We start from the raw sequence: 230686 nt of genomic DNA, 5'->3' as shown, positions 1-230686 counted from the left end.
CGCCGATACGCTGCTGAGCATAGAGGCCAAACCGCCCCAAACCAACACGCGCAGTGTACTTTACGCCTTCCACAAAGTGGCAATCTTCCGCGGAACGATGCAGGGCCGCTGCGACTCGCTGACCTACGACCGGCAGGATTCGATTATCTACCTGAACCGCGACCCGGTGCTATGGTCGGAGAAAAACCAGCTGACGGCCGATAGCATGGAAATCCGGCAGCGCCGCAGCAAAATCGACCAGATTCGGCTGTATGCCAATGCTTTCGTGGTAGGGCAGGACACGCTACTAAACTTCAACCAGGTGAAGGGCCGCAACATGGTGGCGTACTTTGCCGAAAATAAATTGAAAAAAGTGGACGTGCTTGGCAACGCCGAGAGCCTCTACTATGCTCTTGAGGGCGACACGGTCGTGTCGGGCGTGAACAAGGCGCTGAGTGCGAACATGGCCTTGCGCTTTGCCGAAAGCAAATTGAATAGTATTTCCTTCCTGACCAACCCTGATGCTAGCTTTATTCCGCCGCCCGAGCTAAAGCCCGAAGATGCAAAGCTGAAAGGATTTGCCTGGCGAGCCACGGAACGGCCTACCCGGCGCCAGGTGTTAGGCAAGCATTTCGCGCTGCCGGTCAAAGCCAAGCCGAAAGCTAGGTCCAAATTGAAAACCCGCTCGAAGGCCAAACCAACTACGCCAAAGAAAGCGGCGCCCTCAAAACCGATAGTTCCTAAACCAACAACTCCGAAAGTGGCCACGCGCCCGCCGGCCGCCCGCTAGCTTGTGGCGCCTGACCTTTGATTCGGCTTTGTCATCTGTTATCTTTGTCCCCCTTATGCAGACTTTTCGTCCGATATTCTTTCTTCTGTTGCTGAGCACGTTAGTACTGGGCTCATGCACGGGGTATCAGAAGCTACTTAAGAGCACTGATGCAAACGCCAAGTATACAGCTGCCATCAAGTACTACGAAAGCGGCGACTACTTCAAGGCCGGTACGTTGCTTGAAGAATTAATTCCGCTGCTGAAAGGCCGCCCGGAAGCAGAAAAGGCGCAATTCTACTTTGCCAACACCAACTATAAGCAGCGCAACTACACGCTGAGCGCCTACCACTTCAAGACGTTCTACGACACGTATCCGAACTCCCAATACACCGAGGAGGCCACCCTGCTGCACGCCAAATCCTTGTTCCGCGACTCGCCCGGCTATGAGCTGGACCAGACGAACACGTACACCGCTATTGAGTCTATTCAGGAGTTCCTGAACCGATATCCGGAGAGCCAGTTCCGGCAGGAAGCAGAGAATATGTCGCAAGAGTTACAGAAGAAACTGGAAAATAAGGCGTTTGAAAGCGCTGAGCTATATTACAATCTGCGCTATTACCAGTCGGCCGTTGTCGCCCTAACGTCGTTTCAGCAGCAGTATCCGGCTTCGGCCTACAACGAGCAAGCGGCTTTCCTAAAGCTCAGCGCTCAGTACAGCTTGGCGCGTGAAAGCGTCGAGGAAAAGCAGCGGGAGCGGTACCTGGAAGCTGTTGCGTTCTACCAATCCTTCATCGACACGTATCCGCAGAGCAAAAATCTGAAAGCGGCGGAAAACATGTACGACCAGAGCCGTGCGCAGATAGCCAAGATGAAGGAAACCAAACCTACTGCAGCTAATCAATAATGTAAATGGTTGGAGTGTTAAATGCCTGATTGTTGAATCGTACATGAATGCTTTCTGATACGCACAATAATCAACCATTTAGCCACCTAACCACTCAGCAATCAATAATCTAAATCATCCACTCAATGAAAACTCCGAACAACGTTTCTGCCTCTATCGTGACGCGCAACATGGCGGAATTTGCCAATGAAACGGGCAACGTGTACGAGTCGATTGCCATCATCTCGAAGCGCGCCAACCAGATTTCGCTGAAGCTGAAAGAGGAGCTTAACAACAAGCTGGCAGAGTTTGCCACCACTGTTGACAACCTCGAAGAAGTGTTCGAAAACCGCGAGCAAATCGAAATTTCGAAGCACTATGAGAAGCTGCCTAAGCCTACCAACCTGGCTATCGAAGAGTTCTTGGAAGGCAAAGTGCACTTCAGCACGCCAGCTGAAGAGGTTGGCCCTGAGCAAACGGGTTTCACCCGCGCTACTGAGTAGTCTGTAGCTGCCCACCATGCCGTTGCAAGGCCGTAAGATTCTGCTCGGAGTGTGTGGTAGTATTGCCGCTTACAAATCGGCCGTGCTCGTGCGGCTCCTGATTAAAGCCGGGGCTGAGGTGCAAGTCATTCTGACTGCCTCGGCCTCGGCTTTTGTCACGCCCCTTACCCTAGGTACGCTGTCCAAAAAACAAGTGCTCACGGGCTTTCTGAAGGATGAAGTCGCCGGCGAGTGGCACAACCATGTGCACCTAGGTCTGTGGGCCGATGCGCTGGTAATTGCCCCGGCCAGCGCCAACACCATTGGGCACCTAGCCAACGGCCTCTGCGATTCGTTGCTAGATGCGGTGTATCTCTCAGCGCGCTGCCCCGTGTTTCTGGCCCCTGCGATGGACCTGGATATGTACGCGCATCCTGCTGTTACACAGAACTTTGCGCGGCTGCGTTCCTACGGCAACCATGTGCTGGAATCGCCGTCTGGGGAGTTAGCCAGTGGCTTGTCGGGGCCGGGGCGGATGTTGGAGCCAGAGGAGATTGTGGCGGAGCTGGAGCGGTTCTTTTCGTAGGAACGCGCCACGGCGCGTTCTCGTCCGCGCAGACTGCACTTAGTGTTATCCGTTCAACGATTGAACGCGCCGTGGCGCGTTCCTACAATAGTTCTGTAGATGCGTGTTCTAATCACCGCCGGCCCGACTTACGAGCCGCTTGATCCGGTTCGCTTCATTGGCAACCATAGCACTGGTAAGATGGGCTACGCGTTGGCTGAAGCTTTTGCCACTGCCGGCGCTGAAGTAACGCTCGTAAGTGGCCCGACCAACCTAACTGATCCTGCGCACCTAGGTATTAAAACGTTGCGTGTGGAAACGGCCGATCAGATGTATGCTGCGGCCGCCGCCGTTGCGCCTGCCGCCGATGTATGGGTATTTGCGGCCGCTGTAGCCGATTACAAGCCGCGCGAAGTAGCGCCAAACAAGATCAAGAAGGCGGGCGACACACTGACGTTGGAGCTGGTGAAGAACGTGGATATTGCCGCGACCCTAGGTCGGACGAAGCGGGCTGAACAATTTTCCGTGGGTTTTGCGTTGGAGACCAACAACGAGGAAGTCAACGCCCGTGAGAAGCTGGCGCGCAAGAAATTTGATCTGATTGTGCTCAACTCCCTGCGCGACCCCGGTGCCGGTTTTCGCCACGACACGAATAAAGTGACGCTGCTGGAGGCCGACGGCCAAATGACTATCTTTGAATTGAAGCCAAAAGCCGTCGTAGCCCAGGATATTGTCCGTACCATTCTTGCCCGCCTTCCTCACCATGCGTAAGTTCTTTTTGCTGCCTTTGCTACTGTTGGTCAGCTACCTAGGTCAGGCCCAGGAGTTGCAGGCTGACGTAACCGTGACGACTGAAAACGTGACGATTTCCGACCGCCAGCTCGTGACGCAGATGCAGAGCGACATGAAGGCGTTTCTGAACACGCACCCCTGGACCAACCAGGAGTACCGGCCGGAAGAGCGGATTCGCTGCCGCTTCTTTGTGGGCATCCGCGAGATTCCGCAAACCGGTACATACCGGGCAACAGTGCGTATCGTGACGACGCGACCCGTTTACGGCACCGGCTACGAAACTAACTTGCTTTCTTTCTCCGACCCGAACTGGGTTTTCAACTACTCGCCCCAGAACCCGCTCGACTATTCCGAAAACACGTTTGTTTCGAATCTGTCGTCTTTGCTGAGCTTCTACGCCTACCTCATTGTGGGCATGGACCAGGACAGCTTTTCCAAGCTAGGTGGCTCGCCGTACTACGACCGGGCGCGCACAATTCTGCTCAATGCTGCTTCGCAAACCACTACGAACGAGCAAGATCCGGCCTGGAAAGATGCGGAGCCGCGTAATCGTTATTGGCTGCTGAACAACCTGCAAGACCCGCAACTAGAAGCGTTCCGGACGGGCATTTATGCCTACTACCGCGAGGGCCTCGACCTTTTCATCACCAAGCCCGATGATGCGCGCGCCAGTGTTTTCACGGCTTTGCAGGGCGTACGACAAGCGGTAGTACGGCGGCCTAACACGATGCTGGCGCGTTACTTCTTCGAGACGAAGTCGGAGGAAATTGCGAACATCTTCCGCACTAGCCAGGATGCCCAGCAAAAGCAGCAACTTGTGACGATGCTGTCGGAAATTGACCCGACTAACTCGGCCAAGTACCAGGTTATCTTGCGCCAGCCCTGATCGTTAGGCGAAACGGCTATTTTGAGCATCAGGCTAGGTTTTGCATAAAATAATTAGTAGTTAACTAAGCCACTTAGTAGATTTGTAGATAACGGGCGGCTCATTGGCCGTCGGGTAAGCCAGTATTCAGCCCTTTTAGGGCTTCGATTCCTTATTTTGGCTCCTTATGCTCGTCGATCTTCGTATTCAGAACTACGCTCTTATTGAGCAACTTGAGCTGCGGCCTTCGGCCCTGCTCAATATCATCACCGGCGAAACGGGTGCCGGTAAGTCCATCATGCTAGGTGCCATCGGCCTGCTGCTCGGCAACCGCGCCGACTCGCGCATGTTGTTCAACACGGAGCGTAAGTGCGTGATTGAGGGGCAGTTCAACATCTCAAGCTATCAGCTGCAAGACATTTTCGAGTCGGAAGACCTCGACTACGATACGCAGTGCATCCTGCGGCGCGAGATAAGCCCAACGGGCAAGTCGCGCGCGTTTGTGAACGACACGCCCGTGACGCTGGACACGCTCCGCAAAATCGGGGCAAACCTGATGGATATTCACTCTCAGCACGATACGCTGCTGCTCGGTGATGCCGTATTCCAGCTCAACCTGCTCGACCTCTACGCCGGTCTCGTGCCGACGCGGGCGCAGTATGGCAATTCGTTTCGCCAGTATCGCAAGCTGGAAGCTGACCTGAAGGCGTTGGAAGACCAAGTGGCTCAGGCTAACAAGGAACTGGATTACAACAGTTTCTTACTGAGTGAGTTGGAGGAGGCTAGCCTCGACAATGAGAACCAGGAGGAGCTAGAGCAGGAAATTAAGCAGCTGGAGCACGCCGAGGAAATCAAGTATAAGCTCAGTCAGGCCTATCAAAGCTTGAGCGAAAGCGAGTACTGCGCCGCCGGCAGCATGAAAGAAGCCGCGACGATGCTAGGTCAGATTGCCGCCTACGCCGATTCCTTCAAAGGCCTGAAAGAGCGCCTCGACAGCTGCCTGATCGAGCTGCACGATATTGCCGACGAAGTGGAAGCTGCCGAGCGCCGCACCGAAGGCGACCCCGCTCGCATTGACGAGCTGCAAGCCCGCCTTAATGTCATTTATAACTTGCAGCGCAAGCACCAGGTCCGCGACCTGGAAGGCTTGATTCAGGTGCGTGATGAGCTGCGCCAGAAAGTAGGTTCGGTGTTTAACCTGGATAAAGAAATTGCCCGCTTGCGCAAAGACACGGACGGAGCCCTTGCCACGGTGAAGCGTCAGGCGGCCAAGCTCTCGGAGAACCGGCAGAAGGCCTTCCCGGTGTTCTCGAAAGAGCTGTGCAGCTTGCTCGCCGACCTAGGTATGCCGCACTCGCGCATTGTGGTGCAGCACAGCACCGGCCAACCCGCTGCCAGCGGCACCGACGTTATCAGCATTCTGTTCACGGCCAACAAGGGCGCGCAGCCGCAGACGCTCAGCAAAGCCGCTTCGGGTGGTGAATTCTCCCGCTTGATGCTCTGTATCAAATATATGCTGGCCGACAAAACCGCTTTGCCGACCATCGTTTTCGACGAAATCGACACGGGTATTTCCGGCGAAATTGCGGTGAAAGTTGGCCGCATGATGCAGCAGATGGCTAAGAAACACCAGCTCGTGGCTATTTCGCACCTGCCGCAGATGGCTGCCGCCGGCGACGCGCACTACTTCGTGTACAAAGAGGACCGCGCCGACCGTACTGTGAGCCGCATTAGAAAGCTGACGGAGGAGGAGCGCATCCGCGAAATTGCGCAGATGATTTCGGGAGCTAATCCGAGCGAAAACGCTTTTCAGAGCGCGCGCGAGCTACTAGCCCTAGGTGGCGAGCTGCTGGCTGCTTAAGAGTGGTTTTTAGTTGTTGGTTGCAGGTTATTTGTGAACTTCGGGCTTTCAAGACGGTCGGGCGCGTCGCTCGACTGCACCTAGCTTAGCTACAAACCAAAAACAAACAACTAAAAACGAATGCCTAATAACCTACTCGCTGGCAAAGTCGGCATTATTTCCGGCGCCCTCAATGAAGAATCCATTGCCTGGAAAGTGGCGCTGAAAGCCCACGAAGAAGGCGCCCGCATCGTGCTGACCAATGCGCCCCTCGCCATGCGGATGGGCGAAATCAACAAACTTGCGGAGCAGTGCAATGCACCCATCATTCCGGCGGATGCTACTTCGGTAGAAGATCTGGAGAAGCTGTTCTCCGGCGCGCAGGAGCAGCTCGGCGGCAAGCTGGACTTCGTGCTGCACAGCATTGGCATGAGCCCGAACATCCGTAAGGGCAAGCACTACGGCGAGCTGAATTATGACTGGTTCCAGAAAACGCTGGACATTTCAGCGCTGTCGTTCCACAAGATGCTGGCGGTGGCCGAGAAGCAAGATGCCTTCAACGAGTGGGCCTCGGTGGTGGCGCTGTCGTACATCGCCGCCCAGCGCGCCTTCCTCGACTACACGGATATGTCGCAGGCCAAGGCCGTGCTCGAAAGCATTGCCCGCAGCTACGGCCAGCGCCTCGGCAAGCTCCGGAAAGTGCGCGTGAACACCGTTAGCCAGTCGCCCACCAAGACCACGGCGGGCACCGGCATTTCTGGCTTCGATGCGTTCTATGAATACGCCAACAAAATGTCGCCCCTGGGTAATGCGCCCGCTGAGGCTTGCGCCGATTACTGCATCAGCCTCTTCTCCGACCTGACCCGCTACGTGACCATGCAGAACCTCATGCACGACGGCGGCTTCAGCACCACCGGTATTTCGGAGGAAATTGTGGAAGCTATTACGGCCGTCACGAAGCAAAGCGAGTAAGGCTTTCTGCAAAAGGCAGAACGATGTAGAGACGCAATATTTTGCGTCTCGTCGTTGAACAATGCACCAGGGACAACCTAGGTCAACAACATCCGCAACGAGGAGACGCAAAATGTTGCGTCTCTACATCGGCCTGCGAAGCGGGAGATTAGCATAAGATTTTAAGAGCAGAAAGCCCGGCTACCTAGCTGGGCTTTTTATTTTCAAAGACCTAGGCCATCACCGAAACCATCTGCAACGCTACTTCACCTAGCTTCTCATTGCCTCGAATTTCGACCTGACCACGCACATGCTCCGGCCGGAGGCTCTTGGAGAATAAACCCCAGGAAACATCCGGGGGGATGATAACCTCAGCTGTCACAGGAGTAGCCGCTTCTGTAAGCGCCCAGCCAGCTTCTGCTTTCTGCAAATACCACGAGCCGCCGATTTCTGTCGGAACGGTGAGCTTAACTACAGTACCTAGGTCGGCGGCTACTTCGCGGTAGGTGTGCGGCAAGCCGCGCATGAAAATGTTGATGAACGGGTAGAAGAACTCGTGCGTCATCAAGCCGGGCTGTTGAACGGCGTCACGGATTTGCTGCTGGTGGAGCCACTTTTCCGTGTATTCGCGGGCAATGTGCATCCAGTTCTGGCTTTCGTTTTCGCCGGCCCAGGCAACAGAAAAAGGAGATTTAGCAAACGGGTCGAGTGAGGCGTAATAGTCACAGAAGGGCTTGCCGGTGACTTCGAGCAGCAGAATCAGCATGCCGGGGCTCACACGTTTCATGGCTTTCACCCAATCGGCATTCAGGCCGTTCAGAAAACCCACCAAATCCTGGTACGAGTTGATGGGCGGCGGCACTTCTCCGGCGTACTTATCACGCAGCATGGAAAGCACCCGGATATTGCCATCGAGTAAGTGCGCTGCTACGTCTTTTACCTTCCACAATTTGGCAATGGTTTGCCGCTGCCAGTCGTCGGGCGTGAGCGACTTCAATAACTCAATCAATAGCTGATCAAGCTGCGGGAGCAGCGACACGACGTCAAGAGGAAGCTTCTGCATAGCGTATTGATTTTTAGGACCTAGGTACGCGCAAGATAGCTGGCGGCTCATACTTGCTTCGTTATCAATCAATAACAGCCCTCTTAAAAACCTAGGTCCAGCTGCCGGCTTGCGGTTTCGGTGGCCGTATCCAGGTTCGACAACGCTACGCCCAGCAGGCGCACGCCCTGCGGCAGTGGCAGCAAGGCCGTCAGCAGCTCGTGGCTGATGCGCTCTAGCTGCGTCTGGCTTGTAAGCGGAGCCAGGTAGCTGCGGCTGCGCGTAATTTGCTGAAAATCGGCGTATTTCACCTTGAGCGTGAGGGTGCGGCCGCGTAGGCTGGTCCGGTCGCAGTAGCTCCACACTTTCTCCAGGCACGGCTGCAAGGCTTCGGTGAGTTCCGGCAGCGTCGTGAGGTCGCGGGGGAAAGTGGTTTCGGCGCCAATTGATTTGCGCAGGCGGTCGGCCACCACGGGGCGGTAGTCGATGGCGCGGGAAATGGTGTAGTAGTAGGAGCCCGCCTTGCCGAAGTGTTGCCGCAGAAAGGCTTCCGGCTGCTGGCGCAAATCCCAGCCGGTATGAATGCCGAGTTGGTTCATTTTGGCCGCCGTCACCTTTCCAATACCGTGAAACTGGCCGACCTCCAGCGCCTCCACAAAAGCCAGCCCCTCGCTGGGCAGAATCACGAACTGGCCGTTGGGCTTGCGGTAGTCGGAAGCTAGCTTGGCCAGAAATTTATTGTAGGAAATGCCCGCCGAAGCAGTCAACTGGGTTTCCTGTAGAATACGGGCCCTGATTTCGGCCGCAATGCGTGTAGCGGATGGAATATTCTTCAGATTATTCGTCACATCTAGGTACGCTTCATCCAGCGAAAGCGGCTCGATAAGTCGCGTGTACTCGGCAAAAATGGCGTGAATCTGTCGCGACACGGCTTTGTACACCTCGAAGCGCGGCGGCACGAAAAGCAGCTCCGGGCACAGGCGCCGCGCCACCACCGCCGACATGGCCGAGCGCACCCCAAACTGCCGGGCCTCGTAGCTGGCCGCCGCTACCACGCCCCGCTCGCGGGCGCCGCCTACCGCCAGCGGCCGCCCGCGCAGTTCGGGGTCGTCACGCTGCTCCACCGACGCGTAAAAGGCGTCCATATCCAAGTGAATAATCTTGCGCGGGGTCTCCTGTTCTGTCGAATTACCTGTCAGCACCCGACAAAGATACGACGGTCAGACCTAGGCTAAAATGCGAAGAAGAAGCAATAAGAGGCTAAGCTAGGTTACGCAAAAGAGGCAAGTAGAATTTTGTATAAATAGCTGATTAATAAACATTAATACTAATGATGGGGCTGCGATTTATATCATAGAAAAATAATATATAGTGAATAAGGCTAACTTTTTTTGAGCTGCTCCGTTCTTCAAGCACAACAGCGAATCTGGTGTTTTGGCAGGATGCTTGCACTTGCAGCTTATTCCTATTGCTAGATTTCTTTGAACTAAATGAACATTGTCATGAAAAGGATCAGTCAGCTTTTGAGTTTGGTTTTGGTGCTCTCCCTGCTGTTCAGCCAGACAGCGCAGGCGCAGGAGAAGAAACGCTGGAGCCCCCAGGCAAAAGGTACCGTGATAGGGCTAGGTGCCGGCGCGCTTACGGGTGCAGTCATCAACAAGCGTAACCGCGTGGTAGGTGGCGCTGTAGGCGGCGTAGTAGGTGGGGCGGCCGGCTATGCCATTGGTAAGCACAAAGACAACAAGAACAAAGAAGCGGCACGCATTGCGGCCGCCAACCGTGCCGCCGCCGAGCGGGTAGCGGCTGCTAATCGTCGGGCAGAGCTGGCGCGGCAGGAAGCGGCCCGTGCGAAGTCGGGCACGTCAGCGCCTGCTTCAGCAGCTAGCTTAGCGGCTGCTCAGCCCGCCGGACTTTACGCCACTAAGGGCAGTGCTATGCCGCAAACGGCCAGCGCTGCTTTCCTGCCCAACACGTCGTACGGCGACCGTTCAACGCCTTATTCTACCTCAGAGTATAGAAGAAAGAGCTGGTAAGCAGCTGCTTACCTAGCTCGTAAAGCCCAGGCAATTCTGCTTGGGCTTTTTACATCACTCAACCCTCTTCTAAAACCACCCCCATGAAATCGATTATTGGCGCGCTACTCACTGCCGCCGTCCTGACCTCGTGTTTCGGCTCCGATGATAAAGTAAATGTGCAGGCCCTGAACCAGCAGTTTATCCAGGCCTGGAATGCTAAAGATGCCGATAAAGTAACGGCGCTGCTGGCCGATGATGCCCAATTTCTACAAGGCGAAACGCACTTCAGCGGCAAATCAGAAATAACGGATAAGTGGGTGAAAGCCACCCTAGCTACCATCACCAACCTAAAAACCAGCACCGTAAGCTCCGACGCTGACACGCACACCGCCTACGAAGCGGGCACTTTCTCCGTCGATGTACTGCCGGTCGCCCCGGGTGAGCCGGAAGGTTTTGGCGAGGGTAACTTTATGCTGCTCTGGAAGAAAGGCACCGATGGCGCGTGGAAGCTCAGCTACGCACAACTTGAAGATTTGCCGGTGCAGGCCAAGAATCAGTAGCATGTATAGCCACAGTTTGGCTGCCTGATTTTACCTTCGGGGCTAGGTCGATGACACGTCTTCTGAGAGGAGATGGTCGCGAACCTAGCCCCGATTGTTTTTACCAGGCTAACGAAAACACCACATATGATGCGCCGCAACGTATTAGTTCTTTGGAGTTTACTGCTGCTAATAGGCAGCGGAGCGCAGGCGCAGAGTACCCTGGCGGCTGGTCCCATCATTGTGGCGCAGGACGGCTCCGGCACCTACCGCACCGTGCAGGAAGCCGTAGATGCCGTGCCTAATCAATCCCAGACGCAGGTCATGATTCGGGTGAAAAAGGGCACCTACCGCGAAAAGCTGGTGGTGCCGGCGCTGAAAACGCATATTTCGCTTATCGGCGAGGATAAGAACACGACCACCATCACCTTCGACGACCACACCGGCAAAGGCGACATCAACACCTATACTTCGCACTCGGTGCTGGTGCAGGGCAACGACTTCACAGCCGAGAATATCACCTTCGAGAACACGGCCGGCTACACCGCCGGGCAAGCCGTGGCGCTCCACGTTGAGGCTGACCGCTGCGTGTTCAAAAACTGCTGCATGGTTGGAAATCAGGATGTTCTGTTTCTGGCTACCGACAACAGTCGTCAGTACTACAAAGACTGCTACATCGAAGGCACCACAGATTTTATCTTCGGCTCCAGCACGGCCGTGTTCGACCATTGCACCATTTATAGCAAGAAGAATTCGTACATCACGGCGGCTTCTACACCGGCTGGGCACCCGCACGGCTTCGTGTTTATGGATTGTAAACTCACGGCCGATACCACCCGCGCCACACAGGTGCACCTAGGTCGTCCGTGGCGACCGAGTGCCCGCGTAGTGTATTTGCGCACCGAAATGGGCCACCACATTGTGCCGGCTGGTTGGCACAACTGGGGCAAGCCGGAGAACGAAAAAACGGCGTACTACGCTGAGTATAAGTCGATGGGGCCTGGGTCCAACCCTAAGAGCCGGGTGGCTTGGTCGCATCAGCTTACCGCCAAGGAAGCCAAGGAATATACACTCAAGCGCATTTTTGCTGGGCCATTGCCGTGGAATCCGGGCAAGAAGTAGGAAAAGTAAGCTTCGCAGCTGACTACGTTAGGTTTTCACGCGTAAGACCTGGCGAATCAACCTAGGTTAGCTCATGCGCCTGTTTTCTACTACCGCGGCGTTGCTGCGCCGCTTCGATCGGTGGGCCACGCCGGCTTTGCTTGTTGTGGGGGCGGCCGTGTTGGTGGGCGAAACGATGCGGCCCTTACGGCGACGCACGCGGCCGCGCGCCGAGCGGTGGTCGCGCAACGTCGGTTTGGCAGCGCCGTCGCTCGTGGGCATGCGTCTGGCGCTGCTGCCGGCTATGGTTGGACTTACGCAGTTGGCTGCTCGTCGGCGCTGGGGAATGCACCGGCTGGCTTTGCCGGGCCCGGTGCGGCTGCTCGCCGAGCTGCTGGTGCTCGACTACGTAGCGTATTCCTGGCACCGGCTGTTGCACGCGCCTTTTTTGTGGCGCTTTCACCGCATCCACCACATCGATTTGGATATGGACCTGAGCACCGGCTGGCGTTTTCACGCCGGCGAGATGCTGGCCAGCATTCCGTACCGGGGTGGCGTGCCGGCGCTGGTGGGCGTGCGGCCTGTTACGCTGCTCTTGTATGAGGCCGTCTTTGAGGCCTGTACAGCGTTTCATCACGCCAATCTGCGCTTGCCGTTCGGGCTGGAGCGGCAGCTGGCGCGCTTCATGGTGACGCCGCGGGTGCATGGCATTCATCACTCCGTAGTGCAGCGCGAAACGCAGAGCAACTTCGGCGTCGTGCTTTCGCTCTGGGACCGGCTGCACCGCACCCTACGCCTCAATGTGCCGCAGCAGCACGTTACCATCGGTGTGCCCGCTTACGCCGATGCCGATGAACAGACAATAAGGCAGTTGCTTAAGCTTCCGCTGGCTCCTCGCCGCAGCTGGGCTAGCCTCGATGGCTCGGTGCCCAAGCGAGAGCCCCAGCCGTTGCCGGTAGATGAATTGGCTGAGTAGCGAAATTTTAGTCAACGTAGCCTAGGCCGATAACCTTCCCGGTAAGTCGTCGTTCAACTAAGTCAGCTCTTTGTCAAGTGCTGCCATCACTCCACGAACATTCTCCAACAAATATGCAAGAGCACCGCGCCCTCGAAGAGGTACTAAATACGCAGCAGAAAAAGCTGGCTTTCTTTCAGAATTTAGTCCTGTTAGCCGCCGCTGATGGCCGGCTCAGCGACGATGAAGGCCAATTTCTAATTCAGATCGGCGACAAGCTAGGGTTGAAGCCGGAAGAAGTGATGCCCATCGCCGATAACCTAGGGGTGCTCAGCTTCATCGTGCCGGCCGAAGGAATTCAGCGCACGCTAGAACTGCAAACCCTGGTGCAAATGATGCTGCAAGATGGTGATATTGATCCCCGCGAATATGGCCTGTGCATGGAGTATGCCAACCGCATCGGCTACAGCAAAGCCATCCTTGACGATATGGTGACGCAATTATCTGGCGGTAAGCCCGATCCACATCCCAATCCGCCAACTGTAAGCTAGGTAGCAGGGGCTCTGCCTAGCGGCCTTTCACGCTGGGGTAGAGCCCCTGTACCGTGTCGCTCTGCACAAATTTTTTGGTGCGCACGTTCATCAGCGTAAGCTTGCCGCCGTACGCCGCGCCCTGGTCTATGTTCCACACGTTGGCGCGCTGCACGGGCAATTCGCTGCTGGGCCAGGTCGGCGTATGGCCGATAAAACAGTTAGGATAGCCGTGCGCTATTTCACCGTTGCGCCACAGCTCCCGGTTCCAGACCAAGTCGTACGGGTCCTGAACTTCGATCGGGTCTTCCGGGTCGTAGCCGCCGTGCACGTAGAGGTTGTGGCGCTCATCTTCGAAGTAAGCAATCTGCTCGCCGAAAAACGCCTTAAAGTGCCTTAGCATAATATCCTCGCCTACACGTTGGTACGCATCGTAGGTGGCCTTGCCGCCTTGCGTATACCACATTGTGTCAACGTCGGCGAGTGGAAGCTGCGTGGCCATCCACTCAGTGGTCCACCAATCGTGGTTGCCTTGCAGCCAGATGCTATTCGGAATGCTCAGCAGGCGCTCGACGCACTCCGGCGTTTCGGGCCAGCCGTCGGATACATCTCCAATCTGCACAAGCCGGTCGATGCCGGGTCGGAACGGACTGCGCTCCAATACTTGCTCCAACGCCCGAAAAGCGCCGTGAATGTCGCCTAGCACGTAAGTTTCCATAGGGGTTACTACGTGCGCAGTAGCTTTTGGGGCGACGTAGATAATGGTATTTTGATAGTGCGGAGTTGGATTAAAGATGTTAGCTTGGAGTAGGATTTTACCTAGCCAATCCAAGCCCCGCCCTTATGAATACCGAGCAAGCCTACAATACTTGGGCGCCTAGCTACGACACCGCTGAGAATCCAACGCGTGACCTGGAAGCCCGCGCAATTCGCAGCCTCATTCCGCCCGGCCCCTACACAGAAGTGATTGAGCTAGGTTGCGGCACCGGCAAGAATACCGAGTGGCTGGCCCTGCGCGCCGAGCGCCTCATTGCCGTCGATTTCTCCGCCGAAATGATGCAGCAGGCCCAGCAAAAAGCGTCGCCTAATGTCACGTTCCAGCACGCCGACATCACTAAACCCTGGCAGTTTGCCAACGCGGAGGCGGAGCTGCTCACGTGCAGCCTGATCCTGGAGCACGTTCAGGATCTAGGTCATATCTTCTCGCAGGCGTGGCAGGCCCTGCGGCCCGGCGCCCTGTTCTACATTGGCGAGCTGCATCCCTTCAAGCAATATCAAGGCAGTAAAGCCCGCTTTAATATCGCTGAAGATGAGGTATTTGAGCTGGAATGCTACGTTCACCACCTCTCCGATTTCACCGAGAATGCCCGGCAGCAGGGCTTCCGCTGCCTGCGGTTGCAGGAGTGGTTCGATAAGGAAAACCAAGGCGAAACCCCGCGGGTTGTGTCTTTTCTGTTTCAAAAAGGAAGCTGATTGCCGGGCAGTTTCGTCATGCGGTAAGTAACCTAGGTTTTATGGCTGGTGCAGTCCAATGCAAGCGCACCAGCCATAAAACCTAGGTTGCTGCCTCTTCGGCTAGGCTATCGGCCTGGGTAGTAGCTTGGTAAGAGTCGGCATACTTGAAGTCGTCGAGCCAGTAGGCCGAGCTTACAACTTCAAACACGGCCGAGCTATCCGACTGCATCACCGGGCGCAGCTGCCAGATAATAGCCGAAGCCTCGGGGAAGCTGGCGCCGTCCAGCTGCTCATGAAACAAGCGCTTGAGCAGCGCATTATCGGGCATGCCCTGGGCCAACACGCGCAGCAGCGGGGCCTCCGGCTGCGCATCGAAGAGGTGAAAGCCGTTGGGGTCTTCCGTGGTGAGCTGCACCTGAAACTGCACCGCTTCGGCCCGCGGAAACTTACCGTTGTAAGCCGTGTAAAGCAGCTGGGTGGCTTTGAAGAACCCTTCGTGCTGCTCCAGCTGCGGGTTTTCTTCCCACAGCTTCTCGGTGAGCATCTGGTGGGCTAGGTTCTCGATCTGGCCTGCCGTCAGCTGGTCTTCGAAAAGATGTTCCAGCACAAGCTGAGCCGCTTCGCCGGGCTCTAAGTCGGCCAGCGCCATCAGGCACATGGTTTTTAATTCGTCGGCAGCCAGCTCGTTGGGGTTGTCGTAGCCGGTTTTCAGCAGGAGAGCTTTGTAGTCCTGGGGCTGCCAGGAGTTGGGCAGCTCCGAGAGGGGATCGAACGAAAGCCGCTCGGCAGTGAAGGTTTGCATGGAAGGAGTAAATCTGATTGAAGCAGCCAGACATGGCTGAATGCGGTATAAGTCCGCACCCGTTCAGTTTACGGCTGCACGGCCGAAGTGACTGTAAATGCGATAATTATCTGCGCAGGCTCCGGCCAGAGCAGCTACCAAAAACGACTGCCGGTTGTGCCCACTAACTTAGTAGCAGGCACGACCGGCAGTCGGACGGTTCGTCAGAAAGAGAAGAATTTACGGAATGAGTCGGTCGGCGCGGAGCTGCTCGAAGAGGTCGAAAAACGACTCGTCCGTCGGCTGGTACACGGTGAAACCTAGCTTTCGGCTCTTCGACATATCGGCCATCACCTCAATCGGTCGACCTAGGTCCAGGTCGGTGTGCCAGGCAGAGGCCAGGCGGTTAAGGTCGGGTTCGGCGAGGTTGTAGCGCTCCGCAATTCCACGCCATAGCGCGCCGTCGTTGGCTATTTCGGCTTCCAGCGGACGAATCGTACCATCGAAACCCGCCGCCTCCACGCCGAACCAGTCGGCGAGGCGTTGCCACAGCCAGCTCCAGCGGAACACGTCTCCATTCACCACGTTAAAGGCTTCATTGCGGGCGGCATCGGTAGTGGAAGCCCATACCAAATGCTTCGCCAGAAGTCGGGCATCCGTTACATCGCAGAGGCCATTCCATTGCGCCTCCGAACCGGGATACTGAAATCGTCGTCCGGTTTCCTTGCAAATTGTGGCGTATACAGCCAGCGTCGTGCCCATGTTCATCTGGTTGCCCACAGCTTTGCCAATGACGCTGTGCGGGCGATGCACGCTCCACGTAAATCCGTCGCGGGTGGCGGCAGCATACACCTCGTCTTCCTGCGCGTAGTAGAAGTTATCGATGTCGAGCCTAGGGTGTTCCTCACGCACGGGCGTAATGGGCAGAAAACCGCCGCTCACGTAGGCCTCAAATGGCCCCAGGTAGTGCTTCAGGCCGGTAACCAGGGCCACGTGCTGCACCGATTTTTTGGGCGAAAGGGCAGCCAGCAGGTTGCGCACCATGCTGCCGTTGACGCGAATATTCTCAACTTCCGTCTCGTTGCGCATCCAGCTGGTGATGAATACGTGCGTCGGCTGGATGTCGGCCAGTGCGGTTTGCAGACTGGCCGGATCGAGCAGATCGGCGGCTACGGGGCGCAGGCCGGCTACATCACTGTTGGGGTTGCGGGCCAACCCGTAGGTGGTCCAGCCATTGGCAAGCAACTCCTGGCAAAGGTTGCTGCCGATAATGCCACTGGCTCCGACAACTAAGGCTATTTCTTTCATGCGGAAAACGCTGATTTAGGTTCTGGGTATCTCTGCTGTCGTGCACCTAGGTACATGCACCCGGAACGACGCGCTAGCTAATCGGCTAGGTGTCAGTAGCTAAGTGGTGAAACGATAAAGCTTCATGCAGCAGAAGTTTATAGAACAGCCGAAACTGGCATTTGTCAGCCGTCGGTAGTCTTTACTGCGCGCTTTCAGCTAGCTCCTGCAACACGCGCATGGCTTTCTCCGCGTCGGGTGCCGCTACAAAAATGTGGTCGTGGTAATAGGCGGCTACCACGTTGCAGCTCACATCGGCGCGGCCCAGCGCCTGCGCGAACGCCGCCGTCAGGCCCACCGCTTCCAGGGCCGAATGCACCGTCAGGGTTATCCAGGTGGCTACAAAGGAATAGGCTAGCTGTAGCCGGTCGGCGGTGGCTTGCGGCAGGATAACCGTGAAGCCTTCCTGTTCTCGGAAGAAGCAGATGATGTCCGGCAAAGCTAGGTTTTCGAGCGAGGCGACGGTGCAGAACACGTAGCGGCCCGGCTGAAGCTCGGGCTTCATGGTGCGCAGGAGCTGAGCTAGGTTGGTTTCGCCGGGCATGAAAGGAAAGTATTGTTTTATGTTGTCTGAGCTATCTGGCTGTATCCGGCGCGAGCTTGTAGCTCGTGCCTGGCTATGCAGTGAGGCTAAGCCTCACCTGTCCGAACGGAATCCTACACGAAGTGGCCCCGCTTTGTCGCTGACGCGACAGACGAGGTGCAACCTCGTCATCATAGTTGGCACGAGTTACGCTGCGCTAAACTCGCGCTAGTTGGGGGCTTTCTGCTTTTCCTTGGGAGTTCTTCTATCCTATATAGACATACTCTACCTATTGCTGTAATCTTTACTAATGAACTAATAACTGGAGCCGTGTAAGCTCTACATAGGAATACTGCTGCAATGCGTTAGTGATGGCAGGCAAATGCTGTTGAAAAAGCGACAGTAATTCGTTAGTCGTGATATTGCCCGTTGAAATCAACAATAGCTTGTACGGCTTACCGTGTAGCAAAAAGGTATTCACAAAGTCAGCATCCTTGCTGATAACAACACGTTGCTCCTGCACGGACAAGTTGCTAATAGCTCCGTCCGACGTACGATTAGCTTCCGGCAAGTCCAACGTGTGTAGACAGTCACAGCCACCTTCAGCAGCGAGCCAACGGGCTAAGCGCTTGGGCAACTGAGCATCTACCAATAAGCGTAGAGGTAAATCACTCACGAAGCCAAGCGATAAGCAGTACGCACCTTAAGAACTTCAGCCGCGTAAGCTTGGCAGGCGCGTAAATCTTCAACTTCAAGGTCTTCGTAATCAGCTAGTATCTCAGCATCGCTCATGCCAGATGCTAGCAGTTCCAGTATGTTCTGCACAGGGTAGCGCAGTCCTCGAACTGTTGGCTGGCCGTGGCAGATGTTGGGGTCGATGGTGATGCGGGTGTGGGGGTCGTCGAGCATAGAGGCAAGATACAAATTCTATGAAGCTGCCCGAATTATAGCTCTGTGTTGTCGCTCACGCAGTAGACGAGGTGCAACCTCGTCATCATGGTTTGCACAAGTTACGCTGCGCTAAACTCGCGCTGGTTTGGGAAGAGTAGCTTGTAAATCCACAGTTCAAACAACCGGACTACAAATCTGGCTAAACGAGGGATATTGATATTGAATCATTAGCTAATAGTCCAAGTACTAAAGAAGCCGTTAAAAATCCAACATATAAATGTCATTATAAGAGAAAATATTATAATAAATTTATACTTAATTTTAGTATGATTTTGATCATCCTTTTTAACCAGCATTATTGATGTAATTGATAGCGTCGATATAATTAAAAAAAATATAATTCCTGCCTCAAGCATGCTCATAGTTTTCTTGCTATTTTCTATCGGAGTCTCAGCTATTATAAGCGAAGCGGGTACCTGAATTATGCATGCCAAGACTAGTATGGGCATAAGTATTTTGTTGCTTATACGAGGAAAGGACCGCAAGTTTTTCATGTTACAAACGAAAATTGGGAGCTAGGTTTTTCGTTTTAATTTTCAGAAATTCTAGGAGATAATTGCAAATCACGCCGCCGTATCCGCCACCTCATCCCCATCATCCACCATCACCCGAGCTAACTTTTCAATATTCAAGCTCCGCGCCGAAGCATCAAAAATCTCCCGATACGTGCCGCGTAGGTCGTAGAGCTGCTCGTGGGTGCCGCTTTCCACCATGCGGCCTTGCTTCATCACATAAATGCAGTCTGAATCCACGATTTGAGCGAGGCTGTGGGAGATGATGACCACCGTGCGACCCTGCTTAATAGCGTCGAGGGAGTTCTTGATTTGCTCGGTGGCAATAGCGTCGAGGGAGGCGGTGGGCTCGTCGAGGAAGATGATGGGCGGATTTTTCAGGAACAACCTAGCTATGGCAATGCGCTGCTGCTGCCCGCCCGAAAGCTGCTGGGCGTCGCTCTGGTAACCTTTAGGCAGCTCCATAATCTGCTCGTGGAGGTAGGCTTGCTTGGCGGCTGCTTGGATCTGCTCGAAGCTGGCATCCATCACGCCGTAGCGGATATTTTCCTCGATGGTACCTTTGAAAATGTGGTTTTTCTGGAGCACCAGGCCAATTTTCTGACGTAAGGCGTGGGTGTCGTAGTCGGCCAGGGGCTTGCCGTCGAGCAGCATTTTGCCGCGGTCGGGGGCGTAGAACTTGCAGAGCAGGTTGATGATGGTGCTCTTGCCGGCGCCGCTGAGGCCCACCAGCGCGGTGGTTTTGCCCGCCTCGATGGTCAGGCAGACGTCGTGCAGGGCTTGCGTGCCGCTGGGGTAGGTGAAGTCGACGTTGCAGATGTCGAAGGTGCCGCGTAGATGGTCGGGTTGCAGCTGGCCGGTGGGTTCCACGGCATCCTTGGCGTCGAGAATGTCGAAAAACCCCTCGGAGTAGGTGAGGGCGTCGTTCATCTCGTCGTAGATGCGGTGCAGCTGCCGGATAGGCGCCGACACGTTGTTGAACAGCAGAATGTGGAACATGATGGCCCCAATGCTAATCTGCCGGTCGAGCACGAGGTAGGCTGTCAGGATGATGATGAACACCACGCCGATCTGCTCGGTGAAGGTTTTGAGACCGTCGTAGAGGAAGTTGGTTTTGCGCGTCTGGAGCTGGGCCTCCTGCAAGTTATCCTGCAACTTGCTCTGCTTTACTGCTTCAAAGTCCTCACGCACAAAGCTCTTGATGACCACGGCCGAGTCGATCAGGTTGACGAGGCCCTGGCTGCGCGCTTCGCGCAAACCCCGCAGCGCCCGGCGGGTGCCGTTGAGCTTATCGGCCTGTCGGTAGCTGAGCCAGAAGTACACCGGCAGCACCGCCACGGCCACCAGCCCCACATACAGGTTGGCCATAAACATGACCACCAGCGCCACGATGGAATTAGCGAACAGCGGCAGAATATCGATGAAGAAGTTCTGCACCAGCTTCATCAGGCTCTCTACGCCCCGGTCGATGCGGGTTTGCAGCTTGCCGGTTTGGTTGCCGTTGTCGGCGTAGAAACCTAGCTGATAGCTCACTACCTTATGCACCGCGTCGTGCATGAGCGTGCTCGACACGTTGATGCGGATTTTCTCGCCGTAGAACTTCTGCCCAAACTGAATGAGGGTATTCACGACTTCCTTGCCCAGCAGCAGTGCACTAACGGCTAGCAGCAGCGGCATGCCTTGCGTCAGACCTAGGTTGCGGTTTAGCAAGCCTTGCACCGTATCCACGGTGTAACGCAGCACAAACGGGTTTACCTGTGCCGCCAACGAGCCCACCAGCGTAAGCAGTAAGGTGCTAATAACCAGCCCACGATACGGGCGGACGTAAGGGAAGAGGCGCTTGATGATTTCCCAAAGGCTCATGCGTCAATCAGGGCTAGGTGAGGGGCTAGCTTAATTAGACGAACTTCGGGGGAATGGGGTTATGAACGAGGCTTAACCCACTTCCTGAATGGCACTTCTGCATTTGCAAGCAAGCGTAGACGATGAAGAACGCGGGAATAGCAGGCAGAGGTCCAGACTGCTTACAAGGAGCAATCTTCATTCTGATAAGTCGTCGCCCGCGCCACCGGCTACTATCTGGGCATGGTTGAGCGCGGCCACTAGCATTACGCCGCCGATAATATTGCCGAGCAGTGCCGGAACCACAAAGCCGCCTAAGACGCTTCCCCATGAAGCCTGACCCATGGCTGCTGCCGTAAAGGTTTCGACGGAGCCGGCAATAATGTGGCTAAGGTGAGCTACCCCGACGAAGTAAGTGAGGATAATGATAATCCACACACGAGCCGTTTCGGCAAGCGGTAACAGCCACACCATAAGCGCGATAAGCCAGCCGGCAAATATGCCGCGCAGCAGCGTTGTGCCGAAGTCGTGTTCCATGGCCTGGTGCCCGAGTTCGGCAAAGGACTGCTTAACCTCCGGGTCGAAAGCCGTGGAGTGGGCCACCGCCAGAGCGAAGAGCAGCGCCCCGATAAGGTTGCCTATCAGTACAATACTCCATAGTCGCAGCACCTGACCTAGGGTGCGGAAGTCACTGCGCTGCAACAGCGGAAGAATGGGCGTGAGCGTATTTTCGGTGAACAGTTGCTGCCGCCCCAAAATCACGATCAGGAAGCCGAGACTGTAGCCAAAGTTGGCTATCAACGGCCGCCAATGTGCGTCGGGTAGATAAGTGTTCAGCAAACCTTCGCCGACCATAGAAAAACCCATTGACAAACCCGCTGCCAGCGCCGACCAGAAGAGGGAAGAGGAAGGCCGCTCTAGCTCCAGTTCGCCTTCCTGCAAGATGCTCTTGTAAATAACCCGGCCGGTGGGCGAGCTTCGCTCTTCCACCTGTTGCTCCTCAACGGCTTGTTGTTCTTTTTTCATAGTAATGGTGAAATGACAAGAGAGGAAGGAGCGACTACCTGAAAAAACCTAGCCTCTGAAATCCGATTGCGGTGTGTGCGGGGTGGCTACGAAGCCGCCTTCCGGCACTGCATCAGTGGCTTGCACCGGAGCAAGCGCTTTTTCCCGAAACAAGATCTTATCAATGCGGCTCTTGTCCATGTCCACGATTTCAAACGAGCGGTCTTTCCAGACGAATTGTTCGCCCACTTTCGGGATGGAGCTGAGCACGTGTAATACGAAGCCACCTAGAGTATGGAAGCCCGTAAGCCCTTGCTGTTCAGCTGCCGAGATAGTAAAGCGCTCCGCAAATTCCGCGAAGGGCAGCTGCGCGTCTATGAGGTAGCTGCCGTCCTCGCGCTGCACGATTTCGGGTTCATCCTCGTCGGGCAGCGGCACGTCGCCCACCAGCGCGTCAAACAAGTCGTTGATGGTCAGCATGCCCATAATGTCGCCAAACTCATTCACGACGATGCCTTGGTGCGCGCGGGCTCCTTTGAACTGCTCCAGGGCCTGATAGGCCTTGGTGTTGGTGGGCAGGTACAGCGGGTCTTTCTTCAGCTCGGCCAAGCGCGTAAGCTGCTCCTCCAGGCTAGGATTCAGCAAGTCGTGGAGGTAAACGACGCCTTCTAGCTCATCCAAAGTGCCGCGGCAGAGCGGGTACATCGCCGAAATCCGTGACAGCACTTTCTGCTTGTTAGTGGCTACGTCGTCGTTCACGTTGAGCCACACGATGTCCTGCCGCGCCGTCATGAGCGAGCCCACGCGCCGGTCACCTAGGTTGAAGACGTTGTTGACGATATTCTGCTCCACTTCCTGAATGGCACCTTCCGAGGCGCCTTCCCGCACCATCGACCGGATTTCGTCCTCCGTCACACCGCTGCCTTCCTTGGGTTTGACGTTGAGCAGCCGCATTAGCAGCTCGCTGGAGGTTTCGAGCAGCCAGATAAACGGTGCTGCCATGCGCGACAGCACCGCCATGGGGCCGGCCATAAACTTGGCAATGCCTTCCGGGTTCGTCAGGCCAATGCGCTTGGGCAGCAACTCGCCTACTACTACCGATAAGTACGTAATCAGCGCTACCGTGGCGACGACGGCGATGCTGTGGCTGTAGGGGCGCAGCAACTCCACGCGCCCAACCGACCGCTCAATGTTCGCCGTGAGGCCCGCCCCGCTGAATATGCCCGTCAGGATGCCGATCAGGGTAATGCCAATCTGCACCGTAGACAGAAACCGGTTGGGGTTATTGCTCAGGGCCAGTGCGGCTTGCGCCCGGGCGTCGCCCTGCTGCGCTTCCGTTTCCAACCTAGCTTTTCGGGAGGATACCAGCGCAATTTCCGACATCGAAAACACACCATTCAGGATTACCAGGAGTAAGATGATCAGGATTTCCATGCTACGCAGCCGTCGGATGATGAAGAACTATACGGCTGGCAGGCAGGCTGGTACGAAAAGAAATACCAGGAACTGGTAAAGCACGAGCTTAGCTCAGCCTTTCTGGTGAAGTGCCCAGGAATCAGCAACAAACCTAGGTTAAGGGTAAGTGACTACTAGGAAATTTCTTGTAACTTCCTGTTAGCTAGCCCAATCTGGTGAGTAGCAAAAGCAAGGCTCCATGATCTACCAGCAACTGCCGCCGCACCCGGCCCTGGCGCCCTACGTTAAGGAGTATCTGCTGCTCCATTTCGACTTCACGGGACTGGCCACGATTCCGACCAAGCTCATGCCGGCCCGACCCGAGCACAGCCTGATTTTCTACCCTGATGAGGTGTTTACCAAGGTACACGCCGAGCGCCACCAGCAGTTCGTGATTCCGCACGCCGTGGTGCAGGGCCAGCCGCTCACGCATTGGCAGCATCACTACCCGCGCCGCTTCAAAGTCGTGAAAGTGGTTTTCCAGCTGGGCGGACTTTACCACCTGCTTGGCGGGTTGCCACTCGCCGAGCTTACCGACGCCACCCTGGAAGCCGAAGCGGTGCTAGGTTCGGAAATAAGCACGCTCACGCAGCACCTGATGAATACGGCCCAATACGCAGAAATGATTAACGTCGTGGATACGTACCTGGTGCAGCGGTTCCGGCGGCGGGCCGTGCGCCTGGAACCCATTGATAAGGTGAGCCAACTGTTGCAAGCGCCGAATCAGTCATTTTCGTTGGATTATCTGGCTCAGCAGGCTTGCCTGAGCTACCGGCAGTTTGAGCGCAAATTCCGCGACCGGACGGGCGTTAGTCCGAAGCTTTTTGCCCGCCTGGTACGCTTCAATAAGGCGCAGGCGCTCAAAGAAAAGCACCCCGCGCACGACTGGCTGACCGTCGCCCTGGCCTGTGGCTACGCCGACTACCAGCACCTGGCGAAAGACTTCAAGCAGTTTGCCGGCGTCACGCCGGTCACTTTCCTGCGGGAAGAAGCCCGCGCGCCCGAGTACGTGCTGCACCTGCGCTGAAATGTCGTTTTTTGACCACCAAGCCGCAGCTGCCGGAACCTAGCTTTGCTGAAAATCAACTTGTTAATTGGCAACGGCTATGCAACCATCTTCCCGCCGTAAGGCGCTAAAAAACCTTTCCTCCGCGGTATTCGGTATGACGCTTTTGAATTCTTTCGCCACGCTGGGCGCCAATGTGCCCGCCCCCGGCAGCCCCTTTGTGGTGCGCGGTGCCGAAGGACGCTTCGCCGCTCATTACCGCATCATGGGCTTCGACCTGTACCTGAAGCTCTCCGGCCGCGACACGCAGGAGCAGGTTTCGGTGTTTACGGGCGTGTACCGCCGCCATGATGGCCCGCCCTTGCACGTTCACTATCAGCAGGATGAGGAGTTCTACATCCTGGAAGGCGAGTTTCTGGTGCAGGTCGGGGAGGAGAAATACACGCTAAAGGCCGGCGACCTGATCTTTCTGCCGCGCAACATCCCGCACGGCTTCCTGGTCCTGAGCGAAACGGCCAAGATGCTGTTTCTGACCCAGCCCAGCGGCACCACGGAAGCCTTCTTCCAGCAGCTCTCTCGGTTGGGCAGCACAGCCTCGTTGGAGCAAGTGCAGCAGCTGCACCTAGCTCATAACCTGAAGATTGTGGGACCTAGGGTGAGGGCGGGGTAGTAGCGCATCAAGCACCTTGCAGTCGTTAGAACGTCATTCTGACGCAGGAGGAATCTCGCGTGTAATGGTAATTTCAATCGGCAGGATATACCAACACAACGACAGCACGCGAGATGCCTCGTCGCTGCTTAATGCGCAGAATGCTCTGCATGACGTTCAACTTTGCACACCGCTAATCTACCCTCACCGCGTCAGCCGATAAATCATCAGCGCGGCGCGCTGCACCAGCAGCGGAAACTCCTTCGTGTTCATCGTCTCGCCGGGCGCGTGGGCACCTTTGCCCGACGAACCTAGCCCATCCAGACAATCCAGGTACTGGGCCACGAGCGACACGTCGCCGGCCCCGCGGGAGCCAGGGTCACCGGCCTGCACGGGACCGAAACCTAGGTCGCGGCTCACCTGGTCGGCGAGGGTAGCTAGCTTTTGATTGCCGGGCGTAGGCGGCATACCGGGCAGGCCATCGGTGAAGGTGATTTCGGCGCGGGTGTTGGGCAGGCTGTGCGCTACGATGTCGCGCATCTTGGCGCGGGCGGCTTCCTTCTGCTGCTCGGTGAGAAAGCGCAGGTCGCCGGCTACGTTCACTTCCGGCGAGATGATGTTGGTTTTGCCCATTGCTTCGCCGCGGGCGTTGGCGGCATCATACTTCACCTCCGAGCCGCCCACAATCAAGCCGGGGTTGAAGGTGAGAAACTGCTCCTGGCTCAGCTTCTCCCGAAACTCGTCCAGAATGCGCGCCGCCTCGAACACCGCGCCATAGCCCACATTCGGCTTGAAGATGCCCGATGAGTGCGCCGCCTGCCCATACGTTTTGAGCTGCCAGCCGCTGGAACCGCGCCGCGCCGTCGCCACCGTGTGCAGCCCCGCCGCCGACTCAAACGCCAGCGCCACATCCGACTCTTTGGCTTTGGCGATGAAGTCGGCGCGGGCGGCTTCGCCCTTGCCGCTGCGCTCTTCGTCGCCGGTGAAGTAGGCCGTGATGGTCGTGTTAGCGAGCAGGCCGTTTTGCTGCAAGGCTTGCAGAGCCGCCAGCATCACCACGTCGCCGCCTTTCATGTCGTTCACGCCCTGACCGGTCACGGTCGAGTCGTTGAGTTGGGTGTACTTAGTGAAGGGCATGTCCAGCTCAAACACGGTATCGAGGTGGCCGATGAGAAAGAGCTTTTTGCCCTTCTTGCCCTTGCCCTTGCGCTGCGCTACTAAGTGCCCGGCGCGCTGCATCTCGGCGGGCATATCCACCCACGTAGTTTTGAAACCTAGGTTGTCGAACTCCTTGCGGAAAATGTCGCCCACTTCGCGCACGCCTTTCAGGTTCAGGGTGCCGCTGTTGATGTTCACGACTTGCACCAGCAGCCTCTCGCTTTGCGGCATGTTGCGCTGCACCGTAGCTACGATTTTCTTTTCGGTGGCCGTGAGTTTTTGGGCGTGCGCGGCAAACGTGCCCGCGAAAGCGCAGGCCAGGAGTAGGCGTTTTCTCATAGAACAAGCTAGGTCAGGTTGGGGAAAATCAGCCTAATACTATTCAAAACAGCTATTACTTGTGCATAAGCGTGTTCAATAATCAAGCGACAGGCTAGGTCGTGCCGCCCGCGTTTTTGCTTGCGTTATGCGCCTCCGTACGCGTTGCCGGCAACTTTTCCGGTAACTTCGAGGTCAGCTTACGCCTGCTGGCTGGCACACAAATGCAGTTGGCTTAACGCTTTGTTTATCACGCATGAAGCAACGATTACGGGGTTTATTCTTCCTGATTTTACTACTGATTCCGGCACTGGCACAAGCGCAAAGTCCGCAGACGGCGGTGCTGCGGCGGGCGTTGGCGCAGGCCACCACCGACTCCAGTCGCGTGCTGCTGCTGGCCGATCTGAGCGCCTCCTATCGTTATTCGGACTTCGACTCGGTGCAGTGGTACGCCCGGCAGGGGCTGCACCTGGCCTGGAAAATCGGCTATCGGAAAGGGGAGGGGCGCTGTTTGTCGCGCATTGGTATTCTGATGGGCGAACGGGGCAACCTGCCCCAGGCTCTGCGGACCGATCTGAAAGCCCTGAAGATCAACGAAGAAGTGCACGATCTGGAAGGCACCGCCCGCACCCTCAACCAAACCGGCCTGCTCTACCATGCCCTCGACGACGAGCGGCCGGCGTTGGCATATTTCTTCCGGGCAAAGCGGGTTTACGAGCAAGCGCACACGAGTGATGATTCGCAGGTAATCAGTGTATTGGCTAATATCGGAGCCAGCTACACGGCCCTGCGGCGGCTCGATTCGGCAACTTACTATCTCAACCGCGCCTACCAGCTCACCCGGCAGTCGCAGAACGTAAACCAAAGCTGCTGGGGCAACCCGGAACCCTACGTGCTGCGGGAGCTAGGTTTGCTGCAAGCCGCCCTGGGCCACGATACGGAAGCCATTCGCTACTACCGGCTTAGCGCCAAGGCGGCCATCCCCGAGCATGATTTGCGCAGCAGCAGCCGGGCCTATCAATACCTGGCCGAGCTGTACGAGAACCGGCAGCAGCCCGATTCGAGCGTGTATTACGCCCGCAAAGCCCTGACGATGGGCCAGGCGCTGCCTTTCGTGGTGGGCGTGGTGCGCACCAGCAACCTGCTGGCTGAAGCATTTCAGGCTCACAAACAGCGCGATAGCACGCTGAAGTACATGAACATCATGCTCCAGGCCGAAGATAGCCTCTACGATCCGCAGCGCATCAAGCAGCTCGATGCTATTGGGTTTGCCGAGCAGCAGCGGCTGCGGGAGCTGGAAATTGAGCGGATTCATTTCCACGCGCAGGTGCGGCTGTATGCCCTGACGGCAGGCGCGGGCGTATTGCTGCTAGTGGCCCTGCTGTTGTGGCGCAACAATAAGCTGCAAAAACAGGCAAATAGTCGATTGCATACACTGAATCAGCAAGTTATCCAGCAAAAGGAAGAGCTGACCGCGCAGCGCGACAACCTGGCCCGCACGCTGCTGGAGCTGAAGGAAACGCAAAGCCAGCTGGTGCTCCGCGAGAAAATGGCTTCGCTGGGAGAGTTGATGGCCAGCGTGGCGCAGGAGATTCAGAAGCCCGTGCAGCATGTGCGCGACTTTGCCGGCATCAGCGAAGCCCTGTGCCAGGAGCTGCACACCGAATTCGGCAAGCTCACGCTTCCCGCCGACGACTGGGAGTACTTGGATGAAACACTGCAAAACCTGCGACAGCACCAGGAGAAGATTGTGCATTACGGGCAGCGGGCCAATTCTATTGTATTGGGAATGCTGGAGTATGCCTCGGGCGAACCTAGCCCGCGCAAGCCCACCGATCTGAATACCCTGATAGAGAGTAGTTTGCGTCTGGCATATCATGAAATGCGGGGCAAGCATCGCAACTTCAACGTGGCTTTATTGCCCGCGTTGGATCCGGCATTAGGCACGGTTCAAACTGTGCACCACGACCTGGCTCGCGCGCTCATTCAACTGTTTCTCAATGCCTTCTACTCGGTGCAGGAGCGGCAGCGACTAGCGGAAGAAGGCTACGTGCCTCAGGTAACGGTAAGCACGCAGCGTTTGGCGGACCACGTGGAGCTACGTATCCGTGACAACGGCCTGGGTATTCCGGTGGATATGCAATCGACTGTATTTCAGCGATTCTCAGTTAATAAGGTTGCCGGCGAAAGCACAGGCCTAGGTTTGCCGTTGAGCTACGACATTATTACGAAAGGACACAAAGGCACGCTCACGGTAGAAACGCAGAAAGGCGAGTTTACGGAGTTTGTAGTTACGCTCCCGATAGAAGCGCAGTCGGAAGCAGCATAAACCTAGGTTTGCGGCAGTTGGCAAATCAGCGCAACGTTTAGGCCGGAAGTGTGTCAGTTTGCTGCCCTTTCCAGAACTAACTTCTAACCCATACTTCCTTCACAACCAACACTTTTCTCATGCGAAAACTACTATTCTGCGCAGTGGCGTGCAGCTTGGCGGCCACCTCGCCGCTCTTGGCCCAACAAGCCGAGAAGTTCGACCAGGCCATGATTGCCAAGATCAGGGACGAAGGGATGAACCGCTCCAAAGTGATGGAAACGGCCTTTTACCTGACCGATGTGTGCGGGCCTCGCTTGGCCAATTCGGAAGGCTTGCAGCGCGCCAACCAATGGACCAAGGACCAGCTCACCAAATGGGGCTTGGTGAACGCCAACGTGGAGCCCTGGGGCGACTTTGGCCGCGGCTGGGATGTGCAGAAGTCGTATGTGGCCATGACCAAGCCCTACTACCACGCCATGATCGGGGCGCCGAAAGCCTGGACGCCGGGCACGAACGGCCCCGTGAAAAAGCAGATCGTGTACGTGAAGGCGGCCAATGAAGCGGATCTGGAGAAGTACAAAGGCCAGCTGCGCGACAAAATAGTGGTGACGGAAGTGACGGCGCCGCCGAAAACCGGTTTTGAGCCTGATGCCAAGCGCTACACCGACGAAGACCTGAAGAAAATGGCGGACGCTACGGCCGCTCCTAGCGTCCGCCCCGCTATGACCGACGATGCCTTAGCGGCGTACCGGGCCCGTGCGGCGCTAAGGCTCAAAATGGCAGATTTCTTCCTGAGTGAAGGCGCGGTGGCGGTGCTGAGCAACCCCCGCGGCGGCTCCGACGGCACGTTCTTCACCAGTAACGGCGCACCCTACGCGGCTGATGCTAAGCCCGTGCTGCCCGAAATCGAAACGGCACCCGAAGATCAGCTGCGCCTGATTCGGTTGGCGGAAGCCGGCATTCCGGTGGAGGTGGAGATGGAAACCCAAACCAAATTCCAGACCCAGGACCTGAAAGGCTACAACGTAGTAGCCGAAATTCCCGGCACCGACAAGAAGCTGAAAAGCGAAATCGTGATGCTAGGTGGTCACCTCGACTCGTGGCACGCCGCCACCGGCGCCACCGACAATGCCGCCGGCAGCGCCGTGATGATGGAAGCCGTGCGCATCCTCAAGGCGCTGAATGTGAAGCCGAAACGCACCATTCGCATTGCGCTGTGGGGCGAGGAGGAGGAAGGCCTGCACGGCTCCAAAAACTACGTGAAGAACCATTTCGGCGACGCAGTGAAGCCTCTGCCCGACCACGAGAAGCTGGCCGGCTACTATAACCTGGATAACGGCACGGGCAAAATTCGCGGCATCTACCTGCAGGGCAACGAAGCCGTGCGGCCCATCTTCACGGCCTGGCTCCAGCCGTTCGCCGACCTAGGTGCCAGCACCGTCACGCCGCGCAACACCGGCGGCACCGACCACCTCTCATTCGACGCCGTGGGCCTGCCAGGCTTCCAGTTCATTCAGGATGGCCTCGACTACGGCACCCGCACCCACCACACCAACATGGACACCTACGAGCGCCTCCAGCCCGACGACCTGAAGCAGGCTTCGGTTATCGTGGCCTCGTTCGTGTACAACACCGCTATGCGCGACCAGAAGCTGCCACGCAAGCCAATAAATATAGTGAAGCCGGCGCAGTAAAAAGCTAGGTTAAGATAAACGTAAAAGCCCCGCTAGTTGCTAGCGGGGCTTTTTTGTTGCGAGGTTCAGCTGGCTTTATTGATCCTGGTGCAAAAGCAGTAGACTCTTCTACCCGCGAGCCGCAAGCTCGCGCCTACCAGGGTGCGCAGCACCATTTACCTATCCTAGCTTCTCCCCGAAAAACCGTAGCGTCCGCTCCCAGGCTAGCTTTGCGGCTTCGGGATTGTAACGTGCCGGTGAGGTATCATTGTTAAAAGCGTGCTGCACACCATTATACACATATAGCTCGTATTTCACACCCGCAGCCTTTAGCGCCGCTTCGTAAGCCGGAATGCCGGCGTTAATGCGCTCATCGAGGCCCGCATAGTGCAGCATCACCGCCGCGCTGATGTTGGGCACGTCTTCGGCTTTGGGCTGCGCGCCGTAGTACGCCACCGCCACGTTTAGCTGCGGATCGTGCACTGCGAGCTGATTAGCGAGGCCGCCACCCCAGCAGAAGCCCACGCAACCAGTGCGGCCGTTGCTATCCTTACGCTGCCGGAGGTAAGTAAGAGCGGCCAGGTAGTTGGTCAGGTTTTGCTGGGCATCGAGCTTGCCGATGAGGGTGCGGCCTTCGTCTTCGTTGGCGGGCGTGCCGCCGAAAGGGGAGAGGGCGTCAACACCTAGGGCCACGTAGCCAGCCTTGGCTACGCGGCGCGCTACGTCTTTAATATGGGGTGTCAGGCCGCGGTTTTCGTGAATCACTAGTACCGAACCTAGCTTTTTGTGGCCTTTGGGACGCGCCAGGTAGCCTTTCATGGTAGTCTCCCCGCTGTGCCAGGTCGCATCCTCGATGGTGAGGCCTTTATCATCCTCCGGAATAGTAGCCGCCTGCACGTAGCCGGGGTCGAGGACCGCCAGCGCCGCCGCGGCCAGGGCCGTGCCGCCCGTAAGCTTCACGAGGCGTTCCATAAACTCCTTGCGGGAGAGCGGTTTATGGGTGTATTCGTCAAATAGATTGATGATGCGCTGGTCCATGATGCGGGGTTGGAGTAGAGGCATCAATATAAAAAAAAGCCCGACCAGAAGTCGCGCTTTTCCAGAATGATTGCGTAATGCCAGCGTGAATAGCGCCGCAGCGTTTTTGGCCGGCAAACGTTTTTTGAAAAGGGTAGTATCGAATGAACCTAGGTAGTTGGCTAGTTGGCCGGGTTTTCTTCCTCTCGGTTCACCGTAGCTGGGCTGAAGGCTGGCACGCAGATCGACCAATACTCGCACTCGTCCTCAAACGGATTGGAGTAGCGAATCCGGGCACCTGCCTTGATCAGCAGCGATTCGCCGGCCGTCAGCTCAATCACGTCGCCATCGACTTCGAACCGTTTCCGACCGCGCACGACGATAGTAATTTCGTCGAACTCGGGCGTTTGGTGCGGCTCGCTCCAGTGCGGCGGCGCCACCATGTGCGCCACGCTGTAGGTGGCGGTTTGGGTGCTGGCCAGGCCAATGTGCTCTTCGATGAGCTTGCCGTCGGTGGTGGGCACGCGAAAAGGCGCCTGCTGACGAAAGTACTTTTTCTCAGACATCGTAAAGTAATTTAAGGAGTGGTAGCGGCCCCGCAAGCTCCTTGCATAAAGCTAGTTACGCCGGCATTAGTCGCCATGCAAGGGTTGCTGTAGGTTTTGCCGTCGCAGCCGCACACGGGGTTGTACTCCTTGGTGCACATGGCGTCGGTGCGAATTTTGGCCGGGTCGATGCATGGCGCGTTGGTGGTAGCCGGCGCTCGGTGGCAGGCCGTAGCGAGCAGCAAAAATGTGGCGGTGTAGCAGAGCTTGAACATGGGCAGAAAATGAGAGGAAAGGCAATCAACCTAGGTTACTTGCCGGGGCAAAATACGGCCGTGGTGAGGAAGACAGACTAAAAATGTTGCATATTTTAGTTTAACTATTTTTTAATTCGTACCTATAACCCCTGCTGATGGGCTTCGTATAGCAGGCAGATTGGCGAAAATGGCGGATGAACCTTCCGCCCGGCTTCCTCTCTCCCCCTTGGCTGCCTGCCGACGCTACTTCTGCTCTCATTTTTCACTTATTCTCTCTCTACATCATGTCGTATCAAGAAGAAGACAACACAGGCAAAATTCTCCTCGCTGCTCTCGCCGGTGCTGGCGCCGGTATCATTGCTGGTCTGCTAATCGCGCCCGATAACGGTAAAGCCACCCGCGAAAACCTGAAGAATACGGCCACTAAATACAGCGGCCAACTCGGCGAGCAACTCTCGAAGTACGGCGAAGCCCTGGACACGCAGTTCAAAGGCTACGTTGAGAAACTCGAAGAGCTAGGGGTTACGCTGCCCGGCAGCGGCCTGAAGCTGAAAGGCAACTGGGACGAGCTGAAAGGCAAGCTGCAAGAGCAGTACGCCCAGCTCACCGACGAAGACCTGACCTACGCCGAAGGCAAAGGCGACGAGCTGATTGGCCGCTTGCAGCAGAAGCTAGGCAAGGGCAAAAGCGAAATCGTAAAGCTGTTGAACGACTTGTAAGCCATTGGCTTTCCTGTTATTAAACAAAAACCCTTCTCCCCGGTGGAGAAGGGTTTTTGTTTAACTATCTTGTCGTATTCACGTTCAAAAAGAATATTTCTCCATCCTAACTCTCTAAGCGAATGAAAGATAACAATGGTAAAATCATTCTCTCGCTGCTGGTAGGCGCCACCGCCGGAGCGGTAGCGGGCCTGCTGCTAGCACCCGAAACCGGCGAAGGCACGCGCGCTAGCCTGAAGCAATCGGTGAACAAGCTAGGTGACGATTTGGGCAAGATAGTCAAGCAAGGCCTGTCACGCTTCAACGAGTTGAAAGGCCAGGCAGAAGAAGCCACGCCTTCGCAGGACCTCGCCGATGCGAATAAGGCGCTGAACTCTTTGGCGAGCACCAATACCACAGCCACCGACCGGAGAACATCAGCAGTGGATTATGCGGCGGCCGGTATTGAGAGCGTGCCCGGCACCTACGATGATTTCGACTCTGATTATGACGGCAGTGGCGGCGAAGGCCGGCATATTGGTAGTTCATCGTTCTGACGAACGCGTTGCTAGCTATCGGGCATAACCTTCTAAAAACGAAAGCTGACTTTTAAACCTAGGTCGGCGCCACACATGCGCTCATGATTGACCCCACCAACAAGGACCAAACGCAGGAACAAAACCAGGACCTAGGTCAGCAGCCCACAGTAGGCGGCAGCAGCAGCACCGACCCGCACAGCGACGATTTCGCCGCCAGCATCGGGGCCGCGCAGCCCTACGACTACAACACGACCAGCGAAAACTCCGCGGAGCGTGATGAGGAAGGGCCGCCCGAAAATATTTTGAAAAAATAAGTAGCTGCGTGTAACCTTAGGTTCGCGCACCCGTTAAAGAACATATAACGAGCTTGAAAGAAGATCGAAAGTTACTTTGTTGTAAAATTGCTGACAGTAGGAGCTTCTAACAGGAATTTTGGTTTAACAGCCTGTTAGTAAAATCAGACTTGTTCATCGCAAGCTTCTTCAAAGTTTACTCCGGTTAGAAGGGTAAGCTTGTTTCAAAGAAAAGCCTCTCGCATTTTTAGCGGGAGGCTTTTCGATTTTTAGCCTAGTGCAATGTAGCGCGGACTTTGTAGTCCGTAACCAGGAACAAGCAAGCGCGGACTACAAAATCCGCGCTACACGAAACAGCCCCACGACCTAGGTAGGTCGTGGGGCTGTTTCATATTGGCGCCTGAGTTATTCTACTGGCTTGTCCGTTTTCTCGGTATTCTTCTCGGCTTTTTCCGGCTTCATTTGCGGGAAGAAAAGCACGTCCTGAATCGAGTTGGAGTTCGTCATGATCATGCTCAGGCGGTCGATGCCGATACCTAGACCGGCCGTGGGCGGCATGCCATACTCTAGGGCTCGTAGGAAATCTTCGTCGAGTACCATGGCTTCGGTGTCGCCGCGCTTACCTAGCTCTAACTGGTCCTCGAAGCGCTGACGCTGGTCGATGGGGTCATTCAGCTCAGAGAAGGCGTTGCAGATTTCTTTGCCGTTGCAAATAGCCTCAAAGCGTTCCACCAGGCCCGGCTTTGAGCGGTGCTTCTTCGCTAGCGGCGACATTTCCACCGGATAATCAGTGATGAACGTCGGCTGAATCAACTTCGGCTCCACATGCTCGCCAAAGATTTCGTCGATGATCTTGGCCTTGCCCATGCTAGGCTCGAGCTGAACGTGCAAGTTAGCTGCGGTTTCACGCAGTGCCGCTTCGTCCATCTCCGTGATGTCGACGCCGGTGTACTCCTTAATGGATTCGAACATCGTGAAGCGCTTCCACGGACGTTGGAAGTTGATAACGTTCTCACCCACTTTTACTTCGGTCTTGCCGTGCAAAGCTAGGGCTACGCGCTCCACCATTTCCTCCACCAGGTCCATCATCCAGTAATAGTCTTTGTAGGCTACGTACAGCTCCATCTGGGTGAACTCGGGGTTGTGGAAGCGCGACATGCCCTCGTTGCGGAAGTCCTTCGAGAATTCGTACACGCCATCGAAGCCACCCACGATCAGGCGCTTGAGGTACAACTCATTGGCAATGCGCAGATACAGCGTCATGTCCAGCGTGTTGTGATGCGTTTTGAACGGACGAGCGGCCGCGCCGCCATACAACGGCTGTAGAATTGGGGTTTCCACTTCCATGTAGCCTTTGTCGTTCAGATAGTTGCGCATGGCCTGCACCAGCTGCGTCCGTTTAACGAATGCGTCGCGTACCTGCGGGTTTACCACCAAGTCCACGTAGCGCTGACGGTAGCGCTGCTCAGGGTCGGTGAAGGCGTCGTACGTTATCTTCTCGCCGGTAGCTTCATCTACCCGCTCCTTCACAACGGGCAATGGGCGCAAGGCTTTCGAAAGCAGCGTAATGCCGGTAACGTGCACCGACGTTTCGCCCACCATGGTTTTGAACACGCGACCCGTCACGCCCACGAAGTCACCTAGGTCCATTAGCTTCTTGAACACGGTGTTATACAACTCCTTGTCTTCGCCAGGGCAGATTTCGTCGCGGTTGATGTAAAGCTGAATGCGGCCTGAAGCATCTTGCAACTCGGCAAACGATGCCTTGCCCTTCACCCGAATTGACATCAGGCGGCCAGCCAGGCTCACTTCCTGAAAGTTGTTTAGCTCAGGATGGTAGTTATCGTGAATCTCCTGTGCGTAGAAGTTCACATCGAACAGTTCGGAGGGATAAGGCTCAATGCCAAGCTTTTGGAGTTCTTCCAGCTTCTGGCGGCGTATCAGCTCCTGTTCGCTAAGGTGGTGCATAAGGAAGGTAGTTATTAAGCCCGCAAAGGTAATATCTGAACCACGGATTCGACGGACTTTTCGGATTACGCGGATTTGGTAGGCGATTACACCTAGGTCCGGTAAAAACAGAAAAGCCATCCTATAGTTAAGGAAGGCTTTTTATTCTATTGGCTGACGGGCTATCAAATAGATAGCCCGTCAACTCGATAAGCAGAAATCGTCCACAAAATCCGACTAATCCGTGGTTCAGACCTAGGCAGCAATGCCCATCTGAGTCGGCTGTTCACCGGTGATGGTCGGCTCCACCTGTTTGCGCAAGCGCTCAGCCACAAAGCTGTGCTGCAAGTGCTTCGGCAACTCGGCCACCACCTCACGGTAGCGCTCCAGACCTATCGCCTTGGCAATATACGTCTCGTGAATACCATTCAAGTAGCTCACGATGTTGAGCAGCGACTGGTGGAAAAGCTTGAAGTCGATTTCCGCTTCCACGTAGCGCTCAATCTCCCGGCTGGTCTGCGAAATACGCAAACGGCTGAGCAGATCGAAGATGGTGGTATAGCCTAGTCTCCACGTAATCTGCTGCCAGTGCTGAGCGGTCCATTTGTCGAGTACCTTGCCTGTCTTTTGGCTGCGCAATGCCGTGTTGGGGTTGGCTTGCACCTGCTGTCGCACAATCATGGCCTTCTGCTTACGCGTAGTGCGCAAGAACTGGCCAATCTGAGCTTGTGCGTCAATCTCCTTACTGGCAATATGCAACCCAGCCTTGTAGCCGGCCAACGGCAAACGATGAATGCTAAAGTCGCCGTAAGCACCAGCCGCGTAGAACGATACTGGACGTGGATACGCATTGCGCACTACCAAACGACCAACTTCCCGCTGCACCAGCGCCGGGTTGTTGGAGCGTACGCCAGTGGTATACAGGAATGCCTGCAAACCCGACAGAATCGTGTGGTAAGCCTGCGGGAAGGTCCAATGCAGGGCATTGCGTAAGTAATCTTCATCACCTAGCTCGGCTGTCGCGCGTAGCGCGTACTCTGTACTCCAGCACGCATGCAGCAGCTTAGTGATGGCTACCATATCTGTATCAGTAAACTCCGCTTGGTGAGCCCGGAAGTAGGGGAGATGTTGCAAGCCACCTTGCGCGTCGTCGCCCTCCTGAATGTGGTAGTTGATGGCAAAGAAGTAGTTCAGGAAAACCTGGGCAGGAATGGATTTGCGCCACGTTTCCTCCGCTTGCTTCTGCTCGTCCCTCACGAGCGGGAAGATGTTGTTTTCCATTATTGTCGTCATGCTAAGTAAACAGCAGGCCGGGGATAGTAGTTGCATTTAGGGGTTGGTTTTACAAGAATTTTTAGTAAAATAACTGATTGATTAGCAATTGCTTATATGTTTTATAAAATCAAAATTGACTAAATAGATTAGTTGAAAAACAAGCGTAACTCTCAACCCTAGGTTATCATGCTGAGTCTGCCGAAGCATCTCTACCACAATGCTAACTTCTAACGCCAGCAATGAAGTCGGAGAGATCTTCGCTAAGCTCAGCATGACGAGCAAGGAGGCGTAAACCAAAGCAAAAAGCCCCGCCAACTTTCGTTAGCAGGGCTTTCGACTACTTAGTTGAGACCTAGGTTTAGATCTGGTCTTTTACCACCGAAATAGCTTCACGCAGGGTCACGTCTTTCTTTAGATTCTTGGTGAAACGCAGGTTGCGATTCACTTTCACCGAGTCGGGTCCCCATTGCTTTAGATCGTAAGCGAGCGGCACGATGTTGAGCGGCTGGACGCCTTTCTCAATCTGCTCGTACTTGTTAGACTCAGCTTTGGCTTCAGCCTGCTCGGCGCGGAAGGTAGCTAGCTTCAGCGAAACCATCGTGTCATCCTTGCGCTTGCGACGACGCTGCACCATATCATTGATGAGCTTGAAGCTAGGGCTGGATGCTACACGAGCCTGGCTGTTAGCACGGAGCTTGTCGATAGGCAAAGCAGGCGAATTCCAAATGCGGTATTTAGCCGAACTGATTTCATCCCATTTCAGTGGGTAGTCCGAATCCTTCTCACCTTCGTCTAGGTAGCTGTAAGCGTCAGGCAGGATAACATCGGGCACAACGCCTTTAAACTGTGTAGAGCCACCATTGATGCGGTAGAACTTTTGCGTTGTTAGCTTTAGCGAGCCAAACGGCTTGATGTTGTTAAACTCTTGAGGCATCGCATCATCAAGGTCGAAGATGCGTTGCACGGTGCCTTTACCGTAAGTGCTAGCTGAGCCCATGATGACGCCACGCTTATAGTCTTGAACAGCAGCTGCCAAGATTTCAGAAGCCGAAGCGCTATACTTATTCACGAGTACTACTAGCGGACCGCCGTACTGCACGCTGGGATCACGGTCGTTGAGGATGCTAGCTTGGCCCTGGCCAGAACGAACCTGCACAACAGGACCACTTTCGAAGAACAAGCCAGCCATTTCTACGGCATCCTGCAAAGAGCCACCACCGTTAAAACGCAAGTCAAGCACAACACCTTGGGCGTTTTCCTGCTTGAGCTTAGCCAACTCCTTCTTCACGTCGTCGGCGCTGCTGCGGCCACCGTTATTGTCATTGAAATCAGCATAGAAGCCAGGCAAACGGATGTAGCCGATCTTCTTGCCATTGTCATTCACAAGGGCAGATTGCGCATAGGTTTCTTCACGGATAACTACGTCACGGATGATCGGAATCACCTTGATAGTGCCGTCCGGTTTTTTCACCGTGAGGCGAACTTCCGTGCCTTTTTTGCCTTTGATCAGGGCTACAGCCTTATCTAGGCGCAAACCCTCCACTGAAACCGGCTCAGCTGGACCCTGGGCCACCCGCATGATGATGTCACCGGCTTTCAACTCACCTTGGCGGTAAGAAGCGCTACCTGGAATCAGGTCAGCTACTTTGATCTGACCGTCTTTCTCTTGCAGCGAAGCACCAATGCCTTCAAAGCGGCCGGTTAGGGCCTCATCAAAATCGTCTTTCTGACGAGGAGCGAAGTACTCAGTGTGCGGGTCGTACGTATTAGCAATGGTATTGGCATAAGACGCTAACCGCTCATTGGCGTCCGTCTGGCTCATGTCGTTGAACTGCTCGTCCAGATACTTCAGCACGCGCTTACGGGCTTCAATTTCCATCTGGGCAGGTGTACGGTCAGGCTCAGCAGTAGCCACGATGTTGTTAGCCGTTGAAGCAGTTGCATTGCTCTTTTCCTTGCGCTTGGCTTGCTCGTCCATCATTTCCGAAACCCGAATCATGGTCTGGAACTTCAGGTACTTACGCCATTCTTCGCGCTGGGCTGCCTTATCAGCCGGGAACGTAGCCTTATCGGGCTCCGACTGATACGATTCATCAGTCGTGAATTCAAAAGGCTTAGATAAAATTTCGCGGTACAGTGCTTGCACTTCTTTGGTGCGCTGATCCATGAGTTGTGTGGTCTGATCCAGGAACTCGTGGGTGCCACGGCGCACTTCGTCGTCAATGTCAGCCTGATAGCGGCGCAGTTGCGCCACGTCGCTTGCCAGCAAAAACTTCTTGTTGACGTCGACACGCTTCAGGTATAGGTCAAATACGCGCTTCGAGAAGTTGTCATCAATGCGTTCGGGCTGGTAGTGCGCGGCACTTAGCCCCTGCAACATCGCCTTGATTAGCACCTCATCTTTCTGAGGCACACTCGTATCGTTGCGCCGGTATAGCTTGTAAGAAGCCAGCACGAAAATGGCCAGCACCAACGAAGCATACAGACCTACTTTCAGTCGGGGGAAAGACATAGAATGCTATGTAAATTGGAGGAAAATCAAATATACGTAAAAGTCGATCCTGGTACTAGGGAGGGAAGCAACCGGATTACGACTTTAAAACGTGTGCAGCGGCTAAATAAGTGCCCGCTAATTAAATCTGCGAGCGGAAGAGTGTACTGGCAGAATGGCTGACCGCAGACCTAGGTGGCTATCATACCTTTAACGTTTAAAAGATAAAAGGATGCCGCCAATCATGGGTAAAAAATTAGGCAAAGATGAGTAGCCGGTGAAAAAGCTAGCTCAACTTTCGGATAACATAAAAGGCCTCCCTTTTTTGAGGGAGGCCTTTTCGAATTTATGCACCGCCGGGTTAAAAGGCAGGGAAGCAGAACTAATTAGTAGCTACGCACTTTGCTGGCGTTGCTGCTCTGGAATTCGTTGTGCAGATAGTCAGCATCTTCTGGGTTGCGGTGTTTCACACCCATCACGATACCACCGTTTTTGATGTCGCTTTCGTACTCAGCAGCGTGCTCTTCCGGGATGCCCGACCCTACTAGTGCACCTACCAAACCACCCGTTAGACCACCGGCACCGGCACCAGCCAGTGCAGCAGCAATCGGGCCAGCGATTACCAAACCTAGGCCTGGCAAAGCTACCGAAGTACCGATAGCGGCAATAGCACCGATGATAGCACCAGCCGTGCCACCAATGGCCGAGCCTACGCCGGCACCTTCCATGGCCTTATCACCTAGGTCGGAGTCAGGCGTGTTGTCACCGAAGTGAGTTTTACGCGTGTCGTCTGACATCAATACGTTCACATCATCCTTCGAATAGCCGCGCGACGACAGCGAGTTATAAGCACGCTCAGCGCTAGCACGGTCGCTGAAGGTAGCGTAGGTAGTAGAGCCTGAAGTAGTACCACCTGAAGCTGTACCGTAGGTAGAGGCACCCGCATTGCCAGCATCGCCTATGCTAGAGTTACCTAGGTTGCCGCTGGAAGTAGTATTGGAAGTGGTTGGATTGCTAGCGCTGTAGCCAGTACCAGTTGCGCCGGTACCATAGTTTGCGCCTGAACCAGTGCCAGCATTTTCCGGATTGATCGATTCGTTGGTTTGCATGGGGTGGAGAAAGTTAAAGGTTGGTTGGGGAGAGAGTTTTTATTCCAAGGGGCCCCAGAAATTGAGCGTTGGAATTGTATAGCTTAACGGGAGCCTCTCCGCAGGGGTTACAGAAATTTTACCTTACTTTATCTTAACCCATTCCAAATCAGGTGTATAGCTTATCAGCTTGCCCGAATTTTTCATAATTGGCGTCATCCTGCCAAAAAGCGCGGCACGCCGTGCGCAAGCCTTTTAGGAAATCGGGGTCGTGTTTGAGCGTGCGCCACTCACCCAGGCCTAGCCGTTCGCAGAGCTTGTAGAAGTTGTCGCCTTGGCCTTTTGAGCCTTCCACTTTCACCAGGCAGCTCAGAATAGGGCGACCTGCACGGTACTCTTCTTCTGACAGCTCGGCCAGTAATTCGTTCAGGCGGGCTTTTTCGTGGGAGATTTCTAGGTTGAAACCTAGCTCCGCATCCTGCACTAGGTTCAGATAGCTGGTAGTACCTACCTGGTGGCGGGAAAAGCGGATAAGGTGATTACGAAGGCGACTAATCATGGGCAAACGGTGGGTGAGGGAGAGGAAGCCAAGAACGCTGATTAGGACATAATACCCAAGCAGCGACCCACCTTAAACCAAAATTGTGCCGCCACCTAGCACTCGCTACTTGGCAAGCTTGCGGCGTGCCATTTCCTTTTGGATCAGCAGGAACTCGCGGCTGCTTTGGCCCGCAATGGCCGTATTTTCGTTGGCGCGGCGTAGTAGATAGGGCATTACAGCCTCAACAGGGCCATAAGGTACATACTTAGCCGTATTATAACCAGCGTCGGCTAGGTTGTAGCTGAGGTTGTCGCTCATGCCGTAGAGCTGGGCAAACCAGATGCGCGAATCGCCGGGGCGCAGGTTGTGCTCCTGCATTAACTCGGTGAGCAACAAAGAACTAGCTTCATTGTGAGTGCCAGCACAGAAGCTGATGCGCTCCACGCGCTCTACGCAGTAGTGCAACGCTTCATCGTAGAGGGCATCGGTAGCGTTCTTCGTTGGGTTGATAGGGTTCGTGTAGCCGCGCTGCGCTGCTACTCGGCTTTCCTTTTCGAGGTAGGCGCCGCGCACGAGCTTGCCACCTAGGTAATAGCCCTCGCGCTCCGCCACATCGGCAGCGTGCTTGATGGCGTCGAGCCGGTCGTGGCGGTAGAGCTGATACGTGTTCCAGACGATGGCCGACTCGCGGTTGTAGCGCGCCATCATCTCGTACGTCAGGTCGTCAATAGTCTGCTGAAACCAGCTTTCTTCGGCATCGACGAACACGCGCACGCCGTACTGATGCGCCCGCTCGCAAATGGCATTGATGCGGTTTTTGGAGCGCTCAAAGCTAGCTTTCTCAGTAGCTGATAGGGCTTTGCCTGCCTGTATCTTCTCCAGAATATCGCTGTCGGCTACGCCCGTTACCTTGAAAACCGAGAATGGAATGTGGGTCGAGCGGTGCGCCATATCGATGGTCGCCAGAATCTCGTTGCAGGTCGCGTCGAAGCTTTTGTCGCTGCCTTCGCCCTCCACCGAGTAGTCGAGAATGGTACCGATGTGGTAGCGACCTAGCTCCTCAATGACCGGTAGGCACTCCCGAATGGTTTCGCCGCCGCAGAATTGCTTGAAAATTGTTTGCTTAATAGCAAACTTGACCGGCAGACGCCACTTCAGGGCCAGGTTCATGAGGCCGCTCCCGGTTTTGACCAGCGAATTGCTGTTCATGGCGGCAAACAGCGCGTACATGCGGCGCAGTTCGCCATCCGATTTGCCCGCGAAGGCAATAGCAGTGTTCTCAAAAGAAATGGGAGCAGCCTGGGTTGCGGGCATAATCAGGGGTGGGTTTAAATAGAACGTACGGCGGGGCGAAGATAGCCGGTAAAGGGCGTTAAAGCGGGCAACTGGGTTCCACCCCGCCTTCGTTCCGCCCCGCTGCTATCTGCCCTGTGTACGTGTGCGCAGCGGCCAAAGGCTAGCTTCAGGTGCTACTTCTCGCAAAGTTGCTTGTGTTACTTTATGCGCCGGTAACGATGAACGTAGCCATCAGCCATATCATCCGTCAGGATGAGTTGGTCGTTGCTAACCTCGAGGTGCTGAGGGCTATAACGTGCACCCGGTACAATGTAGAAGATCATCTGGGCCGGCGTGCCATCGGCCGGGCTGGTGCTGGCTCGTACCGAGTACTGACGCGTATCCACGAGCTTGCCTTTGTCATAGAAACGAACGGTGCTATCGGCGGTAAACTCTAGCTGCGACGTGCCAGCCGCTATTTCCATAGTATTGCCGGCGAAACCGCCGCTGGTCTGGTACAAATCCCAACGGCCGACGAGAATGTTGGGCTTGGGCGTAGCAACGTCTTTGTCTTTATCACAGCTCACTAACACGGCGGTAAGCAGCAAAAAGAAGAGCGAATAGATGAGTGATGAGCGCTGGTTCATGGCAAAATCAGGTGGGTTGGGTGAGGTGGAAAGCTAGCTTCAAGCGGCGTTTGCCAAAGCTGGCTGCAAAGATGACTCTCGCCAGACGGCTAAGGTTGCAATAGGAGCAAGGCTAAGCCTTGTCCTTGGTAATATGAGGGTTACATGATAAAACGCTGATTTTTGCAAAAGAGTTTGTTTACGATGCGCAGCCGCAGCCGCTACGGTCAACTCGCTTTTTGCTGCATCAAAGGAAGACGCCGCCGTAAAAAGTAGAAGGAACGGCTTGCTTCGGGTAATAGCAGTAGGCGGCATTACGCGGAACCCGCTACTTTTGCCAGGTACCCACATCTGGGTGACGTTCTGTTTCGCAAAAAGCACTTTCCATTGAACGCTCCGCTCTCTTTCGGTTCAGAGGCGCTACCTGCCTTAGGTACATTGCTTCGCCAACCCGCCGTAAGCCGCGTGCTGGTACTGACCGACTCTAACACGGCCCGGCTCTGCTATCCATTGCTGTTGCCACACCTGCCCGAAGACCATCATCTGATTGAAGTTCCGGCTGGCGAGGAATATAAAACCCTGTCTACCTGCGAAAACGTGTGGAACTGCCTCACCGAGTACCGCACCGACCGCTTTGGGGTGTTGGTCAACCTAGGTGGCGGCGTCATCACGGATATGGGCGGCTTGTGTGCGGCGCTTTATAAGCGAGGCATTCGGTGCATGCAGGTGCCCACTACGCTGCTGGCTCAGGTAGATGCTAGCGTAGGCGGCAAAACTGGCGTCGATTTCCAGAACTTCAAAAACCAGCTCGGCGTGTTTCAGGAGCCAGCGGGCGTGTTTATCGATCCGGCCTTCCTGACTACACTCGACCCACGGCAACTGAAATCAGGCTACGCGGAGATTGTGAAGCACTGGCTCATTGCCGACGCAGCGACTTTCGAAGAGCAGCGCTGGCAAGGCATGTTCGTGGACGACTGGACGCCGATTATTCGCGAGTCGGTAGCCACAAAGCAGCGCATTGTGGAGGCTGATCCGCTGGAGAGCGGCCTGCGCAAAATCCTGAACTTCGGCCATACGGTAGGGCACGCGCTGGAAAGCTACCTGCTCGGGCAGCCTGGCCGCGAAGTGCTGCACGGCGAAGCTATTGCAGCAGGTATGGTGTGCGAAAGCTGGCTTTCGGTGCAAAAAGGCCTGCTTAGCCCCGAAGAGCTAGATAAAATTGAAACGTTCCTCTTTTCAGTGTATGAGAAGATCCACTTTGTGACGCTCGAAACCGACGCCATTGCCGAGCTAGCTTTGCAAGATAAAAAGAACGTGGGTACTACTATCAACTGTACACTGCTGCAAGGCATTGGCCACGCCGTGTACGATCAACCCGTGACCCTGGCCGAGTTGGCTGCGTCGCTCCGTTACTATCATCGCCTGTGAATTCGACCTCTCTGACGCTTCAGTGGTCCGGTGCTCCGCTCAGCGGCACGGCCCAATTGCCCGCTTCCAAAAGTGAGAGCAACCGTGCCCTCATCATTCAAGCCCTAGCTGGCAGCGGCCGTCTCGACAACCTTTCTGACGCCAACGACACGCAGCTCATGCAGCGTCTGTTGGCCGACCCAACGGCCGAAGCCCTTGATGCCGAGGATGCGGGCACTGTCATGCGCTTCCTGACGGCCTATTTAGCTGTAACGAACCGCCATGCCTTGCTCACGGGCACCGCTCGCATGAAGGAGCGCCCCATTATGGTGCTGGTAGATGCGCTACGTGAGCTAGGTGCCCGCATTGAATACGCCGAAACTGAAGGCTTTCCGCCCTTACGCCTGCAAGGCTGGCAGCCCGAAGCCACCGCTGACGGCGAGCTGGCTGAGCTAAGCGTCCGCGGCGACATCAGCAGCCAGTATATCTCAGCATTGCTCATGATCGGGCCTATGCTGCCTAGCGGTTTGCGCGTGAACCTGGTGGGTAAGGTCGGCTCGCGGCCTTACATCCGCATGACGCAGGCGCTGATGCAGCACTTCGGCGCGAGCTTCCGTGACCTGGGCAGCGTGCTGGAAGTGCGCCCTGCTGCTTACCAGTCAGCCGATTACACGATTGAGTCCGACTGGTCGGCGGCTAGCTACTGGTACGCCATGGTGGCGCTCGGGCCGGCTGGTTCCGAGATTACGCTGCCAGGCTTGCGCCAGTATTCCTGGCAAGGTGACCAGGCCATCGTCGGCATCATGGAAAAGCTAGGGGTAGCTACCGAGTTCGTGGCTGATGGCGTGCGCCTGACCCAAATACCGTCTGCTACGGAACTCACCCACGACTTCACCGATTGTCCTGACCTAGCTCAAACCGTAGCGGTTGTGGCAGCTGCTAAAGGTATTAACTTGGTTATGACGGGCCTGGAAAGCCTGCGCATTAAGGAAACCGACCGCATTGCCGCGTTGCAGACCGAGCTAGCTAGCTTCAGGGCGTATCTACTCGAAGAAGCCGACGCACATTTTCGCGTCACGTCCGAGAACTTTCAGGTGAATGGGCAGGAGGTAGCCACCTACCACGACCACCGTATGGCCATGGCTTTCGCGCCCCTCGCTATACGTGGCCCGCTAACCATTCAGGACCCAAAAGTGGTGCGCAAGTCGTATCCGCAGTTCTGGAGCGAGCTGGAAAAGGCTGGCTTTCAGATTGGGTAATCTGACTAATAATCAACAAACTGTCATTCCGAGCTAAGCGAGGAATCTGAGTGGCTAACCTAGGTAATTTACTCAGATTCCTCGCTTAGCTCGGAATGACAGTTTATGGGTGCAGTTCTCGAAAGTAAGCCGCCGAGTAGCGCAGCCGACTGCCATACCAGCTGAATAGCTCGCCATCGACAATACGGATGGCTGCCTTGGGGCACATCTCGGCAAATTCCGACACATGCTTTTCCTTAAAAGGGTAGGGTTCCGAAGAGAGAAAGATAACCTGAGGCGCAGCGTCAGCTAGTTGCTCGCGGGTAATTTCCGGATAGCGGCTCTGCCCAGCAAAAATGTTGCGGAACCCTGCGCGGGTGAGCAAATCGTTAATGAACGTACCGCTTGCTGCCACCATGTACGGCTTGCGCCAGATGAAATACGCTGCTGAAACAGGTGAAGCAGTAGAACCTAGGTTTGCGAAAGAATCCGCTATATCAGTCGCCAGAGCCTCGGCTTTAGCTTGCGTAGCCGTAAGCATGCCCACTTGCCGAATCATGTGCAAGGCCTCCTCCAGCGTGCTGATGTCGCTGAGCCAGACGGGATATTGATCTGCTAGCTGTTCAATACCTTCCTGGTAATTTTCTTCCTTGTTGCCTAGAATAAGATCGGGCTTGAGCGCCGCAATCTTCTCAAAGTCGAAGTTCTTCGTGCCACCGATAACAGTGGCTCGTTGCCGCGCTTGGCTAGGGTGTATGCAGAACTTCGTTACGCCGACCACCCGCGTACCTAGGCCTAGGTCAAACAGTAATTCCGTTTGCGAAGGCACCAACGACACGATACGTTGGGGCGGATATGGCACTACCACCCGCCGGCCTAGCTGGTCAGTGAGGGTGAGTGGGAGGGAAGGAGTTGGCGGGAGATGCATGCGCAAGAACCTAGCTTGTAGATAGCGAAGGGCCTGCGTAAGCTAGGTGATGTTCATCCTAGCCTACGCAGGCCCTTACTTAAGCAAACGGGTTAAAACTTAAGAAAAGTACCGGAAGTCGTGGCCATCTTCGATGCGGAACAGCGTTTCGTAGATGAGCTTAATTACATTCTCTACGTCGTCCTGGTGTACCGTCTCTACAGTGGTGTGCATGTACTTCAGCGGCAAGGAGATAAGTGCCGAAGCTACACCGGCGCCAGCGTAGGCGAAGGCATCGGTGTCCGTGCCGGTGGCGCGGGTAGCGGCGGCACGCTGGAAGGGCGTTTCGGTTTCTTCAGCCGTCCGGATGATGAGGTCGCGCAGGTTGTTCTGCACGGCTGGGCCGTAGGTGATTACCGGGCCTTTGCCGCAAGCTAGGTCGCCGGCCGTCTTCTTCTCGTACATCGGCGACTGGGTGTCGTGAATCACGTCGGTGATGATGGCGGCGTCGGGCATGATGCGGTGCGCAATCATTTCCGCGCCACGCAAACCGATTTCTTCCTGCACCGCATTCACGATGTAAAGGCCGAATGGCAGCTGCTTTCCCTCTTCCTTTAATCGCCGAGCAACTTCGGCAATCATGAAGCCGCCAACTCGGTTGTCGAGCGCGCGGCCTACGTAGTACTTGTTGTTCAGCACCGAGAACTCATCCTCAAACGTAACGACGGAGCCTACGTGCACGCCCATTTCTTCGACTTCCTGCTTTGATGAGGCGCCGCAGTCCAGGAAGATGGTTTCGATCGTCGGAGCTTTATCCTGATCGGGTTTGCGTACGTGGATGGCCGGCCAGCCAAACACCGCCTTCACCATGCCCTTGGCCGTGTGAATGTTAACCCGCTTAGAAGGCGCAATCAGGGCATCAGAGCCGCCGTTGCGACGCAGGTAGATGTAGCCTTCCTTCGTGATATAGTTGACGAAGTAGGCAATTTCGTCGGCGTGGGCCTCAATCACGACTTTGTACTTCGCATCCGGGTTGATAACCCCAACGGCAGTGCCATAGGTGTCAACGAAATACGTGTCAATGTAGGGCTTAAGGTAGTCGAGCCATAGTTTCTGGCCTTCTTTCTCGAAGCCAGTAGGCGAAGGATTATTCAGGTATTTCTGAAGAAACTCAAAAGATTCCGGACGCATATAGAAAATCTAAGTTGAAAAGCCTGTGAAATTAGTAACAGCCTAGGCAGGAACAGGCATACCCCATTCCACCCAGTCTTCGCGAGTAGGGCCATATACCCCAGGTACCCGCAAGCCGGCCTGACGCATCAATACGGTCATTTGCCCGCGGTGGTGAACCTCATGGCGAATCAGCAGCGACAAAATAAAACGCTTCGTCATCACGTCACCGTACATCGGAACCTCATCACCTAGCTGATCGTCGGTCCAGCGCTCCTCTACTATGGCGGCCACTTGCTTCGCTAAGCGCGCGTACGTTTCGCCAAAAGTGGCGGCTGAAGTAGGCACAGGCTGGTTTTCTAGCTCATTATTATCTAGCAAGCCTGCATTGTGCGGCATCTCCGTCAGGGTCTGCACTACGTGCCAAGCTAGCTGACCTAGGGTCCGGCCTTCGGCCGTGATAGGCTGCGTGAGCGAAGAATCTGTGAGAGCCTCTAGCACCTTGCTGGTAGAGGCCGTTTCCATTTGCCAATCGGCTAGGAAGTCTGAGATGTGGCGGTACATACTAAAGGGATTGTTAATAAAGGAAGAGGCCTGCTAATTAGAGCGGGATGTTGCCGTGCTTCTTCCGTGGCATTGTGTCTACTTTGTTTTCCAACATCTTAAGTGCCCGGATGAGTTTTTGGCGCGTTTGGGCTGGCACAATCACTTCATCCACGAAGCCGCGGTGCGCCGCCCGGTACGGCGTGGCAAACTTCTGCTGGTACTCGTCTACTTTTTCCTGAAGCTTGGTCTCCGGGTCTTCGGCCTGCGCGATTTCGCGCTTGAAGATGATTTCGGCGGCTCCTTTCGCGCCCATCACGGCAATTTCGGCCGTAGGCCACGCGTAGTTCATATCGGCGCCAATGTGTTTGGAGTTCATCACATCGTAGGCGCCGCCATACGCTTTGCGGGTAATGACGGTAATACGCGGCACCGTAGCTTCGCAGAACGCATACAGCAGCTTGGCGCCGTTCGTAATAATGCCGCGCCACTCCTGATCGGTGCCGGGCAGGAAGCCGGGCACGTCTTCCAGCACCAGCAGCGGAATATTGAACGCGTCGCAGAAGCGCACAAAACGCGCAGCCTTTGTGCTCGCATTAATATCGAGCACGCCCGCCAGTACGGCCGGCTGGTTGCCCACAATACCGATGCTCCGCCCACCTAGCCTAGCAAAGCCAACTACAATGTTCTCGGCAAAATTCTGGTGTACTTCCAGAAACGAGCCCGCATCAATCACGCCGTGAATGACGTCACGAATGTCGTAGGGCTGGTTGGGGTTTTCCGGGATGATGTTGTTCAACTCGGGCCGTAGCTCGTCACCTTCGGGTGAGTAGGGGAGGGCTGGGGCAGTTTCCTCGCAGTTCTGCGGCATGTAGCTCAGCAGCTGTTTGATGTTGTTGATGCAGACCACCTCATTAGCACAGGAGAAATGCGTTACGCCGCTCTTGGCCGAGTGCGTGCTGGCACCACCTAGCTCCTCGCTGGTCACGTTTTCGTGCGTCACCGTCTTCACCACGTTCGGTCCGGTCACGAACATATAGCTCGTGTCCTCTACCATTAGGATAAAGTCAGTAATAGCGGGCGAGTACACCGCCCCGCCTGCACACGGCCCCATCACGGCCGATAACTGCGGCACTACACCCGAGGCTAGAGTATTCTTATAGAAGATATCAGCATAGCCACCTAGGCTCACCACACCCTCCTGAATACGCGCCCCACCCGAGTCATTCAGACCAATAACGGGTGCGCCGTTCTTCATAGCTAGGTCCATGATCTTCACGATTTTCTCGGCGTGCGTCTCGCTCAGGGAGCCGCCAAAAACGGTGAAGTCCTGCGAGAAGACGTACACCAAGCGGCCGTTCACGGTGCCGTAGCCCGTCACAACGCCGTCACCTAGGTAGTACTCCTTATCTAAGCCAAAGTCCTTGGAGCGGTGCATTACAAACTTGCCGATTTCCTCGAACGAGCCTTCGTCCATGAGTAGATCTATTCGTTCGCGGGCGGTGAGCTTGCCTTTTTTGTGCTGAGCATCTATGCGGGCCTGGCCGCCGCCGAGCAGCGCTTCGGCATTCTTGCGTTCAAGGGCTTCAAACTTACCTAGGTGCGCTTCGTGGTTCGATTGAGACATGCGAAATGGGGTGGGGTAAACGAGATTTTCAAAGGTAACCGAACGATACAAAAAAAGCCGCACCAGATTTGGTGCAGCTTTCCGTCTTATCTGTATAGAAGCGTGAAGACCGTCATTTCGACTAATGGAAAAAAGATGGTTTACATGATGTTTCGTGGGGGTAACCTACACATCACAATACCTAGCATATCCAGGTGCTCCACAGATATATCTGCTCATCCACGAATTCATGCTTGAACTCGGAGGCATATTCCATAGATAGATTTTGTACCCGAATAGCAGCACTACCGCAGCCGTTTGTACGATAATTGCTATTGGGTTGCGATAATACATCTAACTAAAAAAGAACTGATGACAAGATTTGGATTAATATCAATATTGATGGTTTTTATTTCAGTTTATGGGTTTGGACAATCTAATAAGAACAAGGGATTAAGAAGTGAGTTAATTGGGGGTTGGGAATTCTCTGAATTAAGAGACGATAAAGGGAACAAGGTTGACACCATTTGGCATAATGTACCAGGGCTAGGCAAAAAGGGGTGGGAAATTCCAAGAGGCCCTTTAATGGTCTACAACGCTAACGGAACTTACTCGAAGCAATTTACACCCAAAAACATTGATACAGGGGAATGGTACTATGACGAGAAGAAAAAAGAAATAAATCAAACATTATCATATCCAAAGCCATACAGTGCAGCAGCTCAGTATCTAATTGATAAAGGCCACGCAAAACAAGATAGAAATGGTAGCTACTATGAAGTGATCATTGATAAGATTGTTGAACTTACAAATGATACATTAATAATACTTGAACGAGAAGGCCGACAGAGAATATTTATCAAAAAGAAATAAAAATTCCAGCACAATAATGTCCATAGCTTATAGCGGGTAAAATTATAAATTCAAGGTCTCTAGCTTTTAGCCAAGTTCGTCACAGGTAGATAGGAAAGTGTTTTGAAAACGACTACAAGCCATATAAGGAACTGTTAACTACACACAAATTTCTTAAACAAAAAGGCCGGCTCCTTTTCAGGAACCGGCCTTCTAGTATTTAAATCAACTTAAGTTATTCGCCCTTTTTTCCTTCTGGCGACTCGGGTGCCTCTTCGGGGCGCTCGTCACTAGCTAAGTTTGGGGTTTCACCGCTTTTGCTCACGGCGAAGGTTAGTTCTTCAGCGCCTTCCGTGTAGTCGGCAGTGATGACATCACCTTGTACCACTTGAGCCTTCAGGATTTCCTCCGCAATCGGATCCTCGATGTACTTCTGGATAGCACGGTTCAGCGGACGGGCACCAAACTTCGGATCGTAGCCTTTCTCAGCCACGAAGTCCTTAGCGGCTTCGGTCAACTCTACGCGGTAACCTAGAGTCTGAATGCGGCCCAGCAGCTTCGCCAGCGAGATGTCGATGATGCGGTGGATGTCTTTTTTCTCGAGCGAGTTGAAGACAATCACATCGTCCAAACGGTTAAGAAATTCCGGCGAGAAGGTCTTGCGCAAGGCATTGGTGATGGTGCCTTTCGTAATCTCATCCATGTTCTCGTTCCGAGCTTTAGTGCCGAAGCCGATACCAGCGCCGAAGTCCTGCAAGTCGCGGGCTCCAATGTTGGAGGTCATGATGATGATCGTGTTACGGAAGTCAACCTTACGACCTAGGCCGTCCGTCAAGATACCGTCGTCGAGCACTTGCAGCAGCAAGTTGTACACATCGGGGTGAGCTTTCTCAATCTCGTCAAGCAGGATGACCGAGTATGGCTTGCGGCGGATTTTCTCCGTCAACTGACCACCTTCTTCGTAACCCACGTATCCGGGAGGCGCGCCAACCAGGCGCGATACGCTGAATTTCTCCATGTACTCACTCATGTCGATACGCACGAGTGAATCCTCCTTGTCGAAGAGATAGGTAGCTAGCACCTTAGCTAGCTCCGTCTTACCTACACCCGTTGGACCTAGGAACACGAACGAACCAATTGGCTTCTTCGGATCTTTCAAACCAACGCGAGTACGCTGAATAGCTTTCACAAGCTGCGCAATAGCCTTGTCCTGACCGATTACTTTGCCCTTCAGCTCGTTACCCATGTTCAGCAATTTCTCGCCTTCGTTCTGAGCAACACGGTTCACGGGGATGCCGGTCATCATGGCAATAACTTCTGCCACGTTTTCCTCTTTCACGGTGTACCGCTTCTTCTTGGTCTCGTCTTCCCAGTTCTTCTTGGCCGTGTCGAGTTGCTCCAGAAGCTTCTTCTCCTTATCGCGGAGCTGAGCAGCTTCTTCGTACTTCTGCGACTTCACCACGCGGTTCTTTTCCGACTTGATGTTCTCAATCTGCTCTTCGAGCTTCAAGATATCTTCGGGAACCACAATGTTGTTGATGTGCACGCGGGCACCAGCCTCGTCGAGAATGTCGATGGCTTTGTCTGGCAAGAACCGGTCGCTCATGTAACGATCCGACAGCTTCACGCAAGCCTCAATAGCTTTGTCGGTGTACAGTACATGGTGGTGATCCTGGTACTTGTCTTTGATGTTGTGCAGAATCTCGATGGTTTCTTCCGGCGTGGTTGGGTCAACCATCACCATCTGGAAACGACGAGCCAGGGCACCATCCTTCTCGATGTACTGACGGTACTCATCAAGCGTGGTAGCGCCAATGCATTGGATTTCGCCGCGAGCCAGGGCAGGCTTGAACATGTTCGAAGCGTCGAGCGAACCCGAAGCACCGCCAGCGCCCACGATGGTGTGCAACTCGTCGATAAACAGAATCACATCAGGCGACTTCTCCAGCTCGTTCATCACCGCCTTCATGCGCTCCTCAAACTGACCACGGTATTTGGTACCAGCCACCAGCGAAGCTAGGTCGAGCGTAACGACACGCTTACCGAACAGCACGCGCGAAACTTTCTTCTGGATGATGCGCAAAGCTAGGCCTTCAGCAATAGCTGTTTTACCAACACCAGGCTCACCAATCAGGATTGGGTTATTCTTCTTGCGGCGGCTCAGAATCTGGGCCACGCGCTCAATTTCTTTTTCACGACCTACGATAGGGTCGAGTTTGTCTTCCTCAGCTAGCTTCGTAAGGTCACGGCCGAAGTTGTCGAGCACCGGGGTGCGCGATTTTTCGCCGGGCTTCTTGGCTGCTGCGCCGCTGCCACCGGCACCACCGCGACCGGCGTTGCCGCCAAACAGGCGGTCGTTGTCGTCGTCATCGGCCTCGGGGCCCGACGTGGGATTATTAGCGGCATTGCCGTGATAATCCAGCGAGTCACGCACAGATTCGTAGTTCACGTTGAATTTGCTAAGGATTTGAGACGAGATATTGTCTTCATCGCGCAGGATCGACAGCAGCAGGTGCTCGGTGCCGATGATTTCGCTCTTGAAGATTTTGGCTTCCAGATAGGTAATCTTGAGGACTTTCTCGGTTTGCTTGGTCAGCGGGATGGAGCCGGTAATGCTCGTTCCCTGCGTAGCCGTATTGCGAGTGGCTTGTTCCAAGGCGTACTTCAGCTCCTCTACCGATACACCCAGTTTCTTGAGTAATCCAATAGCAGTGCCTTCGCCTTCGCGAATCATGCCCAATAGCAAATGTTCGGTACCGATATAGTCGTGCCCAAGCCGGATGGCTTCCTCCCGACTCAGGGAGATGACCTCCTTGACACGATTTGAGAATTTAGCTTCCATGCAGATAAGGTAGTGAAGAAAAAGGGAACCCCGCAAGTGCGCCGAAGCGATTTTCGAGCGGGTTGGGCCGATACAACCTGAAAACAGGATAAGTCGGGCGAAGGTTCGAGGGCGGTGGTGAAGCTACACGAGAAACCCACCGGCGGCTGGTCCTTGCATGAAAAGCAGGTCCAGGATGCTTAAGTTGGGTACAAAACGTGCGCCAAAGGACTGTGGGTAGGGTCGAACCCTGCCAGAGTCGGACATCCTGTCAGGTTCGGAGTCGGAAACACCTTTCGGTGTCAGCCAATCGCGCCGGTCGCGCACGGCTGTGGGATCGTAGGAGGGGTGATACTCAGTGGTGAACTCCACGGGAATTCGCATCCGAAGGCAACGCAGATAAAAATACAACAGGGCTAGGTTAAGGTCAAATAGGAGCGGAATCTTCTTTACGTAAATATCGTGGAGATAGTCGGCGTAAAATTCAAAATACGGTGTGCCGCCGTACGCGGTTTGGAGCGTCCGCCAGTGTTGATGCACCCAGTTCTGCCGATAGTCGATTTCCAGCGCCGCAATGCCCACTTTTTCGCTCCGGTTGCCATCAACAACCGGCACCGTGAGCGGCTTCACGCCCTGCGCCGTCAGAATCAGGCAGCGGTTGCGGTATGTTTGCTTGCGGTAATGCTCTTTGCTCTCTAGTAACAACGAATCAGCCCCTATAAGTTCGGCGAAAAACGTTGCGGGCGGATGGTACTGCGCTTCGAATAAAACGGGCATTTCGAGGGAAATGTGGAGTTTTGAATGTTGGGTGTTGAATGGGGCTAGCTAGGTTCGTTGCCGGCCTCATGGGTGCAAGTACCGACACTTTGTCTTATTCCTGTCATATACCTAGGTTTTTGTATTCCTATGCGTTTGCTGCTTCTGTTATTTCTTGGGTTAATCGCCTCAACGGCGCAGGCTGCTACACCTCAGTTGCTACTCGACGTAGCCCGCTTCCGCAACCAGGACCAGACGGTGAAAGGCGCCGAAGTGGAAATCTACGTGACGGTGCCAAGCCAGTCGCTGACGTATAGGCAACGGGCGCCCAAAACGTTTCAGGCTGCCGCTACCGTGACGCTGGAAATCCTGAAAGCTGACGGCAAGCCTGCTTACCAGGAAACCATCACGCTGAAGCCGCCCGTGCTCAACGATACTACGGCAGCCATCAAAAACCCGCTGAGCTTTCAGAAGCGAATCGTGCTACTGGATGGTAGCTACACGCTCCGCGGCCGGGTGCGCGACCAGTACCACGCCGGCGCGGAAGGAACTGCCGAGATGCCGCTGGTGCTTCAATCAGCGGGCAAAGGCACTGCCTTGAGCGACCTGGTGCTGCTGGCGCGCCCCGCCGCAAAGTCGCCGGGACAGAACAATTTTACGCGGGGCGGCTACTTGCTGACGCGCACACCCGGCGGCATGTACACGCGTGGCGCTAACCAGCTTTACTTCTACGCAGAGTTATACCAGGCACCGCAAAGTCAGAAACTGAGCTTGCGGTATCATCTGCAATCGGAAGAAGGAGCTGCCGCCGATGCCGAGGCATCTCTGGATAACGTAGCTGCTGGAAAGCCGACCACCATTCTTGGCGAGTTGCCGCTCGGGCCGCTGCCAACCGGCAATTATACCTTAACCGTTGACGTGCTCGACGCTCGGAAACAAGTGCTGGCTTCTCAAACGGCGCACGTTCGTCGGGAAGCCGAAACCTACGCGCCAGCTGGCGCCGCTGTGCCTAAATGAGTAACGTATCTGCTTCTTTCCCGTGGTATTACCGACCGCTTTCGTGGCTGCTGATGGGCTTGGCCAGCCTGCCTTTGGCCGTGCTCTACGTCATAGCCGACGGCATTTACCTGTTGCTGGCATACGGCCTGCGCTACCGCTGGAAAGTCATAACCGAAAACCTAGGTAAGGCCTTTCCGAAAAAATCGGCGGCGGAAGTCGAGCGTTTGGGGAAAGATTTCTACCGGCACTTTTCCCAAGTAGTTGTCGAAATCCTGAAGCTACAGACGATTTCGGCCGAAGAACTGCGGCGCCGAGCTAGGTTTCAGAACCCGGAAGTGATGGAAAATGCATTTCAACAGGGCCGCACGGTGCTTTCGTTAGGGTCGCACGCCGGTAACTGGGAGTGGATTTTGTCGTCGGCCGCCACATATTTTCCGGGCAAGTCGCACGGGGTTTACAAGCCGCTTAGCAATAAGTTCTTTGAGTACTTCATGCGGCGGCTGCGCACGCGGCTAGGAGCGGAGCTGGTACCGATGCGCGATACGCTGCGCGACATGATCCGGCAGCGCGGCCAAACCCGCACCTTAGCTTTGCTCACAGACCAAGCCGCGGGCCCCGAGGATCAACCCTACTGGACCGACTTCCTGCACCAGGACACTGGCTTCTACACCGGCGCTGATCGGCTTGCGGCCCGCTTCCAGTGCCCGGTACTTTACGTAGGAATTCGGCGGGTGCGGCGCGGCTATTACGATATTATCCTGACTGAATTGTACGATGGTGTATCGCCAATCGGAGCTGATGAGCACTTTATCACCGAAGCCTTTGCCCGCCAGCTAGAGCGTGATATTCAAGCCGCACCGGCCGAATACTTATGGTCGCACCGCCGCTGGAAACACAAGCGGTGAGGTGGTGAAATGGTGAGGTGGTGATTTGCTTTTTTACTCACAATCTCACCACCTCACCATTTCACAGATACTGCTCGATGTCGCCGGCGCCTTGGCGGACGATGTCGAAATCTTCGTTGGTGCAGTTGACTACGGTGCTGGCGATGTTGTTGCCGTAGCCGCCGTCGATAACCAAGTCAACCAAGGAGCGGTATTTCTCGAAGATCAGGTCGGGGTCGGTGGTGTACTCCAGCAGCTCGTCGTCGTCGTGGATGGAGGTGGTGACGATGGGGTTACCTAGCTCCCGCACCAAACCCAGGCAGATGTTGTGGTCGGGCACGCGAATACCGACCGTCTTGCGCTTCACGCCGCCGTAGCGTGGGGCTTTGGGGCTAGCTTCGAAGATGAACGTGAACGGTCCCGGCAAGGCTTTCTTGAGCACTTTGTACACGGGCGTTGTGATGCCGTGGGCATAGTCGGTGATATTGGCCAAGTCGGAGCAGATAAAGGAAAGATTCGCTTTGTCAGGATGAATCCCTTTGATGCGGCACAGCTTTTCCACCGCTTTAGCATTGAAAACATCGCAGCCCAACCCGTAGATCGTATCGGTTGGATAAATAATAACGCCTCCGTTGCGCAGCACTTCCACGGCCTGCAACAATCGGTTTAGGGGCGGATTATCGGGATGAATGCGAAGCAGTGTAGCGGCCATAGGAAGAGGTAAATAAAGAGTGAAAGGGAAAGGCTCAGAAGCTGTGTGCCCGCGGAAAAGTACGAGGCCAGCACCTAAAATAAAGAGTATTCATTCGCACGTTGGGCTTCTTAGGTTACGGTTGGCGCCGATTTATGGCTGGAAACCAACCTAGGTTATAGGCGTGCGTGCCGGGCCAGATACAGCCCAACCGCAAAACCGACGCAGATTGCTGTACTTTTGAAGCGGCAAAAAGTATTGTTGGTTGCCCACCTTCCGTTTTCACCGCTTTCTTTCCGAAATGGCTCAACCGCCTCGCATCGACTACAAAGCCAAAGCCCTTCGCCGCCGCCGAATCTACGCGTACGTAACGGGCATCATTGGCTTGTTTCTCGTCACGTTCTCCTACTATTTCTACCAGGTTTTCTACACGCCCAACGTTGAGACGAAAGGCCAGCCGACCTTCGTGCTGGTGCGGCGGGGCGAAACGGCCAAAGCCGTGCTGGACTCCATCGACGCTACAAACGTGATTGTCGATCGGCTGTCGTTGCGCTTCGTAGCGCGGCTGATGAAGTACGACAAGCTCGTGAAGCCCGGCCGCTACGAGCTGAAAGACGGCTACACCAACCGCGAGCTGATCAACGACTTACGCAAAGGCATTCAGTCGCCGCTGAAGCTCACGTTTCAAAATATCCGTCTGCGCTCCGACCTAGCCAAGAAGCTCAGCACCACCATCGATGCCCGCCCGAATGAGTTCGACAGCCTGCTCAGTAGCCCGAGCTACACCAGCAACCTAGGTTTCGACACCACGAGCATCCTGACGATGTTCATCCCGAACACCTACGAGCTGTACTGGAACACCTCGGCCGAAAACCTCATGCAGCGCATGAAGAAGGAATACGAGAAATTCTGGACCCCCGAGCGCGACGCCAAGCGTGAGAAGCTAGGTCTGACGCGCGCCCAGGTGAGCACCCTGGCCAGCATCGTGGAAGCCGAGCAGCAGCAGCACGCTGATGAGCGCCCGCGCGTGGCCGGCGTGTACCTCAACCGCCTCAAGCGCGGCATGAAGCTCCAGGCCGATCCAACGGTGGTGTACGCCAATAACGACTTCACTATCAAGCGCGTACTGAACGTGCACCTAGCCAAGGATTCGCCCTACAACACGTACATGTACAACGGCTTGCCGCCCGGACCCATCAACTTGCCGAGCATCGCCAGCATCGACGCCGTGCTCGACCCCGAGCAGCACAACTACCTGTATTTCTGCGCCAAAGAGGACTTCAGCGGCTATCATGCCTTTGCGACTAACGAGGCCGCTCACCTCGTCAATGCTAGGCGCTACCAAGCCGCCCTGAACCGAACGGGGATTATGCGGTAAATGGAAGGGTTGAGTTTTGAATGTTGAGTGCTGAATTGAGTAATGTACTTGCGTAAAACATGCTCATTCAGCATCAGCCACCTTCGTTTAAAAACTCAACATTCAACATTCAACACTCAACATTTTAAAAATGTACTCCTACGACACCCACATTCGCGTCCGCTACGCCGAAACCGACCAAATGGGCTACGTGTACCACGGCAACTACGCTGCGTACTTTGAGGTGGCCCGCACGGAAGCCTTTCGGCAGCTAGGTATTCGCTACAAAGACCTGGAAGCCGATGGCGTGGGTATGCCGGTAGGGGAGTTGCGCACGCGCTTCCGCCGCCCCGCCCGCTACGACGATTTGCTGACCGTGCGTTTGCTGCTGCGTCAGCCGGGCGAAGGTTCGCGGGTGTTGTTTGAGTACGAAATCTACAACGAAGCCAACCAGCTGCTCACCGAAGGCCACACGCTGATGGTGTTCGTGAGTACCGCCAACGGCCGGCCGGTGCCAGTGCCGGCTGATATTCAGGCTAAGCTAGCACCCTTCTTCACGGACGAGGAAACCGCCGGGCCAACCACGCCACCCGCCAGCAGGCTACCCGCCGATGCGCCTGCACCCGCCGCGTTTCTGAAGGACAACGAACAATGAGTAATGAACAGTGAACAATTGCCAAAGAGCAGTTGTCAGAAAGATAAGAAGCGCAGCAGTGGCCTGCCTGTTCATCGATAACTGTTAACTGTTAGTTGAAAATGCGTTTGCCCGTTCGTCGTTACCACCTGCCCGACGTGCGTCGCCGCCGTTCTTATCGCAAGTTTATTGTGTGGCTCAAGCGCTTGCGTTTCGGTCGCGGCCGGGCTTCCGTGTACGATGTAGTCGACCGGATGATTCAGGAGATAAAGCTGGATAGCGTCACGAAGCGAGCCAGCTACATGGCCTTCAACTTCACGGTAGCGCTGTTTCCCACGATTATCTTCTTGTTCACACTCATTCCGTACATCCCCATTCCGAATCTGAATGTGGACATCCTGCAGTTCCTCGGCGACCTGATGCCGCGGGAGATGTACGCTGCTACCGCCACCACCATTGAGGATATTGTGAACATCCCGCACGGCGGTTTGCTGTCGTTTGGTTTCCTGGCGGCGTTGGTGCTGAGTTCCAATGGCATTATGGCCCTGCTTGATGCCTTTGAAAAGAAATACCCTTCGTTCAAGCGGCGTACTTATCTACGTAAACGCGTCATTGCCACGCTGCTTACCATTGTATTGTCGTCTGTACTGTTGGTAGCAGTAGCCGGCATCTTCTTTGGTACTTACATCATCGATGCCTTGGTGTTCAGTGAGATAGTGCCCGAGCAGTTTACCTCACAGCTCATCACTCTGATTAAGTATGGTTCGTTGGTGGGGCTGTTTTTGCTCACTACCTGCCTGGTATACTACTACGTGCCGCCGGTGCACAACAAGTGGCCGTTCATCTCAGTAGGGGCCATCATCGCTACGCTGCTCATCTTCGTGGTGTCGTTTTTCTTTATCCTCTACGTCAAGATATTTGACAGCTACAACCACTTTTATGGCTCCATCGGTACGCTGGTGGGCTTTATGGTGTGGCTGGATTTCGTGTGCATGACCCTGATCCTAGGTTTTGAGGTGAACGTAAGCATCGATGCCGTTACCGGTCGTCTCAAGACGGTTATGACTGATAATAAGGCAGTAGCAGTAAGCCAAGGCTAGGGTAGGAGTGCAGACCGAAAGTTTTTGGAAGAAAAAATGCGTCTTTCTTCTTGTTAATTATCCATTGGCTCTTACTTTTGCCGTCCCCAAACGCACTCAATTTGGGGCTTTAGAGAGGTGGCAGAGTGGTCGAATGCGACGGATTCGAAATCCGTTATACCGGCAACGGTATCGGGGGTTCGAATCCCCCCCTCTCTGCGACGGTGAAATAAGGAGTTGGTGAACTAGTGAGTTTGTCGTTCAGCGACACTCGCCATTTCGCAAACTCACCAACTCACCTCATAGAGGAGTGGCAGAGTGGTCGATTGCGGCGGTCTTGAAAACCGTTGAGGGTTAAACCTCCGGGGGTTCGAATCCCTCCTCCTCTGCAAAAAGCCCCGTTTCCAGCTTGGAAACGGGGCCTTTGCTTTTTAGGGCTACCTAGCTTTCAGATGCTGAAACTCACGCAACGGTTGAGCCTACAACTCTGGATTTGCTTTCGCGTACAGCTAGTGATTTTCCTATATAAGGAAGAACAGCAAGCGTTGATCCTAGGCTCAAGACTTAGGTATTGAAGCTTGTTACATACGCGTTCTGCCCTGTCATTTCATGTTAAAACGGCTGTTTTGGGTCTTAGCTTGGTTGGTATTTGTGCCAGGGTCGGCGTCTGCCTATTCCGTGCTCACGCACCAAGCGAATGTTGATTCCTGCTGGGATAAATGCATTCTGCCGCTACTGGAACGGCATTACCCCCATGCTACTCCCGAGCAGCTGCTCGATGCCAAAGCTTATGCTTATGGAGGCGCCATTATTCAGGATATGGGCTTTTATCCATTTGGGTCCAAGCTGTTTACCGACCTGACGCACTACGTACGAAGCGGGGATTTTGTCCGCAACCTGCTCGACGAAGCGCGCAATCGGGAGGAATATGCGTTTGCCTTAGGTGCCCTGGCTCACTACGCCGCCGATATCAGCGGGCACCCCGAAGGCACCAACCTAGCTATGGCTTCCGTGTACCCGGAATTGGCCGTGAAATATGGCAAGTCCATCACCTACGAAGAGGCGCCTAAGCAGCACACCCAGCTGGAGTTTGCCTTTGATGTGGTACAGGTGGCCGCTGGCCGCTACCGCACCGAGAGCTACCACAACGCCGTGGGCTTCAAGGTGAGTAAGCCGGTGCTGGAGCGCGGATTTGAGAAAACGTATGGCCTGCCGCTCGGTAAGGTTATCGCCAACGTCGACCTGAGTATTAGCAGCTACCGGCTGTCGGTGAAGGAGCTGATTCCGACAGCAGCGCGGGCGGCTTGGCACTCGCAGCGCAAAGAAATTCGGCGGCTCAGCCCACGAGCACGCCGCCGCGACTATATGTACCGCCAGAATAAGCGCGCTTTTCAGCGTGAGTTTGGCGCCGACTACGAGCGGCCGGGCTTTGGCGCCCGCTTGTTGTCGAAGCTGGTGAAAGTGCTACCGAAAATAGGGCCATTACAGCCATTTGCCTTCAAGCTGCCGACGCCCGAGGCGCAACGCTTCTTCCGACAAAGCTTTCAGAAGGTGATGACCTCGTATTGCACGCTGTTGGAGCACGAGCCGACCGACACGCTGGCAACGGGACCTAGGTTGCCCAACACCGATTTCGACACGGGCCACGCAACGAAAGTAGGGGAGTACCCGCTGGCCGACCAGACCTACGGCGAGCTGTTGCGCAAGCTGGCCGACCGGAAGTTTGAGAATATGCAGCCCGAGCTGCGCCAAAATATTCTAACATTTTACGACGCTAAGCCCAAGCCGCCGGTAGCGGAAGACGAGAAAGAAGCCGACACGATTCGGCAGACGCAGGAAGCTTTGAAGGAACTACGAGCATTGAAAATGCCGAAAGGTTAGAGAATTGTTGAGTTTTGAATAATAAATTCTGGTCTGCCAGTCTTCGTGTATACACGTTCTTAACTCAACATTCAAAGCTCGATCCTTCTTACGGCTGAGCGGCTGTTTCCTGCACCAGGCTGCCGCTAAGGCGACGCAAAGCTAGCTCTGCCTGCTTGGCCTGGAAGCGAATATCCAGCAAGCGCGTAGCCGCGGCAATCTGGCTGAGCTGTGCCTCCCGCAACACGATGGGCGTGAGCAAACCTAAGCGGTAGCGTTCCAGCGCAATGGCCACGTTCTGACGAGCTAGGGTAATATTATCTTCTTCTAGCTGAAGTAGTTGTAATCGATTTTGGTATTGGGCAAACGCCTGCGCCGCCTCGGTAGAAAGGCTCAGATTAGTTTGTTCTAAAGCTAGCTGGCTTTGCGATTCCGCTACGCGAGCGTTCTGCTCTAAGCGCCGGTTATTGAACCCATTAAACACGGGCAAGGCAATGGTGAAGCCGTAGTTCGGGCCGTACACGCGGTTGGTATTGGTCGTGACCGTCGAAATAGGGTCGCCGGTGTTGGTACGCGAGTTCAGAATAAAGTTATTGTTGATGTTGCGCGTCAGGCCGTAATTGCCATTCAGGTCGAGTCGCGGAAACCGGCTGGCACGAATCAGGCGGCGGTCATAATTGGCAATCTGTAGCCCTACGCGCGCCTGCTGCAAGCGCGGATTCTTCACCGCAATATCCTGCTGAATTGCTTCTTGACTGAGTGAACGCGCCACCACGATAGAGTCGCTGGGGCGGAAATCGGTGGTGGGCGTACGACCTAGCAGGTTGTTGAGCGTAATCTTAGCGGTGGTTAACAGCTCTTGCTGCTGGATGAGCAAGGAGCGGTCGGCGTTGAAATCGACGCGGGCCGTAAGCACTTCCACCTTTGCACTCACGCCGACATCAACCTGCGCCTGCGTCAGGTCGATGCGCTGCTGGCCAATAGCTAGGGCTTCTTCCAGCGACTTGATTTTGCCCGATTGGCGCACCACATCATAATAAGCATTGCTGATATTTTCCACGGTTTCTTCCACCGTAGCCCGCGTAAGCTGCTGCTGACTTTGCTGTAAGGCTCTCAGACGGTCGTAGGCGATGAACATGCCGAAGCCATCGAAGATCGTCCACGTCACACCGGCATTGCCGACCAGGGCGTTTGACTGGCCACCCCGCACGACACTCGGGTTGGCGCTACCAACTTGTTGCCGCGAGTAGTTCAGGTTGTACGTACGAGTGAGGCCCGCATCAACCACCGGAAGCTGCCCGGCATTGCCCCTGGTGACGTTGTTACGGGCAATTTCCTCGTCGGTCCGCGATAGGCGAATGTCGTAGTTGTGCTCCAGCCCGAGCCGAATAGCGTCCTGCAAACTTAAAGGGGCGGCATCGGCCACGCTTTGCGGCCTAGCTAGCTGGTTCTGTTGCTGCGCCCGCGCCAAGGGCGTTAACAAGAGCAGGAGAGACGAGAGAAAAGTTAGACGGAGAGGAAAAATGGACATTGGCAAAATAAGTAGGGAGGAGCTTGGCTGACGCCTTCCTGCGGCTTTCCTTTCCTGGCTGGAAAGGAAAGCCGCTATAAGAATAAAGCTTGAAAATTTGCTGCGGAACAAACCAAAACCTAGGTCTGCTGCCAGAACCTAGGGCTTGGTTATGACTGACGCTCAGGCTGGTACTGCTTTTCGTTCTTTTTCTGGTTCGAGTTCGGGCTCGTGTTTGTGCTTTTTAGCGGAGGCGAAATACGAGTACATCACCGGCACCACAAACAGGGTGAGACCTGTTGCGAAGAACAAGCCACCGACCACGCCGATACCCATAGCCCGCCGACCTAGGGCACCAGCACCGGTTGCCAGCGCGATAGGCAGAATACCTAATACAGCGCAAAGACTGGTCATCAGAATGGGGCGGAAACGGGCCGTGGCTCCTTCAATCAGGCCGGTCATGTAGTCGGCGCCTTTCTCCACGCTTTGGTTCGCAAATTCCACGATCAAAATACCGTTTTTGGTGACAAGGCCCACGAGCATGATGATGCCGATCTGCGAGAACAGATTGAGGGTCTGGTTGAAATACCACAAGCTCAAGAGTGCACCCGACAAAGCGAGCGGCACCGTAATCATGATGATGCCGGGGTCGCGGAAGCTTTCAAACTGCGCCGCCAGAATCAGATAAATCAGCACCAGCGCCAAACCAAAGGCAAACACCAGCGACGAGGAGCTTTCCTCGAAGTCGCGCGAGGTGCCGGCCAGCGAGGTAGTGAACGAGTCGTCCAAGTTCTTATCAGCAATGGCGCGCATGGCTGCTATGCCGTCACCTAGGGTCTTGCCTTTCGCCAGCGAAGCCGAGAAGGTAGCCGAGTTGTAGCGGTTGAAGCGGTAGAGCTGCGGCGGCGTGCTCTTTTCTTCCAAGCGAATCACGTTATCGAGCTGTACGAGCTTGCCGCTGCTGCTCTTTACATTGAGTGTGCGCACGTCGAGCGGCTGGTTGCGGTCCTCACGGGCCACTTGGCCGATGATCTGGTACTGCTTGCCATTCCGAATAAAGTAGCCATAGCGCTGACCGCTGAGCCCCGCTTGCAGGGTCTGCGAAATATCCTGCACCGACACCCCTAGGCTCTGCGCCTTTTCGCGGTCGATGATAACGCGCAGCTCAGGCTTGTTGAACTTCAAGTCCACGTCCACGAAGCTAAAGGTGTTATCGCTCCGAGCGGCATCTAGAAACTTCGGAACTGCCTCCGTAAGCTTCTCGAAATCCTGCGTTTGTACGACGAACTGCACCGGAAGCCCACCGCCACGGCCGCCACCCGAGCCAATACTCTGCTCCTGCGATACCGACACCCTAGCTCCGGTCAGAGGCTTCACACTGGCAGTCAGCATGTCGGCGAGTTGCTGCTGCGAGCGTTTGCGCTGCTCGGGGTTTTTCAGGTATACCCGAACAATACCCGTGTTCACGCTCCCGCCGCCGCTGCCGCCACCGGCGGCTGTTACCGTCAGAATGTTGTTGGAAGCCGCGCCAGCGCTATCCAGCACCACGTTGTAGAGTTGGGTAATAAAGCCATCCATGTACTCGAAGGAAGCCCCTTCGGGTGCCGTGGCCGAGATGCTGACGCGGTTGCGGTCTTCAATAGGAGCTAGCTCGGAAGGCAGACTACCCATAAAGAACCAGATGCCCACGCCCGTAAGCGCCACAATGACCCAGGCAAATGCACGGTTGCGGAGAAAACTTTCCAACGCGCTACGGTAGCCGTTGGTCATGGCTTCGAAGAAGGGCTCGGTCTTGCGGTAAAACCAGTTGTGTTGCTCCTGCTTCTTCAGCAGCTTCGAGCACATCATGGGCGTGAGCGTGAGCGACACGAACGCCGAAATCAGCACCGAACCGGCCAGCACAATACCGAATTCGCGGAACAAGCGCCCCGTGATGCCCGACAGGAACACCACCGGCAGAAACACCGCCGCCAGCACAACCGTCGTCGAAACAACGGCCAGCAGAATCTCTTCCGAGCCTTTCAAGGCCGCTTCCATAGGAGATTCGCCTTCCTCGATTCGGCTATAGATATTTTCCAGTACCACAATGGCGTCGTCTACCACAAGGCTGATTGCCAAAACGATAGCCAGCAGCGTGAGTACGTTGATGGTGAAGTTCATCACGTACATCACGAAGAAGATACCAATCAGCGAAACCGGAATAGCCACGACCGGAATAAGCGTAGAGCGCCAGTCGCGGAGGAACAGGAAGATCACCAGTACCACTAGCACGAACGCCTCGATAATGGTGTCTTCTACTTCCGCAATGGAGGCCCGGATGAAGATCGAGTTATCGAAACCCGTGATGAGCTTTAGGTCTTTGGGTAAGTCCGTCTGGTACTGCTTGATACGTTTGTTGAACTCGTCGGTAATCGCAATCTGGTTGGAGCCCGGCTGCGGAATAGCCATCACGCCCACCATCGGCACGCCGTTGCGGCGCAGAATGGTTTGGTCATTTTCCGGGTAAAGCTCGGCGTAGCCAACGTCCGTTAGCCGTACTAGCGAGCTAGGATCGTTGCGCAGAATCAGGTTATTGAAATCATCTACAGTCGACAAACGCCCCATTGTGCGCAACGAAAGCTGCGTCGTCTGGCCCTGCACGGAGCCGCTGGGCAACTCCACGTTTTGCTTGGCCAGCGCCGACTGCACATCGACCGGCGAAATACCTAGGGCAGCCATCTTCACCGGGTCGAGCCACAGGCGCATCGAGTATTTCCGCTCGCCCCACACCCGGATTTCGCTTACACCCGGAATGGTTTGCAGGCGTTCTTTGAGCACGTTGTTGGCGTAGTCGGTCAGCTCCAGCAGCGTCCGCGACGAGCTGCTCAGATAGCTCAGAACGATAGGAGAGGAGTCAGCATTGGCCTTGCTCACGATGGGAGGATCGACATCGCGCGGTAAGCGGCCCTGCGCGCCCGACACTTTGTCGCGCACGTCGTTGGCGGCCGCTTCCAGGTCCACACCTAGGTCGAACTCAACTGTGATGGTAGAAGCTCCGTCGCGGCTCGTTGAGGATAGATTGCGGATGCCCGCAATGCCGTTGATGCCTTCTTCCAACGGTTCCGTAATCTGCGACTGAATAACGTCGGCTGAGGCACCGGTGTAGCTGGTTTGCACCGTAATGATAGGTGGGTCAACGCTAGGATACTCACGGATAGCGAGATACCGAAAGCCAATAACCCCGAATATCACGACGAGCAAGCTCATCACGATAGCCAGAACCGGCCGGTTGATGCTAGTGGAGGATAAGCTCATAGATAGCTGTATTGACTTTGAAGAACGTCATGCCTCGACAAGCGGACGCTAGATGAAGCATGACAGCCTAGGTTTATTGCTTTTGAACGGACACCGCGTTGCCGGCTTTCACCTGCAAAATGCCCGTGCGCACAATCGTGTCGCCGATGGACAGGCCATCCGTAATTTGAATTACTTTATCGGAGCGAATACCAATTTTCACGGGCTGCACGGCTGCCTTGCCGCCTTTCACGGTGAACACCGTGTAGCCGCTGGCATTCGGAATCACCGCTTCTGTTGGTATTTGCAGTGCATCGGCAACCTGACCTAGCTGGAGTTTTACGCGCACGAAGGCGCCGGGGCGCAGCTCTTTGTTGTTGTTGGGATAGATGGCGCGCATAGCTAGGGTACGCGAAGCCGGGTCGATCTGCGGGTTTACAGCGTACACTTTCGCCTCGTATTCCTTGGTCGTGGCCTCGTCGGTTATCGTGATGGGGTCGCCCACGCGTACCGACTGCGCATAGCGGCCGGGCACGGTGAAGTCAATCTTCACGGGTCGTATCCGCGACAACGTGACGATAGAAGTACCCGGCGACACGTAAGCGCCCACCGAAACCGAGCGCAAACCTAGCACTCCATCGAAGGGCGCCCGCACGTTGGCTTTGGCGTAGGTGACGCGCAAGGCCTGCAAATCGGCCTGGGCCGTGAGCAGGGCATTGTTGCTTTGCTCGTATTCCTGGCGGCTGATGTATTCCTTTTCCAGCAGCGTCCGCTCGCGCTTCTCCTGATCCTGGTAAAGCTTGATATTGTACTCCTGTTTGCGCAGTTGCGCCTGAATATCAGCGGCATTAATGGTAAACAACAGCTGCCCTTTCCGAACCGGCTGCCCTTCCTGGAAGTTGAGGCTGGTGATCTTGCCCGAAATTTCGCTCTGAATGACCACTGCTTCGTCGGCGATGACTGAGCCGGTAGCGGCTACCACATCGGCCAGGCTCGTGGGCTGCACCACGTACACCGTCACGGGTACTTTGGCGTTGGCACCACCAGCACCGCTGCCCGCGCCGCCTTTTCCACCCCCGGCGCCACCTTTACCGCCACCCTTGCCGCCTTCGTTGGGAGAAGGGAAATAGCGAATCTTTACGAAAGCCAGCGCGGCAATAATTGCGAGGGAAATAACAATCCACAGCACCCGCCGCCCTGGGCGCGATTCAACTACAACCGGTTCTTGTTCTTTGACTTGCATAGAGAGGGAGTTAATCCCGAATCGATAAAATTGCTGTTTGAAAGCAGTAGAAATGGTACAACGCTAGCTTGCTCCTGCGGGTTCGTAAAAGCCTGAAACGCAAAGCTTAAGCGAAGACATCGTGGCTGATAGATTCTTAGGAAGTCGGCTGTTCTGAGTAGCAGCGCCCGATTCTGTGCAGCAGCTACCTAGGTTAGGACACAAAAAAAGCCTGCGGGTTGCAGGCTTTTTTTAAGAACTAACAGGAACGACCTGCTCCTGCTACATCGCCTTCTGGTTGATATAGCTTTTAGCTAAGTCGTTGAGTTTGGTATCCGTGTTTTGCTCTTCTTGGAGCGTCTGGCGCAGCAGCGAAGCCGCTGTGTCGTAGCCCAGGCGCTCGGCGTAGTGCGCGGCTGTGCCATAGCCTGCAATTTCGTAGTGCTCAATGCGTTGCGCAGAGGCAATCAGCGCGGCGTCTTTTACTTCGTCCGTAGCATCTTCCGACAGCGTTTCCATGCCTTCAGCTATCAGGCCCTGCATGGCTTTGCAGGTGTGGCCACCTAGGTCGATGCTGCGCTCCTGGGCAATTTGCTCCAGGCGTGTCACCTGATTTTCAGTTTCCTGCCGATGCAGTTCAAGGCTTTGCATCAGGCGCTGATCCTTGGCTTCGCTGGCCATACTGGGCATAGCTTTCAGCAGCTGGTTTTCGGCGCTGTACAAGTCTTTGAGTTGTTCTTGGAACAGATCTTCGAGGGTTTCCAGTTTTTCAGCCATGATAGGTAGGTGGGTAGTAGTAAGAAAATAAGCCAAGCTAGCTTTGGCTAACATGCCCGTTCTTTACGACCCGGAAGCGAGCAGGTTTACATAAAAAACGGGCTTTTTACTAGCGTTGAGCTTGTTTTTGCGTAGCTGCTGAGCTGTTGCAAGCGTATATTTCCAGCCTATGAAAACCCCCAAAGAACCCACCGAAGCTCACCGGAATTTCTTCAAAGATGTGCACGATGTGGTGCGCCTCGTGCCTGCGGGGCGCGTGACAACCTATGGCGCCATTGCGCACTACCTAGGAGCCCGCAACGGCGCCCGGATGGTAGGTTGGGCCATGATGGCAGCGCACCCGCTGGTAGGCCCGACGGCCGTACCGGCTCACCGGGTTATCAACCGGCTAGGGCTGCTCACGGGGCGCCAGCATTTTGCTACGTCCACAGCTATGCAGGAAGCGCTGGAAGCCGAAGGCGTGCACGTAGAAGACGACCAGGTGCAGGACTTTCAGCGTCTGTTCTGGGATCCTAGCAAGGAGCTAGCCTAGCTCCGGTTTGCCACTCAAATGACAGAGGCGTTTGGTGACTGCAAAAGGAAGCGCCAGCTGTTTATGACGGTTCTAACCTAGGTCCTTTTTTCGTAGCGTCAGGAACAAATCCTTAGCAAAGGTTACGGTGAAAGGAGACGTCGGGAGCGTATCAACCGCCAGCTTGGCGCTTTTCAGGCCGCGCACTACGGCGCCACTCGAAAAGCCATTGATCAGTTCCTCGCGTGCATTGCTCAACACTACGGTATGAGGCCACTTGGTCGTAAGCTGCCGCACTTGCGTCAGCCGATCGGCCGTGTTCAAATTGCTGAATGTACTGGTAAGAAGCTCGTCCAACAACGTGTCCATCAACACCTTCAGCGGCTTGTACCAATAGTGGAAGACGTAGTGGTTGCTGGGAACCAGTTGCGTTTTGGTAGGCAATGCCAACGAAAACCCAACTTGCTCGCTCACGATCCATCGGCTGTTCTCATACAACGTATCGATGAGCGCGCAGGTGTCGGGCAATAAGCTAGCTACCTCCTGACTCAAACCTAGCACGCCAGAATTCCACATAAACTGCGTCTTCTGGAACCGGTGTTCCTGTGAGCCAATTCGGAATGCCTGACTATCAATCATATCGATGGCCGTCTGGATTCCGTTTGTTTCCTCAGGCGGGGCACCTTGTGGTATTGACTGAGTGAAGCGCGCCTCACGCATGTGCATCAGGCTAACACCGGGTTGCAGGCGGCTCAGTAACTTGTCTGATTCAGCCACGAAAAACGTGTCAGAATCGCAGAACAGCACCCGGTCAGTGGGATAGTCCCGGAAAAGCTTTTCGATAATGGCAGCCTTAGCCCGGTGGATGTAGCGCTGTGGGCCATACATTTCCTCCAGTCCAGCCGTTGTGAGCAACACGTATTCGACCGGCAACCCAGCAAGATAAGCTGTAAAGGCTTCTGGTCGGTCGGTATAGACTACTGTCTTGCTATCTGCCTTATTACCAGCATACCATGCCCAAAAACTCAGAATGGCAAAGATGGCGCGTTTATGTTCTGTCTCCCGCCCATAAGCAAGGATGATATGCCGTGTCATATCGTGTAAATCAACAAGTGAAAGGAAACGTAGCTTTTTACTACACTGCTATAGAATATTTCAATAAAAACATGAAATACTACTATGGCAGGCAGATGGCTAAGAACAGACAAAGACCGCTCCTGAGTTCTCTGAGTATAGTTATAATTTTATGCTAGTCTGATAGCCAATAAGTTATATTTCGTATTTATCTATATACGGCCTATGGGGCTAACAAATAGTGTGTAAAGGAGCTTGTTATAACTTCACAAATGAATTTCGGGCGGCCAAGATAAAATGAGCTTACTTCTGCACACGTGTCTGCTCCCTGCTTGCCTTTTGGTGCGTGTACAAAGCAGTTTTCCAAATCACACAAAACAAAAAAGCCGCTCAAAATCCTTGAGCGGCATCAGTAGAACTTAAGTTAATTGGAAGGTTTCCTAGTTCAGCCCAACGAGCTGAGGGTAGCGCTGACTCCGGCCGGCGGCCGTCAGAATGGCGTTGCGTACCTCTTCCGGGTTGGCATTTTTGAGTAAATAGCCATGGGCTCCTTCCTGATGCAGATTTTCGATCAGCTCGGGCTCGTCGTGCATAGAAATAATGATGATACGGACATCAGGATATTGGGCGCGTAGTAGGCGGGTCGTTTGCAAGCCATCCAACACCGGCATCTGCAAGTCCATTAGCACTACATCGGGAACAGTGCCTTGGTCTAGGTATTCCAAAAGCTCCTGCCCATCGCCGGCTTCAAACAGGACTTCCATCCCCAGAAAGCCACTTAACAGCGCCCGCAGACCTTTGCGAAACAGGATATGATCATCGACTACTGCCAGATGAATAGGTTGGTTGGTCATAGAGGTAGGATAGGATAAACAGGCGTAGGCTACTGATCGGCTGTAAGGTACGGAAGCGGTAGCGAAATCCAAACCTGGCTGCCTTCTCCCAACGCCGATTGGTGCCGAAAGTTACCTTGCAGCAAGGTGACGCGGCTGCGTAAGTTGGTAAGACCTAGGCCCGTGCGGGCCGCGGGCGAAGGCTGGCTTTCCACCGCCGCCGCATCAAAGCCGACGCCATTATCGGTATAATGCAATTCTAGGTCGGCGGGGCCAAAGTCAACAATAATCGTGATGGTGGAGGCATGTGCGTGGCGCAAGCCGTTGCCGAGCAGTTCCTGCACGACTCGGTAGGCAATCAGCTCGTACTTGCTGTCGAGGCGGCGTGGAGTGCCGCGCTGCTCCAGCACTACCTGCGTGGGGCCTTCCGCTGGCACGGCGCGGGCCAGGGCATCAAGGGCGAAGGGCAGCCCAAATTTTTGCAGCGCCACCGGCAGCAGGTTGCGCGAAATCCGACGTACCTCACTGATGGCCTGGTCGAGTAGAGCGGCGGCCTCCTGGGTAAGCTCCGGCTGCTGCAAAGCGTTCAGGTGCAGCTTCACGATGGCCAGGGTGGTGCCCACGCCGTCGTGGAGGTCGGCGGCAATGCGGCGGCGCTCGTCTTCCTGGGCCAGCAGCGCAGCCTCCAGTGCCTGTTGCTGGGCTTGTTGCTGGCCTTTCTGCTGGATCAGCTGCATTTCCTCGCGCTGGCGCATCAGCCGCCGCTGGTAGCGAATGACAAAACCCACGATGCCTAGTGCCAGCAGCAGCAGAATAGGCGTAACCAGCAGCAAGGGAATAAGCGCCTCGTTCATAAGCTAGCCCAGAGAATATTCCCGCTCACGTAGCTGCTGTAGTTGGTTATCGATAGAGTAGTAATAGACATTCACCAAAAAATGTTTGCGCTAAAGCTAGGCTAAGTTGGTGCGTGGAGGTTCAACAGTTCGCACGCGCCGGCGCGCCACAAAATGAAGCCACCAAGGCAGTGCATCGCGTGGGTCTACGGCTAGCTTGAATAAAGAAAACATATACGTGAGCAAACCCATGTATAAGGCATTGATAAAAGGGAAGGCCTCAATTAACCGTTGAAATAGATTCGTTCTGCTGAAATCGGAAAAATAAGATGAGGTGTGTATCGCGGTGCTCAAAGTTGAATTAAGCAAAGTAGCCGCGCTAAAAATAAAATAAGGGTTAGTACGCAGGTCTTTTGAAGCGCTATCTGCTAAATTGAATAAGTGCAAAATAGATAAAGCGACCAGTATCGTGCCAGCGTAGGTATTTGCATACGTATTGATTCGCGCAACTAAGCCGCCGGAAAGAGTAGCATCAGCTATGGCTATTGGTATAAATAAAATCTGTCCACTGCGAATACCTAGGCGAATTCTGCGTGAGGGTAGTAGGTGATAGTATACTTCACTTATGAAAAACAATTCTATTACTGTAAATAGATGATAGGAGAAAAGATTATTGTGCAAGACAAGAGTGGCTGCGCGTCGTAGAATATAACTAATAACTAGCGCACATAAAAACCAATAAACCAAGCGGCTTGGAAGTGGTAGATTGTCCTTACGTAGTGAGGCTGCGGCTAATGGGACAATAAAATATAATTCGGCAGTGCGGTCGAGTAGATCGGTAAAAGTCATTCAATGCTGGTGTAGCAAGACAGTCTGCTTGTATGCGATTAAAAAATAGGGGTACTAATTTAACAGGCGGCGAGAATAAGTGTAGGCTAGCTTTAAATAGATTAAGCTAGCCTACACTTGTCATTCAGTCAGTAGCTAGGGCGCTACTCGTGTCATTGCAGCTGGGCGGACAAGCCTTGCCGTAATTACCCACCATTACTTCTTCTATCGAGGGGGTGCCATCTGCGGCGGCAGCATAGAGGATGTCCTTGCCTTCCGGATCAACACCGACCAGAATGGTGTGCTGCTTTTGGTTGCTATCGGTGCCGCGGTAAATACGTAAGCCAACGCAAGGCGAATCGGCGGGGCGCGTCTGGTTTAAAATTGCTTCGACAAATTCTTTGCTGAAATAAGTGGAATACAGCGGATTCTTCGGCTGATTATTTTCGTCGAGCGCCGGGTGTTCCTGGCGGTAGCGCTTGGTCCAGGATTTCGGCTCTTCAATATCAGAAAAAAACTCACCCGCATACGGGTCAAAAAGGGTAGCGTCAGCCATTAAATAAAAGGGAAAAGGTGTGATGAAATGAGAGCGGAAAAACAGAAACAACCTGTGCGGCTTTAGGGCACCTGATAGCGGCCAGAGTCTAAAACCTAGGTAGCGTCTTTTATTGCCCCGTACCTTCCGGCTTAGCGCGCAGGAAAGCTAGGGTCAGGAGAACATTGAAGGCAATGTTGAGCAGAAAAACGGTATCAAAGGCCAGCGTGAGCACCGACAAATCCTCATTGAAGCTGTTAGTAAGCACGAATAGCATGCCGGTACCGGCCGAATAGATAATCAGCCCGACGCTGGTGAGGAACAACGGGTCTTGCTCCAGGCGCGATACGCGCAGCTCCCGCAGCATCTGCTCGAAGTAGAGCATGGCAAAGCCAATGAGCAGCAGGCTCTGCACCGCCCGGCCGTAGGAGTTATACTTTATCAGCCCTTCCAGGTACACGGCGTCGAGCAGGGCAAAAAGCACGAACCCCGCCGTCAGCCAGAAGATGAGCTGGCGGTGCCAGCGGCGGCGCAAAGCCAGGTAGTATACCCGGCTGAACAGCAGTGTTTTGAGCAGCGTGTACAGGTGCTGTACTGGGTTATTCAGATGAAAGATATAACGCCCAAGCTGTAGCGCCAGCGAGGTAAACAACGAAAGGTAGACGTAGGAGGAAAGTACCCGGATGACTGGCGTGAAGAACGCTTGGCGGCGCCAGGCCACCACCATCGGCACCACAACGCTGAGCTGCGAAACCCATTCCAGGATATCAGACGCCGTCAGGAGCCAGGCGGGAACTTGCAGCATGGGGGACGGACCAGATGAGGCTTAACTGTTCAGAACGTTGTCGATGCTGCTATAGGGTGGGCATGGCCGCCCATCATTGCCCACCAGGAAGCTGGTCGCCAAATCCATACTGCGTGAGGAAGTCTGTCTATCCGCCGGCACGTCTTCCTCGCCGTCGGCTACGGTTGGGCCATTGAGCAGGTCGTTGCCATTCACATCCACGCCGACCAGCACGAGGTGCCGCTCCTGGTTGTCATCCAGCGCGTAGTACATGCGAATACCGACGCAGCCTTTCTGCATCAGAATGCTTCCTAGAATGGTATGACCAAAGAAATGGCCCTGAATCTCGCCGGGGTTAGCTTCCCGGTAGTTGCGGGTCCATTGCCCAGCTAGCTTGTGGTCAATCGACTCTCCTTCGGTACCAATGAATGCCATGATGGTGTGCAGGTTAGGTAAGAAAATACTATATCTCCGCGCTAAGATGCACAAATATAGGCGCTTGCTTATCAGGCTGGTAACGTCAAACCTAGGTAGTGGTTTCCGCAGGCTCAAGCAAGATCATTGTCGTCGGTCGGTTCCGTTTCGTCTTCCTCATCCAGCGTGTCGAATACCCGGTCGATAGCCGCTTCCGCATTGCGCAGCTTCTGCTTGCACAGGCGAATCAGCTCGGCTGAGCGCTGCACGCGGGCTGTGAGGTCATCAACGTCGACTGTGTCTGTTTCCAAAGCGCGCAGGATGGTTTCCAGCTCCTCAATGGTTTGGCGGTAAGTTTTATCGTTTGTCATAAAAGCAAAAGGCAAGATCAGAGGGGAGGCGTATTGGCATCGTCGGGAGGCGACAGGCGCGCCGTGATGCGGGCCAGCAAGATGGCCTCATCGGCTAGCTGAAGCCGCACATGGTCACCGGCCCGTAGTTTATGGGTGGTGTTAAGTGCTTGGTTGTTGGTGTCTAGTAGGCGAATAGGAGCACTTGCCGTCGAGGTATCGTCGGGAGCCAGGCGGTACGCCGTGGCGCGGGCCAGGCGCAGCTCGGCCAGGTGCAGCTGGCGCGTGGCCGCCAGTTGAACCTGATACCGGTAGCGCAACAGCTGCTCGCGCCGGCGTCGGTGCAGGTGGCGAAACCGGCGCGCCAGCAGCTTGCCTAGCGTTCGGAGCTGACCTTGCTGACGGCGCAGCGCTCGTTGGACCGCCCGGCGCAGTGCCCGCCGCTGACTGGCTAGCTGCTGCTGCTGGCGCCGCAGGTGCGCGTGCGGCACTTCCGTGGCTTGCCGTAGCTGCTGGTGCAGGGCGTTGCGGTGAAAAGCTAGCTTGTCCTGAGCGGCCTCGCGCGTGTTCAGCGTGAGTCGGCGGAGGTGAGCGGCGGCATCCTGTAGCTGATCGGAAGCTAGCTCGCGAATGCGCAGGGCGTAGCCGGCAAACACCGCATCGAGGCGCGCGAGACGTTCCGTCAGAAAAGCGGCTACGGCTGTGGGCGTTTTCAAAGCTAGGTGTGCCGTCAGGTCGGTTACGGCTTCGTCGCGCTCGTGGCCGATGCCGGTCAGCACGGGCAGCGGGAACGAGCCGACGGCAGCGGCCAAGCCATAGTCATCGAAAGCCAGCAGGTCGGTTTTGGCACCGCCGCCGCGGATCAGCACCACCACGTCGAAGGTGTGGCGCTGCGGCCGGATCTGGTCGAGGGCGGCGCGGATACTACCCGGAGCTTCGGCGCCCTGCATCACGGCGGGAAAGAGCGCCACACTAAAATCGTAAGTCGACTCGCTGAGCTGCTGCATAAAATCCTGGAAGCCAGCAGCGGTAGGCGACGAAATAACGGCTATTCGTTGTGGCCCGATAGCCAGCGGCAACCGTTTCTGGCGTTCCAGTAAGTCCTGTGCTTCGAGCTTGCGCACCGTTTCGAGGCGCTGCCGGGCTAGGTCGCCTACCGTGTAGGTCGGGTCGATGGCTACTACATCGAGGCTGAGGCCATATTGCTCGTGAAACTTAATTTGCACGCGCAGCATCACCTTCATGCCGATGCGCAGCTCCTGGCCAGTTTGCTCCAGAAATACAGGAGCTAGCTGCTGGTAGCGCTGACTCCAGATGGTAGCGCGTGCCTGCGCCTTGAGCTGCGCTCCGCGCCCGGTGGTGTGCTGATCGGTGAGCACGAGGTAGCAGTGCGCGCCATCAAAACGCGGAGGCGTCAGGTCGGCAATTTCGGCTACCACCCAATACGACTCGGCAAAACGCTCAGTCAGCGTTTGACGCACGCGCGCCAGCAGCTCGGCCAGGGGCAGCGCCACGGGCGGCAGCGAAGAAGGCAACCCAATTTCAGGACGACGATTAAACAGCGGCGGCATAGGTCGCAAGGTACGGAATTCGGGGGGCGAAAATTGCGGGCGCGGCGTGCAACGGTCGGATTACGGGGGAGTCTTTGGTCGCTAATTGCCGCGTTTCATGGAGCGTACGCTGATTAACGAGAATGCGCTTACTTTTGAGTTTCTAGTCCCACAATCCTGTTCAAACCCCGTATCATTCAAACAGTCCCATATGATTCAACGGAGTAACTTTACCATTGCGGCCATGACGGCAGCCGTGTTGAGCTTTACGGCCGGCTCGGCCGTGGCTCAGAAGTCTACGAGCAAGCCCGCCGCCAAGTCAACGACGACTGCCAGTGCCGGCAAATCGTCGACCGGACAAACCGGCGTCGGTATTGACCTAGCTAACATCGACAAGTCGGTGGCGCCCTGCGACGATTTCTTCCGCTACGCGGAGGGAAGCTGGCTGAAAAACAACCCAATTCCGCCTTCCGAAACGCGTTGGGGCAGCTTCAATGAGCTGGCAAACCGCAACCAGGCCGTAGCCCGCCGTATTCTGGAGAAAGCCGCTGCTGACCGCGGCGCCAAAGCCGGCTCGAACGAGCAGAAAGTAGGCGACTTCTACGCCGCTGCCATGGATTCTGCGGCCATCGAAAAAGCGGGCCTGAAGTACTTGCAGCCCCGCCTGGAGCAAATCAATGCTATCAAAGACCTAGCTGGTTTGCAGCGTTATATTGCAGATCCTAAGTCCTTTGGCACGGGCTGGTACGGTTTCGGCGTGCGCCAGGACAGCAAGAACAGCACGCAGTATGCGGTGTATATGAGCCAGGGCGGTCTTACGCTGCCCGACCGCGACTACTACCTCAACGACGATGCGCGCTCGAAGGGCATTCGCACGGCTTACCAAAACTACCAGGTAACGCTGTTCAAGCTGCTCGGCGACGATCAGGCTACGGCTGAGAAAAACGCTGCTGCCGTTACGCGCATCGAAACGCGCCTGGCGAAAATAAGCCGCACCCGCGTAGCTCTGCGCGACCGGGAAAGCAACTACAACAAGATACCCGTGGCGCAGCTCACGGCAGATAATCCGAACCTGAACATTCCGTTGGTGCTGAAAGAAAGCGGCCTAGGTACTGCCAAGGAGATTATCGTAGGGCAGCCGGAGTTCCTGAAAGAGGTAAACACCATGTTCAAGGAAGAGCCGGTTGCAGACCAGAAGCAGTACCTGCGCTGGCACCTGGTGTCCGGCGTGACCTCGGCGCTGCCCAAGGCGTATAGCGATGCTAGCTTCAAATTCACGCAGGTGCTGACCGGCGCCAAGCAGCAGCAACCTAGGTGGAAGCGTAGCCTGCAAGCTACCGACCGTGCCCTGGGCGAGGCCTTCGGCCAGCTCTACGTAGACGAGGCGTTCAGCCCCGCTGCCAAGGCTCGCGCCAAGGAAATGGTGGAAAACCTGCGCAAAGCCTATGCTGAGCGCATTCAGGCTACCGAGTGGATGAGCGCCGCTACCAAAACGGAAGCGCTGAAGAAGCTCAATGCCTTTGCCGTGAAGATCGGCTACCCCGATAAGTGGAAAGACTATTCGGCCCTGAAGGTTTCGCGCGAAAGTGCGCTGAACAACCTGTTTGCCGCTAGCGAATGGGGCACGAAAGACAATCTGAGCAAATTCGGTAAGCCAATCGACCGCGGCGAGTGGGGCATGACCCCGCCCACGGTGAATGCCTACTACAATTCCAGCATGAACGAGATTGTGTTTCCGGCCGGCATTCTGCAACCGCCCTTCTACGATCCGAAGGCTGATGATGCGGTGAACTACGGTGGTATCGGGGCCGTAATCGGCCACGAAATGACCCACGGCTTCGACGACCAGGGCCGTAAGTCGGATGCTACCGGCAACCTGCGCGACTGGTGGACCAAAGAAGACGGCGAGAAGTTTATGGCCAAAGCGGCCGTGGTGGGCAAGCAGTTCGACGCCTTCACGCCCCTGGATTCGGTGCACGTAAACGGCAATCTGACCATGGGTGAAAACCTGGCCGACCTAGGTGGCCTGACCATCGCCTACCAGGCGTTCCAGAAAACGGCCCAAGCCAAAGCCCATAAGTCAATCGACGGCTTTACGCCGGAGCAGCGCTTCTTCCTGGCCTACGCGCAGATCTGGCGTGCCAACTCGCGCCCGGAAGCGCTTCGGCAGCAGGTAATGACCGATCCGCACTCGCCCGGCGAGTTCCGCACCAATGGTCCGCTCCAGAACATGCCCGAATTCCACCAGGCATTTGGCTGCAAAGACGGCGACAAAATGGTGCGCTCCGGCGACCTTCGCGCCAAGATCTGGTAGCCTTTCAAACCTAACTTATCAGCACTAAAAAGCGCGACCTGGCTTCCCAGGTCGCGCTTTTTGTTTTATCTTCCTACCCAAATTCTCAGTTCTCATTTACCATTCACTCGTGAAAAATCGAAATCACCTGACCCTGGCAGCCGTGGCGGCAGGGTTGGCGCTGGCGAGCTGCGCCGGCAACTCGTCTAAAGCACCCGCCACAGCCAGCTCCACCCCTGCGGCTACTACCAACGCTACGGTTTCTTCCACTACTGGTTCCGAGGCGAAAGGCGTGGGTCTGGCTGTTGAAAACATCGACAAGTCGGTGGCGCCGTGCGACAACTTCTTTCAATATGCTTCGGGCAACTGGCTCAAAAACAACCCCATTCCGGCAACGGAAGTGAGCTGGGGCAGCTTCAATGAGCTATATAACAAGAATGCGCTTGTGCAGCGCCAGATTCTGGAGGAAGCTGCGGCCAACCGCAACGCACCCAAGGGAAGCAACGCCCAAAAAGTAGGCGACTTCTATGCCTCCGCGATGGACTCTGTGGCTATCGAACAAGCAGGTCTGACTTACCTGAAACCTGAGCTGGACCGCATTGCGGCCATCAAAGACCTGAAAGGCTTGCAGCAGGTGATTGGCTACCACCACCGCATGGGCGTGGGCAGCCTCTTCAACACGGGTGTCGGGCAGGACGAGAAGATCAGTACGCAATATGCAGTACAGATTTACCAAGGGGGCCTCGGGATGCCTGACCGCGACTATTACCTGAAGGACGATGCGCGGTCAAAGGGTATTCGGGCGGCCTATGTGACCTACATGACCAACACCTTCAAGCTCATGGGGGAGAGCCCCGCCGCTGCGGCCAAAGATGCGTCGACTATTATGCGCATCGAAACGCGTCTGGCAAAGGCTTCCAAAAGCCGCGTCGATCTGCGCGATCCGTACGCTAACTACCACAAAATGACCATGGCCGAGCTGCAAAAGCAGTATCCGAACCTAGGTCTGCAGACGATGCTGGCGGAAGAAAAGCTAGGTAATGCCAAAGAGGTTATTGTCGGGCAGCCGGCTTTCCTGCAGGATGCAAACAACGTTCTAAAGTGGGATCCGCTTAACGACTGGAAAACGTACCTGCGGTGGCGCATGGTGAGTTCGGTGGCCAATGCGCTTCCCAAAGCTTACGTAGACGAAGCTTTCCGCTACAACCAGGCCCTAAGCGGGGCCAAGCAGCAGCAGCCCCGCTGGAAGCGCATGATTCGCTCGACGGACGCGGCCCTGGGCGAAGCGTTCGGGCAAGTGTACGTCGATAAGGCTTTCCCACCGGAGGCCAAGCAGAAAGCCCTGACGTTGGTAAACAACCTGAAGGCTGCCTTCGCGGAGCACATTCAGCAGAATACCTGGATGAGCGCCGCCACCAAGGCCGAGGCCCTGAAGAAGCTTAACGCCTTCACCGTAAAAATCGGCTACCCTGATAAGTGGAAGGACTACTCCGCCCTGACTATCTCGCGTGATTCGTACCTGAAGAACGTGCTGGCAGCGCGCATCTGGGCTTCCGATGATAATGCCAGCAAGTTAGGGAAGCCAATTGACCGCAACGAGTGGGGCATGACCCCGCCCACGGTGAATGCCTACTACAACCCGCCAATGAACGAGATTGTGTTTCCGGCCGGCATTCTGCAGCCGCCTTTCTACGACCCCAACGCCGATGACGCGGTGAACTACGGCGGCATCGGGGCCGTAATCGGGCACGAAATGACCCACGGCTTCGACGACCAGGGCCGGCAGTACGACGCTGAGGGCAATCTGAAAGACTGGTGGACCAAAGAAGACGCCGACAAATTCAACCAGCGCGCGGCCATCGTAGGCAGCCAGTTCGATGCCTTCACGCCTCTGGATTCGGTGCACGTGAACGGCAAGCTGACGATGGGCGAAAACCTGGCCGACCTAGGTGGCCTGAATATCGCCTACACCGCCATGGAAAAAGCCATTGCCGGCAAGCCCAAAACCAAGCTCGACGGCTTCACGCCCGAACAGCGCTTCTTCCTGGCGTGGGCCCAGATCTGGCACGGCCACGCCCGGCCCGAGTACGTGCGTCAGCTGATACAGGTAGATCCGCACTCACCCGAGCAGTTCCGCACGATCGGGCCGCTGCAAAACATGCCGGAGTTCTACGAAGCGTTCGGCTGTAAGGACGACGCTAAGATGGTACGCGCCGCCGAAAAGCGGGCGAAAATCTGGTAGTAACCTAGGTTTTTAGTAACGCTGAAAAGGCGGTTTGCGATTAGCAGACCGCCTTTTTCGTGTTTGTGCAAGTTTTCTTGTCGTTAGAACCTAGCATCAGCACGCGAGATTTCTCCCGCTGGTCGAAATGACAGGCGTACAATGACCTAGGTTTGGACGGGCATACGACTGAAAATCGGCGCTAAACCGACGTACTCTTCAGCTGGATGCGTATAAGAATAGGCACCCGGTTGTAAGTTGCCAGTCTTTTATACCCTAGCTATGAAGCTTTACTTTATGAAAAAGTTGGTTGGTAGTTCAATGTTCATGTTGACGCTGTGTTTTTTAAGCTCGTGTCAAAAGCGAACCACCGACCCGCAAGCCTACCTCGCGGAGCCTAAAATTGGCGACGTGTACATAGTTCGTTTTCACCCCGAGGGCGACACTGCTTCCCGCTACTATTTCTATAAACTCTACCGGGTGACAAGCGACAGCGTGCTGTTCCATCCGGCCCGCAAGGAGGCGACGCAGCTCGATGCTGAGGTGAATGGCGCCGATTTTTTCGCCACGACTCAGACCCTAGGTTACACCCGCAACGAACTTCCTGGCCTACTGAAAGAGGAGCCCGGCGACGTGCTCCGGACGCGGCTAGTCGGCATCCGGCGGGAGTAGCAAAGTGTCCGCATCCTGTTCCCTGACCGGTAACTATTCGTAGAAGGAAGTGAATGGCTGGCGTGAGCGTACGCTCTTTGGCCATTTTCTACTCTGTAACTGATTGCCGATGCGAAGATTACTTGCTGTCTTTCTGCTGTTTGTAAACCTAGGTGCCCAGGCACAGCGTGAGTCGCCGCGCCAGCTGTACCCTGGGTTGTTTGAGGCCGTGCAACTGGGCCGCGTGTTCCCGGATGGCAAAACCTTCGTGGATGCCGTTCCGAAAGCCGCTCCGGCCGTAATCCGGCAAGCCTACGAGCAGCAGAAAACCCAACCGGGCTTTGACCTAGGTCGCTTCACGCTCAGGTATTTTGCGCCGCCCGGCGAGGTAACGAACCTCTATCAGAGCAACATCGCGGCCGGTATTCGCCACCACATCGATACGCTCTGGACGGTGCTGGAGCGCCGCGCCGACACGGCCACCACCCAGGCCACTTCGCTGCTGCCGCTGCCGCAATCGTACATCGTGCCGGGCGGGCGCTTCCGGGAAGTGTACTACTGGGATTCGTATTTCACGATGCTGGGTTTGCAGGAAAGCCACCGGTTTAAGCTGATCCGGCACATCCTGAACAACTTCGCCCACCTGATTGACACCAACGGCTTCATCCCGAACGGCAACCGCACGTACTACCTAACCCGCTCGCAGCCACCATTTTTCGCCAGCATGGTGGAGCTGCTGGCCCAGGCCGAGGGCGACACCGTGCTGCTGCGCTATCAGAAATCGCTGCTCAAAGAATACGCCTACTGGATGGCGGGGGCTGATACGCTGCGCCCCGGCCACGCCTACGGTCTGGCGGTGCGCCTGCCCGATGGCACCGTGCTGAACCGCTACTGGGATGCCAGCGACCAGCCGCGGGAAGAGTCATACGCGGAAGATGTGACGTCGGCGAAAACGAGCCCGCAGCCGTCTGGGGTTTTCTACCGCAACATTCGGGCGGCGGCCGCTTCCGGCTGGGATTTCAGCAGCCGCTGGTTTGGGCCGGCCGGGCACCTGGGTTCCATCCAAACCACCAACCTGCTGCCCGTCGATCTGAACTGCCTGCTTTATCACCTGGAAAACACGATTGCCCGCTCGTATCAGGTGCAAGGCAACAGCAGGAAAGCCGCTGATTTTAAGGCAAAAGCGGCTCGGCGCAAGAAGGCGATTCTGGCGTATTGCTGGGACAAAGACCTAGGTTGGTTTGTGGATTATAACTGGCAGCTAGGTCGGCGGACGTCGGTGCGCACCTTGGCCAGTGCTTTCCCGCTGGCTTTCGGCTTGGCTACCCGCAGTCAGGCAAAGCAAGTGGCGGCCGGGTTGCAAAAGGACTTTTTGAAGCCCGGCGGCCTAGTTACTACCCTCAACGCCAGCGGCGAGCAGTGGGATGCTCCCAACGCCTGGGCTCCGCTGGAATGGATGGCTATCAGTGGGTTGGAGCGCTACAAGCAGCACACCCTGGCGCGCGCTATTGCTGAGCGTTGGGCGGCGTTGAACATCAACGTGTTCAAGCAAACCGGCAAGCTGCTGGAGAAGTACAACGTCGTCGAGACGCAATTCAAAGCCGGCGGTGGCGAGTATCCGCTGCAAGACGGATTCGGCTGGACGAACGGCGTGCTGCTGAAGATTATGAATCAGTATAAGATTGAAGAAGGAATGTAGCGCGAAGCTCCCGCTTCGCGTATCGTTGAATAATCTGGTACCTAGGTTGTCGCACGATTCCGTTCAACGATACGCGAAGCTCAGGCTTGGCTAGCGCCTTCCTTCGGTTCGCGCTACATGCTATTTCACTACTTCCATCCTGATATCCACGTCCTTCTTGGGCCAGTTGTAGGCATCAATGGGCTCGTTGGCTATTTTGTCAATCACATCCAGGCCTTCCACGACTTCCCCAAACACCGTGTATTTGCCATCCAAAGCCGGCACGCCCCCCACAGTTTGGTAGGCAGTAAGCTGCGCGGGCGTGAGCTTGCGACCTGCCATTGCCTGTGCCATTGCGGGCGCCGTTTTTTTGCCGTGCACGATGTAGAAATCGTTGTTGGAGGAAAGGCGGCCGGGGTTCTGCTCATCGTCGTAGCGGGCCATGCCGAGGGCGCCGTGCTTGTGGAAGTGCGCGGGCCGGACTTCGGGCGGCAAGTGGTACTTGGTGATGCGAATGGTGCGGTGGTCGGAGCGCCCGCCCTGCACCACGAGGCCTTTTACCACGCGGTTGAACACAGTTTCGTCAAACACGCCTTTGCGGGCCAGCAGCAGGAAGTTGGCCTTGTGAATGGGCGTATCGTCGTAGAGCTTGATGCGCATATCACCTAGTCGTGTATGGATAATGACCTCAGAAGCAGGGTATTGCTTCAGATAAGCTAGGAGCAGCGGTGCCGCGTTGCTGTCGGTGAGCGTCGTCAGGTCGGGGCCGGGTACGGGGGGCGGGGCGGGCTTGGTGGCGGATGTTTCGGCCGGTTTCTCGGCCTGGCCGCAGGCGGTGGCCAGCAACACGGCCGCGCACAGCCCCACTGTTTTCGGCCAGACAGCAAGCGCAGAAGTAGGAGAGAACATAAGCAGAGCAGAAAGATAAAAGGCCGGGTGAACTGGCGTGGTAGGAGGGAGGCGCTGGCGCAACCTAGGTCATGCAAAACCAACAGACGCAAAGATGCGCGACGAAGGCTCGCCAGATATAAAAAAAGTTGCTGCCGACCATAGCCGACAGCAACTTGAAATATCTCGAATCTGAAGGTAAGAAACCTAGGTTACGGCTTGATACCCATCTTCTTGGCGATGTCCGTGAACATCTGCGGGTCGTAGTCGAAGTCGGCACCGACGGGGGAAGAAAGCTGGGGCTCTTCTTCCAGGTCGGGATACGGCACGCCCATAAAGCCGCCCTGCACGAGCTCCAGCGGCTGGCCGTCTTCGGGGTGGGTGCCGTTCCAGATCAACCCAGCCTGTTTGTAGTCTTCGGGGCTGAAGGTGTAAAGCTTGAGGTGCAGCTTCTGCTCTTCCTGAAGCTTTTTGGCTTCCGGGAATTTGTCGTTGCTGAGTTCGGGCACCGGCACCAGCTTGCTTACTTCCACGCCGGTCAGTTTCTCAAGCGCTTTGGCGTAGGCCACTACGTGCAAGCCGCCGCGCACCAGCAAGTAGCCGACCATCGTGCGGGCGCACGGGTCCGTTACCATTTCGTACACGCGCATCTTGTTGGCCCGCGCGCCGCACTCCAGGAAGAAGTTATGCAGCAAATCGAGGCGCAGGTTGCCGCTGCTGTGCACGTACTGGCCCGTCCAGGGGTTGCCCATCGAGTCGTAGGGCAGCGCGGCCTGGGCGCTGGCTAAGTAATGGTACGAGAAGCGGGCATCAACGGTATCTTTCAGCGGCGCCGGCTTCGGGTCGGTGCCCTTCACAGTTTGCCCTGACAACAAGAGGTTTATGGCGTATGACACGGCCTCAATGTGGCTGTACTCCTCGGCCGCGATGCTGCACGTCAGGTCGTAGAACGGCCGTAGCTTGTTCCGACCCCGGAAGTTAAACGACTGGAACGTGTAGTTCATCAGTGTCGACATCTCCCCGTACTTGCCGCCTAGCAGCTCCTGAATAGCCGCTGCATCATTGGGCGAAGGATTCTTGGGCTTGGGCAGCTCGATGGCCAGCCGGTCATAGCGTAAGATCATTGTGGACAGGTGATATGGTGGAAGAAAAAAGAGTTTACCCTAGGTTGTGGAACAAGGCCACGCCCAGGGTAAACTCAGCTTACGTTTCTACCTGCCCGAAGTTGGTATAATATCTTAAAGCTCAACAGCAAGAAGAGCTGATAAACAGCTAATTCCAGCCGTCATCGGCCTTTTTCTCCTTCTTGATTTTCTCTTTCTGCTTCGGCGCATCGCCGCCTTTCGTCTTTACTTTCACCTTCTCGGGAGCAGCAGGAGCCGCCGCCGGAGTGGCTGGAGCAGCCGGAGGAGCAGCTTCGAAGGCGGCCGGAGTAGCCGGCGCATCTTCCGCCGACTTAATTTCGTCGGGGCGCTCCACGGCTTTTTCTTTTTGCAGAGCAATGAGCTGCTGCTCAGGCACCAGCTCGTTTTTGTTCCAGGTTTTGAGCTGAGCGGCCAGCGCGGCTTTCTCCTCCTTGGTCGGCTTTTTCGCCATCAGGGCATTCAGATCGGGGCTACCGGCGTCTTTCCAGGCGGTCAGCCACATCGATGCCACCATCGTTGGAGCCTGCTTGAGGCGGTAGGCTACCTGCCCACCGACTTCCTTGTGGTAAGCATCGGCAAAGGCATCGGAGTAGGCGCGGCGGGTTTTGCCGAACTTATGTGAGTAGCTGTACTTAGTGTCGGGCGTGAATTTGCGCGTTACCAGCTCCTCTTTGTCGAAGGTATCCCCCAGGAAACCGTAGGAAGACTGTACGACCTGCCAGATGGCACCTTGCGGGTCTTTCAGGTAGTAGCCAGGGTCGCTATCGAGCTTGTATTCAGCAATATGGCGCTCCGGGAGCTTGCTTTCCCAGAGGCTGTGCATTCCCTCTTGGTTGGTGAGCTGCCCATCGTAGTTCTCGGTGGTGTGCAGCGGCACAAAAGCATCTGACACATAATGACCTAGGTCGGCAGAGAGGCGGATAATCGCCGTGGTATCGCGCTGCTTGAAGGCTTCAGTCAGCTGCTCTTTCACCTCCGTCACCGTCCACGGCACGGTGCCATATTTGCGCAGCGTGTCAGCCGAGTACTTCGCGCTGGCTTTATCCCAGGCTTTGGGCATGTCGCCAAACGGGTTTTCGCCGTAGTGGTCCATGTCGATGTAGTGCTTGGGCGCCTCGGCCGGGTCCGACTCGCGCCGCTCGTCGGGAGCTGTGATAAGCTTCACGATTTCTGACATGTGTCGGAAGTAGAAGCCCTGCATGGCGCTGGGCAGCGCATACACCGCGACTTGCCCAATGGTGCGGTGACCAAAATAGCCCCAGCCAGGTGATAGTGCCGGAAACAAAAGCGCCAAGCCCAGCACAAGTAACGTTTTTTTCATAATCAATAAAGAGAGATAAGCTGCCTGAAATGTGGTAGCGCGAAGTTCGGGATTTTCTTAGAAGTTTTGGATAATGCCGGGACGCGGAGGAGCTAGGAGAAAAGCTAGGTTTGTGAATTCAGGTTGAATGCAGCAGCCTGAAAACTCAGTGCCAAAAAACGTCATAACTTTTTCCGGGCACCTTCGACCAGGAAAATACATAAGCCGTAACTTCCTCGCTCCTAGCTCCTCCCAATGAATATCTCCCGGAAGAAGATAAACTACTCAATTACCAAGCGGCTGCGGACATATCTGCATGACTACGACCGGGAAACCAGGCTGCCTGTTACTTACGCCGACTTGCAGCACTTCACGGGGGCATTTCCGCGCCTCGACCGCAACGGCCACGACACGCTCTGGCAGACCGTCTACTACGAGCCCAGCAGCCTGCGGGAGCTTTCGGCCGGGCTTTCGGAAGTGTACGCGCTGCTGAAAACCGACGGCGACTTGTCCTTTTCTGAGCACCTGATTGCCGACCGAGTTGACTACTGCCGCTTCGGCAACAGCAATCCGTTTCGGGTGCGCATCGTGAACCAGTTCAACGACAACTACGACTACTTCTACGTGAAGCGGGCGGATGCCTCGCGGGTGTACGGGCTTGAGCTGGAGCACGTTCTATCGCCTAATCGCATCAACTACCTCGTGTGCGGGGACTCGCTGATTGAGGAGCACATTGCCGGCATTCCCGGCGACGACTTCATTCGCCACCACCTCAACCGGCCGCACCTCAACCAGGTGCGCATTGCCAAGGAGTTTGTCAAGTTCAACGAGCGGTGCTTTGCCCGGCTGCTCGGCGATATGCGCGCCTATAACTACGTCATCGATGTAACGCCTGACTTCGAGGATGAGCAGTACCGCGTGCGCGCCATCGACTTCGATCAGCAGAGCTACGAAGGCCGCAAAACGATGTATTTGCCGCAGTTTTTCAAGGATAATCTGCCTATCGTGCAGATGTGTGGCGAGCTGCTCTCCCCGGAAAGTGTACGCCAGTACCAAACCGAAGAGCGTGCCCTGATGGGCCGGCGCGTGCGTGCCGCCCGCTACCGCCTCAAAGATCTGATCGACTGCATGCGCGCCGATGAAATATCTACTTCCGAAAAGATTGAGGAACTCAAAGGCGAACTGAACCGCCACCATCATACCGAGCATTTTAACCGCTGCCGCACTATGGGCGATGTGGTGCGATTGAACCTGCGCCTGATGCTGCTAGGTCGCGCAAGACCGCACTAAGCGTTAGGTGGTGTGATAGTAGTGAGGAGTAATAAGAGCCATAGTAAAGTCTTGTTCAACAGTAGAATACCTAGGTTTTTTCTGCTTATTTACTCTCGACGGAGTGCGCAAAAAGCCCGTCATGCTTCGGCTACTGCTTCTGCATGACGGGCTTTTGTAAAAGTGAAACCTAGCCTTTCTTAGTGCGGGTTTCGACGGCCTGGGCCGCGTATTGCTCCGAATAGCGGTTTAGCAATTCGCCGAGGTGCGTAAAGATAAAATCGGCGGCTTGCTCCCGTACGGTGACACAATCGCCTTCAAATTCATGGCGAATTTCCTCCGCGTGATTTTGGTGCAGGAAGGTGAAAAAGACGGTGCCGACAGGCTTGATGTCCGCTTCGGAGGCGCCTTCCGCACACAAGCCCGTCACGGCCACGCACACATCAGCGGGCAATTTCTTGTGCAGGCCCATCACCATTTCATTCGTTACCTGCTGCGACTCGGCCGTGTACAAACTGAGCGATTCCTGGCTCACGCCCAGCAGCTTCTGCTTGGCTATCGGGTGGTACGTGACAACACTGCCCAGCAGCACTTCGGAGCTGCCTACGCCCTTGGAAAACTCAGAGGCGAGCAGACCGGCCGTACAGCTTTCCGCAAAGGCAATAGTGAGTTTGAACTGCAGGAATTTCTTGACGAGGTTATCTATTTCGGGTGTTTCCATAGTGTGGGAAGTAGAGCGTAGGCCCCGTATACTTCACCTGATGCCTTCGGGTTAGAAATAAAAGGAAGCTTTTGAAATGTATTTTCAGCTAGCTCAACTGTGCACGCTGCGACCTGACCACAAGAACTATATTCCAAGCTGAACCGTCGTGACTTGATGGTTTACTGTAGCTGAGCGGCTGAGCTGTTCAACTAAGGCCGGCCGCTTCTAAGGCTCAGTTAAGCTAATAAGGATTGTAGCGGCAGCTTAGGTGTCCTTGACTGTCAGCGCGATGAAAGAGCAGATAGCTCAGGTAGCGGAGTAGAAGCGCTGGAAGTAGCTTTGGAAAGACAAGGGTAAGGGCACAGTACTTGGTTTAATCTAAAATTAATGTATATAGAATTATGTATGGGGGCAACCTTTTGTATGTTATTGTAATCACTTTAGCAGCACCTAAGCGACAGGGATGGAAAGCTTAATAGCAGGGGGCAGAGAGGAGTAGGGCGCTATAGTTTCTATTGGCTTACGACCACTTAAATTATCCTTCCACCCTTTACCGCTCACGTAATGATTACATGCTTATTGCCGCGCCAGCGTTGGCAAAACTGGATAGTACTGTTCGCTTTGGTTCTACTTGCTGGTGGCGGAGCCCGTGCGCAGACGTTTGATCAGGTAACGGCGATTGATGAAGCATTAGCCAACGGTACTGCGCGGGGGCAAAGCGTGGTAACTGACGCGGCTGGTAATGTGTTGGTTACTGGTATTTTTCAGGGTAGCCTCACGCTTGGGAATACGACGCTGGTTAATCCTGGAATACCGTATGTCGGATCGGATGCTGTGTTCGTCGCCAAGCTGGATGCTGCCGGCAACTGGCTTTGGGCCGTGCGGGCGAGCAATACTGGCGCAACTAACGGCTTCGGTCGCAATGCTAGCCTAGCGTTAGACGCGGCAGGTACTCCGTACCTAGTAGCTTCTTTACTAGGGAGCTTTACCTTTGGTACTACCACCCTGACTAGCAGTAACACTGGTACCGACGTCGTGGTGGCGCGGCTGAATGGTGCCACGGGCGCCTGGGAATGGGCTGTGCGTGCCAGTACCAGCAACAGCCTCAATGCCAACATTAGCAATGGTATTACTGTGGATGGAAAAGGCCATGTGTATGTAACCGGTAGCTTCGTTGGCAGCGCTACTTTCAGTAATGCTAGTGCTGCTTCCCCTACGCTAACCAGCAATGGCGCGGCAGCCGATATCTTTGTGGCGCGTCTGGATGCTCTGACTGGCAACTGGCAGTGGGCTGTGCGTGGAGGCGGTACGGAAAACGACCAAGGTGCCAGCATCGTGGCAGATGCAGCCGATAACATTTACGTGACAGGTGCATTTCGCAGTACCGACGCTAGTCCTGCCACATTCGCGCCTGCTGCTGGTGCTCCCCTGACGCTTGCTAGCCGTGGAAGTGCCGCCGATATATTCGTAGCGCGCTTAGATGGGACCACCGGTGCCTGGCAATGGGCTGCGCGCGCAGGCAGCACGCAAGATGATGCAGGGGCAAGTGTGGCGGCAGATGCTACTGGGCACGTGTACGTTACTGGCGGCTTCGTAGGGGGCGGCACTACTTCCTCCTATCCGCCCGTCTATATCCCAGCAGCTACCTTTGATAGTCCGTCAGGCTCATCGCTGACCTTAGCCGGAGCCAGTGGCTCAGATATCTTTGTGGCGCGCTTAGATGCAGTCACAGGCAGCTGGCAGTGGGCTGTGCGCGGAGGATCGTATGGTGCTGATGCGGGCACTAGTATTGCGGTAGATGCAACGGGTGTACCCTTCATAACAGGATATTTTAGGACGTTTATCCCCTCTGGCCCAGCAGAATTTAGTCCTACCGTTTCAGGCAGCCCTATTCTTTTAGCCGGAAACACAAGCCAGGAAACCAGCTTTGCGTTCGTTGCCCAACTAGAGGAATCTACCGGCAAGTGGCGCTGGGTAGTACCGGCGAGCAACGTGCCAAATGGGAGCGGAGGCAACGGATTAGCAGTTAAGAATGGGCGTATTTACACCACAGGCTTCTATACAAACAATGGCACGTTTAGCAGTTCGCAAGCCTCAGGAGTGATTGGGGGCAACAATGCCAACGCCTTTGTGGCACAAACAGATGCCAACAATGGTAGCTGGTTATGGGTAAAAAACCCGGATGCTGGTGGCGTTAAGCAAGTAACCAGTGCTGCTACTGATGCTGCCGGCAACGTGTACGTAAGTGGCGTCTTTCAGGGTAAGCTCACGCTTGGTACCACAACGCTGGTTAGCGCAGGGCCGACATCGACTGGGTTCATTGCCAAGCGCGACCCGGCCGGCAACTGGCAGTGGGCTGTGCGTGTGACTACCAGTCAAGGTCTGGCGGAAACAGGTATTGCCGTTGATGCGACGGGGCATCTATACACGACCGGGAGCTTCAGCGGTGTAGCTACATTTTACAATGCAGCTGGCACTGCCTTGACCGTAAACGGGGGCAGTACTTACGTAGCCCGGCTTGATGTCGCAACTGGTAATTGGCAATGGGCCGTGTGCAGCACCGGAGGGTCTGGCCCTTTTATCGGTAGTCGTATTGCTGTGGATGCAGCCGGCAATCCATACGTGTCAGGCCTCTTCCAGCGCACCATGACTTTTGCTGGCAGCAACGGCCCTATCACGCTGGCAAGTACTATAGCACCCAATGAGTACACCTATACGACCCCTGATCTGTTCGTGGCTCGCTTATCTCCAACCGATGGCACCTGGCAATGGGCTGTGCGCGCTGGCGGAGCTAGCAATGATTTTAGTGGAGGAATAGCAGCCGACCCTACCGGGCATGTGTTTGTGACGGGTGCCTACATTGGCAACGCCACCTTCAGCAGCCCAAACGGAGGCGTGCTCACGGTGCCTGGCTTTGCCAACGGAACCGATATTTTCGTGGCCCGGCTTGATGCGGCTACGGGTGCTTGGCAGTGGGCCACGCGGGGCGGCAGCAACGCCCCGCTCTCCGGCGCCGACGACTTTGGGAAAGCCATTGCGGTAGGCACCGGTGGCGATGCGTATATAACGGGCAGCTTCACCGGAAATGCGACATTCGGCAACCTAGCCCTTGGTACAAACCTAGCTTCTGTCACGGACTCAAGAACATTCGTGGCCCGGCTTGATGGCGCTACCGGCGCTTGGCGCTGGGTTGTGCGCGGCGGCGGCAACCAAGGCACCAGCCTCCAAACAGATGCCGCAGGGCGCGTATACGCAGCAGGTGATTTCCGCGGGACGGTCACCTTCGATAGCCCCACCCTTAGCCCGTTGCTGACTACTACCAGCCAAGGCGGCTCTGATGTTTTTGTGGCTCGCCTCGACGCTGCCAGTGGCGCCTGGCAGAACCTGGCTACCTACGGCAGTCGCGCCAACGAGCAAAGTGCCGCGCTATTACTAACGCCTCAGAATAACGCATATGTAGCAGGTAACTATACTAATGCGCAGGATTTTGCGTCTGCTCCTCCAATTAATTACGGCCCTTTGTACAACACTGGTTTCGTGGCGCGGCTATCATCTGGTTGGGTATTGCCCGTGCGCGAGCAGCAGCAAGAAGCGCAGAAAGCTAGCTTTCAGGTGTTTCCAACTGCTATTAGCGCAGGTCAGGCCTTGCACTATGTCGTTGAAGAGCAGCTAGGAAAGACAGCAATAATAGAGCTATGTACCCTCACCGGGCAGCGGGTGGCGCGGTGGTCGGTGTCGTCGGCAGCGGGAATGTTGCCAGCGCCGACGTTGCGCGCAGGCATCTACCTGGTGCGACTGACTACGGCAGGAACTACCCAGGCCACGCGTATTATCGTGTATTAAGATTGATTGAAAAAGAGCCTGGCTGCTTCCTTGAATAAGGGTCTGGCCGGGCTCTTTTATTCTTGTTGATAATTGAGAAGCTACTCCTGCTTGTACACCACGCCTTGCTTCATCACGAACGTAACGTGCTGCATCACTTTGATATCCTGCAACGGGTCGCCGTCCACGGCTACCACGTCGGCGAGCTTGCCGGCCTCCAGCGTACCTAGGTTCGGGGTTTCGCCCAGCAGATCGGCGGCGTTGATGGTAGCGGCGCGTAAGGCTTCCAGGTTCGGCATCCCGGCCTCGGTCATGTACTGAAACTCCAGGGCATTTACGCCGTGCCGGTACACGCCGGCATCGGTGCCAAAAGCGATTTTGACGCCGGCCTTGTAGGCTTTACCGAAAGTGCCTTGCAGCAAAGGTCCTATGCTCAGTGCTTTAGGCTGCACGGCCGCCGGAAAATAGCCCACAATCTTAGCGGAGTCGGCCACCGACTTGCCGGCAATAATGGTGGGCACGTAGTAGGTGTTGTACTTTTTGGCCAGCTTCATGCCTTCTTCGTCCATCAGCGTACCGTGCTCGATGCTGGTCACGCCGGCCCGGATGGCGCGCTTGATGCCTTCGGCGCCGTGCGCGTGGCAGGCGACCTTCAAACCTAGGTCGCGGGCCGTTTCGACTACCGCTTTAATTTCCTCCTCGCTGTACTGCGGGCCGCTGCCGTCTTTCGACAAGTCGAGTACGCCGCCGGTGGAGGCAATCTTGATGACGTCGGCGCCGCGCTTGAACTGCTCGCGCACGGCCTGTCGGCATTGGTCGGGGCCGTTGGCTACACTCGACGGCTGACCTAGCTTATCCATCAACTCACGCGACAGACCATTAGTATCGTCCATGTGGCCGCCGGTGGCGGAAATAGCGTTGCCGGCCGTAAAGATGCGCGGGCCAACAACTTGGCCGCGGTTTACGGCATTGCGCAACGATACGTTCACGCCGGAGCCACCTAGGTCGCGCACCGTCGTGAAGCCGGCTAGCAGCGTTTTGCGGGCGTTGTCCAGGGCGCGGTAAGCGACATCCGCGGGATTGAGGATGAACTGCTCGCTAAAGTTATTTTTGCCCGGCTGCGTCTCGATGTGCACATGGCAATCAATCAGGCCGGGCAGTACCGTCTTGTTTTTCAGGTTGATGGCTTTGTCGGCGGCGCTGCCCGTGGTGTAGCCCGATTGCACCGCCGTCACGCGGCCTTTTTCCACGACGATGGTCATTTCGGTTTGCATTCGGCCGGAGCGTACGTCCAGCAGGCGGCCGCATTGCAGGTAGGTTTTTTGCGCGTGCGCCGCGAATACGGGCAGCAGTAAGCCACTGAGTAAGAGGGGTAGAGGTCGTAATTTCATGAAAGAACGGTTAAGAGAAGTCGGGTCAAGTTAGGGAATAGAAATACGCTGCATGTAGCAGTATCGGGTCGGAATGGCTACCTTGGCCGGCATAATTTCTTGCTTTTTCTCACCTCCACTCTTCCAATGGCTACGCACGAAGAATTTGAAGCCGCTGCCCAGCGCGCTCAGCAACTCCCCACCAAGCCTTCCAACACCGTTTTACTTCAGCTCTACTCGCTCTACAAGCAAGCCACCGAAGGCGACGTGACCGGCTCACGCCCCGGCGGTTTCGACTTCAAAGGCATTGCCAAGTACGACGCCTGGGCCAGCCTCACCGGCAAAAGCAAAGAAGCCGCCCGCCGCGAATACGTGGAGCTGGTGAACTCCCTGTTCGCCGTCTGAACCACGGATTTCGCGGACGATTCGCTTTGGGTCTTTCTCGCTTGTCCTAACAAAAAAGCCTCTCCGCTTGCGGAAAGGCTTTTTTGCTGAATAGAACCTAGGTTATGAATCGTCAACAAAATCCGGACGAATCCGTGGTTTAGATTTAAACCTTCGGCGCGGGCAGGTCGAAGGCTACGGCGTTGTGCTCGAAGTGACCTTTGTGCGAGCCGTCGCAGAACGGCTTGTTGCTGGAGAGGCCGCAGCGGCAGATGCTCACCCGCTCGCGTCCGCCGAGGCCGTACGGTTGCCCTTGGGCATCTACAATTTCGAAGTCACCCTCCACGCGGAGGGAGCCATTGCTGAGAACAGTGAGTTTGGTTGCCATGAGAAGTTATCGAGGTAAAGAGTAAAGAAGGAGCGCAAGGTAAGCCACGGGCGGTTATGGCGGCGGCAATGCCAAACCTAGGTTGGGCGGCACGCCAGCAGGAGACTACGCCAGCTCCTTGCGCATCACGTAGTCGTTCATCCAATAAGGCCCAATCGGAACGTCTTCTTCCCGGTGCCGCTGAAAACCCTGGCGCTCGTAGAACGAAATAGCCGGATTGTAGCGGTTCACGTTCAGCTCCAGGGCCGTGCCGCCCGCCGAGCGGATGATGTCTTCCACCGCCTTGATCAGCTGCTGACCTAGGCCCTGGCCCTGATGCGAGGGCAGCAGGTAGATTTTGTTAAGGTGGTAGATGCCAGCATCTTTGGCCGAGAAAGATGCAAAGCCGCTCGGGTGCCCGTCGTAGTGCAGGAGCAGAAACTGGTGGCCTTGCTCACTCATCTGCCGCTGCAACGAGGCCGGCGTGTAGATGACGCGGTACATGTACTCCAGCTGGTCTTTGGAGATGATGAAACGGTAGGTCGGCTCCCAGGTCGCTTCGGCCAGACTAACGATGGTGGGGATGTCAGCCAGGGTGGCAGGCTGAACAGTAACCGTGGGTGATTCAGGTAACATAGGCTGCAAAAACGTCATTTTCCGGCTAAGAACCGAACCCATTTCGCTGCCAGCGCCGTTTTAGGCCCGAAATTCCCACCGCTTTTCATACGAACGACGCACCTTGGGCGTTCGTATGAACATTGCTACTCTTGCATACTATGAAACGACTCTCCCTTTCGTTTGCTTTTCTGACGCTCGCGCTAACGCCGCTGGCCGCAACGGCCCAGCAGAAAACAACTGCCAGCACCCCATCGGCCGTGGAGCGCGACCTGCGCACCTTCAGCGGCTGGGTCGACCAGAAGATTGATAGCGCCTCGGCCGGTGCGCACCGGAAATGGCCCAAACTCATGGCCGACTTCGACCGGCAGAGCGCCCGCCTCGACCGCGCTACGGATAGCCTCTCGGCGCAATCGAAGCAGAAGTACGCCGCCCAGAAAGCCCGCTACAAGACGTGGGCCGCCAATCAGCAGCGCATTGACGCCGCGGTGCAAAATGACCCGACCGCTGCCACGGCCGCGCAGAATAAATTGCTAGGGGAGAAGGTAAACATCAGCACTGCGCGCGCCACCGAGCTGCCCGACCTCTATGGCCGCTTCCTGGAATCGACGCGGGCCCAGCGCCGCACCTGGATGGCCGCCGATTGGAGCGCTGCCGGCTTGGTGCTGGAAAAGCTAAATGCTCGCTACGAGCAGGTGAAGGAGAGCTTAGACATCGACGAAAAGGTGCGGATACGCTCATTGCAGGGCGAATTCCGAACGCTGGAGAAGGCTAAGGACATGAAGGACATCTTCAACGGGCTGTAAACCTAGGTTAACCCTACGGCATGGGACTGGCTCTGGAGCCAGTCCCACGCGGTGGGCACGTCGTAAAACATCTCAATGGCAATGTGCGGCTGGATGCGCTTCATGAACTCGATGCTGACGATCTGATTGCTTACATCCAGCGCGAAAACGTAGGCAATAGCCCGCAATCCGTCCTGCAAAGCCTGCGGTAACCACTCGTACTCCAGCCAGATCATGGCCTCGCTCCAGTCGCCGGTCGACTGGTGTTTGTCGTTGAGCAGGAGCGGGCAGTGCAGCCAGCTCTGTAGCGCCGTAGCCTGTTGTGCGCCGCGCACTACTTCTTCTGCTGTCAGGTTGCCGAACCAGCGGGCATACAGCACTTTCTCGGCTTTATAATGCCAAAATTCCAGGAGCAGTTGCCCGTGCATATCGGGCAGGGTAGAAAGAAGGTAGGGTTGGGTAGGCATCGAGCGATAATGATGAGTATAAGCGATATAAGGCATTCATCTAATGTAATAAAAGATAGGATTTATTATACTATACTTTGGTTTAATAGGATGATAAGTAATTGGCCGCCGTTCTGGCCCGATGCGTTATTTTTGCGGCTCACGTTGAGTTACCTATTTCGCCCATGCACATTGCAATCGTCGGCAACATCGGGGCCGGCAAGACTACGCTGGCCAATAAATTAGCGCACCACTTCCACTGGGAGGTTTTCCTGGAAGACGTCGATCATAACCCGTATCTCAAGGATTTCTACGATGATATGCCGCGCTGGGCGTTTCATCTTCAGGTATATTTCCTGAACAGCCGCTTCCGCCAGACGCAGCATATCAAGAAGTTACAGAGCGCTGGCAAAGGCGTTATTCAGGACCGCACCATCTATGAGGATGCCCACATCTTCGCGGCCAACCTGAACCAGTCGGGCCTGATGACCGAGCGCGACTACCAGAACTACCTAGGTCTGTTTGAGTCGATGATCAGCATGGTGGCGCCGCCCGATCTGCTGCTCTACCTGCGCGCCGACCTGCCCAAGCTGATTCAGCAGATTGAAAAGCGCAACCGCGACTACGAAAACAACATCAAAATCGAGTATCTGCGCAATCTGAACGACCACTATGAGCAGTGGATCAGCAGCTACAAGTACGGCAAGCTGCTCATCGTCGACGTGAACCACCTCGACTACGTGCAAAACCCCGAGGACCTAGGTACCATCATCGACCGCATCAACAGCACGCTGTTTGGGCTGTTTTAAGTTGGTTGGTTATCAACGGTATTGCTGTCTCTCATCCTGAACGTAGCAGAGCGGAGTGAAGGACCTTCCTCTGAGAAGCGACAAACTTTCTAAAAGCCGAAAAGCCCCTGATCAACCTAGGTGGTTAATCAGGGGCTTTGGGTTTAAATAGGACTTTGTGCGTATCAGAGGGAGGTCACACCGCTTGATGCGCGGAATGCAAACTCAGGATGACAGACATGTTTACTTGCCTGTCAATCACTTTACTCGCTCTCCAAAGCCCGATTCAGGAACTTCACGAGCGGCTGCGCGGCCTGGAAGCTAGCCAACACGCGCTGGGTGAAATCGGGAGCCAGCAGCTCGGCATCGGAGAAGGAGTGCGATACGAAGAAGTCTTTGAGCTTGAGCCACTCGATGTCGGGGTCGTTCTTGTCGTAGCCTTTGGGCGGGCGCTGGAGCCGCTCGCCTTCGAAGCCGTCGGGGAAATAGTGCAGCAACCTAGGTTCCTCGCGCAGCGCCTGAAACTCAACGCCGTTGTAGTGAATTTCCTGCCGGATGCGGGCCAAGCCGGTTGATTCCGGACGCCATTTGCCGGCCCCGACCAGCGTTTGGCCGTTCGGCTCCACAGCCAGGTAATAGCCGGCCCACGGCGAATGTCGCCCACCGCGGCTCATGCCGGCGCCCATTCGGTTTTTATACGGCTCGCCGCTCTGCCGAAAACGGTCATTTTTGTTGATCCGAAACATGGAATCAGAGGGCGTGATGCCTTGCAAGTCCGGATCGAAGCGCTGCAAGCCGTGCAGAACCTCCTGAATCAGCGCGGTGAACGTGGCACGCGCACGATGGTAGTCGGCGCGGTTGGCGTCCATCCAGACTTTGTTGTTATTGGCGGCCAGGTTGCGAAGAAAGTCGAGGAGGAAGGGAAGGTCCATGGGAATAGAGGTAGGAACGCGCCACGGCGCGTTCGGCGTTTGGGTTGCCTGCCTAGGTTGCGCAGTATAGTCGTGCAACGCCGAACGCGCCGTGGCGCGTTCCTCCGGGTTACTTGTAGCTAAGCACCGACACGGCATCGCCAACGTGCAGCACGCCGCGGCCGGGGCCGGTTACGTTTTGGCCAAACATGACGTGTTTCCCTACGGTGCGGTAGCTGGCCATCGTGCGGAGCGGCTCGCTTTGGCCGTTTTTCGCACCTGTTTGCTGGTCGATGGTCGTCACGACGCAACGGCCGCAGGCGCGCACCGCCCGAAAACCTAGGTCGCCGATCTGAAAATCGCTCCAGGTGTCTTCGGCGTAGGCGTCGCCGCCCGTAAACACCAGATTGGGCCGGAAGCGGTTCATCGGGACGGGCTGCACCAAGCGCGTATTTAGCTCATCCAATGACGATTGGCCGATCAGCAGAAACGGGTAGCCATCGGCGAAGCTCACCAGCGTGCCCTTCGGGTTCCAGTCCGGCTCCACGTCGCGCCGCACCATATCCGACATGTACACCAGCTTGCAGGGCTGCCCCAGGGCCTCCGTCAGCCACTCGTCGGCGGCCGGTGCGCCGCGCCAGGCAAACACCATATCATCCCAGATGGTCACGAAGAGCGTCCGCTCAGGGCTGGCTTCGAAGGGCACGTACAGGGGCAGCAGGTCGGGGCGTTGCCGGTGCGTAAGCAGAAAACCGTTGTAGGCCGGATGCACGTCGAGCAGCGCCATTTCGGCGTTCTGGCGCTGGGTCATAAACTGGTTGCGCGCATTTACAATCAGCCAACGGCGGTCGTAGCGCAGGCCGCGGGGCTCCACGGCGGCTTCCGTCAGGCGGATGCCGCCGAGGGATTTAACGGGATAGATGTAGAGGTCGGAGAGGGTAAGAGAGGGCATGAAGGCAAAAGTGTAGACCTAGCTTTGGCCTGAGCCAACTAAATAGGAAGAAGCCAGAACCGATGTAGAGACGCAATATTTTGCGTCTCGGCGTTGAACAATCAGTACCAATTTGCTGGTAAGGTATCGTTCAACGGCAAGACGCAAAATCTTGCGTCTCTACATCGGTTCTTGCGCGTTCAAGTAGCCTTACGGCTGCTGCTGCGCCAGCTGCACGGCGCGGTACAGGTTCACTACGCCGCCCGTGTTCGACAGCTGATCAAACGGCACCTTGGTCTGGGTGCCGGGCTTGAAAACCTGCGTGTGATACGGCACGGCCGACTGCTGAATGATGCGCTTCAGATCGACGGGCGTGAGCTTGGGGAAGTATGACTTCAGCACGGCGGCAATGCCCGACACGACCGGGCCGGCCATACTGGTGCCGCTTTCGTTGCCGTATTTGTTGCCGGGCAGGGTCGAGTAGATGTTCACGCCGGGCGCAAACACATCCACGGTGCGCTTGCCGTAGTTCGAGAATTCGGCAGCTAGCTTTTCGTCGTCCTGGCGGGCCGAAGCACCCACCGTAATCATGTTCGGGATGGTTTTGCCATCCAGGAAGCGCGGCGACGGATACTGCGTTTCCACGTCCAGATCCTTGTTTTCGTTGCCAGCCGAGTGTACCAGCAGCACGCCTTTCGTGCCGGCGTAGCGAATGGCTTCTTCCACGGCCGGGCGCTGGGGCGAGTAGTACTTGCCGAAGCTCATGTTGATGATCTGCGCGCCATTATCCACGGCGTAGCGGATGGCGTTGGCAATGTCCTTGTCGTGCTCGTCGCCGTTGGGCACGGCGCGCACGGCCATGATGCGCACCGAGCCGGCCACCCCCTGCACACCTAGGTTGTTGTCGCGGTCGGCGGCGATGATGCCGGCTACGTGCGTGCCGTGCTCGGGGTCGGGGCCGGTCACGTCTTTATTGCCGTAGGCGCGGTCCTTGGTGTTCTCGGGGTTGTCGCCGATGATTTCGCGCGGGTTGTACTTGAGGTTGAGCGAGTAGTCGAGGCCGGTTTTGCCGTGTTCGGCGGCTTTCTTCATCTCCGCCACCACGCTTTCCGCGTCGGCAAAGCCCATGGTCGTGATGCCCTGGTAAAGCTGCTGGCTAACCTCAAGCAGAGCCGGGTTCGACGTGGGCGGATGGTGCAGGGTGGCCGTATCGAGGCGCTGCACGTTCAGGGCCTGCTTCACCTGCGTCACGACTTGTTCCGTCTGCTCGTAAAGCTGCCCGATCTGCTGGGCCTGCTTGGTGTTTTCGTCGAGCTTCTCCTGGTAGGTTTTCTTCACCTGCGTGTACAGGTCAAACTCCTCGCGCTTGGCGGTTGGCACCGAAGTGCGGGTTTTGCCTTCGTACAAAGGTTGCAGCTTGGCCATCAGGCGCGTGTCCTCGTAGGTATCGATGTCGACGTTGCGGCCGTCTTTGGCACCCAGGAAGTTCCAGCCGTACACGTCATCCACGAAGCCGTTGTGGTCGTCGTCCTGTCCGTTGCCGGCAATTTCCTTGGGGTTTTTCCACATTACGCGGCGCAGGTCCTGGTGGGCTGTATCCACGCCGCCATCAATCACGGCCACGATGACCGGCGTAGGCTTGCGGTTTTTGAGCAGCTCCTGATAAGTGCGCTGCGTGCTGATGCCCACGGCGGCGTCTTTCTGAAAATCAAGGTGAAACCACTGCTGCGACTGGGCGTCCGCGGGAGTGGGAGCGGGGGCAGGCGTTTGCGCAAAGCCAGTAGCAGACTGGAGCAGCGATGCTAGCAAGAAAGCAAACCCCGGACGAACGGAAAAATGCATTGAAAAAGGATGCGATTGAGAAGATAGGGGGAAGAACACAAAAACGGGGCGGAAGATTCGGCCGCGGCGCCTGAAAGGGCGATAGGAAAATCAGATCAACGACAGCAGCGCAAACCAAACGTTGCAAAACCGCTTATCAATTTGTAGCGAAACCAACTTAGTAAGCCCAAAGGTACTAGGCTTGTGCAACAAGTACGGCAAGCTGCCGCAACCTCTGGGCGCGCCGTGTATCTTTACCCGTTCCATTTCTGCTGTCCGCATGCGTCTTTCTAATTTCCGGGCTGCGTTGCTCTGCTTGCTGCTGCCGCTTCTCAGCCACGCCCAAACCCCTAAACACTACACCGCCGCCGATATTGCCCTAGGTTTGCGCAAGCTTAATGTGCTCGGTTCGGTGCTCTACATCGCGGCTCACCCCGACGACGAAAACACGCGCCTGATTGCCTACATGGCCAACGGTCGCCTGCTCGAAACCGGCTACCTGGCTTGCACCCGTGGCGACGGTGGTCAAAATCTTATCGGCCCGGAAATCCGGGAGCAGCTAGGGGTCATTCGCACCCAAGAGCTGCTGGCAGCTCGCCGCACCGATGGCGGCCGGCAGTTTTTCACGCGCGCCAACGATTTCGGCTTCTCGAAAACGGCCGAGGAAACCTTCACCATCTGGGATAAAGAGCAGGTGCTTGCCGACATGGTGTGGGTCATCCGCCAGCGCCGCCCCGACGTGCTCATCACCCGCTTCCCTCCTGATGCTCGCGCGGGCCACGGCCACCACACGGCTTCCGCCATCCTGGCTGCCGAAGCCTTCGACGCAGCCGGCGACCCCAAGCGCTTCCCCGAGCAGCTGAAGTACGTGCAAGTCTGGCAGCCCAAGCGCCTGCTCTGGAATACAGGCAGCTTCTTCGTGAAGCCCGGCGAATCGATGGCCGGCTACCTCAGCGTGGATGCGGGCGGCTATAATGCCTTCCTAGGTCAGAGCTACGGCGAAATTGCGGCTACCAGTCGCTCCAATCACAAAAGCCAGGGCTTTGGCTCGGCCGCGCAGCGGGGCGAGGCACTGGAATACTTTCAGCCCGTGAAAGGAGAGAAGGCTGCGAAAGATCCGTTTGAAGGCGTGGATATGACGTGGAACCGCGTGCCGGGCGGCGCGGCTGTGGGTAAGTTGATTGAGGATGTTATTAAGAAGTATGACCCGGCAAATCCGTCAGCAAGTGTGACGGGGTTAATGAAGGTGCGGGATGAGGTGGTGAAGCTTCTAGCAGTAGATGCTACGAAACAGGATGAGTTAACATCCCATTTTTGGGAACAGCAGAAACTAACAGAGATTAATGAGCTGTTGCAGGCTGCCACTGGACTTTTCATAGAAGCTACTGCAACTGAGGCAACAAGTGTAGCAGGGCAACCTATTACGGTATACTTGGATATTGTAAATCGTTCCGATGCCGTTGAGGAAGTCTATTCCGTGATTTCTATGAGGGGATTGGAGGCTGACACAGCATTTCAATCACCGCTTGTAATAGAGCCTGGGAGAAGTCGGCGAATAGCTATACATGGGAAAATAGGTTCTATAATCCCTGTAACAGAGCCATACTGGTTGCGTGAGAAAGGTGCAATTGGTATGTATAAAATACCTGACTTTGTTACTGTAGGCCGCCAAGGATTTACTATTTATCCGCCTTTATCGGCACTGCCGCAAGCAATGCCTAGTAATCCTAAAGAAACTAGACGTAGAAAAGTTAAACGCAAGCAAGAAGAGCCTACTCGTGATGAGGTAGTGCCAGGACGTGAAATAATAGGTTCCCCAGAAAACGCACCAGTAGCGGGACTAGCTGTTCTCTTAAAAAGAGATGCTACTAACCCAATATTTGTCCCCGTCCAATATAAGCACGTTGACCCCGTGCAAGGCGAACTGTACCAGCCGCTAGCTGTGGTACCAACCGTCGCCGTGAACATCGGCGGCAAAGCGTACGTCTTCTCCGAAAATCAGCCGAAAACCGTTCCAGTCACGGTGCGCGCCGGGCGGGATGGTGTGCGCGGTACCCTAGCTTTAGCATTGCCGGCTGGCTGGAAATCGGAGCCCGCATCGGCTAGCTTCGACCTAGCTACAAAAGACCAGGAGCGAACCATTCAGTTTCAGGTGCAGCCTACGGGCAACCAGGAAAGTGTGGGGCAGCTCCGCGCCGTGGCTACCGTGGATGGGCAGCAATATTCGCGTGGCATCCAGACCATTGCCTACAACCACATCCCGACCCAAACGCTTTTCCCCGAAGCTGTAGCTCCGCTGGTGAAAGTGGATCTGAAGCGCAAAGGCCAGCAGATCGGCTACCTCATGGGCGCCGGCGACGAAGTGCCCGATGCGCTGCGCCAGGTGGGCTACACCGTCACGCTGCTCAAGGAAAGCGACATTACGCCCGAAAACCTGCGCCGCTTCGATGCCGTGCTGCTCGGCGTGCGGGCTTACAACGTGCTCGACCGCCTGAAAGTGCTCCAGCCCATTCTGCTCGACTATGTGAAGGACGGCGGCAACCTCGTCGTGGAATACGTAGTGAACCGCGGTACCGTGATGCCCCAAATCGGGCCATACCCCTTCACGCTCTCCACCGACCGCGTGACGGTGGAAAACGCGCCCGTCACCTTCCTCAAGCCCCAGCACCCGCTGCTGAACGCGCCGAATAAGATCAGCGCCAAGGACTTTGAAGGTTGGGTGCAGGAGCAAGGCCTCTACTACCCGAGCCAGTGGGACGAGAAGTACCAGACCATCATCAGCAGCCACGACCCCAACGAAAAGCCCAAGGAAAGCGCCATCCTCGTCGCCGATTACGGCAAAGGCCACTACATCTACACGGGGCTGTCGTTCTTCCGGGAGCTGCCGGCCGGCGTGCCCGGCGCGTATCGGCTGCTGACGAACATGATTTCGCTCGGGAAATAGGTATGTCATCCTGAACGGAGCAAAGCGGAATGAAGGACCTCCCTCTCTTAAGCACCAAAGTTTAACGCAGCCCTAAAGCTCTCTTAACCTAGGTTTTAGGTGATAAATAGGGTTGGGCGTTTAATAAGGTTTATCGCTTCTCAGAGGGAGGTCACGCCGCTTGATGCGCGGAATGCAAGCTCAGGATGACAGATAAGAAGCAAATACAAAATCACCCCACCCCATGAAACTCTACTTCCCACCCGAACGTCAGCAGCTGGCCTACTTCATCCTGGGGTGCTGCGCGCTGTGCCCGGTGGCGTTGTGGGGAGTAGATAAACCGCTGGCGCTGTGGCTGCACGAGGAGGCGCAGGGCTTGCGGCCATTCTTCGAAGGGATGACCGACGCAGTGGATAAGGTGTACACGACGCTGTTCTACTCCGCCGACCTAGGTGGGGTACCGATTGGCTTCGTGGCGCTATTGGGCTTGTTCCTGCTGGGGCGTTTTCTGCTGAAAGTGCCGAGCGCGGGGGTGTTTCTGCTGGTTGGGCTGGTGCTGCTCAACAGCGGCGTGGCCACGAACCTGCTGAAGATTTACTTCCAACGGCCGCGCCCCGATTCGTTTCTGCTGCACGGCATGACGGGCGCGGGCTTCTGGCAGGCTACCACCCGCGACTACTCATTTCCGTCGAGCCACGCGACGCTCTATTTCAGTCTGCTGCTGCCGGTGGCCTGGCAGTTTCCGAAATATCGGTGGCCGCTGCTGGCGCTGCCCGCCCTGATTACCGTTGGGCGGCTGGTGCTGGAGCTGCACTTTCTCGGCGACGCGCTGGCTTCTATTGGTTTGGTCGGCTTGCTGACTTTGCTGTTCAGCCGACTTCCCGTAATTACGCCGCGCACACCATTTCGGCTGCGCCGGTCGTTCCGAAAAGACTTCACTGCCTAGGTTTATAACAGTAGCGCGGAGGTTTGCTCCGCGCTACTGTTATAAACCTAGCTTATACTCTCTCCATGAGCGCAAACCCAGATCCAGAGGCGGTCTTCTCTGCCGGCAGCCCACCCGTTTTTGCAAAAACAGAAGCAGAAGTAAACTGGCGTGCCTGGTACCTCTTCGTACTGGCTGCTTTAGCTGTCGAAATCATTGGCTTTGCCTTCATAACCAACTACTTCGCGTGAGTTTGCTCGATTGGCTGGTGCTGGGCATCACGCTGCTTTTCATTGTTGGCTACGGTACCTGGCGCACCCGCGGCAGCCGCGACCTTAACTCGTATCTGCTCGGTAACCGGGAGGCGCAATGGTGGGGCATTGGGCTGAGCATCGTCGCGACGCAGGCCAGCGCCATCACCTTCCTGAGTACGCCCGGCCAGGCCTACGACGACGGGATGCGCTTCATCCAGTTCTACTTTGGCCTGCCGGTGGCCATGGTGCTCATTGCCATCGTAGCCGTCCCGATTTACCACCGCCTGCACGTCTTCACGGCCTACGAATACCTCGAATCGCGCTTCGACCGACCCACGCGGACCTTGGCAGCCAGCTTGTTTCTGGTGCAGCGCGGATTGAGCAATGGCCTTTCGCTTTACGCGCCCGCGCTGGTGCTGTCCGCCATCCTAGGTTGGAACATCAGCCTGACCGTCTGGCTGATCGGCGGGCTGATGATTGGTTATACGGTCGTGGGCGGCACTCGCGCCGTGGCCGTGACACAGCAGTGGCAGGTGGCCGTTATTTTCACCGGGATGGTAGTGGCGGGCTACCTGCTGGTGCATTACCTGCCCGCCAATGTCGGCTTCACGGACGCGCTGCGGGTGGCAGGTCACCAGGGCAAACTCAACCTTGTTGACTTCCACTTCGACCCCGAAGACCGCTATAACTTCTGGTCGGGCATGACGGGCGGCTTGTTTCTGGCCCTGTCTTACTTCGGCACCGACCAAAGCCAGGTGCAGCGCTACCTGGCCGGGCGCAGCATTCGGGAAAGTCGGTTGGGGCTGTTGTTCAATGGCTTGGTGAAGGTACCGATGCAGTTCGGTATTCTGCTGATTGGCGTGCTGCTGTTCGTGTTCTATCAGTTCAACGCTCCGCCGCTCACCTTCAATCGGCCGGTACGCGAGCAACTCATCAAGAGCGCCCGATACGCCCCGGCGCTCCGTGAGCTGGAGCAGCGCCACGCTACCATTGCCGCCGCCAAACAGGCAGCCAATGCCGAGCTGGCAACTGCTCTGCACACCGATGATGCGGCGCAAGTGGCAGCGGCACAAGCGCATCTGCAAGTAACCGACGCCGCAAACCTAGGTCTGCGCAACGATCTGAAAACCCTCCTGAAACAAGGCGCGCCCACCGCCGAAGCCAAAGACACGGACTACGTCTTCCTCACCTTCGTGCTCGACTACATGCCGCACGGCTTCATCGGCCTGCTCATTGCCGTCGTGCTCAGTGCGGCTATGAGCAGCGCGGCGGCGGGGCTTAACGCGCTGGCTTCCACCACCGTCATCGACCTATACCGCCCAAATCGGGCCGAATGCGAGCAGCGGCATTATGTGGCGGTGTCGCGCTGGGCTACTATCGGCTGGGGCGTGCTCGGAATTGGGTTTGCTCTATTTGCCGCCCGGCTGGAAAACCTGATTCAGGCCGTTAACATCCTGGGTTCGCTGTTCTACGGACCTATCCTAGGCATTTTTGGGGTGGCGTTTTTCATGCCCCTGATCAAAGGCAAAGCCGTGTTTTGGGCCGCTATTTTGGGGCAGATCCTCGTGCTGCTTCTGTTCTGGCAGACGGATATTGCCTACCTCTGGTACAACATTATCGGCTGCTTTCTGGTGATGCTGCTGGCGGCAGCAGGGCAGAAGCTAGGGCGGTTGTAGGAACGCGCCGTGGCGCGTTCCTACAAAAGAGCCCCGACGTTGCAGAACGTTGGGGCTCTTAACCTTTTTAAAGCGAACAGCTTACTTGGCGGCAGTGCCTTTCTTGGCTTCCGCAATCAGGTCGTCGTTCATCTTCACGTAGTCGTTGTTCTTGGCTTCGAGAGCTAGCTTTTTCGACTGCTCGGCGGCCGTGATGGCGCCTTTGTAGTCTTTCATCTTGAGGCGGATTTTAGCTTCCGTCTGCACGTTCCAGAACTTGGGGTCCTTCTCGTTGGCCTTCTGAATCCAGGTAAGGGCCTGCTTCAGATCCTTGTTGTTGTCGTAGTAATACACGGCCGCGGCGGCGTAGTTGTCGGGCGTTACGGCAGCGCCGCCGTTCACCACTTTCTCGTTGATTTGAGCCATTACTTTGGCGTCGACTTCGGTGGTGATGCGGAACTTGGCGCCGGTGTTTTCCCACTGCATATCTACGTTGGCGGTGGCGGGCGTCAGGTCGCTGAAGTTCATCGTGAACGTCTCGACTTTGTAGGGCAGCTTGTAGGTTTTAGCCGTGAAGGTGGCGACGTTTTCCTCGTCCTTGAAGCCTTCGACATTGGCACCTAGCTTCGTGTTTTTGTTCAGCACCATGGCCCACGCATCCTTGTTCGGAATGCTGTAGAGGCCATATTCGCCGGCCGGGATTTTCTTGCCCTCCATGATGACCTCGTCGGAGAACTTGATGGTGGTGGTGGCGTTAGCACCTGTGCGCCAGCGCTTACCAAGAGGAGCGAGGGGGGATGCTACGTCGAAAGCCGTGCGTCCTTTCAGGCTAGGCCGCGAATACGTGATGGTGATGTCGGTGAGGCCTACGCGCTGCGTAACCGTGCTTTTAGGGCTAGGCTGGGGGGTGGTGATTTGGGCTTCGGCGCGGCCCGCCACGAGCATACCCGTGAGGGCAAGAGCGGCAAATCCGGCGCGGGGAGAAATAGACAAGGTGGTCATGAAAAGGGGTGAATAGTTGATTGGCGGCCTAAAAATAACAAAACCGCAGCGGGCACGAGTTTTTTGTTTGAAGCGAATCCAAGTAGCGCGGACTTTATCGTCCGCGCGTGAGAACAGCCGAACCCGGACGACAAAGTCCGCGCTACTTACGCTGCGTTCGACTATCCTTGTGGTGAGAACAAACCAAGTCAGATGAATCTGCAAGATGCGCCGGCAACCCGTTGCTGCTCCGTTCGTCAACAGCACGTAGAACCTAGGTTGGCGCGCGCACTGCCGTATGCTGGCGGCCAGCGGAGGCGGTTGCGCGGGCGAAGTCTCCTGACCTTATTAGCCGCCGTGCTCACGATGCTGTCGGCGCAAGCGCGCATTGTACGCATCGAAATCACCAGCGTGCAATCGCCCACGTTTGAGGGCAAAACTTTCGGGAGCGTAGGCGCTTACGAGAAGCTGCGCGGCCGGGCCTACGGCGAAGTCGACCCCAGTCTGCCCCAAAACGCCCTCATCACCGACCTAGCCCTAGCCCCGCGCAACGCCCGCGGAATGGTCGAGTATTCGATGGATATCTACCTGCTCAAGCCGCTCAACCTAGGTCAGGGCAATCATAAGCTGTTTCTGGAAGTAAATAACCGCGGCTCGAAGCTCTTCGGGGGCTTCAACAACAGCAGCGGCGGCAACGACCCCACCACGGCCGCGCAGGCTAGCGAAGGTTTTCTCATGAACCAAGGCTACACGCTGGCCTGGAATGGCTGGGACATGACCGCCGCTTCCAGCAATAACAACTTGACCATCAATGTGCCCGTGGCCACGAACCCCGATGGCTCACCCATCACCGGGCCCGCATACGAGTACATCAGCTTCGAGAACACCACAACACAGACGTTCAACCTAGCTTACCCAACTGCTGCGCTGAACCCGGCGCAGGCCACGCTCACAGTGCGGCAGCGGCTCAATGATGCGCCTACGCCGGTGCCCACTAGCGGTTGGGAGTTCGTGAATGAGCGCACCATCCGGCTGCTGCCCGCCGGCACGGCCTTTCAGCAGAGCGCCATTTATGAGTTAGCCTACACGGCCAAGAACCCCGTGGTAGCCGGCCTGGGTTTCGCCGCCACCCGCGACTTTGTCTCGTTTCTGCGCTACGCCAAGGCCGATGATCTGGGCCAGCCCAATCCGCTGGCGGATGATGTGCGCTACACGTTCTCCTACGCCCTTTCACAGCCCGCCCGCTACCTGAACGACTTCCAGACCCTAGGTTTCAACGCCGACGAGCAAGGCCGCCGCGTGCTGGATGGCATCGAGAACTGGCTGGGCGGGGGGAGCGGCATCGGCCTGAACTTTCGGTTTGCCCAGCCTTCCCGCACCGAGCGCAACCGGCAAAACCATCTGTACCCGGAGGCGCTGTTTCCGTTTGCTTACCCGGCACTCACCGATCCGCTGACGGGCCAAACGGCCGGCCGTTCGGCTCGGTGCGCGGCCTCCGGCACCTGTCCCAAGGTATTGGAAATAAACTCCGCGAATGAATACTGGGTAAAAGCCGCGTCGCTCCTGCACACCGATCTAGGTGGCAACGACTTACCCGATCCGGAGAATGTTCGATTTTACCTGGTTTCCGGCGCCCAGCACGGCACCGGGAATGCCAGCAGCAGTGGGATCTGTCAGCAAGGCCAAAACCCGACCAACGCCGAGCCCGCTTTACGCGCGTTGTTCGTCGCCCTCGACCAATGGGTGACGCAAGGCACTGCGCCGCCCAAAAGCCAAGTGCCCAGGCGCTCCGCTGGCACGGCCGCGTTTGCCGTAGCGCAGCCGGGCGCCCTCACGGGCACCGTTCCGCAGGCGAACCTAGGTTGGCCGTCCATTCCTGGGGTAACGTATACGGGCCTGATTACCACTCGCTACCAGCTGGATTTTGGTCCTTTCTTAAGCCAGAGAATCCTGACGAAATACCTGCCCTCCATAACTGGCCGGCCAGTGTATCCCAACTTTGTCTCGAAAGTAGATGCGGATGGAAACGAGGTAGCCGGCATCCGGCTGCCCATCGTCGCGGCGCCCCTAGCTACGACTACCGGCTGGGCTTTGCGGCGGGCGGGCTACGGTGAAAATGAGGGGTGCGAAGCGGCAGGCCAGTACCTGCCCTTCCCTCTGACGCCTACCGACCGAGCCGCCACCCGCGACCCGCGCCGGTCGGTGCAGGAGCGCTACCGCACGCACGCCGGCTATGTAGCGGCCGTTACGAAAGTTGTGAAACAATTAGTTAAGCAGCGCTTCTTATTAGAGGAAGATGCCCAGAAGTATATTCTAGAAGCGGAAGCCAGCGCCGTGTTGAAATGAGAAGTGGCAAGCTGTTGTAGGATTATTTTAATACACCGCAACGTCTTTCTCGTCCAGCAGATCTTCCAGGCTGTCCGGCGTAGCCGGCGCGACCAGTCGCCGCAGGTCCACGTAGTAGCACGCCAGCTGTTGCGGGTAGAGTAGCAGCCAGTCGCCGACGTGTACGGCATAGCGCAGCTTCTGCCAACGGATTACGAACTCTCCCGCCGCGCTTCGGCTAATAATGTTTTCATCACTAAACTGATAGTCAATAGGTTGCTGAAGCGCCGTGTTCTTCGTGTAGCCCTGCCGAAACTGCCGCTTCACCTGCCACGAGCGCCACCACGCATACACCAACGCCAGCCCCCAGGCCGGCAGAAACCCCCAGAAAACCTCCGTAGCCGGGTGGTGCGCCCACTGCCAGATACCTAGCCCAAAGCTGATGGTAAGCAGCAGAATCGACACGTACAGCAGCCACGTAACGCGCCGGGTGCGCGGCTGCCGACCCCAGAGCTGGTAGTTGACGGCCACGTATTCATCGGCAGTCATCGTGACGTGGCGAGCTTCGATCATTTTACTTTGAGTCCCTTCTCGCGTAATAGCCGGATCAAGTCGTTGGCAGTAGCTGGGGCACTAATTCTACGTAGATCGATGAAGTACCCAATTGCTGGAGTAGTAAACAGTATCAGCCAGTTCTCAATTCGCTCGACATGGCTAAACAATTCGTATTGTACTTCAGCAGAGCTGCGGCTGTTGATTGAACGAACACTGGAAATGCCAAAAGTATAATCAGTTGGTAAGCTGATACTTGGTGTCTCCGCGTAGGCTTTGGTAAAGTGTTTCACTACTTGGCGTGGACGCCAATAGCCTAGATAAAATAGAAGACCAACTACTACGACCAGTGCTATCACAAGCCAAGTAGAAAGCCGATCAGGAGATTTTAACCATTCAGCATAAAGGATGTATAGCCAGAAAGCTGCTCCTAGACTGAGAGTCCACAACGAACGCCGATTCTGGGGCTGTTGATACCAACGTTGTTTTGCAACTCGAACATACTCGTCTTTAGCTACTTCAACGGCTGGAATTTCTATAGGATTATTCATGTAAAAAAGACTATGGCTCCCGTTTGTAGTAAACTTCTATAGTGATAAATAGCTACTACCTAGCTTAACTCAAATTGCAGCTTCAGCAGGTTCGCGTACAGCCCGTTCTCATTATCCGCTAGCTCCTCGTGGGTGCCTTGCTCCACGATGCGGCCGCCGTCAATCACCAGAATCTTATCCACCTTTCGGATGGTGCTGAGGCGGTGGGCGATAATGATGCTGGTGCGGTCCTTCATTAGCTCGTCCATGGCGCCCTGCACCAGCTTTTCCGACTCCGAGTCGAGGGAGGAGGTGGCTTCGTCGAGGATGAGAATAGCGGGATCTTTCAGGATGGCGCGGGCAATGGCAATGCGCTGGCGCTGCCCACCAGAAAGCTTAATGCCCCGCTCACCGACCACCGTATCCAAGCCCTCGGGGAAGCTCTGGATGAACTGCCAGGCGTTGGCTTTGCGCGCCGCCGTCTGGATTTCAGCGTCCGTCGCGTCGATTTTGCCGTAGGCGATGTTCTCGCGGATGGAGCCGCCAAACAGCAGCGTCTCCTGCGGCACGATGCCAATGTGGCTGCGCAGCTCGGTCAGGTCGAACTGATCCAAACCGCGACCATCAACTAAAATGCGGCCGCCACTGAGCGGATAAAACTGCATCAGCAACTGCACAATGGTGCTTTTGCCGGCGCCGCTCGGCCCAACCAGCGCGATTTTCTCGCCGGCCTGAATAGCAAAGCTAATATCCTTGAGCACGGCTAGGTCGGGGCGCGTGGGGTAGCTGAAGGCTACGTGCTGGTAGTTGATGTCGCCGTGTACGTGCAACGGCGTAGCGCCGGCCAAGGCCTTCTGGTGGGTTGGCTCGCTTTCCTCTTCCAGCACTTCTAGAATGCGCTCGGAGGCACCTAGGGTGCTTTGCACCTTCCCGTAGAGTTCGCCCAAACCGCCCACGGAAGCACCAATAAAGATGGTGTAAAGCGCAAAGGAAGTTAGGTCGCCGATGGTCATCTGACCGCTGGCTACCAGCGACGCGGCCCGCCACAGCACCAGGATGATGCCACCAAACAACCCGATGATAACAAACGACACGAACCCGCCGCGGTACAGGTTGCTTCGCAGGGCCGCCTGCACGGTGCGGGTGAGCGAGGCGGTATAACGGCCCGTCTCAAACAGCTCATTTGTAAAGGCTTTCACCGTATTAATGCCCTGCAACGTCTCCTCCACAATCACGTTGGTTTTGGCCAGCTCATCCTGCGTAGCCTTCGCCAGCACCCGAATCTTTCGGCCAAAGATGATGGCTACCACCACGATAGGCGGAAACGTAAGCAGCATAAACAGCGAGAGCTTCACCGAAACCATCATGATGAAGATGATGCCGACGATGAGCGTCATGATCTGGCGGAACAGCTCCGCCAGCGTCAGCGAAAACGAGTCCTGAATCACGCCCACGTCCGAGGTGATGCGCGAGGTGATAGCGCCCACGCGGTTCTTCTCGAAGTAGGGAATGGGCAGCGTGACAAACTTCTGATACAGCGCCTGCCGAATGTCGCGCACCGTAAACTCGCTGACTTGCGTGAAAAACCAGATCCGCCCAAACGAGAAAATGCCTTGCAGCAGGATGATCGAAAACAAACCCAGGGCAATCTGATTGATGCCGATGGTCAGGCCATTCGAGAGCACAAACGGCTTGCCGTTGGCGGCGTCCGTGAGCTTGCCAATCACCCACGGGAAAGCCATAACTGTGGCGCTGCTCAGCGCCAGCAGCACCATGCCGATGATAAACTTTGTGCGGTAAGGCAGCACGTAGCGGAAGATCCGCAGGCCGTGCTGGAAACTCTCCTTGGTTAATTTCACCTTGGGCGCGTCGCTGTCCGACGCACCGTTGGCATTTAGTCCCCTTCTAGCCATTAGTATAGAGCTTAGAACTTAGAATATCGAGCTGAGGTATAGTCAGTTGGTAGGTTGACCAACGACCTAGGTTCTAAGCTCTCACTTCTACGTTCTATCAAAAGATTAGTCAAATTTTACGTTGCCCCTTGGCTTTTCAACCTCCAGAATGGCCGCATTGCCAAACGGCACCGGTAATTGGATCTGAGCAGGTATCGGCTCGCCTTTTCTGGTCGCGGCTTTCCAGGGCGGCATTATTCTCAGAACGCGCAAGGCTTCCGCGTCGCACTCCGGGGTCAAGCCTTGCGCTACGGTGAGGTTGGTCAGGTCGCCGTCCGTTTCTACGGTGCAGGTTACCAGCACGCTGCCGGTAATCTGGTTGACGCGCGCGGCTGCCGGATACTGTACATTCTGCTGAAAAAAGTTGTTCAGAGCCTGCTGCCCACCCGGAAATTGAGGCGCTACATCGGGGCGATTCGCGGCCGGATTTTGCTGGGGTTGCATGTGGCCGGGCTTCAACTCAATCGGCTGCTTGGCGGGCAAGGTAACGGTTTGGGCTTGGGCCGCAACTGCCAAAGCTACAAGCAGCAAGATGAAGAAAAGATGTTTCATAGGAGGCAAAAAAGTAGCGCGGAACAGCTTCCGCGCTACCGAATGGAAGGGTGATTTCAGGCGCTCTTTCTAAAACAACCCTCAGCGGGCAGAGTTCACCACAACGCTCGCCGGCCGCGAAATTGCCAGCAAACCTAGGAAGGTCATTAACCCATTGAGGATCAGAATCTCAAAGCCAAACTCATAACCCCCAAACCACGCCTTGGAATTAGCGTTGATGATAAAAGTCAGGATCGGGCAAGCCAGGCAGATGTACGGCACCAGCCTATCGTGCAGACTGCGGCGCGAAAACAGCCCGAACGAGTACAAGCCCAGGAGTGGCCCGTAGGTGTAGCCCGCCGCCTTGAACACCGCCGTAATCACGCTCTGGTCGTTGATGGCCTTGAAGATCAGAATGATAACAATGAGCAGCACGGAAAAAGCAAAGTGAGTCAGCTTTCGGTAGCGCGCCTGCTGCTGCTCCGGAAAACGCTTAATATCCAGAAAGTCAACGCAGAAGGAGGTGGTCAGCGCCGTCAGGGCCGAGTCGGCGGAGGCGTACGTAACGGCAATGATACCTAGGATAAAGATGACGCCCGCGAAGAGCGTGAAGTGCTCGGTAGCCAGCAGCGGAAACACATTGTCGCCGATGACTTTGCCCGTAGCCGGGTTCAGCGGCAGCTGAATGCCCTTCGCCTCGGCAAACTTATACAACAAGATGCCCAGCGACAGGAAGAACACGTTCACCAGCACAATGGAAATGGTGAACCAGAACATGTTCTTCTGCGCCTCTTGCAGGTTGCGGCAGCTCAGGTTCTTCTGCATCAGATCCTGGTCGAGGCCCGTCATTACGATGGTGATGAAGGCACCTGAGGCAAACTGCTTCCAGAAGAACTTATCATCCTTCAGATCAGAGAAGTAGATGCGCGAAAGCTCACTGTCGCGGATGGTTTGCACCATCTGCTTGAAACCTAGGTTCAGCTCCGAGGAAATCAGGTAGATGCTCACGCCCACGCAGGTAAGCATGGCCAGCGTCTGGAAAGCGTCGGTCCAGAGGATGGTTTTGAGGCCGCCACGAAACGTGTAGAGGTAAATCAGCAGAATGCTGACCGAAACCGTGACGGCGAACGGCACGCCCATGGCATCAAACACGGCAAACTGAAGCACGCCTGCCACCAGAAACAGCCGGAACGCCGCCCCAATTGCCCGCGAAAGCAGGAAGAAGAACGCGCCCGTCTTGTAGCTCCAAAACCCGAAGCGCTGCTCCAGATAGGTATAAATGGAGACAAGCTGAAGCCGGTAGTACAGCGGCATGAGCACAGTGCCAATCACCAGGTAGCCAATGATATACCCAAACACCACGGCCATGTAGCTCCAGGCTTGTCCCAGCACCATGCCCGGCACTGAGATAAACGTGACGCCCGAAAGTGACGTGCCAATCATGGCGAAAGCCACCATGTACCATGGCGCGTTGCGGTTCGCAATGAAGAAACTCTCACTGGTTGCCTTGCGCGACGTGAGCAGGGAAATAATGATCAGGACGGTGAAGTAGCCCGCAATGAGGCTGAGAACCAGAGTAGGGGACATGAAAGCAGAGAATAAAGCGTAAAGATAAGGCCCTGCGGTAAACCAGCTGAAAGACCTAGGTCTGAGTTCCCAAACACCTAAATGATAGCGGTCAAATGTTGCGGTTTATTGATTTTTATAAATTAGAAGTATGACTATTCATTTATTATAGATAAGCAATAGTGGCTTATTAATGTAATTCTCAGTTGAAGGCTAGCATGAAGGCAGACACAATCAAGCTTATGAGAGTATGATATACAATCGTTTCCGGAAACGATTTCGGTCTTTTTATTTTCTGTTTGTGCGACAAAATAGTGTCTTGCTTTTTACTGCTTCTATCTTCAATCAACAATGCGCGTACGGGTACCTAGGCTTGCTGTAAGAGGCTTGCCGGGTTGTTTATTCACAATGCGGAAAGAATTGTACTTTTCCCTAAAACGTTTCCGCAAACCATTGCGGTAATGTTAATCATACTGCTGTTATCTTTCTAAGCAGCTAAGTGCGACACACGTTTTTCCTGTTCCTGATCAACAAAGCCTGCCTATGAAAATCCTTCCCTGATCTGCCCTGCAACCACAACCTAAATTCCTCATCATGAAAACAAATAGCTCCGTACTCATTGGTAGAATCTTTACACTAATAGCCATAGCCATTGCCGTCTTGCTGGCGACAGTTGTACACGCTCAAACTACCTTCCCATCTTTCCCACCCACCAACGTAACCAACGTTCAGGACCGCGACCAGATGGTGTGGCAGCTCGGCATTACTTTCCCGACGCTGCCGCCTAAGATGCAGGACCCAAACAAGCCAACGGGGGCGTATCCATCAAATCCCGCCGACCCTGAAGGCAACTGGACGAATGCGGCTGGTCACACGATTACCCGCTCGGGCTTCGGGCTTTGGAACAACTACGACGATAAGCCCACTGGCTTTCTGCCCGGCCCGGAAGCGTGGCGCGTAGGTGACTACACGCCCATCGACCTGCTGGTGATGAAGAACGGCCGCCGCATCACGACGTCCGACCAATGGTGGACGCAGCGCCGGCCGGAAATCATGAAGGATGTGAAGGAGCAGATGTGGGGCGTTATTCCGGCCGACAGCGTGCTGCCGGGTGTGACGTTTGCGGCCGTGACGACCACCGGCGGAACCGGTAGCGGAGCCTATGTTCAGAAGGCCATTACGGGCACGATTGACATCTCCCGCTATCCGCAGGTGCGGAATCGGCCCGTGCTCAGTGCTACCCTGCGCCTGCCCTTTAATGCCACTGGCCCCGTGCCGGTCATCATCGTGTTTGGCGGCAACATCAACACGTACTGGAACTATGTGGCGCCCTACGGCTGGGGGATTTGCATCTATAACAACACGCAGCTGCAACCCGACTTCAACGGTGGCGCGGGCCTGACGAGCTACCTGATCGGGCTGGTAAACAAAGGGAAGTGGCGCAAGCCGAGCGACTGGGGCGCATTGGCCGCCTGGAGCTGGGGGGTGAGCCGCCTCATTGATTATTTCGAAAGAGACCCGGCTATCAACGCCAGCAAGATCGGCCTGACCGGGCACTCACGCTACGGCAAAGCTACGCTGGTAGCTATGGCCTACGAGCCACGCTTGGCGCTGGCTTTCCCGAGCTGCGGCGGTAGCCTAGGTACCAAGATGAACCGCCGGCACTGGGGCCAGGACGTGGAAAACTCCGGCTGGGACCAGGAGTATCACTGGATGGCGGGTGCTTTCTTCAAGTGGCACGGCCCCAAAACGCCCGGCACCTACCTGCCGCGCAAAATAGAAGACTGCCCCGTAGACGCGCACTCGCTACTCTCGCTGTGCGCACCGCGCCCCGTGTTCATGAATGGCGGCACGCAGGACTCCTGGCCTGATCCTTACGGCATTTATCTGACGGGCGTGGGCGCTTCGCCAGTATATACGCTGCTCGGGGGGGCCGGTCTGGTGATGCAGGATCCGAAGCCGATCATCGACAAAGGCTACATCACGGGCGATATTGGCTACCGCTACCATACCGGTGGCCACACCGATGCGCCCGACTGGCCGGCCTTCCTGGAGTTTGGCCGGAAGTACTTTGGAACGGTGGTATTGGGTAACAAGAGCTCGTTGGCCGAGAGCAACATCCAAGTGTATCCTAATCCGGCTCAGAGCCAGCTTACGGTAGACCTAGGTAATAACAGCCGCCACATCAAAACCGTGGAGCTGACCGATATCACCGGTCGGCTGGTGCGACAGATGGCCGTCGGCAACCTATCGACCCTCACGATTCAGCGCGACAACCTGAAGGCGGGCGTGTACATGCTCCGGCTGCAAGGCGACCGGGTGCTGAACGAGAAAATCGTGATTGAATAACCTAGGTTGTTCAATCGCAGCGTAGCGCCGTTCCATAATTCTACCACGGCAAACACTAGAGAGAGTACTTGCAAGCGTAGCGTCCGGTGTGAAAGCCGGATACTACTGCTTGTATACACCCTGTAATTCCCACTTATCTACTTCCATTTTTTACGCCTATGATCAAATTTAAACACACCTTGTTTTTTGCAGCGCTGTTTGCATCCACTGGGCTCTACGCCCAGACGCAGAATGCGCCCATTATTCACCAGGCTGAGTCCGGAGTCCTAGGTTCGGACTGGAACACGCCCACGGCCGCTGGCGTCACCTACATCGCGCCGCGTACAGATTATGCCGCTACTCAATTCCCTGGTAATGACTCTAAGGTGGCTACCTACACTGTCACCTTTCCCGCTCCCGGCTCTTACGACCTCTATGCCCGCATCCGGGTAGGGGCAAACTCGGCCAACGACGACAGCTTTTATTATGCCAATGGCTTCGGAACCAAGTCGCCGACAGCTACCACTGATTGGGTGCTTTGCAACGGCCTCTACGGCGCCGGCTATACCGATGCGAATGCAGTAGTAGAAGCTGGCGGACCGGCCGTGCAGTCCAACGTCTGGAAGTGGCTGAACCTGTCGAAGTTCAACGGGGGCGCAACGCCCATCAGCTTCACCGTGACGGCCGGCAACCTTACCCAAACGTTCCAGATCGGTAGCCGCGAAAATGGCTTGGATATCGATAAGATTGTATTTGGCGGCACCGGCATCTACTTCACGGTGGGCAACCTAGATAACGGGCAGCCGGGCTCGACCACGCCGCCCACGCCACCCAACCCCGTACCAACGCCAACCGGCCCGCCTTTGGCAGCGGGCAAATCGAAGTTTCTGGGTGGTATTTACAGCCCGCAGCAGCTACCCAACTTCCTGGCGTACTGGAACCAGTTGACGCCCGAAAACGCGGGTAAGTGGGGTTCGGTGGAAGGCACCCGCGACGTGATGAACTGGACGGAGATGGACGCCGCCTACAAGTTAGCTAAGGATAACGGCCTGCCCTTCAAGATGCATACGCTGCTGTGGGGCTCGCAACAACCCACCTGGATTGCCACGTTGCCGCCCGCCGAGCAGCTGGCCGAAATCAACCAGTGGTTTATGCTGGTTGCCCAGCGCTACCCGAATATTGATGTCGTCGAAGTAGTAAATGAGCCGCTTCACGCGCCCCCTACCTCAGCGGGCACCGACGGGCGCGGCGGCAATTACGCCAACGCCCTGGGTGGCAGCGGCACCACCGGTTGGGATTGGGTTATTACGGGCTTCCAGCTTGCCCGCCAATATTTCCCAAACGCTAAGCTGTGGCTCAACGACTACAGCGTAGAAAACTCGCTTACAAGCGCCCAGAACTATGTGCGCATCATCAATCTGCTGAAAGACCGCGGGTTGATTGATGGCATTGGGGTGCAGGGCCACGCCTTTTCGACCCGAGGAACCTCAGCCGCTACGCTGACCTCGACAATTAACTCCTTTGCTGCAACTGGTTTGCCCGTGTATATTACGGAGCTGGATATTGATGCGTTGAATGCTCAAAATCAGATAGATGATCAGGTGCAACTGGCGGAGTACCAGCGCGTGTTTCCGTTGTTCTGGGAAAACCCAGGCATCAAGGGAATCACTATTTGGGGCTACCGCCTTGGGCACTGGCGCAGCTCCCAGGGCGCCTACCTGGTCAACGCCGACGAGACGGAGCGACCAGCACTAGTGTGGCTCAGGAACTATGTTAGGCAGACGGTGCTAGGTACCAAGAAGGCCGAGAAGTACGCCATCAACGCGTATCCTAACCCGGCTATCGGCGGCAAGTTCACGCTGCAAGGGACCGAAAAAATCAGCCAGATCCGGGTACTCGACCTGAGCGGCAAGCAGATCCAGGTAGTGCCGGTAGCGAAGCAGCCTTCCGTGGAGCTGAAGCTGAACGTGGCACCGGGTGTCTACATCGTGGAGCTGTCAGACGGACAGAACGTGCAGTCGAAAAAGCTGGTAGTTCAATAGGATAGCTTGCTGAAAAATCAACTGTTTATAGCGTAAATTTTACCAAAAAACCCGTTCTAGGAAGCTAGAACGGGTTTTTTGTGGCAGTTAGTTCACGTAGTTCAGCTCTAGAATCATAGGGCTACTCCCACTCGTGCCAGCGCAGCACTTCGCCCACGGCAGGCGCGTACAGCTCGCCGCGAAGCATACCCCCATGCGCTACTTCTTCCAGTGTGCGCAGCGGTTCGGAGGCGGGCTCATCGGAGAGGTCGAAGGTGCCGTAGTGCATGGGCACTACATGGCCGGCGCGGAGTACGTTTGCTGCTTTTGCTGCCTCGTGCGGATCCATATGGCTCTGGTGCATCATGAAGGACGGCTTGTAGGCGCCAATCGGCATCAGGGCAATATCGATGGGGCCAAATTGCTCTTCAATCTGCTCGAAGTGAGGTGCGTAGCTGCTGTCGCCAGCGAAGTAGATGAGCTTGTCGGCTACCCGAATCATGAAGCTGCCCCACAGAATGCGGTTCAGGTCGTTGAGGCCGCGGCGGTGCCAGTGTGAGGCGGGCAGGTAGGTGATTTCCAGGGGCGCATCCGGACCTAGGTCGTACTGCTGCCACCAGCCGGCTTCCTGCACCGGCAGCTGCCGCACCATACCGTTCAGCAGGCGGGTCATGCGTAGCGACGTCAGCACCTGCATCCGTGGGTTTTGCTCGGCCAGCAGCTTGATGGAGCGCTCGTCGAGGTGGTCGCGGTGACCGTGGCTGAGCAGCAGGTAGTCGATGTTGCGAATGTCTTCGGGGCCACAGGGCAACGGGTGGCGGTGGCGCAGCCCCAGCGAGGAAAACAGGACTGGATCGAAGAGCAGCGTGACGCCTGCCACGCGCAGCAGAAAGCAGGCATGACCCAGCCACACCAGCATGTCTTCTTTCGACTTGAACACCTCCGCACACGGCACCACGGCTGGCGCCCACTTATCGGCCTTTTTCTCGGCTTCCTGCGGATTTTTGGTCATGAACTTCCAGCGAAAAACCGTTCTGAAGCTAGGTTCATACAAGGTCTCGCCGTTGGCGAATTCTTTCCCGAAAAGCTTATTACCCGGATAGTTACGGCGAATAGTTTGCAGTTGAGAATTATGAGCGTAGCTGATGCGGGCGGACATGAAGAAGGAGCTAGGAGATGGAAGCTAGAAGTTAGGAGCGAGGATGATGCAAACTATCATTCCGAGCAGCCCGAGGAATCTAGGTCTACGAACCTGGGATTTGTACTCAGGTCCCTCGCGCTGCTCGGAGTGACGAACAATCAGATAACTACAAAACAACAAAGCCCCGGAAGCTTCCCGAGGCTTTGTTGCGCGAAGGCAAAAACTTGTCTTGCCGGCGTATAGTTTAGTAGCCGAGCGGCATCATCGGTGAGCCGTACAGGCCGCCGTATCCGGGCGTGGCGCCCTGCGTCACACGCACACCCCCCGACACCGAAATATTCTCGGTAAGCTGGTAGTCAGCGCGGATGTTTACGCCGGAACCTAGGTTGCCAAAGCCCGCGTAAGGATTAACCCTAGGGGTGTACGGCTGCTGAGAAAGATCTTTCCAGGCGCTGCCCGTCAGGGCCAGGCGCGGACTCACCAGGTACGTGCCGCCGGCTTGTATCAGGAGGTGATTCGTCGCGTTGAAGCTGGGTGACAGCGGCTTATCGGTGGAAGGATTGTACGCGTAGCCAAAGCTCGACTGCGTGCGCACATACGTCAGGCCCGTGAAAAGACGAAAACGGTTGGAAACTTGGTACGTAGCCGTTGGGCTGAGGTAAGAAGCTGAGCCATAGCGCCCCGCGAACTGCATGCCCGCATCTAAGTGGTACGACACCCGCGGGCCAAGCAAGCCGGGAGTTGGCGCGGCCAGGGTTGAGGTGGCAGGTCCTTGTGCCAGCGCTAGATTAACCACTAGCAGCGAGGCGGCTGTAAAGAAGGAACGAAGCATAATCAGCAAAGAAAAACAGCGCCGAAAAGGTTTAAGTACTCACAAGATACGAAACCCACCGACAACATAGAACGTGGTTGTAAAGGAGCCGCAAAAGCGCATATAAATTAGCCTAGGTCTATGTACTGAAAAAGCTGTATTTTGCTCAGACGTTTACCTCTTAACCCTCTTTATACCCTCATTCAATTGTATGGAAGAATTAGTGCCACAAGAAACCAGGCAGCCTCAGCAGCGAGTTCTGAGTGCCGAAGAAGCAACCCAGATTCAGGCTCGCTTTATGACGCAGGTGTACGGCTGGATGGCTGGCGCCCTGGCTATTACCGGCGGGGTGGCGCTGCTGGTGGGTGCTTCGCCCGAGCTACAGGATATGATTTTCGGCAACCGGTTGGTATTCTGGGCGATGCTGCTGGCCGAGTTCCTGGTAGTAGGCTACTTATCGCGTAATATCTTCGAAATGTCAGGAGGGCAGGCTGTAGGCGCTTTTGTCGCTTACTCGGTGCTCAATGGTCTCACACTCGGCCTCATCTTTCTGGTGTATACGGCCGATTCAATTGCTTCTACCTTCTTCGTGACGGCTGCCACCTTTGGCGCGATGAGCCTCTACGGTTACACTACCAGCACCGATCTCAGTCGTTGGGGCAACCTGTTGTTCATGGCGCTGATTGGGCTGGTGATTGCCATGGTTGTCAATGTTTTCTGGCTCAATTCGATGCTGTACCTGATTACGTCTTTTATCGGCGTATTGCTGTTTACGGCACTGTCTGCCTACGACACGCAAAAAGTGAAGTCGCTGGCCTTCGTAGGGTTTGAGGAAGAAGGAGCCGACCGGAAGGCCGCCATGCTAGGTGCCCTCACGCTCTACCTCGATTTTATCAACCTGTTCCTGTTCCTACTTCGCCTCTTCGGCCGGCGTCGGTAAGCCTAGGTTAACACCAAGTAAAAAGCCTCTCCGAGTTGTTGGAGAGGCTTTTTTATGCGGCAGAGTTGGGACTGGCCGAATGATTTACTTGGCCTTGCTGCCTAACCAAGCCGCCCGGAATTTCTGCATCTGCTTGGTCACGGGACGACCTGCCTTCTCGTACGTCACGACTTCTACCAGCGGGCTTTCCACCAACGTCACCTGGGCGGTGCGCTCCTGCCCACGCGAGCGGAACACCACCGGCACCACGTCGCCGGGCTTGTGTTGGGCCAGCAGCTGCGTTAGCTCCTCCTGGCTCTTTGGCGTCTTGCCATCCAGCTTCAGAATCTGGTCTTCACGGTCGAGGCCGGCTTGGTAAAGTGGGCTGCCGATGAGCGTATTGGCGGCCAGCGCGATGGTGCTATCCGCAAAAGTTAGGCGAGCCAGACCTAGGCTAGCTTGCCCCGGCTTGGCGCGTCGCACCACGAGTCCGGCAGGCGCCAGCAGCTGCTCGTAGTTGTGAAGTTGGTGCCCCGTGAGATGCTCGCGAAAGAAACGACCCGCAAAGGCCGTGTCGCGGCTCACCTGACCTAGCACGCGCTGTAAATCGGGCAGCGTGTAAGGGCGCTCAGGCGCGTAGTCGCGCTGGGGCTTGCCGTACTGCTGCCACACGGCACGCATGTAGGCATCGAGGTCAGTTTTGTAATTCTGGCGCAATAACATGTCCAGCGCCAGCGCATTACCGGCCCCGATAATGTAGTAAGACAAGTAGGTATTGCCGCGGTTGTTAAGGTCAATGCTCACGGCCGCATCCACGAACGGCGCCTGCCGGCTCATCTCCACCGGCGAGTAGCGGCTGGCGCCCGGCGAGTTCAGCATAGCATTCACAATGCCGGTAACGTCCTCGAAATACTGCTCATCGGTGATGGCCCCCGAGCGCCGCACGATTAGGTCGCCATAATACTGCGTAAAGCCTTCGGCAAACCAAAGTGCCTCGCTCATGTTAGCCCGCTCAAAATCGAATGGCTCCAGCGACTTAGGCCGGATGCGCTCCACATTCCAGGAGTGGAAGAACTCGTGCGACACCGTACCTAGGTTGCGCAGCACGCCCAGCCCTCGCAGCGGACTGCTGCTCGTGACGCTGGTGGAGTTGCGGTGCTCCATGCCGTCGCCGCTGGTTTGGGGCAAGTAGTTGGCTACGAAGGTGTAGCGGCCAAAATCGTAGCTAGGTAGCTCGCCGAAAACAGCGGCCGCCTCGTGCACCACTTTCTTGGTCAGGTCCGTGTAGGCGTCCAGCTCCGCATCCGTCCCCGTGTGCACTACCGACAGCTCGATGGTTTTGCCCTGTTCCTGCCAGGTGCGCATTTTTTGCGGGCCCAGGGAAGTGGGACTGTCCATCAGGTACTGCAAATGCGGCGCGTAGTAGGTTCCTTTGGCCGGGTCGGGCTTCAGCTGAGTGGCCACCTGCCAGCCCGCCGGCAAGTCAAACTTTACTTCCGCGGGTCGCTGCTCCTGGCCGTGGGCAAAAGCTAGGGTGGCCGGCATGTTCAGGTGAGCGTGAATCTGGTCGATGCCCACGTAGGTACCGTCGGTTCGGTCGCCGAAGAGGGTGTAGGTAAAGCGCACGGTGCCGTCGTGGCCGCTTACGTCCCAGCCGTACGGGTCGGGCCGGCTGATGCTCAGTGCCTTGCCTTTCGAGTCGGTGGCCTGTACGGCGTACACGTTCTTGGCAAATTCGTGCAAGGCGTAGCGCCCCGGCGAGCTGCGCGCCATGCGCACCTGCAAGGTGCCGGGTTTCAGGTCTGAAAAAACGACCGTCACCTGGGCTTCGTGGTGTACGGCATTCGGGAAGGCTACCGTGTACTGCACGGGCGTCGTTTGGGCCAGGGCCGCGCCGGGTAGCGCCAGCGCGAGCAAGAGGGTAGCGGCAAGATTCCGCATAAGGGTTGTGGTTGTGAAGAGTAGAAGGCGCCTAAAATTAAGAGGCAAGCCGAGAATGCCGCGCGCCTGTAGCACGAAGCCTGTGCTTCGCGTATCGGGGAACGAGTACATTTGGAAAACCTAGGTGCCCGTCGTTCTGCGCTACGCGAACTACAGAGTTCTCGCTACAGGACGTTCAACGATACGCGAAGCACAGGCTTCGTGCTACAGGCTAGCGGTTCGCACTACAGCGCGGGCTTCTCTTCGAAAACCGTGGCTTCGATCATGCCCGCATAAAACCATTGCTGCCGCCGCGGGTGCAAACCTAGGTTTGCCAGGCCAGCGTGAATGGCTGGAAGCTGCCGGGCGCTGATGCCGGTCGTAACACGAAAGAACTGATACATCACGGCCAGCAAAGCCCGTTGCCACCACCCGTTCGGCTTGCAGAAATCGGCGAGTAACCACCGGCCACCAGGGCGCCGGACCGCGTTGAGCTGCCGCAGTACCGCTCCAAACCGCACGGTTTCAAACAGATCCAGGAAGAAGAAGGTGATAACTACGTCGAACGTCTCGCCCGATTTGAGCGCCGCTTCAGTGCCGAGCCGAAACTCTACCTGTGCCTCGTGCGCGGCGGCTGTGCGGCGCAAGGCTGCGCGTGATTGGCGCAGCATACCAGCGGAAGCTTCCACGTAGAGAATCTGGGCCGCAGGGCAGCGCCGCAGCACTTCTCCCAGAATCCAGCCCGTGCCGCCGCCGATGATGAGCAACCTAGGTGCGCCCACTGGTAAGCCCGACAACGCGGCCTGCTGTGCCCGCCGCAAGGTGCGGCCAAAGACCAAGCTCGCCAATAAATCGTAGAAGCTAGCGAGGTGGTCGAAGCCTGCGTCCGAATTTTGCATGAAAAGTGACCAGCGCCTCGTTGAGCCTTAGGTTGCACGTAGTACGCCGGCAAGTCGCCTTGCGTTGTAGTCGGGGTGCGGCTTCACTGCTCAACCTGGCTTCGTACCTAGGTTATGCCTCCTTACGTTGTAGTCACTAAAAGCTCACCTCACCAGGGCACTATAAAAAGACCGTCATTTCTCCCGCTGGTCGAGATGACACCCTGATTTAGATAGCCACTTAGCCAGCCTTACCCACCGCCAAACCTAGCTTCATGACTAACTCTCTGCGTCGTTTGCTGGCGGGCATCACGTTGTTCGTCGCCGAGTTTACGGTTACGCTGCTGATCGGAGTGCTCGGCGTTATCTCCTTTCTAGCGCTGGGCCGCGAGGTGCTCAATCAGGATATAGCTACGTTTGATGCGCAGGCGTTTCGGTGGGCACATTGGCTGCTCGGACCCGACAGGCTAGGTTGGGTGCAGAACGTGACTTTTCTGGCCTCGCGCGATTTTATCACCGGAGCCGCCTTGTTGCTAATCGGTTATTTCCTGGTGCGGCGTCACCGCTGGTACTCGCTGCTGGTACCGGTAGTAGCCCTGGGCAGCATCACGCTGAATCTGGTGCTCAAGAGCGCCTACCACCGGCCTCGGCCTTTGCTGCCGCTGGTGTCGGCCGAAGGGCTGAGCTTTCCCAGCGGCCACGCCATGATTTCGGCCTCTTTCTACGGGCTGCTGATTTATTTAGTGTACACTCACCTTCGCCGCCCTAGCATAAAGTGGCTCCGACGCAGCTTGATTGTCGTGCTGGTGCTGCTGATTCTGCTCATTGGTATTACCCGCGTATACCTGCGTGTGCACTACGCCTCCGATGTGCTGGCCGGTTTCATGGCTGGCGCTATCTGGCTGCTGATTGCCATTCCGCTGCTAAAACGCATCGAAAGAATAACGAAAAATCGATTTAAAAAGACAATGCAAACGTCTGAAAAACAGGTTATATAGCGCAGAAAACAACTTTTCTTGGAAATTATTTTCAAAATTTGTGGCGAAAAACTGCTGTTCGCCCATATCTTTGCAGCGTCAAAAGGCACCTCCGGAAGGGAGAACAGAGTTTGACACTAGCTGCGCTTGTGGCGAAATTGGTAGACGCGCTGTCTTCAGGCGGCAGTTCCGAAAGGTGTGAGAGTTCGAGTCTCTCCGAGCGCACGAAAAGCCGGTCCATTTGGGCCGGCTTTTTTGTGTTATTAAGATCTGGTTCTAAGCGCTTTAAAGCTAGGTTAACCGTTAAAGCTACCTGTCGTGTTTCGGCTTGTGCCGCGACCTGGCGTTCCACTCAACCCACAACCACCCGCATGAAAAAGCTTACGGAGCGCTTGTTGGCTCTTTTAGGGCTGCTGACGGTTGAAATCGTGCTGGTGGGAGTGATGTTTCTGGGGGCGTTCGTGCTGTTCTTTTATCTGACCCGCGTGGTATTCGTGGAGCATTCGGCGCGCCTCGACGACCTGGCTTTTCACCAAATGGATGCGCTACGGGCCACTTACCCTAACCTTACTACGTGGGTCCGGCGGCTTACTTTTTTTGCCTCGGCTCCCTTCCTCACGGCAACCGGAATCTTGCTGCCTGGCTTTCTGGCGTGGCAAAAACGGCGGCACGAAGCCTTGGAGCTTTTCCTGGCAGTGCTAGGTTCCTCGATTCTGAACCAGCTGCTCAAGAACCACTTTCACCGTCTGCGCCCCGAAACGGCGCTGCTGCCGCAGCCCGGTCTGAGCTTCCCCAGCGGCCACGCCATGATCGGAGTGGCCTTGTACGGCTGCGCGGCGTGGCTGCTATGGCGCCACGGCCGGCACCCGGTTTGGTCCGCCCTGCTGATAACCTGGGCCGTTATTATCGGCCTGACTCGCATCTACTTGCACGTTCATTACGCCACCGACGTACTGGCCGGCTTCGCCGCTGGTCTGGTGTGGCTGATCTTACTGCGCGCCGCACTGCGGCTGTGGGAGAGGAAGCAATTAACAATGAGCAGTGAGTAATTTGGTAAGGTGCATTGGTCACTGCTCATTGCTTACTGTCAACTAAGTTTTACTCGTACGCGCAAGGCCAGCAGGCCTTTAACGCCTTGTAGCTCTTCCAGTTCCAACTCTTCTACGCCGGGCTCCAGCAGCTCACGGTCGTGGAGATAGTCGATGTATTCGAGGTATTCATCGGCCTCGCGTGATTGGGAGTAGACCAGCGCAATGGTGCCGGGCTGCGTAAGCCGCTCGCCGGTGCCGAGCACTGTGGCCTTGTCGATGCGCTTCTTAACGATTTCGTAGCGAATGTTATAAGCGCCATCTACGTCGAATTGCCGCTCATCCTGCCGGAAACGGATACTCAGCGGCTGGCTGTGCACCAGAAGCAGCTGGGTTGTGTCGAGCGGAACAGGCAGCGCGGGCTTCAGCAGGTGAGTGCGCCGCGTAATCTCAATCGTGACCAGCAGCTGCCACAGGCGTAGGTTCTTCAGGAAAACCAGGTCAAACGGCTTATTTTCGACTAAGGACGCGCCCACGTAGATGTTGTGCTCCACGCCATCAGTCTTGAACCGCTGGAAGTAGTGCGGGTACATCTGCTGGGCCTTGGCTTCTTCCTCGTCGAGGTAGTCGCTGATGGTGTCATTGATCAGCATCACGCTCTGCTCGAAGGCTTTACGCCGCTTATAAACGATACCTAGCTCGGGGTCCATGTTCGCCCAATAGTTATCAATCACGAACCGCAGCTCGGGTGTATTCTGGGCCAGGTAAGTGAACAGAGGCTCTACCTCCGTCTTCAGCGACTCAAAAATACTCACCTCGTCCCCCGTCAGAATGCCTTGCCGCAGACGCCGCAGGTTCTTATTGACGTAAAATTTCAACTCATCCAGAATAGGCAACGCCTGGAATTCAGAGGCTTTCTTGAGGACCTTATTTGCTAAGGTCAGATGCTCAATCAGGTCGGCCTGAATGGCTTCGTTGCGGGCCGTGCTGCTGCTGCGGATGTCGGCGGAGCCGTGCAGCGGATACACATCGTGAAACACGATGCTCTCCATCTCCGCGTTTTTGTTGCCGGCCTCAAACTGCTCCAGCAGGTGCAAGGCTGCATCAGTGAAGCGCCATTCCATGGTGGGGTGAATGGCCGTAAACTTCTCTTTGATAATAGATTGCACGCGGGTTTGCAGCTCCTCGGCGTTGCGCTTTACGGCCACCGCAAACAGCGGCACAAACTGCGTGACCTTCTCCAGGCAAAACTCGTCCAGGTCGCCGACGTTGGGCGAACCTAGCTCCAGCAAGCCCACTGTATCGTCGCCGTAGGGTAGAATAGCTAGGATAGCCGACCGGATACCTAGGCTCAGAATCTGCTGGCGCAGGTCTTCGGGAATGTCGGCCTTCTCCACGTCTTCGAGCACGAGGGGCTGGCGGTCTTGCCAGAGCTGCGTGTAGATCTGGCGGAAGCCGCTGGTAGCATCCTGGTTGGTGAGCTGCTTGGTCAGAAAGCTGTGGTTGATCTTGCGGCCAAAGTCGACGAAGGCCTGCTTTTTCTCATCGTAAGCGGCAATACCTAGCTGCAAAAATGGCCGGCCAAACAGCACCCGCAGCTTCTCCTGAATCTGCTCCAGGCGGTCGGAGGCTTGCAGCACGTCGCGCTCCAGCAGGTCATACTTCAGCTCCGATAAGATTTCCTGATCCGTTACATCTACCAGATGTAGGATGTTAAAGCCTTCAAGATCAAACCTTTCGGCAGGTAGATATTCCTGCCACAAGTCAGTCCGGTGGAAGTTACGGGTCAGCATCTCCAGCTGTTCTTCCGTTAGCTCGGGCTTTTCGCCCACCACATGCACCGTCAGGAATGAAGAGTCGAACGTGACGCTGTAGTGCCGGTACAAGCCAATGCTGTAGTCGGGCACGGTGAAGATGATGGAACGCGTGACGGGCAGCGTAACGCCGTAAATAGTTTCCAGGATGAGCTGGTACACCATGCGCGTGGTGTGGATGTTCATCGTGCGCGCGTCGATGTTAAGAGGCTGCTTAATCGTCAGATTATTAAGCATTACCTGCGCGAAAAGCGGCGTGTGATAGAAGCTGTAGTACTGGAACGGCGGAATAGCACCGCTGATGTCGGTTTCGCGGGCCGCGGGTGGGAACAGCGCTATCATCAGCGTTTCCACCAAGTCACAGTTGCATTCCAGCACGCTCATATCCATGATAGGGCCGCGGCACCAAGGGTTAGCCGCCACCTGCTCGCCGATGGCCTGGGCGAGCAGCGCCACCCCAGAGTTGCTGTCCTGCTCGCGCGATTTCCAATAGGCAATAAGCGGCTCCAGACTCAGCGTCGATTTAAAAGGGAAACCCACAACGACGGGACGGGCAGTAAGTTCGGTCAACATAGTGGAAGCAGAACAGGCAAAAGAGCAAATAAGTTGAGCGGGCACTACAGACGACGAACTACCTAGGTTTCAGCTATTCCCGTGTGCGCGAAACAAGCTAGGCTCAGAACCGATTGAGGGTAATTGGCTGGTCTTGGCCGTTCTTCTTTGTGACATCACAGCGCACTGTGTTCTGGCGCATGCCGAATTGCCGCATCTCACTTACTTCTACGATTTTACTCAGGTTACGGTAATACATGCAGCAGCCTTCGCCTTCTAAACGGGTATCAAGCTTAATGTTATCTAGCACAAAGCGCACAGTATCAATAATCTTCGGCTTAGAGGTAGCTGGGTAGCGCACAACAAACAGCGTGTAGCGGTAGCTATTCAGTTTGCGGTTATTGGCTGCGGTAAAGGGCGTGTTGTTGTTGATAATGATCGGCAGGCTGTCCTGCCGTTGAGGGCGCAGAAGCCGTATTGTTTCGACGGTAGGCTTGGTGTTCAGAACAGTATCCGGCAGCGAATAACGTTTCAAATACACCGTGTCGATGTCTTTGCGGCGAAAGCCTTGGGTGCTGGTTGAATCGAGGTTGAACTTGAAAAACAGGGCATCGGCGTAGTCGTCCTGCTTGTCGCAGGGAACGTTGCCGCAGCAGGCGGCAAGCGCGAGGGTAGCCCCGCTGAGCAGGAGCCAAACGAACAGATTACGTATCATAGCAAGCAAAGATAAGCCGGTAGCGCCGCGGGAGCCTCAACAAAAAAGCCAGCCCTTGCGGACTGACTTCTGTACGTAATTCAGGCCCAGCTTATTGCTTCAAAAAGCGTTTGGTTTCGGAGCCGGTGCGGCTGGTGATCTTGTAAAAATAGGTGCCGTTGGATAAGTCATCGACGTTCACCACCAGTACGTGCGCGCCTTTTTCCTTGCTTTGCTGATCGAGGATCTTGCGCAGGGTGTTGCCGCGACCATCCAGCAGTTCTATTGTCACGGGGCCCGCTTTTGCCACATTGTACTCCAACTGGGTAGTGCCGTTGCTGGGGTTTGGGAATAGGCTGGTACCTAGGTCCTTCGTTGCTTGTTTGGCAGTTGGTGCATTGGGGTCCATCAGCAGAAACACGCTGGGTCGGAAGAAATGACCTAGGCCTGCCTTGTGCCGGTTGCCCGCAAAGTGAGCTAGCTTTTCTTGTTGCTCCGGCGTGGCATACTTCATGACAATGGCTTTGGTGTCCATCGTCCATTTTTCGCGTTGCGGCTCAATTTCGGAGGCTAGCTGCTTGATGTTAGTGTCATATTTCTGGGCCACTTGGGTTACTTTCTGCATCACGGCCTGTCTTTGGGTGCGCTGCTGCTGAAGCTGTTGGCGCTGAGCATCTGTTAGCTCCGGGCGCGTAGGTTGGGCCTGACCTAGCTTGGCCGGGCGGAAGCTTTGAAGTAGCGCCTTGCCTTCTTGGCGGCTTGTTCGGAGTTGTGCGCGGTAGCTAGCCAGCGCCACTTTGTCGTCGGCGGAGAGTTGGGCTTCCAGCTTCTGGCGCTGTTCCCGCACTACTGGCAGTACGTTCTGGGCGTAATAGGCTTGGAGTTCCTGGCGCGCTGGTTTATCGGCGCTGCGGCCTAAGCGCTGGGCAAAGGCCGCAGTGTAGCCTACAACAAGAATAAGGACGAGCAGCAACCGGAGGAATGTGTGGAAGGAGGTAGCTTTCATAAGAGTAGGAGGGATGAAGAACCTAGGTGTCGTTTTGGGCCATAGATGCGTGGAGCCAGTAAGCGTTTAATTATCGCACAAAAAAACGCTCGGTCCTACCGAGCGTTTTTCGTTTCAGCTATATAAAAGCCAGCCTTCTAGCTGATGTTTATTCTATCGCCGTGAGGCTGTTTCGCCTGGTAGTGGCTCGATAGGCCCGCTGGCTAAGAGCTTAGCACGCAGCGAGTCAGAAGCCAGCTCAAGCTGCGGCCGAATCATATTTAAGGCGTAACGCAACGCTGTGATATCGGCTAAGCGACCGGCGTCAGTTTGCGAATAGCCATGATACATTGCCACGTTCACCGTGGAGGTGCCCGAGCCACTATAGGTGCCTAGTACTTCTCCCCGCGAGTTGAGCACCTGTACTTGGGCGCGGAGCTTGGTCCGGTAATATTCCAACGGTACTCCAAACAAGCTGGGAACCATCAGGGTAGCCATTTGAAACGCTTGTAACCCCTTGCCTTGTCGTGCACTAACAGCCGAGGTAACAGTTAGCTTCATGTAGCCAAACTTTGTGCTGTCGGCAGGGTCGACCAAGTTATGGCTCACTTCGCGCTCAAACAGGCGAAATGGATCTTCTGGCAGCGAACCATCACTGTTCATTAAGGGCCCATTATCAACAGCTATCTTCAAGGCAGGCAAGCGGTTATCTAAGCCAGCAGAATGGGGTTGGAACAAAACCTTGTCGACTGACATACAGCCAGACAGCGTAGAAAAACTCAATAAACAAAGCAGCAGATAACGTAAAGAGGCATTCATGATAAAGCAGGAAGCAAGTAGGTGAGAAGCAGGACACGCATCAAATTTAAACAACTATTTCACTATCTGTTCATGGTGAAATACAATTACATGATAAATAATATAAAATATATATTTATTAATATAAAAAGTCAAAAAAAATGTGAAAAGCCCGTGTTCGGTGGGCTTTTCACAAGGGGAAGTGAGCAAAGCTAGGTAGCCGTTGCTGGTGCGAAGCCAGGAAGAACGCTGGACAAAACGCTGAAAAGTACTAGTGGGCCTGGTGGGCCAGCTCGCTGTCGGGCTCCGCGAGAGCTGTTACTTCCGGCGCGTAGTAATTATCAACGAACTCGCCTTCCCAGCGTGCTACCACGGCCGTTGCCAGGCAGTTGCCGATAACGTTCACGGCGGTGCGAGCCATGTCCATTAGCGCATCAATACCTAGGATGATGAACACGGGCCAGGAAGGCAGATTGAACGAAGCCACCGTAGCCAGCAGAATCACCAGAGAGGCCCTAGGCACGCCAGCCACGCCTTTGCTGGTGAGCATCAGCGTGAATACCATAACCAACTGCTGCCCAAGTGATAACTCGATACCGGCCGCCTGCGCCACAAACACGGCCGCCAGCGACAGGTACAAGGTGGTGCCATCGAGGTTGAAGGAGTAGCCCGTTGGCATCACGAAGGCCACAATGCGGCGCGGTACCCCGATGCTCTCCATGGCTTCCATAGCGCGGGGCAGGGCCGCCTCCGAGCTGGTGGTGGCAAAGGCAATACTTACGGGCTCGGCAATGGCCTGCACGAAGCGCTTCACCGGAATACGCATGAGCAGCGCGACAGGCAGCAGCACCAGCAGCAGAAAGGCAATGAGCGCGCCGTACAAGGTGAGCAGCAGCTGAAAAGCGTTCAGCAATGGTGCAAAGCCCATCTTACCAACCGTATAGGCGAGGGCGCCGCCAACACCTAGGGGGGCAAAAAACATTACCACGTTGGTGAATTTGAACATCACTTCCGAGAGGCTTTCAGCGAACGTAAGCATGGGGCGACGGTGCTTGTCGTGCACCATAGCCAGGCCAATGGCGAAAATGATAGCGAAGATGACGACTTGCAGCACCTGTCCTTCGGCGATGGACTTGGCAATGTTTTCGGGGAAGATGTGCAGAATAATGTCGGAGGTCGTCTGCTCGACGGTCTGGAGCTTTTCGGCTTCGGCAGCGGCTCCACTTTGGCTTACTCCGACTCCGGCCTTGGTCAAGTTGATGGCAGCCAGGCCAATGAAGAGTGCAAACGTGGTAATAATCTCAAAGTAGACCAACGCTTTCAAGCCCATCTTGCCAACTTGTTTGAGGTTGGCGTGCCCTGCAATACCTACTACAAGCGTCGCAAACACGAGCGGCGCAATGATGGTCTTTACCAAACGCAGAAACACGTCGCTGAGCACCTTTAGGTTCACGGCCACTGTAGGGTAATCATGACCTATTTCGGCGCCCACGAACATGCTCACAACAATCCAGAACGTGAGCGAGCGGCGCTGCGTGGCATAGACCGCAAGAGTGGCTAAAAACAGCCAGCGAGCCGCCGTCGGAACGGCAGCCGGCAGAGCAGCCAGCTGATAAGCCGACAATGCGGTAAGGACCGCAGCAACCAGGAAAAGAACAAAAACCAGCGGAACGAGACGCGAAAACTTCATGCAGGAAAGTTCGGGGTAAATCGGCGGAAACTCAGCAAAGATAAGTTTTTGCGCTTGTCAGGACGTTCCGGCTTTGCTGGGCGGGTAATTTAACAGAAAAAGGCCGCGCATGCGGCCTTTTTCTGTTGATAGAAGCTAGCTCGCAGCCAACTTCTGCTGCAAAGCAAAGGAGTTTATTTGGCAATAACCAGCTTTTGCGTCAGTGTGACAGTAGTGGTTTTCAGGCGTAGAATATACATACCAGTAGCCAACTGTGATACAATGCGTTGGGTCTCGGCCGGGTTAACTATTTGCTGTTGGTATTGGCTACGCCCGCTCATATCAAGAAGCTCTAAAAGAGCGGGTTGCGAGGTGGCTTGCTGAATTTCAAGGTAAAACTTGCCGGCATTTGGGTTCGGGTAGACACTAAAGCTAGGTGGCGGTGCCTGCTCAATCTTCACGGCTTTGATAGGAGAGTAGACCTTTTGACCAGTGCCAAGCTCTTGGCGCAAACGGTAGTAAACCAATCCTGTAGGCGCGCTTTCATCAAGCGCCTTATAAGTATGCGGATCAGTGCTGGTGCCAGCACCCGGCTGCTGAAGTAAATCCTTGAAACTTTTGCCGTCGGTGGAGCGCTCCACCACGAAAGACTGACTATTTAGCTCGGTCTGAGTGCGCCAGTCGAGTGTAACCTGCTGGTACTTTGCAGCGACCGTGAAATCGGTGAGCACCGGCGATACTACCGAATTCGCAACAGGATAGAACACGCCATTCGGGATTACTTGTCGCACCAGGTCGCCACTGGCATATTCGAGCACCAGCGCCTGACTACCGCCGTGTTCCCCGTAGTATATCAGAAGATCATGAAATCCAGCGCTTAAGGTTTTGGAAGCAGCGGTATACTGCATGCCTTTCATGTCGCCAGTGTTACTTATGAGTGGTTTGGCCTCATTATCAAACCACAAAGAAGCGCCATCATCTGAGCTTAAATGAAAGGTATAAGCGCCAGGAGTTGTAATATAAATTTTTCCGTAGAAGCGGGCGCTGAATTCGTCGGGCTTGCCGGGTGAGTAGTATGTTGCACCCTTGCCAATGTTGAAGTTGTCGGATTCGCTTTCTTCAAATTGAAGATTATTAATAGTTCGGCTTACAATAACTGGCTCATTCTGGTTGAAAAAGCCTAGGTCGTCGTAAAAATACCCGTGATAAAAATCAGCTTTAAGCCCAATAGAAGAACTTTCTTGCTGAGCAAAAGTAGTGATAGCAGTTAGTAGATTAATTACAAAGCTGCTTATAAAAATTGTAAATTTAAAAAGATAAGGATGAGTGGAAAAAGCTTTCATATACAAGGGTGGGCAAAGACATGGGCGGAAGAATTATTAAATAAGATCGATACGATAATCTGTTGAGAAAAGATGAAAATTACCACTAAAATTATGAGATTTTCCATTTGCACATAGAATTAATATATTAAAATAGTAAAATTATATAATATACGCTTTGCAGGAGTTTTCGGTTGCGAGAGGATAGTAAAAAATTGTTTGCTGATTTACGTGATTAACGCAGCAACTACTGCCATGGGCAACTACCCCTAGTTTGTACAAGCAGCTACGAGTGCGTAGGCCATACGTAATTGCGGTAATTGCCCCAACTTAGGCCGCAAGAACCCATCTGATTGCTCACCGCCCGTTATGCTCATCTGGACGCTCCAAACGCGTGAATTACCGCTGCGTTTTACCTGGAAAATTTCTCGCAACTTTTCCACTGCCAAAACCAACTTGCTCGTGCGCGTGACGGCTGCCGGGGGCGCAGTAGGGTGGGGTGAAGCGGCGCCTAACATTCGCTACGGCGAAACGCCCGCAGGACTACAAGCCGAGTTTGAGCAGTTGCTGGCGACAAACCTAGGTAAGGTGCAAAGCCTGGATGAGCTGGGGCAAGTGCTCGATGCACAAAGGCCTGCCCACGCGCTTCGCTTCGCGCTCGAATCAGCGTACGTGCATCTGCTGGCGAACCAAGCAGGGCAAACCGTGGCGCAGGTGCTGGGTGTGTCGGCTCCGGCAGCGGCTGTGCCCACGGCTTTTACGCTGCCAATTATGGACCCTGGTGCCATTCCCGATTTTGTGCGGGAGCAGCGTATGGACCGGTTCGAATTGCTGAAGATCAAGGTGAACGAGGAAAGCGGCTACGATTTACTGCGCGAACTCACCCGCATTCTGCCCGGCCGGCCGCTTATTATTGATGGAAACGAAGCCTGGACGGACGCCGATAAGCTGCTGCTTTTTTTGGAACAAATCAGCGCGCTGCCGGGGTTGCAGGTGCGTCTGCTGGAGCAGCCGTTGCCTGCCGCCTGCGCCGACCACTACCGCTACCTGCGACCTAGGGTCGCGTATCCGCTGTTTGCCGATGAATCGGTGACGGATACCGCCGACTTTGCCGACATCGCCCGGCAGTTTCACGGCGTGAACATGAAACTGATGAAAGCCGGCGGCTACCGCAACGGCATTCGGCTGCTCCGCCAGACGCAGGCGCATGGCCTCCAAACCATGATCGGCTGCATGGTCGAAACCTCGCTCGGCATCTGGTCGGCATTGCAGCTCAGTAGCTTAGCTCAAGTGTGCGACCTAGATGGCTTGCTGATCGTGCGCGACGAACCGTTCGGGCTGGTTCGGGAAGAAAACGGCCGCCTGACTGCTGCTGCCACGCCGCAGCTATAGCTGCTTCAGCTGCTCATCCAGCGTTTGTAGCTGCTGATCAAGCTGTTTGGTGTCGGCGGGCGGCTGGGTGCCGGCGCTGAGCAGCCGGATTTTCTCATTGAGCAGCTGAATCTTCTTCTCCATCAGGCCGACCTTATTGGTCAGCGTCGTCACTTGCGTTCCGCCATCAATGGAGCTAGGTGTAAGCGTGCCGCGCTCCACGTATTGCGTAAATTTAGTAGTCGGCACTGATTTGTCGCCGCGGGCCGTGGCGGCGCTGGCGGGGGTAGCAAATACAATATCGCCCTGCATAGTCACGTAGTCGCCTTCCTGTAAGGTGGTGATTTTGCCGGTCGGGAACTCTACGATGCCACTTTTGTAGTTGACTTTGGTGCCGTTGGACAGCCGTATGTTTTGGGTAAGCTGTTTTATTTGAGCACCTTGGCGCAACACGACCATGCCGTTTTGCATCAGGAACTGGTCGTGGGTGCCAGCCGCAACGGCACCAGCCGGGCGGGCAGCGGTTTGGGAGCTAGGTGCTTTCGATTGGGCTCGCGCAAACGGCGCCGAAGCCAATCCGCAACATAGGCTAAGAAGTAGCAAGAAGTAGTTCATCAGGCGAAAAGTAGGAGTCCCGTTCAGCATACGACGACGAGCTTACGGAAGCTGCTTCTTAGAAGCAGAAATGGTGCTTTTAAATTTTTTGTTGAATCATGTTGCAACATTTAATGTATGTACATATATTTGCAACGTTTTCCAGCCGCTCATGAAAATCGAAGACGAAATCAAACAGCCTGTGTTCAAAGACAACCATCAGAAAAGCTACATCAACCTGATGTACACGGCTGGCTGGTTGGGCTTGCGGCAGGCGGCAGTCTTCCGCGAGTTTGGAATCACGGCGCCGCAGTACAACGTGCTGCGCATCCTGCGGGGTCAGCACCCCAAGCCCGCGACAGTAAACCTGCTGATCGAGCGTATGCTCGACAAGACCAGCAACGCCTCGCGCATCGTGGATAAGCTGGAAGCCAAGCAGTTCGTGACGCGCACGGTGTGCCCCAACAACCGCCGCGCCGTGGATATCTGCATCACCGAAGCCGGCCTCGATCTGCTACGGCGCATTGATGCCAGCGGCCTCATCGAGCAGGTGGGGCTGCGCAACCTCAGCGACGAGGAAGCCGCTGAACTCAGTAGACTATTAGACAAAATCCGCGACTGACGGCTCTCAGTCATCCTTTTCTCCCTTTTTCAATCATGAAAAAAATTGCGCTGTCCGCCCTCGTTGTAGCTAGCTTGTTCAATGCTCCTGCTTTCGCTGGCAATCCAGTAGCTAAAAAAGCTGCCACCAGCACCGCCAAGCCTGCCGATGCAGCTTATAAAGTACAGCCTCAGCTCAGCAAGCTAGGTTGGGAAGGCAAAGCCGTAACGCACGGCCACAACGGCACGGCCGATTTTACGGGCGGCGAAATCCTGGTGCGCGGCAACCAGATCGTGGGCGGCACCGTGACCGTCGACATGAAGACGCTGAAAACCACCGACATCACCGATGCCGAGAACAACGCCAAGTTCATGGGCCACCTGAGCTCGGATGATTTCTTCAGTATTTCTAAAAACCCCACGGCTACGTTCAAAATTAAAAGCGTAACGCCCATCAAAGGTGCCGCTGCTGATGCTAACAACGTGAACATCACCGGCGACCTGACCATCAAAGGCATCACCAACACCATCACGTTCCCTGCGAAAGCCGGCGTGAAAAACGGTGTAGCCGCTGCCTCGGGCATTGCCACCGTGAACCGCACTAAGTACGACATCAAATACGGTTCGAAGTCTTTCTTCGAAGGCATCGGCGACAAAGCCATCTACGACGACTTCACGCTGAGCTTCAACGTGATTGCCAAGAAGTAAATCTGAACCACGGATTCGTCCGGATTTTTCGGATTCCACGGATTTTGTGGACGATTAACAACCTAGGTTCTAGTCAACAAAAAAGCCTTCCCGCTTGCGGGAAGGCTTTTTTATGGTGTTACAGTAAGGGGAAAAGTAAAAGCGAATCGTCCACGAAATCCGTGTAATCCGAAAAATCCGTCGAACCCGTGGTTCAGACAGCCAACTCCCGCGGCAGCTCAAACCGCAGGTTGCGGCTCTTACTGCGGTTGTGCAGCTGCGTGAGAAAATCATCCAGTTCCGATTTATATTCCAGCCATAGGTCTTCGTGCAGGTTGGTGAGCACCAGCTGCGCGGTGCGCGCAGTGAGCCGGGCTGTGCCCACGTAGAAGCCATTATAAGGCGAATCGAACTGGCCGGTGTAGTGGTCGAAAATCAGGCGCAGCGTGTACAGGTTCAGGTCGACTTCTAGGCGCTTGTCCTTGGTGATGCGGCGGGCGCGGGCTGTTTCCTTGGTGGCTTTGCTCAGGGCTTTGGTGAGGCTACGATTCAGCAGACGGCCCGTCACGGCTACGTTGAACAGCTCATGGATGCGGTCGGAGGTTTCAGCGTACACCTGCTCCACCGTCACGTCGGGCAGCAGCTCGAAAGCCAGGGTTTCGTATAGCTCGGCATCGCGGCGCACGGCGCGCAGCAGCAGGGTTTCTTTCTCCTTGTCGGAGAGACGTTTGAGGGCTTTTTTGAACTCGGTAGAAGGGACAGGCATGGGAAAGGAGCGAAAAGCTAGGTCGTGCCGGGCAGGGTGCTGCCGCATGGCTGGCTAACTAGTATTGCAGGCTAAACTATTCACCCGCTCGGGTGTCAAAACTAGCCTTATTCCTACGAAACGTTTTGAGCGCTAATGGGGTTATACAAGACCGCAATACCTAGCCGGACGTACCTTTTGTGCCTGATTTACCGTACTTTTGCGTCATGAAAACGAACCCGCAAATCGATTACGACGAGGACGTACTGTTACTCGAAGAAACCATCGACGTGCGCGACCTGATCGTGTACAATGATGACGTGAATACTTTCGAGCACGTTATCAAAACGCTCATCGACGTGTGCGGCCACGAGCCCGAACAGGCCGAGCAGTGCACCCTGCTGATTCACTACAAAGGCCAATGCACGGTAAAGCACGGTGCCTACGACGAGCTGGCGGGCATGTGTACCGCCATCCACGACCGTGGTATTTCGGCGGACGTACTTTAACCGGTTGAATGGCTGAATGAATATATGGTTGGTCGTTCAGGCCTAGGTTCCAGAACAATCAGCCATTTAGCTACGCAGCCATTTAACAATTCAATTGAATGGAATTTCCTTCCAAGCTGATAGAAAACGCCGTAGGGGAGCTGTCTAAGCTGCCGGGCATTGGGAAAAAAACGGCTTTGCGCCTGGCGCTTCACCTGCTGAAGGCCGAAACGGACACGACGGCTTCGCTGGCAGAGGCGCTGGCGAAGATGCGCTTTGAAATAACCTATTGCCGCACTTGCCACAACATTTCGGATACCGAAGAGTGCTCGATCTGTGCTAACAAGCTGCGCGACCACAGCACCGTCTGCGTCGTCTCCGACATTCGGGATGTAATTGCCATTGAGAATACCGCTCAGTATCAAGGAGTTTACCACGTACTCGGGGGCGTGATTTCGCCAATCGAGGGTATTGGCCCCTCCGATCTGAACATTGATTCGCTGCTGGTCCGCATTCCGGATTCGGAAATCAAGGAAGTTATCCTCGCCATCAGCCCGACGATGGAAGGCGACACCACGGCTTTCTACCTGTCGCGCAAGCTGCGCGACTACGAAGGCGTGCACATCAGCACCATCGCCCGCGGCATTCCGATGGGCGGCGAGTTGGAGTACGCCGACGAAATTACCCTAGGTCGCAGCATCGTGGATCGGCAGCGGCAGACCCGCTAAAGCTAGGTGCCTGTAGCGCAGACTTTGTAGTCCGCGCTTATTAACCCTCAAAACGCGGACTACAAAGTCTGCGCTACTATCGCCAGCATAAACAAGCCGGTTGTCTGTTCCTCAGGAGCAGGCAACCGGCTTTTTGCTTGCAGCCGCTACAACGCGCGCAACAAATTCAAACCTAGGTCGATACGGAAACTAACACACCGCAAGTAGACCTAACGCTATATCTCCTACTTTTGCGGCCCCATTTATTCCGTAATAAACGAATGCTCACAGTAGAAAAAATCGGCGGCACCTCCATGAGTGCGTTCGGCGACGTGCTGAACAACATCATTCTGTACAACCGGACCGGCGCGGACCTCTACAACCGGATCTTTGTCGTGTCGGCGTACGCGGGCGTGACCAACTGGCTGCTGGAGAACAAGAAAACCGGCGAGCCGGGCGTCTACCACCGCATCACGGAGTACAAGAAGTTTCACCAGGCCCTGAAAGAAGTGGCTGTGAAGCTGAAGGGGCTGAACAAAAAGTACGAGCCGCTGGGCCTGAACCTAGCCGTCGCCGATGCTTTCATTGAGCAGCGCATTCAGGACGCTGAAACCTACCTGAATAGCCTGACCAACATCCTGGCCTCCGGCTACGTGAGCAGCGAGAATATCTTGCAGGCGGCCCGCGAAATCCTGGCTTCCATTGGCGAAACGCACTCGGCTTTCAACTCCGTCAACATCCTGCAAAATCGGGGTATTAACGCCACGCTGGTTGATCTGAGCGGCTTCCACGACCATAAGTCGTACACCATCGATCAGCGCATCCGGCACGCGTTCAAGAAGATCAACTTTGCCGACACTATCTGCATCGCGACTGGCTACGCGAAAGGCACGGAAGGCATCATGCGGGAGTTCGACCGGGGCTATTCTGAGGTGACGTTCAGCAAGATAGCTGTGGCCGTGAAGCCCCAGGAAGCCATCATTCACAAAGAATACCACCTCTGCACCGCCGACCCCACGATGGTAGGCGTCGATAATTGCTACCCCGTGGGCTTCACCAACTACGATGTGGCCGATCAGCTCGCCGATGTCGGTATGGAAGCCATTCATCCGAAGGCGTCGAAGCCGCTGGAAATCAACAAGATCAACCTGCGGATTAAAAATACCTTCGAGCCCGAGCACCCCGGCACGCTTATCACCGAAGACTACATTTCGCCCCAGAAGCGGGTGGAGGTGATTACGGGCACCGAGAAAGTAGTGATGATCGACATCTACGACCCCTTGATGGTAGGCGCGGCCGGCTACGACCTCGACATCATGAAAACCTTCTATGACCTAGGTATCAGCTACAGCTTCAAGGCTACTAGTGCTAACAGTATCTCGGTGGTTATCTGGGAGAAGGATTGCCACAAGAGGCTCGTGCAGGATCTGGAGGCCAAGTACGAGAAGGTGACGGTGGAGAAGCAGGCGATGGTTTGCATCATCGGCTCCAACATCGACCAGCCGGGTTTGCTGGCTAAAGCGGCCGGTGCTCTGTCGAATGCGGGCGTCAACATCAAAAGCGCAGGTTTTGCGCTGCGCAAGGTCAATATTCAGTTTCTGGTAGCACGGGAAGACTTCCGCGCCGCCATTATTGCATTGAACAAAACACTGTTTTTTTAAAAGAAAAGCAAGCCAACGTATGGTAGGCTCCGGCCGAAGTTGTACCATTGTGTAGTACAGCTTCGGCCGGAGCCTACCTGTTTTCCGGGTAGTGGTCGGCAACCTAACTCTGCGTATCTTACACGACCCCTCACTCGTCCTCTGTTTTGCGTCCCGTGAAACTCTCCATCATTATTGTCAACTATAACGTAAGTTATTTTCTGGAGCAGACCTTGTTGTCGGTGCGGCGGGCGGTGGAGAAGTGGGGAGCAGCGACGGAAGTGATTGTGGTGGATAATAACTCCGTGGATGGCTCAGTAGCCATGGTGCGGGCACGTTTCCCCGAGGTTCTCCTAATCGAGAACACAGACAATCCGGGCTTCTCAAAAGCTAATAACCAAGCCATTAGACGAGCGCGCGGCGAGTACGTACTCCTGCTGAACCCCGACACAGTAGTGGAGGAAGACACGCTCCAGGCTTGCGCCAACTTCATGGATCAGCACCCGGATGGGGGCGCCCTGGGGGTGAAGATGCTCGACGGTCAAGGTAAGTTTCTGCCGGAAAGCAAGCGCGGCCTGCCCACGCCGTGGGTTGCTTTTTATAAGATATTTGGACTGGCGCAGCTTTTTCCGAAGTCGCGCCTGTTTGGTCGCTACCACCTAGGTTTTCTCGATAAAGATCAAACGCATGAAGTAGAAGTACTCAGTGGCGCTTTTATGTGGCTCCGCCGCAAGGCAATCGATCAGGTGGGCTTGCTGGATGAAGACTACTTCATGTACGGCGAAGACATCGATCTGTCGTACCGGCTGACGCAGGGCGGCTGGAAAAACTATTACTTTCCCGAGGCCCGCATTATCCATTACAAAGGCGAAAGCACCAAGCGCACGAGCATGAACTACGTGTTCGTCTTCTACCGCGCTATGGTCATTTTTGCCGGCAAGCACTTTGCCCCAGGGCGAGCAGGCGCGTTTTCCCTGCTCATCAACCTAGCTATCTGGATCCGGGCAGGCGCGGCAATGGTCGGGCGGCTGCTGGGCCAGATTGCTCCCGTGCTGCTCGACGCCGGCCTGATTTACGGGGGCATGTACTTCCTGAAGAACTACTGGGAAGCCAACCATAAGTACGTCCCGGAGCCATACCCAGCCACGTTTATGGCGTTGGCGGTTCCTGCCTACATTGTGGTATGGCTCACAGCCGCCTACTTTAGCGGGGCCTACGACAAAGCCACACGCACCTCCCGGATTATTTGGGGCATTTTCGTAGGTACCATCCTGATTTCGGCTATTTCCAACTTCCTGGATGCGTACCGCTTTTCCAAAGCACTGATAATCCTAGGTGGTACCTGGAGCGTGGCCGCGCTGGTGGGGCGGCGCATAGCCGTGCATTTCCTGCAATACGGTTATTTGAGCCTAAATGAGCGGCGGCCCAAGAACATTGCCGTAGTAGGCACCGCCGCTGGTAGCCGCCGAGTGCGGCAGCTGCTGGAAGCCGCCGGCGTGTCGGCCCGCATTATTGGTCACGTAAACCCCGCTACCGATGTTAGCGTGGAAGACAGTAATGATGACTCCCTTGGTGAACTGCGGCAGTTGGAAGAAATTATCCGCATTTACGAACTCGACGAGCTGATCTTCTGCGGCAAAGACCTGCCAGCTAGTAAGTTCATTGCCCTGATGGTACAGCTTTCACAGCAAAGCTCCATTGCGTATAAAATCCTGCCCGAAGACAGCGAGTACATTATCGGCAGCTCGTCGAAGGATGCGCCCGGCGATTATTACGCCCTGAACATCGGCCTGAGCCTGTACCAGCCCCAGCAGATGCGCAACAAGCGCCTGCTGGATATCCTGACCAGCCTAGGTTTTCTGCTTGGCACGCCGTTTTTTATCTGGTTTGAAAAGCGCAAAGCTGGCTTCCTGCGCAACTGTCTGCGGGTGCTGGCCGGCACGCGCACCTGGGTAGGGCTGCGGCATTCCGCGGGGCCGCAGCGCACCGCCAAGGCCATTCTGTCGCCAGCGGATGTAGCCGAGCAGGGCGCGCCACTCACCGAGTCGACGCGGCGGCGGCTAGAGCTGCTCTACGCTCGGAACTATGTGCCTGCCACCGACTTGAGTATTTTATTCCGCCGATTCCGGTGGCTAGGGCAAGAGTAAAATCGGCAGTGACGTACGTGCGTTAAATTCTTACTTTTGCGCATTCTCCATTTCGTTACTGTCTCATGTCCAACCCCGTTGCTACCCTTGCTTCCTCCTTTCTGTCGGACCGCGTCACGACGATGCAGGAATCGCAAACCATTGCCATGGCCAAAAAGTCGCGCGAACTGGCGGCTCAGGGTCATGACGTCATCAACCTGAGTTTCGGCGAGCCGGACTTCCAAACGCCGCAGTATATTAAAGACGCGGCTAAGCGCGCCCTCGATGAAGGCTTCACGTTCTACACGCCCGTGCCCGGCTACCTAGATCTGCGCCAGGCCATTGTCGACAAGTTCAAGCGCGACAACCAGCTGGACTACAAGCCCGAGAACATCGTGGTGAGCACCGGCGCCAAACAGTCGTTGGCCAACGTGCTGCTGAGCATGGTGAATCCCGGCGACGAGGTTATCATCTTCGCGCCCTATTGGGTGAGCTACCTGGAGATGGTAAAGCTGGCGGAAGGCGTACCGGTAGAAATCACGGGCACCCTGGAAAATGAGTACAAAGTAACGGCTGAGCAACTAGAAGCGGCTATTACGCCCCGTACCAAGCTCATCATGTACTCGTCGCCTTGCAACCCGACCGGTGCTGTGTTCACACGCGAGGAGTTTGCCGCCATTGCCGAAGTGGTAGCTCGTAATCCGCACGTGCACGTGCTGGCCGACGAGATTTATGAGTACATCAACTTCACTGGCGAGCATGTGAGCCTGGCCCAGTTCAGCGAAATCAAAGACCGGGTGATTACCGTCAATGGTTTCTCGAAAGGCTATGCTATGACCGGCTGGCGTGTGGGCTACCTAGCTGCTCACGTAGATATTGCCTGCGCCTGCGACAAACTGCAAAGCCAGATTACGTCGGGTACTTGCTCTATTGCCCAAAAGGCTGCTTTGGCCGCTTTGCAGGGTGGCCGCAGCTCCGCCGATGAGATGGTAACGGCTTACCAGCGTCGCCGCGACCTAGTGCTGGAAATGGCGAAAGACATTCCGGGCTTCATTATGCCGAAGCCAAATGGCGCTTTCTATGTGTTTCCGGATGTGAGCGGCTACTTCGGCAAAACCACGTCCGATGGCTCGACCATTCAGAACGCCAACGACCTAGCTATGTTCCTGCTCAACGACGCTTACGTGTCGTCGGTAGATGGTGAGGCGTTTGGCGCCCCAAACTGCATTCGCTTCAGCACCGCCGCCGCCGATGAAAAGCTGCGTGATGCCTTCACCCGCATCAAGGCTAGCCTTGAGAAATTAAAGTAAGCACAAGAAGGAGAGTAGCGCGAAGCTCCGGCTTCGCGTACGAGCAAGGCGAGTTCTACGCGTTTATCCAAACAGCGCGACTTTCAGGAACTCGCTTCGCTCGTACGCGAAGCCGGAGCTTCGCGCTACTCTCCTTCTGCCTTACCTTTGCGCTTTCTTGTCCAAAAATTCACAATGCCTCCGCTCACGCCGCCCGCCACGCTTCCCGAGTTATTCGCTGCCTTCAACAACCTAACGGCCCTCATCGTGGGCGATGTGATGATGGACGCTTACGTGTGGGGGAAGGCCAGTCGCCTCTCGCCCGAAGCGCCGGTGCCCGTTGTGAATGTGAGCCGGATGGAACAGCGCCTCGGTGGGGCTGCCAATGTTGCCCTCAATGTGCAGGCCCTCGGTGCCACGCCGTTGCTGTGCACAGTGGTGGGGGAGGATGCTGGCGGCGACCAATTGCTAGGTTTGTTGCAGGACAAGCACCTTTCTGCGGAAGGTATCGTGCGTAGCGCGTATCGCCCTACCACGGTGAAGCAGCGTATTCTGGCGGCCGGGCAGCACATGCTGCGCATCGATTCGGAAGTTGAAAACGATCTGAACCCGGAAGAAAACGCGCAGCTCACGGTCCGCTACGAAGCCCTGCTAGCCCGCGCTGATGTCGTGATTTTCGAGGATTACGACAAAGGTGTGCTGAACGAAGCCAGCATTCAGCACTTCATCGCCCTGGCCCGGCAGCGCGGCATCCCGACGGTAGTCGACCCGAAGAAAAAGAACTTTCTGGCGTATCAGCACTGCACGCTGTTCAAGCCCAACCTGAAAGAGCTGCGCGAAGGCCTCAAGCTGGACTTCAACGACACCGACGCCGACCGGCCAAAGTTTGAAGCAGCCGTAACGCAATTGCGCGAGTTGCTTACGCCTGATATCGTGCTGGTTACGCTCTCGGAGCGTGGCGTGTTCAGCGAGTCGGCAGCAACAGGTCGTACCTACATTCCGGCGCACCTGCGCATCATCTCCGACGTTTCTGGTGCCGGTGATACTGTTATCAGCATTGCGGCGCTGTGCATAGCCCTAGGTTTATCGGCGCCTGCTACGGCGGCGCTAGCCAACCTAGGTGGTGGCCTGGTATGCGAGCAGGTGGGCGTAGTGCCCATTGAGAAACAGCGGCTGCTGAAAGAAGCCGTTGCTGCACAAGTGCTCGGTTAGCAAGTAAGTGCTGGTTATTCGACGATTACACCGTATTTACTCACAAGCCCCGGCAAACCTTCGAGCGCAAACCTAGCTTTCTTCAGCGGGTTGATGTCCGGGTCGATGATGAACCCGGTAGCAGTCCGGAAATCTGCACCGTTGAGCTGCGTTTGGGCGAAGACGGAGCCGTTGAGCGTGCAGCCTTGAAAAGTGGCGTTGGAGAGGTCGGCGCTGGTGAAATCGACATCCGTCAGGGCGCAGTTCTCGAAGCGCGTATCGGGCATCCGCTTGCCGTAAAAAGAGGTGTAGGAGAGCTGGCATTGGTCAAAATGCACCTCAAATAGCATGTCACGGCAGGCGGTGAACTGCACGCCGGCTAGCTTACACGCCTGAAAAGCAACGTTCTGCATCCCTGCACCCGCCAGCGAGGCCAGGGAAAGATTGCAGTTTTCAAACGAGCAGTCGATAAAGCGTTTGTTGGAAAAGTCGGCGTTGGAAAAATCGCAGTTGATAAAACGGCACTGTTCAACCTCCTGATACGGCCGCATCTGTTCACTCGTCCAGCGCTCAAACGTGTTTTCGGTCGGGAACTTAGTGGGTTTGCGGGACGCAGTACGGCGTTTCATGAGCAATGGAAGCAAAAGAAAAAAGAAAGTGCGATGAATGGCTGTTTTACCATTATCGCACTAAAAACCTAAGTTCGATATGTAGGTAGCTGCGGCTGCTTATCGTAGCTGCGGGCTGAACTCCTTCACGGTTTCCACGAACACGCGCACGTTGTCGGCATCGGTATCGGGGTACACGCCGTGGCCTAGGTTGGCGATGTGGCGGTGCGGCCCAAACTGGCGCAGCATCTCGATGGTAGCTTGGCGCACCTGCTCGCGCGTGCCGTAGAGGGCACAGGGGTCAAGGTTGCCTTGCAGGGTTTTGTCGCCGACGAGCGGGCGCACCAACCTAGGGTCCTGGTTCCAGTCGAGGCCGATGGTGCGGCAGGGGAGTTGAGCAAAGTCTTCCACGGCGAAGAACGCACCTTTGGCAAACACCGTCACGGGCACGTCCGGAATAGCGCGGCAGATTTCGGCGATGTAGCGCGTGCTGAATTCCTGGTACTGGTGCGGCGGCAGGATGCCCGCCCACGAATCGAACACCTGCACTAAGTTGGCACCCGCTACCACCTGGGCTTGCAGGTACGCAATGGTCGTATCCGTGATTTTGCGCAGTAGCTGGTGAGCTAGCTCCGGCTCAGCATAGAGCAGGCGGCGCGCTTTCGAGAAGGTTTTGGAGCCGTGGCCTTCCACCATGTACGCCAGAATCGTCCAGGGGGCGCCGGCAAAACCGATCAGCGGCACGCGGCCATTCAGCGCCCGTTTGGTCACGCGGATGGCTTCGAGCACGTAGCCTAGGTGCTCCTCCGGGTCGGCTACGCGCAGCCGCTCCACATCGTGCGCCGACTTGATAGTTTCGGGAAACAGCGGACCGCGGGCTTCCAGCATTTCGTAGGAAAGACCCATTGCTTCGGGCACTACCAGAATGTCGGAGAAGATAATGGCCGCGTCCACATCCAGCGCATCTACGGGCTGAATCGTGACTTCGGCGGCTAGCTCCGGCGTTTCGACCAGCTCCTTGAAACCACTCAGGCGCGCGCGCAACTCACGGTATTCGGGCAGGATGCGGCCGGCTTGGCGCATGAGCCACACGGGCGTACGTTCGGTTTGTTCGCCGCGGGCGGCACGAAGCAGAAGGTCGTTTTTGAGCATAACGGGGTGGTGAAATCGGCCGCAAGTTACGGCAGCGCATCAAGGAATGGAGATTTGCCCGTGTTCTAAATGGACTATTAAGCGTTTCGGCTCAGAAAGTGCTTTGATTACAACAGAGTCTCCTTCTGGATAGTGTTGCTTCTTGATTCTATTGAGTTCAGTAGTATCCAGCTTATTATAAGCAAAGCCAACAAAGACATGCGTCAGCGAATCCTGTAAGTTCAGGGTTGTGTCAATTGACAACTTGTTACTACTGTCAACAATTTTTAGATGATGATTGCCTGTCACTTCCTTACGCGTGTAGTAGCTGTATTGATCGGATATTCTGGTATATCTAAAAGTATCTTGCGCTATTAACGATGTATCCCATATTACCGTCAGACCAATGGCTGGCTGCGTAGGGCTGTTATTCTCGATGTAAAAGTTTATTCTATAGGTAGGCTGAGTGTACTCGTGGCTTCCGGATTGAGAGAAGTTGCAACTGCTTGCTACAAATAATAATCCTGCATAAATAATCCGCCGTTTCATAGATAATTTCTCTACTCCTGAAACAGCGCCTTAATTGCCGAAGCCATAAAATTCACCCCAATAGCTAGGGTGATAAAACCCATAATCCGCGCCAGCGCCGACATACCCGGCCGCCCCAGGAAACGCGTGAGTCGCAGCGACGACATGAGAATGAGGTAGCTAGCCAGCGCCACCAGCACAAACCCGAACACGATCAGGCTGATGTCGGGGTAAGATAGATGCTTGGTAAACAGACCAATGCACACCGCAATGGAGCCGGGGCCCGAGAGCATTGGCATGGCGAGTGGCGTAAAGGAAATATCATCTTTCTGCATACTTTCTTCCAGCGCCGCCGGCGACACCCGGTCGCGATTGCCGCCGGGCGTGAGCAGGTCGAAGGCCGAGCGCATGAGCAGAATGCCACCCGCAATGCGCAGGTGATGAATGTTGATACCGAAGAAGTTAAGTACGTATTGCCCCGCGAAAAACGACACCGACAACACGAAGAACATATAAATACACGCCCGCAAACCCGTTTGCTGCCGTGCAACCGGCGAGTCAGACTCCGTGAGCGTCAGGAAGACCGGCATGGCGCTGAACGGGTTGACGACCGAGAACAGCGTAGTGAAGGTGGCGAGTAGAATTTCCATAAAGCACGAGCAGACAGCGCCTCAAAGGTACAAGGATTGCCTCGCGACAGAACCGGAAAAATGCTATGTTTAGAGGTGCTAACGGTTAAGCTCCTGTTGCGTACAAGTCGACAGTGGCCGCCTTACATGCTGCCTTTTACCAAATCTCTCTCCCTGCGTGCCCGAAATTGACTTCTCGTGGGCGCTGCTGCTCGGTCAAGGCGTTACGGCCTTGGTTGGCAGCGCCGCCGTATTAGCTACCGCTTTGCCCTTGCTCAAGCAAGAAGCGTGGTGGATTCGCATTTTTGACTTTCCGCGCCTGCAGATTGTGGGCGCCGCACTCCCTAGTGCCTTGGCTGCCTGGCTGTTGAGGATGCACCAAGGACCTTGGGGGCTAGGTTTGCTCGTGCTTTTGCTGGCCAGCTCCATCTACCAAGCCTTTCGCATTCTACCCTACACGCCACTGCGCCCCAAGCAAGTAGCCGATAGCAAGCTGCACAAAGGAGCGGCGCCGCAACGCGAAATCAGCCTGCTGGTGACCAACGTGCTGATGACCAACCGCGACGCGGGGCGCTGTTTGCGGGTTATCAAGGACTACGACCCCGATATCATTCTGGCCGTCGAAACCGATCAGTGGTGGCTCGACCAGCTAGCTAGCTTGGAGAAAACGCACCCGTACACCGCGCTGGCGCCGTTGCCGAATACGTACGGGCTGCTCGTATTTTCGCGGCTGAAGCTGGTTGATCCTAAAATTCGGTTCCTGATTGAGGATGATATTCCTTCCTTCCACAGCCGGGTGGAGCTGCCTTCGGGCGAGCTGGTGTGTTTACATTGCCTGCACCCCAAGCCGCCCGCGCCCGCCGAAAGCAAAACCAGCACGCGCCGCGACGCCGAGCTACTGCTGGTAGGCCGCGAAATCGAGCATTCCGACGAGCCCACGATTGTGGCCGGCGATATGAACGATGTGGCGTGGTCGCACACCTCTGAGCTGTTTCGGCGCATCAGCGGGCTGCTCGATCCGCGGATTGGGCGCGGCTTACTGCCTACTTTTCACGCTGACCATCACTTGTTCCGATGGCCACTCGACCATGTCTTCCACTCCGCGCACTTCAAAGTGAAAGACATCCAGCGGCTGCCGCACATCGGCTCCGACCACTTTCCCATCTTCCTCCGACTTAGCTACGAGCCACAAGCCAGCGCGGAGCAAGCCTCGCACGCCGAAAAGCCGGACTCCGACGACTACGAGGAAGTGGAAGAAAAAATTGCCAAAGGCTTCGCGGAAGAAGCGGAGGAAGAACGGGAAAAGGCAGCAGCCCAACCCCGTTCAGCCAACCAAAGCACCACGTAAGCTAGGCTCCTGTCATTCCGAGCATTCTGCGCATCAAGCAGAGACGAGGAATCTGGGTAACAAACCTAGGTCTTAACCCAGATTCCTCGTCTCTGCTTGATGCGCAGAATGCTCGGAATGACAGTTAATCATCGGATTCGTAGAGGAAGGCCATTTGCCACTGCGCCACAGCAGCCGGGAGCAGGCGCATCACGGTGTTGCGCAGCTTATAGATAAACGGGTTCCTGATCTGCGAAGCCCAGCCCAAAAACCAGGACGTCTGCACGATACGGGTGGTGCGGGGCCGCCGCCTGCGCTCGAACTCGCAGAAAGCAGCGGACAACTCCGCGTGTTTTTGCAGGCAGCTCGCCAGCACCGCTGCGTCTTCTACCGCTTGCCCGGCGCCCTGACCTAGGTTCGGCGTGGTGGCGTGGGCCGCGTCGCCGAGCAGCAGCACACGCCCGTAGGCGAAGTGGCGAATAGGCTTGATGTCCAGAATGTCGCCCCACAGATACGCTTCGGTGGGCGTGTGAGCCAGCAACTCGGAGACGGGATGGGGGAGATCGGCAAAGATCTGTTGCACTTCCGCCTTACCTAGGTTCTTAAAAGCCGGGTCGTTTGGAATAGGCGTATTCACGCAGGCAAACCAGTACACGCGCCCATCCACCAGCGGCACGTAGCCGAAGCGCCGCCCTTGCGTCCCCCAGATTTCGGTGGAGTTGCCGGACGGCAAACCTAGGTTCGCGGCATCCACAACGGCGCGCCAGCAGGTGTAGCCGGCGTAGCGCGGTTGGCTCTTGGGCAGTAGCTGCAAGCGTACCCGCGAGCGAATTCCATCAGCGGCCAGTAAGGCGTCGCCAGTGGCCGTGGAGTCATCGGAAAAGTGCGCAATTACTTGATTGCCTTTCTCGTCGAAGCGCACGAACGGCTTACCTAGCTGCACGACATCGGACGGCAGTTCGCTGAGCAAGGCCTTCTGCAAATCGGCGCGGTGAATGCCTACGTTGTCGAAACCTAGCTTGCGCGTGAACGGCTCCGTGTCGGCAATCTGCAGCGGCCGGCCTTGCTGATCGAGCAGCCGCAACCCTTTGACGGGCTGCGTATAAGCCAGCACGGCGTCGTACAAACCTAGCTGCTGAAGCGCCTGCATAGCGTTGGCACCCAGCACCACACCGGCCCCGATTTCGCGCAGCTCGCGGGCAGCCTCAAACACCTGCACCGTGTGACCTAGGTTGAGCAGTGCCCGCGCCGTAGTGAGGCCATTGATGCCCGCGCCGATGATGAGAAAGTGCATGAAGAGAGCTGAAGAGTGGTGCAATTTTAGCAACAACTTTTCGCTATGCTATCATTCCCCATTGTCGCCGCAGCTAGCCTGTTGAGCATTTTACAAGGCCCGGACGCGCCCCGCGCCCTCAACCTGCAACGCATTCCTTTGGCTGGTCCGCAGCCCACGAGCTTCGTGCCAAGTGGCTGGTTGGTAGAGCGTCAGCTTACCGCTGACCTCAACGCTGATACTCGACCCGACAAAGTGTTATTGTTGAACGAGAAGAAAATAGCTGGTCAGGAAGATTCGGGTGATGAACGCGCATTGGTCGTGCTCCTGGCACAACCCGACGGCACCTGGAAACGCGTGGGCGCGACAAACAAGGCCGTGTACTGCAAAAGCTGCTTCGGAATGCTAGGTGGCGACGAAGGTGGCACGCCTGACGTAAGCGTGAAGAAAGGCGTCGTAATCATCTACCAGGAAGGTGGCTCGCGCGAATCATGGAACTCGACCACGCGTTTTCGCTACGAACCTAGCACGAATCGCATGCGCCTCATCGGCCTTGATGAGGTAGTCGTTGACCGGGCCGAAGGAGATATTAGCACCACCAGCACCAACCTGCTCACCGCAATCCAAGAAGTCTCGAAGGGAAGAATTGACCAGGATCAGGTGAAGAAGACGCGGCGCACGCTGAAACTGCCGAAGCGGTATCTGGAAGAGTTTAATCCGGAGGAAGTGTGGAAGTAGAGACGAACGGTTCTGTAAGCAACCTCTACTTCGTCGGTCATTTGTAGAGACGCGACACTTCGCGTCTTGTCGTTGAACGATCCAATTAGGACGATTCATAATAAACAACATCAGCAACGACGAGACGCGAAGTGTCGCGTCTCTACACGCTTGCTACAACGTCCTAAAGACGTTAAAACAAAAAGGCCCAGGAGCTAGCTCCTGGGCCTTTTCTATTCTAAAGCCGGCAATTACTTGCCTACTTCTTCGTAATCTACGTCGGTCACGTTGTCGTGGCCGGCGGGCTGGCCTTGCTGGCCGTTGCCACCAGGTTGGCCGCCGAAACCGTCAGCGCCAGGCTGACCGTCGGCGCCACCTTGGGTAGCGTTGTACATCTCGGTCGAAGCCGTCTGCCAAGCAGCGTTGATGGCATCCATCGCGGTGCTGATCTGAGCTAGGTCTTTGCTTTCGTGCGCTTTGCGCAGGTCAGCCAGGGCATTTTCGATGGCGGTTTTGTTGCCAGCGCTCAGCTTATCGCCGTACTCTTTCAGCTGCTTTTCGGTCTGGAAGATCATCGAGTCGGCAGCGTTTACCTTCTCAATGCGCTCTTTCTCCTCTTTGTCAGCTTGTTCGTTGGCTTTGGCTTCGTTGCGCATCCGCTCGATATCGGCGTCAGACAAGCCTGACGAAGCTTCAATACGGATCTTCTGCTCTTTGCCCGTGCCTTTGTCTTTGGCCGATACGTGCAGGATACCATTGGCGTCGATGTCGAAAGTTACTTCGATTTGCGGAACGCCACGCGGTGCTGGTGGGATATCCGACAAGTGGAAGCGGCCGATGGTGCGGTTCTGGCTGGCCAATGGACGCTCACCTTGCAGTACGTGAATCTCAACCGAAGGCTGGTTGTCGGAAGCCGTCGAGAACGTCTCCGATTTCTTGGTTGGAATCGTCGTGTTCGACTCGATAAGCTTGGTCATCACGCCGCCCATCGTTTCGATACCCAGCGAAAGCGGGGTCACGTCGAGCAGCAGAACGTCTTTTACTTCACCGGTCAGTACACCACCCTGGATGGCAGCACCCACAGCAACCACTTCGTCGGGGTTTACACCTTTCGAAGGCTTCTTGCCGAAGAAGCGCTCAACTTCTTCCTGGATGCGGGGGATACGCGTCGAACCACCCACCAGGATTACTTCGTCGATGTCCGACGTGCTCAGGCCCGCATCTTGCAGCGCCTTTTTGCAAGGCTCCATCGAGCGACGAACCAAGCTGTCAGCGAGTTGCTCGAACTTGGCGCGGCTCAGTTTCACTACCAAGTGCTTTGGACCCGAAGCGGTAGCCGTCACGTAAGGCAGGTTGATTTCGGTCTCGTTTGAGCTGGAAAGCTCTACTTTAGCTTTTTCAGCAGCTTCTTTCAAGCGCTGCAGAGCCATAGGATCTTTGCGCAGATCAAGGCCTTCGTTTTCCGAAGAGAACGTTTCAGCCAGGAAGTTGATGATAACCTGGTCGAAGTCGTCGCCACCTAGGTGGGTGTCACCGTTGGTGCTCAGTACTTCGAACACGCCGTCGCCAAGCTCCAGAATCGAGATATCGAAGGTACCACCACCTAGGTCGTACACAGCGATTTTCTGGTCGGTGTGCTTTTTATCAAGGCCGTAGGCCAAAGCAGCGGCGGTCGGCTCGTTGATGATACGCTTCACATCGAGGCCGGCAATAGCACCGGCTTCTTTCGTAGCCTGGCGCTGGGCGTCGTTGAAGTAGGCGGGAACCGTGATAACGGCTTCCGTGACAGTGGTACCTAGGTAGTCTTCAGCAGTTTGCTTCATTTTCTGAAGCACCATTGCCGAAATCTCCTGGGGCGTATATTGACGGTCACCGATCTGAACTGCTACGGTGTTGTTGGAACCGCGCACCAGCTCGTAGGATACGTGCTTGGTTTCTTCAGTCACTTCACCGAAGCCGCGGCCCATGAAGCGCTTGATCGACTGAATTGTATTCTTAGGGTTGGTAATGGCCTGACGCTTTGCCGGATCACCGACTTTACGCTCGCCTTTGCCATTATCCAGGAAGGCCACAATCGAGGGAGTCGTGCGACGACCTTCGCTATTCGGAATCACCACTGGCTCGTTGCCTTCCATAACGGCTACGCACGAGTTGGTGGTGCCAAGGTCAATACCGATTATCTTTCCCATGTGAATGGTTACAGTTTATAATTAAGAGGAAATGTCAGTTTCAAGGTGTGCGAGTCATGCACGCCAGGGTAATGACAAGCAGCGTACCAGGGCCATTTTTAGGCTTTTTTCGTGACAGATTGTCAACAACGGCCCGTTGCTAACGACTTTTCCGGTCGGACTGACTTTTATGCGGGAAAATGGCAAGCGGCCAACTGTCAAGACGGCTTACTTGTGGCCTGTAACGCAAAGCCTGAGCTTCGTACCGCGTTGAGTAGCACGCACTAAGTCGAGCTATTTGTTGAGCTAGATTAGGGCTGCTCGGTGTTGTTCGACCAGCGCGGCCGGATTTATAATCCGGCCGCGCTGGTCGAACGATGCATGTGCACCTAGCTTGTGTAAGTGTCAGCAGCCGACAAAACGGTCGGACGCTAGAGCGTCGGACCAAGGCGCGAGTCGTGCAACAATACGCGAAGCTAGACTTCTGACTGTCGCGTAACGTATTGCTCCAGAAAACCGCTGATCTTATTCCGCCAAGTTTCTAAGTGTAGAACGTAATAAGGTTCGTGGCCAACACCAGCAAAGTAATGTCTATCCTTCGGGCCACCCAAGGCGTCGAAAATATCATCGGTTTCCTGGCGTGTCACGCGGGCGTCGTCGAGGCCGTAGAGGAGCAGGGTGGGAGCGGTGACGCGGCGCGCATAGTCGCGCGAATCAACCTTAAAGGGCCAGAATCCATTTTGCACGCCGCCCCAAAACAGGAGCAGGTTGGCCAGCGGAAAATCCGGTACACCCATCGAATGAAAGCGAATCTGGGTGGTTTCGAGCAAGCTGCCGTAGGGGCACTCGATGATGCTGGCTGTTGGCCTGATACCTAGCTCACTCTGCGACCGCAGAATAGCCACCGCACCCATCGAAATGCCATAAAGGCACACCGGCAGTTCAGGATTTTGCTGCTGCAAAAACTGGAAGGCAGCTGCTACATCGAACGCTTCGCGGTAGCCAACGGTGCATTGATTTCCTTCCGAGCCGCCATTGCCTGAGAAATCGACGAGCAGCGTCGAGTAACCTAGCTGCCGGAAGTTCTCGGCCTCATGCAACAGCTTCGCTTTGTTGCCGGTGTACCCGTGAAACAAGGCCACGCAGCCTTTCGCATTCGGCAATACACTGTACCACGCTTCCAAGCGGCCATTCGGGCTAGCCAGGTTGATGGTTTCGTACGGAAAATCGGGATAAACCTCGTTTACAGGCTTCGGGTTCTCGACTCCCGTGAGCAGCACTTTCAGCCGCTCAATTCGGGAAAGCTCTTCCGGCTGATCAGTACGCGGCTTGATGTCAGTCGAGAAATGCGTGAAGTTCCAGGCGTGACAAAAAGCTAGCACATTAGCCGAGGCAAACAGGAAAAGAGTGCCAGCAGTGAGCGGAGAACGTAGTTTCATCGAGGACGGCGTGAAGAAGACTCGCCACGCGGCGGCCGACTACCGGAACCTGCCGGGCCACCGGAGGGTTTAGGACCACCCGGACGACTACCAACTGGTTTGCGGGTCGCCGGCTTCTCGGGGGAAGTAACGTTAGCATCCCCTTTTTTCGTCAGAACAGGCCGTTGATCGGGCTGTTTGGTGGCCGAAAAAGCAGCTTTTAGTTTCTTGACTTCTTCCGCCGTCAGTTCGCGCCATTGGCCGGGAGCTAGGTTTTCAAGACCTAGGTGCGCAATCTGGGAGCGCACGAGGCGCAGGGTGGGAAAGCCCACAGCAGCCGTCATTTTGCGCACCTGCCGGTTCATACCCTGCGAAATCGTGATGCTGACCCACGAGGTCGGAATATTGGCCCGGAAGCGAATGGGCTTACTTCGTTCCCAAAGCGCGGGCACTTCGGCGAGCAGTTCTACTTGTGCCGGCGTCGTGAAGCCGTCTTTGATCTGCACGCCACGGCGCAGCTTTTCTAAGGCCTCTTCGGTCGGCTCGCCTTCTACTTGCACCAAGTAGGTTTTGGGCACTTTAAAGCGCGGATCAGCCAGGCGATGTTGCAAGGGCTTGTCGTCGGTGAGCAGCACGAGGCCTTCACTGTCGAAATCGAGGCGGCCGACGGGATAGATGCCGGGCACCGGCACAAACTCCTTGAGCGTCGTCCGGCCATTCTCGTCGGTAAACTGGGTAAGAACTTCAAAAGGCTTGTTGACGAGAACGTAACGCATTGGGATTGAAATAGAATGAAGTAAGAGAATCTCCTGCTGAACTGAACAGGTGTAGAGACGCGACATTTGGCTTACGCCTTCCTTCGGTTCGCGTCTCCTCGTTGAACGACCTACCTAGATAAACAACATCAGCAACGAGGAGACGCGACACTTCGCGTCTCTACACTTGTTCAACGAGGCCGTTCTTTCAAAAGAAAGTTACTGCTTTTGCGCTTGCAATTGCTTCAACCTAGCTTCGCGCACGCGGCGCGGCACCAGGGTTATCACGTTGCCGTTGGGGTAGACGATGAACTCGCCACTGTCGCGGGAGGTGCGGCCGGTTTTGCTTTGCTCGCGGTACGTATGATACACGTAGGTGGCAATGGGCGTGGCATCGGAAGCTAGCTTGGTGGAGATCTGCGCTTTGTTGGCAGCGGCGGCAGTAGGGCGCGGCAGAATGTGGCCGGCTTCATCGCGAAAAATCACCGTGTCAGCGGCGGCTGTCAGCTCGGCGAGCTGGGCAGCGTAGGCCACGGAGTCTTTGCGGGTGTACGGACGAAGCGTAAACTTCTCGGGTCGATAGTAGCCGGGTTCACCCAGGCCACTGCTGATGTAGTCAGAAACAGCAGCTTTTGCTTGCCTCTCAGTTGAATTACAGCTAGCCAGCAAGGCAGACCCAATCAGGAGGAAAAGCGGAGCAGATTTCATGGTGTGCAAAATAATAAAGTAGAATCGAGCAACGAATGTAGGACCGCGCCACAGCGCGTTCTCGCCCGCGCCGTTTGCAAAACAATACACACGTAATTTACTAGTGGACGAGTCGTTCAACGACGAACGCGCCGCGGTGCGTTCCCACAATCAAATTCCGCCCAAATACTTGCGGGCGGCCCATTCGGCTGTCACCAGCGCCAGGATGAGGAAGAACAACCATTTCAGGTTAATAAGATCCTTCAGATCCTCTTGGCTGTAAATCACCGGTTTGTAGTCGGCTTTTTGAATATCCTGGGTGAGCTGGGCGAATTGGCTCGGGTAATACAGCCGCGAGCCATTGCGGCGGCTGAGCTGGTAGAGCAGGTTGTGGTCGGCGCGGGCATCGAGGGCTTCGAGCTGCTGCTCCTGAACCAGCAGCTCACCCCGGTCTTGCTGCGGCTGGCCGCCTAGGGTAGCGCGGGCCTGGTAGCGGTAGAGGCCGCCCGGTAACGGACCTAGGTGCAGCGGAGCTCCATCTTCGCTGTTGGTGAAGCTGAAGGTGCGCGTCTTATTTTTCTCATCAGTGAGCGTAAGGCTGATCTGCTGGCCGTAGATGCGCTCGAAAATGGCGTTGTAGGTTTCCGCGCCGAAGGTTATATCATCGGCGGTGGTGAAGGCGTCTTGCGTGGGATACACGTCGAGGCGCTTCTTGTTGGCGTTCTGCGTCAGGAGCTGGAGCGTGCGGATGATGAAGCGGTCATAAGCTTCGGGGCGGTCGTCGTGGTCGGCGGCTTCTTGCAGGCGCCACTGCCAACTGCCGTCGGTAAGGAGCGTGGCCTGCTTTTGTTCCAGCGAACCACCGAATACCAGCAGCGGCTTCTGGGTGCTTACTTTGCCAACTTGCTGAAACAAGGCTGCTTCGGCACCGCCACCCAGGCGCAAGTCGCCAAAGGGCACGGCGGCGGGCGGGTAAGCAGCGAAGCGCCGCAATGCATCTTCCTCGAAGGAAAACCGCGAAAACGTAGGGTTCGGCACTGGCGTCACGTCGTCGGTCTGGGTGCCGCGGGGCGTGATGGTGAGCCCCGAACCTAGGTTGTTGTACGCATTCAGGTCCGATTGCGCGCCCAGGATGTAAAAGGCCGGAATGCGCTTTGCACGTACCTGCGCCAACACCTCGCCACCTACACCGCCGCGGGCCGGTAGCTGGTGCAGAATGGCAACATCGTAATCCTGAGCCTTGAGCGGCGCAATGCCAGGCAGGTACGAAACCAGGTCGAAGTTGTCGTTTTGCAGAATGGCGGCCCGCAACGCCTTCAAATCGGGGTGAGGCGCGGCGCCGGCCAGCAGCACGCGCAGCTTGCCTTTCACCACTTCCACGTAGGCGAACTTGTTGTTATTGAGTGTAGTGAATTCGCCGGCTTGCTTCTCAATGACGACCTCGTAGCGCCGTTTGCCGGGCGCCGGTGCCGTAATTAGAAACGTTGTTTTCTGGCGCCGCCGACCCGGAGCTAGGTTCACGCGCTTGGTTTCCAGCACGCGGCCATTTTCGCGCAGCTGGACGTTGGCTACGCCGCCGCTAAAGCCATCGTAGCCGATTTCGGCTTCAATCGGGAAGCGGTTGCCACTAAAAGCCACACGGTTATACGTAAGCGCCGGCAGGCTCAGGTCTTTCTTCGGCACCGTGTCGCCCACGGCTACGCTGTAAATCGGGAAGTTAAACTCCGAATACACCGGCGACTGACCCTGGTTCACAATGCCATCCGACACCAGCACCACGCCGGCCAGGTTGCGCCCGTCGTAGGCTTCCTGCACGCCGGAGAGCAGCCCGTTCAAGTCCGTAGCGGGCGCCTGGAAGCGCAGCGAATCGGGCCGGGAGGCGCGGGCGTTCGGGTCGAGCGTGCGGGTTTCCACGTTGAAGCCCCGGCCGCGCAACGATGTAATGAGCTGCTGCATACCAGCGGTAGCCTGGCTGAGCACGGCCGGCGGCGTAAACAGCCCAACCGATTGCGAGTTGTCGACGGCCAGTACCACGGTAGGCTTTTCGGTCGTCGTGCTGGTCGTCTTCACGAACGGGGAGAGCAGCAAAAAGCACAAGAAGCTGACTACCAGGAAGCGCAGCAAAGCCAGGCCGTAGTTCAGCGGCTTGCTCCACGGCGCTTTGGCCGAGTAGAGCAGGGCCGCGTAGCCCGCGCCCACGGCCAGGCACAGTAGAATCAGCCAGGGAGAGGAGGCAAAGGAAATCAAAGGCGAATTGGATAGCTAGAGCGATAAGAACCCCGAAGCTAGGGCAAGAGTTGCTTGCGGTAGGCGCTGGGCGAAGTTAGTGTGTTTTCGGTGGAGGAAAGAATGCCGGGTTTTGGTGACATGTAGCATAGCAAAACACTGGTGGATTGTCGCTACATTTCGTTTGACTACTCTTTTAGCGCATGCAAACAATAACCCTCAACCTACCTGATACGCTGAATTTAGATGCTAACGAAGTAGCAATGCTGGTTGCAACGCGCCTGTATGAACAAGGGAAAGTTTCGCTTGGGCAAGCAGCGGAAATCTGCGGGCTTTCCAAACGAACCTTTATTGAGCTGCTAGGCAGGTACGGCGTGTCCGTTTTCAATTACCCGGCTTCCGATTTAGCTAGCGATGTAGCCAATGCCTAGCATTATTGTGGCATTTGATTTAAAGCAGCAAGCTAGCAGCGGCTATGCACTACAACTGGTAAGCCTAGCCTTATGGAACTGCTTTTGTAGGGAGTAGTTTTGTCTGTAATCAGGAGCTAGCTTCGTGAGAAGAATCCTAAGCGAAAGGCTGCTCCGATAGTTAGCGCATGAAAAAAGTACTGTTCATCCTGTTAGCAACCCTAGGTTCCGCTTTTGCTTATAGCCCGGCTAGTGCCCAGCGCATTGTGCGGGTGAAGCTCAGTGATGCGGGCTCGACCCTGAATGCCCACTTCCCCCGCGACTACACCGACCGCACCTTCATCAAGGGGCTGGCCATGTACCGCAACAAGATCGAAGACCTGGTGGGTTGCCTTATCTTGCTGGAAGACAAGGATAAAGCGAGTATTATTGGGCAGTACATCAAATCGGGGGAGCCGCCCTTGCGCAGCTCAACGCTGTCGGATGTGCTGTACAATTCCAAAATCAGCTCGGCGTCGGCGATGAACGGCAGCTACATGGTGGCGTCGGTGGCGGCTTCTACCGCTTCCATTGTGGAGGTAATTCTGACGGACGTGAACGGCGTGCTCGTGCCGGAAACCTCTATTCCGTACCTGGATATTTGCCGGGCCGCGAAGAACGTCGACAAGGAGATTAAGAAGAAGATCTACTATATCCGGTCGGCGAAAGTGACGAGCGTGCACAGCCGCACCTATCAGGAAATTAACACGGAAGCCGGTATCAGCGGCACTGTGTTCAGCGCGGGCGGCAAGGTGTACAACTCCTCCGACCAGTTCAAGACGGATTACGTCGTGTCGGTCGACTTGGTGAGCCTCACCAACCTGCTCATGACCAAGAACTGCGATAACCTGATCAGCAACAGCGAGCTGGCCGTGCGGCAGCAGGTTCAGCAGGAAAAAATGGTGGTGGACAGGGCCGAGCAGGAACGCCGCATCCGGGAAAGTGAGCTGAACGCGGCCCGCGCCGAAGCCAACGAACTGAAAAACCGCGTGGCCGAAATGCAGGAAATGCTAAGAAGCCAGCGCGTAGTAGCCGACGAGTACCGGGCGCAGGTAAACAACCTGAAAGATGAGTTGATGACCGCGCAAAAGAAGGTCACGCGCCTGCAAGCCGAAACGGTTGAAATTCAGAATAAAGCTTCTCAGGTAACGGCTTCCTCGCAAGCACAACCCGCAGCCGCTGAGAACAAAACCAATAACCTGGTTCAGAAATCAGATATATCGGTGATTTCTGAGGTGAAGAACCTATCGAGCGAAGAGGTGAAGCAGATGGGCTTTAAGGATGTAAAGCCGGAGTAGATAGGTTAGGTATAGCATGATTAAGGAATATAGTGGACCCAGAAATTAACTTAAAAGCAGCAGTAAGTAATCTGTACAAGGCATTTGCAAAATATCCTGCTAACCCGAATATGGATGGCAGCCCTATGTATGCGGATAATTTAGATCAATGGAATCGTGATTTGACTTGTAAACCGTTGCATGAACTCTCGGGTGACGACTTAAGAATTTTCTACTTCAAGGCGATGACTACTTGGGGAGATGTGGCCGACTTTAAACACTTCTTGCCACGCATATTCGAGTTGCTTACGCAGTACGATTTAGATATAGATGAGTGGCCTGCACTTAGTAAGCTTAATTACGGAAAATGGCGTATTTGGCCAGAACCAGAGCAAGCAGCAGTAGAAGAGTACCTGCTCGCTTTTTGGCAATATCTACTAAGATCTTTTGATTATAAGGCTGAAGCCCATTTCAGTGACTATTTCGTTGCTATTGCTAACGTGTACCCGAGATTTAGAACGCTACTAGATCTTTGGGAAGCAGCCTTTCCGCAAGCACTAGTGCATTTAGTGAACTTTGTAGAATGTAATTCGAAGGCGGTGCTTCAGCGTCAAACGTTAGATAGCATCTACAAATTAGAGGTTGCAGGTCGGTACTTCTATAAATGGCTAACTACGGAAGCTATGCTTGCTAAATTGGAGGCCGCTTTCTTTGAGACGACTGATGAAGAATTTGCTCAAAAAGTGTCGATTGTGATTCAATTAATCGAAGGTCACCGCAATAAGCTGCTGAATAGCTAGCAAGTGCTTTACCCCGCCACCAGCTCCAACTGCCGCTGAACCTTCTTTCGCCGCCGAAGAACCAGCGCTACGCAAAACAGAATTCCGCCCGCCACCATCGCCGCGCCAACCCACTCCGGCGACGTATACCCTAGCCCCGCCGCAATGGGCAGACCACCTAGGTACGCGCCAAGCGCGTTGCCCGTGTTAAAACCCGACTGGCTCAGCGAGGACGCCAGCATTTCGGAACCTTTCGCCGCCCGAATCATCAGCATCTGGATGGGCGCCGCCGTGGAGAAAGCTAGGCCGCCGGTCAGGATGGTCATGATGATCGTGGGGATTTGATAATGGGCCGCCAGGGGGATGAGCAGGAGCGCTGTCGTCATGGCCATGAGCAGCCAGGTGGTAGCCCGCAGCGGCGACATGCGGTCGGTGAGCCAGCCACCCAGAAAGTTGCCTAGGGCCATGCCGACGCCGGCCAGCACCATAAGAAACGTCACGGCGTTGTGGCTGAAGCCGGTTACGTCGGTAAACAATGGCACGATGTAGCTGAACCACGCGAAAAAGCCGCCGTTGCCCAGCACCGTAATGGCAATAATCATCCACGGCTCTAACTTCGTAAAGGCGTGAAACTCGTCTTGCAAACGTGTATTCTTGGCAGGCAAATCGGGCAGCAGGCGGCGCACGCTTACCACGGTTATCAACGCCACCAGCACGATCAGCACGAACGGAATCCGCCAGCTGAAGTTATGACCTAGGTAAGTGCCAATTGGTACACCGATGATATTAGCGATAGTCAGGCCGGCAAACATGATGGACACGGCCTGCGCTTCCTTGCCGGGCGTTGCCAAACGCCCCGCTACCACGGCACCTACGCCGAAGAACGCGCCGTGCGGCAGACCCGAAATAAAGCGGGTCAGGAGCATGATATTATAGCTAGGTGCCAGCGCCGACAACCCGTTGCCCAGCGCAAACAAACCCATGAGCAACGCCAGAATCTGTTTCGGCGGCAGCTTGCCCGTGAGGGCCACCAGCAGCGGCGCCCCCACCACTACGCCCAGTGCATACGCCGAAATAAAGTGGCCTGCCGTCGGGATGGAAATGTGCATGGCGTGGGCGATGTCCGGTAGGATGCCCATCATGACAAATTCGGTCATGCCGATGCCCAGGCCACCTAGGGTCAGCGGCACAAGTGCAATTTTTGATTTCATTAAGACTTGATTGTGAGCATGTAGCGCGAAGCTCCCGCTTCGCGTATGGTTGAACGACTGGCACCTAGGTTGGTAACAACGATTATCGTTCAACGACGCGCGAAGCGGGAGCTTCGCGCTACGGTATAAAGCGAAGTGTCGGGCTGCCAGACCCTGTTAACCAAGGCCTAACAACCCGACACGTTTGAATCTTGTTCAGAAAAAGAAAGAAAAACCTAGGTCAGCATGCCCCCATCGACCTGCAACACCTGGCCGGTGATGTAGGCCGAATCGTCGGAAGCCAGGAAAGCGGTGGCCTTGGCTACGTCCTCCGGCGAGCCGCCGCGCTTGAGCGGAATGGCCTTGCGCCACTCGTCAACCTGCTTGGGGTCGAGGGCGCCGGTCATTTCCGTTTCGATGAAGCCGGGCGCAATGGCGTTGCAACGAATGTTGCGCGAACCTAGCTCCAGCGCCACCGATTTGGTGAAGCCAATAATGCCCGCTTTCGAAGCAGCGTAGTTAGCCTGGCCCGCGTTGCCTTTGATGCCCACTACCGATGTCATGTTGATGATGCTGCCGGCTTTGGCGCGCATCATGGGCTTGGTAGCGGCTTTGGTGAGGTTGAAGACCGATTTGAGGTTCACGTTCAGTACCTGGTCCCACTGCTGCTCGCTCATGCGCATGAGCAGACCATCTTGCGTGATGCCGGCGTTGTTCACCAAAATATCCAGCTTGCCGAACTCGGCCACTACGTCGTCGACCAGCTTTTCGGCCTGGGCGTAGTCGGACGCGTCGGAGCGGAAGCCCTTGATTTTGGTGCCGTGCGCCGCCAGTTCCTGTTCGAGCTGCTGGCCTTTTTCCACGCTGGAAAGGTAGGTGAACGCCACGTTGGCACCTAGCTGGGCGAAATGCGCCGCAATAGCGCGGCCGATTCCTTTGGAAGCGCCCGTGACGAGGGCGGTTTTTCCGTCGAGCAGTTTTGTCATGCGGCGAAGATAGGAGTTTGGTTTTTGGTTGGTAGTTTTTGGTTTTTAGCTCTCGTAATTACGAAAACAGCGCTGTCTAGCTGCCGATAAGTTGCCATCTTCGCTGCCGGATAGTTGCCAGCAAAGCAAAAAACCAAAAACAAAGAACCAAAAACCAACTGGTGCGCGAAGTCGATATTTGCATTCTGGGGGCGGGACCGGGTGGCGCTACGGCGGCCCTGCACCTGGCCAACGCGGGGAAAAGCTGCCTGCTAGTCGACCGCGCTACCTTCCCGCGCGACAAGATCTGCGGCGATGCGCTCAGCGGCAAAGTGGTCATGGAACTGCGCCGTATTAGCGCCGATTTGCCCGGCAAGCTAGCTGCCTCGCCCGCGCAGGTGCCCGCCTGGGGCATCGACTTCTTTGCGCCCAACGGCCGGCGGCTCAGCATTCCGTTCAAGCCCACCACCGGCGGCGGCACCGACGTAGTAGGCTACGTAGCCAAGCGCCTCGATTTCGACAATTTCCTGATCGAAGAGGTGCGCCGCCGCCCGGAAATCGAGCTGCTGGAAGACGTCGACATCGTGCGCCACGAGCGCACCGCCACCGGGCGTTGGCACCTAGGTACAGCTGATGAATCCGTGGAAATTTCGGCCAGGCTGCTGCTGGTAGCTAACGGCGCGCAATCGGCTTTTGCGCGGCAAGTGGCGGGGCACGCGCTGGAGCCCGCGCATCACTGCGCCGGCCTACGCACCTATTACCAGGGCGTGACCGGCATGAACGCCGAAAATTTTATCGAGCTGCATTTCTTGAAAGACTTCCTCCCTGGCTACCTCTGGATTTTTCCGTTGCCTAACGGGCAAGCCAACGTAGGCGTGGGCATGCTGACGGAGGCCGTTTCGAGCAAAAAAGTAAACCTACGCGAAAAGCTGAACGAGATGCTCACCACGCATTCGGCGCTGAAAGATCGTTTCGCGGGTGCCGAGCGGCTGGGTCCGGTGCGCGGCTTCGGCTTGCCGCTGGGTTCCAAGCGCCGGGCCTTGTCGGGCGAAGGCTATATGCTGCTCGGTGATGCCGGCTCGCTCATCGACCCGTTTACAGGCGAAGGCATCAGCCACGCTATGGTTAGCGGGCGGCACGCCGCCGACTGGGCAGCTAAAGCGCTGGTGGCTAACGATGTTACACCTAGCTTTTTGCGCCAGTATGATGCGGCAGTGTACCGCAGGCTAGGGCAGGAGCTGCGCCTGAGCCACACTATGCAGCGGCTCTTGAACTATCCTTGGTTGTTCAACTTCGTGGCGAATCGCGCTACCAACAACCCCATGCTGGCGGCAACGCTGTCCAGCATGTTCGTGGATTTAGATCTGCGGGAGCGGCTGCGCCAACCTAGCTTTTACCTCAAGCTGCTGTTTGGGGGAAAAGTGCGGTAAAGACAGAACGTCATGTCGACCATCAGGAGACATGACGTTCTTCTACTGTTATCACTACGGCCGTTGCGTAGCCGACACTTTTGCATCAGGCGCGGTGGCCGCAGCACCGGCGGTGTCAACGCCGACAGAGTCGCGCACGCGAGGCTCGGGCTTCTCCGAGAGCATGGCGCGCCGTGCCTCCAGGCTAGGTTTTTCGGTTTCGATGGTGGTAGCGCACTGCGTGGTAAGAAGCAGGGTGCCCAGGCCAAAAGTTATGGTAAGTAGAGCGTGTTTCATGGTGGTATGGTGCGAAGATGAGGCCGGCGGCCGGTTTGCACTTTCTACGTAGTGAGCGTGTTTAAAGGAGTAAGTATTTAGCATTTCTACTTTGTAGCTACTCCAACAATCGCCGCGTAACCTAGGTTATGGTGGGTAGCAAACGCTGGTTATCTTTGTCGCGCCTCCCGGCCCTGGCCCGGCGCGGTTCTCTTTTCTAATCTGTTCTCTTCAAGACAATTAACATGGCATTGCAATACGACCTGGTCGTTATCGGCAGCGGCCCCGGCGGCTACGTAGCTGCTATTCGGGCCTCGCAGCTCGGGCTGAAAGTAGGCGTGATAGAGCGGGAGTCGCTCGGCGGTATCTGCCTTAACTGGGGCTGTATCCCGACCAAAGCACTGCTCAAGAGTGCACAAGTGTTTGAGTACATGAACCATGCTGCCGACTACGGCCTGAAGGTTGAGGGCGCCAGCTACGACTTTGGTGCTGTCATCAAGCGCAGCCGCGGCGTGGCCGATGGCATGAGCAAAGGCATTAACTTCCTGTTCAAGAAGAATAAAATCGAAACGGTTTCGGGTGTTGGCAAGCTGCTCGCTCCCGGCAAAGTGGAAGTAACGAAGGCCGACGGCAGCAAAGAAACCGTTGAGGCCAAGCACATTATCCTGGCTACCGGTGCCCGCTCGCGCGAGCTGCCTGCTATGCCCATCGACGACAAGAAAATCATCGGCTACCGCAAGGCCATGACCTTGGAGCAAATGCCGAAGCGCTTGGTAGTGGTAGGCTCGGGCGCTATCGGCGTCGAGTTTGCGTACTTCTACCGCTCCATGGGTTCGGAAGTGACGGTGGTGGAGTTCCTGCCCCGCATCGTGCCCATCGAAGACGAAGAGGTGTCGAAGCAGATGGAGAAGTCCTTCACCAAAATGGGCATCAAAGTGCTGACCAGCGCCGAGGTAACCAAAGTAGACACCAGCGGCCCCGGCTGCAAAGTGACCATCAAAACCGCCCAGGGCGACCAGCAAATTGACTGCGACGTGGTGCTCTCAGCCGCTGGCGTCGTGACCAACATTGAGAACCTAGGTCTTGAAGAGCTAGGTATTAAAACGGAGCGTGGCCGCGTCATCGTTGATGACTTTTACCAGACCAACGTGCCCGGCATCTACGCCATCGGCGACATCATTCCGGGGCCGGCGCTGGCGCACGTCGCTTCGGCCGAAGGCATTATCTGCGTGGAAGCCATCACCGGTCACCACCCCGAGCCGCTCAACTACCAGAACATTCCCGGCTGCACCTACGCTTCGCCGGAAATTGCCTCGGTGGGCCTCACCGAAGCCGAAGCCAAAAAGCAAGGCTACGACGTGCTGGTGGGCAAATTCCCCTTCTCCGCATCGGGCAAAGCCAGCGCGGGCGGTGTGAAAGACGGCTTCGTGAAGGTGATTTTCGATAAGAAGTACGGCGAGTGGCTAGGTGCCCACATGATCGGCTCAAACGTGACCGAGATGATTGCCGAAGTAGTGGTAGCCCGCAAGCTCGAAACCACCGGCCACGAAATCATCAAAGCCGTTCACCCGCACCCAACGATGTCGGAAGCTATCATGGAAGCGGCTGCAGCTGCTTACGGCGAAGTGATTCACTTGTAAGAAGTTCTGGCTGTTAGCTAAAGTAAAAAGCCCTAGCATCCGCCAGCGGATGCTAGGGCTTTTCGTTAAATACAAGCAATTTTCTTTTGAGCTATGGAAAAGTTTCCTTCTTACCAGCGTCTATTTTTAATTCTATTGGCCGGCATTGCCTTAGTCGTAGTTGGCGGCTTGCTGAAAAGGCAAAATGTTGGCGGTTCTGGCCTGTTTGCGCTTGTTGGGCTAGCTATTCAAGCCGTAGCCATGATTATGATGGTGTATAAATACGCCAAGGGGCTGAAAAGCTAGGTGCTAAAGCTGCTCAGCGATAATAAGGCGAGTCAACTGTCTTTAAATAAAAGGATTAACCACACTCAATGTGTTGGCAAGTAACTGGCCGTGCTGTAAATCCTCCGAGTAGAGCGTCTGGCAGCCACATTCGAGCGCCGCCGCCACGATGAGCGAATCAAACCACAAAAAGCCGTAACGCTGAGCAACTTCAGTGGCTCGCAGAATGGTAGTCGGGGTATTCGTGTGGATAGAAAAGTTGCGTACAAGTTCCGGATAACCAGCCATGATTACTGGCCAGGGCGTCTTGAACTTACGAGAGCTAACGTTGATAAATTCGGTGAGTACCTGCGTGGAAATCCAGGTATCAGCTTGAGCCAGTGCAGACAAGGCTTACGCTTTTTTAACTACATCATTATTAGTGTAGGCATACACCAGAACATTCGTATCGAAGAAGCTTCTACCGCTCATTTGCTTCGTCGCGGTTAAATTTCCAGCCGTTAGTAGGAAAGCTAAACGCATTAAACGTTCGCTCTTCGGGCGAGCAAGGACCGGTAGATGAAGGCTGCGCTTCGGAAGTAGCATTAATGCTAAGAACCTCCAGCTGCTCTAATTCTTCGAGCAGGCGTAAGGCGTGTTCGTTCTTGAGGGTGACGGTTAAGGTAGTCATAACTTGAAAAGCTAGGTCTGAAGAGAAAGATACCTGAAAAGCGTTGAACCTGACCAAAAGGTTTCTGGCTCACTCTTGCACTTGCACGGGTTCCAGCGGCACCGTTGCTGCCGCTGGCTTTGAAGCTGCTTTGGGCTTGCGGCTCACCAGAAACACGCCGATAAAAATCAAGGAAGCCTGCAAAGCTTTTTGAAGCGTAAAGGTATCCTTCCCTAAGCCCACGGCAATGATGACGGCCAGCACCGGTTGCAGGTAGATATACACGCCCGTCAGCGCAGGACTGGCGTACTTAAGCGCCCAGTTGTTAAGCAGATAAGCCAGGATCGTGAGGCAGATAACCATGTACAGAATCTCCGACCAGATAAGCAGCGGCAGGTGCGCGTAGTCGATAGCTGCGGCCTGGCGCCAGCCGAAAGGCACTACTGCCAACGCTCCCACCAGGAAGATGCGGGCCAGCACCGTAAACGGGTGGTACTTGCGCATGAGCGGCGTCACGATGACCAGGTAAATGCCGAATGCAGTGGCATTCAGCAAGATATACAAGTTGCCCAGCGGCGTATCCTGGCCGGGCAAGGCACCCGTTTTACGACCTAGGATAATAAGCGCCGCGCCCACGCCGGCCAGCAAAATGCCGGTGGCACGAGTCGGCGTAATCTTCTCGCCGAGCAAAATGGCCGAGGCTAGCACGACCACAATCGGCGACACCGTTTGCACCAACGACGCATTGATCGGCGTAGTTAGCTCCAGGCCCGAGAAGAAAAGCAGTTGGTTGCAGGCAATGCCGATGAGGCCGCAGAGAATAGAGCGAACCGTATCGGCGCGGCCCGTGATGCGGTCTTTGGTGACGAATTGGCTCAGGATGTTGAAGAACAACGCCGCGCCAATAACCCGCAACGTGACCAGCCCAAACGGCCGGGCGAAGTGCGGCATCACGTCTTTCGACAGACTGTAGTTGGCTGCGTAAATGAAAGCAGCTGTGAATAAGGCTGCGTGGACGCGTAAAGAGTTTTTCATCAACGGCAAAGGTAAGGAGGCTACGAGCCTACCGCCTACTTTTGCACCTTACCTAGGTTATATGGCTACCGGTTCCCTGTTCGATTCTGACTCTTCCACATCTTCCTCTAATTCAGCGGCTCCGGCTGCGCGGCCCGGCGCCCCGCTGGCCGAGCGGCGGCGCCCACATACCCTGGCCGACTACGCCGGGCAGCAGCATCTGGTGGGTCCCGAGGGCGTGTTGCGGCGCTACCTGAACGGCGGGCGCTTACCTAGCCTCATTCTGTGGGGGCCGCCCGGCGTGGGCAAAACCACGTTGGCGCACTTGCTGGCCGATGAGCTGAAGCTGCCGTTTGCCGCACTTAGCGCCATCAATGCGGGCGTGAAAGACGTGCGTGAGGTGATTGAAAAAGCCAGGAAACAGCGCAACGCGATTCTGTTTATCGATGAGATTCACCGCTTTAGCAAGTCGCAGCAGGATGCGCTGCTGGGCGCGGTGGAGCAAGGCGTCGTTACGCTGATTGGCGCTACCACCGAGAATCCGTCTTTTGAAGTCATTCCGGCCTTGCTGAGCCGGGCGCAAGTGTACGTGCTAGAGCCGCTCGATAAAGACGTGCTCATCAGCATTGTGGATAAAGCCTTAGCCGAAGACGAAATCCTGAAGCAGAGAAAAGTGCGTATGGCCGAGTACGGCGCCCTGCTCACCATCTCGGGCGGAGATGCACGCAAGCTGCTCAACCTGCTCGAAATCGTCGTGGAAGCCAGCCGCCCCGACCCCGCCACCGGCGAAATCGTCATCACTGATGAGGTGGTGCAAAAGCTAGCCCAGCAGCACCTGGCCCGCTACGACAAAGGCGGCGAGATGCACTACGACGTGATTTCGGCCTTCATCAAAAGCATCCGCGGCTCCGACCCCAACGCGGCCGTGTACTGGCTGGCCGTGATGCTGGAAGGAGGGGAGGACCCCAAGTTTATTGCGCGTCGCCTGCTCATCCTGGCTTCCGAAGATGTGGGCAACGCCAACCCCAACGCCCTAATGCTGGCGCAAAGCTGCTTTCAGGCCGTAACCGTAATCGGAATGCCAGAAAGCGAGATTATTCTGTCGCAAACGGTAGTGTACCTGGCTACCAGCGTCAAGAGCAATGCGTCGTACCTGGCCATCAAGCAAGCTCGCTCGTTGGTGCGGCAGCAGGGCGTGCAGCCGGTCCCGATTCCGTTGCGCAATGCGCCCACCAAGCTCATGAAGCAGCTAGGTTACGGCAACGAGTACCAGTACTCGCATGATTACGCGGGCAACTTTGCCTACCAGGAGTTCCTGCCGGAGTCGCTGAGCGGCACCGTGTTCTACGAGCCCGGCCAGAACGCCAGCGAAGCCAAAATGCGCGAGCGGCTCCGGCAGTGGTGGGGCGAGAAATACGGGTATTGATGTAGCGCGAAGCTCCAGTTTCGCGCACGAGCAAAGCGAGTAATTGGCGTAAGCTGACGTCAGACGCGTAGGAACTCGCGCTGCTCGTGCGCGAAGCTGGAGCTTCGCGCTACGTCAGGCGGAAAAGCACCCAAAGCCTTCTACATTTGTTAGGCTACCATCTACCTATTTTCTTCTGATCAATGAGACAATTTTTTAAGTACGTGCTGGCTACCATCGTGGGCCTCGTACTTTTCGGCGTAATCGGGCTGGTTGTGCTGATCGGGCTGGCCTACAGCGCTTCCCGTTCCGAGAAAGACGTGGCCGTAGCTACCAATTCGGTGCTGGAGCTGAAGCTGGATAAGCCCATTTCGGAGCGCGAAAACCCTGGTTCGCTGGCCGCCTACATCACCGGCAACAACGCGGAAAGCACCGGCCTCGATCAGCTCAAGGAAGCCATTCGCCGCGCCAAAACGGACGACGACATCGAGGGTGTTTTCCTGAACGTGGAGCTGGTGCAAGCTGGCATGGCGTCGTTGGAAGAAGTGCGCGACGCGCTGATCGATTTCAAAAAGTCGGGCAAGTTCGTGGTGGCCTACAACGACATAGCTTCCGAGAAGAGCTACTACCTGGCCTCCGTCGCCAACCGGATTTACCTCAATCCGCAGGGCACGCTAGAGTTCAACGGCCTTAGCTCGGAGACGTACTACTACAAGAATCTGTTCGAAAAGGCTGGTATTGAGCCGTATATCTTCCGCGTAGGCTCGTTCAAGAGCGCCGTGGAGCCGTACTTCCGCGAGAGTATGTCGGATTCGGCGCGGCTGCAAACCACCTCGTTCCTGAACTCGCTCAACAACTTCATGCTGGGCCATGTGGCTACCGCGCGCGGCATTTCCCCGAGCCGCATCAAAGTCATCAGCGACTCGATGCTGGTGCACAACGCTGACGACGCCAAACAGCTCGGCCTCGTGACCGACCTAGGTTACTACGACCAGGCGCTTGACTACATGAAGGGCAAGGTGGGCGTGGCGAAAGACAAGAAGCTGAGCATGATCAGCCTCGACCGCTACACCAAGTCGGAAGACGAAGACGACAGCGCCAGCGGCAACCGCATTGCCGTAGTCTACGCCGAGGGCGACATCGTGACCGGCAAAGGCGGCGACGATAACATCGGCAGCACGCGCTTCGCGGAAGCCATTCGCAAAGCTAGGTTGGATGACAAAGTGAAGGCCGTGGTGCTGCGCGTGAATTCGCCCGGCGGCTCGTCGCTGGCCTCGGACATTATTTACCGCGAAGTGGTGCTTACCAAAAAGGTGAAGCCGATTATCTGCTCGATGTCGGACGTGGCGGCTTCGGGCGGCTACTTCATTGCCATGGCCTGCGATACCATCGTGGCGCACCCGAACACGATTACGGGCAGCATTGGCGTGTTTGGCGTGCTGCCCAACATTCAGCCGCTGCTGCGCGACAAGCTAGGTGTCACGACGGACCGCGTGACCACCGGTAAGTTCTCCGATCTGCCCACCATCACGCGCCCGCTCACGGAGTTTGAGAAACGGCAGCTTCAGCGGGAAGTGGACCGTATCTACGCCGACTTCACCACCAAAGCCGCCCAGGGCCGCCACATGCCCGTCGAGCGGCTGCGCCGCCTGGCCTCGGGACGGGTGTGGTCGGGGGAGGAAGCCAAAGCCCGCGGCCTCGTCGACGTGCTAGGTTCTTTCGACGATGCCATGCGCATTGCCGCCCGCCGCGCCAACCTCAAAGCGGATGATTACAACGTGCAGTACCTGCCCCGGCAGGATACTAACCCATTCCTTGCCCTATTCAACAGCTTTGGCGAAGAAGCCCGCTTGCGCATGATCAAGCAGGAAATGGGCCCTATGTACCCGATGTACGAGCAATACAAAAAGCTCACCCAGATGCAAGGTGTACAAGCTAGGTTGCCGTTTGAGCTGAGTATTCAGTAATAGATTTTTATAAAGCAAAACGCCTCGTTATAAACGAGGCGTTTTGCTTTATAAAGGACTGCTAAGGGCGTCGTTTTCCGTAATAAGTTGTCTCGGTACGACCACTAGGGCTGATAATCTCTCTTGCAATAAAATTTGCACTATCACCAGCGGTGTAGAAGCTGGCATAAGCTTCGAAACGGGGAGAAGTAGGTCCATATGGAAAGCTAAACGTATACTTCGAGCCGTCAGGAAGTTGAGGAGAGTTAGGGTTTGAGGGCAAATAAGTGAGCTTAGTGGTATTCCAGTTCAATGTACTATTACTCTCTTTCGTAATGCTTACCTCTTGGTCGGGCAAACGAACCTTGGTGACACTACCGCCATATACAATATTCGCACGCACTACTTTGCAAGCGTAGGTTCCAGCAAAATGCAAATCTGTGTGAGCAAAAATGTCATAAGGATTAATCGTGATGGTTTTGGTTATAGAATCATTTTTCACTGTACCAAAAGCCTTGAGCTTAACAGAGTACACGCCCGTCGAATTGTAAACATGAGTTGGGTTATCCGCTTGCTCTGTACCACCATCTCCAAAATTCCACATATATCGGGGCGCATTTTTTGATTTGTTTTGGAAAGACACAGTAGTTCCTTTTTCACTACTCTCCGGCAAGTCAAATGCTGCAACAGTCAATGCGTTAGATTCTGTATCATCGTCATCACAGGAGGTGAGTAAGGTAGCGGATATTAGAAGTAAGAGTCTGATTTCATGGTATATGTGTATGGAAGGCGGTATATGGAGAAACGGTGAATATATAAATTATAGTGTACTTACATAGCTAGGATAGTAGTAAGGCAACCACTACAAAAGATATACAATAGCGTCAGACAGGGTCGACAATTTGTATTATTGCAGACACCATTTCCTTTTTATGCAGCAGCTCCGCGAAGCAACTACTTACATCCGCCAACAGATCGGCGACTTTCAACCCGAGTTTGGGATTATCCTAGGTACTGGCCTTGGGGCGTTGGTGAAGGATGTGACGATTGAGCACACCTTGCCCTACGCCGATATTCCGCATTTTCCGGTGTCGACGGTGGAAAGCCATTCGGGGAATCTGCTGGCGGGTACGCTGGCCGGGCGGCGGGTGCTGGTGATGCAGGGGCGCTTCCACTACTACGAGGGCTACTCGATGGAGCAGGTAGTGTTTCCGGTGCGCGTGATGAAGCTGCTGGGTATCAAGAAGCTGTTCGTGAGCAACGCTGGCGGCGGCCTCGACCCCGAAATGAACTACAGCGACCTGATGCTGATCGAGGATCATATCAACCTGCAACCCACTAACCCGCTGGTAGGCAAGAACCTGGATGAGCTAGGCCCGCGCTTCCCGGATATGTACGAGCCCTACGACCTAGGTCTGCTGCTGCAAGCCGAAGCCGCCGCCCGTGAGCTAGGTTTTGCCGATAAAGTGCGCCGCGGCGTGTACGCCAGCCTGCCCGGCCCCATGCTCGAAACACCCGCCGAATACCGCTACCTGCGCACCATCGGCGCCGATGGCGTGGGCATGAGCACGGTGCCGGAAGTCATTGCCGCCCGCCACGCTGGCTTGCCGGTGCTGGCTGTGTCGGTTATTACGGATCTGTGCGCGCCCGGCAAGCTGAAACCCGTAGCGCTAGCCGACATCTTGCGTGCCGCCGCCGACGCGGAGCCTCGCCTCACGGCGCTATTCAAAGCAGTTATTGCGCGGCAAGCGGCAGGATAGTTTTCGAGCGTTTAACACAGAAAAGGCCGGCAGTTTGACTGTCGGCCTTTTCCGTAAACTTAGGGTAGAGGCTGTTGATACTTCTAAGTTGCTGTATTCTTAATTACTTCAATATCAACGTCTTGCGTTGATAGTTCAGCACCGTAAACACGCCTACGCCGCCCTGCACGGTTGACTTGACGGCGGAAGGCTGGGCGAACGGATTGCCGTTGGCATCACGCGCATCGTCGGCCGACTGCATGAACTGGTAGTATGGCTGATCGAGGTGGTAGAGCGTGACAATGAGTGTGTCTTGGGGGTTGAAGCGGTAGCTGGTACCTAGGGTAACCAGCTGGCCGTTGGTGAGCCGGTCGTCCACGCTGTAGTCGCTCTCCGGATCGGTATTGATGCGGCTCTTGTGAATCTGAAAGCGGTAGAAATCAGCGGTGTTGGCTGGGTCCTGAAAACGCGTGATGAGGTAAGCCTGGCGCTGATCTTCGGGCTTGTCGTTAAACTCCCACTCCACGGCCTGAATCGGAATGGCAGTGGGCATGGTGGCAGTGCCGGTCAGGTGGCGGCCCTGCTTATCGGTGATATCGAGCTGAAATGTGTCGCCGGGCCTGGCGGACAGGCGCCGCTTGCTGATGTGCGTATAGATCTTACGGGTGCGCCGATCCTGGCCGGGCGCGTACTGTAGGGTGTCGCGGGTGCCATTGGGCAAGGTAAGCACCACCGCTACGTCGGGTAAGCTTATCTCTTCAGTAGTAGATAGATAAGGAGCAGTTTCCGTCACCGTCAGGCGCGGTATCACACCGTCTTCCAGGTAGCATTCGACCACAATCTGGGCCGGACCGACGGGCAGCTCTACATCAATGTCTTTCTGCAAGCCGCAGCTTGCGGCCGCGAATACAGCAGGTACCAGGGCGAGAAGACGAAGCCGGGTGGAGAACATCATGCTCAGAACTTGAAATTGTACGTCAGGGCCGGGATTACCGGGAATAGCGACACTTGGCGGGCACGGTAGCCGGTTATCAGGTTGGTTTCCTCGTCCTTTATCTGGTCGAAGTAGACGAAATACGGATTGCGGTGATTATAAGCATTATAGATGCTTAGGGTTAAATCCCGCTCGCCGTGCCGCGGCCGGAACTTGTACACGATACCTAGGTCGAGGCGATGGTAGGAAGCCAGGCGGTAGCTGTTGCGTTCCGGATAAATCGGCACCACGGAGTAGTCGGAGCCGTAGGTATCCTGGTAGATAAAGCGACTTTGCGGCAGCGTGGTGGGGTTGCCAGAGGAGAAAACGAACGAGCTCGTCAGGTTGAAGCGCGTGGAGAGCTGGTGCAGCACGACCACCGTTAGATTATGGCGCCGGTCGTAGGTGGGGTAGAAAGTCGCGCCGTTGTTGATGCCCGTAGTGCCGCGCTGGGGTGGAAACTTGCGCTTCGTCCAAGCCAGGGTGTAGCCGATCCAGCCTGTTGTGCGGCCCTCTTTTTTCTCTAAGTATATCTCATTGCCATACGACCAGCCTTTGCCGAACAAAAACTCTGCGTCGAGGTCGGAGTTGGCAAAAAGCTGGGCGCCGTCGCGAAAATCGACCTGATTGCTGGCCCACTTGTAGTACACTTCATCCGTGAGCAGAAACTTGCCCTTACCGAGCAGAAAGCTGACGCCGGTAGCCACCTGCTGCGAGCGTTGCGGCTTCACATTCAGGCGCGAAGGATACCAGATGTCGGTGGGTAAGGTCGCGCCGGAGTTCGTGACCAGATGCACGTACTGGTACATCTGCGCGTAGCTCAGCTTCAAGGATGTCTTGTCAGTAAGCGAATAACGCGCCGCCAACCTAGGTTCGATGCCGCCGTAGTGGTCGGAGCCGCTCTGGAAGCCAGTCAGCCGCAGACCATAATCGAGCTGCAAGTCTTTGTTCACCCGAAAGTTATCGGAAGCATAGACGGCGGCCTCCTGGCCGGTATAAGCCACGTCGGAGTTGATATTGAGCGTGCCGTCGCCACTGTTGGCGTTCAGGCGGCCAACACCGAACTGATGATTCGTGACCGTCGCGCCAAATTTGAAAGTGTGGTGGTCGTTCAGGAGATAATCAAAATCAGTGCGAATGGCCTGATCCTTAATATCAGACGAGATGCCGAAGCCAAACTGATCGAGCTTGTTACCGATCTGGTACTTATAGCCGGTGGTTGAGACGGTGGTGTTGACGAAGAACTTCGGGGAGAAAACGTGATTCCAGCGCAGTGCGCCCACCGTGTTACCCCAGCTAAAATCGAAGTTGAAGCCGTTGGTGCTGTTAAACCCGAAGATATCGCGACCTAGGTAGCCGGTCAGAAACACCTGGTCCCGGTCACCTAGCTTGTAGTTGGCCTTCAGGTTGAAGTCGTAGAAGTAGTAGTCCGGGATAGGGTTGTAGTCGGGGTCGCTGTCGTTCAGCTTGTTGATCTGGCGCGTGAAAACATCGAAGTACGTGCGCCGCCCCGACACCAGAAAAGAGCCTTTGCCCTTCTTAATCGGCCCCTCCACGGTCAGGCGCGACGAAATGAGGCCAATGCCACCGCTGACACCAATCTTCTCCGGGTTGCCCTCGCGGGTCCTCACATCAACCACCGACGATAAGCGGCCGCCAAACTGGGCCGGGAAGCCGCCCTTGTACAAATCCACGCTCTGCACGGCATCCGAGTTGAACACTGAGAACAGCCCGAACAAGTGGGAAGGGTTATACACCACCGCATCATCCAGCAAAAACAGGTTCTGGTCGGCGGAACCGCCACGCACAAACAGGCCGCTGGTGCCCTCGCCACCGTTCTGCACGCCGGGCTTGAGCTGCAAGGTTTTCAGAATGTCGACTTCGCCGAACAGCGCCGGCAGCAGCTTGGCCTCGGTGGCCGTGAGGTGTTCCACGCTCATTTGCGGAGCGCGCAGCTTCTGCTCCAGCGTGGCCGAGCCTTGCACCACCACTTCGCCCAGCTCGTTTGTGGAGGCAGGCAGGCTAAAGGAAAGGCGCTGGTTTTTGGTCAGCGTGATGGTGCGCGTCAGGGTTTGGTAGCCGATAAAGGAAACCACCAGATTCTGCGTGCCGGCTGGCAGCGCCACCGAGTAGAAGCCCGTCGAGTCGGTGGTGGCACCTAGGCCGAGCGCGGGCGCGGCCACCGTAGCGCCCGGCAACACCTCCTTCGAGTCGGCGGCGCGGATGTAGCCGCTCAACGTGAAGCGCACCTGTGCCCAACCGGCCAGAGGCGCGCCCACGAGCAGTGAACCAATAAAAAGAACGAGCGGTAAAAATCGAAGGCGCATCAGGACTGGTAGGAAAGCACACAAAGGTAATCAGACGCGCTTCCCTAACGTTGGCTGCTGCTATTTATCGTATTTTCAATACGATATAACGTTCGCGCGGTGACCGGCGGCGCTGGCGCAAGGCTGCTATTGCACGTAGGAACTCAGCGTCTGGTTGAGCTGCGGCGCCGAAACAACGCCCGCCTGTCGCCACACCGGTTGGCCTTTGTGGAACAGGATAAGCGTGGGAATACTCTGTACCCGAAACTGCTGAGCCGCCGCCTGATTCCGGTCGACATCCACTTTTATCACCTTCACTTTGCCCTGGTGCTGCGCCGCCACCTGTTCCAAGATGGGAGCCATGGTTTTGCAGGGGCCGCACCAATCGGCGTAAAAATCGACCAGCACCGGCATTCCGGGGCTGCTGATAAGCTCGGCAAAAGATTTCTTAGGCATGGTAAAGCTAGGTTAGGAACGCAAAAACAGATACGCGGCAGGCGCGTACTTTATAAGGACTTCCTGATACGAAAAGTGCCCGCAAAAGGAACACCGGAAAAGCAAAAAGCCCGGCACTCATGCGCCGGGCCTGCCTGAAAGCAAAGCTAGGTTACTTCTCAATCACGGTTATGTCGTTGCCGGCGGCGGCAAGGTTGAAGTGGCCGCTCACCACTTTCTTGCCCTTCACTTGGCATTCCCAGACGTATTTGCCGGGGGCGGCCCTGGCCGCTTCGCCGGTGCTGGTCGCAAAATACTCCGCCTCGGAGGCTTCGGATGGGAAAACAACATCAATGCCTTTATCGGGCGACTGAATCTGTTTGGTGAGGATAAACTCCTTGCCTGTCGTTTGGTTTGTGACGATGAATTTGGCTGTGTAGCTACCCAGGGCCCCGAACTTATCGACCACCCCTAGCTTTACGTAAGGATCGGTCGAGACTTGCCACGTCTGGGCGTGGGAAGTGGTGGGGGTGAGCAGAAACAGCACGAGGAGCAGGCCCGCCGTTCGGCAAGCATGGGCAAACAAAGAGGGGAAAGCAGAAGTAACGTTGAGCATAACAGCTAGAAGAATGACGATTGACAAAAGGGTAAGATATGAGGCCGGCTTAGCGCATACCCCGCCGGGCTTCACCCGTATAAACCGAAAGCAAAATATTGGCCAAACAGGAGCGAAAAGCTCGTCCAGAAGCTAGGTGCTTTGATAAGTTGATAGGAAAAGGTCGAACATTTTGAAAAAATACTTAGTAAAACCGGTTTATTACTACCGAATCTATACTGCTTATGCCACGTCGTCGTGCGGCTCGTGCTGAGCAGATCCGCGAAATCAGCGCAAAATCGAGTGCGGAGCCGCAGTGTCAGCTGTGTTTGCGCCACGTTCGGCACGTCACGCGCCACCACCTGGTGCCGCGCGAGGAAGGAGGCCGCTACGGGCCCGTAGCCGATTTGTGCCAACCCTGCCACAGCACCGTGCATTTGCTGCTAAGCAATCGGGAGCTGGCCCGCAAATACGGCACCATCGAAGCGCTGCGCGAGGCGGAGGAGTTGCAGAAGTACCTGCACTGGGTACGGCGCGGCCGGGTAGAGCACATTTCCAACCGTAGGAGCCGCCGCTCGTAGCCGCTCGACCTAGGTCGAGCTACCTAGGTGTTCGGGTAGACAAGCGCATACGTCGTTTATATTCGGGCTGGTAGGCTTCTGACTTCGTACTACTTAATGGCCCACAGGCCTACTAACACGGCGCTACCTAGCTTTGGGTAGGCTTTCAACTAAAGTATGGCTCACTATTTCGTTTCCTTCACGCAGCTTCGGCAACAACCTACTATTCTGGTAGATAGCACCGGTCTGGGTGCCACGCTGGTGTTAGCGCACTGGCGCGGAGCCGCTACGCCCGAGCCCTTGCGCGACGATACCAGCGCCGGCTCCGTGCTGCGCGCTTTGCACGCGCCCGCTACGCCGGGGCTGGAAGCGGCGGCCGTTTCGGCCAATCATTTCGATGTGGATGGCTTTGTGGGCGTCTGGAGCCTGCTGCACCCCGAGGCGGCGCTGCGGCATGAAGCTTTATTGCGTCTGACGGCTACGCTAGGTGATTTTCGGGAGCTGGACTGGAATAATCCGCTATCCGAGCAGGCGCTGAAGCTGGTTTGCTGGCTCAATGCCAAGGAGAAGGAGCTGTTTTACCCGCCGTTCGGAGCGCCGGCTGTGCGCCGCCGGGAAGATGAAGCCTCAGCGGATAAGTTTGAGTGGTTTCTGCCGGCGTTTGGTGCGATTCTGGAAAACCCAGACCTAGGTCGGGCCGAATGGGAGCCGGAATACAACCGCATGCGCGCGGCCAGGGCCATCATGCAAAGCTCCGCCACGCACTACACGCGCTACCCTGACATTGGTCTGATCGTGGTGCATACGCCGGAGCCGCTGCCGTATTACGCCCTGTTCGGCCCGACTGCCGGCTTCGATATTGTGCTGAGCTGCTACAGCGGGCAACGCTATGAGCTTGAATATAAATACACTACCTGGATTGACCTGGAGTCGCGCCCCACGCTGCCCCGCCTGCCGCTCGATGGCTTAGCGGCCCGGCTGAACGCGCTGGAAACCAGCGCCCGCCGCTGGACCTTCGACCCCGTGACCGATACGGGGCCGCTGCTGCGTCTCTCCGGCAAAGGCCTGAACAAAGCCCAGCGCTACGCCGACCCCGATCAGCGCCCGATATATGCGTCCTCAATTTCAGCAGAAGTAGCTGAGCAGGAAGTAGTAGCGTTTTTCAAGCAGCGCTACGCCGCCATCAGGCCGAAGCGCTATTGGTCTTGGGCCGAAATCCGCGAAACCGGCGTGAATGCCGTGGCTTTGTAGGTGAATAGAAAGCTAGGTTTATGGGAAATTAGGCTAACTGGGGTCCGCTTGTCGAAGCCTCTCTACTGCCTCGCCTGTCGATTGTAGAGACGCAATATTTTGCGTCTCAATCGTTGCTGATGTTGTTTACCTAGGTTGTTCAAGGCCGGTCGTTCAACGAGGAGACGCAAAATGTTGCGTCTCTACAGGGTTCTGGCGTCCGCAGCGAGGTGGGAGAGATGCTTCGACAAGCAGACGCCAGATGAAGCATGACGGTCTCGTAAACCTAGCTAGCTTCTCCAAACCCAACGACGCGCAGCGAGCTGACGCCGGCGGCACCTTTGCGCACCTGCACCTGCGTGGTCACGCGTTCCTTCAGCGCGTCGACGTGCGAGATGATGCCGATCATTTTGCCGGAACCCTGCAAGGTTTCGAGGGCAGAAAGTGCAACATCCAGTGCATCCGGGTCGAGCGTGCCGAAGCCTTCATCAATGAACAGCGTATCAATCTGCGTTTTATGACCCGCCAGCTCCGACAAACCTAGGGCCAGGGCCAAGCTCACCAGGAAGCTTTCCCCGCCCGAAAGCGAGTTCATGGAGCGGGTGCTGTCGGCCTGGTAGTGGTCGATGATGAGCAAGTCGAGGTGCTCGTCGGGGTTGCGCGTGATGCGGTAGCGGTCGTTGAGGCGGTGCAGGTGGCGGTTGGCCAGCTCCGTCAGGCGGGCCAGGGTAAGGCCCTGCGCAAACTCGCTGAACTTCTTGCCATCAGCCGCCCCGATAAGGTCGGCGAGGCCGCGCCAACGGCGGGCTTCCTGCTGCTGCTTTTCCAGGGCAACCGCCAGTTGCGCATGCCGCTCCAGCCCCCGGTGATGATCGGTGAGCCGCTGCTGCCGCTGACCTAGCTGCTGGTTGAGCAATGCTAGCTTTTCGCTGTTGGCTTTTTGTTTTTCGTTGATCGTCTCCGAGGGTTCATCCGTTAGCGCACGCGCTTGCTCCGCCTGAAGCTGCTGGGCTGCTTCGGCGAGGCGCTGCTGCGTGGCAGCCACGGCGCGCTCGTGGGCCTGAAGCTCATCGGTGAGGCGGCGCGCTTCGGTGTCAGGGAGCAGCAGTGTGGTTAGCTCCGTTGGGTTGTCGGGGAGGCCGGCGGCGGCGAGGCCCACTACTAAGGCAGCGTGTTGCTGCTGGCGCTCCTGTTGCTGCTGTTGGGCATCCTGTTCGCGTTGCCGAAGCTGCTCGTCGAGGCGGGCTAGGCGGGTTTGCTGCTCACTTAGGGCCTGGGTGAGGCGCTCCAGCTCGGTGGTGCGGCGCTGCACTTCGTCGGCCAGGTGCTGGCGAGCGGCGGCTACGTCAGCACCAGCGAATAGCGTTTGCCGCTGCGCTTTTTGCTGCTGAATAGCTGCGTGTTTATCTAGTAACCCTTGCTTGTTTTCGCGCAGCCACTGGTGCGTTTCAGCGTGGTTTTTCTCCAATTCCTTCAGCGTGGCTCCGCTGGCTTCGCTCTGCTTTTCCAGGGAAGCCAGGTTGGCTTTTTTCTGCTCAAACTCCGCGCTGAGCTGCCGGCACCGCGTAATCAGCTCGCGCCCGTTTTCCTCGTTGAAGCGCAAGCCGAAGCTGCTGAGCAGGCTGCTGATCTGCTGCTTCACCAGCGGCACGCGCTCCTCGGCGTCGCGAAGGCTAGCTTCTACGTTGGCGGCATCCGTCTGATATTCTTGCTGTTGCCGGGCGGCGCTTTCCTGCTGACTACGTGCTTGCGCCAACGCTACTTCGGCGGCGGGGCGCTGCTGCTCCAGCTCGCGCAGGCGCTGCACCGCGGCTTTCACTTCGTCGGCCGCGGCTTTTTCATCGGCTTCCAGCAGCAGAGGCAGAATCTCGGGCGTAGTGGCCGCAAGCTGACCGCCCGCCTGCTCCAGCATGTTCACGTAGGTGGAGGCGCGGTTCAGGCGCGTGTTCAGGGCCCGCACCTGCTGACTTAGCTCCTCCTCGCGGTTCTTGTCGCGCGCCAATGATTCTTCACTGACACCCAGCAAGCCCGCCGCAAACGGATGCTCAAGGGCACCGCACACGGGGCACGGCTCGCCCGGCGTCAGCAGCTCCCGCGTTTCGGTGTGCGAAAGAATGAGTTGCTGAAGCTGCATGGAGCGGCGCAAATCGTCCCAGTGCTGCTGCTGCGCCTGATAATCGCGCTGCAGCTGCGCCGCGTGGTGGTGCAGGCGCCGCAGCCACTGGTCGCGGTGCGTGGCGGCGGTTTGCTGCTGCGCACCTAGGTCGGCGAGCTGCTGCTGCGCAAGGGTGGCTTGCTGCTGATAGCTGGCCGCTGCCTCAGTGGCTTGGCGCTGCCGCTGTCGAAGCTCCTGCTGCCGCTGGCCCAACTGACCTAGCTCACTGCGTAGGTGGTCCCAATCCTGAAGGTGGGCCGTCAGCTCCGGCAGCGTGTCGGCCAGCTCGGCCAGCGGGCGGTGTTGGTTGAGCCAGGCACCTAGGTCCGCGGCCTGCTGGCGGAAGCCCTTGGTTTGGGCCGTGAGCTGATCCAGCTCGGTCTTCTGGCGTTTGCACTGCTCATTCTTCTGCTCGTATTCCTGCTTGGCTAGCCGAAGCTGTTCCTCGTCGCGCCGCACCAGTAAGTCGAGCTGTTCGGCTTCGCGCAGGCGCGGCTCCTGTTCCTGTTGGGTAGCCAGGGCGGCTTCGCGGGCCTCGGCGGCGGCGGTGCGCAGCTGCGCGGCAGAGGCTAGGTGTTGCTGGAGCGGCGGCAACTGCTGCCGCAGCTCGTCGGCACTGCGCTGGAGCTTCTGAATGTCCTCTTCGGCGCGCTGCAACAACGCCCACGGCGTGCGGAAGGGGAGAGCCTGCGTATGCTTTTCCAGGCGTTGCTGCACGGGCACGAGCATTGCGGCCCTGGCAGTCAGCTCGGTAAGCTGCTGCTCACCCCGGTGCTGCTGGGTCGTGAGGTCGACCAGGCGCTTGAGCCAGCTCTGCGCTTCAGCGAGGCGCTGCTGCTCAGCGGTGGCGGTGCTTAGCTGCTTTTGCAGCTCTTGTACTTCGGCTTCCAGCGCTGCTACTTCGTCGGTGGAGAGTAATGTTACGCCGGCCAGCCCGGCACGCAGCACGTCCACCTGCTGCGCCTCTTCTTTGGCTTTGCGAAAGGCGAAAACGGAAATATCGGAGTACTTCCGCGTGTCGGTAATCTTCTCCAGCAGCTGCGCCCGCTCGCCGGGGCTCGACTTCAAAAACCGCGTAAACTCGCCCTGCGCCAGCAGCACCGACCGCAAAAACTGCCGGTATTCTAGGCCGCTCAGCTCTGCTACCTTGCTGGGTACCTTCGACTTGTAGGTTTCCAGGAAAGGCCACGTTTCCTCGCCTTCCACCACGCGCCGCTCGCTCAGCTCCATGCGCGAGTCCTGCAACGGCCCGTCGGGGCGCTTGCGGGCGCGGTGCTGGCCCCACTTGGCGCGGTACAGGTTGCCGTTCACGGCAAACTCCACTTCCGCCCAGCTTTCACCGGTGCCGTGGCTCATCACCTGCTCGGGGCCGCTGCCGTCGTGGCGCGGCACCTGGCCGTAGAGGGCTAGGGTAATGGCGTCGAGGATGGTGGTTTTGCCCGCGCCGGTCGCGCCGGTGATGGCAAACAGGCCAGCATCGACCAGGGGCGAGTTGGCAAAATCGACTTCGTGCTGCCCGCGCAGAGAGTTAAGATTGAAGAAGCGGACGCGGAGAATTTTCATAGGTGAAAGCCGGCTTGGGAAGGAGCCGGAAAATGATTGCGAACGTAGCGGCTGGTCGTGTTTGGCGTGCAACAACGAAGTTGAAAGGCTTGTGCTACTACTATCCAAACAAACCCACTGCCACTCGAACCACGAAGTTACTGCGAATAGGCGGCAACTGTGCAGCCGTCATCCTAGGTTCCGGTTAGAAATATAACCTAGGTGGCTGGTAGTGAAGATTCTGCTAAAATAAGCGTTGGCATGAACGCGGGAATTCTACTAGCCAGCACTCTTGCATAATGAAGGCGTTATCCATCATTGCAGTGGCTTTCGTATCTTCCGCTAAAAGCATCAGCGCTATGACCTTGGTATTAGTAGAAGTTCCGAATGAGGCCGCCGTAGAGGCGCTGCGCCAGTAAAAAGACGTGCGGGTAGTGGGAGTTGTGACCGACGCACCCGCTTCGAATATTCCTGTCTCGCCGCGCAAGTGGGCCGGTGCGCTGGCTGCTATATCCCCAAAAGCAGCCGAAGAGTGGGACAAATACTTACAGGAAATTCGAAACGAATGGGAGCGGGATATTTAGCAGATAGCAACGCTGTTATTGATTTGGTGTTAGGTAGACTGCCAACTGCTAACGCGGCATGGCTCGATGCTCAACTTACTCGGCATCAAGTGACAGTGGAAAAGCTAAAACCAGCAACGACACCTAGGCAACCTAGGTGGCGTTGCTGGTTTTATAAGCAGCATTGCCTCGGCCTACCGCTTCACCCCCAATAAATCCCGCACTTTCGTCCACTTGATATCCGGGTAGCGGTCATTATCCAACGGCGATTCCAGCTTGGCTAAGCCGGAAAGCATGTTGTGCAGGTATTGCATGCCCTGCCAGGGCGGGAATACTTCGTTTTTGGCCGGTGCCAGCGTGCGGGTTACTTTGATCATGCCGGCAAGAAAACCTAGGCTTCCGGCTCGTAACAGCTTGTATTGCTGACCCGTGGCTTCGCTGGCGGCGGCTTGCAGCTCGCGGATGGTGGCTACCTCGCCGGCTACGCGCAAATACCTAGGGGTGCTACGGTCGAGGGCGGCGGCAGCGGTGAACTTGGCCGTGTCGACCATCGTGGTGAAATCCAGCGGCTGGTCGGGGCTGCCCCAGTACACCACCCGGCGCGGACCTTGCAGAACGACCGGCGCCTGTCCTTTCAGCAGGTCCATGAACATGCCGTTGAGGATGGAGGTGGCCTGAATCGGTGCCTGATCGAGCCGGTGCTGGAACTCCCGGCGCAGGTCGAAGTTGCGGTTGGAGCCTTCGGGCAGGCGGGTGAAATCAGCCGAAAAGTCGGACGGGATGAAGCGCGACACGCCGGCTGCTACGGCGGCATCGAGCAAGCGCGTTTGGGCTTCCACAATCACCTTGCGCAGCCCCGACAGAGCTGATACCACGCAATTAGCGCCCGCGAAGGCTTGCGTCAGCTGCGCCGCGTTGCTGTAGTCAACTTCCACTATTTCAACTCCTTGCAGGCGCAGCGAGGTGGCTTCGGCGGTGTTGGCTTTACCAGGTCGTACCAACGCCCGCACGGCGGCGCCACGACGACGTAGGTGATGCGCAATCAGCAGGCCCAGGGCGCCGGTAGCGCCAGCCAACACAATGGTAATTGGCTCCGTGGCCGTGTTACTCGAATGATCTGTTGTAAGCGCTGTCGACATCAAACGTCTTCTTTTAAGCTGACTTAAAGCTACTTGCTGGTTTACAGCTGCTTCAGGCTAGCATCGTGAGAAGACAATACAGCGCTACCAGAGTGAAAGTTATGAGAGGAACGAAAATAAACTCAGCCGTGGAGTGACCTAGGTTTTGTAGTCTGCGCTACGCTTCCCGCATCAGCTCCAGCAGCTCGTCGAAGGTGCGCAGCAATTCTGCCCGGGCTTCTTCCGGCTCACTTTCCAGGCGGCGCTCAAATACTTCCCGCTCCGTAAAATCGTGGAGGCTGCGGGTGAGCGGCTCCGGCTCATCCAGAGGACGCAGTGCTACCAGGCGTAGGTGACGGCGGTTAAGTACTTCTATTTGAGTGCGGTCGAGGGTGGTAATGACCTTCAGGAGCTGCTCGGCCACCTCGGTCTGACCTAGCTCCGAGCGCACTTCCACGTCGATCCAGGCGGGGAAAAGGTAGCCGGCGTTGTCGTAGGTGGTGAGCTTGGAAAGCACTTCTTCCAGCGTGCCGTGGAACCGCGCTAGGCGGCGGCTGCCGGGTACAGCAAGCGCTTCGATCTGAACGCCTTCCGCAACGAAATCCAGCAGCAAAACTTCCTTGCCGTGGTCAATTTCGGAGAAGGACAGCGGAATGGGCGAGCCGGAGTAGCGGATATGCTCGCGGCCGCCCACTCGCTGCGGCCGGTGCAAATGGCCCAGCGCCACGTAGTCGAACACCGCCGGGAAATGCTCGGCCGACACCTGACCTAGGTTGCCGACGTGAATCGTGCGCTCCGAATCGGACGCGGCGCCCCCGGCGGCGTAGAGGTGGCCGGTGGCCAGCACGGGCACGCCGGCTTCCTTAAGCTGCCACACCAGCTCCACCTCGGCGGCACGGGCGTAGTGGTCGGCGATGCCCTGGCGGATGCGGATTTCGCGCTCCTCCGCCGATTCGCCCGGCACGGAGAGGCGCACGTCCCGGTCGCGCAGAAAGGGGATGGCGCACACCACCAGGCCGGGTTTGCCCTGCGCGTCATCGAGCACAATGACCTGATCTTCAAAGCAGTCGGGTACACAGCCCACTACGTGCACGCGCAGATGGCGCAAGAGGCGAGCGGGCGCGTTGAGCGTGGCCGGCGAGTCGTGGTTGCCGCCGACTATCACAATGTCGCGGCAATCGGTAGCCTGCATTTGCAGCAGAAAATTATAGTAAAGCTCCAGCGCGGCATTGGAAGGCGAGCCGGTATCGAATACGTCGCCGGCCACCACGAGCACTTCTACGCGCTGTTCGCGCACCGTTTGCACCAGCCAGGTGAGAAAGTGCCGGTGCTCCTCGGTGCGCTCATTGCCGCCAATAAAGCGCTGACCTAGGTGCCAGTCGGCGGTGTGAAGAATTCGCATAACAGGGATTGAAGCGGGTAAATCAACTTCAAAAATAATGTATTAGCACGATGTAGCGCGAAGCTCCTGCTTCGTGTATCGTTGAACGACCGGCACCTAGGTTATCGTGCTAGCTTCATCGCTCAACGATACGCGAAGCAGGAGCTTCGCGCTACAACTCCTTTAATGCACTGGCTGCTTCTGAAACTCCGTGATGGCCTCACCTAGGTCGTAGATGGTGGCGCCGGGCAAAGCGGCCTGCAAAATGCTGGCACCCGCTGCCGAGCGGTAGCCGCCGGCGCAATGCACCAGAATAGGCTTCGTAACAGGTACTTCGCGGGCCCGCTCGCGCAACTCGGGCAGCGGAATATGAAGCGCAACGGGGAAAATGGGCTGCTTGCTTTCCGCGTAGTTCCGGATATCCACGATGGTGAAATCGTCGGGGCGCTGGCGTACGTGCTCCAGGTCCAGCTCCGGACTGGTAGCGGGCAGCTCGACAGGCGTGAGCAGCGCCCCGCGGATGTTGGTTTCGTAGCCGATCTTGGCGGTTTTGCGAATCACGGTATCCAGCGCAATCTGCGAATCAGCAATCAGGTAGAACGTTTCCCGCGGACCAACAACCGAACCTAGCCAGGTTTCGAACTTGGCGCCGTCCATCAGGTTGATGGCGCCCGCTACGTGGCCGGCCCGAAATGCGGCGGCGGAGCGCGTATCAACAACAAGCGCATCATTGGCCAGCAACGCATCCGATTGCAGGCGCGGCACAGCCCGCACGTTGTCTTCGAACGGGTGGGCACCTAGCTTGTTCAGCTCCACATCGAAGGGGAAATACTTGGGCACAAAAGGCTGGTCTTCCAGCACTACGCGCACAAACTCTTCCTCCGACATGGGTTGCAGCGCATAGTTGGTTTTCAGCTCTCTGCCGATGGTGCTATCCAGGTCGGGGCTGGTCACTTTGCCGCACAGCGAGCCGGGGCCGTGCGCCGGGTACACCCGCGTGGCCGGCGGCAGCGACATGAGGCGCTGGCGGGTGCTGCGGTAGAGCTGGGCCGCGAGTTCTTCGCGCTGATAACTACCTAGGGTTGCGTCTTCGCGCAGGTCGGGGCGGCCCACGTCGCCCACAAACAGCGTGTCGCCGGTGAACACGGCGCGGGTTTGCGCCCCGTCATCCATGAGCAGCACCGAGATGCTGTCGGGCGAGTGGCCGGGCGTGTTCAGGGCGTGCAGCTCCACCGAACCCAGGCTGATCCGGTCGCCGTCGTCGAACGGCTCGTGCCTGTAGATGGCTTTGGAAAACTTGCTGCAATAAAGAATAGCGTCCGTTTCCTCGGCTATTTCCAGGTGGCTGGAAACGAAGTCGGCGTGGGTGTGAGTCTCAATAACGGCGACGATGCGAGCGTCGTGCTCGTCGGCAAAATCGTAGTAAGGCTGGGGGTCGCGGGCCGGGTCGATGAGCGCTACCTGGCGGCCGCAACGGACGGCGTAGCTGGCATGGGCTAGGCCTTTATCATAAAACTGCTGAATCTGTACGGAGGTACTACTACTAGGCAGAGGACTCATGGTGGTTGGTTGTGGTGGGGAGCACTGCTCCGCGTAGGAGCAGGTGACTACTTCAAATATACGCAAGGTCGCTTACGGCGAAGGATCCAAAAGCTGAAAATTGCGGATGTACTTGAGTATGTAGGCTTTCAGTAAAATCTACGACCTTAATATACAGTCTTCCCACCAAACGTTTTACGGTCGGGGAAGCAAAAATAACTACAGTGGAGGTTGCCGCCGGCGTCACAATCTCCCCTTAGTGAGCCGGAAGTCGCCTAACCCTAACAACAAAAAAGCCCCGACCAACTGGCCGGGGCTTTTGCATTAGAATGACAAAGCTAGGTTAACTCTTAACTTTTACCTTGTCTTCTTTCATCTTCATTTTGCCTTGCGCACCCTGGCCGCCCATACGGGCTTCGCGCAGCTGGCCATACTTGGTATATTGCTCCGGTGTCAGGATGCCTTTGAGTTGGGTATCGTATTGCTCGCGAGCGGCTTGCATGTTGCTGCGCATGGCGGTGCGGTCGTCGGAGCCGGCGGCTTTGGTGCGCATATCCCGCATCTGCTGGGCTTGGGTGAGCGTCAGCTGACGTACTTTTTCGGTTTGCTCGGCGTTCAGACCTAGCTGAGTGGTGAGCTGTTTGGCGCGCGCCTCCGCCATTTGCTCGGGCGAGCGCTGCATTCCGCGACCCATGCCGCCACGGGCCATGCTGCCCTGGCCACCTAGGTTATCGGTTTGAGCAGACGCTACGCCGGTCGTGAGGGCAAAAGCAGCGAAAAGGATGAGCAACTTTTTCATAGGGATGGTGTCTTTGAAATTGATTTCGGGAGCTTGGATGCGCTTACCCGGCGAAGGTTTAATTTGCTGCCGTCCGCGGCTGCTTTGTAGTGGGCAAACGCCACGCTAATGCGGATTATCGCCTATATTCGAGCCGGGCCGGGGGCTGTGCCCTGATGCGCTCAACTTCCTTTCACCACATCTCATTCTTTCTTTATTACTGTATGGCAAATATTTTCGCCAAAAAACCCTTGGCCGTGCTATTAGGCGAGGCCAACTCCACGGGTCACGGTACGCTCAAGCGGACCTTGGGCGCGGGCAACCTTGTCGCGCTGGGGGTGGGCGCCATTATCGGGGCGGGTCTGTTTGTGCGGACCGCCGCCGCCGCCGCGCAGGCCTCCGGGCCAGGGGTAACCCTGGCTTTCGTGGTAGCGGCCATTGGGTGCGTGTTCGCCGGCTTGTGCTACGCTGAGTTTGCCGCCATGATTCCGATTGCCGGCTCGGCCTACACGTACGCCTACACCACCATGGGCGAGTTTGTGGCCTGGGTTATCGGCTGGGCCCTGATCATGGAATATGCCCTTGGCGCGGCCACCGTCAGCATTGCCTGGAGCGAATACCTGAACAAGCTCTTGCAGGTCTTTGGCACCAGTTTACCGTATAATTTAAGCCACTCGCCCTTCGAAAGTGCCGTGGTGAACGGTGTGACGGAGCATGGCCTCATCAACCTGCCCGCCCTGCTGGTGATTGTGGCGCTGAGCCTGCTGCTGGTGAAAGGCACGCAGGAGTCGGCGCTGTTCAACTCCATCGTGGTAATCCTGAAGGTGTTGATCGTGCTGGTATTCATCGCCGTAGGCTGGCAGTTCATCAACCCCGCCAACCACACGCCTTACCTGATTCCGGAGAATGCTGAGCCGGTGAAAAACGCCGCTGGCGAAGTAGTGCGCACCTATACCGAATGGAACAAGCACGGCTGGGGCGGTATTCTGGGCGGCGCGGCCATCGTGTTCTTTGCCTTTATCGGTTTTGATGCCGTGAGCACGGCCGCGCAGGAAGCCAAAAATCCTAAGCGCGACATGCCAATCGGCATCCTAGGTTCCCTGATTATCTGCACGCTGCTCTACATCTTGTTCGGGCACGTACTGACCGGCGTGGCCAACTGGCGCGAATTTGCCGATCCGGCCCTGGGTGGTGAAGCCTCCGTAACCTACGCTATTAAGGAGCACATGCCCGGCTACGGCTGGCTGAGCACGGCCGTAACGGTTGCCATTCTGCTCGGTTTCTCGTCGGTAATGCTGGTAATGCTGATGGGCCAGAGCCGCGTATTTTTCTCGATGGCGAAAGATGGCCTGATGCCCAAGGCTTTCTCGGAGCTGCACCCTAGGTTCAATACGCCCTACAAATCGAACCTGATGCTGATGGTGTTCGTGGGTGGTTTTGCGGCCTTCGTGCCGGGCTCTTTGGCCGGCGACCTCACCTCGTTTGGCACCCTGCTGGCCTTCGTGCTGGTAAGCATCGGCGTCTGGATTATGCGCCGCTCCGACCCCGATCAGCCGCGACCATTCCGCTCGCCGCTGTCGTCACCTAGCTTTCCGCTGGTGCCCATCATGGGCGCTATCATCTGCCTGCTCCTGATTGCGGCCTTGGATGCTTTCACCCTGAAAGTGGCTCTGGGCTGGATGCTGCTGGGCTTCATCGTGTACTTCATCTACGGCCGCCAGAACAGCAAGCTGCAAAAAGGCGAGGTAGTAGTGCCCACCGAAATGGAAGAGCAAGCCTTCATCAAAGACTAGCTTCCCAGCCGAAAAACGCCCTGCAATCGGGCGATAAGTATTACAAAATAGAAAAGCCGCTTCTTCTCAGGAGCGGCTTTTTTGGCTTTATAAGTAACACCAATAGGGCTGTAGCCTGCACCAAACGGTCTCAGACCTAGGTGGCTAGGTTCGCAAAGAAGCGTGCCCAGACTTAGCTGGTTTGTACTTCGCTTTTGAGCTTCAGAACCCGGTCGCCGTTTTCCTGCACAATCACGAAAGCGGGATTATCGGCGGTGCCGTTGCGGGTGATTTCGTGGCCCTTCAGCTTCCGCGTTACTGCTTCTTTGTGTACTTCCTCGATTTTGCCGGTGGCCGTGCCGGTACCGTATTTCCAGGTGACTTGGGTGCCTTTGCGCATAGAAATGAAGAATGGACGAATGCTAGGGGAGAGGTACTGTTGCGCAAACCGCAGGCAATTCGCGGAAGCTGCTCCCTAGACCTGCTACTGAGGAAAAGGCCTAAGGGTTATCCAAAAGCGTGATCCGGAGGCTTTTTGAAGCAGATAACAGCCTATGTACTACGTTTTTGAAGCTAATAGGTTGCGGTAGAAACTGCGTATGAACACGGATAATAAGTACGCGTAAATACGTATTTTTCACTTAAGCAAGAAAAAATTAACCTAAGCATCATCCTACTAAATAATTATATGATTACATTTGATTCGTCTTATAAAAGATTGGATTATTCAAGCAGAGGTGCTGTTTCCTCAGCCACAATTAGGCTTCCAATAATCCAGATACTGCCTCACCTATTTTTAAACACCAACTTCTTACACTCATGGCGTCGAAAATCCTTTCCTTCATCTGCCATATGCCCGGAGTGATGCCCGGTGCTTATCCATCCGTACCTACCTCACCTGCTCCTGCTAAGGCAGCTGACCGCAAAGCCAACGAAAATAAGCAAGCGGAAGGCGGCCATTTTACCGCTATCTACGAAAATGAGCGATTTGTGCGCTTCAAGTACATCAGCAACGCTAGCCGCTAGTATGTAAAGAAGCTTTACTAAACGGTTTACCTTATTAAAGCCGCGCTTTCTTCAACCGGAGAAAGCGCGGCATTTTTATGGGCTTGGCCAGTCGCTACACCAAGAGAAACCAGCATGGGCCGGATTTCGGCTAACTTGCGGCCCAGTCCAGTCGTTTTGCGTGCATGAATGATTTGTCGTTTCGCCTTCTGATTTTTTCGCTTCTGATGCTAGGGCTAGGCTCCGGGCCGCTCCGAGCCCAGCAGCCTGCCTTCCTCCCCGACGAGAATTCGTACTACGGCATTATTGCCCGTGGCAGCGGCCGCTCGCTCGACGTGGCCAATTCCTCCACCGAGCCGGGTGCGGCCACGGTGCAGTGGGAGTTTACGCAGGCTCCCAGCCAGCAGTGGCGCTTTGTGCGCGTGGCGCCGGGCAGCGTGTACTTTCGCATCGAGGCCAAGCACAGTGGCGCCTGCCTGACCGTGGAGAAAAACGAGGAAAACTCGCCGCTGGTGCAACGGCCGTGGTCGGGCAGCTTTTACCAGCAGTGGGCGCTTACCTCGGGCGGGCCCATCGGGAGCTTGCAGCTGCTGAACCGCGGCACCGAGCGCTGCGCCTCCCTGGCCGCCGCCGACAAAGCCAACGGCACGCCCGTAGTAGCCCAGCACGCGGCTAACCGCGCCACTCAGCAGTGGCGCTTGTTTAAGCTCCACCTCAACCTAGATCCTAAGCAGCCCGGCTTCGGCACGCCCGAGCCACTCGCGACGGTGAATACGCCCGCCGGCAGCGAACTAAAGCCTGTGCTGGCCCCCGATGGCCGTACGCTCTACCTGGTGCGCACCAAGTACGACGGCAACACGGAAGGCAATACCGAATCGGGCGACAGCTGGCTGAGCACGTCGGCGGATGGTCGCACCTGGGCCGCCCCAACCCGCCTGGATGCTCTTAACACGTCGCAACACAATGGTGTAATGGCTATTACCGACAACGGCCGGACGCTGCTGGTGCGTGGCACATACGAGCGCGACGGCAGCTTCCGCGACGAAGGCGTGTCGAAGGTGCCGCGCAACCTGGCCAAAGGCTCGCACCCGCAGCGGCTGCAAATCGCCAATTACTACTCCACCGGTACGGCTACAGATTTTTTTGCAACGCCCGATGAGAAGATTCTGCTGCTTTCCCTGGAGCGCTCCGACTCCTACGGCAATAACGACCTTTACGTGAGCCGTGCCTCGGCGGGCGGCGCCTGGTCGGAGCCAACTAACCTAGGTCGGATTGTGAACTCGCCGGGCTTCGAGTTTGCGCCTTGGCTGGCTCCTGATGGCAAAACGCTGTACTTTTCCTCCTATGGCCACGCCGGCTACGGCAGCGCTGACATCTTCGTGAGCACCCGCCTCGATGACACCTGGACCAACTGGACCGAGCCGCGCAACCTAGGTGCTCCCGTGAACGGGCCCGGTTTCGATGCCTACCTCAGCCTCACGCCCGACGGCAAGCAGGCGTATTTTGCCTCCGGCCGTACGGCGAATGCACCCACCGATCTGTTTCGGGCGGTGGCCGGTCTGGCGCCCGTTGATACGATACCGCCCGCCGCGCCCGTCGATCCGCAAGTGGCTGCGCGCACGCTGCTCACGGGGCATGTGCTGAATGCCAAAACCCGCCAGCCCATTGTGACAGAGGTGAAAGTGACGCGCTTAGGCAGCGACTTGGCTTTCAATGCTACGGCGCGGACAGAGGCCACGGGTGGCAGCTTCCAGTTCACGCTGCCGCCGGGTCAGTATCGGTTGGCGGCCACCAGCCCCGGCTTCCTCACCGCCACCGACACCGTCACGATGGTAGGTTCGCTCAACCGCGACCTGCTGCTGGTGCCGGCCAGCGTGGGCTCTAGTCTGGAGCTGCCGACGCTCATCTTTGCCCAAGGGAAATACGCCTTGCTGCCGGGTTCTTACGGCGAGCTGAATCGCCTGGCCCGCACCCTGGCCGACAACCCGAGCGTGAACATCCGGCTGGAAGGCCATACCGACAACCAAGGCAATCCGGCGCTCAACCAGAAGCTTTCTGAGGACCGCGTGGCCGAGGTGCGGCGCTACCTTATCACCCGCGGCATCGCCGAAAACCGCATCAGTGTAATCGGCTACGGCGGCACCAAGCCCCGCGCCAGCAACGAGAAAGAGGAAACCCGCCGCCTCAATCGCCGCGTAGAATTCACGATTACGAAGCAATAGCCAGGTTCGAAACCTAGCTTTTGCTTAGAACCAGACGCGCCATGAAAGCTACCATCCTGCGCCAACTCGACCTGCCCAATCTGCCATCAGCTTCGGGAGTGGAAGTGGTGGGCGATATGGCCTACATCATCGGCGACGATTCGCCGTTTCTGTATTGCCTTGATGTGCATTCATTTGCGGCCGGCGCACCGGTTACGCTGTTCGAAACGGCGCATTTTAGCAGCGGCCGGATTCCGAAGAATCTCAAGCCGGACCTAGAATGCATGACGCTGGTGCCCGGCCCGCCCGGCGAAACCAACCTGCTGGTGCTAGGCTCCGGAGCAACGCCGGCGCGGGAAAACGGCTTTTGGGTAACCTTGGCGCCCGATGCGAAATCGGCCGCCGCGGTATATCCGGTGTCGTTGGCGGGGCTGTACGCCGCCCTGCGACCTAGCCTGCCTGCCGGAATCACCCTGAACCTGGAAGCCGCCGCGGCCACGGCCACCGAGCTGCTGCTGTTCCAGCGAACCGTGGGCTCGACGGCCGGAAATCTGGTTTTTCACCTGCCCTTGGCGGCTACCCTGGATTACCTGCGCCATCGCCGGACGCAAGTGCCCGAAGTAAGTCGGCAATTTTACCAGCTACCTACTATCAATGGCAAGCCTGCCGGGTTTTCCGGCGCTACGGTGTTTGAAGACAAGCTGTTCGTTACCGCCTCCGTGGAAGACACCGCCGATGCCATAGCCGATGGCGCGGTGCTCGGTAGCTTTGTGGGGCTGCTGCCATTAACTACTTCTTCTATAAATACCTCTCCCGTAGCCTTGCAGCTTACGCAGCTCGCGCTACCGGGTGGCAGGCCCTACCGCGGTAAGGTAGAAAGTGTGGCCGTGCGCTGGAAAGTAGGCCCTGGGCACTACGAGCTGCTGCTCGTGACCGACGATGACGCGGGCGGCTCGACGGCCCTGATTGTGGAAGCCGTGGTGTGAGCCTGAGCTACTTAGGATATACAGATAGTACATAAAAGAACGATCATGCTGAGCTGGTTGAAGCATCTCTACGGTAAGAGTAAGTAATATACTTTGGCGGTAGAGATGCTTCGACCAACTCAGCATGACCGTCGGTAGCTACTTGCCTAGCTGCTGCCGAAGCTCCTGCACTTCGCGCTCCAGCTCCAGCGTGCGGAAGGTTACTTTCACTTCTAGGTCGGCATAGGAGCGCTCCAGCTGTTCCTGAAGCTTTTTCTGCTCGGTGATGTCGGTGTGAGTGCCGCACCAATGGATGATCTGACCTAGGTGGTTGCGGACGGGCAAGGCCCGGCTCAGAAACCAGCGGTACTCACCGGTTTTGCTGCGGATCGGAAACGTGTCTTCCCACGGCTCGCCCGAGTGGAACGAGCGGGTAAGGCCTTCCATCACACGCTGTAGGTGGTCGGGATGGTGAACCTGGCGCCAATCTTGGCGGATAACTTCCAGCGTAGTGCCCGTGTAGTCGTACCAGCGCTTGTTAAACCAGGTAAGCTCGCCCGCGGCGCTAGCCATCCAAGCGAGCTGCGGAATCGTATTGGCCAGGGTCGTAAAATCCTGGCTGACCCGCGCCAGCTCCAGCTGCGCCTGCTTCTGGTCTTCGATATACGTGCAGGTGCCAAACCACTCCTCAATCTGACCGTCGGCGTTGCGCTGGGGGAGGGCCTGCCCCAGAAACCAGCGGTAAGAGCCGTCCTTCGATAGAAACCGGTACTCTATTTCGTAAAAATCGCCGGTCTTCAGCGAGTGTTCCCACCGCGTCCGGGCCCGCTGGCGGTCATCGGGGTGCAGCAGGTTGTTCCACATGTTGGCCCCGACACTATCGGCCAGCGTGTAGCCCGTAAAGTCGATCCAGCGCTGGTTGAAATAAGTGTGGTACCCGGTGGGGTCCGTAATCCAGACCAGCTGCGGAATCAGCTCGGCCAGGAAGCGGAACCGGTCGGTGGCCGGGTTCGGCTGACTGTCGCCGGCTAGGTGCGTAGCATTTATCATAACAAAGCGAAGCGGAATAAGAACTACACGCGGGTAAGCTGCATTTCCATTCCCGACTGAAAATATAAGTTTAACTGGCTCTGCCGGCCGTCGGCGGAGCGGCGCAGACGCGTGATAAGGGCCCGCGTTTGCTCCTGCGTAAGATATAGCTCCAGATAAGGCCGGTTCAGAAGCGCATCCCGCTGCACGTTCCACTTGCCCGTTTCCTCTTGCTGGGGCGCCTGTACTTGCAGCGTGCCGGGTTGCAGATGAAAGTACGTGGCCCGCGCCAGGGTGCTATCCGGATTGCTACGGTTCAGCACCCGATCTGCCACGTGCCAGTCGCCCGTCAGATAATCATCGGGCAGCTGCTGCAAATTGACATCAAAGAGGAAATCGGACATGAGGAGGCAGGGACAAAGCAGCAGAAGCGGCTGCAAATTTAACGGTTTGCCGGCAACACACAGCCTGCTGTTTGGGGTAAGTCTGCTTCTCTTGCCCCGGCCAGCAGCCGTGATTCAGCAAGCATACCATCCGCATATGAACATCCGATGATGCCGGCGGCTAGGACCTAGGTCTGAAATTTTTTCGGGCGCGAGTTAATGCTGAGCAGTCAAAGTAACCTGCTGATTTACTAGGATATGTGGCTGGCTCTTTCGGAAGCGCGGTACTGTTTTTCTAAAAAAATGAAAAAAGTCGCCCTCGCCGAAAATCCGGTCAAGCTTCTACTTCGTATTTGCCCGGATTATTGGTAGCACTTTTGCGCTGTGCTTGCTGGTCAGCTTACAAGATGATTGAGCAAGCACAGCGAATGGGTTGGCTTGTCTGAAGACATAGTAATATATAATTATTGCATTATAAGATACTTATTCTTCTTTGCTGCTGCCCTACTACAGTCATTCTATTGCTTATCTATGCTTGAGTCACACTTTGAAATTTTTCGCGGAACGGATACACTCTACCATTTTCACTTGCGCAATCAGTACGCCGAGGTCCTGCTTACGGGGTATCCTTACTTTTTTCAGCCGGGCTGCTACGTTGGCATTATGAATATTCGGGCGCATTGCCAAATGCATTATATCATCCGCTCAGATGCGCCGTTTGCCTATAGCTTCCGCATTCACGATGGCACCCACGAAACCATCGCACACGGTGCTTTCTACGAAACCGATGCCGAGCGCGAACAAGCCATTGAGCAGGTGCTGGCCCTGGCGCCGCTGGCGCCGGTGATGTACCTAGGTTCCATTATGTCGCTAGAGATGGATACGCTGTCGTAGCCTACTCGACCACCAGGCGGCGGCTTGCCCGGCCAGTAGCGGTAGGTATCTGCAAAAGGTAAACCCCTGGAGACATGACTGTTACATCCAGCACCGCTTCGCCGAGGGCAGGCGAAAGGCGCGCCGTGCGCACCACTTGCCCCAGGGCATTCAGCACTTGCACTTGGCCAGCGTTCCGCGACGACAAGGTCTTGGGAACCCGCACTGTGGTCAGGGTGTGCGCAGGGTTGGGGTAAAGCTCAATTTCCGGCGCCTGATCCGGTTGCGAAGCCGTCAGCACGCCATCATCGGAGAGGGAAGCCAGGTAAGCAGCCGGGGCGAACGGCCGACCCACGAGCGTCAGATTACCAAAGCAGGCGGTGAGGCCGGAGAAGTAGCCCGTCACGTACACCGTGGGGCCGTGCAGCGCCATTTTCTGCACCCGGTCATCGCCGGCGCTGGTGCCCGCTTGCTGCGCCCAGGTGAAGGTGCCGGCACTTACGCCGTCATGGAGCTTGGCTACGAACAGGTTACGATAGGACCCATAGCTAGGGTCGGTATTGCTCAGGGTGGTGCTGCCGAAGCTGGCGGTCGGGCTGTCGAAGTCGCCGGCCACATACACGCCCGCCCCTTGGATGGCCACGTCGCGGGCGCCATCATTGCCCACGCCGCCTGCCCGTTGGGCCCACATGAAATTGGCAGCGGTCAGCTCATCCGTGAGTTTGGCGACAAACACGTCGCTGGTGCCGGTGGTGCTGGCATTGGGCAGGGTAATGTTGCCGAAAGTGGTAGTAGCTCCTATGAAAGAGCCTGCGATGTACACGCTGGGGCCTTGCACCGCTAAGCCATACACAAAATCGCTCGAAGCGCCCCCGGCACGTTGCGCCCACACAAAATCAGGATTGCCAGCGGCGCCGGCCGTACGCGTGACAATCGTCGGGTCGATGAGCTTGGCCACAAATACGTCGTTGGAGCCGTTGCCGGCATTCGCCAGCCGGAGGCTACCTAGGTGCGCCGTAGCGCTGGTGAAATAACCGGCCACGTACACATGCGAGTCCTGCACGGCGAGGGCATTCACGCCTTCGAACCCCGTGCCGCTCACTTGCTGCGCCCATGCAAAGTTAGCCGCCGAACCTAGGTCGGTGAGCTGCGCCACGAACCCATCCAGCACACCAACCGCCCCTAGGATGGTGGTGCCAAAGCCGGCATCGGTGCTGCTAAAGCTGCCCGCTACGTACACGCTGGTGCCACGCACGGCCAGGCTCGTCGCCACATCGGAGCCCGTTCCACCCGCCGACTTTGCCCAATTGAAGTGGCCTGTCGTGCCTTCGTCCGTGAGCTTGGCCACAAAGACATCCGAACCGAAGTTGTCCGGCAAAGCATTCATCAGAACCGTGGGGCCGAAGTAAGCCGTGGCGCTTTGAAAGTTACCGGCCACATACACACTCGTGCCCTGCACGGCTATAGCCACAGCCTCGTCTTCGGTTGCGCCGCCCGCTTGCTGAGCCCACACGAAGGAGCCGGTGGCGGGGCTCCATTTCGCCACAAATACGTCGCTGAAACCGCGGCTGGTTAGCACCAGGCTGCCTAGGTGGATGGTATGATCAAAGCTGCCCGCCAGATACACGTTGCCTTGCGCGTCGGTGGCAACCGAAAAAGCTTTGGAGCGGGTGTTATCGTCTGGTTTGATGGAGGTTACAGCCGTTTGCCAGGTGGGCGCCTGGGCTTGCGCCAGCAGGCTAGTGAGGGCAAATAGCAGCAGAAGCAACAGGCGCACACCGAAGAAAGTAGAAGTGTGTTGCATGCACAGACAGGAAAAGAAAGTGGATTATTTTGTGCAAAAAAGAAGCTGCGGCCAAGCTCAGGCAAGTCAGCGTAGAGCGGCGGCTTTGTCACGCGTAAAGCCGTTTGTCGCCACAGTGAGCAGGGGCACTTTGCCGTCGAGCGCTGAGGTAACCTAGGTTTAGGTGTGTGGTAGAGGAGCCAGCCAGTTAAAAAGAATCCTTGCAACGGCCTTGCGTCGCGAGTAAAAAGCTAGGCCAGTAGAGAGGAGGCGAATTGCAGCATTACGTAATAACGATAAGCTCTAGAAATTGGAATTAATTACAATATGGCTTTTACGTTATAAATGGAAAATAGATATTCTTTTTTCAATAATCAGCCTTATCCACAGCGTGATAAGCTTCCGGTTTTCCTATCGCTACAATAGCGCAAGTACCCCGCACATTCTGCAAAACTAGCTTCGCTTACTCCGTCGCACAGGTGGCGTTAAGAAGCGTTTGCGGCATAAGTGGAAGGAGAAAAACGTTTGGCTATAAGCATCTATTAGTTAATGATTTATATGCTATAGCCAAAACATTATTGCCGATAGCTAATTTGCTAAACCCGTTAGTGCTATTTAATTTAGCTTGAAATCATGAGCTATGTAGAAATGGCTACCAGAAAAAATACCCCGCAAACCATCGTTCTTGACCCCACGCAAGCTGAAGAGTTTGACGACTTCAACACGCAGGACTACGTTGATGAAACCTCAACCTATGCTGAAGACGCTGACGCTTCGCTGTGCCCCAGCTGTGGCGAGCCGCTAGCCTGGCACGATGAAGCGTGTAGTGCCCCCGCTACGCCCACTGCCGCCGCAGAAGAGCCCGTACCCGATGCGGAAGCTGACCCTGAACCTAGCTTCACGCCTTCTCGCTTCGCGTATACCATTGGGCAGCCGGTGCAGCCCGCCTACAACACGCACCCCCACACAATCATCTGGCGCGGCCAAGTAAAAGAGCGCCACCCGCGCACCGGCCTGCTCTACCGTGTCAACGTCTATAGGCTCGATAACGGCTATTGGGATTGCTACTTCGAAGCGGAGCTGCAAGCGGCGTAGGTAGGCGAGTTGCTAGGTTAGCTAAAGGCTCAAGATTCCTGCGTTTGTGACTAAGAACGTTTGGTTCTCTTCAAAAAACTATATCTAAGAACGACCCGGAAAACCTGTGTTTTCGGGTCGTTTTAGTTAGGTATAAAGCCAGCCAGAAACTGACCGTTTGTTGGAGGGATTTAGGTAGCTTTAAAGCATAGCCACACAACTCATCTTACTAGCAGTCAGACAGCATGAAAAGATTTATATCTAATGTTAAAAATAGTTTAAAGTGGGCGTTCTTTCCATCTACTATTATCGCGATGCTGTCAGCATCCACTCCGAATGGAGCGGAAATTACTATTTATACATTGTACACATTTCTGTTTCTTATAGCTTTATTTTCTATTGCATTTCTAGGATTTCATGCTATTGCTGATTCTGGTAGTACTATAAAAGAAAATAAAAATGAATACGAAGAAGCAAAGAACGAGTACAAAGCTTTGCAAGAGAATATAGAAGAGGATTTTTTCAACAAGCTTATCAAAATCAAGTTCAAGCATATAGATCAGTATTATTATTAGACTCAAATACAGGCAGGCAGAAGCTTCAATATCACTGTTTTTTGTTCTGTTATAGCCTTCTCTATTATCATTGTTGGCGTTGTGCTTATGTACTTTGATAGAATAAATTCTGGGTACAAAGCGATAATAGCAGGGATTATAAGTGAATTTATATCAGCAGTATTTTTTTATTTATATAATAAGACTATAATGCAAATGAGTAAGTATCATAGTAAATTAGTGATAACGCAGAATATTAGCCTTGCTTTAAAAATAAGTGAATCGATGCCTGAGCAAGAAAAAATAAAGGTTCAATCATTAATTACACGGCAATTAACGAGGGGTATAAATCAGTATTTAGCTTCAGATTCTAACGAATAACGAGCATTGTACATGCGAGTAGCCATCTATGCGCGGGTGTCGACGAAGAACAAAGGGCAGGACACCGAGAATCAACTGCACCAACTCCGAGAATCTGCCGAGCATCACGGTATCATATAAAAGGTGTTCACCGATGTATGATAGGGCTGCAAAGCCTTCTAGCATTGTTTTACTACCTAGGTTTCTTTAAGAACCTTGGGGGCAGTTTTGCCGATGGATTCCCATACAACGTGCTGACAAAAAACTCTTGGGCAATGACGTAGTTGCGGCCGATAAGTAAGAGCTTATAAGATGGTGCTGTGTGAGTAAACTGTTGTTCGGTTGGTAGATGATAATAAGTCTCAACCCTATGATGTGTACAAATTTCAGCAACGGCCTGAGCTACGTGAATGGGAACGTTCTCTAGAATTATACCACCTGTGCGCGTCAGGTTAGGGACTATATTGTGCGCCAGCAGGCGCTGCCACCACATAGCCCAAGAGCCACGCACGAAATCGTGCCACTCGCCGGCTTGTGTCCGAAGCTCTTGACGGATGTCGGCTAGCAGTGCGGCCGGATTGGCGATAAGATGAGGAGATGGCCGGGCAAGCAAGGTTGTTGAAGGACCTTGGACGCCGTTTAGTAAAGGATGATGCTCATCGTGGAAGGAGACGGGGCCATAGGTGCCACGCTGTAAGCGAAAATTGAGCTTCCCACCGAAGTCGATGCGGTGCACTTCGGTATCAGTGACCAGTTCGAGGAAGGTGCTTTGGGAGTAGCGGAGTTGACCGAAAGGATACAGGTGAGCGAATTGCGCCATCATAACGGGAAGCTACAGGTTTTCGGCACCAAGTCCACGGTTGCTTATTGCGCGTTCAGCATATCCACTTCTTTGCCGGCTGGGTACAAACCAGGAAACAAGGCGGGAGCGAAGACAATGGGGTAGGCAGCGCGATAAGGCGCCAAATGGTCGGCGGGGTTGGTGGCAAGCAATCCGGCCTGTAAAAGTTGCTGCGCCAGCGCCTTAGCGGTTTTATCCGATAAGCCAGTCAGGCGCTCCACCTCCCGCCGCGGAATACTGCCTTTTAGAAATACCGCTTCCAGCACGTAGTAGGTTTCTGGTCGCCACTTGCGCCGGAGCGTGAGCAGCTGCGCCAGGCCCCGGAGCCGGCTCAGCATGTCGTCGATGGCGAGTACGCTGGTCATGTAGGTAATCTGATCCAGGGCTACTTCCAGGAAGAACTTGCAGAACGCCACCAGCTGTCGCTCCGACAGATTGCCCCGCCCATCGTAGTCGTTTTCGCGCTGGGCATCGGCAGCAGCCAACGTCCGCTTGTAGGCGGTTTCACTCCGGGCCAGTCCTCGCGACATCGACCACAACCCGCCGGCATCCAGTCCTTCGGCCCGAAACGCCGCGTCACTGAACAGGCGCGTCACCCGCCCATTGCCGTCCAGGAAAGGGTGTACCCACGCCAGGCGGTGGTGAGCCGCCGCAATCTGAGCTACCCGCGCCAGCCGGTCGTGCTCGTAGCGAGGCTGATAGCCTTCTTCCAGTCGCTGCAAAAAGGAGGGAAGTGCCTCAGCAGCCGGGGCCACATGTCGCCCCACGCGCACCTCGCTGGTGCGTAGTTCGCCCGGCACCACTTCCAGACGGTTGCCCTCCAGGCTGGTCGTCCAGCGGAACTCCTCGGGCAAATGGGCATAGAACTCCTGATGCACGGCCCGCCAGAAGTGCTTGGTGTAAGGGTTGCCGTCGGCTTGTGCCAGCAGTGCTGGCAGTTGGGCGTGTACCTGAATATGAGCCCGGGCTTCCAGTTGCAGGGAGCGGTTACGGCTATCGGCGGCGTAGTCTTCCTGTAGAGCACGGGCAATGTCCAGCGGGTGGGTGTCGTGCCCTTCAATCAGGTTGGAATAGTAGCTGTTAGCCGGCCGCAGGAAATCGGCAATGGCCGCCGCCGTTAGCGGGTGCAGGCTGCCCGATAGCCGCGCCGCCGCTTCCCGGATCTGCAAGGCTAGCTCCCGCACCTCCGGTGGCCACGAGCTAGGTTTGAGAGGCGTAAGAGCTGAGGAGTCACGATATAAGGCAATAGGGGAATTCATAACACAAACGTACAAGCATATTCCGACACTATTTCCGATGTGTAATAGTCAGTATGTCAATAAGAAATAATGATATGTTGACGCTGTATTCCGATATCAAGTACGAGAAAGGCCCAGTCTCACCTCCTTAGAATGTGAAGGACATTTGGATATTGGCAGCACACTTGGCAGCGCGCAAGTCCGGCCACAGGTAGAAATAAGGGCGGAGGTGAAGTAAGAACGCGCCACGGCGCGTTCTTGTCCGGGCGACGTGCTCAGAGTAGGTGCTAAGCGGCGCCAGCATCGACGGCCTACGACGAACGCGCCGTGGCGCGTTCCTACTGTCCCCGCTTCGACCAACGCCGAAATAAATCTCGAAAGGCTAGAATGCAAGAAGCCTGAAAAACCGCTTCTGTTACCAGATTTGCAGCTTTTCAGGCTTCTTGTAATTGTATTCTAGTACCCAGAGCCGGGGTCGAACCGGCACATCTTTCGATATTGGTGTTTGAGACCAACGCGTCTACCGATTCCGCCATCTGGGCTTGTCTCGTTCCTACGACTCAGGAACGGGTGGCAAACTTAGCGAGGCTTTCCCGAATTCGCAAGAGATAACGCCGTTTCAAATAATAAGTACGGATTTGTTGGAGGGCTTGGGGGCGCACATCCACGGGCAAACCGGGGTAGCCGGCCAGCACCGGCTCAATGCCGGCATCAAGCGTTTCGGAGAGGGCGTTTACTTCATTCTCAACGCGTTGCGCCGCCTCCGGGTCGGGCTCAAACTCTAGCTCCATCAGCTGTTCATTCAGCTCCATCACCTCCATTAAAAAATCTGGGGGAAGCTCCTGTTTTCCTTCTTCCAGCATACCATGCAGGCCCAAAATATAGGCCATGCGTAGGTCAGAGTCGGAGAGGGTGCGGTAGGCGTTGGTGTTGAGCGTAGCTAGGTTCAGGATTTCCTGCTGCCGCTCTGGGGTTTCGGTGGCGTGAAAATCGGGGTGGTATTGGCGGCTGAGGGCGTAGTACTGCCGCTTTAGCGCAGCCTCATCGAGCTGGAAGGTTTCGGGCAGATCGTAGAATTCGAAGTAGTTCGGAGTCATAAATAGATACGTTATCCAAGCGAAGCAACAGGGCCGGCTTCATTAGGAATAACCTGCTGTACGGAAAAAGCTAGGGGAGGCGCCATAAATAACGCTTTCGTCGCGGGCCATACCTCTCCAAACAAGGCCGAGCGCCGATAGTCATCCAGCGCAGCCACGGAGTCCCAGTGGCTGTAGGTGCAATAAACCTGGGGCTGGTCGACGTCCTGCCAAAGCTCCAGGTGCCGGCAGCCGGGCACCTGCCGGATTTTTTCTTCCGATGCTCCGAATATGCGCAGGAAATCCGCTACAGCGTCGGGGCGGAAGGTCATTCGCACAACTCTTAGTATCATTGCTTTAGCGAAGTGAAGACTAATAAAACGGAGTTTTTCGCAGACTGACAGTCTGTCTTACATTACTTAACATAATATATAAACAATTACAAACACCTGTTATACATTGAGTTACGCAGAGCCGGTAACCTAGCTTTTTACGTTGGCTTCTACTTCCACCGGAAAGCGCACATCAACCTGCGAATCGAAGTAGAGACCTAGCAGTTCGGCGGCATTACCCTGGTTGATGCCAATGCACAGCACATCCTGGCTGTTGAAGATGCAGACGGCATCGCCGGGGTCGGCGGCCTGGAAGTGAAGGGCAATGTCGCGGACGGTTTCGCGAGCGAAATGAATTGAGCAGGGGCGGCCGCGGCCGATAACTTCCACGGCAGTGCGGCTGATGTTGGTGATGAGATTGCCGTAGTGGTCGACGTGCACGACATGGCCCGTGATGCGGTTGTCTTGCAGGCGCAGCTGCCGATTTACTTTCTGGTACAGCTCGGTGGTGATGGAACCTAGGTCGGCGAGCAGGCCCCCTTGGGCGAGGTGCACGGCGGCAGGCGCCAGCACGTCGCGAGTAGGAGAGGGCGTGGGCGCTGCGGGCAGGCGCACCAGCTCTTCGGGCGAGCCGTCGGTGAGCAGGGCCACCAGTCCATTGTCGGCTCCTACAAAGTAGTGCCCTTCGAAAAGCGCCGCGTGCCAGCTCGGCTGGGCGCTGCCATAATCGTTGACACCTAGCAGGTGTACGGTGCCAATTGGAAAATCCCGAAACACCGCATTTAGAACGTATAGAGCGTGAGCGATGTTGAAGGGTTCAATGGCATGGGTAATGTCCAGCACCGGTTGCGTCGGCGCCAGTTGGAACAGTCGGGCTTTGACGGCGGCCACGTAATGGTCGCGGTAGCCGAAGTCAGACAGAAAAGTAATCAGCCCCATGCCGGAAATTGAGATTCTTCGTACTATTGTTTAACCCGATGCGGGGGCGGCAAAAGTAGGCGTTTTAGGCGAACCAAGCTGAGCCTACGCCACTCTTGCCGGTTCATTTCCCTAATTCACTCGCTTAAAAGCACCCACAGATTGGTCGAGAAAATCATCACCCTCGAAAATGTTTCCCTCGTCGACTTCCTCGGACCCGACAACCAAAACATTCGCCAACTAGCCGCCGCCTTCCCAGGTAGTAAAATTATTTCGCGCGGCAACGAAATTAAAATCCAGGGCCAGACGCCCGTCATTGCGCGTATCAACGAGATTCTGTCTTCGCTCATCGAGCACTACCACCAGTATGGTCAGATCACCGATAAAGTGATAAACGAGTACGTGTCGGCCGCCGACGACGAGCAGCAGGAACGCATCATTGCCACGTCTTCGCCCGCCGACGTTATTGTGTTCGGGGCGAAAGGCGGCGTGATTAAGGCCAAAACGCCCAACCAGCAGCGCCTCGTCGATTCGGTACTGAAGAACGACCTGACGTTTGCCCTGGGGCCGGCCGGTACCGGCAAAACCTACATTTCGGTGGCCTTGGCCGTGCGCGCGCTCAAGAACAAAGAGGTCAAGAAGATCATCATTTCGCGCCCCGTGGTGGAAGCCGGCGAGAGCCTAGGTTTCCTACCCGGCGATATGAAGGAGAAAGTTGACCCGTATCTGCGCCCGATTTACGATGCCCTGGAAGATATGATTCCGGCTGAAAAGCTGAAATTCTACCAGGACAACAAGATCATCGAAATTGCGCCGCTGGCCTACATGCGGGGTCGCACGCTCAACAACGCTTTCGTGCTGCTGGACGAGGCCCAGAACACCACGCCTTCACAGCTCAAGATGTTCCTGACGCGGATGGGACCATCGGCGAAAGTGATGGTGAACGGCGACCGGAGCCAGATTGACTTGCCAACCAAACAGAAATCGGGCCTGTTGCAGGCGCTTGATATTCTGAAGGATGTGCGCGGCATCGGCTTCGTGGAGATGAGCGCCGAAGATGTAGTTCGTCACCGTCTGGTGAAGGAAATTGTGTATGCCTACGACCGCTTCGATGCCACGCAGCAGAAGGAGCAGGCAAACCGGCCCGTGCGCGAGTACCGTCCGCGCCCGGACAACAACGACCGTCCGGACCGTCATCCGGATGCGCGGCCGGAGAACGACGGCACGGCTTCCTTGCCCGTAAACCACGAACAGCAACTGTAATTCGTAGTACTCGCGGGACTGACCTAGGTCGGTCCCGCGGTTTCTTTTACCCTCGCTTCATGATTACCGCTCAACCGATTACTGAGCCACTTGACCTGGATGCTGCCTTTGCCATCCGCCGAAAAGTATTTGTAGAAGGCCAGGGCGTGCCCGCTGAAGACGAATACGACGAGCACGACCGCACCAATGCCCGCCATTACCTAGCTCGCACTGCTGATGGCACGCCTTGCGGCGCCGCTCGCTGGCGCAAAACGCCAAACGGCGTGAAGCTGGAGCGCTTTGCCGTGCTGGAGGCGTATCGCAACCAGGCCGCTGGCGCTGCGCTGCTGCAAAGCGTGTTGCAAGATGTGGAAGCTGCTCATCCGGGCGCGCAAGTGTATCTGCACGCGCAGCTGCCCGCCGTGCGTTTCTATGAGCGCCACGGCTTTGTGAAGGAAGGCGAGCAGTTTAGTGAGTGCGATATTGAACACTTCAAGATGGTTTGGCGCCGTCCGTGGCTGACGAACAGCTAGACAACCTAGGTTTCGGATGTTAAAAGCCGCTTGCTCGTAAAAGCAAGCGGCTTTTTTATGGATCAAATCTGAGGAACTAGGGGCTGGTATGGATATTGGCTTTACCTGACCTGATCTATTATTAGCTGATTTATCCTGGTTCTTATGATTCGCTGGGCCCCTTACGCCTTCGTGCGCCTTACCCTGGCGCTGGCTGCTGGTATTCTGACCTACCTCTACATTGGCGACGCGCTGCCTGATTTGCGAGGTGCGTTGTTGGCACTGGCCGGGTTATTTTTAGGTGCACAAATCTGGGCGACACAAAGCAAGAGCCTAGGTCTGACGAACCTCGCTGGTTTATTAGCGCTGCTGACTATTTACAGCGCCGGTATAACGTTAGCCCAACAATCCACTGAGTCGCGCCGCGCTGACCACCTTTACCACTTTGGCAGCCGGATCGAGTTTTACCGCGGCGTGGTGGATGACTACACGGTGGTGCGGCCGAACACGTATGCCACCACCGTGCGCGTGTCGGCGGTGCGGGTGAATGGGCACTGGCAGCCCGCCACGGGTGGCATTCGCGTGTCGATTCCAAGGCAAGAAGGGCAGGCGGAAGTAACGGCGCCGCAATACGGCGACGTGTGGCTCGTGCGCGGCGCACCCGCCCCGAGCAAGCCCCCACTGAACCCCGGCGAGTTCGACTATCGGCGCTACCTGGCTTTCCATCAGGTTTATCATCAACAGTTTATCCACCCCGATCAGTACCGCAAGCTAGCCACGCAGCCACCTAGCCATCTGCGGGCCATCAGCATGCGAACAGCGCGAGTGCTCGATGACGTATTCCGGCAGTATGTGCATGAGAAGCGAGAATATGCTTTGGCTTCTGCCTTGGTGCTCGGCATCAAAGACGACGTTGATCAGGACACCAAGCAAGCCTACGCCAACACCGGCACCACGCACATCATGGCCGTATCGGGCTTGCAGGTTGGGTTGTTGTTTGGCGCTGTCATGTGGGTATTGAGCAAAATACCCGGTCGGCGTGGGCCATTTTTTCGTTTTCTGACGGCTGCCCTAGGTCTAGCGGTTATCTGGACGTATGCGTTTGTAACGGGTTTATCGGCTTCGGTGCTGCGCGCGGCGGTGATGTTCAGCTTTATCATCGTAGCACGAGTAACCGGGCGGCAAAGCACCATGTACAACACGCTGGCCGTGGCGGCGTTTTGCCTGCTCTGCTACGACCCGTACCTGCTCGCCGATGTCGGTTTTCAGCTGTCGTTTCTGGCGGTGCTCAGCATTGTGTACGTGCAGCCGCGCATTGTGGCGTGGCTGGATGTGAAAGGCTACTTTCTGGACCAGCAGCGGCCCTGGCAACCTAGGTTTGTGCAGAAACTTTGGAAATGGACGAGCTGGAGTATGGATAACATCTGGCAGGCCACGGCGCTGTCGTTGGCGGCACAGGTGGCTACGTTCCCGCTGGGGCTGTTCTACTTTCACCAATTTCCGCTCAGCTTTCTGGCTTCCAACCTCGTGGCCGTGCCGATTTCTTCGGGGGCGGTGTACGTGGGGCTGGTGCTGCTGAGCCTGAAAGGATTGGTGGCCGCTATCGGTTTGTTTGCCCCAGCTTTAACCACCTTGCTGGACTATGGACCTAGGTTCGTGGCGTGGGTTTTCGAGCTAATGATCTGGCTGTTCAACGAATACATCTTCTTGATCGGCCGCGCGATGCCTGGCGCGCTTATCAGCGGCATTCACGTCACGGCCCCGCAGGCGTGGCTGATTTTTGGCGTTATCCTGGCCTTGCTCACGTTCTTCGCGGCCCGGCGCCTGGTGTGGCTGGGGCTGGCCTGTGCGCTGATGGGCGTATTTGCGGGAAATAAGGTTTGGGCGGCGCACGATCTGAAAACCGATGAACGCCTCATTATTTACAGCATTCCACGCCGGTCGGTGTGCGGCTTCTGGCAAGGCGCCTCGGCCGATATTGTGGCCGTCGATTCGCTGCCGCTCTCCGAAACCGAACGCACCTACCGCATCGTGCCGGGCATTATTGCCCGCGAAGCGCAACGCGTGCAATACCATACCGGCTGGCGCGAAACGGTCGTGCCGGCCGTTCGCTGCGCGCCTGATAGTGGTTTGGTCCTCACGGCATGGCGTGGCGTGACGGTCGCCTTCGTTTCGCAAAAGTTAAGTCCGGCTCATCAACCCAGGTCCGTGTCGGTGGTTGTGTTGCGGCGCAATGCGCGGGTGAAAGCCGCCGACCTAGCCACTGTATTTGGCAAAGATGCTAGGATTGTTTTCGATTCTTCGTGCCGCTCGTGGTACGTGCAACGACTGACACCGGAGCTGCAACAGCTTGGTATGCAGACATATGATGTGACTGCCAGTGGCTTCTTTACCGTTCAGCCGCGTACCTAGGTATCGGCTGGCCGTAGCCGGAGCGAAACCGATAGGCCCCGCAAGGCAGTATATAGTTTTATTAACGCGTCATTTTCGTTAGGTTTGGTTACCATGCCCTACTAATAACTCACCGGCTGCGACCTGGCTTATGCGCGCAGTGGTGTCGATTTTTCACGCCTAGTCTTGCACGACCATGGAAAATATGCCTACTCAGGAGCTGGAAGAGCTGCGCTACATTAGCTACGAATCGCAGGAAGCGATTGGCTATATCACGCTGAATCGCCCCGAAAAACGTAACGCGCTGAGCTACGACGTAGTAGCCGAGCTGAAGCAGGCTTTCGAGGTCGCCGAAGACGATGAGAGCTGCAAGGTGATTGTGCTGCGCGCTGCCGGCGACGTATTCTGCGCCGGCTCCGACCTGGCGTCTATTCAGGAGCAGGAGCTGCAAGGCGTCGGCTACCCCGATCATCTGTCGGACTCGGCGCACCTGATGCAGCTCTTTCACCAGATCTATACGCTGAAGAAGATCGTGATTGGGCAGGTGCAGGGCCACGCGCTGGCCGGCGGCTGTGGCCTCGCCACCATCTGCGACTTTGCCTTCACCGTGCCCGACGCCAAATTTGGCTACACCGAAGTAAAGCTAGGTTTGCTCCCGGCCATCGTGAGCGTGTTCCTGGTGCGCAAAATAGGGGAGGCCCGCACGAAGCAACTGCTGCTGACCGGCGACGTAATTTCCGCGCAGTCGGCTGCTGATTTCGGGCTGGTTAACTTCCTAGTTTCCAAGGAAGACTTGGCTGATAACGTATACCGCTTTGCCCGGCGCTTGTGCGTCGAAAACTCCAGTCAGAGCATGGAAATCACGAAGGAAATGCTGGCGCGCCTGCCCGATATGGCCCTGGAAGATAGCCTGCGCTACGCCGCTCAGCTGAACGCCGAAGCCCGCGGCTCCAATGATTGCCGTCGGGGCATCACGGCTTTCCTGAACAAAGAAAAGCTGGTTTGGGACTAAACCTAGGTACCTGAACACTGCTGTCATTCCGAGCTAACTTAGGGATCTGAATTATCTACCTAGGTATCCAACCCAGCTTCCTTGTGCTGCTCGGAATGACAGTGCTGTTTTTGCCCGACTACTCAAAACATCCTTCCGCTGTGCTGGTTAGCACCTTATGACACCCCTGGCAGCTGCCGCCGTCGTTACGGCTACTTTTCTGGGAATGGAATTCGTTGCGTGGTTTATGCACCGCTTTGTGCTGCATGGGCCGCTGTGGTTTCTGCACCGCTCGCACCATGTGCGGCATCCGCACCGCTTCGAGCGCAACGACTTCTTCTTTCTGTTCTATGGCTCGTTGTCGATGCTCTTTATCATCTACGGTTCTGATGATAAAGATTGGCGCTTCTGGGTCGGATCGGGCATTGCGGCGTATGGCACCTTGTACTTTTTTGTGCACGATGTGTTGATTCATGGGCGGTTGCGCTTCTGGCGTAAGTCGCGCAACAGCTACCTGCGGGCGCTGAACATGGCGCACAAGATGCACCATAAAACCACCCAGCGCGACGGTTCTGAGGAGTTTGGTTTGTTGTGGGTGTCGCCCCATTATTTTGCTTTGGCCCGTCGCAAACCCGCGCCGGAGCGAAAGCGAAGCCGACTCACGGAGTCGGCCAATTAAGACGTAGGAGGAGCAGGTACTGTGGGACACTTTTCGATCAGCGATTTAGAGCAGCTTTCGGGCATTCGGGCACACACCATCCGGATGTGGGAGCAGCGCTACGGCATTTTGCGGCCGGTGCGCACCGCCACCAACATCCGCACGTACTGCGATGATGACCTACGGCGCTTGCTCAACGTGGCTACGCTTTGCGGACGCGGGCAGCGCATCTCGCAGGTAGCGCGCCTCACCGATCAGGAGCTAGCCGAAGCAGTGCTGGCCTGCTGCGATGCCTCCCGCGATTACGAGCGGCAGGTAAATGCACTGTTGGCGGCCATGCTCGAAATGGATGAGCTGACGCTGAACGAACTGATGCAGACAGCCTTCCGGCACCTAGGTTTCGAGCAGGCCATCATGCATGTCGTTTATCCGTTTTTGCAGCGCGTAGGGGTGTTATGGCAAACGGGCACCGTCAACCCGGCGCAGGAACACTTGGTGACGCACCTGCTGCGGCAGAAAATGCTGGCGGCCACCGATGCCCTCACGCCGGTACACCCAAAGCAGGCACGCCGCTGGGTGCTCTTTTTGCCCGAAGGCGAGCTGCACGAGCTGGCGCTGCTCTTTATGAACTATGCCCTGCGCGCCCGTGGGCATCATGTGCTGTACCTAGGTCAGAACCTGCCCAGCGCGGAGCTGGAGAACGTGTGCGCCAGCTACGAGCCGTATGCGCTCTGCACGGTACTGACGGCGGTGCCAGAGCGCGACCGGGTGCCTGACTACGTGCAGCATCTGGCGCAAATCCGGCCAACGGCTAAGCTGGTCGTGTACGGTCCGCTGGCCCAGCAGCTATGCCTGAATATGCCGCCGAACGTCGTGCGGCCGCTGCTCATGACGGATTTCCTGACGTTGGCTGACGAGGCAAAGCAGGTTAGCAACGGCCAGTTGCAGCGCGAGCTGTCGTAGGCGCAACTAAAAATATCGGGTTTTGCAGCCCAAGCAAGCAGGCACACGCCACAGATTAGCTGCTGGCGCAGATATACCTGAGCAACTGCTCATAACGGTATAGGAGCAGCTGCTTTAGCGAGCAAAACAGCGCTTCAAAATAATTTGATTTTTCTAAGAATAGCTCTCTTTCTAAGCTCAACAGCCAGCTGAAAATCGGCAAAAAGAAGCAGTTGTCGCCGCGTTTTCATTCATCGTGCTATAAGCTCACTGAACGTCCAAAAGGCTAGGTTTAACGATTTGCTAAAACGATAAACCGGAAATCATCTCAAATAAATAAACTGATTATCAGGCACTTCGTACTTTGCTAGCAGAATTTAAACCTTATGCGACGGTGAAAAATATTCTGGTCTAGTTTAGACCACTTCTTAACAACCTCGTATATTTGTTTAACCTTTTGCCACAAAAAGCTAGACAGTATGACCTCTTTGGAATTTACAGATCAGGTACAGAAGATTTCTTACTCTCTAAAGCCCGTGGCGATGAACCTGACCCGCGACGCTGATGATGCGAAGGACCTGGTGCAGGAGACCTTGTTGAAAGCCTTGTTAAACAAAGACAAGTTTAAGGCGGGCACCAATTTGAAGGCGTGGTTGTATACCATCATGCGCAACACCTTCATTAACAACTACAACAAGATTACTAAGCGCAATAGTAATATTGATAGCACCGAGTACTTTCAGTACTTCAACACGGATGAGAATTACATTACACACAACGGTGCAACCAGTGACTTCGTAGTAACAGATATCAACGAAGCAATTGCGAACCTGAGTGCTGACTATCGAACGCCGTTTATGATGTACTACATCGGGTATAAGTACCTGGAAATTGCGGAGAAGCTGCAAATTCCGATTGGTACGGTGAAGAACCGGATTCACATTGCCCGCAAGGAACTTAAACAGGCGCTGACGGTATACGCCCCGGGCGTGTAGGGAATAGGGAGAGAGTACAACTGCCGCCTGGGCGTATCGCGGGCCGTAGGTGACATTGGCAATAAGCCCCGTCGCTTGCGGTCCGTTGTTTTTATCACAGCTCGCATTGCGCTGGCCTTCAAAAGCTAGGGCGGTGCGAGCTGTTTTGTTGAAAGATAATTTTGATTTTTTGCAGCTGAACATTAGGCGCGGCAAACCTAGGTTTGGGCGGCGAAGCGCGGCGGCAAAACAAAGTAGGGCCCGGCTTTGTAGCTTGCAACCACCTCATCTATTCCGCACGTTTGAGCAATCCACAGTCAAAACACGTTATTGTTATCGGAGCCGGCTTCGCGGGCTTATCGGCGGCTACTTCCCTGGCTCAGCGCGGCTACCGCGTTACGCTGCTGGAAAAGAATGAAGGCCCCGGCGGGCGCGCGCGGGTGTTCCGGGCCGAAGGCTTCACCTTCGATATGGGACCTAGCTGGTACTGGATGCCCGATGTGTTTGAACAGTACTTCGGGCGATTTGGGCATCGGGTGGCTGATTACTACGATCTGGTGCGGCTCGACCCGTCGTACCAAGTGGTTTTTGCCGGCAACGACTGCGTGAACATTCCGGCGCAGATGCCGGCGCTGCGGCAGCTTTTTGAGAGCATCGAGCCCGGCAGCGCTGCCCGTTTGGATGAGTTTCTGCGGCAGGCGGCTTATAAGTATGAAGTCGGTATCAATAAATTCGTGCACATGCCGGGGCGCTCGTTGCTGGAGTTTACCGACCCGCGCTTGCTCGTTGATGCCGTGCGGCTGGATGTGTTGCAGAGCATGAGCAAGCACATTCGGAAGTTTTTCAAGCACGAAAAGCTCATTAAGCTGATGGAGTTTCCGGTGCTGTTTCTTGGCGCTACGCCTCAAAATACGCCCGCGCTTTACTCGCTGATGAACTACGCCGACCTAGCTTTGGGCACCTGGTACCCGATGGGCGGTATGCATAAGATTGTGGAAGGCATGGTGAAACTAGCCCAGGAGCAGGGCGTGGCGCTGGAATACAATCAGGAAGTGCAGGAAATCAGGGTGGAAAATAGCCGCGCCACGGGTGTGCTGACAGCCAATGGCTTCCGCGCTGCCGATGTGGTCGTGGCCGGTGCTGACTATCATCACGCTGAGCAGCATTTGCTTAAACCGGAATACCGCCACTACGACGAAAAGTATTGGGATTCGCGCACGTTGGCGCCGTCGTCGTTGCTGTTTTACCTAGGTTTGAACAAGCGCCTCGACTGGCTACAGCACCATAACCTGTTCTTCGATGAGGATTTTGAAGGGCACGCCCGTGAGATATACGAGCAGCCGCAGTGGCCAAGCAAGCCACTCTTCTATGCTTCTACTCCTTCCAAAACTGACCCCAGCGTAGCGCCGGCCGGTTGCGAAAACCTCTTCCTGCTCATGCCCGTCGCACCCGATCTGCCGGATTCGGAAGAGACGCGGGAGCATTATTACCACCTGATTATGGAGCGGCTGGAGCGGCACTGCGGCCAGACCATCCGCGACGCCGTAGTGTTCAAGCGCAGCTACGCCCACCGTGACTTCATGGCCGATTACCACAGCTACAAAGGCAACGCCTACGGCCTCGCTAACACGCTGCGGCAGACGGCTATCCTGAAGCCTGCACTGAAAAGCAAGAAAGTGAGTAACTTATATTTCACGGGCCAGCTTACGGTGCCTGGTCCCGGCGTGCCACCTTCGCTTATTTCCGGGCAAGTCGTGGCGAAAGAAGTCGAAAAGGAGTTTTAACTTTTGAGTGCTGCGTTATGAATAAGCTAGGCTCGAACCTTCCTCAGCGGCTTATTCGTACCAACGCAGCAGTCGTACTTACCAGCTAATTCAACATTCAAAACTCAACATTTCCGTGGACCACGTTGCCCTTTTTGATGACACCAGCCTGGCGTGCAGCAAGCTGATTACTGCGCGCTACAGCACGTCGTTTACGCTGGGCATTCGCACCCTGGATCGGCGGTTTCACTTGCCGGTGTACGCCGTCTATGGCTTCGTGCGCTGGGCCGATGAAATCGTGGATACCTTCCACGACCACGATAAGGCGGCGCTATTTGCCGACTTCAAGCGCCAGACCGACGAGGCCTTGGCCTTGCGCTTCAGCCTGAGTCCGGTGCTGCACGCCTTTCAGCTCATGGTGCACCGCTACGGCATCGACCGGGAATTTATCGATGCGTTTCTGCGGAGTATGGAGATGGACCTGGAAGACAACCGCTACAACCAGTCGCTCTACGAGGAGTACATCTACGGCTCGGCGGAAGTGGTGGGGCTAATGTGCCTGCGCATTTTCTGCGAGGGCGACAAGGCCATGTTTGAGCGCCTGCGCGAGCCTGCGCGGAGGCTAGGTTCGGCGTTTCAGAAAGTCAACTTCCTGCGCGATATCCGCTCCGACTACGAAGAGCGGGGCCGCGTGTATTTCCCCGGCGTGGTGTACGAAAAGTTCGACGACGCAACGAAGCACGAAATCGAAGCCGACATCCGTGCCGATTTTGATGCGGCCTACGCAGGTATCGTGCAGTTGCCGCGCGCCGCACGCCTGGGCGTGTACCTGGCGTACGTGTATTATCTGAAGCTTTTTCACAAGATCCGGCAGCTGCCGGCGGCCCGAATCCTGGGGGAGCGGGTGCGCGTGCCAGACAACACAAAAATCTTATTGCTCATGGGTTCGTACTTTCGTTATCGCCTGCGGGCTATCTGATAACGAAATGGTTGCCGTGTGAAACTGCTTATCTTCTTTTGCTCACTGCTTTTTACCCTGACTTCTACTGTGTCTGATCCTACCACCTCACCCTATGCAATTGCTGCCCTGCGGCGGCACTACGAAAAAGCAGCGGCGGATGAGGCAGCCGGTGAGAAGTTCTATCAGCTCATGGCCAGCTACGATCAGCGCGACCCCGTGGTGCTAGGCTACAAAGGTGCTGCTGAGGCTATTAAGGCCCGCGATGCGTCGTTGCTGGAAAAGCTCCGCTACGTGCAGGCGGCGGCTCACACGTTTGAGCAGGCCGTAGCGCTCAACCCACAGAATGCCGAAGTGCGTTACTTGCGTTTTAGCGTAGAAACAAATCTGCCTAGCTTTCTGGGGATGAGTAAGCACGTTGAGGAAGACCGACAGATGCTGATAGCTAGCTTACTGAAGCACCCTAGCTCTGGTCTGGATGCCGCAGGATTTCAGACGATACGTAATTACCTCCTCAAGCACGGCAAAGTAAGCGCTGAAGAGGCTCAGAAGCTTAACGGCGTAAAGAGCTAGGTTTAAGACCTAGGTTGCGGAAAGTAGCATGCCGGAGAAGCTATGACAGGCAGAATTTTCATGCGTTTTAGTTGTTTCCGGGTAAAGAGCAGCAAAGAAATTGTCGGCCAAAAAATAGGATCAGTAAGTTGATTTGAAAGGTTTAGTCAGAAAATAAGCTCAACTACAGCAAGCTCGGTCAGAATACTTGTAACTTCCTCAGTAACGCTTACAACCTTCTGCTGGGTTTAACGGTTAGGAAGCTATGCCGCACCAACTGAGCGTCCGTATCGACCCCAATTCCGGCTTCTGCTTCGGCGTCATATATGCCATTCAGATGGCCGAAGATATTCTGCAAGACCAGGGCTATCTGTATTGCCTGGGCGACATCGTGCACAACGATGAAGAAGTGGAGCGCCTTGAAAAGCGCGGCCTGCGCATCATCGACTACGACACGTTTGCGCAGCTTCGCAACGAAGCCGTGCTGATTCGCGCCCACGGGGAGCCACCCAGCACCTACCAGACGGCCCTGGAAAACAACCTCACGCTGATTGATGCCTCTTGCCCGGTGGTGTTGAAGCTGCAAAACCGCATCAAGACCAGCTACGACAAGCAGGAGCAGATTTTCATCTATGGCAAACATGGCCACGCGGAGGTGCGCGGCCTGCTGGGGCAGACCAGCGGCAATGCCGTCGTGTTTGAGAATCTGGACGAGTTGCTGCGCCACGAGCTGCCCAGCAACGTGACGCTCTACAGCCAGACCACCAAAAGCACCGACTCTTTCTACCGCATCAAGGATGAGCTGGAACAGCGCGGCTACTCCGTGACTGCCAACGATACTATCTGCCGACAGGTAAGCAACCGCGACAAAGACCTGCGGCGCTTCTCCGCTCAGTTTGACCAGATTGTGTTCGTGTCGGGCACGAAAAGCAGCAACGGAAAAGTGCTTTACCAGGTGTGCAAAGACACCAATCCGAACACGCACTTCATTTCCAAAGTAGAAGAGATTCAGCCTCAATGGTTTCAGCCGGGGCAGTCGGTGGGCATTTGTGGCGCCACCAGCACGCCCATGTGGCTCATGGAAAATGTGCGCGACGCCCTGCTGACGTTATAGAGTAGCTGAGTAAGTTTAGGACGACCTCAGCAAAACGCTGCGCCTTCCTCTGCGAAAAATTAAATAGAACATGCTAGCCGCCCAGCCTGTATCCGCTCAAAAACGCTTGAAGCCTAGGTCTTTGCAAGGCAAAGGCGTGGCGGCGGCGCTGACGATTATGGCGCTGTGGGCGGCGCTGCTTACGTTTCTGCTGGCTTTTTACCAACCTGATTGGGCAACGCCTTGGCCGTACGTGCTGGCTTTGGTGCAAACGCATCTGTACACCGGCCTGTTCATCACCGCCCACGATGCCATGCACGGTGTGGTGAGCAACAATAAGCGCCTGAATAACGCCATTGGCACCATCACGGCGCTGCTGTTTGCCTTCAACTGGTTCCCGCGGATGCTGCCCAAACACCACCAGCACCACCGCCACGTGGCCACCGAAGACGACCCTGACTTCCATGACGGCCGGCACGCCGGTTTTCTGCCGTGGCTCCTGCGCTTTGCTTGGAACTACGTGACATGGTGGCAAGTCGTGCTGATGGCGGCTACCTACAATGTGCTTAAGCTGTTCTTTCCGATGGCTAACGTTATAGCCTTCTGGATGCTACCGGCCGTTCTGGCGACCGTGCAGCTGTTTTTCTTTGGTACGTACCTGCCGCACCGTGGCGAGCACGCGCCTGACAACGTGCATAAGTCGCGTACCCAGCTGCGGCACCATGTGTGGGCATTTCTGAGCTGTTACTTTTTTGGGTATCATTACGAGCACCACGACCAGCCTTACCTGCCCTGGTGGCGCTTGTGGCAAACCAAGTAGCCTATGAACCTAGCTTCGCTCTTCAGCCTGATACCTTGGTCATTGGTGCGGAGCGAATTGGTTGTGAGCGACTTCCTGTTGGTGCTTATGGTGCTAAGCCTAGGTTGGGCATTGCTGCGACAATGGCGCGCTAACCGGCGGCTCCGCAGTGAGCAAGAAGCCCTGCACCAGCGGCAAACAGCGCTAACGGAACTCAACAAAACCCAAAGCCTGCTTTTTTCGGCCTTGGCGCACGACGTACGCAGCCCGCTCAGTTCGCTCCATTCCCTGCTCACGCTGCTCGACCTAGGTAGCCTGCCCACTGAGCAACTAGCCGCTCACAAAGAGCGCCTTACCCGCACACTCGATACGACGCTGCAACTGCTGGACAGCCTGCTAAGCTGGTTGGTAATGCAGCCGCAGCAGGGCTGCGTGCGGGCCGAGCGTTTGTTGCTCAATGAGTTATTAGCAGAAACGCTGACGCTGGTCAACGTGGAGGCAGAACGCAAGCGCATCAAGCTGTGTAACATGCTGCAACAGCCGTGTCCGGCGCTGGCTGATCCGAACATGACCCGCATGGTGCTGCGTAATCTGCTCAGCAACGCCATTAAGTTTACGCCGGAAGCGGGTACCGTGACTATAACAACGAGCCGCAAAGGAGACTTTTGGGAAGTCGCCATTGCAGATTCCGGCGTAGGCATCACGGCTACCGGCTGCACCCGCATCTTCGGGGAAAGCGGCCCCTACTCAACCAGCGGCACCGCCGATGAGCGCGGCGTTGGCCTAGGTTTGCGCCTGTGCAAAGAGTTTGTGGAGCGCAACGGCGGCCAGCTAAGCTTCGAAACCTCACCACAAAAAGGCACCACCTTCCGCTTCACCATCCCAAGGTCATTTACCATTTAACATCTACCATTTACCAATTGATATTTATCAGCTTGCGCAATTAACCTAGGTATGCACTAGCCAAACTGGTAAATGTTAATTGATAAATGATAGATGTTAAATGGTAATTGTTAACTGAAACTCAATGTTGGCGGCGGATGAGGAAGGGGCTTACCAGGCGCTCGGTGACTTGCTCCCGGTAGGTCTGACCCAGGGGGAGCGTGCAGGTACCAATGCGCACTTCCAGGTTGGTGATTGAGTCGATATGACGCGCGTTTACCAGGTAAGAGCGATGGGTACGTACGAACAAACCCGGTGGCAGCTGCTCTTCCAGGTTTTTCAGGTTAACCAGCGTCAGGTGAGTGCGGCCGTCGGTGGTGTGCAGCTTGGTAAAGTCCTTTAGCGCCTCGATGTACAGAACATCGTGGTAGTACAGGCGCACATACTGGGCATCGGCCCGAATAAAAAAGGAGTCATCGGCCTCGATAACCTGAGACCGGGCTAGGTTGCTGACCTTCGTCACAGCTTTTAGAAACCGCTCCAGCGAAACGGGTTTGAGCAGAAAATCAGCAACATCCAAGTCGAAACCTTCCAGCGCGTACTGCGGGTAAGCCGTCAGGAGCACTACCAGCGGCGGGTTGCGCAGGGCGCGAAGTAACTCCAGGCCGCTAAGTTGGGGCATGGCTACATCCAGAAACAGTACCTGTACCGGCTGCTGTATGAGAAAGGCATGCGCCTCCAGCGGATTCGTGAACGTGGCTTTCAGGTCCAGCGCATCCGTGAGGCCGATGTAAGTGCGGAACAAGTCCAGCACAATCGGGTCATCATCAAGCAGCACACAGGTCATTTTCATAAGCGCGCACGTAGCAGGTAGCGGCTAATGATAGTGAATTGACCAAACACTTTCCACTTTATTCTTAAATAACAATAGCTTCCGCCAGCTTTATTAACCATTTAGTATACTTTTAGCGCATGTTGCTCTACTTAAACAACTTAGCAGCCTAAGATTCGTTAATGAGCTGACCTGTTCTGCTACTCAGTATCGCTGGTCGATTCCTGTTTATTCCAGACCAGTTCATCTCAGACCCGGTGTGCTGAACTACCTATTTGCCAGTTATGAAACCCTTGCTCGTAGCGCCTGTAGTTCCGCCGCCCATCATCCTCGGCGTGATGCTCACCATTGATCATAACCGGGGCCTTCGCCGTTCGCTACGCACCAACTTCGGCTTAAGCAACCGGGCTATAAACACGCGAATGGACCCGGCGTTGGACATGATTTATTTGTCAGAAACAACCTTGTCGGGCTCCTTGCCTTGTTTGGCTACCCTCGATCAGCCTGATATTACAGCAGTTACTCTACGTGCCGGCTACCTGGAATGTCAAGGGGGCGATAGCCAGGACAGCCGGCGCCACATGCCCGACCTAGCTAGCCTAGCAACGGGCAATTGTTTCCTGACGGCTAACAATCACAAAGTGGCTATTGCAACATTTGTGAATGCTGAGCCGCGGGCTACCCGCATTGCAATGGAGGTGACTAGCCGCCTGAATCTGTTGGATTACTTACGGGCAGAAGATTTTACGCTGGAAATATCCGGCACAAATCGCCGCCGCCTGACTCGCCCGCTTGCTATTCATGCCGTGCTGGAGTTCACAGCTGATATTTCGTAACAGGCCAATACAGAACGTATAATTACAGAAAAGCCCGAACCTACCTAGGTTCGGGCTTTCTCATGGACGCTAAGTGTGCCGCTTAGTGCGTATCGGAATGCGTGTTGTTGGTCTTCTTGCAGCAGTCGGGCAGGCGGTCGTAGGCGCGGGCGTCGGCGGTTTTGTCGTCGGCATCGTAGCCGGTGCGCTGCACGGCGGTGCGCAGCGCTTCTGGCGTAGTCTTGTCGGGGCGGTACGTGACGGTGAGCAGCTTGCTGGAAACATCCAGGTTGGCGGCTTGCACGCCTTTCTCGTAGGCCAAGGACTTCTCAAGGCGCGCTTTGCACATGTCGCACACGGCCGAGGTTTTAAACTGCACTTGCTCGGTAGCACCTTTGGCTTTCGCCTTAGCAACATCCTGAGCCTGAGCAGCCGACACGGTGAAAAGCATGGCCACGGCCAACAGGAAAGATGAGAGCGTTTTCATGAAGAAAGGGGGTTAAGAAGAAGCTAGGTTGCTTTTGCCTGAAAGGCGACCCGGCAAAGATGAAACAACGGAGGAGTTAAAAAATTCGGATTCGCTACTCTATTTTGAAGCGCAACCCCGCATAAGTCAGCCGGCCATAGGTGGGACCCCACACCATCGCCGCGTCGAAATCGGGGCCGAATGGCTGCGCGGCGCCCGTGATGGGGTTGCGCTGCCGGTAGTTGGTCAGGTTCTCGACGCCCGCGTAAAGCTCTATGCGCTTGAAGGCGCGGGTGAACTGGACGTTGAGCAGCGCAAAGCGCGGCGTGAGCGGCAGCGTGTTGTCGGTGAGGCTGTGCTGATGAGCGCCTGGGTGCGGCGCCAGCGGCCGCTGCCCGTACCACTGCACCGTGAAGTCGCCGCGCCACTTGTCGAAGGCCGACGCATACCCTAGGTTTACAAATGCCCGGTGCGGCACCGTGAGCGGCCTCGGCAAAAGCAGACCATTGTAGTCGGTGCGCACATCGAGGTATTTGTAGGCAGCTTTGGCCTGCAAGCCCTTGAGGGGCTCCACCTGTACTTCGGCCTGGAAGCTGCGCGAGAAGGACTTGCCACCCGGAGCTAGGTTACTGATGATGAGCTGACTAGGATCGGTATAAGAATCCGCCACCATCTGGTTCTGAAACCAAGTATAGTAGTAGTCCGTCACGAACGTAGCCTGCCGTCCCGCCAAGGTGAAGTACTGCGTGAAGCTGCCGCCCACGTTCCAGGCGCGCTCCGGCCGCAGGTTTTGGTCAATCACGAAGGTGCGCGAGCTAACCAGCATCCCGATGTTATCGGCAATCGGATTAGCGACCCGGAAGCCCCGCCCGGCCGCCCCGCGCAGAATGGTGCTGGGTGTCAGGTCGTACTTGGCATTGAGCCGCGGCGTGAGCACCCAGCCGTACAGGTTGTGGCGGTCGAGGCGCAGCCCACCAACCACAGTGAGGTTGCGGGCATTCTGGTACGTATACTCGGCAAAAGCACCCGGCACCCGCTCAAAACGGTTGCGATGCTCGCGCTGATATTGCTGGTCTGGCGTTTCATTTACGTAGGTAAAACCCTGACGCAGCACCTCGCGGTAGTCGTCGTGGAGGTAGCTCAGGCCCACGCGGTACGTGTGCGCCGTTGTCCCGATGATGCTCTGAAACATCATGGTAGCCAGGCCTGTGCGCTGTGTGCCGTCGTAGGTACGCACGCCGTATTGCGAGTCAAAGGCGTGGCTGGTGCCCGTGAGCATCAAGCCAATACTCTGGTAGGGGCGGCCTGGCCAGGTGTAGCTGGTCTTGCTGTAGCCCGTGTAGCGGTCGGTGGTGAGCGTAGTGCCGTAGTAGCCGGCCGCATTGCTCTCCCGAAAACCTACCTGCCCGCCTTGCCGCGTTTCGCGCAAAGCACCTAGGCCTAGTTCACTCACTATGCCTTTGCCCGACTTGTATTTCCACTTGTTGAACAGGTTGTACTGCGTGGCCAGAGGCAGATCCAGAAAGCCATCCTTGTTGCGGTCGACGCGGTTGCCGAGGTGGTCGTTGTGCAGCAACACGGCCGTGCTCACCTTGGGCGAAACCTGGGCCGATAAGTTCAGATTCAGGTCGAATTTACCTAGGTCGTTGGCGTACGCGTTGAACAGGAGCCGGTCTGTCTTTTCCGGTTCCTTCAAGCGCACGTTCACCTGCCCCGAAATGCTCTCGTAGCCATTCACCACCGAGCCCATACCCTTGATAATGTCGATGCCCTCAATCCAGGTACCTGACAGATAACCAAGGCGGTACGGCGTGGCAAGGCCGCGCAAAGCGGGCAGGTTATCAACCGTCAGCAGCGAATACGCGCCGTCTAGGCCTAGCAATTGAATCTGCTTGGCGCCCGATACGGCATCGGTGGTAGAAACCTCCACCGAAGCGTTCGTCTCGAAGCTTTCGGCCAGGTTGCAGCACGCCGATTTGGTCAGGTCGCGGCTCGTGATAACCTGCGTGTTGGTAGGCGTCAGGGCCGAGTAGCTCTGCGTGCGGCCTTCCACCTTCACCTCACCTAGCTCGGCCGTGCGCCGTAGCGCTACTCGCACATAGGAGCTGGTGCTGAGAGAGATAGTGTCGGCCTGATAGCCTAGAAAATTGATAATTAATTGGTCGGCGGCACCAGCGGGCCGCACCAGGGTAAAGGAGCCAGTTTGGTCGGTGGTCGTTGCGCCGTCGGCGGTGCCGCGCCAGCGCACTACCGCGCCCGGCAGCGGCGCCGCGGAAGCAGCATCCGTCACCTGCCCGCGCACCGGGGCCATTGCCCCCGATTGAGCCAAGGCGGCATAGCGGCTGCTTAGCCAAACGCCAAGCGTGAGCACAGCCATGCGCCCGAAAGAAAGATTCATGTTGTCAATAAGTTAGGGTGATTTCCGAAGAGAAACAGGCTAGCCTCGTGAATGCACGAAACGGCCGTTGCTCGCGTGAGCAACTTCAGGAAACCCTACTAGATGACGAGGGTGCAGACGAACGCCAGCAGCGTGCGGCCGGCGCGGGGTGGGGGCGAGCTATCCGAAGCATGCCACGGCGCGGCTTGCGCCACCGAAGGCGCCGTCGGTACCAGAGGCCAGGCGGTGGTAGGTAGCCAAGCCCCTGTGAAATCCGGCACCAGGCTTTTGACCAAACTCACAGCCGACGAAGAGGCATCGAGTTTGTGGAAGTGCGCTTTAAAGTCGCAGCAGGCACCTTTGAGGTGGGCGCTGGTTGAGTGCTTCGGGGTTTGCGCCGCAGTCGGGCAGCCGTGGTGCGGCGTGCTGAAGATGACCGCCGTGGTGGTGTGGCCGCTCTGGCTACAGGTATGGCGCAGCACCGTCAGCCCCACCGAAGCGGTGAGGACCAGCAGGGCCAAAAAGCCACTGAACAGCCGGTGAGCAAGCGGACGTTTCACAGCCACAAAGATACGCACGACCGACCAATGACATGTGCAGAATAGCGCATCGGCAGGTGCGGAATTTAGACCTAGGTCAGCGCAAGCTAGAGTTGAGATTTTATTCTCGTAGCTAAGTGGACATGAGGATGTAGTTCTGCTTGTAGTTAATCTTAGTATATAATAGTCTATAAACTGTGAGGCATTGCTAAGAAAGCTATGGTATTGTTGTATTCCAGAGTAGGAAAATTTTATTATTCTCAGACAGATACTTGCCCACTGTTTTCGTTGGTAGTTTATCCACTTGCTACCACTTTTTATCAAACCTAGGTTTTACAGCTGGTAAAAACCGCTTTTAGGAGCTTTTTGACTGCCTTTCGGAGTGGTGGTAGAAAATGGTAAATCGTGGTGGGCTTTTCGGGGGCAATGAGTACTTTTGCTATTATCCCTCACCTGAGCCCACCCGGCATGAATCTTCTCTCTGGCGAATACGAGTGCAAGCTGGACCCGAAAGGGCGCTTGGTGCTGCCCGCCAAGGTGAAGGCAAGTCTGCCGCAGGAGACAGGCAACCAGCTTGTACTGGTGCGCGGGTTTGAGCCCTGCCTGGTTTTGTACCCTAGCTCGTCGTGGCGCGTGATTCACGACAAGGTGATGGCCCTGGATGAGTTCAACGAGGAGTATCGGCAGTTTCAGCGCAACTTCTTCCGCGGCATGACCGAGGTAGAGCTTGATACGATTGGGCGCTTTATGCTGCCGCGCACCATGCTGCGCTACGCCGGTATCGAGAAGGAAGCCATCATCGTGGGCCTGGGCAACCGCTGCGAAATCTGGGACCCGGAGCGCTACGATGCCTTCCTGATCAAAGACCAGAAAAGCTTCTCGCAGCTGGCCCAGAAGTTTCTTTCCACCGATATGCCGCTCGGCGGCTCCGCTGCCGCATGAGCGATTACCTCAACGATACCGCCTATCATCGGCCCGTGATGCTGGCCGAGTGTCTGGAAGGGCTAGCCTTGCAGCCGGAAGGGCGCTACGTGGATGTGACCTTCGGCGGGGGCGGCCATTCGGCCCGGCTGCTGGAGCGCCTCACCACCGGCCATCTCTACAGCTTTGACCAGGATGCCGATGCCGAGCGTGAAGCGGCTAAGCTAGCCCGGCCGCAGTTTACGTTTATCCGCGCCAACTTCCGCGACCTGCACCAGGAACTGGCCCGCCTCGGTGCGCTGCCCGTCGATGGTTTGTTGGCCGACCTAGGTGTGTCATCGCACCAGTTTGATACGCCGGAGCGCGGCTTCAGCACCCGTTTCGACGGGCCGCTGGACATGCGCATGGACCCGGAAGGCCCGCAAACCGCCGCCGACCTGATCAACGACTACGACGAGGCGGCCTTGCACCGCATCTTCGGCATGTACGGGGAAGTGACGAACGCCCGCACTCTCGCCAAAGCCGTCGTGATGGCGCGGCGCGGGCGGCAAATCAGCACTATTGGGGAATTGAAGCAGGCCATTGCCAGCTGCATGCCCCGCGGCAAGGAGAACAAGTACCTGGCCCAAGTATTTCAGGCTCTGCGCATTGAGGTGAACGACGAAATGAGCGCCTTGCAGGACATGCTTCAGCAAACGGCGCAAGTGCTGCGGCCCGGCGGCCGACTGGTGGTGATGAGCTATCATTCGCTCGAAGACCGGCTGGTGAAGAACTTCATGGCCAAAGGCAAGTTCTTCGGCGAAGCCGAAAAAGATTTTTACGGACATACGCACACTCCCTTCGAAGTCATCACGCGCAAGCCTATCGAAGCTTCGGCGGCGGAAGTGGCCGCAAACAGCCGCGCCCGCAGCGCCAAGCTGCGGATAGCAGTTAAAACAATGAACAATTAAGAATGAGCAATGAACAATGATCTTCAAAAGTCGGCTGTGAAACAGCAGCGAAGATTGGCTTTGACTCAAGCTATCCAGCCTGCTGAGCTTCGGTACTTGGTCTCTGTTGATTGCTAATTGCTCACTGCACATTGAAAAAACTTATGGCTCTGAATACCATCAAACCACCTGTTACGAAGCCCCGCGCGAATGTGCCGCGCGAGGTAGTAGCCGTTGTGCCGGAGCCGGTGCATCAGCCCGCCCCCGAGCCGACGCCAAAGCCGGAGCCAAAATCTGCGCCCGAGCCCCGGCCGGAGCGCGAGCCGCGTAGCTCCTGGAGCGTGTTCACGCTGCTCGACCGCCTGACCCGGATGGATGGGCTGTTTCGGGAGGGTTTGCCGGTGCGCTACCTGCCGCATGTGCTGTTCATTATGTTTCTGACGCTGGTGTACATCGGCAACACACACTACGCGTACCGCATGAACCGTAATATCCAGAAGATCAAGTTGGAGACAGAAGATTTGCGCGCTGACTATACCACGCTATCAGCCGACTACATGGAGGCTAGCAAGCAGAGCGAGGTGGCCCGCAAAGTGGCGGCTTATGGCTTAGTGGAAAGCTCCTCGCCGCCTTTCCGCATCAGCGTGCCGGCCGGTCGCCTGGATGAAGCTTCCCTGGACATGGTGCCCCTGCTGACGGCCGATTCAATTGCTGCCAGAGCCAGGGCTGATTCATTGGCCACCGTAGCGCCGCCGGCCGATGCTACCATCACCGAGGCCGGGCCGCCCGCGCCTACCGCCGATGTTATCGACGTCGATCAGCCGGAAACTACTACCACTCACTCATCCAATCATTCCGCAGCTCATGGTAATGAAAGGAAACGTTAAGAAGGCGATTGTCACGCGCGTACGCCTAGCTTTCCTAGGTGTCTGCCTGTTTTCGGCGGCCATTATCTGGAAGGTGTCGCGCATTCAATTTAAGGAAGGGGAGAAGTGGCGCGCCCTGGAGCAGGAGCGCCGGGTGGTGTACCAACCGGTGTTCGCCACGCGCGGCAACATCCTGGCCGACGACGGCAAGAGTATGATGGCCACCTCGCTGCCGTTCTACCGGGTGGCCTGGGACCCGAGCGTGGTAGATGAAAAGGTCTTCCGCGGGGGCGTCGATTCGTTGGCGCTGCTGCTGTCGCGCTTCTTCGGTGACCGTTCGCAGCAGGAATACCGTCGGCGCTTAGTAAATGCCAAGCGGGCGAAGAATCCGGGCCTGCGATATCTGCGCCTCAACTCGCGGCAGATCAATTATCAGGAGAAAAAGATGCTTTCCGCGTGGCCTATTTTTCGGGCCGGTAAGAACAAAGGCGGCGTTATTTTCGAGAAAGTAGACAAGCGCTTCCGGCCGTTTGGCGGGCTGGCGCAGCGCACCGTTGGTTTCCTGAACGAAGATAAGAATGGTGCAGGTCTGGAGTTTACCTACAACCGCTACCTGGCTGGCAAAGACGGCGAAGCGCTGTTTGAGCGCCTGCCCGGCGGCAATAAACCGATTTACGACGGCACCGAAGTAAAGCCCCAACCCGGCTACGACATCCAGACAACGCTGGACATTAACCTGCAAGACGTAGCCGAGAATGCGCTTTATAAGTCGTTGGTGCAGAACGATGCCCAATATGGCTGCGTGATTCTGATGGAAGTGCAGACCGGCGAAATCAAGGCGGTGGCAAACCTAGGTAAGGTGGCCGACGGCGTGTACCGCGAAGACTATAACTACGCCTTCGCCGACCAAGGGCGCACCGAGCCGGGCTCAACGTTCAAGCTAGCTTCCATGATGGCGCTGTTTGAAGAGAACCCCAGTATTCAGCTCGACGATACGGTGAACACCGGCCGCTCCGGCTCGATGCGCATTGGTGGCGCGGTGAAAACCGATACGCACGCCTACGGCAAGATTTCGGTGAAGCAAGTGGTGGAAGTTTCTTCCAACATCGGGGTGGCCGTGCTCACTGACCGGGAGTTCAACAAAAAGCCCGAGCGCTACGCCGAGTATCTGAAGAAGTTTGGCCTGAATAAGCCCCTCGGTTTTCAGATGTCTGGTGAAGCTAGGCCTTACATTAAAGATCCTACGGACCGCTCGTGGAGTCGTACGTCGCTCACTACCATGTGCATCGGCTACGAGCTGAAGCTAGCTCCCTTGCAGACGCTGGCCTTCTACAACTCCATCGCCAACAACGGTGTGAAGGTACAGCCGATGATTGTGAAGGAAATCAAGCAGAATGGGCAGGTGCTGGAACACTACGAGCCGAAAGTGCTGATTCCGAAAATCTGCTCTGACGAAACGCTGACGAAGCTGCGCGCCATGCTGGAAGGCGTGGTGGTAGAAGGTACTGCCCGTGCTATCCGCACACCCGACTACTCGATTGCGGGTAAAACCGGTACGGCCTGGAAATTTAAAAACGGGCAGTACACCAAAATGTACTCCACCAGCTTCTGCGGCTATTTCCCGGCTAATAAGCCCAAGTACAGCTGCATTGTAGTGGTCGATTCGCCGAAGCGCGGCAACTGGTCGGGGGCGCAGGTAGCGGCACCGATTTTCCGCGAAGTGGCCGATAAAGCCATGGCCCGCGACGCCGCCAGCCAACGGCCGCTGCTGGCACGCGCTCCGGTGAACAAGTCGCACGTACCGATGGTGAAAGCCGGGATGCAGGACGAGCTGATGGAAGTGTGCCAACAGCTAGGTGTCAGCACTCACTCGCGGGCCGAGGGCGACGACTGGGTACGGGCTACTACTTCATCCGACTCCGGCGCGAAGTCGCTGACGTGGCAGTCGGCAGCTGTTCGGCCGGGTCGCGTGCCGAACGTACAAGGTCTGACGCTACGGGATGCCCTGTTTCTGCTCGAAAACCGCGGGCTGCGGGTGCGTGCCCTAGGTACCGGCCGCGTACAGCGGCAGTCGATAGCAGCCGGGAGTCCCGTTCGACGTGGTTCCGTGGTTATGCTGGAACTGGCGCCCATTGGGTCGACGCCCACCATCGTAATTCCGACCACGCCGCCTGCGGAGACTCCGGCGCACCTAGCTGGTAATAAGTTAGTAATGCCCTCGATGGAGGCTAGTGCTAAGACGGCCGCGAAACCTTCGCCTAAGTCAAAAGCTCCAAAGCAACTCACCGTACAGACGCCGCTGTCAAAAGCAAAAGCCTAATAATAGAGCTATTAGCTACTGGCTGATAGCAATTGCCTGAAAGCTAACAGCTTCAAAATAACCTTCACTCGTCTTGTCTACCATACCACCCATCACCCGCCCACTTTCCGATTTGCTGGCCGCTGTCACGGTGCTGGAGCAGCATGGACCGGCGGAGGCCCTCGTCAGTGGCCTCACGCTCGACTCGCGCCAGGCCGCGCCGGAGCTAGCCTTCTTCGCTCTGCGCGGGGTCCAAACCGATGGGCATCAGTTTATTGCGAAAGCTGTAGCGCAGGGTGCGGCGGTAGTCGTTTGTGAGGAAGTGCCAGCTGATCTAGCCTCCGGCACAACCTACGTGCGGGTGCCGGACAGCGCCGAAGCTATGGCTCACATGGCCGCGGCTTTCTACGATCATCCTTCCAAGAAACTCAAGCTGGTAGGCGTGACCGGCACCAATGGCAAAACCACCTGTGCCACGCTGCTGCACAAGCTGTTCCGGGAGCTAGGTTACCACGTAGGCCTACTGAGCACGGTACAAAACCAGATTGACGAGGAGGTAGTACCCGCTACGCACACTACCCCCGATGCCATCCGCCTGAATGCCTTGCTGGCGCAAATGGTGCAGGCGGGTTGCACGCACACCTTTATGGAGGTCAGCTCGCATGCCGTGGTGCAGCACCGCGTGACAGGGTTGCAGTTTGCGGGCGGTATTTTCACCAATCTCACCCACGACCACCTCGACTATCACGGCACGTTCGATGAGTACCTGAAGG

210 protein-coding genes and 4 tRNA genes (2 of these 214 cut by a window edge) are annotated in these 230686 nt (G+C 56.0%); 103 read left to right on the top strand and 111 right to left on the bottom strand.

What is annotated here, in order from left to right; translation table 11 throughout:
* The 8 genes from IEX74_RS17505 to IEX74_RS17475 form a co-directional block, all read left to right on the top strand.
* A protein-coding gene (locus IEX74_RS17505) for an OstA-like protein (RefSeq protein ID WP_188815302.1) crosses the window boundary here: on the top strand, positions 1-769 show its 3' end. The gene continues 944 nt to the left of window position 1, outside the view; the window shows 769 of its 1713 coding nt (coding positions 945-1713); its start codon lies off the left edge, out of view; the stop codon is at positions 767-769.
* A 55-nt stretch (positions 770-824) separates the two neighbouring features.
* Positions 825-1655 (top strand): outer membrane protein assembly factor BamD, encoded by an 831-nt coding sequence (locus tag IEX74_RS17500; RefSeq protein WP_188815301.1) that lies wholly within the window; start codon positions 825-827, stop codon positions 1653-1655.
* Positions 1656-1780: 125 nt separating this feature from the next.
* Positions 1781-2137: a DNA-directed RNA polymerase subunit omega gene (locus tag IEX74_RS17495; protein ID WP_188815300.1), complete on the top strand. Its 357-nt coding sequence runs from the start codon at positions 1781-1783 to the stop codon at positions 2135-2137.
* A 16-nt stretch (positions 2138-2153) separates the two neighbouring features.
* Positions 2154-2702 carry a flavoprotein gene (locus IEX74_RS23465; RefSeq protein ID WP_308421132.1) on the top strand — a complete coding sequence of 183 codons (549 nt, stop codon included), beginning with the start codon at positions 2154-2156 and terminating at the stop codon, positions 2700-2702.
* A 99-nt stretch (positions 2703-2801) separates the two neighbouring features.
* Positions 2802-3452 (top strand): phosphopantothenoylcysteine decarboxylase domain-containing protein, encoded by a 651-nt coding sequence (locus IEX74_RS23460; protein WP_308421131.1) that lies wholly within the window; start codon positions 2802-2804, stop codon positions 3450-3452.
* Entirely contained in the window at positions 3445-4359 is a 915-nt protein-coding gene (gene porD, locus IEX74_RS17485; RefSeq protein ID WP_188815299.1) for a type IX secretion system protein PorD, read from the top strand. The genes IEX74_RS23460 and porD overlap by 8 nt, the downstream gene beginning before the upstream one ends.
* A 166-nt stretch (positions 4360-4525) precedes the next feature.
* Complete coding sequence (gene recN / locus IEX74_RS17480; RefSeq protein ID WP_188815298.1) at positions 4526-6199, top strand: DNA repair protein RecN; 1674 nt, start codon at positions 4526-4528, stop codon at positions 6197-6199.
* 120 nt (positions 6200-6319) lie between these two features.
* The gene (locus tag IEX74_RS17475; protein WP_188815297.1) at positions 6320-7150 is read left to right on the top strand and encodes an enoyl-ACP reductase FabI; all 831 of its coding nucleotides are present in this window, start codon (positions 6320-6322) and stop codon (positions 7148-7150) included.
* Positions 7151-7361: 211 nt separating this feature from the next.
* Here the strand turns inward: IEX74_RS17475 and IEX74_RS17470 are convergent, their stop codons facing one another.
* The gene (locus IEX74_RS17470; protein WP_188815296.1) at positions 7362-8192 is read right to left on the bottom strand and encodes a maleylpyruvate isomerase N-terminal domain-containing protein; all 831 of its coding nucleotides are present in this window, start codon (positions 8190-8192) and stop codon (positions 7362-7364) included.
* A gap of 83 nt (positions 8193-8275) precedes the next feature.
* Positions 8276-9316, bottom strand: a complete 1041-nt coding sequence (gene dinB, locus IEX74_RS17465; protein WP_188815295.1) for a DNA polymerase IV — start codon at positions 9314-9316, stop codon at positions 8276-8278.
* 357 nt (positions 9317-9673) lie between these two features.
* Here dinB and IEX74_RS17460 point away from each other — a divergent pair, with 357 nt between their 5' ends.
* The 5 genes from IEX74_RS17460 (at position 9674) to IEX74_RS17440 (ending at position 13332) form a co-directional block, all read left to right on the top strand.
* Entirely contained in the window at positions 9674-10204 is a 531-nt protein-coding gene (locus tag IEX74_RS17460; RefSeq protein ID WP_188815294.1) for a YMGG-like glycine zipper-containing protein, read from the top strand.
* A gap of 83 nt (positions 10205-10287) precedes the next feature.
* Positions 10288-10746 carry a YybH family protein gene (locus IEX74_RS17455; protein WP_188815293.1) on the top strand — a complete coding sequence of 153 codons (459 nt, stop codon included), beginning with the start codon at positions 10288-10290 and terminating at the stop codon, positions 10744-10746.
* Between the two features lie 126 nt (positions 10747-10872).
* Complete coding sequence (locus IEX74_RS17450; protein ID WP_308421130.1) at positions 10873-11847, top strand: pectinesterase family protein; 975 nt, start codon at positions 10873-10875, stop codon at positions 11845-11847.
* 73 nt (positions 11848-11920) lie between these two features.
* A complete protein-coding gene (locus tag IEX74_RS17445; protein WP_188815292.1) occupies positions 11921-12802 on the top strand; it encodes a sterol desaturase family protein in 882 nt (293 codons plus the stop codon).
* A gap of 77 nt (positions 12803-12879) precedes the next feature.
* On the top strand, positions 12880-13332 hold the full coding sequence (locus IEX74_RS17440; RefSeq protein ID WP_262892043.1) for a TerB family tellurite resistance protein: 453 nt from the start codon (positions 12880-12882) through the stop codon (positions 13330-13332).
* Between the two features lie 16 nt (positions 13333-13348).
* Here IEX74_RS17440 and IEX74_RS17435 read toward each other — a convergent pair whose 3' ends face one another.
* Positions 13349-14029 (bottom strand): metallophosphoesterase, encoded by a 681-nt coding sequence (locus IEX74_RS17435; RefSeq protein WP_188815290.1) that lies wholly within the window; start codon positions 14027-14029, stop codon positions 13349-13351.
* 125 nt (positions 14030-14154) lie between these two features.
* Between IEX74_RS17435 and IEX74_RS17430 the strand changes: the two genes are divergently transcribed.
* Positions 14155-14784, top strand: coding sequence for a class I SAM-dependent methyltransferase (locus IEX74_RS17430; protein ID WP_188815289.1), 630 nt, complete (start codon positions 14155-14157; stop codon positions 14782-14784).
* An 82-nt stretch (positions 14785-14866) separates the two neighbouring features.
* Here the strand turns inward: IEX74_RS17430 and IEX74_RS17425 are convergent, their stop codons facing one another.
* From IEX74_RS17425 to IEX74_RS17390, 8 genes are all read right to left on the bottom strand, one after another.
* Entirely contained in the window at positions 14867-15568 is a 702-nt protein-coding gene (locus tag IEX74_RS17425; protein WP_188815288.1) for a hypothetical protein, read from the bottom strand.
* 219 nt (positions 15569-15787) lie between these two features.
* Complete coding sequence (locus IEX74_RS17420; protein WP_188815287.1) at positions 15788-16855, bottom strand: SDR family oxidoreductase; 1068 nt, start codon at positions 16853-16855, stop codon at positions 15788-15790.
* A 181-nt stretch (positions 16856-17036) separates the two neighbouring features.
* A complete protein-coding gene (locus IEX74_RS17415) occupies positions 17037-17438 on the bottom strand; it encodes an ACT domain-containing protein (protein ID WP_188815286.1) in 402 nt (133 codons plus the stop codon).
* Positions 17439-17724: 286 nt separating this feature from the next.
* Entirely contained in the window at positions 17725-18093 is a 369-nt protein-coding gene (locus IEX74_RS17410; RefSeq protein ID WP_188815285.1) for a DUF5615 family PIN-like protein, read from the bottom strand.
* The gene (locus IEX74_RS17405; protein WP_188815284.1) at positions 18090-18326 is read right to left on the bottom strand and encodes a DUF433 domain-containing protein; all 237 of its coding nucleotides are present in this window, start codon (positions 18324-18326) and stop codon (positions 18090-18092) included. Before IEX74_RS17405 ends, IEX74_RS17410 begins: the two co-directional genes overlap by 4 nt.
* Positions 18327-18931: 605 nt before the next feature.
* Positions 18932-20743 (bottom strand): ABC transporter ATP-binding protein, encoded by a 1812-nt coding sequence (locus IEX74_RS17400; protein WP_188815283.1) that lies wholly within the window; start codon positions 20741-20743, stop codon positions 18932-18934.
* Between the two features lie 177 nt (positions 20744-20920).
* Positions 20921-21748 carry a formate/nitrite transporter family protein gene (locus IEX74_RS17395; RefSeq protein ID WP_188815282.1) on the bottom strand — a complete coding sequence of 276 codons (828 nt, stop codon included), beginning with the start codon at positions 21746-21748 and terminating at the stop codon, positions 20921-20923.
* A gap of 48 nt (positions 21749-21796) precedes the next feature.
* Positions 21797-23161 carry a hemolysin family protein gene (locus IEX74_RS17390; protein WP_188815281.1) on the bottom strand — a complete coding sequence of 455 codons (1365 nt, stop codon included), beginning with the start codon at positions 23159-23161 and terminating at the stop codon, positions 21797-21799.
* Positions 23162-23381: 220 nt separating this feature from the next.
* Between IEX74_RS17390 and IEX74_RS17385 the strand changes: the two genes are divergently transcribed.
* Together IEX74_RS17385 and IEX74_RS17380 are read left to right on the top strand one after the other, a co-directional pair.
* Positions 23382-24209, top strand: a complete 828-nt coding sequence (locus tag IEX74_RS17385; protein WP_188815280.1) for an AraC family transcriptional regulator — start codon at positions 23382-23384, stop codon at positions 24207-24209.
* A 136-nt stretch (positions 24210-24345) separates the two neighbouring features.
* On the top strand, positions 24346-24858 hold the full coding sequence (locus IEX74_RS17380) for a cupin domain-containing protein (protein WP_188815279.1): 513 nt from the start codon (positions 24346-24348) through the stop codon (positions 24856-24858).
* Positions 24859-25041: 183 nt separating this feature from the next.
* Here the strand turns inward: IEX74_RS17380 and IEX74_RS17375 are convergent, their stop codons facing one another.
* Complete coding sequence (locus tag IEX74_RS17375) at positions 25042-26334, bottom strand: M20/M25/M40 family metallo-hydrolase (protein ID WP_188815278.1); 1293 nt, start codon at positions 26332-26334, stop codon at positions 25042-25044.
* A gap of 235 nt (positions 26335-26569) precedes the next feature.
* On the opposite strand from IEX74_RS17375, the gene IEX74_RS17370 reads away from it, so the two are divergent.
* Entirely contained in the window at positions 26570-28642 is a 2073-nt protein-coding gene (locus IEX74_RS17370) for a tetratricopeptide repeat-containing sensor histidine kinase (RefSeq protein WP_188815277.1), read from the top strand.
* Positions 28643-28761: 119 nt separating this feature from the next.
* Entirely contained in the window at positions 28762-30318 is a 1557-nt protein-coding gene (locus IEX74_RS17365; RefSeq protein ID WP_188815276.1) for a M28 family metallopeptidase, read from the top strand.
* 159 nt (positions 30319-30477) lie between these two features.
* Here the strand turns inward: IEX74_RS17365 and IEX74_RS17360 are convergent, their stop codons facing one another.
* The 3 genes from IEX74_RS17360 to IEX74_RS17350 form a co-directional block, all read right to left on the bottom strand.
* Positions 30478-31359, bottom strand: a complete 882-nt coding sequence (locus IEX74_RS17360) for a dienelactone hydrolase family protein (protein ID WP_229755350.1) — start codon at positions 31357-31359, stop codon at positions 30478-30480.
* Between the two features lie 137 nt (positions 31360-31496).
* Entirely contained in the window at positions 31497-31880 is a 384-nt protein-coding gene (locus IEX74_RS17355) for a cupin domain-containing protein (RefSeq protein ID WP_188815275.1), read from the bottom strand.
* A gap of 11 nt (positions 31881-31891) precedes the next feature.
* Positions 31892-32134 (bottom strand): Kazal-type serine protease inhibitor domain-containing protein, encoded by a 243-nt coding sequence (locus tag IEX74_RS17350; RefSeq protein WP_188815274.1) that lies wholly within the window; start codon positions 32132-32134, stop codon positions 31892-31894.
* Positions 32135-32400: 266 nt separating this feature from the next.
* Between IEX74_RS17350 and IEX74_RS17345 the strand changes: the two genes are divergently transcribed.
* The 3 genes from IEX74_RS17345 to IEX74_RS17335 all read left to right on the top strand — a co-directional run bounded on the left by IEX74_RS17345 (position 32401) and on the right by IEX74_RS17335 (position 33667).
* Complete coding sequence (locus tag IEX74_RS17345) at positions 32401-32835, top strand: CsbD family protein (RefSeq protein ID WP_188815273.1); 435 nt, start codon at positions 32401-32403, stop codon at positions 32833-32835.
* A 122-nt stretch (positions 32836-32957) separates the two neighbouring features.
* Positions 32958-33371 (top strand): YtxH domain-containing protein, encoded by a 414-nt coding sequence (locus IEX74_RS17340; protein WP_188815272.1) that lies wholly within the window; start codon positions 32958-32960, stop codon positions 33369-33371.
* Positions 33372-33454: 83 nt separating this feature from the next.
* Positions 33455-33667 carry a hypothetical protein gene (locus tag IEX74_RS17335; RefSeq protein ID WP_188815271.1) on the top strand — a complete coding sequence of 71 codons (213 nt, stop codon included), beginning with the start codon at positions 33455-33457 and terminating at the stop codon, positions 33665-33667.
* 384 nt (positions 33668-34051) lie between these two features.
* On the opposite strand, the gene lysS is transcribed toward IEX74_RS17335, so the two are convergent.
* The 7 genes from lysS to IEX74_RS17300 all read right to left on the bottom strand — a co-directional run bounded on the left by lysS (position 34052) and on the right by IEX74_RS17300 (position 42910).
* On the bottom strand, positions 34052-35614 hold the full coding sequence (gene lysS, locus IEX74_RS17330; protein ID WP_188815270.1) for a lysine--tRNA ligase: 1563 nt from the start codon (positions 35612-35614) through the stop codon (positions 34052-34054).
* Positions 35615-35848: 234 nt separating this feature from the next.
* On the bottom strand, positions 35849-36874 hold the full coding sequence (locus IEX74_RS17325; RefSeq protein ID WP_188815269.1) for a hypothetical protein: 1026 nt from the start codon (positions 36872-36874) through the stop codon (positions 35849-35851).
* Positions 36875-37226: 352 nt separating this feature from the next.
* Positions 37227-39380 carry a carboxy terminal-processing peptidase gene (locus tag IEX74_RS17320; protein ID WP_188815268.1) on the bottom strand — a complete coding sequence of 718 codons (2154 nt, stop codon included), beginning with the start codon at positions 39378-39380 and terminating at the stop codon, positions 37227-37229.
* 365 nt (positions 39381-39745) lie between these two features.
* Complete coding sequence (locus tag IEX74_RS23530; protein WP_373285585.1) at positions 39746-40468, bottom strand: hypothetical protein; 723 nt, start codon at positions 40466-40468, stop codon at positions 39746-39748.
* A gap of 148 nt (positions 40469-40616) precedes the next feature.
* Positions 40617-41006, bottom strand: a complete 390-nt coding sequence (locus tag IEX74_RS17310) for a hypothetical protein (RefSeq protein ID WP_188815267.1) — start codon at positions 41004-41006, stop codon at positions 40617-40619.
* Positions 41007-41111: 105 nt separating this feature from the next.
* Entirely contained in the window at positions 41112-42302 is a 1191-nt protein-coding gene (locus IEX74_RS17305) for a proline dehydrogenase family protein (RefSeq protein ID WP_188815266.1), read from the bottom strand.
* Between the two features lie 179 nt (positions 42303-42481).
* Positions 42482-42910 carry a hypothetical protein gene (locus IEX74_RS17300; protein ID WP_188815265.1) on the bottom strand — a complete coding sequence of 143 codons (429 nt, stop codon included), beginning with the start codon at positions 42908-42910 and terminating at the stop codon, positions 42482-42484.
* A gap of 366 nt (positions 42911-43276) precedes the next feature.
* On the opposite strand from IEX74_RS17300, the gene aroB reads away from it, so the two are divergent.
* Together aroB and IEX74_RS17290 are read left to right on the top strand one after the other, a co-directional pair.
* Positions 43277-44317: a 3-dehydroquinate synthase gene (gene aroB, locus IEX74_RS17295; RefSeq protein ID WP_188815264.1), complete on the top strand. Its 1041-nt coding sequence runs from the start codon at positions 43277-43279 to the stop codon at positions 44315-44317.
* Positions 44314-45555 (top strand): 3-phosphoshikimate 1-carboxyvinyltransferase, encoded by a 1242-nt coding sequence (locus tag IEX74_RS17290; RefSeq protein ID WP_188815263.1) that lies wholly within the window; start codon positions 44314-44316, stop codon positions 45553-45555. Before aroB ends, IEX74_RS17290 begins: the two co-directional genes overlap by 4 nt.
* A gap of 103 nt (positions 45556-45658) precedes the next feature.
* Here IEX74_RS17290 and IEX74_RS17285 read toward each other — a convergent pair whose 3' ends face one another.
* The 4 genes from IEX74_RS17285 to IEX74_RS17270 form a co-directional block, all read right to left on the bottom strand.
* Positions 45659-46462 (bottom strand): ABC transporter substrate-binding protein, encoded by an 804-nt coding sequence (locus IEX74_RS17285; protein WP_188815262.1) that lies wholly within the window; start codon positions 46460-46462, stop codon positions 45659-45661.
* Between the two features lie 99 nt (positions 46463-46561).
* Positions 46562-47632, bottom strand: coding sequence for a M42 family metallopeptidase (locus tag IEX74_RS17280; RefSeq protein ID WP_188815261.1), 1071 nt, complete (start codon positions 47630-47632; stop codon positions 46562-46564).
* Between the two features lie 42 nt (positions 47633-47674).
* Positions 47675-48175, bottom strand: a complete 501-nt coding sequence (locus tag IEX74_RS17275; protein WP_188815260.1) for a DinB family protein — start codon at positions 48173-48175, stop codon at positions 47675-47677.
* 37 nt (positions 48176-48212) lie between these two features.
* A complete protein-coding gene (locus IEX74_RS17270) occupies positions 48213-49781 on the bottom strand; it encodes an acyl-CoA carboxylase subunit beta (RefSeq protein ID WP_188815259.1) in 1569 nt (522 codons plus the stop codon).
* 351 nt (positions 49782-50132) lie between these two features.
* On the opposite strand from IEX74_RS17270, the gene IEX74_RS17265 reads away from it, so the two are divergent.
* Positions 50133-50633, top strand: coding sequence for an aryl-sulfate sulfotransferase (locus tag IEX74_RS17265; protein WP_188815258.1), 501 nt, complete (start codon positions 50133-50135; stop codon positions 50631-50633).
* A 214-nt stretch (positions 50634-50847) separates the two neighbouring features.
* Here the strand turns inward: IEX74_RS17265 and IEX74_RS17260 are convergent, their stop codons facing one another.
* On the bottom strand, positions 50848-53454 hold the full coding sequence (locus tag IEX74_RS17260) for an ATP-dependent Clp protease ATP-binding subunit (protein WP_188815257.1): 2607 nt from the start codon (positions 53452-53454) through the stop codon (positions 50848-50850).
* Between the two features lie 123 nt (positions 53455-53577).
* Positions 53578-54210 carry a WbqC family protein gene (locus tag IEX74_RS17255; protein ID WP_188815256.1) on the bottom strand — a complete coding sequence of 211 codons (633 nt, stop codon included), beginning with the start codon at positions 54208-54210 and terminating at the stop codon, positions 53578-53580.
* A 129-nt stretch (positions 54211-54339) separates the two neighbouring features.
* On the opposite strand from IEX74_RS17255, the gene IEX74_RS17250 reads away from it, so the two are divergent.
* Both IEX74_RS17250 and IEX74_RS17245 read left to right on the top strand, forming a co-directional pair.
* Entirely contained in the window at positions 54340-55206 is an 867-nt protein-coding gene (locus tag IEX74_RS17250) for a hypothetical protein (RefSeq protein WP_188815255.1), read from the top strand.
* Positions 55203-56093, top strand: coding sequence for a lysophospholipid acyltransferase family protein (locus IEX74_RS17245; RefSeq protein ID WP_229755348.1), 891 nt, complete (start codon positions 55203-55205; stop codon positions 56091-56093). The genes IEX74_RS17250 and IEX74_RS17245 overlap by 4 nt, the downstream gene beginning before the upstream one ends.
* Before the next feature lie 61 nt (positions 56094-56154).
* Here the strand turns inward: IEX74_RS17245 and IEX74_RS17240 are convergent, their stop codons facing one another.
* Positions 56155-56784, bottom strand: coding sequence for an L-threonylcarbamoyladenylate synthase (locus IEX74_RS17240; protein ID WP_188815254.1), 630 nt, complete (start codon positions 56782-56784; stop codon positions 56155-56157).
* 280 nt (positions 56785-57064) lie between these two features.
* On the opposite strand from IEX74_RS17240, the gene mltG reads away from it, so the two are divergent.
* The 6 genes from mltG (at position 57065) to IEX74_RS17210 (ending at position 61714) form a co-directional block, all read left to right on the top strand.
* Positions 57065-58141, top strand: a complete 1077-nt coding sequence (gene mltG, locus IEX74_RS17235; RefSeq protein WP_188815253.1) for an endolytic transglycosylase MltG — start codon at positions 57065-57067, stop codon at positions 58139-58141.
* Positions 58142-58271: 130 nt separating this feature from the next.
* Positions 58272-58775, top strand: coding sequence for an acyl-CoA thioesterase (locus IEX74_RS17230; protein WP_188815252.1), 504 nt, complete (start codon positions 58272-58274; stop codon positions 58773-58775).
* A gap of 101 nt (positions 58776-58876) precedes the next feature.
* Complete coding sequence (locus IEX74_RS17225; RefSeq protein WP_188815251.1) at positions 58877-59854, top strand: YihY/virulence factor BrkB family protein; 978 nt, start codon at positions 58877-58879, stop codon at positions 59852-59854.
* Between the two features lie 111 nt (positions 59855-59965).
* A tRNA-Ser gene (locus IEX74_RS17220) sits at positions 59966-60052 on the top strand.
* Between the two features lie 85 nt (positions 60053-60137).
* Positions 60138-60222 (top strand) — tRNA-Ser (locus tag IEX74_RS17215).
* Between the two features lie 289 nt (positions 60223-60511).
* On the top strand, positions 60512-61714 hold the full coding sequence (locus tag IEX74_RS17210; protein WP_188815250.1) for a zinc dependent phospholipase C family protein: 1203 nt from the start codon (positions 60512-60514) through the stop codon (positions 61712-61714).
* An 88-nt stretch (positions 61715-61802) separates the two neighbouring features.
* Here the strand turns inward: IEX74_RS17210 and IEX74_RS17205 are convergent, their stop codons facing one another.
* The 4 genes from IEX74_RS17205 to IEX74_RS17190 all read right to left on the bottom strand — a co-directional run bounded on the left by IEX74_RS17205 (position 61803) and on the right by IEX74_RS17190 (position 68475).
* Positions 61803-63176 (bottom strand): TolC family protein, encoded by a 1374-nt coding sequence (locus tag IEX74_RS17205; RefSeq protein ID WP_188815249.1) that lies wholly within the window; start codon positions 63174-63176, stop codon positions 61803-61805.
* A 210-nt stretch (positions 63177-63386) separates the two neighbouring features.
* The gene (locus IEX74_RS17200; RefSeq protein WP_188815248.1) at positions 63387-66497 is read right to left on the bottom strand and encodes an efflux RND transporter permease subunit; all 3111 of its coding nucleotides are present in this window, start codon (positions 66495-66497) and stop codon (positions 63387-63389) included.
* Between the two features lie 73 nt (positions 66498-66570).
* Positions 66571-67719: an efflux RND transporter periplasmic adaptor subunit gene (locus IEX74_RS17195; protein ID WP_188815247.1), complete on the bottom strand. Its 1149-nt coding sequence runs from the start codon at positions 67717-67719 to the stop codon at positions 66571-66573.
* 261 nt (positions 67720-67980) lie between these two features.
* Positions 67981-68475 carry a YciE/YciF ferroxidase family protein gene (locus tag IEX74_RS17190; protein WP_188815246.1) on the bottom strand — a complete coding sequence of 165 codons (495 nt, stop codon included), beginning with the start codon at positions 68473-68475 and terminating at the stop codon, positions 67981-67983.
* A gap of 169 nt (positions 68476-68644) precedes the next feature.
* Between IEX74_RS17190 and IEX74_RS17185 the strand changes: the two genes are divergently transcribed.
* Positions 68645-69007, top strand: a complete 363-nt coding sequence (locus IEX74_RS17185) for an MGMT family protein (protein WP_188815245.1) — start codon at positions 68645-68647, stop codon at positions 69005-69007.
* 72 nt (positions 69008-69079) lie between these two features.
* Here IEX74_RS17185 and IEX74_RS17180 read toward each other — a convergent pair whose 3' ends face one another.
* From IEX74_RS17180 to xseA, 9 genes are all read right to left on the bottom strand, one after another.
* On the bottom strand, positions 69080-70081 hold the full coding sequence (locus tag IEX74_RS17180; RefSeq protein WP_188815244.1) for a hypothetical protein: 1002 nt from the start codon (positions 70079-70081) through the stop codon (positions 69080-69082).
* A gap of 419 nt (positions 70082-70500) precedes the next feature.
* The gene (locus tag IEX74_RS17175; protein ID WP_188815243.1) at positions 70501-70914 is read right to left on the bottom strand and encodes a response regulator; all 414 of its coding nucleotides are present in this window, start codon (positions 70912-70914) and stop codon (positions 70501-70503) included.
* 29 nt (positions 70915-70943) lie between these two features.
* Positions 70944-71747 (bottom strand): sensor histidine kinase, encoded by an 804-nt coding sequence (locus IEX74_RS17170; protein WP_188815242.1) that lies wholly within the window; start codon positions 71745-71747, stop codon positions 70944-70946.
* A 96-nt stretch (positions 71748-71843) separates the two neighbouring features.
* Positions 71844-72575 carry a hypothetical protein gene (locus IEX74_RS17165; protein WP_188815241.1) on the bottom strand — a complete coding sequence of 244 codons (732 nt, stop codon included), beginning with the start codon at positions 72573-72575 and terminating at the stop codon, positions 71844-71846.
* A 124-nt stretch (positions 72576-72699) separates the two neighbouring features.
* Complete coding sequence (locus IEX74_RS17160) at positions 72700-73110, bottom strand: hypothetical protein (RefSeq protein WP_188815240.1); 411 nt, start codon at positions 73108-73110, stop codon at positions 72700-72702.
* Between the two features lie 109 nt (positions 73111-73219).
* Positions 73220-73894, bottom strand: coding sequence for a hypothetical protein (locus IEX74_RS17155; RefSeq protein WP_188815239.1), 675 nt, complete (start codon positions 73892-73894; stop codon positions 73220-73222).
* Between the two features lie 21 nt (positions 73895-73915).
* Positions 73916-74308 (bottom strand): hypothetical protein, encoded by a 393-nt coding sequence (locus IEX74_RS17150; protein WP_188815238.1) that lies wholly within the window; start codon positions 74306-74308, stop codon positions 73916-73918.
* A 113-nt stretch (positions 74309-74421) separates the two neighbouring features.
* The gene (gene xseB, locus IEX74_RS17145) at positions 74422-74658 is read right to left on the bottom strand and encodes an exodeoxyribonuclease VII small subunit (protein WP_188815237.1); all 237 of its coding nucleotides are present in this window, start codon (positions 74656-74658) and stop codon (positions 74422-74424) included.
* A 17-nt stretch (positions 74659-74675) separates the two neighbouring features.
* Positions 74676-76208: an exodeoxyribonuclease VII large subunit gene (xseA, locus tag IEX74_RS17140; protein ID WP_188815236.1), complete on the bottom strand. Its 1533-nt coding sequence runs from the start codon at positions 76206-76208 to the stop codon at positions 74676-74678.
* Positions 76209-76398: 190 nt separating this feature from the next.
* Between xseA and IEX74_RS17135 the strand changes: the two genes are divergently transcribed.
* The 4 genes from IEX74_RS17135 to treF all read left to right on the top strand — a co-directional run bounded on the left by IEX74_RS17135 (position 76399) and on the right by treF (position 83051).
* Complete coding sequence (locus IEX74_RS17135) at positions 76399-78501, top strand: M13 family metallopeptidase (protein WP_229755347.1); 2103 nt, start codon at positions 76399-76401, stop codon at positions 78499-78501.
* A 109-nt stretch (positions 78502-78610) separates the two neighbouring features.
* Positions 78611-80722 carry a M13 family metallopeptidase gene (locus tag IEX74_RS17130; RefSeq protein WP_229755346.1) on the top strand — a complete coding sequence of 704 codons (2112 nt, stop codon included), beginning with the start codon at positions 78611-78613 and terminating at the stop codon, positions 80720-80722.
* Positions 80723-80998: 276 nt separating this feature from the next.
* Complete coding sequence (locus IEX74_RS17125; RefSeq protein ID WP_229755345.1) at positions 80999-81373, top strand: hypothetical protein; 375 nt, start codon at positions 80999-81001, stop codon at positions 81371-81373.
* Positions 81374-81482: 109 nt separating this feature from the next.
* A complete protein-coding gene (gene treF, locus IEX74_RS17120) occupies positions 81483-83051 on the top strand; it encodes an alpha,alpha-trehalase TreF (protein ID WP_188815234.1) in 1569 nt (522 codons plus the stop codon).
* 120 nt (positions 83052-83171) lie between these two features.
* Here the strand turns inward: treF and IEX74_RS17115 are convergent, their stop codons facing one another.
* The 3 genes from IEX74_RS17115 to IEX74_RS17105 form a co-directional block, all read right to left on the bottom strand.
* Entirely contained in the window at positions 83172-83939 is a 768-nt protein-coding gene (locus IEX74_RS17115; protein ID WP_188815233.1) for a peptidylprolyl isomerase, read from the bottom strand.
* 191 nt (positions 83940-84130) lie between these two features.
* The gene (locus IEX74_RS17110; protein ID WP_188815232.1) at positions 84131-85042 is read right to left on the bottom strand and encodes a manganese catalase family protein; all 912 of its coding nucleotides are present in this window, start codon (positions 85040-85042) and stop codon (positions 84131-84133) included.
* A gap of 148 nt (positions 85043-85190) precedes the next feature.
* Positions 85191-86384, bottom strand: a complete 1194-nt coding sequence (locus IEX74_RS17105) for a zinc dependent phospholipase C family protein (RefSeq protein WP_188815231.1) — start codon at positions 86382-86384, stop codon at positions 85191-85193.
* A gap of 234 nt (positions 86385-86618) precedes the next feature.
* On the opposite strand from IEX74_RS17105, the gene IEX74_RS17100 reads away from it, so the two are divergent.
* Positions 86619-87653 carry a hypothetical protein gene (locus tag IEX74_RS17100; protein WP_188815230.1) on the top strand — a complete coding sequence of 345 codons (1035 nt, stop codon included), beginning with the start codon at positions 86619-86621 and terminating at the stop codon, positions 87651-87653.
* 169 nt (positions 87654-87822) lie between these two features.
* Here the strand turns inward: IEX74_RS17100 and IEX74_RS17095 are convergent, their stop codons facing one another.
* Complete coding sequence (locus tag IEX74_RS17095) at positions 87823-88353, bottom strand: CinA family protein (RefSeq protein ID WP_188815229.1); 531 nt, start codon at positions 88351-88353, stop codon at positions 87823-87825.
* 546 nt (positions 88354-88899) lie between these two features.
* Between IEX74_RS17095 and IEX74_RS17090 the strand changes: the two genes are divergently transcribed.
* Complete coding sequence (locus IEX74_RS17090) at positions 88900-92178, top strand: T9SS type A sorting domain-containing protein (RefSeq protein WP_188815228.1); 3279 nt, start codon at positions 88900-88902, stop codon at positions 92176-92178.
* 80 nt (positions 92179-92258) lie between these two features.
* Here IEX74_RS17090 and IEX74_RS17085 read toward each other — a convergent pair whose 3' ends face one another.
* Positions 92259-93548: a metal-dependent hydrolase family protein gene (locus tag IEX74_RS17085; protein WP_188815227.1), complete on the bottom strand. Its 1290-nt coding sequence runs from the start codon at positions 93546-93548 to the stop codon at positions 92259-92261.
* A 126-nt stretch (positions 93549-93674) separates the two neighbouring features.
* Here IEX74_RS17085 and IEX74_RS17080 point away from each other — a divergent pair, with 126 nt between their 5' ends.
* Positions 93675-93932, top strand: a complete 258-nt coding sequence (locus IEX74_RS17080) for an acyl-CoA-binding protein (RefSeq protein ID WP_188815226.1) — start codon at positions 93675-93677, stop codon at positions 93930-93932.
* A 145-nt stretch (positions 93933-94077) separates the two neighbouring features.
* On the opposite strand, the gene IEX74_RS17075 is transcribed toward IEX74_RS17080, so the two are convergent.
* Positions 94078-94299, bottom strand: coding sequence for a CDGSH iron-sulfur domain-containing protein (locus tag IEX74_RS17075; RefSeq protein ID WP_086595588.1), 222 nt, complete (start codon positions 94297-94299; stop codon positions 94078-94080).
* A 105-nt stretch (positions 94300-94404) separates the two neighbouring features.
* Positions 94405-94914, bottom strand: a complete 510-nt coding sequence (locus IEX74_RS17070; protein ID WP_188815225.1) for a GNAT family N-acetyltransferase — start codon at positions 94912-94914, stop codon at positions 94405-94407.
* Between the two features lie 140 nt (positions 94915-95054).
* On the opposite strand from IEX74_RS17070, the gene IEX74_RS17065 reads away from it, so the two are divergent.
* Complete coding sequence (locus tag IEX74_RS17065) at positions 95055-95699, top strand: DUF6565 domain-containing protein (RefSeq protein WP_188815224.1); 645 nt, start codon at positions 95055-95057, stop codon at positions 95697-95699.
* A gap of 2 nt (positions 95700-95701) precedes the next feature.
* On the opposite strand, the gene IEX74_RS17060 is transcribed toward IEX74_RS17065, so the two are convergent.
* Positions 95702-96145: a hypothetical protein gene (locus IEX74_RS17060; RefSeq protein ID WP_188815223.1), complete on the bottom strand. Its 444-nt coding sequence runs from the start codon at positions 96143-96145 to the stop codon at positions 95702-95704.
* 164 nt (positions 96146-96309) lie between these two features.
* Between IEX74_RS17060 and IEX74_RS17055 the strand changes: the two genes are divergently transcribed.
* Positions 96310-96933 carry a deoxynucleoside kinase gene (locus IEX74_RS17055; RefSeq protein ID WP_188815222.1) on the top strand — a complete coding sequence of 208 codons (624 nt, stop codon included), beginning with the start codon at positions 96310-96312 and terminating at the stop codon, positions 96931-96933.
* Between the two features lie 242 nt (positions 96934-97175).
* Here IEX74_RS17055 and IEX74_RS17050 read toward each other — a convergent pair whose 3' ends face one another.
* The 3 genes from IEX74_RS17050 to IEX74_RS17040 form a co-directional block, all read right to left on the bottom strand.
* Positions 97176-97844: a DUF2461 domain-containing protein gene (locus tag IEX74_RS17050; protein WP_188815221.1), complete on the bottom strand. Its 669-nt coding sequence runs from the start codon at positions 97842-97844 to the stop codon at positions 97176-97178.
* A 109-nt stretch (positions 97845-97953) separates the two neighbouring features.
* Entirely contained in the window at positions 97954-98775 is an 822-nt protein-coding gene (locus tag IEX74_RS17045; protein WP_188815220.1) for an MOSC domain-containing protein, read from the bottom strand.
* A gap of 189 nt (positions 98776-98964) precedes the next feature.
* On the bottom strand, positions 98965-100596 hold the full coding sequence (locus tag IEX74_RS17040; protein WP_188815219.1) for a S8 family peptidase: 1632 nt from the start codon (positions 100594-100596) through the stop codon (positions 98965-98967).
* Between the two features lie 259 nt (positions 100597-100855).
* On the opposite strand from IEX74_RS17040, the gene IEX74_RS17035 reads away from it, so the two are divergent.
* From IEX74_RS17035 to IEX74_RS17020, 4 genes are all read left to right on the top strand, one after another.
* Positions 100856-103519, top strand: coding sequence for a PIG-L family deacetylase (locus IEX74_RS17035; RefSeq protein ID WP_188815218.1), 2664 nt, complete (start codon positions 100856-100858; stop codon positions 103517-103519).
* Positions 103520-103742: 223 nt separating this feature from the next.
* Positions 103743-104444, top strand: coding sequence for a phosphatase PAP2 family protein (locus IEX74_RS17030; RefSeq protein ID WP_188815217.1), 702 nt, complete (start codon positions 103743-103745; stop codon positions 104442-104444).
* Positions 104445-104509: 65 nt separating this feature from the next.
* Positions 104510-104674 (top strand): hypothetical protein, encoded by a 165-nt coding sequence (locus tag IEX74_RS17025; protein ID WP_188815216.1) that lies wholly within the window; start codon positions 104510-104512, stop codon positions 104672-104674.
* Positions 104671-106353, top strand: coding sequence for a sodium:solute symporter family protein (locus IEX74_RS17020; protein WP_188815215.1), 1683 nt, complete (start codon positions 104671-104673; stop codon positions 106351-106353). The genes IEX74_RS17025 and IEX74_RS17020 overlap by 4 nt, the downstream gene beginning before the upstream one ends.
* Before the next feature lie 81 nt (positions 106354-106434).
* Here IEX74_RS17020 and IEX74_RS17015 read toward each other — a convergent pair whose 3' ends face one another.
* Positions 106435-107334 (bottom strand): DUF2911 domain-containing protein, encoded by a 900-nt coding sequence (locus IEX74_RS17015; RefSeq protein ID WP_188815214.1) that lies wholly within the window; start codon positions 107332-107334, stop codon positions 106435-106437.
* A 192-nt stretch (positions 107335-107526) separates the two neighbouring features.
* Here IEX74_RS17015 and IEX74_RS17010 point away from each other — a divergent pair, with 192 nt between their 5' ends.
* Entirely contained in the window at positions 107527-109659 is a 2133-nt protein-coding gene (locus IEX74_RS17010) for an alpha/beta hydrolase domain-containing protein (RefSeq protein ID WP_229755344.1), read from the top strand.
* A gap of 27 nt (positions 109660-109686) precedes the next feature.
* On the opposite strand, the gene IEX74_RS17005 is transcribed toward IEX74_RS17010, so the two are convergent.
* The 5 genes from IEX74_RS17005 to IEX74_RS16985 all read right to left on the bottom strand — a co-directional run bounded on the left by IEX74_RS17005 (position 109687) and on the right by IEX74_RS16985 (position 114790).
* Positions 109687-110211, bottom strand: a complete 525-nt coding sequence (locus tag IEX74_RS17005) for a hypothetical protein (protein ID WP_188815213.1) — start codon at positions 110209-110211, stop codon at positions 109687-109689.
* On the bottom strand, positions 110208-110741 hold the full coding sequence (locus IEX74_RS17000) for a hypothetical protein (RefSeq protein ID WP_188815212.1): 534 nt from the start codon (positions 110739-110741) through the stop codon (positions 110208-110210). Before IEX74_RS17000 ends, IEX74_RS17005 begins: the two co-directional genes overlap by 4 nt.
* 59 nt (positions 110742-110800) lie before the next feature.
* Positions 110801-112633, bottom strand: a complete 1833-nt coding sequence (locus IEX74_RS16995) for an ABC transporter ATP-binding protein (RefSeq protein WP_188815211.1) — start codon at positions 112631-112633, stop codon at positions 110801-110803.
* A 105-nt stretch (positions 112634-112738) separates the two neighbouring features.
* On the bottom strand, positions 112739-113224 hold the full coding sequence (locus IEX74_RS16990; protein WP_188815210.1) for an energy transducer TonB: 486 nt from the start codon (positions 113222-113224) through the stop codon (positions 112739-112741).
* Positions 113225-113305: 81 nt separating this feature from the next.
* Positions 113306-114790: a sodium:solute symporter gene (locus IEX74_RS16985; protein ID WP_188815209.1), complete on the bottom strand. Its 1485-nt coding sequence runs from the start codon at positions 114788-114790 to the stop codon at positions 113306-113308.
* A gap of 573 nt (positions 114791-115363) precedes the next feature.
* Between IEX74_RS16985 and IEX74_RS16980 the strand changes: the two genes are divergently transcribed.
* On the top strand, positions 115364-117118 hold the full coding sequence (locus IEX74_RS16980) for a T9SS type A sorting domain-containing protein (RefSeq protein WP_188815208.1): 1755 nt from the start codon (positions 115364-115366) through the stop codon (positions 117116-117118).
* 158 nt (positions 117119-117276) lie between these two features.
* Positions 117277-119139, top strand: a complete 1863-nt coding sequence (locus IEX74_RS16975; RefSeq protein ID WP_188815207.1) for an endo-1,4-beta-xylanase — start codon at positions 117277-117279, stop codon at positions 119137-119139.
* Positions 119140-119260: 121 nt separating this feature from the next.
* Here IEX74_RS16975 and IEX74_RS16970 read toward each other — a convergent pair whose 3' ends face one another.
* Together IEX74_RS16970 and IEX74_RS16965 are read right to left on the bottom strand one after the other, a co-directional pair.
* Positions 119261-120277 (bottom strand): MBL fold metallo-hydrolase, encoded by a 1017-nt coding sequence (locus tag IEX74_RS16970; RefSeq protein ID WP_188815206.1) that lies wholly within the window; start codon positions 120275-120277, stop codon positions 119261-119263.
* Between the two features lie 226 nt (positions 120278-120503).
* A complete protein-coding gene (locus tag IEX74_RS16965) occupies positions 120504-121091 on the bottom strand; it encodes a hypothetical protein (RefSeq protein WP_188815205.1) in 588 nt (195 codons plus the stop codon).
* A 190-nt stretch (positions 121092-121281) separates the two neighbouring features.
* On the opposite strand from IEX74_RS16965, the gene IEX74_RS16960 reads away from it, so the two are divergent.
* Positions 121282-122010, top strand: coding sequence for a Bax inhibitor-1/YccA family protein (locus IEX74_RS16960; protein ID WP_188815204.1), 729 nt, complete (start codon positions 121282-121284; stop codon positions 122008-122010).
* A gap of 84 nt (positions 122011-122094) precedes the next feature.
* Here the strand turns inward: IEX74_RS16960 and IEX74_RS16955 are convergent, their stop codons facing one another.
* A complete protein-coding gene (locus tag IEX74_RS16955; RefSeq protein WP_188815203.1) occupies positions 122095-123930 on the bottom strand; it encodes a M61 family metallopeptidase in 1836 nt (611 codons plus the stop codon).
* A 224-nt stretch (positions 123931-124154) separates the two neighbouring features.
* On the bottom strand, positions 124155-124808 hold the full coding sequence (locus IEX74_RS16950; protein WP_188815202.1) for a class I SAM-dependent methyltransferase: 654 nt from the start codon (positions 124806-124808) through the stop codon (positions 124155-124157).
* A 254-nt stretch (positions 124809-125062) separates the two neighbouring features.
* On the opposite strand from IEX74_RS16950, the gene IEX74_RS16945 reads away from it, so the two are divergent.
* The 3 genes from IEX74_RS16945 (at position 125063) to IEX74_RS16935 (ending at position 126813) form a co-directional block, all read left to right on the top strand.
* Positions 125063-125785, top strand: a complete 723-nt coding sequence (locus IEX74_RS16945; protein ID WP_188815201.1) for a phosphatase PAP2 family protein — start codon at positions 125063-125065, stop codon at positions 125783-125785.
* Between the two features lie 122 nt (positions 125786-125907).
* A tRNA-Leu gene (locus tag IEX74_RS16940) sits at positions 125908-125989 on the top strand.
* 146 nt (positions 125990-126135) lie between these two features.
* Complete coding sequence (locus IEX74_RS16935; protein WP_188815200.1) at positions 126136-126813, top strand: phosphatase PAP2 family protein; 678 nt, start codon at positions 126136-126138, stop codon at positions 126811-126813.
* Positions 126814-126851: 38 nt separating this feature from the next.
* Here the strand turns inward: IEX74_RS16935 and IEX74_RS16930 are convergent, their stop codons facing one another.
* The 6 genes from IEX74_RS16930 to IEX74_RS16905 form a co-directional block, all read right to left on the bottom strand.
* Complete coding sequence (locus IEX74_RS16930) at positions 126852-129179, bottom strand: GAF domain-containing protein (protein ID WP_188815199.1); 2328 nt, start codon at positions 129177-129179, stop codon at positions 126852-126854.
* Positions 129180-129282: 103 nt separating this feature from the next.
* The gene (locus tag IEX74_RS16925; protein WP_188815198.1) at positions 129283-129873 is read right to left on the bottom strand and encodes a hypothetical protein; all 591 of its coding nucleotides are present in this window, start codon (positions 129871-129873) and stop codon (positions 129283-129285) included.
* A 91-nt stretch (positions 129874-129964) separates the two neighbouring features.
* The gene (locus IEX74_RS16920; protein WP_188815197.1) at positions 129965-130858 is read right to left on the bottom strand and encodes a T9SS type A sorting domain-containing protein; all 894 of its coding nucleotides are present in this window, start codon (positions 130856-130858) and stop codon (positions 129965-129967) included.
* A gap of 153 nt (positions 130859-131011) precedes the next feature.
* The gene (locus tag IEX74_RS16915; RefSeq protein ID WP_188815196.1) at positions 131012-131656 is read right to left on the bottom strand and encodes a hypothetical protein; all 645 of its coding nucleotides are present in this window, start codon (positions 131654-131656) and stop codon (positions 131012-131014) included.
* A gap of 250 nt (positions 131657-131906) precedes the next feature.
* Positions 131907-133325 (bottom strand): dicarboxylate/amino acid:cation symporter, encoded by a 1419-nt coding sequence (locus IEX74_RS16910; RefSeq protein ID WP_188815195.1) that lies wholly within the window; start codon positions 133323-133325, stop codon positions 131907-131909.
* 173 nt (positions 133326-133498) lie between these two features.
* The gene (locus tag IEX74_RS16905) at positions 133499-134647 is read right to left on the bottom strand and encodes a T9SS type A sorting domain-containing protein (RefSeq protein ID WP_188815194.1); all 1149 of its coding nucleotides are present in this window, start codon (positions 134645-134647) and stop codon (positions 133499-133501) included.
* Between the two features lie 348 nt (positions 134648-134995).
* Here IEX74_RS16905 and IEX74_RS16900 point away from each other — a divergent pair, with 348 nt between their 5' ends.
* Positions 134996-136018, top strand: coding sequence for a dipeptide epimerase (locus tag IEX74_RS16900; protein WP_188815193.1), 1023 nt, complete (start codon positions 134996-134998; stop codon positions 136016-136018).
* Here the strand turns inward: IEX74_RS16900 and IEX74_RS16895 are convergent.
* Complete coding sequence (locus IEX74_RS16895; RefSeq protein ID WP_188815192.1) at positions 136013-136612, bottom strand: DUF6799 domain-containing protein; 600 nt, start codon at positions 136610-136612, stop codon at positions 136013-136015. The two genes, IEX74_RS16900 and IEX74_RS16895, sit on opposite strands and share 6 nt — an antisense overlap.
* A 151-nt stretch (positions 136613-136763) precedes the next feature.
* On the opposite strand from IEX74_RS16895, the gene IEX74_RS16890 reads away from it, so the two are divergent.
* Positions 136764-137213: a MarR family winged helix-turn-helix transcriptional regulator gene (locus tag IEX74_RS16890; RefSeq protein WP_188815191.1), complete on the top strand. Its 450-nt coding sequence runs from the start codon at positions 136764-136766 to the stop codon at positions 137211-137213.
* Between the two features lie 35 nt (positions 137214-137248).
* Entirely contained in the window at positions 137249-137899 is a 651-nt protein-coding gene (locus tag IEX74_RS16885) for a YceI family protein (protein ID WP_188815190.1), read from the top strand.
* Between the two features lie 193 nt (positions 137900-138092).
* Here the strand turns inward: IEX74_RS16885 and IEX74_RS16880 are convergent, their stop codons facing one another.
* Complete coding sequence (locus tag IEX74_RS16880) at positions 138093-138692, bottom strand: hypothetical protein (RefSeq protein ID WP_229755343.1); 600 nt, start codon at positions 138690-138692, stop codon at positions 138093-138095.
* A gap of 158 nt (positions 138693-138850) precedes the next feature.
* Here IEX74_RS16880 and IEX74_RS16875 point away from each other — a divergent pair, with 158 nt between their 5' ends.
* From IEX74_RS16875 to IEX74_RS16850, 6 genes are all read left to right on the top strand, one after another.
* A complete protein-coding gene (locus IEX74_RS16875; protein ID WP_188815189.1) occupies positions 138851-139132 on the top strand; it encodes an ATP-dependent Clp protease adaptor ClpS in 282 nt (93 codons plus the stop codon).
* 98 nt (positions 139133-139230) lie between these two features.
* Complete coding sequence (gene recR / locus IEX74_RS16870; RefSeq protein ID WP_188815188.1) at positions 139231-139839, top strand: recombination mediator RecR; 609 nt, start codon at positions 139231-139233, stop codon at positions 139837-139839.
* Between the two features lie 260 nt (positions 139840-140099).
* A complete protein-coding gene (locus IEX74_RS16865; protein ID WP_188815187.1) occupies positions 140100-141479 on the top strand; it encodes an aspartate kinase in 1380 nt (459 codons plus the stop codon).
* 155 nt (positions 141480-141634) lie between these two features.
* Positions 141635-143605 carry a glycosyltransferase gene (locus IEX74_RS16860; RefSeq protein WP_188815186.1) on the top strand — a complete coding sequence of 657 codons (1971 nt, stop codon included), beginning with the start codon at positions 141635-141637 and terminating at the stop codon, positions 143603-143605.
* 65 nt (positions 143606-143670) lie between these two features.
* Positions 143671-144894 carry a pyridoxal phosphate-dependent aminotransferase gene (locus IEX74_RS16855; protein WP_188815185.1) on the top strand — a complete coding sequence of 408 codons (1224 nt, stop codon included), beginning with the start codon at positions 143671-143673 and terminating at the stop codon, positions 144892-144894.
* A 174-nt stretch (positions 144895-145068) separates the two neighbouring features.
* Positions 145069-146085, top strand: a complete 1017-nt coding sequence (locus tag IEX74_RS16850; RefSeq protein WP_188815184.1) for a bifunctional heptose 7-phosphate kinase/heptose 1-phosphate adenyltransferase — start codon at positions 145069-145071, stop codon at positions 146083-146085.
* Positions 146086-146099: 14 nt separating this feature from the next.
* Here IEX74_RS16850 and IEX74_RS16845 read toward each other — a convergent pair whose 3' ends face one another.
* The 4 genes from IEX74_RS16845 to IEX74_RS16830 all read right to left on the bottom strand — a co-directional run bounded on the left by IEX74_RS16845 (position 146100) and on the right by IEX74_RS16830 (position 148981).
* Positions 146100-146693, bottom strand: coding sequence for a pentapeptide repeat-containing protein (locus IEX74_RS16845; protein ID WP_188815183.1), 594 nt, complete (start codon positions 146691-146693; stop codon positions 146100-146102).
* A 99-nt stretch (positions 146694-146792) separates the two neighbouring features.
* Positions 146793-147824, bottom strand: a complete 1032-nt coding sequence (gene hemE, locus IEX74_RS16840) for a uroporphyrinogen decarboxylase (RefSeq protein WP_188815182.1) — start codon at positions 147822-147824, stop codon at positions 146793-146795.
* 39 nt (positions 147825-147863) lie between these two features.
* Complete coding sequence (locus tag IEX74_RS16835; RefSeq protein WP_188815181.1) at positions 147864-148352, bottom strand: hypothetical protein; 489 nt, start codon at positions 148350-148352, stop codon at positions 147864-147866.
* Between the two features lie 11 nt (positions 148353-148363).
* Complete coding sequence (locus IEX74_RS16830; protein ID WP_188815180.1) at positions 148364-148981, bottom strand: MarC family protein; 618 nt, start codon at positions 148979-148981, stop codon at positions 148364-148366.
* Positions 148982-149138: 157 nt separating this feature from the next.
* On the opposite strand from IEX74_RS16830, the gene IEX74_RS16825 reads away from it, so the two are divergent.
* Entirely contained in the window at positions 149139-150308 is a 1170-nt protein-coding gene (locus tag IEX74_RS16825; RefSeq protein ID WP_229755342.1) for an endonuclease/exonuclease/phosphatase family protein, read from the top strand.
* A gap of 124 nt (positions 150309-150432) precedes the next feature.
* Here IEX74_RS16825 and IEX74_RS16820 read toward each other — a convergent pair whose 3' ends face one another.
* Complete coding sequence (locus tag IEX74_RS16820) at positions 150433-151581, bottom strand: FAD-dependent monooxygenase (RefSeq protein WP_188815179.1); 1149 nt, start codon at positions 151579-151581, stop codon at positions 150433-150435.
* 45 nt (positions 151582-151626) lie between these two features.
* Here IEX74_RS16820 and IEX74_RS16815 point away from each other — a divergent pair, with 45 nt between their 5' ends.
* Positions 151627-152298: a hypothetical protein gene (locus IEX74_RS16815; protein ID WP_188815178.1), complete on the top strand. Its 672-nt coding sequence runs from the start codon at positions 151627-151629 to the stop codon at positions 152296-152298.
* Positions 152299-152528: 230 nt separating this feature from the next.
* Here the strand turns inward: IEX74_RS16815 and dnaK are convergent, their stop codons facing one another.
* The 5 genes from dnaK to IEX74_RS16790 form a co-directional block, all read right to left on the bottom strand.
* The gene (gene dnaK, locus IEX74_RS16810) at positions 152529-154466 is read right to left on the bottom strand and encodes a molecular chaperone DnaK (RefSeq protein WP_188815177.1); all 1938 of its coding nucleotides are present in this window, start codon (positions 154464-154466) and stop codon (positions 152529-152531) included.
* A gap of 455 nt (positions 154467-154921) precedes the next feature.
* Entirely contained in the window at positions 154922-155884 is a 963-nt protein-coding gene (locus tag IEX74_RS16805; protein ID WP_188815176.1) for an alpha/beta hydrolase, read from the bottom strand.
* The gene (locus tag IEX74_RS16800; RefSeq protein WP_188815175.1) at positions 155881-156639 is read right to left on the bottom strand and encodes a pseudouridine synthase; all 759 of its coding nucleotides are present in this window, start codon (positions 156637-156639) and stop codon (positions 155881-155883) included. Before IEX74_RS16800 ends, IEX74_RS16805 begins: the two co-directional genes overlap by 4 nt.
* Before the next feature lie 198 nt (positions 156640-156837).
* Positions 156838-157326: a hypothetical protein gene (locus tag IEX74_RS16795; RefSeq protein WP_188815174.1), complete on the bottom strand. Its 489-nt coding sequence runs from the start codon at positions 157324-157326 to the stop codon at positions 156838-156840.
* 150 nt (positions 157327-157476) lie between these two features.
* Positions 157477-159552: a vWA domain-containing protein gene (locus IEX74_RS16790; protein WP_229755341.1), complete on the bottom strand. Its 2076-nt coding sequence runs from the start codon at positions 159550-159552 to the stop codon at positions 157477-157479.
* A gap of 182 nt (positions 159553-159734) precedes the next feature.
* Here IEX74_RS16790 and IEX74_RS16785 point away from each other — a divergent pair, with 182 nt between their 5' ends.
* The 3 genes from IEX74_RS16785 (at position 159735) to IEX74_RS16775 (ending at position 162057) form a co-directional block, all read left to right on the top strand.
* Entirely contained in the window at positions 159735-159962 is a 228-nt protein-coding gene (locus IEX74_RS16785) for a UPF0175 family protein (protein WP_188815173.1), read from the top strand.
* Positions 159963-160129: 167 nt separating this feature from the next.
* Positions 160130-161278 (top strand): hypothetical protein, encoded by a 1149-nt coding sequence (locus tag IEX74_RS16780; protein WP_188815172.1) that lies wholly within the window; start codon positions 160130-160132, stop codon positions 161276-161278.
* Between the two features lie 32 nt (positions 161279-161310).
* The gene (locus tag IEX74_RS16775; RefSeq protein WP_188815171.1) at positions 161311-162057 is read left to right on the top strand and encodes a hypothetical protein; all 747 of its coding nucleotides are present in this window, start codon (positions 161311-161313) and stop codon (positions 162055-162057) included.
* Between the two features lie 8 nt (positions 162058-162065).
* Here IEX74_RS16775 and IEX74_RS16770 read toward each other — a convergent pair whose 3' ends face one another.
* The gene (locus IEX74_RS16770; RefSeq protein WP_188815170.1) at positions 162066-163247 is read right to left on the bottom strand and encodes an MFS transporter; all 1182 of its coding nucleotides are present in this window, start codon (positions 163245-163247) and stop codon (positions 162066-162068) included.
* Between the two features lie 215 nt (positions 163248-163462).
* Positions 163463-164212, bottom strand: a complete 750-nt coding sequence (fabG, locus tag IEX74_RS16765; RefSeq protein WP_188815169.1) for a 3-oxoacyl-[acyl-carrier-protein] reductase — start codon at positions 164210-164212, stop codon at positions 163463-163465.
* A gap of 161 nt (positions 164213-164373) precedes the next feature.
* Here fabG and IEX74_RS16760 point away from each other — a divergent pair, with 161 nt between their 5' ends.
* A complete protein-coding gene (locus tag IEX74_RS16760; protein WP_188815168.1) occupies positions 164374-165621 on the top strand; it encodes an NAD(P)/FAD-dependent oxidoreductase in 1248 nt (415 codons plus the stop codon).
* A gap of 54 nt (positions 165622-165675) precedes the next feature.
* On the opposite strand, the gene IEX74_RS16755 is transcribed toward IEX74_RS16760, so the two are convergent.
* A complete protein-coding gene (locus tag IEX74_RS16755; RefSeq protein ID WP_188815167.1) occupies positions 165676-165897 on the bottom strand; it encodes a hypothetical protein in 222 nt (73 codons plus the stop codon).
* A 224-nt stretch (positions 165898-166121) separates the two neighbouring features.
* Between IEX74_RS16755 and lpdA the strand changes: the two genes are divergently transcribed.
* Entirely contained in the window at positions 166122-167516 is a 1395-nt protein-coding gene (gene lpdA / locus IEX74_RS16750; RefSeq protein ID WP_188815166.1) for a dihydrolipoyl dehydrogenase, read from the top strand.
* 93 nt (positions 167517-167609) lie between these two features.
* On the top strand, positions 167610-167801 hold the full coding sequence (locus IEX74_RS16745; protein WP_188815165.1) for a hypothetical protein: 192 nt from the start codon (positions 167610-167612) through the stop codon (positions 167799-167801).
* Between the two features lie 42 nt (positions 167802-167843).
* On the opposite strand, the gene IEX74_RS16740 is transcribed toward IEX74_RS16745, so the two are convergent.
* From IEX74_RS16740 to IEX74_RS16730, 3 genes are all read right to left on the bottom strand, one after another.
* Complete coding sequence (locus IEX74_RS16740) at positions 167844-168170, bottom strand: PIN domain-containing protein (protein WP_188815164.1); 327 nt, start codon at positions 168168-168170, stop codon at positions 167844-167846.
* Positions 168171-168240: 70 nt separating this feature from the next.
* Positions 168241-168450 carry a hypothetical protein gene (locus IEX74_RS16735; RefSeq protein ID WP_188815163.1) on the bottom strand — a complete coding sequence of 70 codons (210 nt, stop codon included), beginning with the start codon at positions 168448-168450 and terminating at the stop codon, positions 168241-168243.
* Between the two features lie 69 nt (positions 168451-168519).
* The gene (locus IEX74_RS16730) at positions 168520-169464 is read right to left on the bottom strand and encodes a DMT family transporter (protein ID WP_188815162.1); all 945 of its coding nucleotides are present in this window, start codon (positions 169462-169464) and stop codon (positions 168520-168522) included.
* A gap of 61 nt (positions 169465-169525) precedes the next feature.
* Here IEX74_RS16730 and IEX74_RS16725 point away from each other — a divergent pair, with 61 nt between their 5' ends.
* Together IEX74_RS16725 and sppA are read left to right on the top strand one after the other, a co-directional pair.
* Positions 169526-170869 (top strand): replication-associated recombination protein A, encoded by a 1344-nt coding sequence (locus tag IEX74_RS16725; RefSeq protein ID WP_188815161.1) that lies wholly within the window; start codon positions 169526-169528, stop codon positions 170867-170869.
* A gap of 182 nt (positions 170870-171051) precedes the next feature.
* Positions 171052-172815: a signal peptide peptidase SppA gene (gene sppA / locus IEX74_RS16720; protein WP_188815160.1), complete on the top strand. Its 1764-nt coding sequence runs from the start codon at positions 171052-171054 to the stop codon at positions 172813-172815.
* Positions 172816-172876: 61 nt separating this feature from the next.
* Here the strand turns inward: sppA and IEX74_RS16715 are convergent, their stop codons facing one another.
* Positions 172877-173488 carry a PKD domain-containing protein gene (locus tag IEX74_RS16715; RefSeq protein WP_188815159.1) on the bottom strand — a complete coding sequence of 204 codons (612 nt, stop codon included), beginning with the start codon at positions 173486-173488 and terminating at the stop codon, positions 172877-172879.
* A gap of 238 nt (positions 173489-173726) precedes the next feature.
* On the opposite strand from IEX74_RS16715, the gene IEX74_RS16710 reads away from it, so the two are divergent.
* Positions 173727-174554 (top strand): purine-nucleoside phosphorylase, encoded by an 828-nt coding sequence (locus tag IEX74_RS16710; RefSeq protein ID WP_188815158.1) that lies wholly within the window; start codon positions 173727-173729, stop codon positions 174552-174554.
* Between the two features lie 103 nt (positions 174555-174657).
* On the opposite strand, the gene IEX74_RS16705 is transcribed toward IEX74_RS16710, so the two are convergent.
* From IEX74_RS16705 to IEX74_RS16690, 4 genes are all read right to left on the bottom strand, one after another.
* A complete protein-coding gene (locus tag IEX74_RS16705; RefSeq protein WP_188815157.1) occupies positions 174658-175488 on the bottom strand; it encodes a DUF4249 domain-containing protein in 831 nt (276 codons plus the stop codon).
* A gap of 2 nt (positions 175489-175490) precedes the next feature.
* A complete protein-coding gene (locus IEX74_RS16700) occupies positions 175491-177833 on the bottom strand; it encodes a TonB-dependent receptor (protein ID WP_188815156.1) in 2343 nt (780 codons plus the stop codon).
* A gap of 126 nt (positions 177834-177959) precedes the next feature.
* Positions 177960-178268: a thioredoxin gene (gene trxA / locus IEX74_RS16695; RefSeq protein WP_188815155.1), complete on the bottom strand. Its 309-nt coding sequence runs from the start codon at positions 178266-178268 to the stop codon at positions 177960-177962.
* Positions 178269-178419: 151 nt separating this feature from the next.
* Positions 178420-178863 (bottom strand): hypothetical protein, encoded by a 444-nt coding sequence (locus IEX74_RS16690; RefSeq protein ID WP_188815154.1) that lies wholly within the window; start codon positions 178861-178863, stop codon positions 178420-178422.
* 224 nt (positions 178864-179087) lie between these two features.
* On the opposite strand from IEX74_RS16690, the gene IEX74_RS16685 reads away from it, so the two are divergent.
* Both IEX74_RS16685 and IEX74_RS16680 read left to right on the top strand, forming a co-directional pair.
* Positions 179088-179423 carry an HNH endonuclease family protein gene (locus IEX74_RS16685; protein ID WP_229755340.1) on the top strand — a complete coding sequence of 112 codons (336 nt, stop codon included), beginning with the start codon at positions 179088-179090 and terminating at the stop codon, positions 179421-179423.
* A 156-nt stretch (positions 179424-179579) separates the two neighbouring features.
* Positions 179580-180653 (top strand): DUF6687 family protein, encoded by a 1074-nt coding sequence (locus IEX74_RS16680; RefSeq protein WP_188815153.1) that lies wholly within the window; start codon positions 179580-179582, stop codon positions 180651-180653.
* 265 nt (positions 180654-180918) lie between these two features.
* Here the strand turns inward: IEX74_RS16680 and IEX74_RS16675 are convergent, their stop codons facing one another.
* From IEX74_RS16675 to IEX74_RS16655, 5 genes are all read right to left on the bottom strand, one after another.
* Positions 180919-184350 carry an AAA family ATPase gene (locus tag IEX74_RS16675; RefSeq protein ID WP_188815152.1) on the bottom strand — a complete coding sequence of 1144 codons (3432 nt, stop codon included), beginning with the start codon at positions 184348-184350 and terminating at the stop codon, positions 180919-180921.
* Between the two features lie 736 nt (positions 184351-185086).
* Positions 185087-186031, bottom strand: a complete 945-nt coding sequence (locus IEX74_RS16670; RefSeq protein ID WP_188815151.1) for an aromatic alcohol reductase — start codon at positions 186029-186031, stop codon at positions 185087-185089.
* A gap of 157 nt (positions 186032-186188) precedes the next feature.
* Complete coding sequence (locus tag IEX74_RS16665) at positions 186189-187412, bottom strand: exonuclease SbcCD subunit D C-terminal domain-containing protein (RefSeq protein ID WP_188815150.1); 1224 nt, start codon at positions 187410-187412, stop codon at positions 186189-186191.
* A 162-nt stretch (positions 187413-187574) separates the two neighbouring features.
* A complete protein-coding gene (locus tag IEX74_RS16660) occupies positions 187575-188951 on the bottom strand; it encodes an MBL fold metallo-hydrolase (protein ID WP_188815149.1) in 1377 nt (458 codons plus the stop codon).
* Between the two features lie 322 nt (positions 188952-189273).
* Positions 189274-189729 (bottom strand): DUF4890 domain-containing protein, encoded by a 456-nt coding sequence (locus IEX74_RS16655; protein ID WP_188815148.1) that lies wholly within the window; start codon positions 189727-189729, stop codon positions 189274-189276.
* 203 nt (positions 189730-189932) lie between these two features.
* On the opposite strand from IEX74_RS16655, the gene IEX74_RS16650 reads away from it, so the two are divergent.
* Positions 189933-191501: an amino acid permease gene (locus IEX74_RS16650; protein WP_188815147.1), complete on the top strand. Its 1569-nt coding sequence runs from the start codon at positions 189933-189935 to the stop codon at positions 191499-191501.
* Between the two features lie 172 nt (positions 191502-191673).
* Here IEX74_RS16650 and IEX74_RS16645 read toward each other — a convergent pair whose 3' ends face one another.
* Positions 191674-191880, bottom strand: a complete 207-nt coding sequence (locus IEX74_RS16645; protein WP_188815146.1) for a hypervirulence associated TUDOR domain-containing protein — start codon at positions 191878-191880, stop codon at positions 191674-191676.
* A 419-nt stretch (positions 191881-192299) separates the two neighbouring features.
* Between IEX74_RS16645 and IEX74_RS16640 the strand changes: the two genes are divergently transcribed.
* From IEX74_RS16640 to IEX74_RS16630, 3 genes are all read left to right on the top strand, one after another.
* Positions 192300-192506, top strand: coding sequence for a hypothetical protein (locus IEX74_RS16640; protein WP_188815145.1), 207 nt, complete (start codon positions 192300-192302; stop codon positions 192504-192506).
* A gap of 206 nt (positions 192507-192712) precedes the next feature.
* On the top strand, positions 192713-194707 hold the full coding sequence (locus tag IEX74_RS16635) for an RICIN domain-containing protein (RefSeq protein ID WP_229755339.1): 1995 nt from the start codon (positions 192713-192715) through the stop codon (positions 194705-194707).
* Positions 194708-194748: 41 nt separating this feature from the next.
* Positions 194749-195672, top strand: a complete 924-nt coding sequence (locus IEX74_RS16630) for a DUF6929 family protein (RefSeq protein WP_188815143.1) — start codon at positions 194749-194751, stop codon at positions 195670-195672.
* A gap of 138 nt (positions 195673-195810) precedes the next feature.
* Here IEX74_RS16630 and IEX74_RS16625 read toward each other — a convergent pair whose 3' ends face one another.
* Positions 195811-196701 (bottom strand): PAS domain-containing protein, encoded by an 891-nt coding sequence (locus tag IEX74_RS16625; RefSeq protein WP_188815142.1) that lies wholly within the window; start codon positions 196699-196701, stop codon positions 195811-195813.
* Between the two features lie 23 nt (positions 196702-196724).
* Positions 196725-197084: a hypothetical protein gene (locus IEX74_RS16620; RefSeq protein WP_188815141.1), complete on the bottom strand. Its 360-nt coding sequence runs from the start codon at positions 197082-197084 to the stop codon at positions 196725-196727.
* A gap of 510 nt (positions 197085-197594) precedes the next feature.
* On the opposite strand from IEX74_RS16620, the gene IEX74_RS16615 reads away from it, so the two are divergent.
* Positions 197595-197957, top strand: a complete 363-nt coding sequence (locus IEX74_RS16615; protein WP_188815140.1) for a YegP family protein — start codon at positions 197595-197597, stop codon at positions 197955-197957.
* Position 197958: 1 nt separating this feature from the next.
* On the opposite strand, the gene IEX74_RS16610 is transcribed toward IEX74_RS16615, so the two are convergent.
* Positions 197959-199740, bottom strand: coding sequence for a T9SS type A sorting domain-containing protein (locus IEX74_RS16610; protein WP_188815139.1), 1782 nt, complete (start codon positions 199738-199740; stop codon positions 197959-197961).
* 612 nt (positions 199741-200352) lie between these two features.
* Here IEX74_RS16610 and IEX74_RS16605 point away from each other — a divergent pair.
* The 4 genes from IEX74_RS16605 (at position 200353) to IEX74_RS16595 (ending at position 201848) form a co-directional block, all read left to right on the top strand.
* Entirely contained in the window at positions 200353-200814 is a 462-nt protein-coding gene (locus IEX74_RS16605) for a hypothetical protein (protein ID WP_188815138.1), read from the top strand.
* A 224-nt stretch (positions 200815-201038) separates the two neighbouring features.
* The gene (locus tag IEX74_RS16600) at positions 201039-201368 is read left to right on the top strand and encodes a hypothetical protein (protein WP_188815137.1); all 330 of its coding nucleotides are present in this window, start codon (positions 201039-201041) and stop codon (positions 201366-201368) included.
* Between the two features lie 6 nt (positions 201369-201374).
* Positions 201375-201728 (top strand): TRADD-N-associated membrane domain-containing protein, encoded by a 354-nt coding sequence (locus tag IEX74_RS23525; RefSeq protein ID WP_373285589.1) that lies wholly within the window; start codon positions 201375-201377, stop codon positions 201726-201728.
* A 12-nt stretch (positions 201729-201740) separates the two neighbouring features.
* Positions 201741-201848: a recombinase family protein gene (locus tag IEX74_RS16595; RefSeq protein WP_229755338.1), complete on the top strand. Its 108-nt coding sequence runs from the start codon at positions 201741-201743 to the stop codon at positions 201846-201848.
* 52 nt (positions 201849-201900) lie between these two features.
* Here the strand turns inward: IEX74_RS16595 and IEX74_RS16590 are convergent, their stop codons facing one another.
* The 6 genes from IEX74_RS16590 to IEX74_RS16565 all read right to left on the bottom strand — a co-directional run bounded on the left by IEX74_RS16590 (position 201901) and on the right by IEX74_RS16565 (position 206133).
* Positions 201901-202530 carry a hypothetical protein gene (locus IEX74_RS16590; protein WP_188815136.1) on the bottom strand — a complete coding sequence of 210 codons (630 nt, stop codon included), beginning with the start codon at positions 202528-202530 and terminating at the stop codon, positions 201901-201903.
* 41 nt (positions 202531-202571) lie between these two features.
* Positions 202572-203807: a Fic family protein gene (locus IEX74_RS16585; protein ID WP_188815135.1), complete on the bottom strand. Its 1236-nt coding sequence runs from the start codon at positions 203805-203807 to the stop codon at positions 202572-202574.
* Between the two features lie 439 nt (positions 203808-204246).
* Positions 204247-204328: transfer RNA gene (locus IEX74_RS16580), tRNA-Leu, on the bottom strand.
* 18 nt (positions 204329-204346) lie between these two features.
* Positions 204347-204883, bottom strand: a complete 537-nt coding sequence (hscB, locus tag IEX74_RS16575; RefSeq protein WP_188815134.1) for a Fe-S protein assembly co-chaperone HscB — start codon at positions 204881-204883, stop codon at positions 204347-204349.
* Between the two features lie 11 nt (positions 204884-204894).
* Positions 204895-205215: a putative quinol monooxygenase gene (locus IEX74_RS16570; protein WP_188815133.1), complete on the bottom strand. Its 321-nt coding sequence runs from the start codon at positions 205213-205215 to the stop codon at positions 204895-204897.
* 129 nt (positions 205216-205344) lie between these two features.
* On the bottom strand, positions 205345-206133 hold the full coding sequence (locus IEX74_RS16565) for an SAM hydrolase/SAM-dependent halogenase family protein (RefSeq protein ID WP_188815132.1): 789 nt from the start codon (positions 206131-206133) through the stop codon (positions 205345-205347).
* 141 nt (positions 206134-206274) lie between these two features.
* Here IEX74_RS16565 and IEX74_RS16560 point away from each other — a divergent pair, with 141 nt between their 5' ends.
* From IEX74_RS16560 to IEX74_RS16500, 13 genes are all read left to right on the top strand, one after another.
* Positions 206275-207375, top strand: a complete 1101-nt coding sequence (locus IEX74_RS16560; protein WP_188815131.1) for a PhoH family protein — start codon at positions 206275-206277, stop codon at positions 207373-207375.
* A 59-nt stretch (positions 207376-207434) separates the two neighbouring features.
* Positions 207435-207887 (top strand): GNAT family N-acetyltransferase, encoded by a 453-nt coding sequence (locus IEX74_RS16555; protein ID WP_188815130.1) that lies wholly within the window; start codon positions 207435-207437, stop codon positions 207885-207887.
* A gap of 144 nt (positions 207888-208031) precedes the next feature.
* Positions 208032-210278: a ComEC/Rec2 family competence protein gene (locus tag IEX74_RS16550; RefSeq protein ID WP_188815129.1), complete on the top strand. Its 2247-nt coding sequence runs from the start codon at positions 208032-208034 to the stop codon at positions 210276-210278.
* Positions 210279-210453: 175 nt separating this feature from the next.
* Entirely contained in the window at positions 210454-211269 is an 816-nt protein-coding gene (locus tag IEX74_RS16545) for an enoyl-CoA hydratase/isomerase family protein (RefSeq protein ID WP_188815128.1), read from the top strand.
* Between the two features lie 157 nt (positions 211270-211426).
* On the top strand, positions 211427-211927 hold the full coding sequence (locus IEX74_RS16540) for a sterol desaturase family protein (protein ID WP_188815127.1): 501 nt from the start codon (positions 211427-211429) through the stop codon (positions 211925-211927).
* Between the two features lie 21 nt (positions 211928-211948).
* Positions 211949-212869, top strand: a complete 921-nt coding sequence (locus tag IEX74_RS16535; RefSeq protein ID WP_188815126.1) for a MerR family transcriptional regulator — start codon at positions 211949-211951, stop codon at positions 212867-212869.
* Positions 212870-213327: 458 nt separating this feature from the next.
* Positions 213328-213843 (top strand): RNA polymerase sigma factor, encoded by a 516-nt coding sequence (locus tag IEX74_RS16530; RefSeq protein WP_086595482.1) that lies wholly within the window; start codon positions 213328-213330, stop codon positions 213841-213843.
* Between the two features lie 281 nt (positions 213844-214124).
* Positions 214125-215606, top strand: coding sequence for a bifunctional phytoene desaturase/3,4-desaturase (crtID, locus tag IEX74_RS16525; RefSeq protein WP_229755337.1), 1482 nt, complete (start codon positions 214125-214127; stop codon positions 215604-215606).
* A 115-nt stretch (positions 215607-215721) separates the two neighbouring features.
* Positions 215722-216564 (top strand): phytoene/squalene synthase family protein, encoded by an 843-nt coding sequence (locus IEX74_RS16520; RefSeq protein ID WP_188815125.1) that lies wholly within the window; start codon positions 215722-215724, stop codon positions 216562-216564.
* A 69-nt stretch (positions 216565-216633) separates the two neighbouring features.
* Positions 216634-217116, top strand: coding sequence for a hypothetical protein (locus IEX74_RS16515; RefSeq protein WP_188815124.1), 483 nt, complete (start codon positions 216634-216636; stop codon positions 217114-217116).
* Between the two features lie 244 nt (positions 217117-217360).
* Positions 217361-218209: a 4-hydroxy-3-methylbut-2-enyl diphosphate reductase gene (locus IEX74_RS16510; RefSeq protein WP_188815123.1), complete on the top strand. Its 849-nt coding sequence runs from the start codon at positions 217361-217363 to the stop codon at positions 218207-218209.
* Between the two features lie 70 nt (positions 218210-218279).
* Positions 218280-219008 (top strand): fatty acid desaturase, encoded by a 729-nt coding sequence (locus IEX74_RS16505; RefSeq protein ID WP_188815122.1) that lies wholly within the window; start codon positions 218280-218282, stop codon positions 219006-219008.
* Between the two features lie 3 nt (positions 219009-219011).
* Entirely contained in the window at positions 219012-219890 is an 879-nt protein-coding gene (locus tag IEX74_RS16500) for a sensor histidine kinase (protein WP_188815121.1), read from the top strand.
* A 121-nt stretch (positions 219891-220011) separates the two neighbouring features.
* Here IEX74_RS16500 and IEX74_RS16495 read toward each other — a convergent pair whose 3' ends face one another.
* Positions 220012-220722, bottom strand: a complete 711-nt coding sequence (locus IEX74_RS16495) for a LytR/AlgR family response regulator transcription factor (protein ID WP_188815120.1) — start codon at positions 220720-220722, stop codon at positions 220012-220014.
* Between the two features lie 263 nt (positions 220723-220985).
* On the opposite strand from IEX74_RS16495, the gene IEX74_RS16490 reads away from it, so the two are divergent.
* Positions 220986-221537 (top strand): hypothetical protein, encoded by a 552-nt coding sequence (locus IEX74_RS16490; protein WP_188815119.1) that lies wholly within the window; start codon positions 220986-220988, stop codon positions 221535-221537.
* Positions 221538-221619: 82 nt separating this feature from the next.
* Here IEX74_RS16490 and IEX74_RS16485 read toward each other — a convergent pair whose 3' ends face one another.
* From IEX74_RS16485 to IEX74_RS16475, 3 genes are all read right to left on the bottom strand, one after another.
* Positions 221620-222003, bottom strand: a complete 384-nt coding sequence (locus tag IEX74_RS16485; RefSeq protein WP_188815118.1) for a heavy-metal-associated domain-containing protein — start codon at positions 222001-222003, stop codon at positions 221620-221622.
* Positions 222004-222097: 94 nt separating this feature from the next.
* The gene (locus tag IEX74_RS16480; RefSeq protein WP_229755336.1) at positions 222098-224380 is read right to left on the bottom strand and encodes a TonB-dependent receptor; all 2283 of its coding nucleotides are present in this window, start codon (positions 224378-224380) and stop codon (positions 222098-222100) included.
* A 98-nt stretch (positions 224381-224478) separates the two neighbouring features.
* Positions 224479-224919, bottom strand: coding sequence for an HYC_CC_PP family protein (locus IEX74_RS16475; protein WP_188815117.1), 441 nt, complete (start codon positions 224917-224919; stop codon positions 224479-224481).
* Between the two features lie 447 nt (positions 224920-225366).
* Between IEX74_RS16475 and mraZ the strand changes: the two genes are divergently transcribed.
* The 5 genes from mraZ to IEX74_RS16450 all read left to right on the top strand — a co-directional run.
* Positions 225367-225840 carry a division/cell wall cluster transcriptional repressor MraZ gene (gene mraZ / locus IEX74_RS16470; RefSeq protein WP_188815116.1) on the top strand — a complete coding sequence of 158 codons (474 nt, stop codon included), beginning with the start codon at positions 225367-225369 and terminating at the stop codon, positions 225838-225840.
* Entirely contained in the window at positions 225837-226769 is a 933-nt protein-coding gene (rsmH, locus tag IEX74_RS16465; protein ID WP_188815115.1) for a 16S rRNA (cytosine(1402)-N(4))-methyltransferase RsmH, read from the top strand. Before mraZ ends, rsmH begins: the two co-directional genes overlap by 4 nt.
* A 143-nt stretch (positions 226770-226912) precedes the next feature.
* On the top strand, positions 226913-227635 hold the full coding sequence (locus IEX74_RS23275) for an FtsL-like putative cell division protein (RefSeq protein WP_229755335.1): 723 nt from the start codon (positions 226913-226915) through the stop codon (positions 227633-227635).
* Complete coding sequence (locus IEX74_RS16455) at positions 227619-229934, top strand: PASTA domain-containing penicillin-binding protein (RefSeq protein WP_188815114.1); 2316 nt, start codon at positions 227619-227621, stop codon at positions 229932-229934. The genes IEX74_RS23275 and IEX74_RS16455 overlap by 17 nt, the downstream gene beginning before the upstream one ends.
* Before the next feature lie 73 nt (positions 229935-230007).
* On the top strand, positions 230008-230686 hold the beginning of the coding sequence (locus IEX74_RS16450; protein WP_373285584.1) for a UDP-N-acetylmuramoyl-L-alanyl-D-glutamate--2,6-diaminopimelate ligase. The gene runs 809 nt beyond the window's last position; 679 of the gene's 1488 nt are visible here — the first part of the coding sequence; its start codon is at positions 230008-230010; the stop codon falls past the right edge of the window.

It is taken from the genome of Hymenobacter cavernae, from assembly GCF_014641455.1.
Taxonomy (GTDB): domain Bacteria; phylum Bacteroidota; class Bacteroidia; order Cytophagales; family Hymenobacteraceae; genus Hymenobacter; species Hymenobacter cavernae.
This window is presented reverse-complemented; position numbering and strand designations above follow the sequence as displayed.

Coding starts and splice junctions, on each gene's coding strand:
- IEX74_RS16910 (WP_188815195.1), bottom strand. CDS start 133,325: ATGAAGTTTTCGCGTCTCGTTCCGCTGGTTTTTGTTCTTTTCCTGGTT.
- IEX74_RS17475 (WP_188815297.1), top strand. CDS start 6,320: ATGCCTAATAACCTACTCGCTGGCAAAGTCGGCATTATTTCCGGCGCC.
- IEX74_RS17435 (WP_188815290.1), bottom strand. CDS start 14,029: ATGGAAACTTACGTGCTAGGCGACATTCACGGCGCTTTTCGGGCGTTG.
- IEX74_RS16770 (WP_188815170.1), bottom strand. CDS start 163,247: ATGAAATCAAAAATTGCACTTGTGCCGCTGACCCTAGGTGGCCTGGGC.
- IEX74_RS16540 (WP_188815127.1), top strand. CDS start 211,427: ATGACACCCCTGGCAGCTGCCGCCGTCGTTACGGCTACTTTTCTGGGA.
- IEX74_RS17155 (WP_188815239.1), bottom strand. CDS start 73,894: ATGCTGCAAGTTCCCGCCTGGCTCCTGACGGCGTCTGATATCCTGGAA.
- IEX74_RS16780 (WP_188815172.1), top strand. CDS start 160,130: ATGAAAAAAGTACTGTTCATCCTGTTAGCAACCCTAGGTTCCGCTTTT.
- porD (WP_188815299.1), top strand. CDS start 3,445: ATGCGTAAGTTCTTTTTGCTGCCTTTGCTACTGTTGGTCAGCTACCTA.
- IEX74_RS17500 (WP_188815301.1), top strand. CDS start 825: ATGCAGACTTTTCGTCCGATATTCTTTCTTCTGTTGCTGAGCACGTTA.
- IEX74_RS17370 (WP_188815277.1), top strand. CDS start 26,570: ATGAAGCAACGATTACGGGGTTTATTCTTCCTGATTTTACTACTGATT.
- IEX74_RS16835 (WP_188815181.1), bottom strand. CDS start 148,352: ATGAAACGGCGGATTATTTATGCAGGATTATTATTTGTAGCAAGCAGT.
- IEX74_RS16845 (WP_188815183.1), bottom strand. CDS start 146,693: ATGAAACGCCGTACTGCGTCCCGCAAACCCACTAAGTTCCCGACCGAA.
- IEX74_RS17360 (WP_229755350.1), bottom strand. CDS start 31,359: ATGCCTCTACTCCAACCCCGCATCATGGACCAGCGCATCATCAATCTA.
- IEX74_RS16655 (WP_188815148.1), bottom strand. CDS start 189,729: ATGAAAAAGTTGCTCATCCTTTTCGCTGCTTTTGCCCTCACGACCGGC.
- IEX74_RS17335 (WP_188815271.1), top strand. CDS start 33,455: ATGATTGACCCCACCAACAAGGACCAAACGCAGGAACAAAACCAGGAC.
- IEX74_RS17425 (WP_188815288.1), bottom strand. CDS start 15,568: ATGCAAACCTTCACTGCCGAGCGGCTTTCGTTCGATCCCCTCTCGGAG.
- IEX74_RS16905 (WP_188815194.1), bottom strand. CDS start 134,647: ATGAAAGCTTTTTCCACTCATCCTTATCTTTTTAAATTTACAATTTTT.
- IEX74_RS16615 (WP_188815140.1), top strand. CDS start 197,595: ATGCTTGAGTCACACTTTGAAATTTTTCGCGGAACGGATACACTCTAC.
- IEX74_RS16685 (WP_229755340.1), top strand. CDS start 179,088: ATGCCACGTCGTCGTGCGGCTCGTGCTGAGCAGATCCGCGAAATCAGC.
- IEX74_RS16680 (WP_188815153.1), top strand. CDS start 179,580: ATGGCTCACTATTTCGTTTCCTTCACGCAGCTTCGGCAACAACCTACT.
- IEX74_RS16935 (WP_188815200.1), top strand. CDS start 126,136: ATGAAAAAGCTTACGGAGCGCTTGTTGGCTCTTTTAGGGCTGCTGACG.
- IEX74_RS17355 (WP_188815275.1), bottom strand. CDS start 31,880: ATGTCTGAGAAAAAGTACTTTCGTCAGCAGGCGCCTTTTCGCGTGCCC.
- IEX74_RS16755 (WP_188815167.1), bottom strand. CDS start 165,897: ATGAAACACGCTCTACTTACCATAACTTTTGGCCTGGGCACCCTGCTT.
- lysS (WP_188815270.1), bottom strand. CDS start 35,614: ATGCACCACCTTAGCGAACAGGAGCTGATACGCCGCCAGAAGCTGGAA.
- IEX74_RS16565 (WP_188815132.1), bottom strand. CDS start 206,133: ATGGGGCTGATTACTTTTCTGTCTGACTTCGGCTACCGCGACCATTAC.
- IEX74_RS17150 (WP_188815238.1), bottom strand. CDS start 74,308: ATGGCATTCATTGGTACCGAAGGAGAGTCGATTGACCACAAGCTAGCT.
- IEX74_RS16915 (WP_188815196.1), bottom strand. CDS start 131,656: ATGAATGCCTCTTTACGTTATCTGCTGCTTTGTTTATTGAGTTTTTCT.
- IEX74_RS16675 (WP_188815152.1), bottom strand. CDS start 184,350: ATGAAAATTCTCCGCGTCCGCTTCTTCAATCTTAACTCTCTGCGCGGG.
- IEX74_RS16980 (WP_188815208.1), top strand. CDS start 115,364: ATGAAAACAAATAGCTCCGTACTCATTGGTAGAATCTTTACACTAATA.
- IEX74_RS17350 (WP_188815274.1), bottom strand. CDS start 32,134: ATGTTCAAGCTCTGCTACACCGCCACATTTTTGCTGCTCGCTACGGCC.
- IEX74_RS17040 (WP_188815219.1), bottom strand. CDS start 100,596: ATGCATTTTTCCGTTCGTCCGGGGTTTGCTTTCTTGCTAGCATCGCTG.
- IEX74_RS17105 (WP_188815231.1), bottom strand. CDS start 86,384: ATGAAAAAAACGTTACTTGTGCTGGGCTTGGCGCTTTTGTTTCCGGCA.
- IEX74_RS16650 (WP_188815147.1), top strand. CDS start 189,933: ATGGCAAATATTTTCGCCAAAAAACCCTTGGCCGTGCTATTAGGCGAG.
- IEX74_RS16610 (WP_188815139.1), bottom strand. CDS start 199,740: ATGCAACACACTTCTACTTTCTTCGGTGTGCGCCTGTTGCTTCTGCTG.
- IEX74_RS17200 (WP_188815248.1), bottom strand. CDS start 66,497: ATGAGCTTATCCTCCACTAGCATCAACCGGCCGGTTCTGGCTATCGTG.
- IEX74_RS17125 (WP_229755345.1), top strand. CDS start 80,999: ATGAAAAAGTTGGTTGGTAGTTCAATGTTCATGTTGACGCTGTGTTTT.
- IEX74_RS17005 (WP_188815213.1), bottom strand. CDS start 110,211: ATGATCGAAGCTCGCCACGTCACGATGACTGCCGATGAATACGTGGCC.
- IEX74_RS17380 (WP_188815279.1), top strand. CDS start 24,346: ATGACGCTTTTGAATTCTTTCGCCACGCTGGGCGCCAATGTGCCCGCC.
- hemE (WP_188815182.1), bottom strand. CDS start 147,824: ATGCTCAAAAACGACCTTCTGCTTCGTGCCGCCCGCGGCGAACAAACC.
- IEX74_RS16970 (WP_188815206.1), bottom strand. CDS start 120,277: ATGTCCGCCCGCATCAGCTACGCTCATAATTCTCAACTGCAAACTATT.
- IEX74_RS16955 (WP_188815203.1), bottom strand. CDS start 123,930: ATGCGGAATCTTGCCGCTACCCTCTTGCTCGCGCTGGCGCTACCCGGC.
- IEX74_RS16505 (WP_188815122.1), top strand. CDS start 218,280: ATGCTAGCCGCCCAGCCTGTATCCGCTCAAAAACGCTTGAAGCCTAGG.
- lpdA (WP_188815166.1), top strand. CDS start 166,122: ATGGCATTGCAATACGACCTGGTCGTTATCGGCAGCGGCCCCGGCGGC.
- IEX74_RS17455 (WP_188815293.1), top strand. CDS start 10,288: ATGAAATCGATTATTGGCGCGCTACTCACTGCCGCCGTCCTGACCTCG.
- IEX74_RS16885 (WP_188815190.1), top strand. CDS start 137,249: ATGAAAAAAATTGCGCTGTCCGCCCTCGTTGTAGCTAGCTTGTTCAAT.
- dinB (WP_188815295.1), bottom strand. CDS start 9,316: ATGGACGCCTTTTACGCGTCGGTGGAGCAGCGTGACGACCCCGAACTG.
- IEX74_RS16990 (WP_188815210.1), bottom strand. CDS start 113,224: ATGAAACATCTTTTCTTCATCTTGCTGCTTGTAGCTTTGGCAGTTGCG.
- IEX74_RS17135 (WP_229755347.1), top strand. CDS start 76,399: ATGATTCAACGGAGTAACTTTACCATTGCGGCCATGACGGCAGCCGTG.
- IEX74_RS23465 (WP_308421132.1), top strand. CDS start 2,154: ATGCCGTTGCAAGGCCGTAAGATTCTGCTCGGAGTGTGTGGTAGTATT.
- IEX74_RS23530 (WP_373285585.1), bottom strand. CDS start 40,468: ATGCAAACCAACGAATCGATCAATCCGGAAAATGCTGGCACTGGTTCA.
- IEX74_RS16690 (WP_188815154.1), bottom strand. CDS start 178,863: ATGCTCAACGTTACTTCTGCTTTCCCCTCTTTGTTTGCCCATGCTTGC.
- IEX74_RS16710 (WP_188815158.1), top strand. CDS start 173,727: ATGCAGCAGCTCCGCGAAGCAACTACTTACATCCGCCAACAGATCGGC.
- IEX74_RS16875 (WP_188815189.1), top strand. CDS start 138,851: ATGAAAACGAACCCGCAAATCGATTACGACGAGGACGTACTGTTACTC.
- mraZ (WP_188815116.1), top strand. CDS start 225,367: ATGAATCTTCTCTCTGGCGAATACGAGTGCAAGCTGGACCCGAAAGGG.
- IEX74_RS16730 (WP_188815162.1), bottom strand. CDS start 169,464: ATGAAAAACTCTTTACGCGTCCACGCAGCCTTATTCACAGCTGCTTTC.
- IEX74_RS17260 (WP_188815257.1), bottom strand. CDS start 53,454: ATGGAAGCTAAATTCTCAAATCGTGTCAAGGAGGTCATCTCCCTGAGT.
- IEX74_RS17445 (WP_188815292.1), top strand. CDS start 11,921: ATGCGCCTGTTTTCTACTACCGCGGCGTTGCTGCGCCGCTTCGATCGG.
- recN (WP_188815298.1), top strand. CDS start 4,526: ATGCTCGTCGATCTTCGTATTCAGAACTACGCTCTTATTGAGCAACTT.
- IEX74_RS16510 (WP_188815123.1), top strand. CDS start 217,361: ATGCCGCACCAACTGAGCGTCCGTATCGACCCCAATTCCGGCTTCTGC.
- IEX74_RS23275 (WP_229755335.1), top strand. CDS start 226,913: ATGGCTCTGAATACCATCAAACCACCTGTTACGAAGCCCCGCGCGAAT.
- IEX74_RS17225 (WP_188815251.1), top strand. CDS start 58,877: ATGCGTTTGCCCGTTCGTCGTTACCACCTGCCCGACGTGCGTCGCCGC.
- IEX74_RS16630 (WP_188815143.1), top strand. CDS start 194,749: ATGAAAGCTACCATCCTGCGCCAACTCGACCTGCCCAATCTGCCATCA.
- fabG (WP_188815169.1), bottom strand. CDS start 164,212: ATGACAAAACTGCTCGACGGAAAAACCGCCCTCGTCACGGGCGCTTCC.
- IEX74_RS16975 (WP_188815207.1), top strand. CDS start 117,277: ATGATCAAATTTAAACACACCTTGTTTTTTGCAGCGCTGTTTGCATCC.
- IEX74_RS17185 (WP_188815245.1), top strand. CDS start 68,645: ATGAAAACCCCCAAAGAACCCACCGAAGCTCACCGGAATTTCTTCAAA.
- IEX74_RS17390 (WP_188815281.1), bottom strand. CDS start 23,161: ATGGAAATCCTGATCATCTTACTCCTGGTAATCCTGAATGGTGTGTTT.
- IEX74_RS17050 (WP_188815221.1), bottom strand. CDS start 97,844: ATGGACCTTCCCTTCCTCCTCGACTTTCTTCGCAACCTGGCCGCCAAT.
- IEX74_RS16625 (WP_188815142.1), bottom strand. CDS start 196,701: ATGATAAATGCTACGCACCTAGCCGGCGACAGTCAGCCGAACCCGGCC.
- trxA (WP_188815155.1), bottom strand. CDS start 178,268: ATGCCTAAGAAATCTTTTGCCGAGCTTATCAGCAGCCCCGGAATGCCG.
- IEX74_RS16640 (WP_188815145.1), top strand. CDS start 192,300: ATGGCGTCGAAAATCCTTTCCTTCATCTGCCATATGCCCGGAGTGATG.
- IEX74_RS16500 (WP_188815121.1), top strand. CDS start 219,012: ATGAACCTAGCTTCGCTCTTCAGCCTGATACCTTGGTCATTGGTGCGG.
- IEX74_RS17035 (WP_188815218.1), top strand. CDS start 100,856: ATGCGTCTTTCTAATTTCCGGGCTGCGTTGCTCTGCTTGCTGCTGCCG.
- IEX74_RS17015 (WP_188815214.1), bottom strand. CDS start 107,334: ATGACCACCTTGTCTATTTCTCCCCGCGCCGGATTTGCCGCTCTTGCC.
- IEX74_RS16960 (WP_188815204.1), top strand. CDS start 121,282: ATGGAAGAATTAGTGCCACAAGAAACCAGGCAGCCTCAGCAGCGAGTT.
- IEX74_RS17045 (WP_188815220.1), bottom strand. CDS start 98,775: ATGCCCTCTCTTACCCTCTCCGACCTCTACATCTATCCCGTTAAATCC.
- IEX74_RS17405 (WP_188815284.1), bottom strand. CDS start 18,326: ATGCTCGACGACCCCCACACCCGCATCACCATCGACCCCAACATCTGC.
- IEX74_RS16805 (WP_188815176.1), bottom strand. CDS start 155,884: ATGAAACTACGTTCTCCGCTCACTGCTGGCACTCTTTTCCTGTTTGCC.
- IEX74_RS16880 (WP_229755343.1), bottom strand. CDS start 138,692: ATGCGGCAGCACCCTGCCCGGCACGACCTAGCTTTTCGCTCCTTTCCC.
- IEX74_RS17030 (WP_188815217.1), top strand. CDS start 103,743: ATGAAACTCTACTTCCCACCCGAACGTCAGCAGCTGGCCTACTTCATC.
- IEX74_RS16925 (WP_188815198.1), bottom strand. CDS start 129,873: ATGATACGTAATCTGTTCGTTTGGCTCCTGCTCAGCGGGGCTACCCTC.
- IEX74_RS17300 (WP_188815265.1), bottom strand. CDS start 42,910: ATGAACCAGCGCTCATCACTCATCTATTCGCTCTTCTTTTTGCTGCTT.
- IEX74_RS17270 (WP_188815259.1), bottom strand. CDS start 49,781: ATGTCTCAATCGAACCACGAAGCGCACCTAGGTAAGTTTGAAGCCCTT.
- IEX74_RS16945 (WP_188815201.1), top strand. CDS start 125,063: ATGACTAACTCTCTGCGTCGTTTGCTGGCGGGCATCACGTTGTTCGTC.
- dnaK (WP_188815177.1), bottom strand. CDS start 154,466: ATGGGAAAGATAATCGGTATTGACCTTGGCACCACCAACTCGTGCGTA.
- IEX74_RS17115 (WP_188815233.1), bottom strand. CDS start 83,939: ATGTTCTCTCCTACTTCTGCGCTTGCTGTCTGGCCGAAAACAGTGGGG.
- IEX74_RS16735 (WP_188815163.1), bottom strand. CDS start 168,450: ATGACTACCTTAACCGTCACCCTCAAGAACGAACACGCCTTACGCCTG.
- IEX74_RS16550 (WP_188815129.1), top strand. CDS start 208,032: ATGATTCGCTGGGCCCCTTACGCCTTCGTGCGCCTTACCCTGGCGCTG.
- IEX74_RS16585 (WP_188815135.1), bottom strand. CDS start 203,807: ATGAATTCCCCTATTGCCTTATATCGTGACTCCTCAGCTCTTACGCCT.
- IEX74_RS17305 (WP_188815266.1), bottom strand. CDS start 42,302: ATGCCCGCAACCCAGGCTGCTCCCATTTCTTTTGAGAACACTGCTATT.
- IEX74_RS17460 (WP_188815294.1), top strand. CDS start 9,674: ATGAAAAGGATCAGTCAGCTTTTGAGTTTGGTTTTGGTGCTCTCCCTG.
- rsmH (WP_188815115.1), top strand. CDS start 225,837: ATGAGCGATTACCTCAACGATACCGCCTATCATCGGCCCGTGATGCTG.
- IEX74_RS16455 (WP_188815114.1), top strand. CDS start 227,619: ATGAAAGGAAACGTTAAGAAGGCGATTGTCACGCGCGTACGCCTAGCT.
- IEX74_RS17340 (WP_188815272.1), top strand. CDS start 32,958: ATGAAAGATAACAATGGTAAAATCATTCTCTCGCTGCTGGTAGGCGCC.
- IEX74_RS17195 (WP_188815247.1), bottom strand. CDS start 67,719: ATGCAAGTCAAAGAACAAGAACCGGTTGTAGTTGAATCGCGCCCAGGG.
- IEX74_RS16545 (WP_188815128.1), top strand. CDS start 210,454: ATGGAAAATATGCCTACTCAGGAGCTGGAAGAGCTGCGCTACATTAGC.
- IEX74_RS16785 (WP_188815173.1), top strand. CDS start 159,735: ATGCAAACAATAACCCTCAACCTACCTGATACGCTGAATTTAGATGCT.
- IEX74_RS16930 (WP_188815199.1), bottom strand. CDS start 129,179: ATGTTGACCGAACTTACTGCCCGTCCCGTCGTTGTGGGTTTCCCTTTT.
- IEX74_RS16600 (WP_188815137.1), top strand. CDS start 201,039: ATGAAAAGATTTATATCTAATGTTAAAAATAGTTTAAAGTGGGCGTTC.
- IEX74_RS16865 (WP_188815187.1), top strand. CDS start 140,100: ATGCTCACAGTAGAAAAAATCGGCGGCACCTCCATGAGTGCGTTCGGC.
- IEX74_RS17230 (WP_188815252.1), top strand. CDS start 58,272: ATGTACTCCTACGACACCCACATTCGCGTCCGCTACGCCGAAACCGAC.
- IEX74_RS17060 (WP_188815223.1), bottom strand. CDS start 96,145: ATGCCTACCCAACCCTACCTTCTTTCTACCCTGCCCGATATGCACGGG.
- IEX74_RS17180 (WP_188815244.1), bottom strand. CDS start 70,081: ATGACACGGCATATCATCCTTGCTTATGGGCGGGAGACAGAACATAAA.
- IEX74_RS17395 (WP_188815282.1), bottom strand. CDS start 21,748: ATGAAAAAAGAACAACAAGCCGTTGAGGAGCAACAGGTGGAAGAGCGA.
- IEX74_RS16985 (WP_188815209.1), bottom strand. CDS start 114,790: ATGTCCCCTACTCTGGTTCTCAGCCTCATTGCGGGCTACTTCACCGTC.
- IEX74_RS16890 (WP_188815191.1), top strand. CDS start 136,764: ATGAAAATCGAAGACGAAATCAAACAGCCTGTGTTCAAAGACAACCAT.
- IEX74_RS16920 (WP_188815197.1), bottom strand. CDS start 130,858: ATGAAAGCTACCTCCTTCCACACATTCCTCCGGTTGCTGCTCGTCCTT.
- mltG (WP_188815253.1), top strand. CDS start 57,065: ATGGCTCAACCGCCTCGCATCGACTACAAAGCCAAAGCCCTTCGCCGC.
- IEX74_RS17250 (WP_188815255.1), top strand. CDS start 54,340: ATGCGTTTGCTGCTTCTGTTATTTCTTGGGTTAATCGCCTCAACGGCG.
- IEX74_RS16700 (WP_188815156.1), bottom strand. CDS start 177,833: ATGCGCCTTCGATTTTTACCGCTCGTTCTTTTTATTGGTTCACTGCTC.
- IEX74_RS17055 (WP_188815222.1), top strand. CDS start 96,310: ATGCACATTGCAATCGTCGGCAACATCGGGGCCGGCAAGACTACGCTG.
- IEX74_RS17175 (WP_188815243.1), bottom strand. CDS start 70,914: ATGACCAACCAACCTATTCATCTGGCAGTAGTCGATGATCATATCCTG.
- IEX74_RS17415 (WP_188815286.1), bottom strand. CDS start 17,438: ATGCCCGGCGAAACCAACCTAGCTCAGCTCCTGCGCACCATGAAGCCC.
- IEX74_RS17430 (WP_188815289.1), top strand. CDS start 14,155: ATGAATACCGAGCAAGCCTACAATACTTGGGCGCCTAGCTACGACACC.
- IEX74_RS17065 (WP_188815224.1), top strand. CDS start 95,055: ATGAAACGACTCTCCCTTTCGTTTGCTTTTCTGACGCTCGCGCTAACG.
- sppA (WP_188815160.1), top strand. CDS start 171,052: ATGAGACAATTTTTTAAGTACGTGCTGGCTACCATCGTGGGCCTCGTA.
- IEX74_RS16900 (WP_188815193.1), top strand. CDS start 134,996: ATGCTCATCTGGACGCTCCAAACGCGTGAATTACCGCTGCGTTTTACC.
- IEX74_RS17280 (WP_188815261.1), bottom strand. CDS start 47,632: ATGCGTCCGGAATCTTTTGAGTTTCTTCAGAAATACCTGAATAATCCT.
- IEX74_RS17245 (WP_229755348.1), top strand. CDS start 55,203: ATGAGTAACGTATCTGCTTCTTTCCCGTGGTATTACCGACCGCTTTCG.
- IEX74_RS16590 (WP_188815136.1), bottom strand. CDS start 202,530: ATGATGGCGCAATTCGCTCACCTGTATCCTTTCGGTCAACTCCGCTAC.
- IEX74_RS16800 (WP_188815175.1), bottom strand. CDS start 156,639: ATGCGTTACGTTCTCGTCAACAAGCCTTTTGAAGTTCTTACCCAGTTT.
- IEX74_RS17160 (WP_188815240.1), bottom strand. CDS start 73,110: ATGGCTGACGCTACCCTTTTTGACCCGTATGCGGGTGAGTTTTTTTCT.
- IEX74_RS17000 (WP_188815212.1), bottom strand. CDS start 110,741: ATGAATAATCCTATAGAAATTCCAGCCGTTGAAGTAGCTAAAGACGAG.
- IEX74_RS17255 (WP_188815256.1), bottom strand. CDS start 54,210: ATGCCCGTTTTATTCGAAGCGCAGTACCATCCGCCCGCAACGTTTTTC.
- IEX74_RS16490 (WP_188815119.1), top strand. CDS start 220,986: ATGAAACCCTTGCTCGTAGCGCCTGTAGTTCCGCCGCCCATCATCCTC.
- IEX74_RS16530 (WP_086595482.1), top strand. CDS start 213,328: ATGACCTCTTTGGAATTTACAGATCAGGTACAGAAGATTTCTTACTCT.
- IEX74_RS17265 (WP_188815258.1), top strand. CDS start 50,133: ATGACAAGATTTGGATTAATATCAATATTGATGGTTTTTATTTCAGTT.
- IEX74_RS17385 (WP_188815280.1), top strand. CDS start 23,382: ATGATCTACCAGCAACTGCCGCCGCACCCGGCCCTGGCGCCCTACGTT.
- recR (WP_188815188.1), top strand. CDS start 139,231: ATGGAATTTCCTTCCAAGCTGATAGAAAACGCCGTAGGGGAGCTGTCT.
- IEX74_RS17345 (WP_188815273.1), top strand. CDS start 32,401: ATGTCGTATCAAGAAGAAGACAACACAGGCAAAATTCTCCTCGCTGCT.
- IEX74_RS16555 (WP_188815130.1), top strand. CDS start 207,435: ATGATTACCGCTCAACCGATTACTGAGCCACTTGACCTGGATGCTGCC.
- IEX74_RS16635 (WP_229755339.1), top strand. CDS start 192,713: ATGCTAGGGCTAGGCTCCGGGCCGCTCCGAGCCCAGCAGCCTGCCTTC.
- IEX74_RS16595 (WP_229755338.1), top strand. CDS start 201,741: ATGCGAGTAGCCATCTATGCGCGGGTGTCGACGAAGAACAAAGGGCAG.
- IEX74_RS17085 (WP_188815227.1), bottom strand. CDS start 93,548: ATGAAATTACGACCTCTACCCCTCTTACTCAGTGGCTTACTGCTGCCC.
- IEX74_RS16605 (WP_188815138.1), top strand. CDS start 200,353: ATGAGCTATGTAGAAATGGCTACCAGAAAAAATACCCCGCAAACCATC.
- IEX74_RS17170 (WP_188815242.1), bottom strand. CDS start 71,747: ATGAACGAGGCGCTTATTCCCTTGCTGCTGGTTACGCCTATTCTGCTG.
- IEX74_RS16830 (WP_188815180.1), bottom strand. CDS start 148,981: ATGGAAATTCTACTCGCCACCTTCACTACGCTGTTCTCGGTCGTCAAC.
- IEX74_RS16620 (WP_188815141.1), bottom strand. CDS start 197,084: ATGTCCGATTTCCTCTTTGATGTCAATTTGCAGCAGCTGCCCGATGAT.
- IEX74_RS16665 (WP_188815150.1), bottom strand. CDS start 187,412: ATGCGAATTCTTCACACCGCCGACTGGCACCTAGGTCAGCGCTTTATT.
- IEX74_RS17365 (WP_188815276.1), top strand. CDS start 28,762: ATGCGAAAACTACTATTCTGCGCAGTGGCGTGCAGCTTGGCGGCCACC.
- IEX74_RS17075 (WP_086595588.1), bottom strand. CDS start 94,299: ATGGCAACCAAACTCACTGTTCTCAGCAATGGCTCCCTCCGCGTGGAG.
- treF (WP_188815234.1), top strand. CDS start 81,483: ATGCGAAGATTACTTGCTGTCTTTCTGCTGTTTGTAAACCTAGGTGCC.
- hscB (WP_188815134.1), bottom strand. CDS start 204,883: ATGACTCCGAACTACTTCGAATTCTACGATCTGCCCGAAACCTTCCAG.
- IEX74_RS23460 (WP_308421131.1), top strand. CDS start 2,802: ATGCGTGTTCTAATCACCGCCGGCCCGACTTACGAGCCGCTTGATCCG.
- xseA (WP_188815236.1), bottom strand. CDS start 76,208: ATGCCGCCGCTGTTTAATCGTCGTCCTGAAATTGGGTTGCCTTCTTCG.
- IEX74_RS17100 (WP_188815230.1), top strand. CDS start 86,619: ATGAATATCTCCCGGAAGAAGATAAACTACTCAATTACCAAGCGGCTG.
- IEX74_RS17010 (WP_229755344.1), top strand. CDS start 107,527: ATGAATCTGCAAGATGCGCCGGCAACCCGTTGCTGCTCCGTTCGTCAA.
- IEX74_RS17190 (WP_188815246.1), bottom strand. CDS start 68,475: ATGGCTGAAAAACTGGAAACCCTCGAAGATCTGTTCCAAGAACAACTC.
- IEX74_RS16725 (WP_188815161.1), top strand. CDS start 169,526: ATGGCTACCGGTTCCCTGTTCGATTCTGACTCTTCCACATCTTCCTCT.
- IEX74_RS17375 (WP_188815278.1), bottom strand. CDS start 26,334: ATGAGAAAACGCCTACTCCTGGCCTGCGCTTTCGCGGGCACGTTTGCC.
- IEX74_RS17025 (WP_188815216.1), top strand. CDS start 104,510: ATGAGCGCAAACCCAGATCCAGAGGCGGTCTTCTCTGCCGGCAGCCCA.
- IEX74_RS17470 (WP_188815296.1), bottom strand. CDS start 8,192: ATGCAGAAGCTTCCTCTTGACGTCGTGTCGCTGCTCCCGCAGCTTGAT.
- IEX74_RS16815 (WP_188815178.1), top strand. CDS start 151,627: ATGCTATCATTCCCCATTGTCGCCGCAGCTAGCCTGTTGAGCATTTTA.
- IEX74_RS16745 (WP_188815165.1), top strand. CDS start 167,610: ATGGAAAAGTTTCCTTCTTACCAGCGTCTATTTTTAATTCTATTGGCC.
- IEX74_RS17275 (WP_188815260.1), bottom strand. CDS start 48,175: ATGTACCGCCACATCTCAGACTTCCTAGCCGATTGGCAAATGGAAACG.
- IEX74_RS16995 (WP_188815211.1), bottom strand. CDS start 112,633: ATGGCTAGAAGGGGACTAAATGCCAACGGTGCGTCGGACAGCGACGCG.
- IEX74_RS17165 (WP_188815241.1), bottom strand. CDS start 72,575: ATGACTTTTACCGATCTACTCGACCGCACTGCCGAATTATATTTTATT.
- xseB (WP_188815237.1), bottom strand. CDS start 74,658: ATGACAAACGATAAAACTTACCGCCAAACCATTGAGGAGCTGGAAACC.
- IEX74_RS17240 (WP_188815254.1), bottom strand. CDS start 56,784: ATGGCCGCTACACTGCTTCGCATTCATCCCGATAATCCGCCCCTAAAC.
- IEX74_RS17070 (WP_188815225.1), bottom strand. CDS start 94,914: ATGTTACCTGAATCACCCACGGTTACTGTTCAGCCTGCCACCCTGGCT.
- IEX74_RS17325 (WP_188815269.1), bottom strand. CDS start 36,874: ATGGAAAACAACATCTTCCCGCTCGTGAGGGACGAGCAGAAGCAAGCG.
- IEX74_RS16705 (WP_188815157.1), bottom strand. CDS start 175,488: ATGATGTTCTCCACCCGGCTTCGTCTTCTCGCCCTGGTACCTGCTGTA.
- IEX74_RS17110 (WP_188815232.1), bottom strand. CDS start 85,042: ATGATCTTACGCTATGACCGGCTGGCCATCGAGCTGCCCAAGCCCAAG.
- IEX74_RS16820 (WP_188815179.1), bottom strand. CDS start 151,581: ATGCACTTTCTCATCATCGGCGCGGGCATCAATGGCCTCACTACGGCG.
- IEX74_RS16670 (WP_188815151.1), bottom strand. CDS start 186,031: ATGTCGACAGCGCTTACAACAGATCATTCGAGTAACACGGCCACGGAG.
- IEX74_RS16485 (WP_188815118.1), bottom strand. CDS start 222,003: ATGAAAACGCTCTCATCTTTCCTGTTGGCCGTGGCCATGCTTTTCACC.
- IEX74_RS16480 (WP_229755336.1), bottom strand. CDS start 224,380: ATGAATCTTTCTTTCGGGCGCATGGCTGTGCTCACGCTTGGCGTTTGG.
- IEX74_RS17285 (WP_188815262.1), bottom strand. CDS start 46,462: ATGCATCTCCCGCCAACTCCTTCCCTCCCACTCACCCTCACTGACCAG.
- IEX74_RS16660 (WP_188815149.1), bottom strand. CDS start 188,951: ATGAGTCCTCTGCCTAGTAGTAGTACCTCCGTACAGATTCAGCAGTTT.
- IEX74_RS16495 (WP_188815120.1), bottom strand. CDS start 220,722: ATGAAAATGACCTGTGTGCTGCTTGATGATGACCCGATTGTGCTGGAC.
- IEX74_RS17450 (WP_308421130.1), top strand. CDS start 10,873: ATGATGCGCCGCAACGTATTAGTTCTTTGGAGTTTACTGCTGCTAATA.
- IEX74_RS17310 (WP_188815267.1), bottom strand. CDS start 41,006: ATGATTAGTCGCCTTCGTAATCACCTTATCCGCTTTTCCCGCCACCAG.
- IEX74_RS16895 (WP_188815192.1), bottom strand. CDS start 136,612: ATGAACTACTTCTTGCTACTTCTTAGCCTATGTTGCGGATTGGCTTCG.
- IEX74_RS16645 (WP_188815146.1), bottom strand. CDS start 191,880: ATGCGCAAAGGCACCCAAGTCACCTGGAAATACGGTACCGGCACGGCC.
- IEX74_RS17400 (WP_188815283.1), bottom strand. CDS start 20,743: ATGAGCCTTTGGGAAATCATCAAGCGCCTCTTCCCTTACGTCCGCCCG.
- IEX74_RS17090 (WP_188815228.1), top strand. CDS start 88,900: ATGATTACATGCTTATTGCCGCGCCAGCGTTGGCAAAACTGGATAGTA.
- IEX74_RS16965 (WP_188815205.1), bottom strand. CDS start 121,091: ATGCTTCGTTCCTTCTTTACAGCCGCCTCGCTGCTAGTGGTTAATCTA.
- IEX74_RS16950 (WP_188815202.1), bottom strand. CDS start 124,808: ATGCAAAATTCGGACGCAGGCTTCGACCACCTCGCTAGCTTCTACGAT.
- IEX74_RS17320 (WP_188815268.1), bottom strand. CDS start 39,380: ATGTCTTTCCCCCGACTGAAAGTAGGTCTGTATGCTTCGTTGGTGCTG.
- IEX74_RS17495 (WP_188815300.1), top strand. CDS start 1,781: ATGAAAACTCCGAACAACGTTTCTGCCTCTATCGTGACGCGCAACATG.
- IEX74_RS16570 (WP_188815133.1), bottom strand. CDS start 205,215: ATGATACTAAGAGTTGTGCGAATGACCTTCCGCCCCGACGCTGTAGCG.
- IEX74_RS17420 (WP_188815287.1), bottom strand. CDS start 16,855: ATGAAAGAAATAGCCTTAGTTGTCGGAGCCAGTGGCATTATCGGCAGC.
- IEX74_RS17080 (WP_188815226.1), top strand. CDS start 93,675: ATGGCTACGCACGAAGAATTTGAAGCCGCTGCCCAGCGCGCTCAGCAA.
- IEX74_RS16855 (WP_188815185.1), top strand. CDS start 143,671: ATGTCCAACCCCGTTGCTACCCTTGCTTCCTCCTTTCTGTCGGACCGC.
- IEX74_RS16795 (WP_188815174.1), bottom strand. CDS start 157,326: ATGAAATCTGCTCCGCTTTTCCTCCTGATTGGGTCTGCCTTGCTGGCT.
- IEX74_RS16850 (WP_188815184.1), top strand. CDS start 145,069: ATGCCTCCGCTCACGCCGCCCGCCACGCTTCCCGAGTTATTCGCTGCC.
- IEX74_RS17095 (WP_188815229.1), bottom strand. CDS start 88,353: ATGGAAACACCCGAAATAGATAACCTCGTCAAGAAATTCCTGCAGTTC.